Here is a 229584-nt window from a genome sequence, read left to right as displayed (position 1 = left end):
GCGTTGAACTCGGTCCGGGTTCGGCGTCTGATGTGGTGCGTGCCCTGGACTTTCACACCCGGCGGCTCGGGATACCCGGTCCGGCGGCGCTGATCGGCGATTGGCTCGACTCCGATGCCGTCATTGCTCCGTCCATCGACCTTCGGGCCGGCGTCCCGATACCCGATGACCCGCAGGGGTTCTGGTTCGGCTACCAGGGTTTCCCGGATCGCGTGAGCGAGAACCCGTTGCCTCCCGCTGCCGGCGGTGAGACCGACAATGTGCTCGAACTCGACCGGACGGGCAGCTGGTGGTGGACGTCGCTGAACGGTCAGGAGTGTCCGGACTGGGTACGCGCCAGTCTCAGCGAGCATCACAGCCGGACATGGTCGGTCACCTGGCAGCCGCCCGCACAGCGACCACACGTGGAGGCCATTGCGCAGTGCCTCGAGGCCATCCGTTCCGGGGAGGTCTATCAAGCCTGTATCTGCACCCGTTTCAACGGACGGTTCGCAGGTTCGGCGGCCAACTACTTCGCCGACGGCGTGCACTTCACCCGTCCCCGCAAAGCAGCTCTGCTGCATGGTGATTGGGGATCAGTCGTCTCGTTCTCACCCGAGACCTTTGTTCATCGACGAGGATCGGTGGTGACCTCGAGTCCCATCAAGGGCACCCTGCCCATCGACCTCGACCCACAGCTGCTGCTCGACTCGGCCAAGGATGTCGCCGAGAACATCATGATCGTCGATCTCGTGCGCAACGACCTGGGGAGAGTGGCGCTCACCGGCACCGTCGCGGTGACCGAGTTGCTCGACGTGCATCCCGCGCCGGGCGTGTGGCATCTGGTGTCCACGGTGCAGGCAACGGTGCCGCCATCGGTGTCGAACTCGGCGCTGATCGACGCCACGTTTCCACCCGCCTCGGTGACGGGTACGCCGAAAGCCCGTGCTCGCGAATTGCTTTCGGAGTGGGAGCAGAACTCCCGCGGGTTGTACTGCGGGGCCGTCGGAGTGGTCTCCCCCACTTCCGGACTCGACCTGAACGTGGCGATCCGCACCGTGGAGATCGCCCCGGATGGCGCGGCGTTCCTGGGCGTCGGCGGGGGAATCACCATCGACTCCGACCCGGACGGCGAATGGCAGGAGTGCCTGGACAAAGCCGCCGCCATCCTCGGTATCCAGCCCGCCTGACGCACTTTCAGGTGCACGGCGCACCGGTTCGTTCCGGTGCGCGAGACCGCGAATCGTGCGCGAGGGCCTAGATCAGCTCTCGCGGCTCGCAAGCACCGCCTCGTACAGTTCGCGGCGCGAGGCACCTGTCTTCGCCGCGAACTGGGCACAGGCATCTTTGAGGCGCACTCCACCGGCGACAACTTCTTCGACGCGCGCCACAAGCGCATCGATGTCCGGTTCGCCCGCTACCGCGCCGTCGAGAATCACGGTGATCTCGCCGCGGATACCCTGGGCCGCCCACTCCGCGAGCTCGCCGAGCGACCCACGGCGCACCTCTTCGTACGTCTTGGTGAGCTCGCGGCACACCGCGGCGCGACGGTCGGGCCCCAGCACAGCCACCGCGTCGAGCAGACAGTCCGCGAGCCGGTGTGGTGCCTCGAAGAAGACAACGGTGCGCGCCTCGTCGATGTACTCGGTGAACCACGATCGACGTTGCCCTGACTTGCGGGGAGCGAAGCCGTCGAAGCAGAAGCGCTCCACCGGTAGACCCGACACGGCCAGCGCGGTGGTCACCGCGGACGGTCCTGGCAGGCACGTGACCGGCAGATCCGCCTCGATGCACGCGACCACCAGCCGATAACCCGGGTCGGAGACCGACGGCATGCCGGCATCGGTGATCACCAGAACGGTGGCGCCCGACCGCACCTCGTCCACCAGGGCCGGGGTTCGCTTCACCTCGACCTGGTCGTAATAGCTCACCACCCGGCCGCCGATGGTCACGCCCAATCCCGCAGCCAGCGCCTTCGCGCGGCGGGTGTCCTCCGCGGCCACCACGTCGGCAGTGGCCAGCGCCTCTCGGAGGCGGGGGGACGCGTCATCGATGCGTCCCATCGGGGTCGCGGCGAGTACGAGTTGGCCTTGTGGCTGCGGAGAGTTCATCACCGCACAGCCTACGATTGGCAAGGTGACGTTCGCCCCGCCGCTCGAGAACTCCGTTCCGGAGGCCTCGGACAACGCTCTACGGTCCCTGCCCGGGTGGCAATCCTCGGACGAACTACCCGGCGTCCACGCCGAAGACCTCGGCACCAGCCCTGGCGCGGCGCGCAAGGTCCCCGCGCCTGTCTTCGGCCCCACCGATCGCCGGCGTGGCTGGATCGTCGCTCTGATCATCACCGCGATCGGCGCGATCACCCGTTTCGCGAACCTGGGCAGCCCCACCGACAAGGGCACGCCCGTCTTCGACGAGAAGCACTACGTGCCGCAGGCCTGGCAGGTGCTCACCGGCGACAACTGGCTCGAGGACAACCCCGCCTACGGTCTGGTTGTCCACCCACCCGTCGGCAAGTGGATGATCGCCATCGGCGAGTGGCTGTTCGGCTACGACGCCTGGGGCTGGCGGTTCATGTCCGCGGTGTGCGGCACGCTGATGATCCTCATCGTCGTGCGACTGGTCCGTCGACTGACCCGCTCGACGCTTGTCGGCGCGATCGCCGGGGTGCTGATGATCGTCGACGGGGTCACCTTCGTGGCCTCACGGACGGGCTTGCTCGACATCTTCCAGATCTTCTTCATCCTGGCCGCGCTCGCCGCGATCGTCTGCGACCGCGACCAGATGCGGGCCCGGATGCACAAGGTCTACTCCGAGGGCCGGATCCACGACTCGCCGTACGGACCGCGGCTGGGCTTCCGGTGGTGGCGTTTTGCTGCTGCCATCGCCTTGGGCCTCGCCTGCGGCACCAAGTGGTCGGGCATCTACTTCGTCATCTTCTTCATCGTGTTGTCGCTCGGTTTCGACGTGGCGGCGCGCAAGGCCTATCTGGTGCAGCGTCCGTGGCGGGGCGTACTGCTCCGCGATGTGATCCCCACCGGTTTCTCCCTCGGCGTCACCCCCGTGCTGATCTACCTGGCGACGTTCGCTCCGTGGTTCAGTTCCGAGACAGCGGTGTACCGGTACGAGGTGGGCAGGCACATCGGCACCGGTGGGCCCTTCGCGTGGGTTCCCGACGCCTGGCGTTCACTCTGGTACTACGAGTCGGGCGTGCTGTCGTTTCACTCCAACCTCACCAACTCGGCGGGCAACCACCACCCGTGGGAATCGAAGCCGTGGACGTGGCCCATGGGCCTGCGTCCGATGCTGTACTACATCGAGTACGGCCCGGAGAAGTGCGGCGAGTCCGAGTGCGTCAAGGCCATGATGTTCATCGGCACCCCGATCATGTGGTGGCTGGCGTTACCGATGCTCGCGTGGGCACTGTGGCGCATGTTCATCCGGCGCGACTGGCGCTACGCCGTCGTACTGGTGGGATACGGCGCGGCCTACCTGCCCTGGTTCACCAATCTCGACCGCCAGATGTACTTCTTCTACGCCACCGCGATGGCGCCGTTCCTCATCATGGGACTGGCGCTTTGCGTCGGAGATGTGCTCGCCGCAAGTCGCCGCGCCACGAAGTACGCGTACGAGAAGCGGCTGGTCGGTGCAGTCGCGGTCAGCATCTATCTGGGGCTCGCGGTGGCGAACTTCATGTGGATGTGGCCGATCCTCACCGGCGAACCCATTTCCCGCGAGATGTGGAACATGCAGATGTGGTTGCCCAGCTGGACATGATCGTCCGGACGCAAACGGACCCCCTCGAGAGGGGGCCCGTTCACATCTGAATCGAGATGATCACTTCAGTTGATCGGGAGACTTCCGCAACTGGTCAGGTGTGATCGCCGGGAACTGATCCGAAGGCAGCACGTCGTTGGCCTCGTCGTCGCCGGCCAGGATGTTCGCGTGCGTCCGCAGCGTGTGGTCGACCTGGGTGTCGTAATTGCGCTGGGCAACGATGAGCGGATCGCGGCGCAGGTCCATGTAGAGAGACACGCACATGAAGATCATCACGATGACAAACGGCAGCGCGGCGATGATGGCCATCGTCTTGATGCCGTTGAGCGCGTCGTCACCACTGGCCCACAACAGCAGTGCGGCAACAGCTCCGGTCAATACGCCCCAGAAGATGGTGACGCCCTTGCTCGGTTCGTGCGCTCCCCGTTCGGACAGAGTGCCCATCACCAACGAGGCCGCGTCCGCACCGGACACGAAGAAGATCGCGACGAGCACCATCACGAGCACCGATGCGATGCCGGTCAGTGGCAGGTTGCCGAGCATGTCGAAGAGCTGACTCTCCGCCGAACTGGCGTCGGCCAGTCCCTTGCCGTCCTGTTGTTGTCGTATCGCCGTCCCACCGAAGATGGCGAACCACAGCAGCGAGACGATCGTCGGGACCAGCAGCACGCCGATCACGAATTGGCGGATGGTGCGGCCACGGCTGATCTTGGCCAGGAACATACCGACGAAAGGCGTCCAGGACACCCACCACGCCCAGTAGAAGATGGTCCAGCCGGCAAGCCAGGTCTCGCCCTCGCTGTCGACGGTGGCGCCTGATCGAGCCGAGAACGAGGTGATGTCGTTGAGGTAGGTGCCGATGCTGGTGGGCAGCACGTTCAGGATGAAGACCGTGGGCCCGACGACGAAGATGAACAGCGCCAACACGATTGCCAAGACCATATTGGTGTTGGACAGCCACTGGATGCCCTTGGCTACGCCCGACACCGCGGATGCGACGAATGCTGCGGTCAGCACCGCGATGATGGCCACCAGCAACAACTTCGACGGGTCGTTGATCCAGCCGACCTCCACGAATCCCGAACCGATCTGCGCGGCACCGAGTCCCAGGGAGGCGACCGTACCGAACAGGGTCGCGAAGATCGCGAGGATGTCGATGACCTTGCCGCCCCAGCCGTTGGCACGGTGGCCGAGGATGGGAGCGAAGACGGCACTGACCAGTTGTCCTCGGCCACACCGGTAGGTGCTGTAGGCGATGGCCAGGCCGACCACCGCGTACATCGCCCATGGGTGGAAACCCCAGTGGAACATGGTGGTTGCCATGGCGACGCCCACGTCGTTCTGCGAGGTTCCGGGCGGTGCGGTCACAAAGTGCGTGAGGGGCTCGTTCGCGCCGTAGAACATCAGGCCGATACCCATGCCGGCGCTGAACATCATCGCAATCCAGCTGACGGTGTTGTACTCGGGCTTCTCCCCGTCACGGCCCAGTGGGATCTTGCCGTATTTGCTGACCGCCATGAAGATGGCGAACAGTACGAAAAAGGTGGCCGACAGGATGAACACCCAACCGAGGTTGTCGGTGATCCAGGCCAGGAGGTCCTGCGTCCTGGTGTTCAGGCTCTCTTTGTCGAGCAGACCCCAGATGACAAACGCGATCACTGCAGCAGCGGTGACCCCGAAGACAACTAGGTCAATCCGCGGTTTGGGACCCCGAACATCCGGAGTCGGAACCGCATCGGTGGTTTCAGTGGTCAATGCCATGAACCTAACTAGAACAGGATTCACCGCAATTGTTCAACTTTCACAACCGATTTGCTACCCGCTCGTAACCACGAGTTTCCCCTGCGCACGGCCCTGAAACGGCCCCTAGCTGCGCAATGCCTGCTTGAGCAGCGCCTCGATCTGTGTGTCGTCGACACGCAATTGTCTCAGGGCGGCAACATGCTCCACGGTCAACTGCGCGGCCCGCTGCACCGAGGAGTCGGCGTGCGCCTTCACGAACGACCCCTGTCGCCCTCTGGTCTCGATGACGTCCTCGGCCTCGAGTTCGCGGTATGACCGGGCGACGGTGTTGGGGGCCAGATCGAGCTCTTCGGCCAATGCACGGACGGTGGGAATCCGGCTGCCGGCGAGCAGCCTGCCCGAATTGACCAGTTCGATGATGCCCCGGCGCACCTGCTCGTACGGTGCGACGTCGGATTCCGGATCGATGGACAGTTCGATCATCCCGGCACCGCGCCCGTGCGTGTCATAGCGGATCCCTCGACACCGGGCACGACATGCACCTCGGACCGCCGCGGCCAGAGCCGAGTTCACTGCCCGCGATGGTGAGTACCTCCACGCCCGAATCCTCGAGTCTGCGATTGGTCTCCACGTTCCGGTCGTACGCCACGACTACACCCGGGGCGAGGGCCAGGGTGTTGTTACCGTCGTCCCACTGCTCACGCTCGGCGGTCACCGCATCCAGACCGGTGTCGATCACCCTCAACTTCTCGATTCCCATGGCGTCGGCCGCCGCCTCGACGAACGGGTCGGGACCCGTCACCGAGACCGAGCCGTCTGTCATCGCGATCGTGAACGCCGACAGGGAGTCCTGGATCACCGGGTACATCACCACCGCGTCGGTGTCGACCATGGTGCAGACCGTGTCCAGATGCATCGACGCGCGGCGCTGCTCGATCGGGACGGCGAGCACCGTGTGCGCCAGACCATCCTCGAACAGGCTGCGCGCCAACGCTTCCGCACCTGCTGGAGTGGTGCGCTCACCGACACCGACGGCGACCACCCCGGGAGCGAGCAGCAGTACGTCACCACCTTCGACCGGCGCGGTGTGCGATTCGTAGGCACGCCGGACGCCGAGGAACCGTGGATGGTGGGCGTAGATCAGGTCGGTCAGCGACGTCTCGCGGACACGGGCCGGCAGAGCGAGGGAGGTGATGGCGAAACGGTCACCGATCCAGAACGAGCTGTCGCGGGTGAACAGCAGATTGGGCAGTGGGTCGATGGCGAACTCGGTCCCGTGGTGCATTCGCCAGACCAGAGATGACCGGGCCGAGGCCGCCGACTCGGGCATCTCGTCGAAGGTCATACCTGCCATCAGGACGCCCGCCAGGTCGGTCGGCGACAGCTGGCGCAACTCGGTGGCGAGGTCATGGGCCAGATGGTGACCGAGGCGGCGGGGGCTGACCGCAGCGGCGATCCCCTGCATCCTGGCGGCACCGCTGTTGGCGATCGTCTCGGTGAGCAGGTCACCGAGCAGCAGTACCTCGACGCCACGCCCACGCAACACCTCGGCGAAGGCGTCGTGCTCTTCCTGCGCGCGGTCCACCCACGGCAAGCCGTCGAACAAGAGTTGGTCACTGTTCCGCGGGGTCAGTCGCCGCAATTCGTCCCCAGGGCGATGCAGCATGACGGCGCGGAGTCGGCCCACCTCGGAATTGGCACCCAATGCTGGTCGTTCACCCGACTCGGGGTGCTCGGGACCGGACTCCTCAGACATGCCGTCAACGTTAGTTCGGTCGCGGCTCTTTCGCCGGTATCTGTATACCGGTGCGCGCTGGCGCGGTCTCCCGTGCAAAGCCCCAGACGATCAACGCGGCGAAGGCGATCGCCCCTGTCATGGCGAACGCCGGCCCGAAACCCCAGGTTTGGGCGATGGCCCCGGCGATGACAGGCCCACTGATGGACCCCAGATCGGTGGTCATCTGGAAGGTCGCCAGCGCAGGCCCGCCCTGACCCCTCCCGGCCAGCACGTCCGCGAGCGCGGCCTGGTGGGTGGGCGCGAAGAGACCGGAGCCGATGCCCGCCACAAAAGTGAGCCCGCCCACGATCCAGATGTTCCCGCTGTAGCCGAGCACCACGGTGGCCCCGCCCATCAGAGCCAGGCCCGGCAACATGATCGGCCGGCGACCCCATGAATCCGACAGCCTCCCGGCCACCATGATCGCGAGTACGTTGCCCGCCGAGTAGATGGCCAGCACCACACCGGACATCGCCGCGGATTCACCCAGCTCGTCGACGATGAGCAGGGGCACCAACGCCACCCGCACGCCCATCGACGCCCACCCCTGCGTGAAACTGGACGCGAGGATCGCCCGGTAGGCCGAGTCGCGCAACGCTTCTCGCAACGGCATCGCCGCCTGGGCCGCCGCACCCGGCTGCGGTCGGCCGCCGACGCCGCGCAACTGGGTGGCCACCACCGCAGAGGCGACGAGCAGCGCGATGGCGTAGACGACAAACGGCATCCGCAGCCCGAAGCCGATCAGCGCGCTCCCCACGAGAGGGCCGGTGATGTTGCCGACGAGGAATCCGGCACTGAAGTAGCCGGACACACGTCCGCGGATGTCGGGTGGCGCCAGCCGGATCATCAGTGCGGTCGCCGACACCGAGAACATGGTCGAGCCGATACCGCCGAGACCACGGAAGACGAGTAGTTGCCAGTAGGTCTGCGCGAATGCACACGCGAGGGTGGACGCTGCGACGATCAGCAGGCCCGCCAGGTAGATCCGTCGCTCCCCCAGCACCCGCACCAACCGGCCGCTCACCGGGGCGAAGGCCAGACGCATGAAGGCGAACGCCGAGATGATGATCGACGCAGCGGTGATGCCCACGTTGAAGCTGCGGGCGAATGTCGGCAGCGCCGGGGCGATGAGTCCGAAACCCAGAGCGATGACGAAGTTCGAGCTGAGCAGTACCCAGATCTCGCGGGGTATCTGCTTCACACCGCCCAAGTTACCGCCGACGCCTGACCGGACCCCAACCGCGCCCCGGTGAGCAAGCCGGGTCGCGTTCTGCGCCGGGAGCCGGCCGGAAGGTCTACGATCTGATCACACGCGTAACCACATGCCACAGCCCTGGAGCCGAACCACGATGCACAAGAACCCAACCCGCACGGCCGATCTCATGACCACACTCGGCTCCACCATGGGTGTGGCGAACGTCATCATGCAGCTGTCGTTGCCAGGCGTGGGCTATGGAGTGCTCGAGAGCCGGGTGGACAGCGGCAGCACCTTCAAGCACCCGTTCAAACGAGCGCGCACGACCGGGCAGTACCTCGCGGTGGCCATTCAGGGCACCGACGACGATGCCGAGTACGTCCGCACGGCGATACAGGCGATCCATTCTCAGGTCACCTCGACACCGCAGAGCCCGGTCAGCTATAGCGCGAACAACCCCAATCTGCAGCTGTGGGTGGCCGCCTGCCTCTTCCGCTACTTCGTCGACCAGTACGAGTTCATGTACGGCAGGCTCAGCGACGCATCCGCCGACGCGATCTACGCCGATGCCGCCCGGCTCGGCACCACGCTCAACGTGCGTCCCGACATGTGGCCCGCCGACCGAGGTGCGTTCGAGGCCTACTGGGCCGAGCAGATGCAGAAGATCTCGATCGACCCGCCGGTGCGGGACATGCTTGCATCGCTGGCCGACCTCAGCTTTCTGCCGGAGCCCCTCGGACGGGCCGGAGTGGTGATGCAGCGGGCCCTCGGTCCACGCACCTTGTTCATGACCAAAGGCGCCCTGCCGCCCGAGTTCCGCGATGCCATGGGCTTCACCTGGACAGCGGACGACGACCGCCGCTACCGCAAGGCCATCGCCATCCACCGCCGCTTCGACCGGGTCAATCCCGGCATGCTCAAGGGCTACAACCATTTGATGCTGGCGGGCCTGCGCGTGCGCCGGAAACTGGGTATCCGTGTCTTCTGACCGGTTGTCCCGAACGGAGCCGCGAGTCGGTGGTCGGGGGCTAACCTCGGCACACATGTTGCCCCTCACCACGCACGGCGTGTGCAATCTCTGCGAAGCCATCTGTGGACTGCAGGTCACCGTGGAAGACAACCGCGTCACCGACATCCGCGGCGACCGCGACGATCCACTGTCGCGCGGGCACATCTGCCCCAAGGCGACAGCGCTGGCCGATCTGCACGCCGATCCCGACAGGCTCCGCACCCCGGTTCGCAAGACCGCCGACGGCGGGTGGGAGCCGATCAGCTGGAAAGACGCGACAACGCTGGTGGCCGAACGCATCTCGGCAACACAACGTGACCACGGCCGCGACGCGGTCGGCCTCTATCTCGGCAATCCGAGTGTGCACAGCCTCGGATTCGCAACCCACGGCCTGTCGTTCCTCGGCGCCTTGGGTTCGAAGAACATGTTCTCCGCGACATCGGCCGACCAGCTTCCCATCCAGCTGGTGGCGCACCTGATGTACGGGCATCAGCTCCAGATCCCGATTCCCGACCTCGACAACACCGATCATTTCTTGGTCTTCGGCGCAAACCCGGTGGTGTCCAACGGCTCGATGATGACCGCACCCGACTTCCGGAACCGTATGCGCGACCTACGCCGTCGCGGCGGCCGACTGGTGGTGATCGACCCTCGCCGCACCGAGACCGCCGCCATCGCCGACGAGCACCACTTCGTCCGGCCCGGCACCGATGCGGCGCTGCTGCTGGCGATCCTGCATGTGCTGGTGCATGAGCGGGGCGTGGACAACGCACGCATCGAGCATCTCCCGTTGTCGGGCATGGACGGCGTGCGCGATGCGTGCGCCACCACCACACCGGAGTGGGCCGGACCGATCACCGGGATCGATCCTGGCGAGATCCGTCGCATCGCCGGTGATTTTGCCGAGGCAGATCGCGCCGTGGCGTACGGCCGGATGGGTGTGTCAACCCAGCAGTTCGGCACCGTGTGCCAGTGGGCGATCCAGGTGATCAACGCTGTCACCGGCAACCTCGACCGCGTGGGCGGGTCTCTCCTGACCGATCCCGAGATCGACCTCGTGGCCCGGAAGCTGAGCGGTCGTGGGCATTTCGACAAGTGGCGCAGCCGCGTCCGAGACCTGCCCGAGTTCGGCGGCGAACTGCCGGTGGCCACCCTCGCCGACGAGATACTCACCCCTGGCGCCGGGCAGATCAAGACGCTCATCACCCTCGCCGGCAATCCGGTGTCGTCCACCCCCGGCGGAAGCCGCCTCGACCACGCCCTCGAGAACCTCGACTTCATGGTTTCGCTGGACTTCTACATCAACGAGACCACGCGCCATGCCGACATCATCCTGCCGCCGACGATGATCCTCGAACGAGACCATTACGACCTGGTGTTCCATCAGCTCGCGGTCCGCAACACCGCCCGATTCTCGCCTGCGGTGGTCAGGAAAAGCGCTGGCGCCAAGCATGATTGGGAGATCTTCCGTGACCTGACCCTGGCGCTCGGGCGGGCACGCACCACCAAGCGAAGCCTGCGTGAGCGGCTTCGTGCCGTCCCCACCTCGGCCGCATCGTCGGCTCGCATCCATGCGACCCCGAAGATGCTGATCGCGTTGCTGCTGCGAACCGGGCCCGGCGATCTCACGATGCGCGACCTCCTGAAGTCGCCGTCGGGTCGTGACCTCGGACCGTTGCGTCCCGGCCTCCGACGCAAACTGGTGGCGAAGTCCAAAACGGTGAACGTCGCTCCTTCGCTGATCGTGGACGATCTCGAGCGGGTCCACAGCGACCTCGTGGGAACACACGACGGCGAGCTGCTGCTGATCGGACGGCGACATCTCCGATCGAACAACTCCTGGATGCACAATTCCGAGAGACTGTCCAAAGGCCAAGAGCGTCATCATCTTCTGATGCACCCCAAAGACCTGGCGCACAGCGGACTGTGTGCCGGCGACAAGGCTGTGCTGCGCTCACGCGCCGGCAGCACCACGGTCACGGTCGCCGAGACCGAGGACATCATGCCGGGTGTGGTCAGCCTGCCCCACGGCTTCGGTCAGAACCGCAGCGGCGTCCAACTGGCGGTGGCCGGTCTCATCGACGCACCGAGCGCCAACGACGTGACCGACCCGCAGTTGCTGGATGCGGTCTCGGGCAACGCCGTACTCAATGGCGTGCCCGTGACCGTCTCCGCCGTCTGAGGAGGCCCGGGCGTCAGCCCATGTGGACCGCGCCCTGGGCAGGCAGGTCGTGCTTCTTGACCCGGGCCAGGATCAGCACCACCGGTGTCACCAGGACCAGCAGACCCGCTGCCCACGCGAACGCGGACGTGTAACCCGACACCTCGGCGGCGAGGAACGCTGTCGCATCGGATGTGGCCGGGTTCGACGGCAATGCATCTGTTTTGGCCGAGGTGTACACCGTGGTCAGAAGGGCGGTACCCAGTGCCGCGCCGACCTGCAGGCCCGCGCTCGAGAGTGCACTGGCGGCGCCGGCGTCGTGATCACGTACACCGATCAGGGCCACGTTCTGCACCGGCACCATCAGCAGTCCCATACCGAATCCGAAGACGGCCAGGGCCGGGAAGACACCGGTCCAGTACGAACTGTCCACGTCCACCTGGGCGAGCAACAGCAGACCCGCGGCGGCGACCACCGGGCCGATGGCCATCGGGACCTTGGGGCCCACCGCCACAGCCAGTTTCGCGGCAATGCCCGACGCGAGCACGATGAACGCCGTGATCGGCAGACATGCGACACCGGCGATCATCGGACTGAAACCCAGAACCGCTTGCAGGTAGATGGCCAGATACAGCGTGCTCCCGACCAGCGCGACGCCGGCGAGTGCGATACCGATGAGTGCCGAACCACGGTTGCGGTGCCACGGAACCGACAAGGGCAGCAGCGGATTGGCCGACCGGTGTTCCACCACCGCGAACAACGCGAGCACAACGAGTCCGCCGACGATGAACCCGATGGCGTCGGGTTCCAGCCAACCGTGCTCGGCGCGGGTGAAACCGTAGACGAGGGAACCCAGTCCCACGGCGACCAGGACCGCCCCGGGCAGGTCATAACTGGTGTCGCCGTGCGCCTTGGTCTCCTTGACCACCGGAACGGCCGCGGCAATGGCGACCACCGCGATCGGGATGTTCACCAGCAGGCACCAGCGCCAGTCGACATACTGGGTCAGAGCGCCACCCAGGAGCAGTCCGATGGCCGCGCCACCTCCGGAGATCGCACCGTAGACAGCAAATGCCTTGGCGCGCTCTTCATCTCGGGTGAACGTGGTGGTGAGGATCGCAAGCGCGGCGGGTGCGACCAGCGCCGCGAACACACCTTGACCGGCGCGGGCGATGAACAGTTCGATGCCGTTCTGTGCGATGCCACCGACGCCGGACATCACCGCGAAACCGACCATGCCCACGACAAACGAGCGCTTGCGCCCCCAGTAGTCGGCGATACGACCACCGAGTAGGAGCAACGCTCCGAAGGCCAGCGCATACGAGGTGACCACCCACGCGCGGTCGCCGTCGGTGATGCCCAGATCGGCCTGGGCGTCCGGCAATGCGATCGAGACGATCGTGCTGTCGAGGACCACCATGAGCTGGGCCAGGGCCACGATCGCCAGCACCGGCCAGCGGCGTGCGTGGTTGGGATTGGCGGATCCGGGGTCGATCGCGGCGGAGCCGGTTTCGGGCACGTCTGTACCCACAGGGGATGTGGTCATGAGAAGCGACGGTAATCGTGTTTCTCCCCAAAATCAAACGAACTAGTTCGACTGACTATGCTTGATCGATGGCCCCCACCGATGTGACGGCGACAAAGCAGCGAATTCTCGACGCAGCGCGAGACGAGTTCGCGGTCCACGGACTGGCCGGCGCCAGAATCGATCGCATCGCCTCGAATGCCAGCGCCAGCAAGGAGCGTCTCTACGCGTACTTCGGCGACAAGGTGGCCTTGTTCCACGCGATCCTCGACGCCGATTTTGATCGCTTCCTCGAAGCGGTCCCGTTCGACGCCGAGGATGTACCCGCCTATGTGGTGGCCCTTTTCGACGACCTCGTCGCCAGACCCCAGACCCAGCGATTGCTGTTGTGGGGCCAACTCGAGGGCCGCGCTCCGCGACTGCGTGAGCTCGCGACATCCGATCCGCGATGGCGCATCCGCATCGACGCCATCCGTGCCGCGCAGCAAGCGGGGCAGATCGAGCCGCACTGGGATCCGGAAGAGGTGCTGACGATCATCTATGGGCTGGTGTCGAGCTGGGTCACCACCCCGGGGTCAGACGGCCACGCCGATGTCTCCCCCACTGTCGTCGATCACCGCAGATCGATCGTTCGCGAGTCCGCGCGCCGGATCTTCGGTCCGGCGCCGCACTGATCAGCAACCCTCGATCTCGATGATCGGCGATCCCTCACGCCGGGCGAAGCGAGATGTCGCCAGGTTGCACAGCCCCTGAGTCCTGCACAGCCATCGATCACCGCCGTCCCACTGTGCGGTGAATGCGCTGCGGCCGTGGATTGCTCGACTGTTGTCGAGGATGAAGAGTTCACCCGGATGCAGCACCACCTCACTGCGGTGAGCCATCCACACGTCCCGGACGGCCGCAAGCGCACTCCGATGTTCCGTACTGGACGTCGACATCAGGTCCTCGTCGTACGTGAGCACCGGGTCGTCCCAGGAACCACTCAGTACCGGGATGGGACCACGCAGCTCGTCAGGGACGCCGCCATCGATGAACGAACTGTCGACGCGCGTGAAATAGACCGGATCGCGCAGTAGTCGCGAGGTCTCCGCGGGCAGTCTGCGCTGCAACTCTCGCGCGGAGAGCAAATACGTCGAGGCGTTGGGGTCGCCGCGCAGGCAGCCCAACGCGATGAAGTCCGGGCGGGTGCGCAGGTTGTGACACTGCTCGGTGTGGCTCTCGAGGTCGACGGCACTTCCGGTGGACGTCTGCCGACGCAGGTGGCGACGCACCGGGACAAGCGTCTGGACCAGTTCTCCACGGCATTCCGGCCGGTAACCCACGAGATGCACGATGCTCGACAGCAGCAGGGCCGATTGCCTGGCCATCAGCGTGTGGCGTGTGTTCGCACCCACCGCATTGTCGGGAGTCGGCGGAATCGGGCCGACCTCGAGCCCGCTGAGCAACAGCCCCCCGTCGCCGTCGACGAGGAAGTCGAACAGCAACTCCCTCAGTTCGGCCGGTAGCAGAGCCGCCGCGAGACGGCTCTGGCGTGCGAACGCGTGGGGGTCGTCCAGGGAGTCCGCGGTGATGTTCTGGGCAATCAACTCGACGACCTCGCGACTGCCGGCGACCGACGTGCGCCGGACGGTCGGCCACGGGGCTCGAGGTGTCCAATCGGCGTGCGTTTGTGCACTCATCATGAGTCCGCCCTCCGGTCCATGCTCGTTGCGATAACCACAGCGTAGTGCGCAACACAGCTGCGCACTACGCAACAAGTGACCGTCCGGATTCCGGGGCCGCAGGCGCCCGCCGACGCCGTGGGCGGCAGGCGCTACTCGGTCGCCTCGAGTTTGCGTTCGCAGGCGTCGGTGATCAGCCGGTTGTTGCCCAACCCCTGTTGCGCATAGGCGTCTCCAGGATTGAGCAGCAGGCACGCCTTCATCGACAAGCAGCCGCACCCCACGCACGAGTCCATCAGGTCTCTCATACGTTGCAGCAGAGCAATTCGCTCGTCGAGGTCGTCGACCCATCGTTGTGACGCGCGGTGCCACATCGACTTGGTCGGCGACTCGTGCTCCCCGAGAGCTTCGAGTACCGAGCCGATGGTGGCGAGCGGAATGCCCGCCGCCTGCGATGCGCGGATGAACGCAACCCTGCGCAACATCGCCCGGTGATAGCGGCGCTGATTACCTGCCGTGCGCCTGCTGAAGATCAATCCGCGATCCTCGTAGTATCGAACCGCCGATGGCGCGACCCCTGCTCGGATGGCCAGCTCCCCGACCGTCATCTCCAATTTCTTCGGTGGCATGACCACATCGTAGCTTGACTTCAAGTTAACTTGAACTTGAATACTCGTTTTCCATGACGCACACACAGCCAAAGTTCGTTCTCATCATCGGTTCGGTACGCGAGGGCCGGATCGGCCCCAAGGTCGCGGAGTGGTTCCTGCAGCACATGCGTTCTCGTGACGCCGATTTCGAGGTGGTCGACCTCGCCCACCCCAGCGACACCCGGACGAGCGCCGTCTTGGCATCCGCCGACGGCTTCGTCGTGGTCACCCCCGAGTACAACCACTCCTACCCCGGCGAGCTCAAGATTCTCATCGATGCCCATCGTGAGGAGTGGAAGAAGAAGCCCGTCACTTTTGTGTCCTACGGCGGGATGTCGGGCGGTCTTCGTGCCGTGGAACATCTGCGCGCCGTGTTCGCCGAACTCTATTCGGTCGGCACCCGCAATGGCGTGGTGATCCATGCGCCGTGGGACCACCTCGTCGACGGAACGCTCGAACTCGACGATGCCACCGTCACCTCCGCCCGGGCGGCGATGGACGAATTGACCTGGTGGGCCGAGTTGTTGAAACCCGCACGCGTGGCGGATCAAGGGGCGGCGTGATCATGGATGCTCGGGCAAAGAAGGTGGCGGCGATTCTCGCGCTGGGCACCCTGATGGTGATGCTGGACGTCACGGTGACCGTTGTCGCGATCCCCGGGCTCGCCGAATCGTTCGACACAAATCTCGCGACCGTGCAATGGGTCACCACCGCATACGCTCTCGCACTCGTGGCCGTGATGCCGACAGCGGCATGGATGATAGGACGATTCGGTGCCGCACGCGTGTACATCTGCGCACTGACCATCTTCGTGGCAGGATCGGCCCTCGCAGGTCTGGCCTGGAATGTGGAGAGCCTCATCGCCTTTCGGGCGGTTCAGGGATTCGGCGGCGGTTTTCTGCAACCGGTCGGCATGACGATAGCCCTTCAGCTCGTCGATGAACGGCACCGAGGGAAGATGATGGGCTGGCTCGGCCTCCCGTTGCTCATCGGGCCGGTCCTCGGCCCCACAGCGGGTGGCTTCCTCGTCGACAGCGTGGGCTGGCGATCGCTTTTCCTGATCAACGTTCCGATCGGGATCGCGGCAATCATCCTGGCCATCAGGGTGTTCCCGCGAACGAAGGGAACAGAGAAACGCCCCCTCGACTGGGCGGGCCTGCTGATGCTGGCACCCGGTGGCGCACTGCTCGTGTTCGGCCTGGCCAAGGCCGGCGACCACGGGGACCCTCTCACGCTCGCTGTCGTCGCCCCTGCCGGGGCCGGGGCACTGCTGTTGGCGCTATTCGCGCGGCGGGCACTGAACACCGAACGACCCTTGCTCGACCTCCGCTTGCTTCGCGAGCGGTCGTTGTCGACGGGCGCGCTGACCATGCTGCTGGTGGCCGGGGCGTATTTCGGTTCGATGATGATTCTGCCCATCTACGTCCAGGCCGTTCGGGGAGACACCGCGACCACTGCCGGCCTACTGATGATCGGCCAGGCACTCACCACCGGGGTGGTGGTGCAGATCGCCACCCGTCTGGTCGATCGTGTGGACCCGCGAATTGTGGTGTGGTTCGGCATTTCGGCCACGGTGGTCGCAATGTCGTTGATGACGACGATCCTCGACGACAACACCTCGTACGTTGTGGTCGCCGGGATCGGCGTGGTGATGGGTATCGGCATCGGCTCCACATTGATGCCCGTGATGACCGCCGCCCTTCGTGGCGTCTCGGCCGAGCACATGCCCTCGGGTACAACGATATTGACGACCGGCAACCAGTTCGCTGCCGCGATCGGTGCGGCGGCGGCCGCGACTGTGCTCACGACTCACCTCAACAATCGGGTGCCCCTGCTCGGCGACGGCGGTATGGCCGCGGCCCTCGGACTCTTGACAGCCGAACGATCGGACGCAGGGCCGGCACTCGCCGACGCCGTAGCCGACACCTACCTGTTGACACTGGGCCTACTCGTCGCGGCGCTTGTGACGTCGTTCCTTCTCCCGCGGACAGCAGTCCCGCTCAGCACGGCCGAGCCCGCTGAACGAACCGAACTCGCCGCATAGGCGGTCTGAACACCTCTAGGCGACGGCGCGCCTCACCCGACCGCGCTCGGGCCACGGCCAATCGAACTGCAGTTCGCCGCCGACGCCGAGCTGCCGCCAGCGGCGGGCCAGGCCGTCGGCTTCGGTGAGGCAGTCGTCGATCTGGCGCGCGGTGGCGCCGGCGATCTCGATCCGATCATCCAGCCGCGGTGGCACCAGATGTCCGTCATGACGCTGGTGCCACCGCACATGGATGACAAAAGCCAGCGACTCCGAGCGCTGAACACCGTGTCCGGCGGCCGCGTTCCGTTTCGCACTTCGCTTCGCCCATCGTTTGTCACGCTGGGCATCGAGGGGCACGAAGGTGTGCGCGTCACCGCCGGCTGCCAATTGCCCGAAGATGCCGTCCTGTATCCGCCAATGACGTTCCACCAGAAGGTGGATGAGGTCATGGGGCAGATGGTCGTCGTACCCGGGGGCGGGCTTCATCACCACATCGTCGGCGTACTGACGACGCACTTCGACGGCATATTGCCGCTGACCTGTTCTACGGAAGATGACCTGCACAGCTGCACACGTTAGGCCCAGATCACCACATCTGCCACGGGTTTTCGCCACCGCGCGGCAAAGAGACGATGAACCTCGGAGTCCGACCGCCGGGGTGAGAGGACTACTTCGAACGCGCCGGCTTGACCACCAGCACCGGACACGTTGCCTTGTGCAGTACGGCCTGACTGGTCGAACCGAGCAGCAGCCCGCGGAACCCGCCTCGGCCGCGACTACCCACCACGAGCAACTGAGCGTCGGTGGCATGTTCGATCAGTTGGTTGGCAGGGCCGTCCGGCACCACGACGCGTTCGATCTCGACGTCCGGGTAATCGCTGCCGAATCCGGCAATGCGCTCGGCGACGACTTCGTGGGCTTCGTCGGCGAGCCGCTGCAACTGGTCCGCATCGAGTCCGTACCCGTTCAGTGCGTCCGATGCGAGGTCTGTCCAGGTGTGCACCACCTTGAGCTTTGTCCCGAGCTGGGATGCCTGCTCGAAGGCGGCAGACAGTGCGGCCTCGCTCAACTCCGACCCGTCGATTCCGACCACCACCGGGCCGGGGCCACCCGGGCCCGCGTATACGACAACCGGGCTCGTCGCGTGAGCCGCGACATCCACACCGACCGACCCGAGGAACAGTCCACGAACTCCCCCGAGGCCACGGCTGCCCACGACCACCAGCGCCGCATCGTGCGAGGCGTCGATCAACACGGGGCTGGGTCGGCCCTCGACGACCTTTCCGGTCACGTCGACGGACGGAGCCACCTCACGCGCCTTCGCTGCTGCCTTGTGTACGTTCTCTTCCGCTTCCTTGCGGATGATGTCGATGACGTCCTGCGGGATCACCAATGCCGGCGCGTACGCCGCGGCCTGCGTCTCATAGGCGGCCAGGATCGTCAACGACTTTCCCTGTCGCCCGGCGGCTTTTGCCGCCCACACGGCTGCCTCGAGGGCAGACTCCGATCCATCGATTCCGACAACAATTGTCGAGCTCACCATTGAACCTCCTTTTTCGCGTCCCCCGACCATCTTTCTCCCCTTTTGTTCATCGTCAACGCGCGGCGCGCGTCTACTGCGACACATGCAGGTGAACTGCTCGGGCCGACAGGCGAGCCCCACAACCGCGTTTGTGGCCGGGGTACCCGTACACTAGAGACGTCGGACACATTACGAACGCTGTTCGTGCTCGAACATCCACCGGCCGCCGTCTCTCCACCTGGCCTGAGAAGGCGTCGGAATGGGCCATCAGCCCAGGTGAGCGGCATGAAATGGCTAGCGGCTACGAAAGGCCGATCCATACCGCTGCGGTGTCGGGTAGCAGACCTGGAACCGATACACCGCTCGTTCACTCCCTAGATCGCAGCCGGATGCCCGGCTCGTCTCGCAGATCGTGTTCAATGCTTCACCGCCGACGGCGACCGATGGATTCATTCCCCTCGCCGCGGCCCACACACTCGAGCGCCACACAATCGGCACTCACACCAGAAAGAAGACAAACATGCAGGATCGAGACCTTTTCTCGCACCGCGAATTGAGCCATTCTGATGACTCGCACAAGGCAGCCCCGTCGGGCGACATCCCTCAACCGGTGTTCTCCGACCTCGTGATCGACCCGAAGGCAAAACGCCAAGAAGCGCAATCCACATTCGTATCGGACCGTGGCTGACCATGACTAAACCGATGTCGGCGCCGATCCGCTTCACGCTCGCCCGCGAGCGCGGCGCCAACATCGACGGAGCATGGTGGCCCGAGACCGCCCGCGTCGGCAACGAACTGCCGTTGTTGGTCAGTGCCCTCAATCCGCTGCTGGGAGTGGTTCGGGATGTGTCGGTGAACTGGTCGCGTTCGGACTCGTTCCCGGATCTCGATGCCGTCGACTACGACGGCATCAGGAACTCGCTGATCCCGGTAGCCCAACGGATCATCTGCCTGACCGGCCTCAAACGCACCGCGACGTTGTTGGTCATTCCTTACCGGACGTCGTCCGCATTGGCCGTGGCGATTCTCGGTGAGTCCGCAGGCATCGCATCGGCGGGCAACGGATCGGCCAAGGCGCGGGTCTCGGCCAGACGGATCGTCCGCGAGGCGACCAAACAGATCCACGGCGCCCTGCCGATCGCCAAGCCACCATCTGCCAAGCCGCTCGGTGGAGCGCGCTCAGGGGCCTGATCGGCTCCGACCGTCTCTCACCGCTGCCGGAGCACGAATCGCTGGACCTTCCCGCTCGGAGTCTTGGGCAGAGCATCGATGAAGTGAACCTTGCGCGGATAGGCGTGGGCCGCGAACTTCCTCTTCACGAGCTGCTGCAGCTCTGCCTCGAGCTCCGGCGAGGGCTCGGCCGAATCATGCAGCACCACATACGCTTCGAGTACCTCGCCGCGCAGCTCGTCGGACTTGCCGACCACTGCCGCCTCCATGACCGCGTCATGCATGACCAGCACACTCTCCACATCGAACGGCCCGATCCGGTAGCCGGCCATGATGATCACGTCGTCGTCGCGCGAGGAGAAGAAGTAGAAGCCGTCACCGTCCACCGCCCCCGAGTCCCCGGTCAGGTACCACCGGCCGTCGCCGGTGTAGCGGCTCGCCGTCTTCTCCGGCGCGTTCACATAGCCGTTGAACCAGAGCAATTGACTGGATGAAGTGTCGATCGACACCCGCCCGAGCGTTCCGGCGGGGACCACATCATCCGAATCCTCGTGCAGCACGGCACATGACCAGCCCGGCAGTGCCCGTCCCATCGAGCCGGCCGGTACATCGGTGCGCAGCGAATCGTGCCAGGCGTTGACGATGAACATGCCATGCTCGGTCTGCCCGTAGTGATCTCGCACCGCGACTCCCAGGGCATCGGTGGACCAACCGACGACGTCCGGGGTCAACGGCTCACCGGCCGACGACGCCCGGCGCAGAGTGATCTTCTCCGGCGGCGCATCCCCCGCTCGTAGTGCGCGGTAGACGGTCGGCGCCGCAGCGAAGTTGGTCACCTCGAACTCTCGGAGCACCTGCCATGTCAGGGCAGGAGAGAATCCCGCGTGCAGCAGCAGGCTTCGGGTGCCGGATGCCATCGGCCCGAGAAGTGCGTAGTAGAGCCCGTAGGCCCAGCCCGGGTCGGCAGCGTTCCAGAACACGTCCTCCGGCCGCACGTCCAGTCCGAACTCCTGGTAGGCGTGGAACGACGCGAGTGCACGGACCGGGACCGGGACACCTTTCGGTGTGCCGGTGGTGCCGCTGGTGAAGAGTTCGACCAGCAGGCCGTCACCGCCGACCGTCACCGCGGACGCACCCGGTTCGTCAGACGTGTGCGCTTCGATCAGCGCAGACAGTTGGAGTCGGTCGTCGGAAGTGTTGCCGGCCGCGATCACCTGCCACGGCGCGTCGGCCGGCATGTCCTCGCCGGGCGCCAGCTTGGTCAGCTGGTCGAGGTCGGAGATGACGATCTTGGCACCACTGGACTGCAGTCGGTACGCGATGGCGGGGGAGCAAATGCCGTGAACAGCGGGACATACACCGCTCCGCGACGCCAGATGCCCAGTGCCGCAACGATGAGATCGGCGGACTTACCCATCAGCGTCGCGACCCGGTCCCCCGGCTCCACCCCGCGGTCGGCAAGGGCCGCCGCGAATCTCGAGGACTGTTCCCGGAGGTGGCCATAGGTGAGGTCCACCGACGTCACATTTCCGGCGCCTGCGGAGTCGATGACGGTGAACGCGATCGCATCACCCGGGTGCCGATCACACAGCAGGTCGGCAGCACACGCCTCCGGATTGTCGTACTGGGCCAGCAACTCGGCCACTCGGTCATCGATGGCATTCATCTGCGGAGTCCTCTTCTCGCTTGCTCGTTCCACACACGAGTAGGATCCAGGTCACACTTGTCCGCCCGCTACCCCCGAAAAGGGGTGACACATGACCAGCTCGTCCCCCGTACTCCGTCCACGCGACACCGACGCTCTACGCAGCGAGATGCGTCAGGTGGCGACGCGGTCGGAGACGCCGGTGCTGTTCGGCGGTGAGGTCCACGCGGGCACCCTGATCCTCAGCGAATTCGTCGGCACCCGAACCAACGGGCTGCGGGGTCTGGCCGTGAGTTCGTCGTCGGGGCTGGGCGGCCGTGTGGTCGACCGACTGCGGCCGGCGTCGGTCTCGGACTACCGCAACGCCTCCGCCATCACCCACCACTACGACCGGCCGGTTCTGGGCGAAGGTCTGCGGTCGGTGCTGGCCGTGCCCGTGGTGGTGGACAACCGTCCGCGCGCCGTCCTGTACGCAGCTCGGCGCGACGCCGCACCCATTGGGGGGCGCACCGCGGACGCGGTGGTCGAGGCCTGTCGACGGCTTGCGGCAGAGATCGCAATCCGCGACGAGGTGGATCGACGTGTGGCGATGATGACCGCGGTCGCCACCATCCCGCAACACATCGATCCTGTTGCCACAGAGGAACTCCGGAGCTTTCATGCCGAGTTGCGCCAGTTGGGTGCAACGCTCGACAACCGCGCGGGCACCCGGCTGCGAGACATGTCCGAACGCCTCGCCCGAATCATCAACTCTGACATGGACACCCCGGGCGATGTGGCACTCGCCCCCCGCGAGATCGACGTCCTCTCTGCGATATCGCTCGGCGGTTCCAACATCGATGTGGCCAAGCGACTCTCGCTACGCCCCGAGACGGTGAAGAGCTACCTGCGTAGTGCCATGCGCAAACTGGATGCCCACACCCGACACGAAGCGGTGGTCGCAGCGCGACGGATGAACCTACTTCCCTGAGGGTCAGCTCGGCAGCCCCGCCATCACGGGAGGACCGGACGTCATGGCGAATAGAGCGGTGTTACCTCCGGTGGTTTTGTGACCTGTCCAGACCCGTCGTCGCGGACTCGGATCACGTCACTGTCGGGCCGGTTCGGGTGACGTCGTGAGAGGGTTCGAATCCGCCGGCTCGCACCATTCGCCCATACAGATCATCGGTTTTCATCAACACGTCGTGACTGCCCACCGCGCTCACTCGCCCCTCGTCCATGACGATGATCGTGTCGGCATGTCGCACCGTCGACAAGCGATGGGCGATGGTGATCACGGCACCCGTGTGGGCGCGTCGTCTGATCGAGTCCACGATGACCGCCTCTGTGAGCGTGTCGACCTGTGATGTCGCCTCGTCGAGCAACAAGATGGGCGAGGGACGAATCATCGCGCGCGCCATCGCTATCCGTTGGCGTTGTCCGCCCGACAGGTCCGTGTCACGGATCGGCGTGTCCACACCCACCGGCAGAGCGGCAATGGTCGAGTCGAGTTTGAGCAAGGTGAGCACCTCTGCGAGTTCGTCGTCATCGGCATCGGGGTGGATGAACCTCAGGTTGTCACCCACCGTGCCCGGTACGAGCGGCGATTCCTGTTCGACGTAGGCGATCTGCTCTCGCACCTCTGCCACCGTCATCTCCGGATACCCGACGCCCCCGAGTCGCAGAACGCCGCTGTTGGGCTCGATGAAGCGGAGGATCGCCGAGAAGAGCGAGGTCTTGCCTGCACCTGACGGTCCGACGATGGCAGTGTGACCGATGGCGGGGATCTCGACCGACACCCGGTCGAGCGCGGGCAGCAGGTCGTCGCCGTACCGGAATGTCACGTCGTCGAACACGATTTCCCCGCTGCCTGCACCACCATGCTGGGGCAGTAGGACTTTCACCGCCGGAGCCGAGACCTCCGACTCCAGGCTCTCCATCTCCCGGATGCGGATTGCTGCGGCGATCCCGGACTGCAGCGCGGTGATGTTCTGCGTCAACTCCGACACGGGCCCCATCAAGGTGAAGGCGTACAACAGGAACGCGATCAATGTCGACACCTCCATCGAGCCGGCATCAACGCGCCACGCCCCCAGCGCGAGGATGACGATGATCGCGCCCTGTACACCGGTCCATCCGGCCGTCATGGCGCCGGCAGAAACACGTACCGCGGCCACCGCATGCGCGCGGGCACGAGCGGCGTTGTCGCCGATGACCGCGCCGACCCGATCCTCCGCTCCGGCCGCCTTCACTGTTCGCACCGAGCGCAGACTGCCTTCCAGGACACCGCCGAGATGCCCGAGTGCTTCCTGGGTGCGCGCTTCGGCCTTGGCAATCCGTGGCATCAGCACCGTGAACACCGCTGCGACGCAGATGATCGCGACCATGGTGACCCCGAGCAACATCAGGTCCAGCACACCCATCAGCACGATGGTCCCGACGGCGACGCAGGTCGCGTTGATGACCCCGACGACTGCGCTCGACGCCGCCTCGCGCAGCAACACCGTGTCGGAGGTGACGCGAGTGACCAACTCGCCTACCGGCCGGGCCTGGACCGACGGAACGGTTGACCCGAGCAACCGGCGCACCAGTGACGAACGAGCGTCGTAGACGATCGACTCCGCAGCGGTTCCCAGCACGATCCACTGCGCGCAGCCGAGTACCGCCCCGGCCACCAGGAAGACCACGAGCACGAGGACCGGGGTGACGATCGACGAATCGTTTCCCAGCGAATCCAGGATCCACTTGGTCACCATCGGCGTCGCGAGAACAGTGACCGAACCGCTGAGCGCCAGCACGAGCCCCAGGACGATCGATCTGAGATGAGGACGCGCGAACCCGGCGAGAACCCTGATGTTCTTCAGGTCACCGGATGCCGCCGCGGGAGGGCTGTTCTCTGCGATGGAACTGTCCATGCCCAAGTGGAACACACATGTTCCATTTTGGAAACCCATTTGTTCGTCGCGGTACGGCGACATCCCGTCGTTGATGACCGCGCGACTATGCTCACGTCATGGTCGCGACCTCAACCGCCGAGGAGTCCGGACCGCGTGAGCGTACTCGCCGGGCAATTCTCGACGCGGCTGTGGCCGCACTCGCCAAGTCCCCCACTGCGCCGCTCGCGGAAATCGCAGATCGCGCGAGAGTCGGCCGCACCACGTTGCACCGCTATTTTCCGGAACGTTCCGATCTGCTCGGTGCGGTTGCGCGATTCGCCGAGCAGTCCGTCGCGGACGCCGGCGAGCGCGCCGATCTCGCACGGGGCACGGGTCTGGAAGCGATCTTGCGATTATGCGAGGAGTACTTCGAACTCACCGATGTGCTCGCCGTCTTGTTCTTTGCTTCCGGGGTGAATGATCAGGACATCGCGTTCACGGACGGCACGGTCATAGAAGCCATCGAACGCGGACGATCCGACGGCTCGATCGATGCCGAACTCGAAGCGGAGTGGATCGTGAACATGATGTGGGCGCTGCTCTATGCCAGCGTTGATCACGTCAATCGTGCATCCGGCACCCGCATGAAGGTGCAGACGATGACACTGCGGAGCCTACGCAAAGCCATTGCCGTGACATCGGTGCCCGCGTCGTAATCTGAGCTGATGAGCCGCCCCGACAACGACGACCCGTCCACCCTGTCCTTCGACAGCCGCGCGGTGCACGCGGGCAACTCGGTGGACAAGGGCTCCGGCGCCGTACGCACGCCGATCGTGATGGCGAACTCGTACGCCCTGCCCGACGACCCGTCGAACGTCAGCTGGTCCGGAACCGACATCCCGCTGTACACCCGCAACTCGGGCGCCAATCAGATTGCGCTGCAAAAGAAGTTGGCGGCGCTCGAAGAGGCGGAAGACGCAGTTGCCCTGGCCTCGGGGGTTGCCGCACTGCACGCGGTCTTCTTCACGTATCTCAACAGCGGTGACCATGTGGTGGTCGCCGACGTCACCTACGAGGCCACGTGGAAGCTGTTCACCGAACTACTCCCGGTCAAATACGGTATCGAGGCGACCTTCGTCGACGCATCCGATCCGCAAGCGGTCGAAGAGGCCATGCGCCCGACCACTCGTCTGGTGCATGTCGAGGCCATCGCGAACCCGACCACCAAGGTCACCGACATCGCCGCGGTCGCCGCCATCGCCCACGAAGGCGGAGCGTTGCTCGTCGTCGACTCCACATTCACCCCGCCCCCGCTCTATCGGCCCCTCGCCGACGGGGCCGACCTGGTGGTGCATTCATTGACGAAGTACTACAACGGGCACGGGGACGCCATGGGCGGTGCCGTGGTGGGCGCACGCAGCCTGATCGATCCCATCAAATCTCATGCCATGGTCGATGTCGGAGGAGTGATCTCGCCGTTCAATGCGTGGTTGATCAGTCGCGGTTCGATCACGTTGCCGCTGAGGCTGTCCCGACATCTCACCTCGGCCGAGCAGGTGGCGCAGTTCCTCGACGCCGACGATCGGGTGGCCTACGTCGCCTATCCTGGACTGGCCTCACATCCCCAGCACGAGTTGGCCTCTCGCCAATTCGGCGGTCGAGGTCACGGCGCGATGATGGCGTTTGCCGTCCGTGGGGACTCCGACACCCAGAACCGGTTTGTCGCGAACCTGAGGATGATCACCTCGGCGGTCTCACTCGGACACGACGAATCACTCATCGTGCACGTCGGCACCGAAGGCGCGCGAGTCGCCAACTACCCGAACGATTTCCGCGAGTGGGGGCACCTGCGTTTCTCCATCGGGCTCGAGGATCCCGCCGACATCATCGCCGACCTGTCCGCGGCCCTGGACGATACGTTCAGCTGACGCCCGTCAGATCGCGTCACGCGGACGCATCAGCAAGGCGATCAGCCCGCCCACAGCCATCACGGCGATGACCGAGGCGAACACGACGCCTGCGGTGGTCAGCGTCCACGCCTGCGCGGCGAAGCCATCCGCGATGATCGGCACCGAGATGGCAAGGTAGGCAACAACAAAGTAGGCGGATGTGGCATCGGCCTTGCGCTCCGGCTCCACCCGGGCGGCGATGGCGGCGATCCCCTTGCTGAACAGCAGGCCTTGACTCGCCCCGGAGATCACGGCGCCGACGATCAATCCCGCCAACCACGCAGCCTCCAGACTGACGATCAACACGGCCATACCCACGGTGAGTGAGATGTATCCGGCGACAAGTGATGGGCGAACCGGTGCACTCGACAAGACGATCTGTGTGGCAGCCGAGGCCGCGAAGAGGACAAAGACCACCAGCCCCGTGATCGTGGGTGACGAAATGTCCAGGACCTTGGTCATGAAGTTGGGGGCGACCGCGGTGAACAGACCGCACACCGCAAACCCGGCTACCGCACCGACCACCGCCTGCGGGAAGATCCCGCGAACCGAGGGCGGCACACTGATCCGCTGCAGTGTCGGCCGAGCCCCTTTGCGCACCTTCACCGTCTCGGGAACGGTGAGGAGGCCGGCACCTGCGATCACGAGCAGGAGGGCATGCACAACAAAAACCGTCCGCGTCGGATACGGCGCGAACTCGGTGACCACGCCGGCGACCAGCGGGCCCAGGCCCAAGCCGCCGATGTTGGCGGCGGTGGCGATCGCCGGTGCCATCCGGCGTCGAGCCGCAGGTGCGGCCTCGATGACCGCGACGGTTGCCGTGCTGGTGAAGATGCCCGCGGAGAATCCCGAGACGAGGCGCCCGACGAACAAGATCTCGACACTGCCACCGATCAGGAACAAGACCGCGCTGACCAGTGACAGGGCCACGCCCGCGAAGAGCATCGGGCGGCGGCCGATCGTGTCCGAGAACTGTCCCACCCCGATGAGCGCGGCAATGACCCCGACCGCATACGTCGCGAAGATGACGGTGGTCATCAGGCTGCCGAAGCCGAACTCCCGCTGGTATTCGGGGTAAAGCGGGGTCGGCAACGTGGTGCCCATCATCACCACCGCGAACGCGTACACCGCCGCGGGGAAGGCGATCAGCCGTAGTCCTCGGCCCGGCACCGGCTGCCCGGTGTGGGTGTCGACTCCGGCACCAGCAGCAGTCATGGCAGAGCCCTTCGGTTGGTGAGTCTCGCGGGTACGCACGGGCACCTCAACGTCAGCAACGCTCACGATCTTCCGCGGGGGCCGGATCAGCCCGGAATGTCCGACTCAGAGTGCGGAAACGGCCATCTGGGTTCGGGTTTCACTCACCGACACCAGCTTGCCGTCGTGGATCACCACCCGATCCGCTGGGGCGTTGGCGATGACGTCGAGCACATTCGTTCCTCGGACGGCCAGGAACTCTGCACGCGCTCCCACACGCGGGCCTGCCTCGGGCAGCCCCATCACCGCCCGCGCGTCTTCGGTGACCATCGCCATGGCGACGTCCGGGTGTACGTGCGCTGCCGTGATGGCCAGCATCGCGGTCTCGAGTGCGTCGCTGCGCCCGACAGGGTTGAACGCGTCCCGCACGTTGTCGGCACCGGCCGCCACCCGGATGCCCGCTTCTCGGAGCGGTTCGATGGCGGTGATGCCCCGCGGAGTCGAGACCGGGTGACCTCGGCCCTGCAGATACAGGTTGGTGATCGGGTTGGCCACCACCCCGATGCCGCTCGAGGCAATGACCGGCAACAGTCCTGCGAGTTCTGTTCTGCTCATCGTGCCGAGCCGGGTGCAGTGTCCGGCCGTGCGGATCCGGCCCGCCGGCCATGTCGCCACGCGTTCGGCAAATGCCCCGATGGTGTGGTGGTCTCCCTCCAGGAACTCGTCTGTGTGCAGGTCCACGCCCACTCCCCTGGCCTCGGCGATCGTCAGCAGGCGGTCCAGGTCGCCCAGCGGGTCCGGCGCACTGTGCGGTGAGCCGCCCACGAGGTCGGCGCCTGCGTCGAGTGCCTGATGCACCAGTTCGTCGGTGGCGTACACCTTGCTCAGCGCTACGATCTCGATGTCCATCACCCCCTCGAGTTCCCTTCGAACCCGGTCGACGGCCCGGATACCCCGGAGGGGGTCGGGGCCGAGCAGGATGTCGACATGCGACCGGACGGCGGTGGTGCCGTTGCGCAGCAAGGCCAGGGCGGCCGTTCGCGCGCGTGTCCGGAATGACTCCTCGTCGAGACCGGCGCTGCCTTCCTTCCAGTTCGCGATCGCATCGTGCAGGTCGCCGAGTGGCGGCCGCAACACATCCCACGACAGTGCCTTGTCCAGATGCGCATGAGGCTCGGCAGGTGCGGTGAGCAGAACGTACCCACGCAGGTCGAGTACGTCGGCTCGGTCCGGAGCAACCGCGCGCTCGTCTGTGGGCCGCACAGCCGTCACGACCGCGTGACCATCGACTTTCGAGATGTCGACGTCGACCACGGATCCGTCGGCGAGCACGGCGCCGCGCAGCTGCGAGAGCGATTGCGGCAAAGAGAGATTCATTGTTCAACCTTCTGATCTGCACATGAGGCGAGCAGTGATACGGGGGCGCCTGTCACACCCGCTGGGTACGCACGAACACCCCGGCCACATGGGCGCATGCGGCGGTGCGGGCACCTTCGGCGTCTCCCGCTTCGATCGCGGCGACGATCCGTTCGTGCTCGGTCACCGCGAGACGGCGATTGAGGTCGGCGGTCCACACGTCGGAGCGGAAGAGGTGCGACTGGCCATCGAGCCGCGAAAGCGCTTCGCCCAGTGGACGATTGTTCGCCGTCTCACGGATGAGGGTATGGAACTGGAGGTCGAGGGTGGCGTCCCGCCTGGAGTCGGCCGGATCATCGAGCAATTCACGCTGCACCTCGACCATCTTTCGCAGGTGCGCCACCGTCTCATGCGTGGCGGTGAGGGTGGCGTTGTACGCCGCCAGTCCGTCCAGAACCTCCCGGACCTCGAACACGGACTTGAGCGTCTGGGCATCGAGTGAGGCCACCCGGGCACCGGCGTTGCGCGTATGGGACGCAAGACCTTCGTAGATGAGCTGCTGCACCGCCTCTCTGACCGGAGTCCGACTCACCTTCAGCCGAGCGGCCAAGGCAGGCACACTCAACGGGCTCCCCGACTCCAATTCGCCGGAGAAGATCATCTCCTGCAGCGCGTCGTGCACCGAGTCGGTGAGCAGGGCACGCTCAGATGCCGTCACCTCTGCTCCCCTCCCTACTTCTCGGCCGCGGCAACGCGCGCGGCCTCTCGAAGTTGCGTCGCAGGTGCCACACCGGTGCGCAAGCCGGCAACCTTCATGGCGATGTTCTCGGCAATCGTAATCGGAGGGTAGCCCGTCTCGCCCTCTGCCAACGTCCCGGGAAGAGCTTCGATGACCGCGTCGTGATTGCCGTCGAAGAAGAATGCCGCCGAACGACGCCGCGTGATCTGACCGTCCACCACCGGAGGGTCGACGCGATGGATGGTCGACATCCAGCGGTCGTTGGTCCAGCGCGACATCGCATCTCCCAGATTGATCACCAGGGCACCTTCGGCCGGCTGGACATCGTGCCAGTGTCCCTCGCGATCGAGTACCTGGAGACCGGGAACACGGTCGGCCCACAGAATCGTCAGGATCCCGAAATCGGTGTGGGCCCCCATCCCCGTCAGGTCACCGGTGAAATGGGTGTCCCCTTCGGGCAGGGCGTAGTTGTTCATCTTCAGCGCTTCGATCGAATGGTCGATCATGTTCTCGAAGTACCCTGGCCGAAGACCCAGCGCATCGGTGAAGGCGTGCATGAGAATGCGCGAGAGTTCCTGCGCTGCGGTGAAATACGCCTGAATGGCGGGCGCGAACCCAGGCGCCGCCTCGGGCCAGTTGTTCGGCGCGTAACTGGTCTCGGGTAGTTCGAGCGGCATGAAGTCCGCCGCTTCGGTGCCCACCGTGTATGCCTCGTAGAAGTCGTTCACCTGTCCTGCTGTCGGGATGCCCAGGCTCATGCTGAGCGACTCCGACTTGGGCGGAGAGTAGCCCCGATTGGTCGCCGGGTCCCGTCGGTACTGCTTCTTCACCGCCAGGGGCAGAGCAAAGAATTCATCGAGCGCGTCGGCGAGTCCCGCAATGGTGTCGGGACCGATACCGTGACCGACAATCTGGACGAAACCGACGTCGCGGCAGGCACAATCGAGCGCGGCGGCGACCTCTGCCCGCGCCGACGGATCCGAGCGTCGTTTGACGTCGCGGTACGGGCTGATGTCGATGGTGGGTACCTCAAACCGTGTGCCGGGCACAGAATGCTCCCTTGTCGATGATCGATTCTCTGTGGTCTCGGGATACTGATCGTTCACGAGTCACGCCCGGACTCGTGCCAGCTGCCGACTGCGAGCTTCGACACGACCCCCATGACACCGAACACCGCGACTCCGAAGACCGACGCGAGCACGATGGCTGCGATCAGGTCATCGGACTGCAGGCGGCCGCGGTAGACGTCGAGCAGTGTGCCGATTCCCGGCTGCCCCTTGGCGAAGAACATGTCCCCGATGATCGCGCCGACCACGACCAGTCCCGACGCGGTGCGCACACCGGTGAGAATGGCCGGAAGTGCGGCCCGCAGTTCGAGTTTGACCAACCGGTCCCAACGTGACGCACGAGAGAGCGCAAAGAGCTCGTGCAGTCCGCGGTCGACCGACCTTATCCCGAAGTGGGTGTTGGTGATGATCGGGAAGGCGGCGATCAGCACACAGACCAGGGTGCGCGACATCATCCCGTATCCGAACCACAAACCGATGAGCGGAACGATGGCGAGGATGGGGATCACCTGGATCACCACGGCATAGGGGTAGATGATGCGCTCGATCCACTTGGCCTGACTCATCAGCACTCCGGTGCCGACACCCACCACAACCGCCACCAGGAATCCGACCATCGCCACCTGCGCCGTCACCGCCAGCGCTTCGAGCATGGGCCGCAGGTGCGTCCAGTCCATCAGGGAGTTCCTCAGCACATCACCCGGTGGCGGTAACAGGAATCTCCGCTCCGGCGACAGCACCCAGTAGCTGACCATCGACCACAACACCAGAGCGCCGAGCAGCGACAGCAAGGGGCCGAGCACAACGGCTGTCGCCGTGCGAATCCGCCGCTTGGACAGGCGACCGGACGGCGCGCCCGGCCGTGCCGTCGCCGTATATGTCCTGCCTGGCCGGGCGAGCGTGGCATCGAGCTGGGTCATCGGTTGCTCCTGTGCAGGGTCGCCGAGATCTCGGAGACGTGGTCGGTGAAGCGGGTGTCGAATCGCAGCTCGGGGCTGCGTGGATAAGGAAAGTCGATGTCGAACTGAGCGGCTATGCGTCCCGGTCGTGCGGTCATCACCACCACCCGATTGGCGAGGTAGACCGCCTCGGACACCGAATGCGTGATGAACATGGCGGTGAATTGCCTTTCGGCGTAGAGCCTTTGGAGTTCGACCTGCATGTCCAGCCGGGTCATCTCGTCGAGTGCGCCGAACGGTTCGTCGAGCAGCATCGTGGCCGGCGACAGCGTCAGCGCCCGCGCCAACGACACACGCATCTTCATGCCACCAGAAAGTGCTTTGGGTAGTTGATCCGCGAATTGCTCCAAGCCCACCGCGGAGATCGACTCCGCGGCACGACGTTTGACGGCGGTACGATTCTCGCGACGCAACTCGGCCGACAACTCGACATTCGCCCGAACACTTCGCCACGGCAGCAACGTTGGTTCTTGGAAGATGAAGCCGACCGAATCGTCAGCCACTGCGACCGATCCCGCGGTCGGCTCCTCGAGACCGGCTGCCATCCGCAAGAGCGTGGACTTCCCGCAACCCGACGGCCCGACAACCGCCACAAAATCCCCGCGGCGCACCTCGAGGTCGACTCCCTCCACGGCAACCGTCCCGGTGTCGAACTGCTTGCCGACATCGGCGAAGACGATCTGCGTGTTCTTCGTGAGCCTGCGCGCGTCTGCGTCCCGCACTGTGTCCGCGAGTCTCATCTCGACCTCCATACGATCGGCTTGTACATGTAACAGTGAGCTGTTCATTCCTCACCATGGTGGATTACATGCATGACGATCGAGTTGCATGCAGTTACGTTCTCATGACATCGGTTCCCTTGCGGGCTGTCTAACTGGCTTTTTGAAGTGAGCTCGGATGCTGTCTACGGTTTTAACAGGCGGTAACAACGTCGCAACACACTACTGATTGCATGTAATTGTTCCGGGGCACGAGGCGACCGGGCGGCGCGAGCACATGCTCGATCGCAATCCAGGTGAGCGTCCGCGACCACCCCCAACCATCTTTCGAGGAGAAACCATGACGTTCTCGCACCGCCGGCGTTTCGGCATCACTGCCGTAGCGCTCACCACGTTGACCCTGTCCGCCTGCGCATTCGGGTCCGACGACGCGGCAGAAACGGTCTCGATCGAACCGGCGGCAGCGGAGCAAAGTCTCGCCGATGTGTGTCCGGCAAACGTCGGCGTGCAGTTGCAGTGGCAGCCACAGTCCGACATGGGCGCTCTCTTTGCCATGCTCGGCCCGGGCTACCAGGTGAACACCGACGACAAATCGGTCACCGGCCCGCTGGTGGCGGGAGGCAAGGACACCGGAGTGGACATCACACTGAAGTCCGGCGGACCGGCGATCGGGTTCCAGTCCGTCACCTCGCAGCTGTATGTGGACGACTCGGCGATGCTCGGTGTGGTGCACGGAGATCAGCTGGTGTCGGCGGCCGCCGACCAACCTGTGGTCGGCGTGACCCCACTGCTCAAATACAGCCCCGCGATTCTGATGTGGGATCCGCAGACGCATCCCGAATGGAAGTCCGTCAGCGATGTGGGCACCGGCGATGCCACCGTCGTGGTTTCCAAGGACCAGATCTTCCCGCAGTGGATGGTGGCAAAAGGTCTGTTGAAGCCGTCTCAAATCGACACCAGCTACGACGGCGCACCATCGAGGTTCGTCGGTGACCCGGCGATCGCCCAGCAGGGGTTCGCGAACTCGGAGCCGTACACGTACGAGGAGGAGACACCGGCGTGGGACAAACCGGTGTCCTACGGCCTGATCAAGGATGCCGGCTACGACATCTACGCCTCGAATGTCTCTGTGCGAGCTGACAAACTCGCCGAGTTCTCACCGTGCCTCGAGAAACTGGTGCCCATCATCCAGCAAGCGGGCGTCGACTACATCACCTCTCCCGAGGCGACGAACAAGGTCATCGTCGACGTGGTGTCGCAAGACCAGACCTACTCGCCCTACAGCGAGGGCGAAGCCGCTTTCAGTGCTGATCTCCTGCAGGAGAAGGGCCTGCTCGCGAACGAGGACAACGGCTCGTTCGGTGTTTACGACGAGGCCCGCACCAGCCGCAACGTCGCCGAACTGACACCCGTACTGGCCGCAGGGGGAAATCGTGTGCCCGCCTCGATGACCGCGCAGCAGATGTTCACCAACCAGTTCACCGACCCGGCCATCTCCATTCCCTGACCAGCAGCACTCTCGCGAACACCGCGCGTCCCCTCCCGGACCCCAAAGCCCCGGACCCAAGACCCCAAACCCTCAGACCTCAGAACGGAAAGTCTTCAGCTCATGACGTACGACATGACCGAATTGCAGCGCGAACGCCGAATGGGCGCAATCGGCACCGAGAGCACACGCGAGGTGCGGCGCATCTCGCTGGCCGACCTCAGCACCAGACGCGCCGAGATCGCCGATGAATTGTGGTCGGCAGCAACCGACATCGGGTTCTTCCAGGTGGTCGACCACGGCATCGACTTGACCGAGGTACGTCGGGCCTTCGCGATGGCAGAAGCATTCTTCGCACTGCCGGCCGAGGTCAAGGCCCGTTATCCGAAACGATTCAATTCCGGGTGGGAGAGCATGACCCAGGTTCGGCCGTCGGTGGGAACCCCGGACCAGAAGGAGTCCTACCAGGTCACCCTCTCGAACATGGACGGGCTCTGGCCGTCCGACGACGAACTCGTCGGGTTCACCGACACCATCAAGGCTTTCGAAGCCAAATGCTGGCGCCTGGCGATGGATCTGCTGTCGCTGTTCGCCGAGAAGATGGGTTTTCACCGTGACTTCTTCGCGGCGGCCCACGACCCGACGTCGGCCACCTACCAGAGCACCCTGCGTCTGCTGCACTACTTCGCGGTCCCGCAGGACGCCGAACTGACCGGGATGTGGCGAGCGGGAGCGCACACCGATTTCGACTGCCTCACACTGCTTTTCCAGCGAAACGGTCAGGGCGGACTGCAGGTGTGCCCGGGCAAGGAGATGGATTCACAGGAATGGACGTCGGTCGAACCCTCCGACGATGCGATCACCTGCAACATCGGGGACATGCTGATGCGGTGGAGCGACGACGTACTACCGTCCAACTTCCATCGGGTGCGCAGCCCGGGGGCCGGGGACGACCGTGGTGCACGGTATTCCATCGCCTTCTTCGCCCAGGCCAACAGCGAGGTGGTCATCGAGGGTCCCAACGGTAAGTACCCACCGATCAATGCAAAGGACTATCTGCACCAGCGGATCAGTGCGAACTTCGCGAAGTAGTTCCAGCGCGTGGTCGCAGCGCGCCGTCACAGCGCGGCTCCGGGTTCGGTACCCGGGGCCGCGTCCTCGACCAAAGGTCCGGCGGCGCAACGCCTGCGAACCGTCAATGGTGCGATGAACTCAGTTCGATGACCAGGACGCCACAGGCAATCAGGACGATGCCTGCACCCATCACCCAGGTCAGCGGGTCCTTGAAGACCAACCTCGCCACGACCGCGGTCAATGCGACGCCGCACGCGGCCCAGATCCCGTAGGCCACACCGACGGGCATGCCGCCGGCCAAGGTCAGCGAGAGGGCGCCGAACGCAACCAGATAGCCGACAACGGTCGGAATCAGCCAGATCATCTTGCGGAAGCCGTCCGACGCTCGCAGTGAGAGCGTGCCCGCGACCTCGAAGACGATCGCGATCATCAGGTACGTCCACGTCATTCGGGCGCCTTGGGTTCGTCCGCCGTCTCACGGCCGCTGTGCGAGCCCAATTCGACCAGGAGGACTCCACCGATCACGATCGCGATACCCACCCCGATGCCCACGGTGAACGCATCACCGAAGATGAGGGCGGCCAGCACCGCGGTGAGTGCGACCCCCACGGCCGCCCAGATCCCGTAGGCAACCCCCACCGGCATCCCGGCCCGCAGGACAAGCGCGAGGAAGGCGAACCCGCCGAGGTATCCGGTGACCACCAGAACCAGCCACCGCGCGTCGTCCACCGACGCGCGCAGGGCAAGGGTGGCACTGACCTCGCTGACGATGGCGCAGCCGAGGACAAGCCACTTGTTCGTCGCGATGTTCGAGAGGGTGGTCATCGACGACAATCATCGCGCACCGGCACGCCGGCGACCCGGTCGGCCAGATACCGCGCGATGCCGCTCGTGTCCACGTTGCCGTGCCCGGCCCCGGGGCTGTAGGTGATGGTGATCGGGCCACCGAGTTCGCAGGCCTTCCGAATGCCGGCGGTGATCCACTCGGGGGCATTGAACCGGTCGGCGCCGCCGTACAAGACGTACAGCGGGGCCGACAACCGTGTGCGCGGCAACGCCATCGACTGCAGCAACGTGCGCAGGCGTTCGGCGGCGGCAGGACTCGACGGCGCGAACTCGGAGGCCGAGATCTGCCGTAGCGCGCGCTCTCGCGCGTTCGACCGCCCGCAGCCACTGAGGTCGGTCCACCGCTCCGCGAGGCCACCCTGGCGATAGTTGTTCAGGTCGAAATCGGCATGCCTGCGCGCCAACGACTCCTCCAGCCATTGGAGGATGCCCTGTTGTTCGAGGGTCAAGGTGCCGGCAGCGGCCAGATCCACCATCGGGGTCTTGTCCGTCGACGGAACCTGTGCCACAGCTCCGACAAGGCGGAGTTCCGGCGCATAGTCCGCCGCGAGCTCGTCGGCCGCCCAGCTGGCTGCTCCACCCTGGGAGATGCCGTAGGTCGCCCATGTCGACGACATGCTGGGGAAGACGTGTCGGATGGCGCGTACGGAGTCGATCACCGTTCGGGCCGCCGCATACGGGTCGAGATAGGGGTGGGGTCCACTCGGCGTGCCGAGCCCGGAGTAGTCCGCGAAGGTGACGGCCATCCCCGCACGCAGGTAGTTGCGGACCAACCGGAGCAGGCCGTACAGGTCCGGGGTGAGTGAAGGTGCGCAGTCGACGTTGATGCCGGTGGACCCATGCCCGATCGCAAGAATCGGCCAACCGCCCTCCGGCGCCTGCCCCGGAGGCACGAACACGGTTCCCGAGACGACGATCGGTTGGTTCTCGATGTCCGTGGATCGGTACAGGATCCGCTTGCCCGACACCTGCGTCGCCTCGGCGCCACCGGACACCCAGTCCGTCACCTCGACCACGTCACCTGGACCCGGGAACGGCAGATGCGCCGGGTTGGTCCAGCTCGTCTCCTCGCCGGTCGATGTCGAGGTGGCTTCGCCACCACAGCCGGCGAGCACAAGGGCCACAACCAGTGCGGCGAGTGCAACCGTTCGCCTCGTCAGACCCACGGCAGGAACTTACCAGCGACACCCATGGGCGCAGTGCACGCCGCGGGTGGCTGCGTTCACGATCATGTTCTGAACGCGCATGTCCTCAACGCTGTGACCCGGCCGGACGCCGACTCCACGGCGGCAATCACCCGGTCCGGCCGAACGAGAACTGCGTTGAGATGGCCGCTGCGAAGCCACTCGGTGAGTTGGGGTGCGGCCGGGCCGAATTCGCCGACCGCCACTCTGCGTGCACCAACGACATCCGCGTGGTCGGCCAGCTCGTCGGTGAACCGGCCGTCGTGCACCAGCACCGGGCCGAGCCCCAGCACGTCGTCGGAGCCGGCCACCATCTCACCGTCGGGGCCAGAGCGCAGGACGAATTGGGGGAACAACGCGCCGAGTCGACCACTCCCCCGTCGGATGCGCTCCCGTGCGGGCAGGCCTCCTCTGCCGACCCGTGGATAGATCAGCCGCGGCCCGATGGTCGCGGCACCTGGCGCACCGCCGATCCCACGCAATACCGCGTCCACGGCCGCTCTGCCCGGCCCGGGCTCGACGGACATGGACCGGCCGATCGCTGTTGCCGCGACCACCGACCGCAGGACGTGCGGTGCGCGTTCGGTCTGGTAGCTGTCCAACAGTCGGTCGTCCGCGCGGCCGTCGAGTACGGCAGCGAGCTTCCAGGTGAGGTTCATCGCATCGCGTTGTCCTGCGCCGAGTCCCTGACCGATGAAGGGCGGGGTGAGATGTGCGGCATCGCCCAGGATGAACAGTGGGCCTGCGCGCCAACGCCGTGCCACCCGCGCGGCGTGCCGGTATCGCGCCGTCCGGACCACCTCGATGTCGCAGCTGCGGGGCAGCGACTTCCGTATCTCACCGAGTGCCCAGAGCGCGTCCGGCTCGCGGTCCAGATCGGCCGCTAGCCGGAACTCCCACCGGTACCGGTCAGCTCCGATTCGCATGAACGTCGATGCTCCAGACCCCGCGCAAACCTGGTGCACGCCCGGCCACATCGTCACCTCGTGGGAGGTACGGACATCGACGACCAGCCACTCCTGGGTGAACCGCAGGTCGCGCCATGTCCCTCCGATGGCTTGCGCCACCGCACTCGAAGCGCCATCGCAACCGAGGACGTAGCGTGCGTGCAGCGTGGCGCGAGCACCGGAGTCCCGTCGGACGCTCACCACCGCCCCGCCGGTTCGGGGTGTGATCGCCTCTACGACGGAACCTTCCATCACCTGGGTTCCCGGGTGTTCGGCCAGGGCGCAGCGCAGTGCCCGTTCCAGATCCGGCTGATCGAACATCGTTGTCTCACGCCAGCCGCAGTGACCCACGGCGCGATCACGTGCGAACTCCATCAACACCCGGCCCCGCGGATTCACCAAGCGCAAACCATGTGCGGCTCGCCCGCTGGGCGCGAACTCGGTTGCAGCACCGGCACTTTGCAGTATCCGGTAGACCTCGTCGTCGAGGTGGACAGCACGAGGCAACGGATGCACGCCCCGCCGTCGTTCCACCACCACACAATCAACGCCGTGTGCGGCCAGCAGGCAGGCCGCGGTCAGACCCGTCGGCCCGGCCCCGACGACCACCACCGGCACCGTTGTCATCCGGCCGACCGCGCTTGTGCCCGGGGCGGCCGGGTGAGCGCCAGGCTGATGTTGGCCGGCCCGTCGAGCTGCGCGATCTCGTCGCCCAGTTCACGAGCACGCCGGCGATACCCCGGATCGGAGAACACCGTCTCGACCGCGCGACGAATCGCCCGCGGTCGCACCGATCGGAGCCGAATCCCACACCCGGAACGGACTATTCGGGCGGCGACCTCGTTCTTGTCCTCGGTCGTCCCGGCAACCACCATCGGAACGCCGTGCCTCAAGGCGTAGTGCACCCCGCCCCAGCCGCCGTTGGTGACCAGCACGTCTGCCTTCGGCAGCATGAGATCGAACGGAACGAACTCCGTGACGATCGAATTGGCCGTTCGAACCCGCACCGAGGATTGCGGCTTGCCACCTGTCGCAGCGACCACCACGGTGTCCATGTCCGCCAGACCGGCCAGGGTCGGTTCCACCAGCTTGCTCAGGTCACCGTTGTCGAGGGTGCCCTGCGTCACCACCACGACTCGCCTCGAGCCGGTCACCTCGGGCCACCATTCCGGCGGATCATGCTTGCTGCCAACCGGATCGAGAACCGGACCGACAAAATCGAGACGGCCGGCGAGGTCTCGTCGCGGGTATTCGAACGATGGCGTGGTGAGCACAAAGATGTCGTCGGCCAGCAGTGGCCAATCCAGGATGAACGCGCCGGCACCGTGCCCGACGCATTCACGCACCGCGGTGTCGGCGAGGTGTTGCACCCGGCGCAGCACGAGGTGTTCGGCGCCCACGGTCAGCATTCGGTTGCGCATCATGCCCAGGCGCGTGGTCGACGGCGGGAACCCTGGCCCGAACGGACCCGTGTCCTGGCTGTTCACCATCAACGGCGACGTACAGACCGAACCGACTCTCGGCCGCCGGCCGGCCGCCGGAGCAGTGGGAGAACACCCAGGAACAGATTTTCGGCCAACACCACATCGACGTCGGTCTCGTCAACGAGCGCCGACAGCGCTCGGTATTGGTCGGCGATCTTTGCCGCGAACAGATGCTCGAGGTCAAAACGCGACCGCAGGACGCCAGGCATCCGGTGGCGGCCGGGAAAGACCCGGTCGAGGTCGCGGTCATCGAAGTCACACGACGCAGGAAGCGGAACGTGTGCCAGTCCCGCCTCTTCGATGCGGCGGCGAAACCGGCTGCCGGTGAGAACCACAACGGTCCAGCCGTCCAGCCGGAGTTGTCGGCCGATGGCGATCATCGGCGCCACATGGCCTGTCAGCGGCGCACTGCACAACAAGACACCGGGCACCCTGCGAACCTCGTCCTTCCAGCCCCACCGAACTCCCGATGTTGCCACAAGAGCGCCATCGTCGACGTCACCGCGACGGATCGGCAGCCCAAAGGTCGAGCGGCTGAACGACACGCCCTGAAGATCTCCTGAAAATCACGGTCGAACCGGTGCCTCACGGTTGCGGTGGCACCCGATCGGACCTACGTTTGCGTCAGTCACGACGTTCGCACGGATGCGAGAAAACGACTGCCCCAGTTCTTTTGAGACAAGATTCGGACTTCATCTCATGGCTACTGCCTTTGTCAACCAGATCAGCACCGCTGTACCCGACCTCGATGTCCACAACATCTTCGTCGACCACGCGCCCGAACTGATCGAGGAACGGCGCAAGATGCTGTTGTTCCGGCGGATGGCAGAGCGTGCCCAGATCTCTCATCGGTGGTCCGCGGTGGAGGACCCGATCACCTTCTACGGCGGAGACCCGAGCTCGGTCGACACCGAGACACGAATGGTGGAGTACGAGGACAAGGCCCCGAAACTTGCACGTAAGGCCGTCGAAGGCCTCGATCTCGGTGACGCGGCCGACGAGATCACCCATCTCGTGATCGTCACCTGTACCGGATTCTATTCCCCGGGAATCGATTACGACATCATCAAGACCTGTGGCATCAGCCCCAACGTCGACCGCACCCAGATCGGATTCATGGGCTGTTTCGCCGGTATCACCGGACTCAAGACCGCCGACAACATCGTCCGCGCCAACCCGCAGGCGAAAGTGCTGCTCGTGAGCGTCGAGCTGTGCTCGGTTCACATGCAGCAGCCCAAGAGCCTGGAATCGATGTTGTCGTTCTTGATCTTCGGGGACGGGTGTGCCGCCGCCGTCATCTCGGCCGATCGATCGGGCATCGAGCTCGACTCGTTCAAACAGGTCATGGTTCCCGATACGCGGGATCTGATCACCTGGCGCATCGGCAACGCCGGCTACGACATGGTTCTTTCCGGCAAGGTCCCCGGACAGTTGGGCCGCGCACTGAACCAGGAGAACCTCAAACTCATCCTTGCCGGGCGCACCCCCGGCGACATCGATCTCTGGGCGATCCACCCGGGGGGCCGCACCATTCTCGACGCGGTGGAGAACGCACTGGAACTCGAGCCCTCCGCCTTGGAGGTGTCGCGGTACGTGCTCGACAACTACGGCAACATGTCGTCGGCCACCGTGCTGTTCGTGCTCGCCGAGATGATGAAACGGGCAGCCGCTGGAGGCCCGACCGGGATGGGTAGTGCGATGGCATTCGGGCCAGGCCTGACTGCGGAGACGATGCTGTTCCGCCTCTGATCGGCCCGATCAGTCCTGTTCGGCCCGGCGCCTGCGGTATGCCGCGACGTGGGCCCTGTTGCCACATCCCCCATCACTGCAGAATCGACGAGATCGGTTGCGGGACAAGTCGATGAAGACGAGTCGGCAACCCTCTCCCGCACATGTCTTCAGCCGGCTCAGCTGATCGGTGCGGATCAGGTCGATCAACGCCATCGCGTTCTCTGCGGCCATACGGTCGGCCAGCGGCGCCTCGGGTTCGGTGACGTGGATATGCCAATCCCAACCGTCGTGGCGGGTGAGGTACGGCCGGGCGTCCGCCTCTCGGAGCATCACGTTCACCTCGTGCGCCGCGTCATCGATACCGAGTTGCCAGAGGGTGTCGAGCCGGGTGCGCAGTGCTCGCACGGCATCGAGTTCGGTGGCGTCACCGTCCCGGCGGCCCGTGTAGCCCTGGTCGTCGAGGAAGTCGCGGAGCTCGCCGGTGGTGCTCAGCGTGTCGACGTCGTCGCGGCCGGTGTTGATCAACGCGGCAGTGGCCACCAACGCGACGTCGGTGTCATGAGCAAATAGCATTTGACTCCTTACCAGCGATCCGTTTAGCTGTCATGAGTGTAAGCAGTTTTACTCCTGTCACCCTCATCGGAGGAATCTTGCAGTTCGTTGATGCGCGCACCCTGCCCGGGTTCGGTTTGGTGATGGGCGTGACGTCGGCCGTGTCGTTCGGCACCTCGGGACCGCTCGCCAAGGGACTGATCGACAGCGGCTGGTCCTCGGCCGCGGTGACGGCCGTACGCCTGGGCGCCGGCTCGCTCCTACTCCTCGTTCCGCTGATATTGTTGCGCCGCAACCTTTTTGCCCAGTGGTCCCGATCGCCGATGCTCGTGGTCTCCTACGGCATCCTCGGCGTCGCCGTCGTCCAACTCAGCTTCTTCAACGCGGTCCGATACCTCGACGTGCCGGTTGCCCTGCTCATCGAATACTCGGGGCTGATCCTCGTGGTGGCGTACGACTGGCTCATCCGAGGACGCACGCCGACGACCTTGACCGGCGTCGGCTGTGTCATCGCACTTGCCGGGCTGGTGATGGTCATCGTCGGCGGGGGCGACATCGGTGACATCGACCCCGTCGGGTTCGTGTGGGCCGTCATCGCCGGCGTCGGGCTCGCGGCCTATTTCATCCTGGCCACCGAGGATTTCGGCAAGTCAGGTCAGAGCGTGGAGCCGTTGGCCCTGACCACCGGCGGATTGCTGCTCGGTACAGCGGTGATCGGCATCGCCGGCGCGCTGGGTCTACTGCCCATGGCCGCGGGCACCGGGTCCACCGTGCTCGCCGACACCTCGGTGCCCTGGTGGGTGGTCGCACTGGCGATAGCCGGGATCTCCACCAGCCTCGCGTACGTCACCGGCGTACATGCCGTTCGGCTCCTCGGCGCCACTCCCGCGTCGTTCGTGGCGCTCATCGAGGTGCTGTCGTCCGCAGTGGTGTCGTGGTGGCTGCTGGGCCAGACCATGACCGTCGCCCAGCTGGCGGGCGCGGCGGTGCTGCTGTCGGGGCTGGTGGCGGTCAACATGGGCGGGCGGCTCAAGAGTGATTCACAACTCGCGGCGCGGGTACCCGTGGAATAACCCGCCGGGGGTCCGGACTTGCACCACAAGGCCGATAACAGACGGCTGAACCGGACGAAAGTGCAAAGGAGCATGTTGTGGCAAAGGTGTTGTTCGTGATGACCGCCGCCGATCATTGGACCCTGAAGGACGGAAGCAAGCATCCGACCGGTTTCTGGGCCGAGGAGTTCGTGGCGCCCTATGAGGAGTTCACGAACGCCGCCACGAGGTGGTGGTGGCGACCCCAGGCGGCAAGGTGCCTGTGGTGGACCAGGGCAGCCTGGCCGCCGACGCCAACGGTGGACAGGACAAAGCCGACGCGATCGCCGCGAAACTCGAGTCGAATGAAGAACTGAAGCATCCGATCTCTCTTGACGACGTTGATCTGAGCCACTATGTGGCAGTTTTCTACCCCGGTGGTCACGGCCCCATGGAAGACCTCGCGGTCGACGAGGTGTCCGGTCGACTGCTGACCGAGGCCATCGATTCCGGGCGACCACTGGGCGTGGTGTGCCACGCCCCCGCAGCGTTGCTGGCCGCCACTCGCGATGATGGATCGTTCACCTTCGCCGGCTACCAGGCGACGGGATTCTCCAATGCCGAGGAGACCCAGGCAGGCCTGGCCGACAAGGCCGTCTGGCTGCTCCAGGACCGGCTGGTCGATCTCGGCGTCGACTACCAGGAGGGCGAGCCCTGGGCACCCAAGGTCGTCGTGGATCGCAACCTCTACACGGGCCAGAACCCAGCGTCGTCCGCACCGCTCGCGCAGAAGATCCTCGCCGATCTCGGCTGACCCACCAGCGGTGCATGGGCGCCGGCAACGACGAGCGGTCGAAGACATCGATCAGCCCCCGTCGTTGTCGGCGTCTTCTGTAGGCACCAGTCTCCAAGAACTTTCGCGCTTAGCAGGGCGAAGATGAATGCGGCAGCGATCGCCAACACCGAGACCCCCTGCGGAGGGTCAGGTTTCAGGTTCATACGATTGAACTACGAGCACGTGCCCGGGAGGATCAGAAGTGAGCTTCACGGGCGTGATACAGGACACGTACTCTGAGATCAGCCTGTTGAGAAAACAATTCGCTCTTGTGACCGTGAAGATCATTTGTCGGGTCTGCTAAAAGTACTGCGCCACAGCGACGTAACGATTTGGTAGCACGATTGCGATAGCTTGGTTGCTGGGCGCCAAGCGCTCCCGCCCCCAAGGGGCCTCGGCGATCAGGCGACAGGTGGAACACGTGCGTGCCAACACTCCTCGACAAAAAGCTCTTACGTCCGCGATCGGCGCCCATCTGACAGTCTCCGAGCTAGTTGTGGCCCGGGCAGCTGAGACACCGGACGCTCCGGCGATCGTCACACCGGACGGCCGGTGCACCTGGAGTCAACTACTCCAGATGGCGCACGGGTGGGCGGTCGTGATGTCGCCTTCGGCGAGCGGCGCGACCCAACCCGTCGCCGTTGTGGTCGACGGTTCCCTTCGGTCGTTTGCACTTGCCGTCGCGGTCACGATGTCTGGAAGGGCGCTTGTCCCGCTTGACCCGGGTGCTCCGCCGGCAAGGCGAACGTCCTTGGTCGAGGCATCTGGCGCGATGCTGGTGGACACGGATCTGGTACCCGTAGACGGTGATCTCCCTGTGACGGATCCAGCGTCGAGCGCATTCATCCTGTTCACCTCTGGCTCGAGCGGACTGCCCAAAGGCGTTGTCTTCAGCCACTTGTCAGCCCTCGCGAAGGCCGATGTGGTCGCGCGCGAATTGCAGATCACCTCGGCGGACCGCGTCGCGTCTGCCCTGCCATTCGGATTTGGCGCCGGCCTCACCACGTTCTTGGCTGCACTCATGGCCGGGGCACCGACATTCTACTGGGACAGTCGATTCCGCAGCATTGACAACCTGGCCGAGTGGATTGAGACGAACCAGGTGACGACGCTCCACGCGTCGGCTTCCATGCTCAGGGGCCTGGCCGCAAGTGTGAGCCGACCGGAGTCCGCACGCGACTCGATAGCTGGGTTGCGTCTCGCGGTTGCATACGGCGAGGCACTCGAAGGTACCGACGTCATTGCCGTCCGTCGGATGCTCCCTACCCAGACTTCGATCATCACCTGGTATGCCACAACCGAAGTGGGCGCCATATCGTGGCGAGAGATCAAGCCGGAGGACGGCATCGGACCGGGGTCGCTGCATGTTGGTGCAGGCGTGGCGGGCCGAGAGCTGGTCCTGTCGGACGACAACGGGGATGAGCCACCGGTCGGCACGGTCGGCGAGGTTCATATCAGAGGAGGCTGCATCCCGTTCGAGTATCTCGACGGAACCCCTACCCGCGCATTCGTCGACCACAACAACACCGCGGTCTACCGAACCGGCGACCGCGGCCGATTCGACTCCGCCGGCAATCTACATCTGACGGGGCGTGTTGACGACCTCCTGAAGATCCGCGGCTACCTCATCGAACCGTCTGAGGTGTCGATGCACCTGCGTGACATTCCCGGAATACTAGATGCGTTCACCGTGGCGACTGAGGGCGCGTCACGGGGTTTGCGTTCTTACATTGCGTCGACCCCTCACGGTCAACCACTTGTCGAGATCTCGAACATGCCAGACGACAGCTCTGTTCGCGCACATCTACGGTCGCGGGTCCCCGAGTGGATGGTCCCACAAGAGCTCATCAGGCTGTCCACGTTTCCACGTACCGAACGAGGCAAGGTCGACCGCGCCGCCCTTGCATCGTCGACCAGAACGCTCGAACCAGAGCAGCGAAAGCCACCTGCGGCAAGATCCCTGACGGAGACAGCTGTCCTCGAAATTCTCACCGACGTGCTTGGCCATGATGCGCAGGCCCCCGCCTCAGACGACGATCTGATGGCCTGCGGGTTGGACTCCCTCGCACTGACGACAGTTCTCGCTCAAGTGAGTGCACGGTTTCACGTGGAGATCAGTCCCCAAGCCCTGTTGCGCACGCCGACGATACGGCGTCTTGCCGAACTGATCTCAGAGGAGACCCGAGCAGGCGTGTCGCGCCGGTCTGCCGACCCGATACTCGTCCCCCTCCAGGTCACAGATTCTGATCAGTCAGTGTTCGTCATCGCGGGAGCCGGCGCGCCGGCCATTTCGTTGATGGCGCTGTGTCGCCACCTGAACTCGGACCGCTCTGTGTATGGCCTGCAGGTCAGCGGATTGGAGGGCCGCGCACGGCCCGATTCGTCCATTACCGCCGCGGCGGCCTTGTTCATCAAACGCATGCGTTGCGTGCAACCGCGCGGCCCATACACGCTGATCGGCCACTCAATGGGAGGGGTGATCGCCCAGGAAATGGCGTCGCAGCTGGAGGTCGCCGGCGAGTGTGCGGACCGCATCATCATCGTCGACAGTCGGCTGACCGAATCGATGTTGCGTGACCTACCCGGTGCCCCTGTTGCCGATCCCGGCCCACCGCCTCCTGCCTCTGCGTCGGAGACCCCACGGCAGCCACACTTCGGTCTGGGCGCGCTCACGAAGATGTGGCTCCAGATACGTCTTGCAGGTTGGTGGCAGTTCGACCCTGTGACCCAGTGGATGATCTTTTACAACACCGGCTTGAGGATGCTGCGCCGGCACACGATGAAGCGTTGTCATTCTCCGTTGACAGTGCTGCGAACTCCGGACAACCCACAGACGGCCGAGATGTGGGTCCGAGTGACCACAGGATCTGTCGACGTAATCGATGTTGACGGTGATCACGCCATCCTTCTTCGTGAACCCTCGGTGCAGGAGATCGCTCGTCATTGCCGGGCAGCACTCGGTGATCGCACGCTGACCCGCCTGTAGGAATTAAACGGACCGTGGTTTCATTTACAGTGTCATGAAGAACATCGGATTTTTGTCGTTCGGGCACTGGTCGGATTCACCCGGCTCGCAGACCCGGTCAGCCGCGGACACTTTGCTGCAGTCGATCGATCTCGCGGTCGCGGCCGAGGAACTCGGCGCTGATGGCGCCTATTTCCGTGTGCATCACTTCGCCCGGCAACTGGCGTCGCCATTTCCACTCCTTGCCGCAGTCGGCGCGCGGACCAGTCGCATCGAGATCGGGACCGGCGTCATCGACATGCGCTACGAGAACCCGATGTACATGGCCGAGGACGCCGGCTCCGCGGATCTCATCTCGGGTGGCCGACTGCAGCTCGGGATCAGCCGTGGTTCGCCCGAGCAGGTGATCGACGGCTACCGGTATTTCGGCTATGCGCCGAACGACGACGCCTCGGACGCGGACATGGCCCGCCAGCACACCGACGTCTTCCTCAAGGTCATCGACAACGCCAAGTTCGCCCAGCCGAACCCGTCGCCGATGTTCCCCAACCCCCCTGGCCTGCTGGGCATCGAGCCCCAATCGCCCGGCTTGCGAGACCGCATCTGGTGGGGCGCCGGTACACGGGCCACGGCGGAGTGGACAGCCGAGCAAGGGATGAACCTGATGAGTTCAACCCTGCTGACCGAAGACACCGGAGTGCCCTTCCATCAACTGCAGGCCGAACAGATCGAGCGTTTCCGCGAGACGTGGAAGTCGGCCGGCCACAAGCGTGAGCCGCGAGTGTCCGTCAGCCGCAGCATCTTTGCCCTTGTCGACGATCGAGACCGCGCCTACTTCGGGCGTGGCGGGCAAGACGCGGATCAGGTGGGCATCATCGACGGGACCACGGCGCGATTCGGCCGGAGCTATGCCGACGAACCAGACCGGTTGATCGAACAGCTCCGCGAGGACGAGGCGATCGCAGCAGCGGACACGCTCCTTCTCACCGTGCCGAACCAGCTCGGCGCCGACTACAACGCACACGTCATCGAATCGATCCTGACGCACGTCGCCCCCGCCCTCGGTTGGCGCTGACATCGCCCGCGCCTGCGTGCGACCATGTCTCGATGAGCGAACGCGAAGTACTCACCTGGGATCTGTTCGGGGCGGCGAGTCGTGAACTCGCTCAGACGGTCGCCGATTCCGGGTTCGCGCCCGACGTGGTGCTCGGCATCGCGCGCGGGGGCTGGTGCCTGCCGGGGCGCTGGCATACGCGCTCGACTGCAAGTCACTGTTCACGATGAACGTCGAGTTCTACACCGGTGTGGGCACCACGCTCGACGAGCCGGTGATACTGCCGCCCATCCTCGACGCCACCGAACTGGACGGCCTGACCGTACTCGTCGTCGACGACGTCGCGGACAGTGGAAAGACACTGGAGCTCGTACACACCTTCTGTCGCAATCACGCGTCCGAGGTACGGACGGCGGTGTTGTACGAGAAGCCCGCATCGGTGATCAAGGCCGACTACACGTGGCGGTACACCGACCGCTGGATCAACTTCCCCTGGTCCACCGAGCCGCCCATCACGCCCCGCTGACCAAGGTGGATGTGCAGCCGTTCAGTCGAGCCACGCAGTGGGCGCCGTGATCGATCTGCGCAGACTGACCGGCGAGACCGCCGCTGTCCTCCGCGGAGCGAGACGACGTCTGGCCGGCGGCGACATCGCCGGTGCTGCTGCCACGCTGACCTACTTCGCAGCGATCGCAATCGTCCCCTGGTTCCTGCTCGCGGTGTGGAGCACCACGTGGTTCGAACCCGACCTGCAGGCCCAGCAGGAACTGCTGGCGCTGCGGGTCCTCATCCCGCCCGACATGGGGGCACGACCGGCGTACGACGCACTCGTCGAGGCCGGGGTACAGATGGACCCACTCAAAGCACTTGTCCTGTTGTTCCCGGCATCGTTCTACGGCGAAGGTCTGCGGCGCGCGTGTCTCGCGATCTCGCCCGAACCCGACCGGTTCACCGGATGGAGAGCCCGGGCCCGAGTTTTGGCCTTGCTCGTCGCGATACCGGTTTTCGGACTGGTGTTCCGGACCGTGGGCGACCAGCTCGTCACCTTCGCGCCCGAGGGCGGCGGCACAGGCAGCGCGGGCGACCTGATCTTCCGCACCTGGATCGGCTTCCTCGCCACGTGGCTGGTGCTCTCGGTGGCACTCGTATGGGTGTATCGCGCTGTGGCACCGGGCAACCCGAGATGGTGGGTGGCAGCGGTGGGCGCAGTCACCACCGCGTCGTTCATGGCCGGATTCCTCCAGGGCTTCGCGTTGTTCCTGTCGCTGCCCATCGACGTCGGGATCCCCTACGCGGGTCTCGACGTCATCGGTGGTGTGGTTGCGGTCGGTCTGTGGCTCTGGATCCTGCATATGGTGGTGATCATGGGGTGGGCGGTGACACGATCCCTCGACACCGTGGTGGACGGCCGGCGCACGGCCGAATCCGACCACACCAGCAATGATCCGGAGGAGAAAGCTTGAGCCACATCGTTGTTGTCGGAGCGGGTGTGGGCGGATTGGCCGCAGCAACACGTCTGGCGGCACAGGGGCACGCTGTCACCCTCGTCGAACAAGCCGCCACGGTCGGCGGCAAGCTCGGTGTGGAAAAGATCGATGACTTCGTGTTCGACACGGGCCCATCCCTGTTGACACTCCCCCACGTCCTCGACGATCTGTTCGCCGCGACCGGCGGCGGCTCGGCATCCGACGAACTCGGACTCCAACGCCTTGACATCGCCTGCCGGTACACCTTCCCCGATGGCGCCATCCTTGATCTGCCCGGCGAGATGCGCGACATCCCCGCCGCGCTCGACGCGGCACTGGGCGATGGACGGGGTGCACAGTGGAGCGCATTCTCCGAGCGCGCCCAACGGATCTGGGACGTCACCCGCATCCCGTTCCTGGAATCACCGATCGACGTCCGCACGATGCTCGGACTCTCCCGCCACCTGGATGAGCTCGCGGCGGTGGCACCGTGGCGCACATTGCGGGGGATCGGGAAGTCGTATCTGTCCGATCCCCGACTACGGATGTTGCTCGACCGATACGCGACGTACACCGGGTCTGATCCCCGCCGTGCCCCGGCCGCGCTGGCGAGCGTGCCGTACGCGGAGCAGGCTTTTGGTTCCTGGTACGTCGCCGGGGGTCTGGGGCGTATCGCCGCCGCGCTACTCGATCGCGCGCTGACCCTGGGCGTCGACGTGCGCCTTGGTACGAAGGTCACCGAGATCGTCTCGGACGCAACGGGTGTCAACGGTGTTCGGGTCGACGACGGCGGGGTCATCTCCGCGGATGCGGTGGTGGCCAACGCCGATGCACACCAGGTCTACAACACGTTGCTCACGGCCCGCCGATGGCCGATTCGGCAGGCGCGATGGCGGCTGCGTCGCACCACCCGTTCGCTGTCCGGGTTCGTGATCCTGCTGGCGTTGCAGAACGCCCCTGCCGGTCAGCCACACCACCATGTGATGTTTGCCGAAGACTACGACGACGAGTTCGACGCGGTCTTCGGCCGCCATGGTCGGGCCCGTCCGGTTCCTCGTCCGACGATTTATCTCAGTGCTCCCCCCGACCCGGCGATCGTTCCGCACGAGGGCGCGGGCGCGTGGTTCGTTCTTGTCAACGCGCCTCCGCACGACCCCGAATCGGGTACCGACTGGGACGCCCCAGGGCTGGGCGACCGGTACGCCGACCAGATCCTGGACCTGATGGCCGAACGCGGGCTGGATGTACGTGGCGAGGTCAGGAACCGGGTGATCATCAGCCCCGCCGATCTGCAGCGACGGACGATGACACCGGGCGGCTCCATCTACGGCACTTCGTCCAATGGTGCGATGGCGGCATTCTTGCGGCCCGCCAACAGATCACCCGTTCCTGGCCTGTTCCTCGTCGGCGGCTCGGCCCATCCGGGCGGCGGATTGCCGTTGGTGATGATGTCGGCCAAGATCGTCGCCGACATGATCGGGATCGCTGAGGGCAGTCAATCTTCGAGGTCAGAGTGAACAGCGACCAGTAACTGGGCCAGGCCCGCAACGGCCAACACGGTTGCGATGATGGAGTAGATGGTCACCAGGGTGATGCCGTCGAGAGCGGGCAACACATCGATCCCCGACCGCCTGGCACACCATTCAATGGCGCTGGTCGCGGTGGCAAAGCAAGCGACGATCACCCGCGATGGACGTTCCCACCACGTCAACACTCCGGGCCCCTCCATCCCGGTGGCCTGGGCGTGCGCGCGGACGGATTCGAGCAACAACGTGAGCAGGGCGAGGGAAACCCCGAGCCACGCAGGGGCCCCGAGGACAACCAAGGTGAGGACCAGCAACAGATCTGAACAGCGGTCGGCGAACGGGTCGAGTACCCGACCCCACCGCGACGCCTTGCCGGCGCGTACCGCGATCGCGCCGTCCACACCGTCGAGCACAGCGCCGACGAGGATCACGAGCATGGCCACCATGGGCCACGCGGCACCGGCCGAGGCGATCAGCGGAACGGCCGCCATGACCGCGACACCCGCGACCGTGACCGTGCTGGGGCTGACACCTGCGCGCACCAGCGGGGTCGCGCATGTGTGAGCGATACGAACCCAGCCGCTGATCCACATCGAACTCCGGGGATCGATACCGCCATGCAGACGCGACCAACCGGCATACGCTTCTTCACGGGAAAACACGGGCCGCATGAGTACTGATACCTCCGATCTGCGACTCGCAAACCCGACCGCACCGTGGCGCACGCCATGAACCGGCAGCGTGGGTGCCGGGCCGGGACGCACTCCGATCGAGCAGAGGAAGGAAACCGTGGCCACCTTCGCGTTCATCCACGGGGCCGGGGACGTCGGCTGGTATTGGCACCTCGTGGAATCCGATCTACGCACGCGGGGACACGACACCGTGGCACCTGATCTGCCCTGCGGAGACGACTCGGCCGGCGTGGCCGAGTATGCCGACACGATTGCCGCTGCGGTGGGCGATCGGTCCGACATCGTTGTCGTAGCGCATTCGGCGGGCGGTCTCACCGCTCCCCTCGTCTGTGAGCGGGTCGCCGTCGAGTTGCTCGTTCTGGTCGCGCCGATGATCCCGACCGCCGGTGAGGCGCCCGGCGATTACTTCACCAACACCCGCCTCGGCGACGAAAAGCGCACGCACCACGACGATGTTGTCGCGCTGTTCTATCACGACGTGCCGCCGGAGTTGGCCGCGCAGGCCGTGGCGAAGGGTCGCGATGAGTCCGAGGCGCGGGCCGAGGAACCGACACCTATGCGTGCCTGGCCTGATGTCCCCACTCGAGTGCTGATCTGCCGGGAGGACCGGGTGTTCCCTGCTGCCTACCTACGCCGGGTGGTCACCGAGCGACTCGGCATCACCCCGGACGAGATGGACGGCGGACACACCCCCGCGCTGAGTCGACCACTCGACTTGGCAGACCGCCTCCACACCTTCGCGGCCGAGCAGTGCCTGGCGCCTGCGAGCGTCGGGCAGGAGAACGGCGGACAGGTGCTGCCATGACAGACATCTACGACGGTTACGACGCCGAGTTGTCGCTCTACGACGAACCACTGCATCGGGCCTGCGCGGTCACAGCAGGCGACCGCGTTCTCGACATCGGGTGTGGAACCGGACACTCCACGCGCCGGGCGGCGCGAACAGCGCACGCCCGCAATGCCTTCGGGATCGACATCTCCGAGTCAGCCATCGAGCGAGCCCGCGAGATCGCTGATGCCGAGCAACTTTCGACCGTGACGTTCGAGGTCGCGGACGCACAGACCCATCCGTTCACACCGGCCGGCTTCGATGTGGCGATCAGTCGCTTCGGAACCATGTTCTTCGACGACCCGGTCGCAGCGTTCACCAACATCGGACGCGCGATACGGCCGGGCGGGCGGCTGGCCATGCTCGTGTGGCAGGCACGCGAGCACAACGAATGGAGTTCGGCGATCGCTCGCGCCCTCGCTGCAACCGGCCGCGGCCCCGGCCAGGTACCTGATGCATTCTCACTCGCCGATCCATCAACGGTCACGGCGATCATGAGCGATGCCGGGTTTGTCGACGTCGTCGTCGACGGCGTCCATGCGCCGGTCTTCTACGGCAGAAATGTCCACGCCGCCCTCGACTGGGTCGGTGGCTTCGCGAACGTTGCCGGCACGATGGCAGGGCTGAGTCCGCTCGAGGCGGAACAGGCGATGGGGCGTTTGCGAGACATGCTGGCGAGCCGCCTACGTGCAGACGGTGTCTGGTTCGACGCGCGGGCCTGGCTTGTCACGGCCCACGTACCCGAAGCTCAGTGACCTGGTCGCCTCCGGGAGCGGTGTCTGTGTGAAACCGGCCATCGATCGATGCGCCGACCACCCATCCGATTCGTGTTCTGTTCCGAAGCAACCAATGCAACGACTCAACAGTTTGATCGCCGCTCGGGGACGGAGAGGGCCACATGACGTCAGTAGATCAACACACCGAGGCGCCGATCTCGAACGATCTGCTCCAGGACCGAAGCCACGAGATCGTCACTGCTGTCAACGCCGTGCTCACCGCCCATGTCTCCGACCACTCGGCCGCGATGAGTGATCTGAGCGCGGAGGTCACACCCCTGGCCACGGCCGTCACCGACAGCCTGGACCGCGGGAAACGGTTGCGCGCTCAGTTCTGCATGTGGGGTTCATACGGTGTGACCGGAGGCGAACTGGCTGCCGGCGTCGCCGAGATGGCAGCGGCGATCGAGCTCTTCCACTTCGCCGCACTCGTGCACGACGACCTGATGGACAACAGCGACACCAGGCGCGGCCTGCCCACGATGCACCGCCACTTCACGGCCGAACACGCGCGACAGCAACGACTCGGCGACGGTGACGAACACGGCTCGGCGGCTGCCATCCTGGTCGGCGACATGTGCCTGTCGTGGTCCGACGACTTGTCCGCGATGGCCACCGACACTCTCGATCCGCGGTCACGCCGCGCGGTTCGAGCCATCTGGTCGCAGATGCGCGACGAGGCCTATGCGGGCCAATACCTCGACATGCTCAGCCAGACCGAGTCCGCCACCTCCCGCCGCCGCGCCGACCTCATCCTCCGATTGAAGAGCGCCAAGTACACGATCAGCCATCCGCTCCGACTCGGTGGCGCGATCGCCGGCGCCGATGACACGCTCCTGCACCTCTACGACCAGATCGGGCTGACCGCCGGCGAAGCCTTCCAGCTGCGTGACGATCTCCTGGGTGTGTTCGGTGACCCCCAGATCACCGGGAAACCTGCGATCGACGATGTCCGTGAGGGCAAGCGCACCCTGCTGATGGCAGTCGCCGAGTCGCGTGCCGACAACGCACAGAAGGACATCCTCAGGCGCTCGCTGGGCAATCCCGAACTGACCGACGCCGACCTGGAGGCCGTGCGTTCGGTGCTCACCGACACCCGTGCCGATCAGGCCATCGAAGCGCGGATCGGTGAACTCACAAGCGACGCAATGGAAATCGTGCACGCACTGCCGGTGGACGCCGTGACCCGGCAGGCTCTGACCACCCTCATCAAAAAGTGTGTCTGGCGCCAAGCCTGAGCGATCTCTTCGATGCGCGTGTCGGCGTGACGGGCCGACGTCAGTGTGACGGACCGACGGTCCGGTCTCCCTTGAGGCGTTTGCGGATGAGCTCGGCGCTGATCAAACACATCGGCAGACCGATGCCGGGGCGGGTACTCGACCCGGCATAGAACAGGCCCTCGACCTTGCGGGAGCGGTTGGTGGCGCGCAGAAAAGCACTCTGCCGCAACGTATGCGCCGGACCGAGTGCACCACCCGACCACGAGTTGACGTTGTCGACGAAGTCGGCAGGCCCCACCGACCGCCGGACGACGATCCGCTCGGCGAGATCCGGGATGTCCGCCCACGAGGCGATCGACGCAACAGCCTGGTCCACGACCTTCTCGATGTCGGGAGCGCCGGCTCCGTCGATGCCCCCATGTCCCAGACCGGGATCCGGAGGCGAGGGCACCAAGATGAAGATGTTCTCGTGATCTGCGGGCGCCACCGAGTCGTCTGTCGCGGACGGGCGGCACACGTACAGCGATGCGGGATCCGGCATGTGCGTCGGGGACTCGAAGATCGCGTCGAAGTTGGTTGTCCAGTCGTCGGTGAAGAACAGCGAATGATGAGCCAATTCAGGAAGGCTCCCCTGCACACCCAGATACGCCAGGACAGCGCCGGGCCCCGAAGTCGCCTTGTCCCACCACCGTTGAGGGAACGTCTGCAGATGCTCCGGCAACAGCCGGGTCTCCACGTGATGCAGGTCCGCGGCGCCCACGACGATGTCGGCCGCGATATCTCGTTGAGTCCCATGGCCGTCGGCGACCCGCACCCCGACAACCTCGTCGCGGCGTCGCCCGATTGCCCGGCGACCCCGCCTGCCATCGGCCCGCGGGCGGGTGAGAATTGCGGTCGCAGCCGTACCGGTGTGCAGTCGCACCCCGTTGTCGGCCGCCAGCCTGGACAGCGCCTCGACAAACGTGGTGAAACCCCCGTCGGGGTAACGGACCCCGTCAGCGAGATCGAGCCAGCTCATGAGGTGGTAGATGGCCGGGGTGCGTTCCGGGGAAGACCCGAGGAACACCGCCGGGTAGCCGAGAACCTGTTGGAGTCGTCGATCCGAGAATCGTTGCGAGACAAATGATTGCAAGGACCTGGTGAGCAGCTCGGCCAGCTTTGGCGCGTTGCGCAGCACGTCTCGGCCGAGAAAGGCTCGCGGTGAATCGAAACTCGTGTAGAGGAAACGTTTGACGGCGATGTCGTAGGCATGCCGGGCGGAGTCGAGGTAGTCGCCCAATCCCGCTCCGGCACCTGGCTCGATGCTCTCGAACAGTGCCCGGTTACGTTCTTCGTCACCTTCGACATCGATCTTCTCGTCGGCGCCCTCGAAGAACACCCGATAGCCCGGTTCGAGACGAACCAAGTCGACCTGCTCCTCGGTGGATGTCCCGAGCAGGTCGAAGAAGTGGTCGAACACCTCGGGCATCAGCCACCACGACGGCCCGGTGTCGAAACGGAATCCCTCATGCTCCCAGGAACCGGCACGGCCACCGAGATCATCGTTCTTCTCGACCAATTCGACGTCGTGGCCGTCATGGGCCAACAGGGCAGCGGTGGCCAGCCCCGCAACACCACCGCCGATGATGACTACTTTTTTCGATGGTGCGGTCACTTGAAGCTGTTCTCCGTATCGATGTCGTGAGGTCGCCCACGGCGCAGCGCTGCTCTCGCCGCGATGCGCGCCTTCTCCGGCGTGGGCACGCGCACCCTGGTCAGCCGAGCTTGCGCCGCCGTCGTCGCCCGCAGGCGCCGGGTCAGTTCGGCGAACAGGTCGTGTGCGGTACACACTGCCACGCGGCAGCCTCGTGGTAGCTGCGGAATGACCTCCGCGGCCGCGGCCAGGTCCATCTCGATGTCGTCGAGCCAGCTGCCCCAGATTTCTTCGTCGAGGTCGTCGGGTTGGAGGCCGACAAGATACTGCCGTCCGAGTCCGTCGCTGTCGTCGCCGAAGTCCCGGAGGAAGTTGATCTTCTGGAATGCGGCACCGAGGCGCTGGGCGCCAGGGGCCAGTTCCGCGTAGCGACCGGAGGGGTTGGGTTCACCGGCCACGAATGCGCACAGGCACATCAGGCCGATCACTTCAGCCGAGCCGTAGATGTAGCTTCCGAGGCTCGCGAAGTCGTGCTTTGTGCGCTGCAGGTCTGTGCGCATCGAATGAAAGAACGGCGCGACGAGTTCCCTGTCGATCCCGACTCGACGAGCGGTCCTGGCGAACGCGTGGACAACAAGATTGGCACTCGATCCCGTTTCGATCGCGGCGAACGTGTCCTGTTCGAGCTTGTCGAGCTCCACCAGCCGGTCGACGCCGTCCTGGCCGGGCCGAGGGGCGTCCACCACTTCGTCTGCTATCCGTACCAATGCGTAGATGTTGCGGACGTCTTGCCGCACCTGCCCACCAAGCATTCGGGTTGCGAGACCGAAAGACGAAGAGTAGCAACGGATCACCAGCGCCGCACTGGCGTCGGCTGCCGCGTCGTACCGTAGATACGGCGCCATCGCATCCATGCGCCCACGTGTTTGCACCATTCGACTCGCCCTCGCTTTCGGTCCACCGGCTCGCAGGGTCATCGGTTGACCTCCATCTGCGCCCGCAGCCAGTTGGGATGTGCGTCGAGACCGTAGGGGTCGGGTGCGGGCATCGACCTGATCTGTTCGACGAACCATGGGCTCAGGGCCCACGGCGCACGTTCGACAACTGCCCACACATCGGAGATGTCGGACCACGCGTATTCGGCGACCTCGTCCGGGTCCGGCCGCAGCGCCCCCACCGGGCTCGCGACGAACACCGGACAGATCTCGTTCTCCACCACGCCGCTGGAATCGACGGCCCGGTAGCGGAACTCGGGCAGCACGCAACGCAGATCCTCGACATCGATGCCCAGCTCGCGTTGCGCGTAACGGTAGATCGCGTCCTCGACGGATTCACCGGGCCGCGGATGCCCACAGAAAGAATTGGTCCACACGCCGGGCCATGTCCGCTTGCTCAGTGCACGCCGGGTCATCAGCAGGCGGCCCTCGTCGATCACGTGGCACGAGAATGCAAAATGCAGGGGTGTGTGTGAGGTGTGCACGGTCGCACGGTCAGCCGTTCCACACGGACGCCCGTCAGCGCTTGCCAAAACCACCAAGTCGTCGGTCATGCATACCTCGTCTTTTCGGGTGTGTATGTTCCTCTCCTGGTATTCGGAACCGCCCACAGAGCGGACGTCTTCGACCAGAAGAAGTTTTTGGCCCCTTCGGACATGCGCACAGCCGGGAGATCGCGGGCTGGACCGAACGCTGCTTGTCGTCGGATACCCAGGAAGAGCCCTGGTCACTCCTCGAGCGGCTGATCCGAGCAAAACGCTCCACATAAGCAGAAACGCTCCACCTGTAGGTGGAGCGTTTCGAGGTAAGTGGCGCCTATTCGGCCCGGTGTTTCTGTGGAGCTAAGGGGAATCGAACCCCTTGTGTTACCTGGGAAAACACCGGTTTACCTGCACGAATGCGCTCCCAACGATGATGCCAGAATATCGATCCACCTGGGAAAACCCTCCGGGCGTGTTGCCTGAGGCAACAATAGACCGGGCGTCTATTTACTCCATGAGTACCGCGGTCGCGGTCACTGTCTCCGAGTCCTTCATCGTGGCCGAGCAGGTGAATACCGTGTAGCCGACCTTGCCGCCAAAGCTGTTGTTCGCGTTGAACTCACCGACCACGGTCCACCCCTGCGCCGGGTCACGGGACGTGATCTTGACTGACCGAAACTCCGCCGAGTCTGGATCCTTGAGCTGATTCTTGACCGAGTTCTGGCAGGCCTTCTTCGCCGTCTCGTCATCGTCACTACTGGCGACCGGGTCAGCTGGTGATGCGGTCGTCGTGTCGCCCACATTGCCGGGCGCTGCGTCCGCATCCTCGTCGTCACCTCCGGACCCGGCGCCTACAAGAACTGAGATGAGGAGCGCGAGGCCAATGACGCTGGCTACGACCCAGCCGATCGTATTGCTCGTACCGGTGCGCGTACCTGACGCTGACGAACGAACGCCGTCCGGACGGGGCCGCGTTTGTGCTGTCCATTCGTCGCCATCCCAATAACGCTGGCCATCGAATTCGGGGAGTGGGTCCCGATACCAACCAGGACGGCGGTATTTCGGGTTGATCGAAAAGTCATCCTTGGCCACGCAAATCTCTTCTCTGCACGCGGGCTGCGACCCGCTGGGAACGTAGACGCCGCAGCCGATTCACCAGAATCGGGTTGTACGCGAGCGCCTCTGGATTATCCAGTATCTGGTTCAGCTTTTGCGCGTAACGAATGGCCGACATCTCGAAACGCCGCACTATCTCGGCCTCCTTGTTCCCGCGTTGCTGCCACCATCGCGCCTCGAAGTCGAGGATCGCCCGCTCGAGGTCCGTCATGGTCGCCAGCTCCAGTCGCCCTCGGTGGCGGCCTCAATCTGAGCCACCTCGATCGGGTCAAGATTCTCCATCCGGCACAACAGTGTTGTGCCATCCACCCACAGCTCCTCGGCCAGTTCGGCCGGCGTCGGATGCCGCAGCCACACAAGTGCATCGATCAGGTCGTCGATGGTGATCAGACGCTGTGCTGCCTCCAGCTCAACGAGCCGCTCCTCGACCTCCGGTTTTGGGTGCTCGCGACCACGATGCTCGATGTGAATCATCTCGTGAGTCAGGCTGCAGCGGCGCTCGGCCTGTGACGATGACGAGCAGATGTCCACATCGTCGCCGACGGTCCTCGCCATCTTGTCGCCGTACAGGCGATGTTGACAGTTGATCGTGACGTGAGGGTAGTGATCGCGTGCGTGGCGCCAGGGATGCCACCGAAGTTTCGTAACCATGCAAAATGTGTAGCGGCAGGGTCTGACAATCCGTTGTGCAACAATGAATTACAGTCATGTCATTACGCGCCGAACTCTGGGCCCTCCTCGTCTGGCGCCGCGTCGGATTCGTCGGGGATCTCTTTCGGCACCCGTGGGTCACGAGTGCGATGCACGAGGTCATAGTCAGACTGGCGCCGAGCATCAGGCTGTGCGCCTTGATTTGGTTCCGTCAAGCCCTCAGGCTTGTCATTCTGCTGGCCGTCGCCAGCATGGCCCTCCTGGTGCGGGGCGCCTTGTGCTCGCGGCGTCGAGGCCGCCGGATCAGTGGTAGGTGCGACTGGTTCTGCATGGGAGTCTCCTTGCTGTATGTCGATCAGGATTAGGTCTACAAGAGTTGAGATATAGAGGAGCGCCGCCATCGGCAGCTTCGCTAGTCGAGCCTGAAGGGTGCCGATGTCCGCCCACCTCTCAGTTGTCTGACCTTCGAACTGTCGCCAGTCGCTAGGGCGCATGACGAATCCGTCTGCCTGCGTGGAGGCGGTAATCGTCGTCGTTGCTGCAGAAGCCGCGGCGGTGAGACGTTCGAGCTCGTCGGCCGCATCCTCGCGCCCGACCTCGCGCAGCTGATCGGGCGTTGCGCCGACAACCCTCGCCATCCGGGCCAGGGTGTCATCAGGCGCACGCGCAGGAACGCGAACATCTCTGGACGCCTGGTTGTGCCCTTTGGCGATCTGACGCCAGCGCGCATCTGACATCCCAGCAGCTTCGGCAGCAGCCCTGATCGAAAGCTTCGGACGTGCACTAGTACGCAGTCGTTCTATCAATAGCGCCTCTGGGGGCGGATCAAGTTCGCTCACCTGCTCAGTCTGTAGCGCGCAATGGTGCGAAGTCCACTCTTCGCACTTTCCTCAGCGTTTCGCAGTTACACGCATGTAATTTTCGAACACGCCTGCTCAGGACATCCTTTCGTCCCTTCTGCGCCCGTTGTATTGCGCTTCGCGTCTGGACGCGCTACGTTCGTGCGTACCGGATCGCTCCGGTTCAGACACAAGGAGGCCCGCATGGACTACTCGGGAGCACTCGTCCCCATCCAGTTCCACGGGGACATGATCTACGCGGTCAAGGTCAACGACCGCCCACACGTGATCCTCAAACCCGCATTCGAAGCAATCGGCGTGGATGCCGATCGACAGATCGCGAACATCCACAAGCAGCCGTGGGCAACCACCGCTGTAACAGCAGTGGTTGCCGGAGATGGCAAGGTCCGCAATATGGTGACCGCCGACCTGCGGTCGTTCCTCATGGCTCTCGCGACCATCCCCGTCTCGCGGGTCGCCGAGCATGTGCGCCCAAAGCTCATCGACTACCAGCGAGAAGTCGCCGACGTCATCGAGGCCCACTTCACTGGTGCGCGCCACCACCAGACGTTGCCGAACACCGTCACGTGGGATGAGCTATCCGCCCTCATGCGCCAGCGCTATGGCATCGACCTCGACGTCGCAGACATCACCCGCGCACTCCGCGACGGCGGCGTACTCAAGCAGACCAACGCACCCCGCAAGGCCTACCGCAACTGGTTCTGGTTCACCGGCTCCGCATGGACCATCCATCCCCACGTCCTGCCCGAGCTGACCCGCAAGGTCGTCGAGACCCGCAAGGTGCTTGGCGACGCAGCGTCGGCTCAGTACGAAATCGCAATGGACGCCGAACTGTACGAGGGGATCGAATCCTGATGGGACAGAAGCGAATCAGTGAGTTCGGTGTCTGGAACGAACTCCGCGTAGTTCGCACCAAGGACGGCTACTCGCTCGCGGATCTGGCGAAGGACGCCAAGATTTCGCTCGGCTACCTGTCCGACCTCGAAGGCGGACACCGCTGGCCGAACGCCACCCAGCTCAAGAAACTCGCGGTCACGCTCAACTGCCCGGTCTCGGTTCTGGAGCGTCACCGCAACACCGACTCCGACGGCAACAGCATCGCGCTCCGCGAGTTAATCCGCCAGATCGTCGCCGAAGAAATTGCTGAAGCACTCAAGGGCAACCCCGCCGCATGAAAAACCCGCCGCGTGCAGGCGGCGGGTTCACAACAAGAGTTCTAGGAGGACTCAATGTCTGAGACAAATACTACGGCAGAAGTTCTGCCCTTCCAATACGACGGTGGGTTCGTCGTCAGGACCGTCGTCATCGACGGCGAGCCTTGGTTCGTCCTTGTTGACCTCTGCAAAGTGCTCGACATCACCAACACGCGCAACGTCGCGGCGCGGCTGGCGGACGATCAAAAGGGTGTCCGCTCGATGGACACCCTTGGCGGGCGCCAGAACATCGGCGTTGTCAACGAGTCCGGCATGTACGAGGTCGTCATAAGGTCCGATAAGCCGGAGGCAGTCAAGTTCCGCCGGTGGATCACCGGCACTGTTCTCCCCGAGATCCGCAGAACCGGTTCGTTCGGTGCGCCCGCCGCCCTCCCGATGTCCGAGGACGAGATCGTGCTGCACGCGCTCACGATCCAGAACCGGAAGATCGCTGCGCTCACCGCCAAGGTTGAAGCTGACAAGCCGAAGGTCGAAGCGTTTGACGAACTGATGGAGGTTGACGGGACGTATTCGTTCCTCGCCGCCTCCAAGATGCTCGGCTGGGGCAGGAACGTGATGATGCGTGACCTTCGCCGGCTCGGCATCCTCCAAGGGAACAACCTCCCGTACCAGCGTTACGAGCACCATTTCAAGGTCACACCAGGAACGTACAAAAACCGCAAGACCGGCGAGACTATTCCGACTGCGACGACAACGGTCCGGCCGATGGGTCTCGAGTTCCTCCGCAAGAAGCTGAACGCCGGGACTGAGGTGGCGGAATGAGTACTTCGTCCACAGTCCTTATTCCCAATGCTCCCAGCTATCACGGACACCTTTATGTCATCCAGTTCAGCGATCGAACCATCAAGGTAGGTCGCACCCGCAGACCTCGTCACCGAATCCGAGCACATCGGGACGACGCCGCAAAGTTTGGGATCCGAATTGTCAACGTTTGGCTGTCCCGCCATCACGTTGAATACAAGGCGAATGAGAGAGACCTGATCTCTCACATGCATTCCGTGGCAACGCTTTCGGCTGGCTCCGAATACTTCACAGGTGGCTCTTTCTCGGACACAACCGCTTACGCGCAATCGCTTCCAACCACGGCGTGGAGCGAGGCGGAAGTGACCCTCCGCGAGGAAGAAGACAGGCGCCGGTCCAAGGCCATGGTGGACGCCTGGATGGGCGACCGAAAAACCCCCGATGTTCCCCCAGTGCTGTCGATGTTGTTCAGCGACTTCTCCCAATTGTTTGATCAGCCCATTGAGATGATGGGACCCAACGACAGCGCGGACTCAGTAATGGAGATGGTCGCATTACTAGCGAAAGCGACCGACGGCGACGAAGACTCCATACTTGACTCCAGCTATATCAAAATGGTTGGCAGAGTTGCCAAAACGATCGTTGAGACCCAGGTGCTGAAGTTGGAAGTCTGGGCGCTCCGAGAAAATCGAGATGATCTCCTGGCTACATATCGAGAAGCCATCGCGGGCGGTGCCGCATGAGCGACACCGAAACGAAGCCCCTGACGATGTCGGTCGAGGAAGCCGCCGCTCTGATCCCTTGCTCGGTCGAGCACTACAAGCGTCGCCTCGCCGCCGGCATCTGGCCCGGAGCCAAGCCGTCTCGCGAATGGCGAGTGACGCCAGCACAGGTACAGCAAGCGATCGATATCTCTTCCACCAAGACTCACGGCCTCGAGCAGCCCCGAGCATCAGGCCTCTCCCTCAAATCTCGAACCATCAAACGCAAGTCCACCTGAGGAGGCAATCACTATGTCCGACAACAACGAACAGGACTTCGCAGCTGTGCTGATGCAGCACGCTGGCGGCCGCGCCCACACCGAGGCGACGAAGAAGTTCGCTTAGCTCGTGAAGGCCGTCCAGGAGACCGGAAAGAAGGGAAGCGAGGAGAAGACGACCAAACCCGTTCTGGCATCCAGGCTCTAACCCTACTGCTCCGCGCGCCCCGTCCATACTCCCTCTCCTGAAAGGCACTCCCCCAATGTTCAGCTTCATGGTCTTCCTGTCCACGCTCGCGATGTACCTGGCCGTCGTGGGGCTGGTGATCGCCGTGCTCGTCGGCATTGCCGTCGTCACGACGAAGCCCGCGGTCGCCTATCGATCGGTGGACGATGCGGACTTCCCGAGCCCGACCATCCATAAAGGTCAGTGGGTCGAGCAGAAAGGCATCGCGATATGACCATCACAAAGCTCAACACGCTCGCCCCCGAACAAGCCGCACTCCTACCTCAGATCCGGGACCAGTGGATTCGCGACGGCTTATCCACCGAACCCGCCAACCGTGCTGCCGCCGAGGCGGGCGTCCGCAAGGCCTACGAGGCCGCGGGTCTCGAGCCGCCTCGTCTGGTGATCTGGCTGGATTCACCGTTCGCCGGCGCCCTGGGTCAGGGTTTCTTGCGTTCCATGCTGAGCGCCCCGAATTCGGGCCAGGTGTGGGGCCAGGTGTGGGACCAGGTGTGGGACCAGGTGCGGGGCCAGGTGTGGGGCCAGGTGTGGGACCAGGTGCGGGGCCAGGTGTGGGACCAGGTGTGGGACCAGGTGCGGGGCCAGGTGTGGGACCAGGTGTCGGACCAGGTGTGGGGCCAGGTGTCGGACCAGGTGTGGGGCCAGGTGTGGGACCAGGTGCGGGGCCAGGTGTGGGACCAGGTGTCGGACCAGGTGTGGGGCCAGGTGTCGGGCCAGGTGTGGGGCCAGGTGTGGGGCCAGGTGTCGGGCCAGGTGCGGGGCCAGGTGTGGGACCAGGTGTCGGACCAGGTCAAAAACTGGAACACCTACGTCATCGGTCGATGGGAAATCGGAGTACTCAGCTTCTGTGACGCCTTCGCCCAACTCGGCATCGATACCTCAAAAGCCAACGGCCTCATCGAAGTCGAACGAAACGCAGACTGGTGGTGGCCCATGGCCGGCGCCGTTGTCATCACCGACCGCCCCACCCTCATCGCACGCGACAAAGACGGCCGACTCCACAACGCCACCGGACCAGCGTTCGCCTACCGCGACGGCTTCAAAGGCTACCTATGGCACGGAACCCGCGTCCCCGAAGACCTCATCGAAACCGGCTGGGACATCAAACGAATCATGTCCGAAAAGAACGCCGAAGTCCGACGATGCGCCATCGAACGCATGGGCTGGGACCAGTTCATCGAAGCCGCCGACATGACACAAATCGGAGACACCCGCCCCGACCCCGGGAACGCACCACACACCGTCAGCCTGTGGGAACTACCCGATAACCTCCGCGACCTCTACGAAGAACATGCCCGCATCCTCCTGTGCACCAACGGTTCCCCCGAACGAGACGGATCGATCCACAAGTTTGGCCTGGTCGTCCCAGGCCATCACGAAGACCCTGTAGCCGCTGCCGCGGACCTCTACGGGATCCCAACCGCTGCCTACGCGCAGCTCCAGGTAAGGAGATAGAAATCATGACACTCACTCTGAGTGAATCTGTAGAGATCACCGGCAAGTCCGTGTTCGACTACCTCGACCACGAAGCCGAAGTCCCCCAGGTTGACCGCGTGGCTGCCCAAGGTGATGTTCTTCTGCTCCGCGTTACCACGCAGCCCGCCGAAACCGCGATGGCGAAAACGGTGGTGGCTGTCGCGTCCGAGGCATCAGCGAACACCCACACGCTGCACCCGAACGGCCCGTGCTTCTGGGAACCACACACGGCGCGGGACGCAGGGGATGTGCTGCTGGGGAAGCTCACCGTCCCGGACGGTTCGACGGCGCTGGTGTCGCATCAGGAGCACGGGAATCTGGAGGTGTTGCCGGGGACGTACGAGGTTCGGCGTCAGCGTGAGTTCGCTGGCGAGTGGGCTTACGTCGCTGACTGATTCGCCCCTTCTTGTCCATCGCCGCGAGGCAGACGGACCAATACGAAAGGAAAGGGCGGAGATGACAGAACATCAGGAGACCACTCCAACAACCCAGGGCACCGCGATCACGCAACTCGAGTGCGTCATCTGCTATCGCCAATCCCCCACCCTCGCAGTCAATGTCGTCACCGGTGTGTGTGATGGCTGCGCCGAGGTCGTCAACCGGAAGGCGATGCGATGAGGAAGGCGACAATTGAGGAGCGCACCCGGGTGTGTGAGTACTGCAGCGAGTCGTTCGTCGTGCAGTTCCCGAGCGCTCGTAACCGCTTCTGCGGCTACAGCTGCTCGGTGAAGTCTCGGCCGGTAAGGACAGGTCCAGACAACCCCAACTACCGCGGCGGTATCGCGGCGCATCCGCTGCGCGAGATCCACGCCGACATGATCGCTCGGTGCTCACGGCCGACACACCGGTATGCCAACTACGGCGGTCGCGGGATCTATGTGTGCGATCGGTGGCTGAACGACTTCTGGGCATTCGTCGCAGACATGGGTGAGCGCCCCGGCGGAAAGTCGAACGGACGGGCCGAGTACAGCATCGACCGGATCGACAATGACGGCCCGTACTCACCTGAGAACTGCCACTGGGCAACAGCGTCCCAGCAGTCACTGAACCGTCGTCCCAAAGCCTATGAAGGCATCCAAAACAATGCCGTCACAGGCCGATTCGAGGCGCGGGTATGACTCTGGCAACTGCGACCGCGCCCACTGAGGTCGGGATCTATGCGGATATTCCGGACGCCGTCTACCACGCCGACCGCAACTCACTCTCCTCGTCCGGCGCCCGAAAGCTGCTGCCGCCGAGCTGCCCCGCGATCTTCCGCTACGAGCAGGACCAGCCGCCAGAGATCAAGACAGAGTTCGAGTTCGGCCACGCGGCACACACACTCGTGCTCGGCAAGGGTGCGGACCTCGTGGACGTCGGCTTCGACTCCTGGGCCACGAAGGCCTCGAAGGAGGCACGCGACGCGGCCCGGGCCGCGGGCAAGACCCCACTCAAGTCCGAGGACTACGCCAAAGCGCACGCCATGGCTGCGGCAGTGAAGCGGAACCCGGTGGCAGCGGCGTTGCTCGAGAACGGGACCCCTGAGTTATCGATGTATTGGGATGACCCGGAGACCGGATCACGGCTGCGGTGCCGGCCGGACTGGCTGACTCACACCACCACGGGCAGGCCCCTGTGCGTCGACTACAAGACGACCGCGAAAAGCGCGCAGCCAGCAGCGTTCGGAAAGTCAGCAGCTGATTTCGGCTACCACCAGCAAGCGCCTTTCTACCTCGACGGACTGGAGGCGAACGGACTCGCCGACGCAGCGTTCCTGTTTGTCGTTCAATCGAAAGTCGCCCCCTACCTGGTCAGCGTGGTCGAGCTTGACCCCGAAGCAATCGCACTCGGCCGCGACCTCAACCGCGCGGCAATCCGCCTCTTCGCCGACTGCATGGCGACCGATACGTGGCCGTCCTACGGCGACCACATCCACCTGGTCAACATCCCCCAGTATGCCTACTACCAGTCAGCGGGGTTGCTCAATGCCCAGTGAAGAATGGCGGCCCATCGCCGGGTACGAAGGGCAGTACGAGGTCTCGTCGCACGGTCGGGTTCGCAGCATGCGCAGGTTGGTTGCCGCCCGCGGCGGGTCGCAACGTGTTCAACATGAACGGATTTTGAGACCAGCTCCCCTGTCGACCGGCCACCTCATGGTGAGACTTTCTAGTCATGGCGTCGGCAAGTCACGATCTGTCCACCGGTTAGCCCTACTGGCCTTCGCGGGACCGCCCCCCGAGGGGTGCGTGTGCCTCCACCGTGACGGCGTACACACGAACAACCGGATCGAAAACCTGCACTGGGGAACGTCTTCCGAGAACACCGTCGATCAGGTTCGACATGGCGTTCATCAGGCGGCGCGAAAGACCCACTGCAAACACGGCCACGAGTTCACGCCCGATAACACCTACACGTACCCGAAAGTCGGCGGCTCTTCCCGAAAGGGCCGCTGCTGCAAGACCTGCATCGCGGACCGCGCTCGCCAGTACCGACTCAACCGAACGAAAGAGGCAACCAATGTCTAGTCCCGCGAAGTATCAGCCACTCGCCGCGCTCCCAGGCTCGGGCAACAACACCAGGATCAGTCAGGCCACCGCCGTCGAGCAGCAACGTGCGATCGCCGAGGTGCAGGCCGCTGTTGTTGTGGCCCAACAGGTCCCCCGCGATATGAGCCGGGCCGAGGCTGAGATGAAAGACGTGTGCGGTCGGCTGTCCATGGCGAACTCCGCCTTCTATGCCGTCCCCAACCGTGGCAACGGCCCATCTGTGCACCTGATGCGCGAGCTCGCTCGCATCTGGGGCAACCTCGACTACGGTGTCCGTGAACTCCGGCGCGACGACGCCGCCGAGGAGTCCGAGATCCAGGCCTTCGCTTGGGATATTCAGACGAACACCAGGTCGACCAGGACGTTTATCGTTCCCCATGCTCGCATGAAGGCCGGCAACAGGCAGAAGCTCATCGACCTCGGCGACATCTACCTCAACAACCAGAACATCGGCGCCCGCGCCGTCCGTGAGTGCATCAGCACTGTGCTCCCCCGCTGGTTCGCTGAGCAGGCCATTGACATCTGCGAAGCCACTCTCGAGCACGGCGAGGGCGAACCGCTCCCTGCTCGGATTGACAAGATGGTCAACGCGTTCAGGACGATCAACGTCAGCACAGAGCAGATCGAGACGAAGCTCGGTCGCCAGCACGGTTCCTGGACAGCAGCCGATGTGGCCAGGATGGGCGTTGTCTACCGATCGATCAAGGCGGGGGATGCGATCAGGGATGAGGAGTTCCCGCCACTTCGCGCCGTGTCCACTGACGACATCATCAAGCCTGTCGCGGAGCCGGAACCGGAACCGGCCAGCGAACCCGAACCGGATGCGGAACCGAAGCAGGACGAGGCTCCTGCCGTCGCCGAGTCGGACGCCGAACCAGACGAGACGCCGGTGGCGGCATCTCACGAGCCCAGGTCACAAAGCTGAACATCCTCCTGAAGGAGGAGGGCGTCACCGAACGCCCGGCCAAGCTCACATGGCTGTCGGAGCAGTTGCGTCGCAACGTCAAGTCATCTAACGAGCTCACCGCGGACGAGGCGCACAGCTTGATCGACTTCTTGGAGCGCTCACAGGCCGAGGATCGCGAGCTCGCCGAGGGGCAGCAACTTCCAATCGAAGGCGAGACCGCGAAATGACCACCGTCGATCACCTCGCCGAGGCGGAGCGTCGTGCCGTCCACGCGGCGACCCCCGAGGCGGAGAACGCGTACGAGGTCCAGAAGAGTCTCGCGATCGGACAGCTGCACGCGGCGATCTCAATGGCGCAGAGCCTGGCCGCCATCGTTGGCACAGACGATCAGGTCGACGCCGCGGTCGCGGCACTCGCCTCACTGCCCGTTGTTGCTCTTCCACCCGAACCGACGCACCTCCCCGATCTCGATTCGCCCGAGGCATACCGGTTCGCGGAGCGCGTCATTCGCCATACCTGGCGGTGCGGGCCAGGTACTCGATCGCAGCGCTTCGCGCAGGAGTTGGCTGACCGAGCGGCAAGCGCCGAGGAGGTCGAGCTGTGAGCTATGACGAGGTCGCAGTACAACGCGCTCTCCGCGGGGAACAAGTGAAGCTCACCCACCCGGAACGGATCGTCGCGGTCCGCCGGCTGACCGAACGCGGCTACTCGGCCGACGAGATTAGCGGCGTCCTGCGTGTCAGCGAGCGGACTGTGTGTCGGCTGCGGGCCAAGGAGTTCGACCCAGCGATGGCCGATGACGGCCCCATCGACGCCCCCAGTAAGGCCGAGCGCCGTCGGCTGCTCGACGGTGCTGTCCCGGCTGCGGTCGCGATGGCCAACCATGTCCGCGAAGACGACCCGCGCGTCGTCTGGTCAGAGTTGGGCACGATCACGCCGAACCAGCTGAAGACCCTCGTGGTGACCCTGGCGGCGATGGTCCCGGTCGATAATTACTCGCCACAGGAACTGTTGGCGTGGACCGATCGGCTCGTCGACGGCGAAGCGAGGTCCGCATGAGGATCTTCGAGTTGATCAACACCGCCCCGTGGACCGAGCGTGCGAAGTGCCGAGAGGTCTACCCCGACGCGTTCTTTCCGGCCACCGACGCCCCCGCCAGCAAGAAGCGCCTCGCCAGAAGGACGTGCCAAGACTGCCCTGTGACAGCTGAATGCCTCGACGCCGGAATGGGTGAGAAGTACGGCATCTGGGGCGGTCTCACGGAACAGGAACGGGCCACACTACGACGGACAGGCAAGTCATGACCACCCGTCACTACGGCCTGTTCATCCGCGCCGGCCTCGTAGCAGTCGCCCTCGGTGTCAGCGCCGTCGCGTTCGGCATCTTCCTCGCGACCGTGGACAGCCCATCATGACTCAGTTGCCACTCCCCCGGGACAACGACCTACCACCCCGCTGGGACGGACACCTTGTCGAATGGCATGGCTGGGAAACGCAACTCGACGTCTTCGTGTGCCCACCGCCGAAGCCCACCTGCTGCAGAGCATGCGGGACGAAGGCTGCGGCACTGGTCAACCGCGGCACCGTGTGGACCGATCCGGAGAGCGCCAACCCCGTCGTCGCGATCGGCAGGGCCCGCCTCCGACGAGGACGCCACCTTGTCGGGAATGTCCACGCCTATCGGTGCCCCGACTGCCGCACTGACACCGTCCTCGACGGGCTCGGTCCAGACGCCCAGGTGTGGGAACTCGACGAGACCGACTACCTCGATACGGGGTCGTGGGATCGAGCTGGGGCACCGACATGACCCCCCGTCAACGGTCAGACCCAGCCCTGTACCGCGGCCGAACGGGTAGCCGGCGACCATCCATCGCCCGACACCCCGGCACCTGCGACGCATGCGGCGAGCCCTGGGTAGTCGGCGTCACCCAAGTCCAACGCGTAGCCGGGCGCGAAATGCACATCGCTTGCGCCGGAAAGGAATAGCAATGCCTGATCTTGTTCTGCAAGTTCGCATCCCGATGGATCCCGATTGGGATCCCGACTCGCTCGCCACTGACCTCGTCTGGCCCGTCGAGTCCGCCGTAGAGAAAGAGATCGGCGTCGCACCGACCAGCATCACACATGAGATCGAGGGGGCGTGATGATTGCCTACCTCCAGATGTGCTGGCACCGCTGGGCATTGCGGCACTGGCAGATCCCCCGGCAGAACGGCGCCCAGCCGCCCGCTGTCATCTGCGGCTGCGGCGTCGTATGGGAGGACCCGTCGACATGAGAATCGGATCCCTGTTCTCCGGCTACGGCGGCCTGGACATCGCGTGCGAGGCGTTCTTCGACGCCACCACCGCATGGCATGTCGAGCACGATGCTGCGCCGTCGAAGGTGCTGGCCCACCACTGGCCTGGTGTCCCGAACCACGGTGATGTCACGGCGATCGACTGGGCTGACGTTGAGCCGGTCGACATCCTCACCGGCGGCTACCCGTGCCAACCATTCTCCGCCGCTGGGCGACGCAAAGGAACCAACGATGAACGACACCTCTGGCCCTACGTCCGCGAAGCAATTCGCCATCTACGACCACGATTCACGGTCTTGGAGAATGTGGCCGGACATCGGTCTATGGGGTTCGATCGAGTACTCGGAGACTGTGCCGAGGACGGGCTTCATGTCCGGTGGGTGTCTGTTCGAGCCTCCGACGTCGGGGCCTGCCATCGCCGAGAGCGACTCTTCATCCTTGTTACCGACCCCGACCGCGACACCGTATGGCAGCAACCAATCACCGAGCCCCGGAGCGAAAGTCCGGCCGTCGCTGGATGGGATCGTGAGGAACCTGTAGCGCTGCTCCCGACGCCGCATGCCAACCTTGGGGAGCATCGGAGGGATACCGGCCAGGACCCCGCCAAACGTCGCGCCGGTGGCCATCAGGTGTCCCTAGCTGACGTCCTCTGCTTCCTCCCCACCCCGTCCGTCGCTGACGGCACAGGTGGCCACCTCACTCGCTCCGGAGCGCGTTCCGATGAGCTGCTGTTGCCAGGAGTGGCGAAGGCGTACGCGGAGGGGAAACTCCTGCCAACGCCCAGGGCCACCGACGGCACGAAGGGTGGCCCGAACCAGCGCGGCAGCTCCGGCGATCTCATGTTGCCGTCGGCCGTGATGCGCCTACTGCCGACTCCGGAGGCGAAACTCGCATCGGCCGGCCCCGACTTCGCCCGGATGAACCGCCCTGACTCCGGTGGGCACGACCTCGCGACCGCCATAGCGATCAAGTCCGAGTGGGGTGAGTACGCGCCCGCTATTGCCCGCCAAGAGGCGCTATCCCGGACCGCGCCACCCCCGACCGAACCGAACACCAAAGGCAACCCACGCCTGTCGGCCGCGTTCCCCGAATGGATGATGTTCCTCCCTGCTGGCTGGGTCACCGATCCCGCAATCGGACTGACGCGCAACGAACAACTCAGAGCGATCGGGAACGGCGTGGTGCCACCACAGGCGTACACCTCGCTGGGCGAGCTGACATCGATGGTGGTGGCCGCATGAGCTACTCAGACTTTCTCGCCCGCAAGACGCATCGGGCCAACGCGCCCGGGCCAGACGTTCCGGTTTGCGATCTACACCCGTCTCTTCACGAGTGGCAGGCCCGGATCGTCCAGTGGTCGCTGCGCGTTGGGCGAGCCGCGATCTGGGCTGACACCGGGCTCGGCAAGACGATGATGCAACTCGAATGGGCATGGCAGCTGGCCAAGCAATCGAACAGGCCAGCGCTGATCGTGGCCCCGCTCGCGGTGTGCGCGCAGACCGTCCGCGAGGGCGCCAAGGTTGGAATCACCCGCAATGCCATCCAGTACGTCCGCACGGATACCGATGTGGTGCCGGATGATTCGATCATCTACGTCACCAACTACGAGATGATCGAGCACTTCAAACCAGACCTGTTCTGCGCCGTCGTCCTCGATGAATCGTCCATCCTCAAGCAGTCGGACGGCAAGACCCGCACCCTCCTGATCGAGCACTTTAAGGCGGTTCCGTTCCGGCTCGCGTGCTCGGCGACGCCGGCGCCCAACGATCCGGAGGAACTGACGAACCAGGCGGAGTTTCTCGGCCGGATGACGCGCACCCACATGCTCGCCGCGTACTTCATCCACGACAACGACGGCTGGCGACTCAAGGGCCACGCCAAGGCGCCGATGATGCAGTGGATGGCCCAGTGGGCAATCGCACTCACCCGACCATCCGACATGGGCGGCGATGACACCGGATATATCCTGCCCGGACTGGATATCATTCCCGAGCTCATCCCGGTCGAGGTCGACTCGCCTGACCAGCTGTTTGCGACGGAGCTCGGCGGAGTGTCGGGCCGCGCACAGGTCCGGCGCCAGACCCTCACCCAGCGCGTCGAGAGAGCGAGAGCGCTAGTCACCGCCGACCCAGGTCCATGGATCCTCTGGTGCGGTCTAAACGCCGAAGCAGACGCGCTCGCTGCCGCCCTGCCGGGCGCAGTCAACGTCCACGGCGCACTTCCGGCTGACGAGAAGGCTCGTCTGCTCATGGCGTTCGCCGACGGTGAGTTCGATGTACTGATCACTAAGCCGCAGATCGCATCCCAGGGGTTGAACTACCAGCACTGTCACCGCATGGCATTCGTCGGTCTTGGCGACTCTTATGAGCAGTATTACCAAGCGATTCGGCGCTGCTACCGCTACGGCCAAACCGAGATCGTCCGCGCCCACGTCGTGCTCTCGGAACTCGAATCACAGATCGCATCCAACGTCGCACGCAAAGAACGCCAGGCGTCAGACATCACCACCGCGCTCGTCGCTGAGATGCAGCGCGCACGACAGGAGGTCGCAGCATGACCGAGGACTACATAACCGCAGACGAACGCGGGCAGAACTGGCACCTCATGCTCGGCGACTCGTGCGAGAGGCTCGCCGAAATCGACACCGACACCGTCGATCTGAGTATCTGCTCACCACCCTTCGACAGCCTCTACACGTACAGCCCATCGCTGCGCGACCTCGGCAACTCATCCAGCCGCGTCGAGTTCCTCGACCACTACAGGTTCATCGTCAACGAGCAACTGCGGGTCACCAAACCCGGCCGCATCGCATGCGTCCACGTCCAGCAGATCGCAACCAAGAAGGCCGTCGACGGGTACATCGGACTGACCGACTTCCGAGGCGACGTCATACGCTTGTTCCAAGATGTCGGCTGGATATTCTTCGGCGAGGTCACCGTCTGGAAAGACCCACAGGCACAGTCGATCCGCACCAAATCGCAGCAACTCGCGTTCGCCAGCAAGGACCGCGACTCCGCCCGGGTTAGGCCCGCCATGGCCGATTACCTCCTAGTCTTCAAGAAACCGGGCGACAACGCGGTGCGCATCCCGCACGACGTCACCAATGGCGAAGTCACCAACGACGACTGGATCGAATGGGCCTCCCCGATCTGGGCCGACACGCACGCCGGTGGATGGCTCACCGACGACGGCGGCCTGTGCCCCGTCTGGCACGGCATTAAGGAAACCGACACCCTCAACGTCCGCGTAGCCCGCGAGAGCGCCGACGAACGACACATCGCCCCGCTGCAACTCGGATTCATCGATCGCTGCGTACGGCTCTGGTCCAACCCCGGCGAACTCGTCCTCACCCCGTTCGCCGGCATCGGGTCCGAGCTCTACCAGTCCGTGAAGCGCGGGCGCCGAGCCGTGGGCATCGAACTCAAGCCGAGCTACTGGCGGACGGCAGTCGACAACCTCACCCGGTTGGAGGCTGAGCTGCACGCGCCCAACCTGTTCGACGTCGAGGCGTCCTGATGTTCACCCGCCTCTTCCATGGCGGCGTCCCCGGCCTGCGTCCGGGCGATGTCATCGCGCCCGGTCACGATCGCCAGGCGCACGACGGTTGCCCGTGGTGCGAGGCCCGGGCGAAAGGTGAAGCGCACCAGGGCATGGACGGACCCTCGCAGCGATCCGACCGCGTCTACGCCACCACCAACCGGCTCTACGCGAAGCACTACGCCTCGCTATGGGGCCGCGGTGACCTCTACCGCGTCGAGGCCATCGGCGACGTTGAACCGTCCACCGAGGACACCATCGAGAGCTACTGCGCCGAGCAGCTCCGGGTCATCGCTGTAGTCGATCGGGCCGTCCTACTGACATCGTCCGAACGTCGGCGGCTGTACCGCGAGTGGGGAACCGCAGACCTCGCAGCAGCAGAAAGGACCGGTGCCTGATGGCACGTGACCACGCGAGGGTCAACCTCGACATCTGGGGCGACGACGACTGGCTCGACCTCAGCTGGCGAGCACAACACCTGTACTTCGTGCTCTATACCGCGCCGCAACTGTCGTTCTGCGGCGCCGCCCCTGGCACCCGGGACGGCTCGCGAACCGCGCATCGGAATGGACGGCCGACGACATCGAGCTCGCTGCCATCGAGCTGTCCGAGCGACTGTTCCTGTTCGTCGACACGGAGACCGAGGAGTTCCTTCTCCGGTCCTGGATCAAGCACGACGGGCTGTGGAGGACGCCGAACATGGCGGTCACGGTCGCGAATGCGCGCGGCGATTTGGCCTCCAGGACGCTGCGTGGGGTCATCGTTTTCGAGGTCGCGAAACTCGCCACCAAACACCCCGAATCGACATCCTGGGCGAGGCCGGCAGTCGCGAACATGCTCAGCCAGAACGCCATCGACCCCACCTCGATACCCCCGTACAACCCCGGCCCCAACGGTGGCGGCAACCCCACCGCCAACCCTGCCTCTAACCCCACCGCTAAGGGTTACGGCCATCCTGGCTCTAACCCTGGCTCCAAGGGTGGTCGCACTCCACCTCCTACTCCTGTTACTCCAACTCCAGAGGGGGTTACGTAAGTGGGGAACGTTACGAGGGTCAGCCGCCCCCCTCGAAATGTTCGAAACACATCAACGAGACCTTCCCGCCGCCGTGCGGCGCGTGCCGTGACGCCAGGCAAGGACGAGAAGCCTGGGACACCGAACGGACAAGGATCGCCGAGGAAGCGAAACGCGTCCGACGCGCACTAGCGGCGAACTGCCCGCTCTGCGACGACTTCGAGTGGCTCATCGATGTCGAGCCAGCTGTCAAATGCACCCACCCCCAGACGGAGTCGGCATGACTGACATCCCTGACGCCTACCTCATCGGCAACGCCATCACCCGGGCCTGCCCCGAACCCGAATGCGAAACCGGACCAGGAGATCCCTGCGTGAACGTCATCTCGAAGCAGCCGATGCATATGCCCCACATCAAACGTCAGAAGCCCGACACAACCTCCGGCACGGAAAACGCCGGAGAATCAGCGAGAGAGGCAGCCAGGCGGCAAGAAGCACGCGCTGCAGCCAGAGCCGAACTCGCCAAAGCGAGGCAGGCATGAGCGTCCCCACCCACTCCGTCGCCCCGCTCGACGTCGCATCCCTCGACGAGTCGCCACAGTGTGAGTGCACCTGCCACGACGAGACCCCGCCGGCCAACCTCCGCATCCGCTACCACGCACCCCGCGACAACGACCTGTACGCCTGCGACAACGTCAGCGCGCTCCTCTGCAGCGAATGCTTCGAGACACTCCGCCAGTCGATCGAACGTGAACTCGCCTCGGCCTGCCGACACGGACGCCAATGCGGCGGCTGCGGCAAACGCCTCCGACAGCTCGGCGACGTCATCCTGTCGGTGATCACCCTGTGACCGCGCCGACGCTCACCATCCCCCTGCCGTACGAGACGCCACCACTCACGCTCAACCAGCGGATGAACCGACACAAGAAGGCGGCCGAAACTCGTGGCGTGCGGTCAGCAACCTACTACCTGGCCAAGTCACTCAAGCTGCCGCGCAACGTCTCTCACGCAATAGTCCAGCTCCACTACGCGCCGCGCGTCCACCGCACCGCCGACCCGATCAACCTCACACCCACACAGAAAGCATGCGTCGACGGACTCGTCGACTACGGACTCACCGAAGACGACGACCCCCGATTCGTCACCGACCGCATGCCGAAGATCCACCACCAATCGACCACCGGGAAGGGCCAACTGTGGCTGGAAATCGAAGTGACGCAGTGACCCAGCAGCAGTCGAACGCCGACGATCTCACCGTCACCCGAGCCGAGCTCGACTACCTCAAGGAGAAGCTCGAAGAGGTCACCGACCTCGAACGCAGGATGGCCATCTCCCTCACCGACGGACAGTCCCGCACCAGCGACAACGGGCTAGGTATCCGCCGGCCCCAGCCCGGACCGCGTGAACCATACGGCCTGCACGTGGAGGTACTCCTCGACGAACTACAGAACGAGCTAACCACCGCCGTACGCCACATCTGTGAAGTGCGCGGGCTCAGCTACCAAGGCAGCGCATACCCAACCGCGTTGGCCAAGTGGCTCATTCGCTACCGCATCGCCATTGCAGTCATGGAAGACGGCGCAGAGATCTTCAAGAAGCTGTGCCGCATCGTCGACCGATGCGCCCGATCCATGAACACGACCGAGCGCGAATACACCATCGACGAAGCCATGGTGCAAGAAGCGAACCGGCAGATCGTCACCGTCGCCACCGTCGAGAAGCTGGCTCACAAACTCGACAAGGTCGGGAAGGGGTTGAACGCCAGGCGAATGCGAACACTATGCAAGCAGGCGGGACTCACCCACGTCTCCGAGGACCCGGATACCGGCACGAGGTTCTACCGGCTCGGTGACGTGCTCGACGCGCACAAGAGACACGCCCAACGCAACCGTGCTTGACAGATCTGGCCTTACGTCAGGGGTCTGCGGTACGCTATCGCTGTCGGCCGCCCTGGGTTCACCAGCGAGCGGCCATTCTCATCTTCACCGCAGCACGTGACCTCCGGGCTTTCGTGCCTTTCGACGGACAAAGCACATCCCATGACCCCAGCTCTCACACCGGGCGAGGGTGTTGCTGCGCGCTGCGGTGCAGGACTTGGCCCGTCGCTTCCCCGAGCATCGGCACCCCAGAGTGCAGGCGGGCCAACCTACTTCGATGGAGGTCGACGTGGACGCAACGCCCGAGTCTCGCCATCCCGGCACGACGCACTTGCTGAACTTGTTCGAATACGAGCACCTGCCGCCGCATCTACAGGAGGTGAGCAAGCAGCTTGCCGAGGCCGCGGCCTACCTAGTTGGCCTGCTGGGTGACGGACCCGAGCTGACCACCGGCCTACGCAAACTGCTCGAGGCGAAGGACTGCTTCGTGCGACAGGCAGTTATCGACGCGCGATGAACGCCACCGAACGCTTCGCCGCGAAGTTCATCAGGACTGAAGGTGATGGCTGCTGGCTCTGGCTAGGTGCCCGGGATTCACATGGGTACGGCAAGTTCCGGGTCAGCAAACGCCAGGTAGGTGTTCATCGATTTGCGTACGAGCTACACCATGGCCCGATTCCCACTGGAATGCTGGTTGATCACATCTGTCACGTGCGGCATTGCGTAAATCCCGACCACCTGCGACTGGCAACCCCGAAGCAGAACATCGAGAATCACACTGGATCGACCACGGCCCGCTCCGGGGTGAGGGGCGTTGACTACCACAAGCAGGGCAAGTGCTGGCGCGGCCGCGTACTTCACGACGGCAAGCTACACCGTCAGTACTTCTCGACAATAGAAGAGGCCCAAGCGTGGGTCGTAGCCACACGTAACAGGCTTCATGCCTTCAACGACGTTGACCGGCGGGCGGCCTGATGGCAGCGTCCGCCCCTTCTCGACGTGGCCCTGGCCGATGGACCAACGTCCGCACACCAGCCGCTGGGGTTCTGTGGACCGACGACAAAACCACCGTCGGGTTCGAACCCGTACCCATCCCCGACAACGAACCACAGCTCGTGCTCGACGCCATCGCAGCCGCGACCGGCACACCCACCGAGGTGTTCGATGCACTGGCCGAGGACATCGGCATGCGGGTCACCGAGGGTGAACTCGACCGATGGACAGCGAGACAAGGACGACGAGGATGATGCCGACAGAGATCAGCCACAGTCGACTCATGGCCGCGATGGCATTGATGGGCTTAGACCCGAAGGCCGACCGTATCGAGCAACTCACCCTGACCCGCGATTGCAGTATGCTGACCTGCTTCACGCAGGCGCCCGACGGGCAGCTGGTCGCGGAGAACGACAGGCTGGTGCGGCATACCGTGACCATTCCGATTGCTGGCGACGATGAGCAGATAGACCCCGGAACCCCGATCTTCGATGAGCTGCAGAGCGAGACCAATCCGCGGCCGCTGCCCTCAGGCGGCCAGCTCCTCAAGATGGGTCCGCGCCCAGAGATCAGCCGATGACGCCTGCCGTCAGCAGCATCCCGACGACTGACCCGCAACACCAGTTCGGCCTGCTCGTCGCCGGCATCAGCGCTGCCGTTGGTGAAGGGGCAGCCGACCACAGCCAGATCGCCGCACTCCGACGCCACGTCCTCCCCCGCATCGAGAAGGTGCAGCGGCTCAACCGCACTGGCAACACAGCAGCGATGGAGACCACCATCGGCGAAGCGCTCAGCCACTTCACCCGCGTTATGGGCGAACAGTGGCAGCCAGACCCCAACGGTCAGGTAGCCCGCGCCCTGCGATCACGTGGTGTTGATCCGTCCACCATCACCGGTTGATGGCCAGCACCAGAACCAAGACCACGACCCAGAAGGGTCTGGGCTACGACCACCAACGCCAGGCAGCCAGACTCAAGCGCACGCACGTCGACGGCACACCCTGCTGGTGGTGCAACAAGCCCATGTACCTCGAGGCCGAACGCAACTGGGACCGAGAAGTACTCGCAGCCGACCACACCCACACACGAGCCACCGGCGGCACCAAAGCCGACCGCCTGCTCCACGGACGGTGCAACAAACAACGCGGCGACGGCAGCCGAGACCACTTACGACCAGCCATCACAGGCGAAAGCCCCACCGAGACAGCCAAGACGCCCGCTGGCCGCCTCGTAGGGCACACCGCCATGAACTGGCCCTGGCCAACCACCTGACCCACCCCACCCCCGAAAAATATCCGAGGGGGTGGGGGCCTGACTCCCTACGGGGCAGTCAGCTGATCTATTTATCGCATTTTTTCGTTTCTGAAGGGGGCGTGCTGTGGCAACGAACCGCTCCCATCTTCGCGGTGTGGCCCCTGACGAGGCCCCTCCAGCGCCTCCGGCCGCGCCATTGACGCTGTCCGAGGCGGTCGAACAGGGCAATTACCTGGAGATTCTTCGTGCTCAGCGGCGTGAGATCGTGACTTCGCTTCCCGACGAGCGTGGACCTGCGAAGGCTGCGCTGCATCGACAGCTCGCGATGATCTCGAAGGAGATACAGGCGCTGGAAGCGAAGCAGGCTCAGGCGGCCAAGGAGGACGCCGAGGGTGTCGTCGTCGAAGACGAAGCCTGGGACGCCGAAGCTCTCTGAGGTAGCCCGAAAGGTCGCCGCGCCCACGGGAATCGTTTCGACGATGTGGCCGGCGGTGGAACACACCTGCCGGACGAAACTCGGTCTCACCTTCGACCCGTGGCAGAACCAGGCTGGCCGTCTCGCGCTCGCGAAGCGTGCTGACGGGACGATGGCGGCGACGATCGACGGTGTCGGGATGTCGATCTGTCGGCAGGCGGGCAAGACGCACTGGATGACGGGGTTGATCTTTGGCCTCAGCATCAATCGTCCTGGCACGCTGACGGTGTGGTCGGCGCACCACGCGCGAACGCACGGTGAGACGTTCCTGTCGATGCTGGCGTTCGCGGAGCGGCTGCGGGTGGCACCGTACATCGAGCAGACGTTCACCGGGGCAGGCACCGAAGAGATCCGGTTCCGCAACGGCTCGCGAGTCCTGTTCGGGGCCCGCGAGCGGGGCTTCGGTCGAGGCATCCCGGGCGTCGACATCATCGTGGCCGACGAAGCGCAGATCATGTCCGAGAACGCGGTCGACGCGATGACGGCAACAATGAACACGTCGAAGTTCGGTCTTGCGTTCTACATCGGCACCCCACCGAAGCCCACTGACCCATCCGAGGCGTTCACGCGGATGCGTGACGCGGCCTGGGCGGGGACGCTCACCGACGGCGTGTGGATCGAGTTCGGCGTCGAGCCCGGGGTAAATCCGGACTCTCCCGACACCTGGAAAGCGGCGAACCCGTCGTATCCGCATCGCACGCCACGCGAGTCGATGCTCCGGTTGAAGCGGAAGCTTAGTCCAGAGTCGTTCCTTCGCGAAGGCCTGGGCATCTGGCTGGACGAGGCCGCCGACGAGGTGGTGTTCGACCTCGACAGGTTCGGCGATCTGGTTAACCGGGAGCCCCAGCTCACTGGATCAATCGCACTCGCGGTGGACCGTTCGCTCGACGGGTCGACTTGGGCGCTGGGTTCAGCGCAGGCGACGGCCGAGGGTCGCACACACGTCGAGATCGGGTACTTCGGCCGCGCCACCCTCGACTCGATGGTCGCGATGATCGTCCTGGTGGTGGCCGAGTGGGATCCGGTCGTCCTCGTTATTGACCGCAAGTCCGGTGCGAATGTGCTGCAGCAGTTGCTGATCAACCAGGGCATTGAGCCAGAGATCACGAACGCTCCCCAGATGGCCTCGGCCTGCCTGGGATTCGAGGACGACGCAGACGCCGAGCAGCTGTCCCACACCGGCCAGGAGTGCATAGACGACGCGCTCCGGACGGCCGAGAAGCGGTACATGCCGCAGGGCGACTTCGCCTGGGACAAAAAGGTTGGGCCCGATGCAGTCCCGCTGACCACCATGAGCCTGGCCCGCTGGGGGCTCCTGACGTTCGGGCTCGGCCCGAAGCAGGCACCCGTAGCGCCTCCTGATTTTGGCGAATCCGACTCCGCTGATTCTGGCTTCGATGTCTTCGAAGCCTCGTTCTGACCGAAGGGAGGTGTGAGCTATGACGCCACGCGCCAAGACCACCGCGCCGACCTCCGAGAAGGGTTATGTCGCAAACCCACTCCCTGATGGGTGGATCAACTGGGACCCGTTCGAGAAGACGCCGGAACTGCAATGGCCCGAGTGCGTCCCTGTGTACTCCCGAATGGAACGCGAGGACGGCCGCGTCTCGAGTGTTCTGCAGGCGATAGGGCTACCCGTTCGACGCACCCCGTGGCGGATCGACCCGAACGGCGCCGAGGATGAGGTGGTCGACTTCGTCTCCCGAAACATGAGCCTGCCGATCGTCGGCCAGGATGCGATCCAGAACCCAGCGCGTAGCCGAGACCGGTTCTCGTGGGCGCAGCACCTTCGTACAGCGCTGACGATGCTGCAGTACGGCCACTCGGTCTTCGAGCAGGTGTATCGCCGCGGTGAGGATGGCCGGTTCTGGATCCGCAAACTCGCTCCGCGTCCGCAGCGGACGATCGCGGCGTTCAACGTCGCTCTCGACGGTGGCTTGGATTCGATCACACAGTTGGCTCCGACGAGCCGCGGCAGGGTTGCCTACGGAATCAAGCCGCTCGATATACCCGTCAATCGGTTGGTGGTCTACACCCGCGACATGGAACCCGGCCAGTGGCAGGGGAAGTCACTGTTGCGCCCCTCATACAAACACTGGTTGCTCAAGGACGAGCTGATGCGGATCGAGGCAGCTGGCGCACGGCGCAATGCCATTGGTGTCGCGATCGGCACTGCTGCCCGCGAAGATGACCCGGAAGAGGTCAGGCAGATGCGGGAGCTCGCATCGAGCCTCCGCGCTGGCATGAGCTCCGGTGTTGGTCTTGCGCAGGGCCAGACGCTTGAACTCGCTGGCGTGCAGGGCAACTTGCCTGATATTCGCGCGGCGATCGAGTACCACGACAAGCAGATTGCCCTCGCTGGCCTCGCGCACTTCCTGAACCTCGACAGCAGAGGTGGAAGCCACGCGCTCGCAACGGTTCAGGAGTCGACATTCAGCCAGTCGACACAGGCCGTTGGCGAAGACATCCGCGACATCGGCACAGCGCACATCGTCGAGGATTTGGTGGACGTCAACTTTGGCATTGACGTCGGCGCGCCCCGGATCGTCTTCGACGAGATCGGATCCAGGCAGGATGCGACGGCAGCTGCGTTGAAGATGCTCGTCGAGGCCGGACTGCTGTCGCCGGACGTGCTGATCGAGCGGAGTCTCCGCCAGAAACTCGGCTTACCCGCCCAGCCATCCGATGCGCAACGCGACGAACCTGCGGATGCGGACCCCTCACCGACAGGAGCCACATCATGAACCTGACCGAACTACTCAATCAGCCGGCCGCCCGCCGCCTCGACAACGCGCGCCAGTCTGCACTCCATCCAAAGGCAGACCAACGCCGCTGGTACGAGATGAAGGCGGCCACCAACAAGGCTGGCAAGTCGAGCACCGAAATTCTGATCTACGACGTCATTGACTCCGATCCCTGGTACGGGGGGTCAGCGCGCGCGACTTCGTGCAGGACCTCGCTGCTGTCGACACCGACGAGATCCTCGTGCGCATCAACTCCCCCGGTGGCGACGTCTACGACGCACTCGCGATCACCAACGCGCTACGCAACCACGACGCCCAAGTAAAGGTGCAGATCGACGGATTGGCCGCCAGTGCAGCCAGTTTCATCGCCATGGCGGGCGACGAGGTAGTCATGTGCCGCAACTCCGAGATGATGATCCACGACGCGCTCGGATTCTGCATGGGCAACGCGACCGAGATGGCCGAGTTCGCAGCTTGGCTCAGCCGGGCCAGCGACAATATTGCCTCGATCTACGCAGAGAAGTCCGGTGGTGAGGCCAAGGACTGGCGCAAGGCGATGACGGCTGAGACCTGGTACACCGCCGATGAAGCGGTAGCCGCCGGTTTAGCCGACAGCGTCAAGGATACGAGCGCCGCTGACGACAAGAAGGCCGCTGCAGCGCATTTCGATCTTCGGGTTTTCGCCCACGCCGGACGCCGGAAGGCGCCGGACCCATTCATCCCCGCGGCGACCGCCGCAGGGCCATCAGGAAAGGAGGCCCCCGTGGCCACTCTCAAGGAAGGCCTCGCGGAGCGCCTCGGCATCGAAGCCGATGCGGACGACGAGACCACCCTCCAGGCGCTCGACGAAGCTCTCGACGAGCGCGCAACGGACGACACTGGAGGTGGCGGCGCTGCCGAACCTTCGGTGGATCAGATCAGCACCGTGGCGGCCAAGCATGGCCTGCGCGTGGTCGATTCGACCAAGTGGGACGAGCTCGCCGCGCAGGCGGCGGCCGGGCAGCAGGCCCGCGACGAGCAGGTCGCCAAGGGCCACGCATCGGTGGTCGACGACGCGATCGGCAAGGGCAAGATCACGGGCGCTCGACGGGACCACTTCATCGCACTGATGAAGGTCGACAGTGAGGGCACTTCCAAGTTGCTCTCGGATCTGCCGGACGAAACGGCTGTGCCGCTCAACGAGCTCGGTCATTCGATTGAGCCCACCGATGTCGACGACATCAAGAACGTTCGCGAGAGCGACGCATACAAGGGACTGGAGGGCTGATCATGGCCGGAATCACTGTCAAGTTCGAGAAGGGCCGGATCACCCACACCGCCGAGGCGGCAATCGTGGGTGGTCAGGTCGTGCACCCCGGCGTCGGCCCGCGCAGCTCGGTCCCCGCCACCGCCGACTCCGAGAAGGTTCTAGGCGTCGCGTTGACCGACGCGGCGCCCAAGGTCGCGCCTGCTCCCGGAACGCTCTACGTCGGCACCGACCAGGTGACCGTCGCGTCGGCACCCGCGGTCGTACCGATCAAGTCCAACAACTCCGCCAGCGTCGGAGACCTCGTCGTGGCCCACACCGGCGGCGCGGTGAAGAAGGCAACGGAGACGGCCAAGGTCACCCAGATCGTCGGCCGCGTCATCGAAAAAATCACTGGCGCGGACAACATTGTCCTCGTCCGACTGGGAGGCTGACCATGGCAACCGAGAAAGCAATCGTGTCCATCGACGACGGACAGAACATCACCGTCGACCAGGTGATGGGCAATCCTCGCGCGATTCCGATGCGCGTCCTCGACCTCGTTCGGGACAACATCATTGGCGAGGCTCTGTTCCGCAACGCCGGCAACCCCGGAAGCTTGCTGGTGCAGTTCCAGCGGTCCACCCCGTTGTTCCTCGACGGTGATCCGGAAGCCGTTGCCGAGTTCGGCGAGATCCCCGTGTTCGACCTGGGCGAGGGTCTGCCCGAGGTCGCTCGCGGCGTCAAAGTCGGTGCTGGTGTCCGCATCTCACGCGAGATGAAGGACTTCAATCAGATCGACAAAGTCCGCAAGCAGGTCACGGGAACGGCTAACACGGTCATTCGAGCCAACGACGCCGGATTTCGATCTGCATTGGAGGCCGCCTCCGTTCCTGAGGTAGCGGCAACAGCAGCTTGGGAAGACGCCATCAGCAAGATTCGGACCGACATCAAGGAAGCGGCGAAGACCATCGCGGGCGCCCTCCATGACGGTGACCCCACCAAGCCCAAGGGGTACGTTCCCGACACGATCGCGTTGAACAGCTCGCTCCTGTACGACTTCATGGACAACGAGGAGTTCAACAAGATTTACGTCGGCAACGTCGCGGACCAGTCGATCACCTACACCGGCAAGCTGCCGAACAAGGTGCTCAACCTCAACGTTCTGCATTCCCCGCTGTGGCCGATGGATCGGGCTCTGGTGTGCCAGCGCGGCGTCACCGGCTTCTACGCCGACCCGCGGCCACTGGAAGGCACCGGCCTCTACCCCGAGGGCGGCGGCCCCAACGGTGGCCCGACGGAAACGTGGCGTTCGGACACCACGCAGATCCGCATGATCGGCGTCGACGAGCCCGAATCCGCGTGCTGGATCACGGGGCTGCAGTGATGGCGGCCGAGTACATCGTCACCGCCACCTCCTGGCGGGACGCTCAAGGCGTCAAGCATCGCCGCGGTGATGTCGTCACCCCTCCAGAAGGTGAAGTGGACCGGCTTCTGCGGGCCCGCGCCATCACCACGCCGGAGGCCCTCGCTGAGGCTGCCGCGGCCAAGGCGCAAGCGGACGCAGCGTTGCAGGCCGAGGCCCAAGCTGCTGCGGCCGCCGGCGACTCCGACAGCGGCACCCTGGATGGTGTCGTCCCACCGGTCCTCGAGCCCAATCCCTACGGTCTCGAACTGCCGAAGAAGGCCGGCACCGCCAAGGCATGGGAGGACTACGCAGTGGCGCTGTACGAGAAGTCCGAGGGCAAAGCGGGTCTGAAGCGCGAGGACGCCGAGAAGGCGACCAAGCAGGACCTCATCGAGCTGTTCTCGTGAGTGCTGGAGAGGGGGCGTTCGCGACGAAGGAGCAACTCGCTGACGCGTGGCGTCCCCTCTCCGAAGCCGAGCAGGTATGGGCCGACCAGCTTCTCGCGGCAGCGGGCGTCCGTATCCGGGACCGGTGGCGCGAGGCGTTCGGCAGTGAGATCGACGAGAGCAACGCCAGCGCGGTGACCGTGTCGATCGCAGTGGTCAAGGAAGTCCTCGACGCTGACGACCGCGGAATGCTGAACTTCAAGACGTTCAAAACCGTGGTCGGCGATTGGGAAGAGGGCGGCAGTCTCGTCAACCCCGGCGGCGCCCTCGAGTTCACCGACTGGCATTGGTCACTCCTCGGCATCCGCACCAAGGCTTTGCCGCAGTACAACTTCCAGGACAACGACTACTGATGATTCCGCTGTCTCGGCTCCCGCACCGGCTGACCTTCCGCCCCTACCTCGGAGACGGAAACCGCGGCAAAGTGCTCGGCGAGCCAGTGAAAGATGTGCCTGCCCGGGTCGAAATGCGGGTCAAACTTGTCCGCGATCAGCAAGGCAAAGAGGTCGTGTCGAGCGCGACCATCTACTTCCAGCCCATTCTCGCGCCCGCCTTGGGCGACGAGGTGACACTGCCTGACGGCAACGCTCGCCAGGTGATCGCCCGCCACGACAATGCGGGCCGACGTCGCACCGAACTCATCACGGTCCACGTCTAACCCCCAATCGTCAGCTGACCCCCGGTGACCGCCGCGCCCCCGCTGCGGTGGGCCTCCCGCCTGGGGTCAGCTGGCCCCCATCCCACTTCCCCGAGGAGTTGTCATGCGCGTACACCACAAGAACCCGACGTTCACCGGATCAGTCGTCGCCGCCACCACACGGTTCGAGTTCAAGTCGGGAGTCGCTGAGGTCGAAGATCTCTCGGCCTCGAAGCTGGCGATCCTGGCCGCGAGAGGCTGGCACGTCGCCGACGACGATTCTGCTGACACCGCCGCCTCGGCCATGACGGAACTCGCGAACCCGAAGGCTAAGGCGAAGCGCGACTTCGAGATCGGCGAGAAAGTCGCACCGGAACACATGGAGAAGCCCGAACCGGAGATCGGCTGACCCCGTGGAGGGTCAACCAGATCTGAGCGCGGACGTCTTGGAGGCGTTCAGAGCGGCTGTCCCAGTCGGCCTCCAGGCCGCCGGAGAGCTGATCCTCACCGAATCCAACCTCGACTCCCCCACCCTGGCCGGCGACCTCGATAGCACCGGATCAGTGGTGGTGGACGGTACTGAGATGGGTGTCGGATACGACAGCGAGTACGCCCGCAAGCAGCACGAGAACACCTGGTACCAGCACCCGCAGGGCGATAAGCCCAAGTTCCTTGAGAACGCCCTGACCAACAAGGCCGATGCCGCGCTCGACCTGCTGTCGACCTCGATCGGTGAGGCCCTCGGCGGATGACAATCCGAGTCACCGCCGTGCTGCAGTCGCTGGCACAACAAATGGCAGACCTCGACGTCGCGATCTACCAACCCGACCCGACTGTCCCCTACCCGTCGAACCCAGAGTTGCCGGCCGCCGTAATCGGCGACTTCCCGCAGTCCCCGGTCAAGGCGGTCGGAATCTTCCACTACGGAACCAACCCGAACATCTTCACCGTCGCAACAACTCCCCTGCTGCGCGTGCAACTCGCGTGGCGGTCGGACTCAGCAGACCCGCTCGACGTGATGGACATGGCTGAGAACGGCTTTCGGAAGTTGCACACCCTGACTCCCGGTCCGTGGCCGGGTGGCGTTCATCCGATTTGGATGCTGCGCACCATCACGAACAAACCCGATCGGGACGACAACGATCGGTGGATTCAAGCGGATTCATACGACATCCAGCTCAACCCAGGAGAATAGAAAATGCCTACACTCACCCCGCCCGATGGTTCGGGCCTCGCAGTCATCCCAGCCGGCCGGTATGGGGTGCAGGTCAACATCGGCACCGCGCTCGCACCCATCTGGGTCTTCGTCAACGGGCTCACCAACTTCGAGCCGAAGTTCGACCCCAAGCTGGAAGACGACTCCGACATCACCTCGGACGGTTGGGAATCGCAGGCCGTCGCCGGCAACGCGTTCTCGATCGACTTCGAGGGCCTGGTCAAGGGTGTCGATGAGGGCTCGACCTTCACCGCTGACCCCGGCATGCAGTTCCTCGTCGCAGCCTCGCAGGAGACCGGTTCGGATGCACACGTGCACCTCCGCTACTGGCGGACAGACGAACTCGACGAAGCATTCGAGCTGCACGCCGCCGTCAAGGCCTCGCTCAAGGGCGGCAAGCCGAACGAGCTGCAAAAGTTCTCGGGCAACCTGACCGGCCGGGGCAAGCCGAAATCGATCACCAAGCCCGGCGCGAACCTCGCGCTGCACTACGGCTTCGGCGCGACCGCCTACACCGCGACCGTGGACGGACAGACGACCGCATCGATCCTCACCAGCGCCACCACCGCTCAGATCAAGGCCGCTCTCGAGCTGCTGTCCACCGTTGACACCGCGACCGTCACCGGTGCCGCACCGGACTTCTCGGTCACTCTCGCGCCGATCCCGACCACCACGTCGGCGGCCGGCACCGGCGGCACAGTCAGCTTCGCCGCCGCATAGTTCGACCCCCGGTTGCAGGAGGCCGCAACCGGGGCACGCACCCCACTTCAGGAGGCGAATCATGGGGTTCCAAGATCTATCCGAGTTCTTCCAGCCAGGACTGACGTTGCCGATTCGCGGCAAGGAGTACCACATCCCTGAGGCGCCAGCCGCGGACGGTTTGCGGCTCATGCAGCTGGTCGCAGCGAATGGGCTCGACGGGAACACCGAGACCCGAGAAGCTCTGAAGCTGCTCGGGGCGACATGGGTTGTGGAGGACGAGGAGCTACCCGTCTTCGACCCCGACACCGGTCTGCAGGCTGTCGACGAGGAGGGCAACTCCGTCACCCGCACAGTTGCGATGGGCCGCTGGTCAGGCGGCCTGTACGACGAGATGTCGGCAGATGGACTGTCGATGGACGAGATCATCCACGCCGGCATCACCGCGCTGGTGAAGACCGCCCAGGGCCTAGCTGAGGCCGAGAAGTTCTGGAACGAACGCGGTATCGCGGCGAAGGCGGTCGCGTCGGGAAACCCGGCGCCCCCATCGACGGGGGCGAACCGAGCGCAAAAACGGGCAGCAGCGAAGACGGCGACGAAGAAGCAGGCGGCCAAGAAGTCGACGCGGAAGTCCTCGTCCCGAGCAAATACGGCGGGTACTACGACCCCCGCCCGGGCGCGTACGGCGAAGACGACCCCGGCGGCACCGACTACAACCCGCTGACCGGCACCCGCGACCACTACTTCCCGCAAGAACTCGCCCCGAAATACGGGGGCAAACCAGCGATTCCGACCGATCGGCCATCCATCACTTGGGTCGACATCCTCGAGCGGTGGATCGCAGTAGAGCTTGATCTGCACGAATTCTTTGGCATCGACGTGGAATCCGGCGTCCTTCATGACCGGACATGGCGATGGCTCGCTCTTCGCATTCGCGACCTCATTGACCGCCCCACCTCACGGCTGGGTTCTGCGGTCCGACCCCAGGATAGGAGGCGGTAAGTGGCTGGTCTGATCGTTGGTCGCATCACCGCACAGCTGGGGCTGGACGACACCGGGTTCGCTTCCGGTGTTCGTCGCGCAGGTTCGTCGATGCAACAGCTCGGCCAGCAGACCCGGCAGTCTGAGCAGGCCATTTCATCGGCGATGAAGAGCGCCGTCTCTGAGGTTGACCGGTACGCGGCGAAAGTCGCTCAGGCCCGAGCCAACCAGGCCGCCGCGGCAGCGCGAGCGGAAAAGGCTGAACGTCAGCTCCAAGCCGCACAGAACGCGGGCAACGCTGACAAGGCGGCCGATGCCGAACTGCGCCTGGCTCAAGCTCGCGCCCGGCTGACCACCGCCTCGATCGCAACGCAGGAAGCGGCGGCCGGCCTTGCCGAGGCCAACAACCAGGCCGCGGAGTCGTCGGACGGTGCGTCGGAATCGATCACCAACATGGGTGACTCGTCCGACACCACCGCCGGAAAGCTCGCTGCCATGGCGGCCGGGGCCATCGGTGCTGGCGCGGCCATGTCGAAGATCCTCACTGTCGGAATGGATTTCACGACCAGCCTCAACACGATGCAGGCTGTGTCGGGTGCGACATCCGCGCAGATGAAGGACGTGTCGGCGGCCGCCAAGGCGCTGGGTGGCGACATCACACTGCCGGGCACCTCGGCGAACAACGCCGCCGCGGCAATGACGGAACTTGCCAAGGGTGGGTTCTCGGTCCAGCAGTCCATGGATGCTGCCAAAGGCACTCTTCAACTCGCGGCGGCCGCGCAGATCGAAGCCGGCGACGCAGCGACGATTCAGTCGCAGGCGCTACAGGCATTTGGCGCCAATGCGACATACGCCAGTGAGGCCGCCGACATTCTGTCCAATGCCTCGAATGCCTCGTCGGCTGAGATCACCGACGTCGCTGCAGCTTTGCAGCAGGCAGGCACGGTCGCCGCTGGCTTCGGTGTCAGCATGGCCGACACCGCCACCATGATCGGCCTGTTCGCGAACGCAGGTATCACCGGCTCGGATGCGGGCACGCTACTCAAGACGTCGCTGCAATCGCTCACCGATCAGGGCGCCCCGGCGCAGCAGGCGATCAAAGACCTCGGCCTCACGGTGTACAACGCCAACGGAGAGTTCGTCGGCATGCGATCGCTGTGGGACCAGCTCTCGCAGGCCTCCACACGGATGTCCGACGAGCAGTTCCAGGCCGCAACAAACATTCTCTTTGGTTCGGATGCAATGCGTACGGCGATGGTCGCCGCCGGCGGCGGTACTGCCGCGTACGACAAGATGGCCGCAGCGATCAACAAGCAGGGCACCGCCGCGCAGATCGCGGCCGCGAAAACCCAAGGGCTGCCTGGTGCGTGGGAACGCGTCCAAAACAGCATCGAGGGTGTAGCTCTCACCACGTACAGCATGATCGAAGGGCCGCTGACCTCGCTGGCCAACAGCGGCGCCAGCATCATCGGCACCGCCGACGGAATGGCCTCGAGCCTCGGGTTCATCGTTGCACCAATCGCGGCCCTGGCGGCCGGGTTCGCCTCGATCCCGGGCCCCATGCAAACCGTGATCACCCTGCTCATCGCCGGGCGAATTGCAATGGCCGCGTTCGGAACGCAGATCAACTCGGCCCGTAACTACGCCTCCAACGCCGCCGGTGTGATGCGCGGCTACGGGACGTCGATCACGAACATGCAGCGAGCCGCAACGGTCGCCGGCGGATCCATGAACCGGCTGTCTGCGTCGATCGCAGTACTTGGCCGTAACAACGCCACTATCGCAGCGATGGGAGCCTCGTACCTGCGGGCAAGCGGCCAGGCCAGCAACTTTGCGAGGGTTCAGGGCACGGCCGCCGCGGCGACTGTCGGAATGCGGGGAGCCATCGGCGGTTTGACCGGCGCTCTCGGTGGCCCATGGGGAATTGCCATCATGGGCGCGATTGGGTTGCTCACGCTGTGGATGTCGAAGAAGCGTGAGGACGCAACCGCATCGGCTGAGACCGAGGCCGCGACGAAGTCGTGGGCGGATGCGCTCGACGAGTCCGGTGGCGCAATTACCCGCGCCATCCGAGAGAAGGCGGCAAACGAGGCTGCCGACAAGAAGATGATCACCGGCTTTGAGAAGCTCGGCATCGCGTCGAACCAGGTCGTCGATGGCGTTCTCGGACAGGGCGATGCGCTCGGTGTGCTTCGGCGTCGTCTCGATGAGGTCATCGAGGCCAACACCAAGATCGAGACGGTCGACGGCGCCAAGTCCGGCATGCAGTCGACAAAGAAGGTCTACAACGAGACCGCTAAGTCTGCACAGGACCTCAAGAACAACCTCAACGAGATGCACGGCGAGTTCGAGAACGGAAAGTCTCGCGCGATGCAGGTCGCGGAGGCAACGGGCGACGTTAAGCGCTCGATCGACGGAACTGTCACTGCTGTCGGCCCCCTTTCCGAGGCAATGGTTGAGTTCCAGGAATCCACCGACGGCGCGGCCTCAAAGGTTGACAAGCTCGCAAAAGCGTTGACGCAGTTGGACGACGACGAGCTGACACAAGAAGAAGCGTTGCAGCAGTGGTCGAACGACATGCGCGATTTCGCCAAGGCGCTTGAGGACGGCGGAGCCGCAACGATCGGCCTCAACGGCCACATCGACGTGACCAACGAAAAGGGCTCAGCGCTGCAGGACACCGTGCAGCAAATGACGGCCGATTTCAATCAAATGGCTGTCGCGACCTACGAGGCTGCGCGAGCTCAGGGCAAGTCGATGCCAGAGGCACTGCAGATAACTCGCGACGCTATGCAGGGTTACCGGCAGTCTTTTGTCGATGCTGCGGTTGCCAGCGGGAAGACAGTCGACGAGGCGAACAGGCTGGCAGACGCCTACAACTTGATCCCGAACGACAAGGTTCTCAAGCTCAACACAGAGGGCATAACGGGGGCCACGGCCGCGCTGACGACTCTCGCCGGCAAGGTTGCGACTCTGCCTGAGGGCCAGTTCAAGATCGCTGACAATACGCCGGAGGTCCGCGCAAAGCTCGAAGAGATGAAGGTTCGGTTCTCGATCATCGACGGGAAGGTGGTGATCACCGACAACACCGGCGAGGTGTCGAAGGCCCTGTCTGCTATCGGTGTTCAGACCACAACCCTGCCCGGTGGGTACGTCAAGATCGAAGACACCAGCGAACAGAATCTTAACCACCTGCGAGACATCGGCATCAAGACCGAAACTCTGCCTGACGGCTCGGTGGTCGTCAACGTGAATGATGTTGACGCGCAACGCCGCCTGGCCGAGCTGACTGCACCCAAAGACAAGGTCATCAACGTCAAGGTCAACGACCCGGCGGGCTTGGTCTACAACCCCAACATCGGCGGATCTGGAGCGGCTCGGGAGTTCCACGCCAACGGCGCCATCCGCCAGTACGCAGCTGGTGGTGTGAACGCCGCAGGTCAGTCGGTGACTCGTGAGCCGATGATCGCGCGCGGTGGCGCCAACATCCTGTGGGGCGAGAAGGAAACGGGCTGGGAAGCCTACATTTCGGGCAAGCCCTCGGAGCTGGAGCGCAACAAGGCGATCTGGTTCGAAGCTGGCAAGCGCCTCGGCATCGTTCAAATGGAAAACGGTGGCATCGCCACAGTCGGCGGACTGAAGAACTACATGCGCGGCATCGAAGGTGCTCAGTACGGCTACGGCGCATGGGGTCAGGGCTGGACGACTGACTGCTCGGGCGGCCAGTCGATCGCGATGAACTATGCGGATGGGCTGAACGACCAGCCCGGCACTGGCGCTCGAGCGGGAACGGCCACGTTCGACAGCTACACGGCCGGCCACGGTTTGCAGCCCGGTAGCGCGCCAGCTGGTGTTCCGGCGTACGAGGTGACGTGGAATCCCGAGCACACGGCCGGCACGATCATCGATCCGGTCGGCGGGGATGTCAACATCGAGATGGGCGGCGCACGCGGTGACGGCCAGTACGACGGCCCGGACGGTTCGCGGAGTCTGTCGGGCAGCACTGCATGGATGCCGCTGCAGGGTGACCCGGGCGCCGCCGGCCAGATCGGAGCACCGGACACCCGCACCGCCAAGCAGAAGAACATCGACACGGTCATCGCCGAGGGCAAGCGCCGTGGTGAATCCGACAAGGAGATCAAGTCCGCGGTCATGGCTGTCTTGGCCGAGACCGGTGGCGAGAACCTGGACCACGGCATGGACGGCGACAACGCCGGCGTCCTGTCGCAGCGCCCGAGCTGGGGCACTGTCGAGCAGCGCATGGATCCCGCTTACGCAGCGAACGCCTACTACGACGCGGCCAACAAGGTCGAGGGCGCCGAGGGCATGACCGAAGCCCAACTGGCGCAGGCGGTGCAACGCTCCGGCACCGCCGACGGGTCGAACTACGCCGCGAAGGAAGCTGAGGCCGACGCTGAGATCGCAGCATCGATGACGCGATCCACCACGACGCAGACCGGCAGCGCGACGAGCGGTTCCGGCGAGCCTGTCTTCGTGACGAACTGGCCATCACAGTTGACGACAACGACGACCTCCACCTCCTCCTCGTCACCTGCCACATCGGGAGCCGACTCGGAGTCGACGACGGGGCCCGAGAAGCTCGGCAACATCGGGCCTCTCGCTATCTCTGCGTACGCACGCGGCGCCATCGAGGACCGGGCACCAGGCTCCGCCCAGGTCCTCAATCGTGAGCACATCTGGCTCACCCAGGCAGGCGAGGCCGGACCCGAGTCCTACATTCCACTCAACGGGTCGCCTCGGTCCAAGGCGCTGTGGCTCGAGACCGGACGTCACCTGGGAATGATGGACTCGTACGCCGCCGGCGGATTCGCCGGATACTCCGAGGACACCTCGGATGCGCTGAAGCCGAAGAACTTCTACGACTGGGCCGCTCTCGTCGCGGGCGGCGGGTTCGCTGTCGCCTCGGCCGTCACCCCGTACCTGGGCATGGCGTCGGGCGGTCAGGTGACCCTCGGCGATCTGGCCCCCACGGTCGACACATCGGCCAACTCCATCGACGGCATCTCCCAAGCATTGGGTGCCAGTGCCGACGAGCTGAAAGAGGTGCTCATCGCGATCCTGCAGGCCACACGCGAGAACAAGAAGGTCAAGGCCACCCTCGACTCGGGCGTGATGGACGGCCTGACCCCAGCGCTCTCAGCGGCAGGTCTGTGATGACGCTGCCGCTGACCTGCGTGCTGACCGACGTGTTCGGCAAGGACTGGGCGTTCAACCAGGGCGGCCCGGTCCGGTTGCACTACATCAACTTCGGGGGTCCCACCTTCGAGTTCGACGACCTCGACGGCGTCAACCAGGCGGGCGTGACGAACTCGTCGATCAAGTACAAGCCGGGCAGCATCACCGCCGGCGTCCGGATCGACGGTGGCCGCGGTGGACCTCGTGCACGTGACCTCCTCGCTCGGTGGCGAAAAGCTAACGGTGCGGGCGGTGCTCGTCGAGCTGGCGGGCCGCTCATGCGAATGACGCTGCTCGAGACTGACCGCTTCCAGGAGGTGCGGTTGGTCGGGTTCAAGAACGCACCGGAGTACGTGAAGATGCACGCGGTTGGCCGAGCGTACGACGAGGTCGAGTGGCGGTCCGATGAGACGTGGTGGCGCACTGACCCGTACGTGTTCCCCTTCACCGCTGCGCAGTTCGCCTCCGCGAAGATCCGCAACGACGGCGACCTCGACACCTGGGTGCACTACAAACTCGAAGGCCCGATCACGAACCCGAAGATCGGTATCGACGGCGAGCTGATCCCACTCCCCTCGCTCACTGCCGGGCAATGGCTCGACATCGAGACGAACCCCGACTACTGGGCAATCTATGACCAGGCCGGTCTTGACCGGTCGTGGATCGGCGACCGTTGGCACGGCAAGGCGCCGGCCGACACCGAAGAGATCCCGATGTCAATCACGGGCACCGGCACGACCAGCGCGACCAAGCTGACCGTGACTGTGCCCCAGCTGTATTGGTCGCCGCTGTGATCTCCGCCGGGTACGCAGATCCGAATACCGACGACCCACCGTCCTTCAACTTCGATGTCGGTCTCCGCAACAACCCGGTCATCGACTGGCGGCCAGCGGGAAGCTACCTCGACGCCAGCACCACGTTTACCCACGGCCTCGAGCCCGGCAAGATCGCGTTCGAGTTGAAGTGGGACAACCCCATCACCGACATCATCACGCCATCCACCGTGAGGAAGAAGTGCTTCCACCTGCGGCTGGGTCGCGGGCCCGACGGCGAGATGGGCTACAACGGCCTGCCATGGACCGGACGCATTGTCGATGTGGAGTTCTCCGGCACACCCGGCCGGGAGCGCAAGGTCTACTACGCCGAGTGCAACAAGATCTGGCTGCAGTCGATGTACGGCTGGGTCAACAACATCTTTCCGCCGGAGATCCAGGTTGGTCTCACCGGCAAGCAAGATGTGGAGATCGGCTCGCCCGACCGGGTGATGAAGTCGTACGTATCCAAAGTTGCGACACGGCTCGGCATCCCGGTCTATTCGGCACTGCCGATGCGCCAACCGTCAGCATGGTCGAACCTGAAGGTCAAGGATTTCGATTCGCTCGACGACATCTTCGACTTCCTCTCCGACGTCATCGAGCCAATCATGTTCTCGCAGGCCCGGTTCACGCAGCTCGACGAACTGTTCCGCCAGGACGTAGACCGCCTGGACTGGGGAATCAAGGTCGACCTGTGGGACGGACGCGGATCCTCTCCCACCGTCTTCAACACCGACACCCTCGCGGACCTGCAGTCGATCATCAACACCCTGGATGACGACTTCCTCAACCTGAGCAAGCTGGCCTCGATCAGCAACGGCACCTGGACGAACCAGATGAACCGCGCCGGATTCGTCTTCGACACCTACGAGAAGCGCGACAACCGCAAGGTGCAGTTCCGCACTGACGCCGACTCGCAGATCCGCGACTACAGCTCCAAGGGCACGCATTCCCGCGCGACCCGGGCGATCGTCGGCGGCAAGTCGCCGGCCATCTTGAACGACGTCATCGAGATCGGCGCCAACCTCGCGATCTCGCTGCTACTCAACCTTGTCGCACCAGGCCTCGGTCTGGGCGTGGTGGTCGGCGACCTGTTCGACGACATCTTCTTCGCCTACCAAGTGTTCTGGGACGCCGACCTCGAAGACGAGATTGGCAAGGACGACGCACTACCGGAGAAGTTCGCCGACAACACCGCGGCCTGGTCACTCGACAGCTATGCCACCGGCCAGGCCGCGCTCAAAGCCAAGGGTGGCGAGCAGTCGATCACCATCAACGCGATGTCTGGAGTCCCAGGGCGGGGCAACGAGTTCGGCGAAGACAACGGCAGTGCCCGCCGGTACAAGCAGGGCGACATCGTCCACCTCTGGGACCGCGGCAACTTCGTCGAACAATACGTCTCCTCGGTCACCGTGACCGACAAGCCGGGTGAACGAAAGCGCGAACAACCCACCCTCGGCAACGACAAACGTCTGAAGGGTGGTTGGTCACGACTCGTGGCCTCCGCTCAACTCAGTGGCGCCCGACTCAACGGCGTCGCGAACAGCGTCTGATGAACCGCCTCCGCGAGCTGCCGTTCGAGGTGCTCGCCAAGTTGTGCCAGTGGCAACGCCGCTACGACGAGCGACATCGCAAACCCACACCCTCTCGAGAGGAACAGCAATGACCAAAGTCATTACCCCCCAGCGCTACCGTGAGATCGACGCGATGTGCCGCGCCCGCGATGGCCTCTACTACGGCTACGGGGAGGCATTCTCCAACAACCCTCGGCAATCGACAGACTGCTCTGGTCTCGTGCTGCAGACCGGCGCGTGGTTCTGGGGCCGCACTGATTGGGTCGGCAACCGCTACGGCTCGACCGAGTCTTTCCGCCTGGACTACAAGATCGTCTACGACTTGGGATTCCGCCGCGGCAAGAACCCCCCGATCAACTCGATCATGCGCGTGGGCCTGCAGCACGGCGGTGGTGGTGTCTACTCGCACACCGCTTGCACCCTGATGGGCATGGACGTCCCGGGCGGCCCGGTCAAACAGTCGGACCGCGGAGTCGACTGGGAATCCCAGGGTGCGGGTGTCTTCTACTACGAAGGCGCGCGAGCGTGGAATGACCCCCTGTTCCATGACTTCTGGTACCTCGACGCCGTCCTCGGCAACGACGCCCCGACGATGCCGGCCGTCAATGAGATTGACGAAGAGGCCAAGCGCGCCAAGGCGTGGATCGGCGCCCGCAAGACCCAGGGTGAGGCCAAGCTGCCTGACGGTGAAGGTCGCATGGCCGAGTTCGAGGGCGGCTGGATCTACTGGAGCCCCCGCGTTAACCAAGCCGCGCCGATTGGCCTGCGTGCCATCGCGATCCCGCGCGACATCTTCGAGGTGTGGGCCACGCAGGGCTATGAGAAGGGTCCGCTCGGCTACCCGACCCGACGCCACGCGACGGTCGACAAGGTCGGCACTATCCAGGCGTTCCAGCGCGGTGCGATCTACCGCAAGTTCGGCACCGACGGCGGCGTCGTCAACGGCGCCATCCTCGAACGCTGGGCGAAAGAAGGCTTCGAGAACGGCCGCCTCGGCTGGCCGCTCGGCAGCGAGCAGTTCTTCGACGGCGGCCGAGTCCAGCAGTTCGAAAAGGGCGAGGCCTACTTCCATCCGTCGTTGGTCGTCGAGTTCCTCAACGACCCGGAAACACCCAAGCAGTAACTAACAGAAGGATTGATCATCATGTCTGAACCACTCGACGCCATCCACGGCACAGCGGAAATCGGCTCCATCAGCCAGCGCGGATTCTGGCTCGACCTCCTCGACCGCACCGTCAAGACATTCATTCAGAACGTGCTTGTCTTCCTCGGCGCTGGAGTCGTCATCACCGACGTCTCCTGGACCACAGTCCTCGGATCGGCGGGTCTCGCGGCGCTGGTGTCGTTCCTGCTTGCGCTCGCCTCAGCGACGGCATTGACGTCAGGCAACTGGCTCATCGACACCGGCGACCGCGCAGCACGAACCTTCGCCGGCACACTCGTCGGCGCCATCCCGGCGACCGGCGGACTGACCGACATCGACTGGAAAACTGCCCTGACGATCGCGGCCACCGCTGCCATCGTGTCTGTGCTCACGTCCGCTCTGACCGTGAACCTCGGTGCCACCAAGGGGCTCCCATCCACTGCCCCAGTGATCCCTGTCGCACTGCCCGTCACTAACCCGACCGGCTCGTATACCGAACTGAACGGCGACTAGCTTGAGCATCTTCACGCCAGCGGCGTGGGACGGGATCGGGATCGTGTCGTTCCTGATCATCGCGTTCATCGCCCTGGCGTGGGCGTTCCTCACCGGCAAGTTGGTTCTCGGCGTACACCATCGCGAGATCGTGGCCGAGAAGGACCGCGCCCTTGAGGCCGCCGACAAACGTGCCACCGAGGACGCGGTCTCAATCGGAAAGTTCGCCGACGCCGCCGCCAAGTCGACCGCGGCGGCCGAGGTACAGCAGGCAATGGTCACCGCGATCCGGCAACTGGCCGAGGAGCGGACATGAAGTGGCCGTGGCGTCACGAAATCGAACGAGCGCGCGCCCAGGCCGACGAGATGGAGCGCGAGCGAGACATGGCGAGCCTGCGGCGAAAGCAGGCCGAATCAGCAGATCGGAGGGCCGAAGCGGTGAACGCTGGCCTACAGAATGAGTTGCTCCGCAACCACTTTGTGGATGCACTGAGGTCAGCATTCGGAGGGCCCGCATGAGGCCCAGCTGGCGCGCGGTCTTGTTCATGATCGGCGTGGTAGCCAGCATCGTGCTGGTCGCGCTCGGGACCGCGCAGCCTGGAATCTCGTTGCGCGACTTGGGCAACGGCGCGCTGCTCCTTCTGGCCGTGGTGCAGATCGGATTCACCCTCCAGTACCTGCTGAAGTCGCCGTGGTGGGTCAACGAACTCGGCCGCATCTACGCAACCAAGAGCGTCATCATGACGCTCGTCCTGTGGCAGGTGTCCGCCTCGGTGATCTCGCAGTCGCAGTACCCCGGACGAGAGTACTGGCGACTGGTCATCTACGTCGGCGGAGCTCTCGCAATGGTCTGGCTGTGGTGGTCCTTGCGTCAGTACCAGCGCCGCGGCCGCGAAGACCGGGAACAGCACGGCGATTTCCGAACACAACGCCGGATCTGGATCGACACTCTGCGCGAGCTCGCACACAAGGGACGTGGCGCGTGAAGATCATCGTGTTCCCCGGCGTCGGCGACCCGGGGATGCTCAACGGCGTCACCGACCTCATCCCTGGCGCCGAGGTCGTCACCCTGCCGCCGGGCAGCTACGGCCCGGTCCCGCTTCCCTTCGGCCCGAGCCATGAGGAGTCGGTGCTGCGGTTGATGCGGCAGGGCCGGGCCGAGCTCGACAAGGGCCCGGCTGTGCTGCTCGGGTACTCCCAAGGGGCCGAGGCGGCGGTGAACCTTGCAGCCACCGCGCACCCCAACATCATTGCGGCCGCCGCGGTGTCGGATCCGATGCAGCCTGATCTCGGCAACGGGCTCACCGGCATCCGTGGGTCGCGGCCGGTGCCCGCGTCGGTGCGCACCAGGTGGATGTTCGATCCGAAGGACGTGATCTGCCAGTGCCCGAAAGACTCCCCGCTGCGGACCCTCGCTGACCAGACCGCCCGCATGTCGTTCCGCAACCCACGCGATTGGGTCGGCGACATCCTGGCCCGTCTGGCCTCACGACGTTGGCAGCAGGTCCGGGTCGAGTGGTGGAACCCGGTCGGCGTGCAGCTGCAGTACCGGCGCGCACGCATCGACGCCGAGGGCTACCTATTCCGCGGTGACCACAGCGGGTATGGCGCACGGAAGCAGGCCAACGGGCTGACCTATCTGCAGAACCTGGCGGCCTGGATCCGGAGTGTTGGCTGATGCCACCGCGCATACCCCAGCGTTCCGGTGGCAACAAGAAGCCGGCAGTCGACCCACTACTGAAGTCGCTACTCGACGGCAACTTCATCGAGTTCTTGTTCCGCCTGATCACCGGCGACTCAGGCTGGTTCAGCAGCAACGGATTCCTCGGCGGGGTACTCGCGCGCATCACCGAGGGCGCCACGCTGATCGGGATGCGATGGACCCAGGTCGATGACCTACAGGTGAAGACGCAGAAGCTGCTCGGAGTGATCGGCTACGGCGCCTGGTACGCCGACCAAGCGCTCTCGGACTTCACCGGCACGTCGCGGGTCGAGTTCAACCAGCAGGTCGGACCGGTCGTCGGCTGCTCCAACGATGGGGTTGGTCGCATCACTCTCAACTCTCAAGGGTTGTGGCGCGTCGACTATCAGATCGATGTCGCGGCCCGCGCGTTCGGTGCCTCCGACATCTACATCGAACTCCGCGTCTACCAACCGAACCAGACCACGCTGCACACCATGAAGCGGTTCTACGTCACCGATTCGGACGGCGTCACCTGCCAAAACTCGATGATGTTCACCGTGCCCTCGGCTGGCTACAAGGTCGGCGTCTACCTCCACGCAGGGACCATCCGAAACATGCCCGCGGGCATCGACCACAACGGCCTGTACGTGCTGAAGATCTCCGACGAAACAAGCTAGGCCGCAGCAGAAAAGAGGCCCGCCATGCCCAAGCGATACACCCAAGACCCCGCCGACGTTCTCGACTACGCCAACGATTGGGGTAGCGAGAATGTGCCAGCTGATGAACGTTGGCTCGACGAGGGCGAGACGATTGCGTCATCGACATGGTCGGTGTCCCCGCCAGGCCTCACCACATCCCTGCCGTCGGTCGTGAACAACGACACCACCTCAGTGGTCTGGCTGTCCGGGGGAACGGTCGACCGCTCGTACACCGTCACCAACCGCATCACCACCACCGACAGCCGCACCGTCGAACGCTCCATCACCGTCGTCATCAGAGACCTATAACCAAGGGAGACAACATGTCTGCAGATGCCATCACCTGGACACCCCACGTCCGGGTCAACAAGTTCGAGCCGGCCACCGTCGCCGAGCTCACCGACCTGCTCGGCCGGGAACCGACCGGCGAGGACCTGACCTATCTGCAGAAGCATGAGGGCCTGGTCCCCGACGCTGTCGCTGAAGAGGTCGGGAACCTGCTGACCACGGCCGGGCTCAACCGCATCACGAACCTGATCATCGGTGGCGGCGCTGCCGCATTCACCAACGCCCAAGCCATCATCGGCGTGGGCAGCGTCTCGACGGCTGCCGTTGTCGGTGACACCGCGTTGGGCGGCAACGGCTCCCCCACGACCGCCTACTACCAAGGCGCCGACGCCACCTACCCAACGCAATCGGGTGGAGTCATCACCTGCTACTCCACGTTCGCCTCGGGTGTCGCGAACTTCGCATGGAACGAGTGGTGCTTCGGTATCGCCACCGGCGCCCTCACCCCGGGCGGAACCCTCGCGGCCGTCGGTACCTCGCCGATCATGCTGAACCACAAGGCCCCAGCGGCCCTCGGCACCAAGGCGGCGGGCTCGTCCTGGCAAGCCCAGTTCACTGTGAGCTTGAGCTAGTTTTTGGTGCCAATAACCCAGTACTCTTGAGGTTGTGGCCCCGAAACCCAAGTTCCCCCAATTGGCAGACGAGAAATGGCTGCGTGGCAAGTTCGATTCGGGGATGTCAAGCCGAGAGGTTGCCGAGGAGATCGGTTGCACCGCAGGCAATGTGATGCGGTACATGCGCATCTACGGGATTCCGCCCCGGAAGACGACGTCCATGCGACCAGCGGGCTGCCGCGATTGCGGAAGGGCGTTCAAGCCACGCGGACCCCGACAGGTCCGCTGTGACGAATGCCGAGTACGAGCCAAACCCCCTAGGGCGACTCGGGAGGTTCGCTATCCGAAGCTTGCCGATCCAGAAGCGCTGCGAGAGCTGTATGCATCGGGGTTGTCGAGTGTTGAGATTGCCAGCCAGATCGGATGTTCGCCAGCGAGCGTGCAGATGCGGATGCGGCAGTACGGGATCAAGGCCCGTGGCCGTTGGAGTGGCAAGTGGACCCCCAAACTGTGCGAAACGTGCGGCTCCGAGTACACGCCAAGTGGGCCGGCACAACGGTTTTGCAATGAGCGCTGCAATCCCATGTACCTGGCGAAGCAGAAGCGGTCCAGCATGGACCGAATGACGCCGTCCTTTACCTGCATCCAGTGCGGTGAGGTGTGCCAGGGCGCCCCGGAATACGTCAACCGCGGCGTGCAATACCGGCGCAAGTTCTGCACGTGGGAATGTCGCTGCAAATATGTTGGCACGCACGCCACTCACCGCCACAAGAACGGCGACGGGTACGTCCGTGTCCGCGTCAAAGGCGGCGTGTCAATGTTGGAGCACCGCTGGTTCATGGAGCAGCACCTTGGTCGACCACTGTTCGAACACGAAAACGTACACCACATCAACGGCATTCGGGACGACAACCGTCTGGAGAATCTCGAGCTGTGGTCGACGTCGCAGCCTCAAGGTCAGCGCGTGGAAGACAAGCTCCTGTGGGCGCGAGAGTTCCTGCGCGAGTATGGAGAGTCCGTTTGACCCAGTACTGAAGAGGTGAACTGTGACCGTTGCATTCGATGCGGTAGGTGCCGGTAGCGGAACCTCCGGTAGCACCAGCGGGCAGACGATGTCGTGGTCGCACACCGGAGCTGGCGCGGATCTCGTTGTGCTGGTGGCGGTGACGGCCGCGAAGTCGATCAGCTACGGCGTCGGTGGCACACGCACCTGCACGTACGGCGGCGTCGCGATGACCTCGCTGGGCGTGCAGGCCACCGCGAACGGCAACGGCTGGCAGGAAGTGTTCGGCCTCGTGGGCGCTCCGGCAGGTCCGCAAACCGTGACGTGGTCGAGCAACCAGAGCGCGTCATCAGCCGTGTTTATCGGACAGTCGGTGTCCTACACCGGCGTCAGTGGATTTGGGACGCTCGTCGGCGCCTCCGGGACCAGCGGGACTCCGTCGGTGACGGTGCCGTCGACCGTGACGAACATGGTGACCGCGTTCATGCAGGCGGCCGCGAACATGTCGGCGCCGACGCAGACGCAGCGGTCGTTGAACAACACCGGTCCGCGGCTGCTGATTCAAGACGCACCGGGCGCAGCGTCGGTGACGTTGGCGGCCACGATCTCGGCGAACTCATGGGGCGCCACGGGTGTCAGCCTCATCAACGCGAGCACTCCGATCCCCAACGGAGACACCGGTGCCGTCGCCGATGCAGGAACGGTAGCCGCGAACCGGCCCGAGTCCGACAGCACCAGCAGCGTCGAGTCAGCAGGCATTGCCGCGCGGTCCCCGTCGGCTGACACCGGTGTGACCGCCGAGTCCCAGCGCATCGCAGTCCCCTCGGCCGACGCCGCTGTGGCGGTGGAGGGCAACGCGGTCAATGTGCCGCGCCCGTCGACGGACATCGCGGCCAGCACAGAGACGGCCGCGATCACCGCCAAGACCGTCGCGGTCGATACCGCCATCGGTGTCGACGCCGGGTCGACGTCGAGCAAGAGCCCGGCTGCCGACACGGGCAGCCCGACGGATGCGGGTGTAGTCCGGGCGTTCATCAAGTCCAGCGACACCAGTGTGTGGCTCGAGGCCGCCGGCTCGCTCACAGCGGCCAGTGACTCCGACACCGCGCTCGCGATCGATGCTGGCGGCGTCATCCTGCCCGGGTATTCACCGGTACCGAAACGGACTTGGAAGATCCCAGCGTCCGATCGCGTCACCGTCATGGACCGCGAAGACCGGACCTGGCGGGTGCCGCGCGGCGAGCACAGCTACGAGCCTGCCCCGGGCACGCTCCCGTACACACTGCCCTTCACCCTCACTGCTTAGGAGACTGACGTGCCCGCAAAATCAAACTGGGTCAAGGGCCAGACGGTCACCGCTGCCGACCTCAACGAGCTGGCCGAGGCCGCCAACAACGCACTGTCACAAGAGGACGCGGACGCTACTTATGTGCGGTCTGTGAACGGCACTCCCGTTGATCCGGTTACCGGTGATGTCGAGGTCGATGGCGCTCTGCCCGCCGGCGGCTCGACCGGTCAGGTCCTCACCAAGCTCCCCGACGGTCCCGGCTGGACCACACCCGCCACCGGCGGCGGTAGCGGCGGAGTGCTCGACGGCGGAACCCCCACGACAACTGACGACACCTTCGACGGAGGCACACCATGACCAAGATTCAGCTACGCCGAGGCAACGCCAGCCAGTGGGCATCTGCCAACCCAGTCCTCGCCGCCGGTGAGGCTGGATTCGAATCCGACACCGGGCAACTCAAAGTCGGCAACGGCACTGCGGCATGGTCGGCGCTGGGCTACTACGGCCACATACCCACCGACGTCGGTCAGGCATTCACCGCCAAGTCCGATGCCAAGGTCGGCGTCTCCAACATCTACGTGCCCTCGGACTCCACCGGCGCGATCGCGACCCGCTGGCCCCGCCGCTGGTTGGCGCACGAAGCCAGCAAGAACACCGACGCGTTGGTCGACATGATCACCTGGGACGACGCCACCAAGACCCGCAACGCCCCCGACGTCATCCAGGCCGGGACGGCCCCGGCCACCGGCATCGTCACCAAGGACACCTTCTCCCGCAACGGCGACCTCTATGGGTCCACGCCTGACATCGGCGGCGCCTGGGGCGGTTTCGCGAACTCGGCTGGCGACTGGACGCTGAACGGCACTCAGGCCGTGCGGACCACCGACGCCACCACCTCCGAGCAGATCAGCAACTCCGGGGTCACCGGCGACCGCATCGTGCGCATCACGGGCGTCACCGTGGTGACCACGGGTCAAGCTGCGACTCAACAGTTCCGGCTAATCACCAAGCGCGTCAGCTCAACCACGATGCTCTACGGCTACCTCAACATCTCGACCACCGGCATCGCTACCTGGGGCATCAGCAAGAACATCGGCGGCACCACCACGACGGTCGTCACCGGCGCGGCGAACCCGCTCACCGCGAACTCGGCCACCCCGCAGGCGGCGAACATGACGCTGACCGTCGCCGGGACTGCCGTGTCGTTCACCCTCAACGGCACCACCATCAACGGCACCCTCACCAGCGACGATGTCACCACCCTCGCCCCCGGCACGACCGACGGCTGGACCGGCGGCACCGTCGGCGGCATGGTCATCGGCGACTTCGAAGTCGAGGTCACCACCGCAGGCGCTGTGCCCCGCCAGATACACATGTACAACGGCGCGCTCACCGGCTCGACCCTGGACTACCAGACCACCTGGCTCACCCAGCAGTGCCCGGTCACCCCCGAGCTTGTGATCATCAACTCCTGCCACAACTACGGCTCCGACAGTCCCGCGACCTACCTCGGCAAGCTCGACGCCTTCGTCACCCTGGTCCGGGCAACGTGGCCCACCGCGGGCATCGTGATCATGTCGCAGAACCCCGAGAAGCCTCCCGCTGCGAACCAGAACACACACCTGCTGCGGCTGTTGGCAATCCGGTCGTGGGCCGCCAAACGTGGCATCGGGTACATCCCCGTCATGGAAGCGTTCCGGGCGAAGTCTGACCTTGGGGTCTCGCTCATCCGCAACGACGGCGTGCACCCCACGGACACCACGGACACCGCCGATCCGAACAACGGCGCGTTCGTGTGGACCGACGCGGTTTCGGACTACTTCGACGCCCTCAGGCTGGCGCCTTCTTAGACGCCTCGGGAGTGGTTAGTACCAGTGTTCGCCTCGGCGGTCTATGTCCATGACGAGATTGTCGTCAAGTCTCACGATCCGGTAATGGGACTTTGGCTGAATCTCAATAAGTTGCTTTGCCCGTGATCGTGCCGCACTCAGATTCTCGCAGTGCCTCGGCGGATCAGGCTCTCGGTCCTCGTCGATCGTCATTTCCTCAAGCCAAACGGGTTCTGAGCCTGGGTCGAAGGTAAGTCCCATACCACGATACTCCCAGACCTACGCCGTTTTTCGCCTGCTTCGCGACATCCAGGTCACTTGCGCAACGCTGACACTGGCAGTACTGACCAAATACAAAGCCCCCGGCCAGTAGGCCTGGGGGCAAGTAATGGTTCACGGCCGCAATATGCCGCTCTAGCGCCCACGAGTAGGTGGACTTCGCTACCATACCAGAACTCGGTGGCGGTGAGCCATCCGAAGGTCATGGGGGCATACATGAGGTCATCATTCGCGGCAGTCGCGGCAAACCCGATGGAAACGATTGCTGGCATCGCGCTCGCAGTGATGGGTGTGCTGATGGGCTCATACGGCGGGCGGGAAGAACAGACCGCGCTCGTAATTAGCGGCGGTGTCGCGACAGCACTCGGGGGCGCACTGCTGTCGTGGACAGTCGGCAAGGTAGTGACAAAACAGCAAGCCCTGAATGAGATCAGATCACAGCTTGACCTCGTCAGTAGGAACATCGGCCAGGCATCTGCGCAAATCAGTCAAGCAGTCGAACGAAGCCTAATGGAAGGACTCCATTCGGACACGGCGTTCGCGCTGGTGCAGCAGGCGGTGAACACGATCTACACCCAGGTAACCGCGATCCAAAACATCCTGGAGAGTCCATTCCCGTCACAGGAGTTACTTGATACCGCCAACGAGCTCCAGGATCTCGCCACCCAGCTAAGCAGCAATGGAGGAGTTGGAGCGACCACCAAGATTGCCAGTCGACTCGAACAGGTGAGACGTAATCTTGAGAAGAATGCGCGGCCGATTCGCAGCTCAGAAGTAGTTGGCTGCCCCGACTGTAAGAAGCAAACAACGGTGATGATCGGCCAGTATCCGGGCAGCACCGCATCGAGCACCTGTGAGCACTGTGGCAAGCCATTAAATGCTCATCGCCGCGTTGACGGATCTGTGTTCGCGCGCCCAGTGGGGCAAGCCTCGACAGTTCGCGTCGAAACATCGTGTCCTGACTGCTCAAATGAAATCAGCTTTGTGACCAAGGCTGGAGGGCAGGAAACTAAGACGGTCTGCTTCAACTGCGGGGCCTCGCTGATTGCGGCAGACGGTGGCCCTCCGACTGTAAACGGGAAGTTCGACATCGTTGATGGCGTCATTGCGGCGCTTACCACCAATGCGCCAAGCGGAAGGCCGGTAGTTGCCTGTCCGGAATGCAGCGAAGAAGTCCGGTGCACAATTCGTCGGGATCCGCACGACTACGGCATTCATTCTAGCTGTATGAAGGTCTTCCGGATCGAGCATAAGGCGCTGCACGCTTGGCGGCAGTCAATCCCAACTGCAGATGAGACCCCCAGCGACAACAGAGGGTCGAAAGCAGTTGCGCATTGACCACTACACCTCGTAGCGAGGTTGTCGATCGTGCCCGGCGGCGACGTTCAGTTCGTTCGGCACCGTTGTGCGATCGGGTCACCATGAGCAATCAGACGGACACCCCTGAGGAGCACCTACTACTTCGACGAACACTCGGTAGTACCCAGAGGCAACTAATAACGCCAACCCATATCGGATTGGCGTCAGTTCGTACGAGCTATATATCGCAACTTAAATCGTACAGAAAACGCTCGCCGGTCGCCTGGTCGGATCCGAGCATTCCCATGCGCATGGTCGGCGACAGTTTGATGTCCGGCCTCTCGGCTCGAATTTTGCCAATGGCCCAATCGCGCTTGCCGGTAAGTACATCACTCGTGAAATCCGGATTGCGCTGGACGGCAGCCACCACTTGGCCACCCGCTCCGCCGATTCGCAGTCGCCCGAGCTCGTTTTCAACCGGTGTGACCTCGAACTTGCTCGCGGCAGACGTGCCTATAAAAATACTGATCTGGACGGCGCCGACTTCACCCGGTGCGACAAATGCAACGCCGTTTCGTTCTTCGTCCGGCAAGGGCCGCAAGTCTTCGATCGGGAACCTGATCGCAAAGCCGCGGTGCCAGCCGTGGTCCGAGTCAGGCCGCGTCCATGTGTCGTGGAGACGACTCTCTCCATCTTCGACAAAATGGGCGCGGACCTGCTCTGTGACGCCGTAAGCGTAGTTGCCCGATTCGTGGAGGCTCACCTTCTCGATCCCCGCAATCGTGCGCACAGCAACGTAGACGTCTGCAGATTTCTTGACGGTCCATACCCTCCAGGTGCTCGACCGAGCACCGTCTGGATCTCCGACTGCAAAGCGAAGGCGATCGAGTTCGGATGACATAGCGAGCAGAGTAGCGGCATGCGATCATTGCCGGAGTAGTGGACGCGACAGACGATCGCCCCCCCCGGTGTTGTGGTGGAGAATCAACGCCATGAACGAAGTGGTGCAGTCTTTCGACGGGCCAAACGGCGAGCGAGTCGAAGCGGCTCAGGTGTGGGAGCGGACAGCCGAGCGAGTCTATGACTGGCTGGTCATCTTGCGCTGCATGGATGTCCGAATTGACTATTCGACGATGGAGATCAGCGCCTATGGCGTCCACGCACGTCGGGGCGACTGGATTATCAACCACGGCCGCCGCACGCAGTCCGTGTTTGAACAATATCGATTCACGGTGACGGATGGGGAAACGTTTGAGCGCGACTACACACTCCGCCCATAACGTCCGGTATGCCGCCGGGTGTAAGTACATCCGTAAGTACACCGGCGTTGCGCTGCGTAAGTACACCGGGTACTGTTGAGCTATGTCAGACACAGTGATTCGCATCAAGCCGACCCGGACCCGCAAGCAGCTGGCACCGCGCACTTGCTGCCCCACGCACACCGACACGTGCAGGTTCGGCCGTCGGCACACGTGGAGCGAAGGCTGGTACAGCGAGACGGGCGTCTGGCAGGAAAGCTCCAAGTGCTTCAACTGTGACGGCGTTTGCGACGGTGAGCTGTGATGGCCGCCGACGATATCGAGGTCACCCCGGCGTCCCTGCGCGCTCACGCAGCGTGGATCTTCGACACGGGTTTACCCACGAATATCGCTCACGCGCTCAATGCGGCAGCAGATCAGATGGAGTCTGAGTCGTGACCGTAAGTACACCCGATACCCTCCCAGGTGTGCCGAACCAGCCGAAGACGAGCAACCGGAACTTCCGTATCGCCGACGAGCTGTACGAGCAGGCCCGCCTGGCGGCCGAGTTCAACGAGGACACTCTGACCGACGTCGTGCGGAAGCGGTTCGATGCGTACGTGAAGGCGACGCAGCGCAAGCCGGGGTATGCGGAGTGGTTGGCAGCACGAGAGCAGGAGAAGTAATGGCCATCGATGAAGTCACCTACTACCGAGCGAAGTGCGACGTCTGCAAGACCGTGCAGGACGAGTACTGGGGTGACTTCTCAGCGCTGGGCGGCCAGCAAGAAGTCCGCGAATGGGTCTCCGAGGATGACCACTGGGCCGAAAACTCTGACGGTCAGTTCCTTTGCCCGGAATGCCGGGGCTGCGAAGTGTGCAAGGCGTACCCATCGTACGACGACGGGTTCGGCCACCTTGTCTGCGAGGACCACGAGGACCACTTCGCACCGGCACCCGCTGCGCCGTCCATTGTGAAGCTGACGCCGGTGCGCTGAGCACCGCCCAATAGCCAAATTATGCCCCGACTTTGACGGCACTTTGGGGGAACCTCAACACCGCCGGGACCGTCTGAAGTGTTGTCCGCCGACTTCTCCCCGGACCCTCGCAGGCCAGAACGCCCCCCACCTACGGGTGGGGGCGTTTCTTCGTGTTGAAGGGTTGTCACGCTCCCGCCGAGGAGTAGCGATCGAGTGACAATTTCCACTCGCGCCTCCGAAAACATGCGCGGGGTTTGCCGAAGGTGGCACTATGGGGACTCTGGAGGGGCTGGGCGGCAACCACAAACCCCTCCAGAGTCAGTTGGAGAGCAGCTAGTTAAGCTGTCTCGCGGTCACCGCGATACGGCGACCGGTACGCACACGCACCTTTTCTCCCGATACAGGGCGGGAAGGTTGCGTGCGCCTCGTGGAAGGAAACGTAACCATGCTGGTCGACGTAACTTCCGGTGAACGGAACTCGTTGACCGGTCTTCCACCGGTCTCCGGGACCCAAAGGGCCCCGGCCACTACGGATTGGCAATGACATGCCAGACTCCTTGGTCATCGATCTGAACAGCCACCGCAGGAATGCGCCAGCCGATGCATCTGAACCCTTGCACTGCCGCGAGTGTGGCGGTGAATGGTTCAAACTCGACGGGCGGGCCGCGGGCCTGGACGAAGCCGAGGGAGCTGTCACGCTGGCCGGTGACGGGCGGGTCACGGGCTACTGCGGAGTGCCGAAGTGCATGGAGTGCGGCGCCTTGGCGCAGTAACCGGATACGCCTACGCGGCGCTAGCCAGTTCACGAGGATGAAGTAAGCAGGGGTCCATCGAAGGACTCCTTTCAGTTGTCGGGTCGATCTTTACAAACGTCGCAGTTCAGAACCCTACACCTTGTGCGTGTCTTTTACTGGCGACACAACACGTTGCGAATCACATTCATGAAAGTCCCAGGTCGCGCCGCTTCCCGCGGGCGCATTTTTGGCAGCAAAAGGACCGGATCTCCATCTCTGAGGTGGAGATCCGGTCCTTCTCTGGTGTTTCGAACACACTGCGACGTTTGAACGCGACACCCTGACAACTAACGACAAGTGTGGTCGCGCGCGCGCAACATGTCAAACATGCTGGCCTCGGGTGTCACCCCTATCTGCTATAAGCGCCCACCACCTACGCGCCACGGGCGGCGGGTGAACTAAATCCATCATCAAACTGCGTGGCGCACAACAGCTCTCACCGGTAGGCTGACGATCTCGCCCCAGAAAGCGAGCGACCCCGCACAGGTGCTGGTAACACCTGCCGGGGTCTGACCCACCCAAGTCTGTGACACCTGGAGGGCTGATGCCTGACGCTACCCTGTCGACGGTCGTTCCACTCGACGACCTGCACCTGTTCATCGAATCGTTCCTGATGCGCTGGGACGGTTCGAACACCCAAGCCGCCTACCGCCAAGACCTTCGGATCTTCTGCCAGTGGTGCGAGCGCCACGGCATCCACCCGATCACCGGTGTCCGTCGGCCGCACCTCGAGATGTACATGCGGTACCTGCGTGAGGAGCGCGGCAACGCGGCCCCGACGATCAGCCGGCGGATCGGCACCCTGTCGCAGCTGTACGAGGTCGCCATCGATGACGAGCTGATCGTGAAGAACCCGGCCCGGCTGGTGCGCCGACCGAAAGTCACTGTCGACCAATCAGAACGAGCGGCGCTCACCCGCGAAGAGATGCAGCGACTGGTCCGCGCGGCGTACGACTCGACCCCGACCGACTACGCGCTGGTCGTCATCATGGGCTACCTCGGCGTCCGGGTCTCCGAGGCGTGCGACCTCGATATCGCAGACTGCAACGTGGTCGCGAAGGCCCACCGGTGCCTGCGGTTCATCGGCAAGGGCGGCAAGGCCGCGCTCATCCCCCAGCCGCCTGTCGTGATGCGAGCCATCGACGCGGTGATCGCCGGCCGGACCGTGGGCCCGCTGCTACTGAGGCGGGACGGCACACGGATGACGAGGCGTTCGGCCGACCGCGTGGTGAAGCGCTGCGCCAAGGCCGCCGGGATCACCGGCAAGATCTCACCGCACACCCTGCGGCACAGCTTCGTCGTCCACTCCATCGACGCCGGCGTCCCCCTGCGGCAGGTGCAACTCTCGGCCAGGCACGCCGACATCAGCACCACCATCCGTCTCTACGACCGCGGCCGCGCGAACCTCGACACACACAGCGCCCACGCGCTGGCCGCGTACTTCGGCGCGGTGGCGTAACGTTCAAACCTTCGCCATCGGCGGAGTCACCCCTGGAGCAGGTATGCCCAACCATCACCCCTCGCGCTCGTGGCGCGGCTGCGCAATGTGCAAACCACACAAACGCCGTGGCGCCGGCCGCCGAACCAAGGACCCTGTCACGGTTGCTCGGAAGCTCGGGGTGTCCCGGCGACACACCCGACGCACGCTCGGCGACTAGTCGAGCATCCTGGCAATCGCGTCTGCCGCAGTCTTTCCGGCGTGACGGTCAAGGTGGGTGTACCTGTCGATGGTCGTCTGGATCGACTCGTGCCCCAGGTGCGCCTGCACAACCGGCAACCCCACGCCGGAGTTGATCATCCACGACGCGCAAGTGTGCCTCAGGTCGTGCACCCGAGGCTTCTTTGTCAGTCCGTTCTCGGCCGCCCTAATGCGGCCCGGGTTCCAGCCAAGGTTGTAGAACTCCTGCGCCCGCACCGGTGAGCCCGCGCCGTTGGTGAACAGGAATCCGTCGCGAGAGAGATCAATGACGGCCAAAGCCTGCGGAGGCAGGTTGATCGTGCGGTTTGACTTGCGAGTCTTCGGTGGCCCGATCTCTGGACGGTAGTCGCCGCTGTACTTCCATGCCTTGTTGATCCGACACGTCCCGGCAACTGGGTCGATGTCGCGTGCGTCGAGTGCTGTTGCCTCGCCGAACCGCATCCCCGTCGTCACGAGCCACGTCGCCAGGTTCTTCCACCTGTCGTGCGGGATGTGCGAGTGGAGCAGATCAAACTCGTCACGGTCGAGGAACACCATCTCCTGCTTCTGAGTCTGCGGAAGCCTGCGGCCGTCGCACGGATTGGCCGCGATCTTGCCAGCGCGGACCGCGGCCTTGAGCGCCCCGGAGAGAAATGCGTGTTTGTTCTGGATCGTCTTTCCGGCGGGCGCCTTCTTGCCCTTGGGCACCGTCGACATCTCCTGGACCCATCGAGAGATCGACACCTCGGTCACTGCGGAAAGCGGCAACCTTCCAATTGACGGCGCGATGTCGCGGTCCCGATAGGAGATGTATCGATTGATCGTCGCCTGCTCCACACCAGTCAGCGCGTTGATGTGGTCGGTGAGCCATTCGGTCAGCGTGAGCTCGGACCGTGCCGCGTCCTCGAATTCGAGGATCCGCATCGCCTCGACCGGCCCGAACTGGTCGATGTGGTCGCGGAACCGGACGGCTCCGGAGGCCTCCACGAACGTCGCGTTGCGCTGTTTGCCGCCTTGTCTCCAGAGGACACGCCACGTCTCGGAGCCATCCTTGCGGGTGCGCGCCTGGATAGACGCCATCAGTTGATGCCTGAACCGGGGTACATGCACCGCATTTTAGCTGCGGGGACCGACAGATATGTTGCCTGGAAATGTTGCCTTGCAGCGGTCGTGGCCAGAAAGGCCCTCTGACCTGCACTTTCTTGTGGAGCTAAGGGGAATCGAACCCCTGACCTTCTCGATGCGAACGAGACGCGCTACCAACTGCGCTATAGCCCCTTTGCCGCGTGAGCGACTCGACAAGATTAACAGGGCGGGACTACTGCCCCACCACCCGCCGGTACGAGGGTTCACGAACAACCTCTTCGCGGTGCTCGAACCGCGGCAGGTGGTCGAAGATCGGATCTTCGTCATCGATCTCCAACACGATCGCGCCTGGTCGACGGAGTCTGCGGGGCACCTCGGCTCGGGGGTCGACCTCGGGCTGCGCGCGGCGTTCTTCCTCCTGGCGCTTGGCCCGGGCGAGCCGCTGCATCCGCTGACGACGGATGCGCTGTTCGTTCCGCACCGCGCGGCGCAGGAACGCGAGGTAGCCGACCAGCGCGACAACCGTGGCCGCGGCGATGACCCAGCCGACCGAACCCAGGAAGAAGCCGGCCGCGATGCCGAGCAGCGCCAGCACCCCGAGCACGGCCATCACGCGCTGGCGGAACCTGTAGCGCTTGTCGCTGCGCTCGCGATCGGCCTCGGGATCGAAGCCTCCGCGACGTGCACGACGGGCGACCTCGTCCTGCTCCGCCTGATCCGCCGCTTCGTCGGCGCTGATGTCCTCGTCGGTGAGATCGTCGTCGTAGTCGTCGTCGTAGTCCGCGTTTTCATAGTCCGCGTCCTCGTGGTCGGCGTCCTCGTAATCCGCGTCATCGAGCTCAGCATCGTCGAGGTCTGCGTCCTCGACGCCCCGATCGTCGCGATCTGCGTCCGCATCTTCGTCATCGCGCTCAGCAACGGCGTCACGGTGATCGGATGACTCGATGTCGGCGTCTTCAACCACAACCGTCGTGTCGTCGGTGGTTGCGTCGGCATCACTGTCGCTGGTGTCGACCGTCTTTGTCTGAGCGGCAGCGGCGACGGTTTTCACCGAGACCGATGCAGGCTCGGACTTGCCGGCCGGAACCTTGGTCGTCGTGGCGTCGTCGACGTCAGCGGTATCTGTTGCCGCCGTTGCCTTTGCGGTCTTGCGATACTCACGCACCGGGGGTTCCCAGTCGGGATCGTGCGGATGACGGCCTGCCGCCATGCGACGACGGGTCTTGGCGATGGCCCGGCCACCTCGGTAGAGCACGCGTGTCGACATCGCGGCGTCGGTCGTCTTGCGCACGGTGGGACGCGACTTCACCACCATCGGCACCAGAACAAAGAGCCAGATCGCCACCAGACACACCCACAGCAACGAGTTCGGCATGGGCAGCTCCTTCCTGTCGGCAATCTCGCCCCGACCGGCCGGTCGAGTACGCGTCAGTCACACCTGTAACAGACGATAGGAATCAGGCTATGGCTCACCGCTGCCCAACCAGCGCCGACGCGCCGATGTCCCGGCCGATTCGTTCCATCTCTGGGTGCTCACGCGTGATCGGAGAAGAGCCGCCGCCCAGCGCGAGCCGAGAGGCATCTGCGCGCAGGTGCCGGGAGTTCAGGCGGTGGCGTGGCCGCTGCGGATCAATGTGTCCACGGCGCTGCTGGTGAGATCTTCGGTGGTCAACGCGAGCAACAGATGGTCCCGCCAGGCGCTGTTGACGTCCATGTAGCGCTTGAGCAGGCCTTCGTCGCGGAATCCCACCTTGTGCAGCACCGACAGCGACGCCGCGTTGGCAGGCTGCACGGTTGCCTCGAGCCGGTGAAGACCCCCGGCCCGAAACAGTGGTCGACGCCGAGTGCCAGTGCGCCCGTTGCCACTCCACGTCCGGTGACCGCTGCATCCACCCAATATCCGATCCATGCGTTGCGCAGCGCGCCACGCTGAATGTTGCCCACCGTCAGTTGCCCGCAGTATTCGCCGTCCAATTCGATGACAAACGGCAGCATGTTCCCTGCCTTTGCCTCGGCCCTCAGGACCGAATGCAGACCCGGCCAGGCCGCCGGGTTGTGCCGGGCCGACCACAAGCCGACACCCGTGGGCTCCCACGGCATCAGCGAATTCTGGTTCTCGATGCGAAGCCTGCTCCACACCCTGGCGTCACGCAGCCGGACCGGACGTACCGTAACGACGCCTCCCGCAACGGATATCGGCCCGAGCTTGGCCGGCCATCCACGGCGACCGGTGTCACCCCTGCTCCAGGCGCGCACGGTGCACTCTCACCCCCGCTGAGCCAGGAATGCGACGTCCACCTCATCGCCGGCGCGCAATTCAACGTCTTCCGGCTCGATGATGACCAAACAGTTCGCCTCTGCCAAGCCCGCCAGCAGATGCGATCCGCCGTCTGCGGCTGCGATCACCTGAGCGAGGTATTCGCCCGTCTGCTCATCGCGCATCAGCTGCCCACGCAGATATCCGCGCCTTCCCTCCACCGAGGTGATGGGGCTGACCGTGCGCGCACGTACCACTCGCCGCATCGGTTGGCGTTTGCCGAGCGCGATCCGGATCAGCGGTCGCACCATCACTTCAAAAGCCACCAACGCCGAGACCGGATTCGCAGGAAGAAGGAAGGTGGGCACCTCGTCGCGGCCCAGCTGGCCGAAACCCTGGACCGAAGCCGGGTACATCGCGATGCGTTCGATCTCCAATTCGCCCAGCTCCGAAAGGGCTTCGCGAATCGATTCCGAGGCCGCCCCACCGACCGGGCCGGTGATCACAACGATCTCAGAACGAATCAGCTGCCCCTCGACCAGTTCACGGAGTTGCGACGGCTCGCTGTCGGCGATACCGACCCTGTTGACGTCTGCGCCGGCGTCACGAGCAGCCGCGGCCAGCGCGTAACTGTTGACGTCGTACACCTGACCGCCACCGGCTGTCCGGTCGATGTCGACCAGCTCGCCACCGATGGAGATGACGGAAAGTCGTGGTCGCGGATGAACCAGCACGCGGTCGCGGCCCACAGCGGCGAGCAGACCGACCTGCGCGGGACCAATGATCGTTCCGGTGCGGACCGCTACGTCACCGGGCTGAACATCATCGCCGACGTGCCGGACGTATTGTCCGCTTCGCACGGCATGACCGATTCTGACCTTGGGCAGTCCGCCGTCGGTCCACCGCTTGGGCACCACGGCGTCGGCGAGTGTCGGCAAGGGAGCGCCGGTCTCCACCCTGACCGCTTGCCTTGGCTGGAGCCGTGTTGGCGTCCGCGAACCCGCCTTCAACTCCCCCACCACCGGCAGGACAACGATCACCTGGTCGCCCGGCGACTCCGATTCCTCATCGGCGATGGTGCCCGCTTCGGCGACATCCACACTGCGAACGGCATATCCGTCGATGGCAGCCTGATCGAACCCGGGCAACGGCTTGTCGGCAACAACCTCTTCGGCACACAGCAGACCCTGTGACTCCGAGATCGCGACGCGCACCGGCCTCGGAGCCACTGCCGCGGCGGTCACTCGGCTCAGGTGATCTTCCACCGAACGCACCGATCGCCTCCTTCAATCGCCGTGGCGGCCCGATAGTGCTCGTTCGCCGCGCCAACGGGTCGCCGTGTCGTTGTTCTGACGACTGACGTTAGCTGGTTTGTCGGCGATTTCCGTTCTCTCGCATCCAGGGATCGCCGCGCGCCATCGCATCAACGCGCTCAGACCGGGTGCTGTCGTGGGTTGGAGGTCAGCTGCACCCGAGGCGTTCGACCAGCCACTCGCGCAATTCGGGGCCGTAATCCTCACGGTTGAGGGCGATGTCGACCGACGCCTTCAGGTACCCGCCCGGGTTCCCGAGGTCGTGGCGAGTTCCGCGGTGAACCACGACGTGAACCGGATGACCTTCGTCAATCAACAAAGCGATGGCATCGGTGAGCTGCAATTCGCCACCAGCGCCGGGTTCAATTCGTCGCAATGCATCAAAAATTGCGCGGTCGAGGATGTATCGCCCGGCCGCCGCATAATTGGAAGGCGCATCTTTTGCCTCGGGCTTTTCGACCATTCCCTTCAGCTTCATCACATTGGGATTCGCCGCATCGGGAAGTTCTTCGACATCGAATACGCCATACGCGCTGATCTTCTCGGTCGGGACCTCGATGGCGCAGAGCACCGTGCCGCCGCGCTTGGCGCGCGTACGGGCCATCACCTCCAGGACTCCGTTGGGAAGCACCAGATCGTCGGGCAACAGAACCGCGACAGCATCCTCGTCGTCGTCGAGTTTGGCCTCGACGCATCCGACCGCGTGGCCGAGTCCGAGGGGCTTCTCCTGGATGACCGACGCAACCTCCAGCAGCGATGGCGCGTTCCGCACCTTGGCCAACATGGTGTCTTTGCCGCGGGACTCGAGGGTGTGTTCGAGCACCAGGTCTTCGACGAAGTGCGCGACGACGCCGTCTTTACCCGGCGACGTGATGATCAGCAGTCGCTCAGCACCGGCCGACTTGGCCTCTTCGGCCACCAATTCGATACCGGGTGTATCCACCACGGGAAGAAGTTCTTTCGGCACGGTCTTGGTCGCCGGAAGAAAACGGGTACCCAAGCCGGCGGCCGGCACAATTGCGGTTCGCGGAATGGGCGGCGTGCCCGGAACGGACTCGTATTCGACCTCGTTGGCCGGGCTGGTCTGCGCTTCAGTCATTTTCCCACCCTAGGTTGATCACACTGGTGTGTGAGTAAACCTATCGGCTGATCGCCAAACATGAGAGGGGCGTACCGATTTTCATCGACAAAGCAACCTGGAGAAAGCTCGCCCTCGAGCGTCGCGACAGCCTGTCTCCCCAGGTTAAGGCGAGCCTGGATGCCTCGATTGTGACGTGGATCGCGAACCTCCCCGAGGGCGGTCCACGGGTGGGGCCGGGCGCCGCCATTGCGGCCTACGTCCCGGTCGGTAGCGAACCGGGCACCACCGCGATGTTGGAGGTGTTGCGCGAGGGAGGCTTCCGGGTCTTGCTGCCGAAAGTGGCGGCGGGCCCGCCTGCCCCGCTGCGTTGGGCCTGGTACGACGGACCGGAGTCATTGCATGAAGGACGATTTGGACTGTTGGAGCCCAGCGGGGACAGCGCCTCACCTGACGCACTCGGTGACGCCGCTCTGATCCTGGTCCCTGCGCTGTCGGTCGACCGCCACGGCATTCGACTCGGTCGCGGAGCCGGCTACTACGACCGGTCGATCCCAGAGGTGGACACGAACAAATTGGTGGCCGTGGTGTTCGACGACGAACTGGTGGACGAGCTGCCATCGGACGACTTCGACGTGCCGATGGGCTGGAGCCTGACACCCGGCGAGGGGTTCAGACGGCTGGGAACAAGCTGACCTTGGCACTCGTTAACGAAGAGTGCCAGTTCGACGGTAGAATCCACAACGTTCTCGGCTTAACACCTTCGGAGGTCTTCGGTGCCCACATATTCGTACGCTTGCACACAGTGCGACAACCGCTTCGACATCGTGCAATCTTTCAGCGACGACTCGCTCACCGAATGCCCGAAATGCGCCGGTAAGCTGCGCAAACTGTTCAACAGCGTGGGCATCGTGTTCAAGGGCAGCGGCTTCTACCGCAACGACAGCCGCTCCACCACCACGAGCAGCGAGTCGAGTTCGAGCGACTCGTCGAAGTCCGACTCCGGCAGCAAGGAATCGGCGCCTGCAGCGAAGTCGACGGATTCGGGCAGCAGCACGTCCAGCAGTTCGACCACTGCCAAGGCTGCTTCCTGACACCTGTCCACACACAGTGGACTGTGCACAGGCAACCTCATATCGGTGCCTGACCAAGCGGACGATGGATGGCAATCGCCATAACGTTTGCCCATGGCCGCGCGCAATGCTCTGAACCCCACACTCGCCGACCGTGTCCGTCATGCCGTCAGGCCCGGATGGACACGGTCGCTGCTCCTCCGCCGCGCCTGTGCCATCGTGCTGCTGGCGGTCGCACTCGTGGCCGCACTGACGGCGGGTCGCACCGAGGAACTGCGGCCGGCGGTGATCGCGGCCCATGACATCAGCCCTGGGCAACCCCTCACGATCGGCGACCTGACCACGCGCGAGTTCCGTCCCGGTGACCTCCCGGCAGGCACAGTCGACAACGCAGCCGACTTCCTGGACAAGACGGTGACCGGTCCGGTGCGGGCGGGCGAGATACTGACCGATTCGCGCGTGCTCACCAGCCGCCTGCCGGTTCAGATCATGCATCGTCCCGATGCCCGCCTGGTTCCGGTCAAGGTGGCCGACACAGCGGTGATCGATCTCCTCCGCGAAGGAGACGTGGTCGACGTGCTGAGTATCGACGATGCCGACACCGCTGAAGGGTCATCGGCGACAGAGGTTTTGGCCAAGGCAGCAGTGGTCGCACTCGTGTCGCAGGAGTCAGGTTCGCGGACGGGGTCAGATGCCCGACTTGCCGTTCTCGCCTTGCCAGAGCGCGACGCGCACGTGGTCGCGGCGGCCACCCTCACTGCTCCGATCACACTCGTTTTTCACTGACTGCATGTTGTGAACGGCAATTTCCGCGACCGCTGGTTAGGATCAGCGGACTGCAATTAGAGCTCGTTTCCCTCGTGGGAAGGGTCACTACATGTTCAAGGGCTTCAAAGATTTCCTCATGCGGGGAAACGTCATCGACCTCGCTGTCGCCGTGGTCGTCGGTGCTGCCTTCACCGCGATCGTCACAGCGTTCACCACCAACATCATTCAACCGTTGGTGAACTCGATCGGTGGCACCGATTCCGCGCAGGGGCTGGGATTCACCATCAGGTCCGGCAATCCGGAAACGTTTGTGGACATCGGCGCCCTCATCGCCGCCGCCATCAACTTCCTGATCGTTGCCGCGGTTGTCTACTTCCTGATCGTGATGCCGTACGAGAAATTGAAGACGCTGGCCGCGCGCGACGGCGACGACGCCGCGGCCCAGACGGAGTCAGAGTTGCTCGCCGAGATCCGCGACATTCTCCAAGGCAAGGATCCCGCGGAGGAGAAGGCCAAGATCGCCGGCGCGACGAGCGAGAAGGATCAGGCTCTCATCGACCGGCGGGGCGACGACGGCCCGCAGTCCGGTCCTCTTTACTCGGGTCCCGCCGCCGCCGGCGCCGGCGCGTCTTCTGCCGGTACGCAGCAGTTCTCTTCGCAGCAGTCGGACCGGATCGGTGGCGCCAACGCCTATCCGACGCAGGGTCCGCCTACCGGCGGCTCAGGACCGATCGGCCAGCCGCCGCAGGGACAGCCGCCCCAGGGCGGTGTGCCGCCGCGGAGCCAGCCGCCGCTGGGTGGACCGCCTCCCGGCTATCAGCAGCCGCCGGGTCCGCCGCCCGGGTACAACCCGGCTCCGCCACCACGCCCGAACCCGCCGCAGCATGAGGGGCCAGACCAGGGTCAGGGTTACCGCCCCGATCCGTTGACCGGCCCGCCACCCGGTTACGACCCGCTCACCGGTCCCCCGCCTAACTACGGGCCGCCACCGGGACGTCGCGATGACCACAACGGCGGCGGCAGGCACAGCAGCCCGTAATGTTCGAGATCGACGTATCGCCCCGGCTCAGGCCGGGGCGATACTTTGTCGAAGGGTCCAGCGATCTCGGACCACAGCACGCCGTGCCTGCTGTTTCGTTGTTCCTGTTTTCACTGCCCTTGTTCCACGAGGACATCCGCGGCCTGAGGGGCACCTGGAGGGAGCTGGACTTCTGGCGGAGGGTTGTTCTCCGACGGTCTGGTGGGTCGTGAATCTGGTGGTTGAGGGCCGAGTTCTCGGTTGCGTTGCTCGAGTTCGGCTTTGCGGCGGGCGAGCATGCCCTGACGGGCCTCGATGATGGCTTCGTCCGGGTGGTGGGCACGGTTGACCCGGGGTTGTCGCTCCGGATCCAACAGTGCCGGCGGGATCCAGGCACACCGCCCTGCGTCGGGGCCGTCGGTGATCATCACCGTCTGCCACCGATGCTCCCCCGGTCCGACGAGTTGGTGGTGCTGCGGGCATGCCGGAGCCAGGTGAGTGATGTCGGTGAACCCGCCCTGCGCCCATTCGCGGACATGGTGCGCCTCGGCCCACAACGCCGGATTCGAACAGCCCGGATGCGAACACCCTCGGTGCGCGGCAAACATCGCCAGACGTTGCGCCTCACTGGCCAATCGGCGTGCTCGACCCAGGAACAACGGCTCATTCGAGTGGTTCTCGAAAATTGCCAGCGTCTTGTCGGAACGCACTGCAAGCCTCAGCGCATCAGCGATCGGCAACACCGCACCGGTCGCCGTATAGACCAGGCCCGTGCCGTACGGCCGTGACGGCCCACCAGGGAACGAAGGCAACCAGCTCAGATCCTCCCACTGCGTCTCCAGGTACGGGTGAACGTCCTCCGCTTCACGGTCTTGCTCTGCTTCGGGGTCTGGCTCCAGCGTTGATGCCGGCTCTGGCGTGCGCTCTGCCTCGCGGGCCGGCTCCGGCTTGCGGTCTGGCTCCGGCGTGTAGTCTGGCTCCGGTTCGCGGTCTGATTCTGCTGCCAACGCCAGCGCTCGACCGGGTCCAAACTCAGATCTCGAAAAGCTCTCTCCGCCAACGCCTTCTGGCGACACCTGCTCGCGCATGTACTGGTCGAGCTGGTCTTTGGTCATGTTGATGACGACCTGCACTGGCAAACCGTGATGCGTCTTGCCCAGCTGCCCCGATTCGAGCAGGTACATCAGCATCGATTTCACCGCATCGTGATTACGCTGCGCCGCACTGCGGGTGTCGTTGTCTGCCGCAGCCTGCAGCAGGTCTCTGTCCAACGTCGGATCATCGGCTGCACCTGAGGGCGACAGCGGATCATCAGGATTGTTCATCCCCGGAGCGGCCCACACCGCGAGCATCACATCCAGCAACGCCCGGGTCACCGGGTCCAGATGTCCCGCTACCGTCGACATGAGATCCGTGGCCGGCTTCCCCACGGTGAATCCACGTTTCCGGGCCCTGTCGGTGTCATCGGCCAACGTCCCGTCGGGATCCAAGTACTCGAGGATGCGCTCACCGATCGCCTCGACTTGTCCGGGAGTGTGCTTGCGGCACAGATCAGCCAGCGCCACCTCTGTATTTGTCCGCTTCTCCGCATCGACCTTGTGCGGAATCTTTGCCATCACCCTCGCCACCACTCCAGCGTGATCAAGTCCGATCACACCCTCGCGCAACGCTTCTGCGGTGTTCGGGAATCGAGCATCTACCACTTCACCGCTGGGAGTCACCGACGGCGTCAACGCGTCCATTGCTTCCACCCGAGCTCGGGCAGCCCCCGGGCGCAGCCGCGCCAGCGAGGTCAACATCGCAGCCGGCGAGGAACACCCGAGTTTCGAATACGCGCGTCGCACAACCACTTCCCGCAACACCGGCAACCCTGCGGACTGCAACCGCCGCGATGCGACCTCCAATCGGTCGACCAGACGTACACAATCCTCGTCGGAAAGCGTCGTCAGATTCAGTTCGGCGAGCTGATCGATCGCCGACTCCAGATCTGACACCGCGCCCACCACAGGCGAATCGATGACAGCACCGTCGGACATGATGACCCCCCAGTCAACCGAAAAGCGAACGCTGACAACAGATGCGGAGTGCCTCAGTTGTCAGGACGATTCCCTATGACCAATTGTAATCCAATATCAGCAGATTGTCGAACGCATGTTCGAATGCTCACGGTCGCGGCGCCTTCCCGGCCAGCACCAGCAATTTCATCGTCCTGGTGAAACACCGAAAGCCGGAACACCCTGCGGTGGTCCGGCTTCCGGGTTGTTCAGTTGTCAAGCAGCAGGGATCTGCCTATCAGCCGAGGCTGAACTTGGAGCCCCACAGGGTGACGATGCCGGTGACCGACGGGGTGTCGACGGTGACCTTGACGTACGCCTGTCCTTCGGCGTATCCGGCGCAGCCGTCGATCTTGACGGTTTCCTGGCTGTAAGCGATGCCGCCGGCGTTGCCCTCGAAGCTGAAGTCGGTGGCGTCGTCGGACGACAGGATCGGCACGTAGGTGGCCTCACCGGGTCCGAGCGTCAGACCGCCGCTCAGGCCGGCCTCGGGAGTGGTGAACGGGGTGCCGGGAGCCGAAAGATCCAGCGAGGTCCCGATACCGGCTTTACCGCCGGCACCGAAGGTCAGCTGGCAGCCGACAACGTAACCGGCTTCGACGGTGGCGCCTTCGGCTTCACCGTCGACGGTGACGAGCACCTTGCCCGACAGCCACACGTTGCGGCTGGTCGGAACCGCCACGGTCGACGGCTGGATGTTGACGAACTCGTCCTTCAGCGTGACGGTGACGTTGGAGCCGTCGATCAGCTTCTGGGTGGCGACGCCACCGGGCAGAGCACCGGCAGCTGCGCCGCCGGCACCCATGGAGGACAGTGCGATGGCCGAGACACCGGCGATGCCGGCCACCGCGGCGAGACGACGCGAGAGTTTGTTGCGCATGATTCCCCTTCAGGAATATGAATCTGCTTGCGGCAGATAAGATTTCAGGCTAGTTGGTTTATCTGCCGACGATCAGTTCAGGCTGAACGGGGCGCCATAGAGGGTCGACTTGATGACGTAGTTGCCCTCGGTCTGCACGGTGGTGAAGGCGCGAGCCTGGGCGTATCCGCCACACTGCTGCACCTCGATGCCCTGACGCTTGTACTGGACGCTTGCAACGCCGCCCTCGAAGCTCTTGGTGCCGAGCGGAACGAAAGCCGCTTCACCAGGTGCCAGTGGGAACGTGAGCGAGCCGTCGAGGCCCAGGCTCAGAGAAGAATCGATGGAGGCGTTCAGGCCACCTTCGAGACCGGTGATGTCGACCTGGCAGCCGACGATGTAGCCGGTGGTCAGGGTACCGCTGGCGCCATCGGCGGTCACGGTGACGAGGCCGGAAACCTCTGCGGCGCGACCTGCGCCGTTGTTCGCCAAGGACGGGACCGGGTAAGCGGCCTCGCCGGTGCGGCTGATCTTGACGACGGTGCCGTCGACACCTGGGTCACCTTGCTGCCGCTGGGCAGGGGTCCTGCGGCGGCGTTTCCTGCGCCCATGCTGGCCAGGCCAATGGCGGCAACCGCGGTAATCGCGCCAGCGCCGACAACGCGGCGCAGACCGAACATGCTGAACTTGCTCATTCGTTCCCTCTCACAGGATTGCTGTGTAATCCAAGCTCAACCAAATCGTGAGCTCGAAGTGGCCAAAAGGTTCAGCGGAATCTTCTACCGGGGCAATCAACGGGCTTGTATGCCCGCAGTTTCCAGTAGGTAAATCTCGGCCGAACACCTTGCCCACACCGCGGTCGCCATTGGGGACGTCGCACGGGATACGCCCAACCCCCGCACTGGTTCTGGCCGTATCGAGCGGAACGTTAGCCCCAGGAACAGGTGCGGGCAACGGTTGGCAGCAGTCGTGTCCTGAAAGGGAGAGTTCGCCGAAGCGAATTATTCATTCTCGATCTTGCAGAGAATTCAGTGAATTATCAGGAAAGCCCAGGAACCGGGCCGTGACCTAATCGCGATTCAGCCGTGATGTGGCGGGCGATTCTCGATAAACCATTCGTCCCCGCGCATATCGACGTTACTGTGACCTTCATCACTTCGACCGATCGGGCGCTCATCGCTGCTGGTCACGGGCAAATCCTCGCCAAAAACCTTCTCTAATTCAGCACGAGTCTTGGTTCGCGTCCGGTCTTTCGAGTCGCTCATCAGACCCGATCAGAAGTTGCTGATCGACGAGATCAGGTGTTTCGCCATCGGGGTGATGGTGGCCATGCCGTCACGAACGGCGGCCCGCGAATTGGCCAAGTTGACGACAATCGTCTGCCCCGAGACACCCGCAAGCCCGCGTGACAGCCCGGCATCCATCGCACCGGCAGCCAATCCGGAACTGCGCAAAGCCTCTTCGATACCCGGCAGTTTGCGGTCGAGCAGATCCGCGGTCGCCTCGGGAGTCACATCGCGACCACCGACTCCGACGCCGCCGACCGAGATCACCAAGTCCACACCACCGATGACCGCGGTGTTGAGGGCGTTGCGGATCTCCACCTCGTCGGACTCCACCGCCACCACCGCGTCGACGTGGAAACCGGCTTCTTCGAGCAACTCCCCCACCAGTGGGCCGATCAAGGCCTGGTCCTCACCGTGGGCAGCCCGGTCATCGACGATCACCACCAGTGCCCGACCCAGATCCTCTTCGGCCAAGTTCAGTGACCTCATGCGCTGTCCTTCCGCTTCGATCTCCCCTGTGCGGACGGCGAGCTGTTCCGCCGCGGCGTCCGCGGCGACGACATCTGCCTCGCCGATACCCAGGACTGAGATGGCACCATCTCCGTCAGGAACTCTATCGGTCGGGATGGGGATGACTGCCCGCAGTCGGGTACCAATGTGATCGTCGATGTGTTTCACGGTCTAGCGTCCTCCGGTGTCCAGGGTGTCGAGGGTGACCTGCGCGGTCTTTGTCTGTCCGTTGGTGACGTATGTGATGGTCACCTGGTCGCCCGGAGCGTGCGACCGCACCGCCGCGATCAGGGCGTCCCCGGAAGCGATCACACGATCGTCGACCTTGGTGACCAGCGCACCACTCGGGATGCCCGCCTTCGCGGCGGCTCCGCCTGACGTCACCTCGTTGATCAGCGCGCCGGGGCTGTCAGCTGACGGTGCCCCCGACCGCACTGTGACGCCGAGCCCCGCCTGTGTTGCCTTACCGGTCTTCTCGAGCTCGTCAGCAATGCGCATCGCCTGGTCTACCGGGATGGCGAATCCGAGGCCGATGCTGCCGCCGGTCTCTCCCTGGGAGAGGCTGGCGATCGCAGTGTTGACGCCGATGAGGGCGCCGTTGGCGTTGACCAGTGCGCCACCGGAGTTGCCCGGATTGATCGCCGCGTCGGTCTGGATGGCATCCATCACCGACGCCTGGCCGCCCTGCTCACCCTGTGTGGACACCGGACGGTTGAGTGCGCTGATGATTCCGGTGGTGACCGTGCCGTTCAGCCCGAGCGGCGACCCGATCGCGATGACCTCCTGACCGACCACAAGATTGTCGGAGCGACCGACGGCGATCGGGGTGAGGCCGGACTTGTCAACCTTGATCACGGCGATGTCGGAGATCGGGTCGGCGCCCACGATCTGTGCGGCTGCCGTGCTGCCGTCACTGAAGGTGACCGTGAGGTCCGGATTGTTGCCCGCACCGGCGACCACGTGGTTGTTGGTCATGATGGTGCCGTCCGCGGTGAGCACGATGCCGGAGCCCGACCCGGACGCCTGGCTGCCCTCCACCTCGATCGACACGACCGACGGGGTGACCTTTTCCGCGACTTCCTGGGTCGAGCCGGCGGGGGCCTGGACCGGTTGACTGTTGTCGCGGTCGCCACCGAGCACACTCTCGCTGGTCGTTGACCTCGATCCCGATGAATCGTCGGCCACGTTGGCGCCGACTACTCCTCCGATGCCGCCGCCGACGAGAACCAAAGCGATTGCGGCAGCCGCCAATCCGGCTTTGGCTCCACCCGAACGCCCGCTACGTGCGGGCGGTGGGGAGCCGAACTGCTGCGGCGAGCTCCCGTACGGGTTCTGTCCGGCCCCAGGGGCCGGGATCTGACTGGTGGGGTTGGTACCCGTCCCACCGCCGTGGGCGTAGGCCCCATACGGGTTCGGCTGGGCGAATCGCCCGGACGGAGCATACGGATCAGGTTGAGCGCCATAGCCGTAACCACCCGGACCACGACTGGTGGATGCGCCCTCCGAAGTTTGCCCGAAGGGGCCGGAAGGTCCGTTCATGCCGGAGGTACCGAATTGAGCCGTCTGCTCACCCGAGGAATCCTGCTGCCGGGGCTCGAACGCCGAGGTTCGCCCATAGGGGTTGTCCTGCGGTCCGGCGTTGCTCGGCCCGTCCGGCCGATCAGCGGACCCGCTGGGATGCGGTTGTCCCGGTGATTGCGAGAAGCCCTCCCGCGGAAAGGAACTGGTGTCGCGGTTCGACCCGCGCTCGTCATCGTTGCTGCCGACCATGTCGATTTTTGCTTTCTGCCAGGCGCACCCTGCGCTCCCCGATGCCGCAACATTTACCGGCACTGAGGAATACCTTGCTGTGTCGGCCTGAGACGGGGCTGAGACAGTGCTGTTTGTTTCCCCTTCATTGTTCCCCGCAGGGACTTCGCCAAACAAAGCCGTCGATCGACGGACAGAGAAGTCAGACCCTTCGAACGACCGCCGAACGCTCGACACCCCCCGACACCGCTCGATCAGAACCTATTGCTGGACCACCTGGGGCGCGATCTCGGCCGGTACCGGCGACCCGGGAAGGCTGATCGTCACCAGGGCGCCTCCGAGTTCGGACTGACCGGCGGTCACCGTGCCGCCATGGCGGTCCACCACCTGACGGACTATCGCCAGCCCCAGCCCCGAGCCGGGCATGGATCGGGACGCGGTGGACCGGTAGAACCTCTCGAAGACCAGTTGCCGGTCTTCGGGAGGGATACCGGGGCCGGCGTCGGCAACGGTCAGAATCGCGCGATCAGGCTCGATCTGAGCCAGCCGTACCTCCACGGGCCGGCCGGGCGGACTCCACTTCGCCGCGTTGTCGAGCACGTTGAGCACGGCGCGCGACAACCCGGCACTCTCACCGAAGACAAACCAGGGCGTCACGTGGACTTCGAAGTCGACGTCGCTGCGCCGGCGGCGGACACGCTCGAGAGAGCGGTCCACCACCTCGGAGAGGTCGACCTCTTCGTGCACCACCTCGGGCGCATCTTCACGTGCGAGATCTACGAGATCGCCCACGAGCGTGGAGAGTTCTTCGATCTGGGCCATCACGTCCGTTCGCAGCTCGGCCATGTCTGATTCGGGCACCGCCCGCGCACCCGGCTGGCTCGACGCGATCATCAACTCCAGATTCGTGCGCAATGACGTCAGCGGCGTGCGCAATTCGTGGCCGGCGTCCGCGACGAGCCGGCTCTGCCGGTCTCGCGACTCGGCAAGCGCCCGCAGCATCAGGTTGAAACTCTCGGTGAGCCTGGCCAATTCGTCGTTGCCGATGACCGGGATGGGCGTGAGGTCGTCCGTGCGCGCCACCCGCTCGGCGGCCCGGGTCAACCGCGCGACCGGCCGCAGTCCGGCACGCGCCACGGTCGTTCCGGCGACCGCGGCCAGGATGATCCCGCAGCCACCGATCACCCCCAGCACCCAGGCCAATCGATGCAGCACGTCGTCGGTGTCGCGAAGGCTCTGCGAGATGATCAGGGTGTTGCCGTCGTTGAGCTTGCGGGCAAGCACCCGCTGATTCTTCGCGGTCCGCAGCGACGACTCCGCTTTCCCGTCCACCACATCGCGTTCGGACTCGCCGTAGGGAACGCCACCGATCTGAAAGCCACGGCCCCCGGGCATCACCAGGGCCACCGACATGTCCGTGGAGAACACCGTGCCGGCAACCAGCGATTCGGGCGAGTCGTCGAGGACCCCGATCCGGGCCAGTTCGGTCATCCCGTTGGCCCGGTTGGTGAGCTGCGAATCGACGTCGGCGTACATCGCCCGGTAGACGACCGCAAAAGCCGCGGCAGCCATCACGGCAACCGCGATACCCACCACCGTGGCAGACAGGATCGTGATGCGCCAACGCAGCGAGATGGTCCGGGTCAGCGGCGTCGGCTTTCGCATCTGCCGGGGCAGATCCGGGGCCGAAGCCATCTGTGTGGGCCGCTGTGCGGTCACCACGCCTACCGGCGGGGCTTCGCCGGGGACCGGCGGGTGACGGTGATAGAAGCTCACGATTTACGGAGGGGTCTCCCGCAGGACGTATCCCACGCCCCGCACGGTGTGGATGAGGCGCGACTCGCCTTCGGCCTCGGTCTTGCGCCGGAGGTATCCCACGTACACCTCGAGTGCGTTGCCCGACGTCGGGAAGTCGTAACCCCAGACCTCCTCGAGGATGCGGCTACGGGTGAGCACACGGCGCGGATTGGCCATCAGCATCTCCAGCAGGGCGAACTCGGTGCGGGTCAAACTGATCGGGCGCTCGCCTCTGGTGACGTCGCGAGTGACCGGATCCATCGTGAGGTCCTCGAAGGTCATCGCCTCCGAGTCCGGTAGCGGTTCGGCTGTCGCGCGGCGCATAAGGGCCCGCAGACGTGCGAGCAGCTCTTCGAGCGCAAATGGTTTGGGCAGGTAGTCATCAGCGCCCGCATCGAGTCCGGCGACCCGCTCGGACACCGAGTCACGAGCGGTGAGGACCAGGATGGGGAGATCGTCGCCGGTGCTGCGGAGGCGACGGCACACCTCGAGCCCGTCGAGGCGCGGCATCATGACGTCGAGCACCACCGCCTCGGGACGGTCGGAATTGATCTTTTCGAGGGCTTCGACGCCATCCCCCGCCGTGAGCACCGTGTACCCGTTGAACGTCAGGGACCGGCGCAGAGACTCGCGAACGGCACGATCGTCGTCCACAACCAGTATGCGCATGACAACAGTCTTACTTCCACGACTGAGAGCGCGCTAAGTAATCCCCTGCGACGCGCCAGTTTTCTTGTTCTGGAGCCATCTCACGCGGACTTCGTACCCGTCGCGAACTCATCCTCCAACCCGGCGCGTCGGGGCCATCGGCAGTCGCCATCGGAATCGCAGGCTTCCCACGCGCAACAGGAAGGCCAGGGTTGCCCCCGCCACCAGACCGGTCCAGATCGGCAGACCTGTGCCGTCGGCGATCACCACCGCCAGCGCTCCGCACATCGCAGGGACCGCGTAGAGGTCGGCAGGTCGGAGCAACAGCGGGACCTCACCGGCGAGCACGTCGCGGATCACGCCACCGCCCACCGCGGTGGTGATACCGATGAGCACCGCAGCCATCGAACTCGAGTCTCGTTCGAGTGCCAACAACGCCCCCGACACCGCGAACACACCCATCCCGACCGCGTCGAGCATCAGGACGGCCGGGAACAACGCCCGGAACGCCGGATGGAAGAAGAAGGTGATCAGACCGGCGATCAGGGCGATGGTGAGGTTGGGCCAGTGTTGTACCGAGGTCGGCGGGGTGATGCCGAGGAGGAGGTCGCGCACGATCCCGCCACCGACACCCGTAGCCGCACCCATCGAGAGAATTCCCCACAGATCAAAATCCTTGCGGACGCCGACCAGTGCGCCTGAGCAGGCGAACACTGCAACGCCGGCGTAGTTCAGGACGTCCTGCAGCATCGCAGACTCCCAGTTCCCGATCTGTGCGGCCCCAACGAGTCACCACGCTCTCCGAGGCACCTTCCGGACACAACAAAGGACTGACCGTCGATCGACGGCCAGTCCCTGTTGTCGGCTATGTGGCTGTTAGCGCTTGTCGAGGTCGACGATGCCCAGCTTGACCGCCTTGACCAGGCGACGGGGCACGCGATGAGCGACGCCACCGACCTTCACCTCTTGCAAGGCGGGGTTGTCCGCTTTCCACTGCGAACGGCGGCTACGAGTATTCGACCGCGACATCCGGCGCTTCGGTACAGCCATGATTCAGCCCTTCATTTCTTCGTTTAAGTTCCCTGGTTCGCGCGAGTCCGGCGACCGTATCGGCGTTCGAACTTCTGCACACGTCCTGCGGTGTCCATCACGCGCTGCGCACCAGTCCAGAACGGGTGCGAGTCGGACGTGACATCGACAACCACTAGAGGATACCGGTTACCGTCCTCCCATTCCAAAGTGACGTCGGACGTCAGTGTGGAACGGGTCAGGAACGCCTTGCCTGTCGACGAGTCCTTGAAGATCACCGGGTGGTAGTCGGGGTGGATGTTCGCCTTCATGATTTGTCCTTCCGTTCCGGGTTCGCCTGCTGTCCAGCCGAGCCCTCTGCCTGCTTGAACCATTCGATGGGTGGGTCTGTTCCCGCCAGCAGAGCGCGCTCGTCGAGCACGTCCTGGCAGGGGTCGGCGTGGGCCACGCCGAACGGATCGGTGAATCGATCCCAGCCCTGCTGACCCTCCGACAGCTCGTCGTCGGTCAGCAGTGCACTGCTCAGCGCCCACCGGATTCGCGCGGGTTCGGCGCGGTACGAGATCGCCACGATGGAGCTGCTGCGGTCGCCATAGAGGGGATGCCAGCGCAGCGACGCCATCGCGACGCGCTCTGGGTCGGCGGCAGCGGTCTCGTCGTCGGACATCGCCGCGAGCCAGGTGCCACCGGTTGCGATGCGTAGTCCCCCGCCCGCACTCTCGAGCCACAGCGCCTCGTCGGGCTGGGTGGCCAGCCACAGCCGACCGCGGGAGGCGACAACACCGTCGAGCAGTATGTCGATCGCGTCGTGCAAGCGTTCCGGATGGAACGGACGATCGGCATGGAACTCGACCACGGCGACTCCACAGTCGGCATCGAGGGGCGGCTGTCCACGCAGCAGCGGGTCGTGCGGCCCGGTGATCCGGCCGCGGCGCGCGCCGGGCGGGATGGCCGAGATCAGGTTGCGCATGATCGAGGCGGTCAGCGGGCGCCTCGGCAGCTCCATGATGATGGGCGCTGTCGGGTTGAGCCGCTTGAGAACGGCGAACAGTTGCGCCCCGGCCCATCCGTTGTCAGCCTGCCCGTGGACCACCAGGGCGTCGGCGAAGTCGACGTGCCCTACCGCGAGCTGGGCGATGGTCCGCTCGTCGTCGGCGGTCTGGAACCGATCGTCCTCGTCGAGGGTTTCGTCGCCGGTTGCGTCGCGCAGCCATTCACCTTCGTTGACGCACCCGATGACCGCCTCGATCTCCACGTCGAGACCGGCCGGGCCGTCGACCTGACCGGGGACGCCGGACACGACCGTGCTGGCGATCGCAAACGCCATGGGTTCGGGTTCGATGGCCGGGTCGAGGGCCAGAACGATCCGGTCGACGTTGGAGCGGCGGTGCAGGGCCCGCAGCAAGGGCAACACGTCTTCGCGGAGGGCACACGACAGACATCCGTGATCGAGTGCGGTTTGCGTTGTGCGCGAAATTTTTTCACCGTTGAAGTCGATCGAGGTGACCGTTCTGACGATGGTTCCGGCGTCCACCAGGCCTAGATCGTGGTGCACCACAGTCGTCCCCGGCAGGCCGAGCGCCTCCGCACTGCGTACCGTCGCCTCGCGGTCGAAGCCGGTCACGATCACCAGCGGGGTCTTGTTGACCAGGCGGGTCACAGGCAGCTCCTATCGGGAATGGTTTTCATTTGGTCGAGGTTGAATGTACAGTCCAATTCGCACGTTGTCGACAATCATTCCCATTAGAGACAGGAGGCGTGCCCATGTCCATGCACTGCCAGGTCACCGGCCGCAAACCAGGTTTCGGCAAACAGGTGTCGCATTCACATGTGCGCACCAATCGCCGCTGGAATCCGAACATCCAGCGGCGGCGCTACTTCCTGCCGAGCGAACACCGCACCGTCACGCTGACCGTGTCCGCCAAAGGCATCAAGACCATCGATCGAATCGGAATCGAGGCGGCAGTCGCCCAGATCCGCGCACGAGGAGAACGAATCTGAATGGCACGCAATGAGATACGGCCCATCATCAAACTGAAGTCGACAGCCGGGACCGGATACACGTACGTCACGCGCAAGAATCGCCGCAACGACCCCGACCGCATGGTGATGCGCAAATACGACCCACGGGTCCGGCGGCACGTCGACTTCCGAGAGGAACGCTGATGGCAAAGAAATCGAAGATCGAGCGCAACGAACAACGCAAGGTGATCGTCGCCCGCTACGCCGAACGCCGTGCGGCACTCAAGGACATCATCCGGCGGCCGTCGTCCACCGACCAGGAACGAGCGGACGCACAATTGGCCCTGCAGCGCCTGCCCCGCGACTCCAGCGCCACCCGGGTCCGCAATCGCGATGCCGTCGACGGTCGTCCCCGCGGCTACATCGGCAAGGTCGGCCTCTCGCGCATCCGGCTGCGTCAGATGGCGCACAACGGTGAACTGCCCGGCATCACCAAATCCAGTTGGTGACAATCACTCTCACGACAAGGACCTGATCGATGGCACGACGCCCCGCAAAAACCGACCTCCCGGCCAAACGCAAACGCAACATGTTGCTGGCCGCTGGTGTGACCACGGTCGACTACAAGGACACCGCACTGCTGCGCCAGTTCCTGTCCGACCGCGGCAAGATCCGCAGCCGGTCCATCACCGGACTCGACCCCCAACAGCAACGTCAGGTGGCCACCGCCATCCGCAACGCGCGCGAGATGGCGCTGCTCCCCTACCCCGGGACGCGCTGACACCCCTCAGATCCCCGATGGTGTGCCCTTTTGGCGACGCCTGACCCTGGCGACCCCCACCAAAAGGGCACATCTTCGGGGTCCATAGACTGCCCGGATGTCCGGCGTCATCCAAGGGTTCACGGTGATCTTCATCGTGGTCGCCGTCGGATATGTCCTCGGCCGTACCGAGGCGCTCGGCCCGGGCGCGGTGATGGTGTTGTCGCGCTTGGTGTTCTTCGTCTGCACGCCGGCACTGCTGTTCTCGTCGCTCGCGACGGCCGACCTCGCCGACGTGTTCTCCACCACGCTTGTGGTCGCCGGTGGCAGCGCATTTGTGGTGGGCGCCATCTACTTCGCCCTGGCGCGACTGCTGCTGCGCCGCGCGATTCCCGAAGCCGTGATCGGCGCGTTGTCAGCTTCCTACGTCAACAGCGCCAACCTCGGGATACCGATCGCCATCTTCGTCCTCGACGACGCATCGTTTGTGGCGCCGCTGCTGCTCTTCCAGATCATGGTGTACTCGCCGCTGGCCTTGACCACACTCGACCTGACCGCGTTGCGCGACTCCGACGAGTCAGGCTCACGTCGCCGAATCTCACTGCGCGACACCGTGGTCACCCCGTTCACGAACCCCATCGTGCTCGGCGGCGCGGCCGGTCTCGTCGTGTCACTGATCGGTGTGACACTGCCCGAGGCGGTGATGGAACCGTTCGACATGCTCGGGGACGCCTCGGTTCCCGGCGCACTCCTGGTGTTCGGTCTCTCACTGACCGGGGTCTCCGTGTTGCAGAAAGGCGAGAGCCCACGCCGCGACGTCGCGCTGGCATCGGTGCTGAAGATGGTGGTGCAACCGGTGCTGGTGTACCTGGTCGCCCGTTACGCCTTCCACGCCACCGGACACGAACTCTTCGCGCTGGTGGTGATCGCCGCATTGCCCACCGCACAAAACGTTCTGGTGTACGCGAACCGCTACCAACGCGGCGTGGTGCTCGCACGCGATTCCGCCCTGGTGACCACCCTCCTCTCGATCCCGGCGATCATGCTCATCGCGCTTCTGCTGGCCTGAACCGGTCCATGGTCACGGGCGCCGGACCAGCCCTTCGCACGACGAACCATCCTGTGGCGGTTGGCCACAGCCACCGGTGGGACTAACCTCGTAGCGGTGAGTGATCTGGTACCGAATGATGATGAGCGCGAAGGCCGCAGTCGCCTCCGGGCCAGCGACGCCGACCGAAACTTCGTTCATGACATTTTGTCATCTGCAATGAGTTCCGGTCATCTCAGTCCCGTTGAGTACGAAGAACGTGCCGCCAAGGCCGTTGCCGCCAAGACATTCGGAGAGCTCGACGAGCTCACCGACGATCTGCCGGTCAATCAGCTGACCACCGCCGGGGTCGCGACCAGCCGGCGAGTCACCACCCCGTCGGCAGGTGTGGAGGTGATCACCAGCCGCATCGCCATCATGAGCGGTTCAGAACTCAAAGGTCCGGTCGCGGTCGGGGAACATCTCAACGCGTTCGCCCTGATGGGCGGTGTCGAGATCGACCTGCGCGACGCCGAGTTCACGGCCGACCACCTGACCATCCGTGCCAACACCATCATGGGCGGGGTCGAGATCGTGGTTCCGCACGACGCGACCGTCCGGATCACCGGGATGGGCATCATGGGCGGGTTCGGAGGCAGTCGCAACGCCGAGGGCAAGGGCATTCCGGGAGCCCCGATCATCACCGTCAGCGGCCTGGCCATCATGGGCGGGGTGGAAGTGGTGCGACGCCGTCCACACGACGCGACCTGACTTCGACCTGCATGACACAGAGATGAGGACGCTCCGGCTTCTGCCGGAGCGTCCTCATCGCATCGGTGCGACAGCGATCAGCGGCGCCCGCGACGCCGTTTGGTGCCCAGGTAGTCGCCGACCACGGCGGCGCCGAGACCATCAAGATCCGGTGCCACCACCCGACCCGATGCGCGTCGTGCCATCTGGTCCACAAAATGCACCAGTCCGGGGTCGTCACCGAGCCGGAAAAAGCTCACCTGGGCACCCATCCTCGCGACGTTGTCCAATTCTCGCACCGTCGCCGACAACGTCGCCGGGTGCGGCGGGTAGTAGAAGAACGGTTCGCCACCGGGCAGCAGATGTGCTGTCGGCTCACCGTCGGTGACGATCAGCACCACCGGCTGCGCGTTGGGATGGCGACGAAAGTGCCGCTGCGCCAGGAGCAATGCATGGTGCAGGTTGGTCCCCTGCTGCCGCATCCCGTCGAGCCCGATCAATTCGGACATCTCCAGCGTCTTGGCGTAGTGGCCGAAGGAGATCAGCTGCAGTTCATCACTGCGGAAGCGTGTGGAGATCAAGTGGTTGAGCGCCATCGCTGTGCGCTTCATCGGGGTCCACCTGTTCTCCAGCCACATCGAGAACGATGTGTCGACCAACAGGGCGACTGCAGCCTGACTGCGGGCCTCGGTCTCACCGACCTCCACGTCGCGGACGTCGATGCGGACGCCGTCCCGGAGCATCGCATTGCCTGCGTGCAGCTTGTCGCGATCCTCGGACATGGTGCGCAACACCGCGTTCGACACCGTGCGGGTGACATCCCAGGGTTCGGTGTCACCGAACTCCCATTCCCGGCTTGAACCGGTGGGTTCGCCGGCCAATCCCGAACGCCGGGTCTGACGGTCGCCACCTCGACCCGACAGCTGTTCGGCGACATCCCGGAAGATCGACTGCCCCAGCTGGCGCATGGCCTTGGGAGACAGCCGGAGCTGACCGTCGTTGCCCCGTTCGAGGAGACCCTGTTCTTTGAGTGCCTTCTCGAGTTCGGCAAGTGTCCGGGCGTCGACAGCGGCATCGTCGCCGAGCTGACGGGCCAGTGCGTCGAGGTCCACATCGTCGAGGTGGGCGCCCGAATATTGTTGCGCCAGTTGCTCCGACAGCGACTCGAGCTCGGCGAGGTCCTGGAGCGCGCCGGCACCCTCGCCCATCCCCATGCCCTGCTGACCCTCGAAGCTCTGACCTTCGTCCCACCCCATGCCGGGCCGGGCAGCACGCAGTTGCGAATCCATCTGCGAGAGTTGGTCCATCAGGTCGGGTGAACCGAATGCCTGCTGCGCCAGCTGATCGAGTTCGGCGCGCTGTTCCTCCGACAGCGAGTTGTAGAACTGCTGGGCCGCAGCACTGCGAGCGGCCAGCGAGTCGATCAACTCGTCTGTGTTGCGGGGGTTCTCGGGAAAGAACTCGCCGTGCTTGTCCATGAACTCACCGAACTGCTCGGTGGTGTCCTCGCCGTTGTTGTGCGCAGCGAGGAGCTTGTTCAGGTCCTTGAGCATGTCAGCGATACGCTGCCGGTCCTCGTCGGTGGCGCCCTCGAGCGCCTCCTTCATGCCCGAGAATCGCTGATCGAGGAGTTCACGACCGAGCAGGTCTTTGATCTTCTCGTAGTTCTCCTTGGCCGCCGGACTGCGCCAGTCGTAATTGGCCAGGTCCTGCACCGCCTGCGCGGTTGACGGAGGCAGGTTCTCGATCTGCATCTCGGCGAACCGGGCGTCGTCGTCGAGGTCGCGGGCGAGCTGCTTGCGCTCCTCGAGCACTGCCGAGTCGAGCAGCTCACGGATTTCTTCGAAGGTGCCGTTGAGGTTGCGCGATTTGAGCAGTTCTTCGCGGCGCTTGTTCACCATCTCGCGGAGTTCGTCGAGGCCGCGCATGTTGTCGCTGCCGCGCCGCAGGAACTCGCGCATCGCCGACTGTGGTGACCCACCGGCCATCACGTCGTCGCCGATGGCGTCGAGTGCCTCACGCAGGTCCACCGGCGGCGCCAGGGGGTCCGGCCCCCGGAGTAGCGGAGATACCGAGCGCGATGGAAATTATTGCGGGCCATGCTTTTTCCCGTCCAATATGTCTGAATAACCGACCGACACCGGTTCCGCGGACCGGCCGCGGAACCCGATGTCGGCCTAGCCGTACACGGTTCGGCCTGCCTCGTCGGCTTCTTTGCCGATCCGGCGGGCCAAGAACAATCCCTCCAGGGCGAGCTCCAGCGCGCTGGCCCGTTCACCGTCGTCCGTCGCCTCGAGGCGCTCGGCGATCTTTGTCACGACGGGGTCGGTGCCCTCGGGCATCGAGGTCAGCAACTCCCTCGCCGACACCCGGTCACCGGTGATGATCGGGTCACTGGCTTCCAGCGCGGTGACCAGTGTGGCCAGGTCGACACCACCGAGATGTGCACGCACGGTGTCGGCCGTCGACTTACGAAGCAGGTGTTCGAGGATCTCGATCTCTCGGCCCTCTTCACCCGACTCGAACTCGACCTTGCCGCGGAGCACCTCGATCACCGAGGACAGGTCCACGACGCGCGCGACCGCGAGGTCCTCGCCCAGGATGGTGGCGCGATGCAGGGCGGCGGCGGCAACCGTTTCAGTACCCGCGATGGCGAACCGCGCGGAGACGCCGGAGCGCTGATCGATGGACGGGTGGTCGCGCACGTACCGCGTGAAGCGAGCGATGATCTCGACGATGAAGGTGGGTACCGACGCGGTGAGATCGGCTTCCTGCTCGATCACCGCGATCTCGTCGACCAACTCGATCGGGTAGTGGGTGCGGATCTCGGCGCCGAAACGGTCTTTGAGAGGCGTGATGATGCGGCCGCGGTTGGTGTAGTCCTCGGGGTTGGCACTGGCCATCAGCACCACATCGAGCGGCAGTCGGAGGCTGTACCCGCGGACCTGGATGTCGCGTTCTTCCATCACGTTGAGCATCGCGACCTGGATGCGCTCTGCGAGGTCGGGCAGCTCGTTGATCGCCACGATGCCGCGGTGCGCGCGCGGGATCAATCCGAAGTGGATGGTCTCGGGATCACCGAGACTGCGGCCCTCGGCGACCTTCATCGGATCGACGTCACCGACGAGGTCGCCGACCGAGGTGTCAGGGGTGGCGAGCTTCTCGCTGTAGCGCTCGCTGCGGTGGAGCCACCCGATGGGCAGGTCTTCCTGCAGGTTCGCGGCCTTGCGGATGGAGCCGGGAGTGATGGGCTCGTACGGATGCTCGGCGAGCTCAGAGCCTTCGATGACCGGGGTCCACTCGTCGAGCAGGCCGACGATCGTGCGCAGCAGACGCGTCTTGCCCTGGCCGCGTTCACCGAGCATCACCACGTCGTGGCCGGCGATCAGCGCACGCTCGAGCTGGGGCAGGACGGTGGTCTCGAACCCGAGGATCCCTGGCCAGGGATCGGTGCCCGACCGGAGTGCGGACAGCAGGTTGTTGCGTATCTCGTCTTTGACGCTGCGCTGTACGTGGCCGGAGGCACGCAACTCCCCCAGGGTCCGTGGAGAGGGGTGGGCAGAGCGGGTGTTCGTGGTGTGGGGTGTGCTCACCATGTCCACGCTACGAGCCTCGTCGCCGGAGTGCACTTGTTTACGCCCGCAGAGGAACACGGGGCGGCCTCCTGCGCACCCCATTGGGTGTGGGTTCGCGGCCATTGGCGACACTTGACCGATGACGCCACCCACACCGTCGGAACCGGCCGAAGAGTCGAGCTCATCCCCCAGCGGTGGTACGCCGCCCGCCGGCGCGCTCGACGGTATCCGGGTGCTCGAACTCGGTTCCCTCATCGCGGGGCCGTTCGGCGCCCGCCTGATGGGTGACCTCGGCGCCGACGTCATCAAGATCGAGGCGCCCGGCTTGCCCGACCCGCTGCGCGGGTGGGGTCAGGCCGAACGCGATGGTCACCGATTCCTGTGGACGGTGTACGCACGCAACAAACGTGCGATCACCCTCGACCTCCGCAGCGAACGCGGACGCGAACTGTTTCTCGAACTGGTCGACCAGTCCGACATCATCGTGGAGAACTTTCGTCCGGGCACCCTGGAGAAGCTCGACCTCGGCTACGACGTCCTCCGTGAGCGCAATCGGGGCATCATCCTCGTGCGGGTGTCGGGCTACGGGCAGACCGGACCGGACGCCGGACGGGCCGGGTACGCGTCCGTGGCCGAAGCGGTGAGCGGCCTCCGCCATCTCAACGGATATCCCGATCAGCCTCCGCCACGGATCGCGCTGTCACTGGGCGACACCTTGGCAGGGATGTTCGCCGTGCACGGGGCTCTCGCAGCGCTGTACCGCCGCACCGTCACCGGGGAAGGCCAGATCGTCGACACGGCTCTGAACGAGGCATGCCTGGCGATCCAGGAATCTGCAATCCCCGATTACGACCAGGGTGGCGTGGTCCGTGGGCCCTCGGGCACCCGGCTGGCCGGCATCGCGCCGTCGAACATCTACCCCACCGGAGACGGCTCGCTTGTTGTCATCGGCGCGAATCAGGACACCGTGTTCGCCCGGCTGTGCACGGCGATGGGCCGGCCCGAACTCAGCACCGACCCCCGTTTCGCCACACACGGTGCGCGTGGCGAGAACCAGGACGAGCTCGACGAGCTGATCGCCCAGTGGACTGCCGAGCAGCCGCGCGACGCGCTGATCGAACTCCTCACCGCCGCGGGAGTGGTTGTGGGGCCGATCAATACGGTCGCCGAGGTGATCCGTGATCCGCAGCTCATCGCCAGGGGCATGATCGCCGAGCACTTCGATGAGCGCATCAACGACACCGTGCTGGGTCCCGGTATCGTGCCGCACCTGACGGGCACCCCTGGCAGCATCCGTAACGCCGGTGCTCCCGTTCCCGGCTACCACAACGGCGAAGTCCTCGGCGCCCTATTGGGTTTGAGCCCGGACGCGGTGGCGGCCCTGCACGACGAAGGCGTTGTCTGAGTCGCCACTCACCCGCCGAGTTCGGCGCTCATCAACGCAGTCCGAGCCAGGCAGCCAGACCGAAACCCGCCAGCGCGATGGCAACCCGGAGTACCGCGACGGGCAGCCGGTTCACGACGGGTGGGCCGATCCAACCGCCGGCGAGGCAACCGAGCCCCATAGCCGCTGCCGATGACCAGTCCACGTCGCCGAAGATGGCAAAGCCCAATGCGGCAACAGCATTCGATGCACACAACAACACCGACTTGATCAGCGTCGCCTGGCCGAGGGGCTGCGCGGTGAGGATGAGGGCGAGTGCGGTGAAGATGATGCCCGCGCCGGCCCCGAAGTAGCCTCCGTAGACGCCGATCACCACGATGCCCGCCACGAAAACCCGGGGCGCGTCGCGGTGGCCGGCGATCCGCCGGATCAGCGGCTGGCCGAGTACTGCCAGGGCGGCGGTGGCCACCAGGTACGGGACGATCGCCTCGAACGCCCCAGCCGGGGTCAACAGGAGCAGAACCGATCCCAGCACTCCCCCGACCGCGGCGGCAACACACCAGAGGCCAAGACGCCTGTCGAAGGTCAACGAGTTCCGCGCCTGAGCAGTGCTTCCGACCCCGACGGGGATCAACGCGACCGTGTTGGTCATGTTCGCGGTCAGCGGCGGCAGTCCGGCAATCAGCAATGCGGGATAGCTGACGAGTGAGGCGATCCCTGTCACGTAACCCACCACACCGGACAGGAAACCGGCGGCGATCAGGAATGCCAGTTCTGCCACAGCGGCAATCTACTCTGCCTTGCCCTCGCGGGTACCGGCCAGCACCCGGCACATCGGACTGTCCGCAGTCCACTTGGAGTCACGATGATCGCAAAGCTGTGCCAAACACGCACCCTTGCGCACCATTTCCGTCATACCCGACGTCCCCGGCGCATCCAGTGTGCCGGGGACGCCCGTCCCTGTCTCCTGGAAAGAACCACCTCGTGATCGAAGTAGAAAAGCTCGGGAAGATCTACGGCACCGGGCCGACGGCCGCGACCGTGCTGGACGACGTCAGCTTCACCGTCGACCCCGGCGAGATCTTTGCCATCGTCGGACCGAGCGGCGCCGGCAAGAGCACCCTCGCGCACTGCCTCAACCTGCTCGAACGGCCCACGTCGGGCAAGGTCGTCGTGAACAACCAGAACCTGACCGAGTTGAGCACCCGGGCCCTGCGTGATGCCCGCCGGCGCATCGGCACCGTCTTCCAGTCGTCCAGTCTGCTCTCGCGGCGGACGGCAGCCGAAAACGTGGCGCTGCCATTGGAATTCCTCGGCGTCACCAAAGGGCAGACACGCGACCGCGTGGCCGAGCTCCTCGACCGGGTCGGCCTCACCGACCGCGCCGACCTGTATCCCCACCAGTTGTCCGGAGGGCAGCGACAGCGTGTGGGCATCGCCCGTGCCCTGGCCCTGCGACCCTCGGTGCTGCTGTCCGACGAGGCGACGTCGGGCCTGGATCCGCAGACAACCGATTCCTTCCTGGAACTGCTGCGCGAGGTGCGCGAAGAACTCAACCTGGCGGTGGTGTTCATCACGCACGAGATGGACACCATCGTGAAGGTCGCCGACAGCGTCGGCCGCCTGGATGCGGGCCGGATCGTCGAGAAAGGTTCGCTGGTGGACCTTCTCACCGACTCCACCTCCGTCCTCGGGCGATCGCTGCGTCCACGGGGGACCTCTGCCGACCCCGAGCCGGGCCAACGCTCGTTCGAACTCACCTACAACTCGGCATCGGTGCCTGCCGACTGGATCAGCCGCATCGGATCCGAGCTGTCCGTGCCGATCTCGATCCTCGGGGCCGCCGTACAGGTGGTCGACGGTGTGTCCGTCGGCGAGATCACGGTCTCGGTACCGGACGAGCTCGCCGGACCATTCCTGGAAAGCGCAGCCCGCCATGGGCTCTCGACGAGCCTGCCCGCCAAGCCCGTGGTCGAGGTCGCGGCATGAGCGACATCACGCACCTCGCGGCGATCACCGTACCCACCGACGAGATCCCGGATCTGCTGATCCCGGCGTTTGTCGACACCCTCACGATGGTGTCGATCGTGATGGTGATCGTGCTGCTCGTCGGCGTGCCGCTGGGCGCGACGATCCACAACCTGGCGCCTGGCGGCCTGTTCGAGAACAAGGTCTTCCACTCACCGCTGTCGTGGGTGATCAGCATCGGCCGGTCGTTGCCGTTTCTTGTCCTGATGACCTCGATCATCCCGCTCACCCGCCTGATCACCGGCACCAACATCGGCATACCCGCAGCCGTTGTCCCGATGTCATTGGCGGGCATCGCCTTCTTCACCCGAATCGTGGAGAACTCGCTGCGGTCGGTGCCGCCGGCGGTGATCGATGTGGCCCGCGCGTCGGGCGCATCCAACGGTCAGGTGATCTGGAAAACGCAGGTACCCGAAGCACTTCCGAACATCGTCGGTGGTCTCACCATCAACACCATCGCGATGATCGAGTATTCGGCCATCGCGGGAACGATCGGCGCAGGCGGTCTTGGCTACATCGCCGTCACCTACGGCTATCAGCGATTCGATCACGGCGTGATGATCGCGACCATCGTGACGCTGGTGATCACGGTGGCACTCATCCAGATCGTCGGCGACGCGCTGGTCCGTCACCTCACGCCGGGACAGACCATCCGCGCCCGGTCACACGCCTGACCCCGCACCCGCTCGACCACCGCGACCACCTGACGCGGGAACAACACCCACTGCGCGCACCGCCGTGCCGTTTTCATCTGCACACCCACTGATTTCGCACCGATGAGGAGATGACCATGACGTCTACAACTGAGCGCCCCACCGGAAGCGGTGACCCCGGCGGCTTCGACATCAAGTCCCGCAGGCGACTTCCGCTGTACATCGCGATCGGCGTTGTCGTCGCGGTGGTACTCGCGTTCGTCGGATGGCGGTTCTGGGGTGGGTCGGATTCGAAGTCACCCAACGAAACCGCCGGTGCGACACTCGAGATCGCCACGGCCGAAGGCAATGCCGCCGAAGAGGCGCTCGTCGACTTCATCGCCGAGGAGGTCGCCCCGAAGTACGACCTGAAGATCAAGTTCAAGGGGCTGGCCGACAGCACCACCATCAACCGAGCGGTGAGCGACGGCGAGGTCGCCGGAACCATCTACCAGCACAAGCTGTGGCTGGGTCAGGTACTGGAAGCCAACCCCGACTTCAAGGAAGAAGCCGCAACCCCGGTCTTCCGTTGGGGATTCGGCATCTGGTCGGACAAGCACACCGACCCCGCGCAGCTGCCCGACGGCGCCACCGTGTCGTTGTACTCCGATCCTGCCAATGAGGCGCAGGGCCTGTGGCTGCTCGAGCGTGCCGGCCTGATCGAGCTGAACCCGGCGGCAGACAAGTGGAAGGCCACCCAGAAGGACATCGTCTCCAACCCGAAGAACCTGCAGTTCACACTGCTCGACTTCGCGGCGCAGTCGCGCGCGCTGCCCGACATCGATGCCGCCGTCGGCTACACCGAGTACTACCTCGCCGCCGACATCGACATCAAGAAGCAGATCTTCGCGCCGCCGGCACCCGACGAGTTCGCCGGCCAGCTGACCATCGGCACCAAATGGAAGGACACCGAGAACATCAAGAAGCTGGTGCAGGTGTTCAAAGACCCTGCGGTACAGGAGTACCTGGCCACCAACCCCCAGGTGAAGAACATCCTGCTGCCCATCTGATCACGCCGATGCGGTGTCCTCGTGGCGGTCCCAATCTGGGAGCACCGCCACGAGGGCGCCGCATCGTTTGTCAGTGGGCGAAGTGCCGCGCACCTGTCAGGTACAGCGTGATGCCGGCATCGTGTGCGGCACTGATGACCTCGTTGTCGCGGATCGAACCGCCCGGCTGCACAACGGCTTTCACTCCCCCGTCGATCAGCACCTGCAGACCGTCCGGGAAGGGGAAGAAGGCGTCGGACGCGCCCACGCTGTTCATCGCTCGTTCGCCGGCTCGCTTGACCGCCAAGTGTGCCGAATCCACTCGGTTCACCTGGCCCATCCCGACACCGACCGACGCCTGGTCACTTGCCAGCAGGATCGCATTCGACTTGACGGCGCGGCATGCGCGCCAGGCGAACACCAGATCGGCGAGGGTCGCGTCATCGGCCGGGTCACCGGCAACCAGCTGCCAGTTCTCGGGCGAATCCCCACTCGCGTCGAGGATGTCGCGCTGTTGCACGAGCAACCCGCCCGACACGGGGCGCAGTTCCAGGCCCGCGCGTTGCGGGGGCTGCGCGAGAAGTACACGTACGTTCTTCTTGCGGGTCAGCACCGAGAGTGCGCCGTCCTCGAAACCGGGCGCTACGACCACCTCGGTGAAGATCTCGGCGACCTGCTCGGCCATCTCCATGCTCACCGGGCGGTTGGCGGCGATCACGCCGCCGTATGCACTCACCGGATCACAGGCATGGGCCTTGCGGTGCGCCGCCGCGATGTCGTCGTCGACCGCGATGCCACAGGGGTTGGCGTGCTTGATGATCGCGACCGCAGGGTCACCGAAGTCGTACGCGGCCCGCCACGCAGCGTCGGCGTCGGTGTAGTTGTTGTAACTCATCTCTTTGCCGTGCAACTGTTCGGCCTGCGCCAGCCCGGGGGCTTCTGAGCCACCGACGAACAATGCCGCGGACTGGTGCGGGTTTTCGCCGTACCGCAACACCGACGACCGTTCCCAGCTCTTGCCGATCCACGTCGGCAACGAGCCCTCGGGCTCGGGGGCGACAACCGAACTCATCCACGAGGCCACGGCCACGTCGTAGTCGGCGGTGTGCCGAAATGCCTTCGCCGCGAGCGCTTGCCGTTCGGTCAACGTGAAGCCACCGTCAGCGACCGCGGTCAGCACGGTCGCGTAGTCCCCTGGATCCACCACCACGGCCACCGATGGGTGATTCTTTGCGGCACCGCGCACCATCGACGGACCGCCGATGTCGATCTGCTCGACGCATTCATCCGGACTCGCGCCCGATGCCACTGTCTCGGTGAACGGGTACAGGTTCACCACCACGAGCTCGAAGGCCTCGATGCCGAGTTCCTTGAGCTGGTCGAGGTGGTCGGGTTTGCGGGTGTCGGCGAGGACGCCCGCGTGCACCCGGGGATGCAACGTCTTGACCCGGCCCTCGAGGCATTCCGGGAAGCCCGTCAGTTCGGATACCTCGAGCACCGGTACACCGGACTCGGCGATCTTCTTCGCGGTCGAACCGGTCGACACGATCTCGACGCCGGCGGCGTGCAGCCCCTCGGCAAGCTCCGCGAGCCCGGTCTTGTCGTACACGCTGACCAGTGCACGTCGGAACGGTTTGCGCTGCAGGTCACTACTCACGGAATGTGGGCCTTTCGTCCTTCGATGACAACACCTTTGGTGGCAATCGAACGTACAACCGCTACCAGCAGCATTCGCTCGACCATCTTGATTCGTTCGTGCAACGTGATCTCGTCGTCGCCTGGGCTGATCGCGACGGGCGCCTGGGCGAGAATCGGGCCGGTGTCCACCCCGCCGTCCACGAGGTGGATCGTGGAACCGGTGACCTTGACGCCGTGCTCCAACGCGGCGGCCACAGCATGCGCGCCCGGGAACGAGGGCAGAAGTGCCGGATGCGCGTTGATCGTCCGGCCGCCGAAACGTTCCAGGAAGTGCGTGCCCAGGATCTTCATGAACCCGGCGGACACCACCAGATCGGGAGCGTAACCCGCGACCGTGTCGGTGAGGCGGCGGTCCCATTCGGTGCGGTCGCCCTCCAGGGGCACCACTGCGGTGGGGGTACCTCGCCGGCGCGCGGATTGTTCAGCAGGACAGTCACGGTCGCAGATGACCGCCGCCACGTCGGCCGGATACTCGTCGTCCTCTGCGGCGTCGAGCAGGGCCGACGCCAGACTGCCGGCGCCCGACGCAAGGATCACGACGGTCACCGGTGTGGCTGACGGCATGGCGTCCAGGGTGATTCTCCTCGAACTCGGTGGGGCGTAGCCGGGTCCGCCATCTGAGAACAGGACCTCGGGCGGGCGGCTGCGTCGCTCGGACCGAGCCTAATGGCCGCCGATTCAGCGGGTGCGCCGGGTCCCGAAGTCGTCGGTCGACACCAGTTCTTCGCCTTCAGCAGCGTCGATGGGCTCGTCGACCACCACACTGCCGGTGTCGTCCCACACCTCGTCCAAGGCCCAGTCCTCCGGGTCCCAGCCGTCCACGATCACCTCGGGTCGGCCCGGCTCCGGCGGCAACTCGTGGTCATGGTCGTCGTCGAGCGGGGTCTGTTCGTCGACGGGGACATATTCGATGGCTGCTTCGTCGACCACCGGAATCGACTCGACGCCCTCGTCGTCGGTGTCCGAACGGCCTTCATCGCCACGGCCGTCGCCGTCGTAGTAGTCATCGTCGATGATGTTCGACCGGGCACGGCGTCTGCTCGGCAACGCGCTGTACACCAGGGCCGTCACCGATCCGATCACGGCGATCCACCCGAACATGAACACCCCGGCCACCGGCAGGTTGGCGCCGACCTTGCCCAGAACGCCCAACTCGCCACCAGCCAGCACGCTGGCGATGACCAGGAAGAGTGACGAGGTCGCGGCCGCGACCACCACCATCCGGATGTTGCGCAGCAGCGATTCGTCCAGACAGAGCCGGCCCACGAAGAGCGCTGTGCCCGCGATCCCGATCAGCAGCAGCGCTGTCCAGGGCCCGGCTCCACCATCGGGAAGCGCGGCGAGTATCGGCAGTGGCGGAACCTGACCGCCCTGTGATCCGAACAGGTCGACCGTTGCCCCGCCGACGGCCACCGGCGCCCCGACCAGGGCGCCCGCCGCACCGATCACCATGTTCGGCAGGTACAGGATGGAGAGCAACGTCAGTCCGAGACCACCGATCCAGCCGTTCCCGGCCGCGAGCAGGTCGCCGGCGACCGACCAGTTGATCACCAGCCGCACCGCCACCACCATCGCGCCGAGCGTCATGAGTGCGGTCACCGCAACGACTCCACAGCGAAGTCCTTTGAGGACCCAGTCGGCGACTCCTGCGCGCACGACCAGGGTGGACCACCATTTGATGCCCACGCCGATTCCGGCGCCGACTGCATGCACTGCAAACGTGCACGCGAAGGCCAGCAACGCATCCGGGCTCTGGATGGTCATCACGGTGGATGCGTCCATCACCACCGCCAGGGACAGGATGGTGGCGAGCAGGGGCCCGCCGATGGCCGAGAGGATTACGGCCGTCACCTCGCTGTGAGGGCGGTCGACATCTGTTGCCCGCGTGGTGGCCCGGGCCACCGCAGCCACCATCAGCAGGGTCGGGGCCAACGGCAGCACCCCGATGGTGACCTCACCGATCGTGAGTGGGATCTGATGGATGCCCAGCCACATGGACGCAACGGTGGCGGGCAGACTGCCGAGCCCGTCACCGACCGCGACGAGGGTCAGCGCGGCGATGACAACCAGGATTGCGAGGGTGACCGCAGTGGTCCCGAACGCCAGGCGAACCAGTGCCCGTGCCGAGTCCGCGGCGCCCACCTCGTCGGCGCGGCGGGTCCGGCGCATCTCACGCAGACGCGCGGCGAGATTTTCCGCTGTAGAGCTGGCCACCCTTGTCAGGGTGTCATTTGCCCGGCGAACAGATGGTCAGGCGCGCCGAGCGGTCGGCAAGACGAGCGGCGTCCCGTGCGCCCGCGCGGTGGCAGACGTCACGGACACACCAAAAGCCGGCCACCACACATCGTGTGATGGCCGGCTCGTCCTGACCTGGACCGAAGTGCTTGCTCAGCGCTCCGGCGACTTGAACTGCGTGGTCTGGTCGCCGTAGGGGTTCGGCTGCTCACCCGACGGCGTCGATGGGGCCTCGTACGGCGCGGAAGCACCGGGCTGAGCGCCGAAGCTGCTCGTTCCCGGAGCCGACGACGGCGTGCTCGGCTGACCTGGACCCGTGGACGGCGACGACGGGCTCGACGGGACCACCGTGGTGGCATCCGACGATCCGGCGGGCCCGGAATCGGACTTGCCCAGTCCGATCGAACCCGAGTCGGTGCCCTGCTGCCCGTAACCCGACTGTGCGTAGGGATTGCTCTGACCGGGCGCAGCCTGGTGGCCACCGGAATGCTGGTCACCTGAGCCGGCAGCCGTGGCTCCGCTGCTCTGGCCGTAGGAGGAGGCCGCGCCGTATCCGCCTGCCTGGCCGTATCCGGAGCTCTGGTCGCCTGCCTGGCCGTAGCTGGTGCCCTGGTCACCGGTCAGGCTGCTGTTCGAATGCTGGCCCGTGCTGGTCGACGCGGTGTCCGCGCTGGCGTTCGAGGCACCGGAACCAGCGGTCTTGATGATCCCGGCCTCGGTGAGGAGCCACGCGATGGCGACCGCCGCCTGGAGGACCGCGAAGACGATCGCGAGGATGAAGCCGATCCCGGCGTCGATGTCACCCTTGGTGAAGAACTGGAACAGCAGCACCAGTGCGCCGATGACCGACAGCGCGGCAACGATCCCGCTGAGCTTGGCGTTCTGCCGGAGGAGCGCTGTGGTGAGGGCGATGAGACCGGCTGCCCCGAGAAGCGCGATGGCCGTGGGGAGTCTGAGGAACAGATTGTTCTGGTCGACGTCGAAGCCTTCGGCGTCGAACGCGGGCGCGAAGCCGAGGAAGAAGTTGATCAGGCCCAATGCACCAACGGCATAGGCGAGGTACTTCGCGAGATCGGCGGGCAGACCCTTGGGCCCCTGTGACTGGCCGTAACCCTGCTGTCCGTAACCCTGCTGTCCATAGCCCTGCTGGGCGTAGCCCTGGGCCGGCTGCTGGCCGTAACCCTGCTGCCCGTATGGCTGCGACGGCTGTCCGTAGCCCTGCTGACCGGCCGGCTGCTGACCGTAACCCTGTGCAGGCTGACCGTAGCCCTGGCCGTAACCGGGATTCTGCGCCTGCTCGCCACCGGGCTGCTGGCCATAGCCGGGGTTGTACGACGGCTGTCCTGATTCGTGCTGCCCCGCGCCGGGGTACTGCGAGCCCTGGTACGGCTGCTGCGAACCGTAGCCGGACCCACCGGGTTGATAGCTCATGTTCACTCCTGCTGTTGAGGGTGTTCGTCCCGCGTGCTGCTCGGCGGATTTATATGTCGCGCCTTACGCTAGTACATCCACTGGTGACGACAACCGTTGATTTCGACTGCGACAACAAACGGACGACGTCACTTCCAGCTGTGTTCGCGGCCCTGCTGTCGATACCAATCGAGCAATTCCGGTGCGTCCACCGACCGCGGGTCCACCGCGACATCGGCGCGACCAGCCAAGATCGCGGTCACCGGTACCTCCAGCTTCTTGCCGGTCCGGGTGTGTGGGATGCCCGGCGCCACGATCACCTCGTCGGGGACGTGTCGCGGCGACAGCCTGCGCCGGATGTCCGAACGCACCTGCGCGACGAGCGATTCGTCCAGTGATGCGCCCGGGGTGAGGGTGACGAACAACGGCATCCAGTACGCGCCGCCGGGGCCGTCGACCCCCACCACGAATCCCTCGGCGATCTGGTCGATGCCCTCTACCACCTCGTAGATCTCGGCCGAGCCCATCCTGATCCCGTTGCGGTTCAACGTCGCGTCACTACGACCGTGGATGATGATCGATCCGCGTTCGGTGACGGTGACCCAATCGCCGTGTCGCCACACGTGTGGACGGGGGCCGGTGGCCCACTGGTGGTCGAAATACGCTTTCCGGTAACGCTCCCCGTCAGGGTCATTCCAGAACCCCACGGGCATGGACGGCATGGCGGTGGTGATCACCATCTCCCCGACCTCACCGATCAGCGGTTCGCAGTGCGCACTCCAACTGGCCAGTTGGACACCGAGATACCGCGCCGACAGCTCGCCCGGCACCACCGGGACGCCTGGCGAGCCTCCTGCGAAGGCGGTCACCACGTCGGTTCCACCGCTGATCGAGGACACCGGAATACTCTCTCTTACATGCTGATCCACCCAGATGAACAGATCCGCCGCGAGCGTGGAACCGGTACTGCCGATGGTACGTAGCGCGCTGAGGTCGTGATCCGTGCCGGGATGGAGCCCGGCCTTGCGTGAGGCCTGCAGCTGTCCGGGACTGGTCCCGAAGTAGGTGACCCTCTCCGATTCGACCAAGCCCCACAGCCTGTCGGCATCCGGATTGAGCGGGTGGCCGCTGTAGCAGATGATCCTGGCCCCCACCAGCAGACCGGCGACCTGGTAGTTCCACATCATCCAGCTCAGGGCGGTCTGCCAGAAGAACACGTCGTCGCGGTTCATTGCACCATGCAGGCCAACGGCTTTGAGGTGTTCGAGCACCACACCGCCGTGGCCGTGCATGATGCCTTTGGGCTTTCCGGTGGTGCCGGAGCTGAACAGCACCCAGAGTGGATGGTCGAAGGGCACCGGTTCAGGCTTCAGGTCTGCCGTACGGCGTGCGGCGACGGAGAACTCGACGGCTGCGTCGGCCGAATCCGCATCTTCCGGGTCGGATTCGGCGGTACGCACGATCAGCTGCCCGGTCAGGGTCGGGAGCATCCCGGCCAGCTCCGCACTGTCGCCGCGTTTGTCGATCCACTTGCCCCCGTAGTGATAGCCGTCGGCCCAGATCATCACCAGCGGATCCAATTGGCTGAAGCGGCCGGCAGCACCGGCCGGCGCGTAGTCCTGGCCACAGCCGGAGAACACCGCTCCGAGCGAAGCGGTGGCCAGGAACGCGATCACGGCCTCGGGCACATGCGGCAGGTAGGCCACCACCCTGTCGCCTCGCCCGACGCCCATCTCGCGCAATGTCGCTGCAACACCGGCGATCTGCTCCGGCAATTGACTCCACGTGATCTCGGTGCGGCGACCGTCCTCGCTCAGCCCTACAATTGCGACGCCGTCCTGGTCGGTGTGCGCCAGGATCTGGTCGACATAGTTGAGCGAGACGTCCGGGAACCACCGTGCATCCGGCGTCTCGGGAACGCGCAGTACATCCGAATCGGCGTCGCCGAGCGTGCTACCGCCGGTCGCCCGCACGCCGAAGTGGTCCCACACGTCGCGCCAGAACTGCTCGGGACGGTCCACCGACCACTGCCACAGATCGTCGTACCCGTCGAACGTCAGTCCGCGGGCAGCACCGACCGCCTCGGCGAACTCGTCCATTCGACTCATCGGCCGATCCCGAGGATGTCCAGCGCACTCTCGCGCATCTGGACCTTGCGGATCTTGCCGGTGACCGTCATCGGGAACGCTTCGACCACGTGGACGTATCTGGGGATCTTGTGTCGCGCGATCTTTCCGTCGGCGAACGCGCGGAGATCGTCGACGGTGAAATCGCTGACGCCGTCACGCAATTGCACCCATGCCATCAGCTCCTCACCGTATCTCTCATCCGGCACCCCGATGACCTGGGCGTCGAGGATGTCGGGATGGGTGTAGAGGAACTCCTCGATCTCGCGGGGGTAGATGTTCTCACCGCCGCGGATCACCATGTCTTTGATCCGGCCGGTGATCTGGACATAGCCGTCGTCATCCATGACGGCCAGATCGCCGGTGTGCATCCAGCCGTCGCCGTCGATGGCCTCAGCCGTCTTGTCGGGCTGGTTCCAGTATCCGATCATCACGCTGTAACCACGGGTGCAGAACTCGCCGACGTCGCCGCGGGGCACGGTGTCCCCCGAGACCGGGTCGACGACCTTGATCTCCAGGTGTGGTGCAACCCGGCCGACGGTGCCCACACGCCGGTCGAACGTGTCGTCGGAGCGCGTTTGCGTCGACACCGGCGACGTCTCGGTCATGCCGTAACAGATGGACACCTCCGACATGTGCATCTTGTCGATCACCTGCCGCATCACCTCCGCCGGGCACGGCGATCCTGCCATGATCCCCGTGCGCAGGGAGCTCAGGTCATAGGTGTCGAAGTCGGCCAGCGCGAGTTCGGCGATGAACATCGTCGGAACGCCGTACAAGCTCGTGCAGCGTTCGCCCGCAACAGCATCGAGCGTCTTGGCAGCGTCGAAGCCTGGTGCCGGAATCACCATCGTCGACCCGTGGGTGGTGGCCGCCAGGTTTCCCATCACCATGCCGAAACAGTGATAAAACGGGACAGGGATGCAGATCCGGTCCTGGTCGGTGTAATTGCACAGCTCCCCCACCAGATAGCCGTTGTTGAGGATGTTCCGGTGGGACAGGGTGGCACCCTTGGGATTACCTGTTGTGCCGGAGGTGTATTGGATGTTGATCGGGTCGTCGGGCGTCAGCGTCGACGCGATGTCGTCGAGTACGTTCAACTCTGATTCCGTTGCGGTCGAGAGCAATTCGGACCATTCATCGGAACCCAGTAGCACCACCGATGCAAGGTCGGGACAGTTGTCGATGGCGGTGGTGAGCATCCCGGCGTAGTCGGCGTCGCGGAACTGCGGTGCAGCGATCACGGTGCGCGTTCCCGACTGTTGCAACGCGAACTCGATCTCGGTCTGACGGTAGGCTGGATTCAGGTTGACGAGGATCAGACCCGACTCCGCCGCCGCGTACTGAGTCAGCACCCATTCCGCACAGTTGGGGGCCCACAGCCCGATTCGGTCGCCAGGCACCAGGCCATTGCGTGCCAGGCCGGCAGCCAACGCACGCACCTGATCACGGAACTCGCGATAGGTCCATCGACGACCAGTCGGAACGTCGACCAGGGCCTCGTTGTCACCGAATCTTTCAGCGGTCTGTCGTAACGACTCCCCGATCGTGACGGTGAGCAGCGGCGGTTGCGGCAGCCCCTCTGCGTGCGAGGGCTCAGGTGTTGCCATGAAAAGCGCTCCTAGTGTGATTCGGCGCGGCGCATGATCGCCTCCGCCTGTCCCAACAGGGGTGAATCGATCATCTGCCCGCCGACCTGGAAGACCCCGCCGGTGTTGTCTTTGTCGGCGCCCAGAATCTGTTCCGCCCAACGGATCTCGTCGTCAGTGGGCCGGTAGGCCGCACGAACGATATCCACCTGCGACGGGTGGATACACGCGGTGGCCTCGTAGCCCAGGTTCACTGCGTCGAGCGCCTCTGCATGTAGACCGTCGGTGTCGGCGATGTCGATGTGTACCGAGTCGACGGCGAAGCGCCCGTGGGCGGCGCAGGCCAGCCGAACCATGCCGCGAACCTGCCTGACCACGTCTCGATAACGTCCTGTGTTGGCTTCGCCGGTGCTGAACCGGCTCGACCGCCCGCCCATGGCGGCGACGAGGTCTTCGGCGCCCCACATCAGCCCGATGCAGTTCGGCGCCGAGGCGATCTGCTCCACGGCCAGGGCACCGGCGGGGGTCTCGATCAAGGCGATCACCTGGTACCCGACCTGTGACAGATCCTCGGCGGTCTCACTCTTGGACAGCATGACAACGCGGTACGCCGTCTGCGCGAGGGCCTTGAGGTCGCGGTAGTGGTCACCGGTGCCGGCGGCATTGATCCGCACGATGGTGATGTTCGGGTCGATCGGGTTGTTGATCAGCGCTTCGCGAGCGGCCTCACGTGCCTCCGGGCGCACCGCATCCTCGAGGTCGATGATGACCGCGTCGGCGCGATCTGCAGCTTTGGCATACCGCTCGGGACGATCTGCGGGGCAGAACAGAATGGCCGGGCCGGGCGGACTCCAGTTGGTCACCGGTGCTCCTCCTATGTCTCGGTGCGCCACCTGCCTGGACCTCACGTGACGCGCTTGCGCACGAGCGTGGACCGCTGAGCTACAGCAACCACGTCGCCGTGCTGGTTTTTTCCGATGTGACGCAATGACACCACGCCCTCACCGGGTCTGGATTTGCTTTCCCGTTTTCCCGTGCATCCGGTCTCGGCATACAGCGTGTCACCGTGGAAGAGCGGTGCGGGGAACGCAATCTCCGAGAAACCGAGATTGGCCACCAGGGTTCCCTGCGTCAACTGACTCACCGACAATCCGACGATTGTCGAGAGTGTGAACATCGAGTTCACCAGGCGCTCCCCACCGAACCCCGGTTGTTCGGCGGCGTACGCCGCGTCGAGATGCAGTGCCTGGGTGTTCATGGTCAGGGTGGTGAACAGGACGTTGTCGGCCTCGGTGACCGTCCGCCCTGGCCGGTGCTCGTACACCGTGCCCACCTCGAACTCGTCAAACCACAAGCCGCGCTGGGTGACCCGACGTGGTTGCGGCGAGCCCTCGCTCTGGCGGTCCGACTCGCTCACGCCGGTCATGCGAAGCCCAGCTCGCGCGCGATCAGCATCAACTGCACCTCGGTGGTGCCCTCGCCGATCTCCAGGATCTTCGAATCCCGGTAATGGCGTGCCACCGGGTACTCGTTCATGAAGCCGTAGCCGCCGTGGATCTGCGTGGCCATGCGTGCGTTGTCCATGGCGGCCTCGCTGGAGACCAGCTTGGCGATCGCCGCCTCCTTCTTGAACGGTTTGCCGGCGAGCATCTTCGATGCCGCGTGGTAGTACGCGGTGCGTGCGGTGTGTGCGCGAGCCTCCATCCGGGCGATGGCAAACGACACCGATTGGTATTCGCCGATGGCCTTGCCGAATGAGCGACGTTCCTTGGCGTACTTCACACTCTCGTCCACACAACCCTGCGCCACACCGGTGGCCAACGCCGCGATCGCGATTCGTCCCTCGTCGAGGATGGACAGGAAGTTGGCGTAGCCGCGGCCGCGTTCACCGAGCAGATTCTCTGCGGGCACCCGCGCGTCACTGAAACTGAGCGGGTGGGTGTCCGACGCGTTCCACCCCACCTTGTTGTACGCGGGCTCGGCGGTGAAACCCTCTGTGCCACTGGGCACGATGATCGTCGAGATCTCCTTGCGGGCCGACCCGTCCGCCCCCGGTGACCGCGCTCCGGTGACGGCCGTGACGGTGACCAGCGAAGTGATGTCGGTGCCGGAGTTGGTGATGAATTGTTTGGCCCCGTTGATGATCCACTCGTCGCCGTCCTGTTTGGCCGTGGTGGCGGTGGCACCCGCATCCGAGCCCGCGCCTGGCTCGGTGAGCCCGAATCCTGCCAACGCGCGGCCGGCAACCAGGTCCGGCAGCCACTTCTGCTTCTGCTCTTCGGTACCGAACCGGTAGATCGGCATGGCGCCGAGGCCCACCCCGGCTTCGAGGGTGATGGCCACCGACTGGTCCACCTTGCCCAGTTCCTCGAGCGCCAGCGACAGCGCGAAGTAGTCCCCTCCCATCCCGCCGTATTCCTCACCGAACGGCAGACCGAACAGGCCCATCTCCCCCATCTGGCGCACCACCTCGTACGGGAAGGTGTGTTCGGCATCGTGTTTGGCCGATACCGGGGCAACCACCGACCGTGCGAAGTCGGCCACTGTCCTGCGCAGTTCGTCGTATTCGACCGTCAGGTCGTCGGTGATGGTCATGTGGGATTTCCTTCCGAGTGGTCGATGATCGTTGCCAGCCGCTGGCCGCTGGTGACCTTGTCTCCGACGGCGACCACAACCGACAGGTCACCGGCACGTGGAGCGGTCAACGTGTGTTCCATCTTCATCGCCTCGACCACCAGTACAGGCGTACCGGCCTCGACCGACTCGCCTCCTAGATGCAGCACGGCGACAACGGTTCCCGGCATGGGGCTGGTGATCTCCCCGAGTTCCTCGGCATCGGTGGACGACCGCAGGATCTTCGACTCGGCGATCTCCCAGGTACCGGCCGGGCCGCTGACCCAGTAATGCCCCGGGCTGTCGGTCCGGTGGCCTGCGGCCGGTCTCGGTGGCGCTTGCACGATCAGCCATCGCGACGTCATGCCGTCGAGGGTGAGTCGCTCGCCGGACACCGATGCTGTGGCTGTCCGGTCACCGATGGTGACGCGGGCGTCGGTTTCCGGTCCGGTCACCGCGACCGTCACCACATCGTCTCCGACCTGCAGGCGTGTCCTCGTAGGTGCTGGTCCACCGATGCGCCAGCCGACCTGCGAGGTCCACGGTGTCTCACCGCTGCGACCGGTTCGCACCCGGTGAAGTCCGACCAATGCCAGTGCCTCGAAAGGGGGCGAGAGTTCGCGGTAGTCGACGACGAGGCGGTCGAGCAGCTCGGTGTCGAGCTCTGCGGCCCGAACATCGGGCTGGTCGAGCACGTGGCGGCAGAACCCGATGTTGGTGCGAACGCCGAGCACGTGGGTGCGCGCCAACGCTGCATCCAGGCGCGCGATGGCATCGGCGCGATCATCGCCGTGGACGATGACCTTCGCGAGCATGGGGTCGTAGTCGCTGCCCACCACGTCTCCGGTGACGATGCCCGAGTCGACCCGGACACCAGGGCCGGCGGGTTCGTCCACGAGGAGCAGGGACCCACCGGTGGGAAGGAATCCGGCAGCGGGGTCTTCGGCGTACACCCGGGCTTCGATTGCGTGCCCGGTCATCGTCACATCGTCCTGGGCGAAATCCAGTTTGTCCCCCCGGGCCACCCGCAGCTGCCAGTCGACGAGGTCGACGCCGGTGACCATCTCGGTGACCGGGTGTTCCACCTGCAGACGGGTGTTCATCTCCATGAAGAAGAACTCGTCGGGTTTGTGTGCCGAGACGATGAACTCCACCGTCCCGGCGCCGGTGTAGCCGACCGACCGCGCCGCGTCGCAGGCCGCCGCGCCGATGCGGGCACGCGTGGCGGTGTCGAGCAGCGCCGAGGGCGCCTCCTCGATGACCTTCTGGTGTCGTCGCTGGAGGGAACATTCGCGCTCACCGAGATGCACCACGTTGCCGTGGGTATCGGCGAGTACCTGGACCTCGATATGACGCGGGGTGTCCACGAACCGTTCGAGAAACAGCGTGTCATCGCCGAATGCCGCCTTGGCCTCGCGCCGGGCGGTCCGCAGCGCGGCAGGAAGGTCGACCGGATCGGCAACGCGGTGCATCCCTTTGCCGCCACCGCCTGCGCTCGGTTTGATGAGCACCGGGAACCCGATGTCGGACGCTGCCGCGATCAGGTCGTCATCGGTGAGCCCGGGGCGGGAGATGCCGGGAACCACGGGGACGTCACGCGCCGACACAGCCTCCCGCGCGGCGATCTTGTCGCCCATGATCTCGATCGCCGCTGTCGGCGGGCCGAGGAAGACGATCGACGCCTCCGCCAGTGCACGTGCGAATGCCGCGTTCTCCGAGAGGAATCCGTATCCGGGGTGCACCGCATCGGCGCCGACACTTCGCGCGGCAGCGATCACCGCGTCGATCTTCAGGTAGCTCTCGGTCGCGGCGGCCGGGCCGAGTCGGACGGCCTCATCGGCCATGGCCACGTGCAGCGAATCAGAATCTGCGTCCGAGTACACCGCAACGCTGCGGACTCCCGCTTGCCGCAAGGTGCGGATCACCCGGCAGGCGATCTCCCCGCGGTTGGCGACCAATACCGTGTCTATCTGTTTCATCACCACATCACATCCGAAAGACGCCGTAGGACACCGGCGCGAGCGGTGCGTTGCGCGCAGCGGCAAGCGCCAGCCCGAGCACGGTGCGGGTGTCGGCGGGATCGATCACGCCGTCATCCCATAGCCGTGCGGTGGAGTAATAGGCGTCCGATTGTGTTTCGAACTGCTCGCGGATCGGCGCCTTGAACTGTTCCTCATCCTCCGCGGACCACTCCTGACCGCCGCGCTCGATCTGGTTGCGCCGCACTGTCGCCAAGGTGTCGGCAGCCTGCGGTCCACCCATCACCGAGATGCGTGCATTGGGCCACATCCACAGAAACCGTGGCGAGTAGGCACGCCCACACATCGAGTAGTTGCCGGCACCGAACGATCCACCGATCATCACGGTGAACTTGGGCACCCGAGCGCAAGCCACCGCGGTGACCATCTTGGCGCCGTTCTTGGCGATCCCGCCCTGCTCGTATTCCCGTCCCACCATGAACCCCGTGATGTTCTGCAGGAACACCAGAGGAATCTTGCGCTTGTCGCACAGTTCGATGAAATGCGCTCCCTTGAGAGCACTTTCACTGAACAACACTCCATTGTTGGCGATGATGCCGACAGGGTGGCCATGGATGTGGGCGAATGCGGTGACCAGCGACGTCCCGTATCCCGCCTTGAACTCGTCGTATTGACCCGCGTCGCAGATGATCTCGATCACCGCGCGAACGTCGTACGGGGTACGGGCATCGGTGGGGACCACGTCGTAGAGATCGGTCTGCGTCGCAACAGGGTCGCGAACCGGCTGCACGTCCCACTGCGGGGGGTCGGTGGGCCCGAGCGTGGCGACGATCCGCCGGACCCGTTCGAGCGCGTCCTCGTCGTTGTCCGCGAGGTGGTCGGTGACCCCGGACACGGTCGAGTGCATCAGTCCGCCACCGAGGTCCTCGGCGCTGACATCTTCTCCGGTTGCGGCCTTCACCAGTGGCGGCCCGGCGAGGAAGATGGTGCCCTGATCGCGCACGATCACCGTCTCGTCGCTCATGGCGGCACGTAGGCACCACCGGCTGTGGACGAGCCGAGCACAGCCGAGATCTGCGGGATACCTGCGGCACTCATGTTGGCCTGATTGAAGAAGATGCGACCGAAATGGTCGCGGTCGGGGAAGACCTCGTCCTGCTGCAGCAACATCGCACCGCCGGAGTCCACAAGGTAGATACACGGCAATCGGTTCGCCGCCGCCACCTCCTGGGCTCGCAGGTGCTTCTTCACGGTCACCGGGTAGTAGGTGCCGCCCGAGACCGTCGCGTCGTTGGCGATCACCACGCACTCCCGTCCGGCCACCCGCCCGATGCCGGCGATCACTCCCGCCGCGGGCGCCTTGCCGCCGTACATGTCCTCGGCTGCCAGCGGCGCGATCTCCAAGAACGGACTCCCGGCATCGAGGAGCGTGTCGACCCGGTCACGAGGCAGCAGTTTCCCGCGGTCCAGGTGCCTGGCCCGCGCCTTCTCGCCGCCGCCCTGGGCCACGCGATCCAGCCGGGCACGCAGAGCCGCCACGTTGGCTTCATGCGTTGCACGCCACCGGGGTGCGGTTGCGGTCGTGGACACCGGCGTCCACCGCCTTTCAGTTAGGAACGATTAACTGAAGTCACTGTAAGTGCTGGCAGACCCATTGTCACGCGATTGGCGACATCGCGGCCGAAGTTTGGCCGATCCCGCCCGCGCCCACACTCACCGCCTGCCCCCGATATCCGCACATGCCGAGATCCGTCGTGACCCGCATCACAGGTTGACGTACGATCGCGGTACCGAAGAACAAGCTCCGACCCACCACCCCCGGGTCGGCACAACACAATAGAGAGCCGGGTAAACAGCCATGACCCTCGTTACGCAGAACCACCACGACGGCGACCACGACCGCGATCCACTGGGCGGAGCAGCCGCTTCCGTCGAGTCCTTCTCACTGGACGACCGCTACACCCGCGAGTCCGGGACCGTCTACCTCACCGGCATCCAGGCACTGGTCCGGATGGTTCGTGACCGTGCCCGCCTCGACCGTAGGCAGAATCTGCGCACAGCGTCTTTCATCTCCGGCTACGAGGGTTCTCCGCTCGCCGGTTACGACCTCGAGATCGCCCGTCGCGCCAAGTACCTCGACCCCTTCGACGTGGTGCACCGCCCGGGACTCAACGAGGAGATCGCCGCGACATCGGTGATGGGTTCGCAGGTGGCAGCCCAGGTCGGGACACTGTCGAACCGCGGAGAGAACAGTGCGCTCGACGGCGTCGTCGGCTACTGGTACGGCAAGGCTCCAGGCCTCGACCGGGCCACCGATGCCCTCCGGCACGCCAACATCATCGGCACCCACCCCACCGGCGGCGCCGTCGCCCTGGTCGGCGATGACCCGGGTGCCAAGAGTTCCACCGTCCCCTGCGCTTCCGAGATGGCGCTGGCCGACCTGTACATGCCGATCCTCTATCCCGCCGACTCCCAGGACATCCTCGATCTCGGAGTCCACGCCGCGATCATGTCTCGGGTGTCCGGCCTGTGGACGTCGATGAAGATCTCCGCCCATGTCGCCGACGGGGCATCCACCGCTGATGTGCACCCCGACCGCATCCTCCCCATCTACGGCGATCTGGGCACCAGTCCACATGTCCCCAGCGGAAAGCTGTTGGGCGCCAACCTCATGGAGCTCGAACAGAACCAGCTGACGATCCGCCTGCCCCGCGCGATGGAATACGCACGCATCAACAGGCTCAACCGGATCGTCTCGCGCACCCCGGACGACAGGATCGGCATCGTCGCGGCGGGCAAGACCTACCTCGACGTCCGCGAAGGACTGCGGCTGATGGGTATCACCGACGCCGACCTGGGCCGCCTGGGCATCCGGATCCTGAAAATGGGCATGGTGTACCCGTTCGAGCGCGAGATCATGACCGAGTTCATCGCCGGGCTCGACGAGGTCATCGTGGTCGAAGAGAAACGGGACTTCCTCGAAACGATGATGCGCGACATCCTGTTCCGCCGCCCGGATGTACCGAACATCGTCGGCAAGTCCAACGAAGACGGATCCACCTTGTTCTCGCGGTTCGGCGAACTCGACATCGATTCGGTGACCCGCGGTCTCGCGAACCGACTCGCCCATCACCACCAGATCCCCGACGCCAAGAACTGGCTCGAGACCAGCGGTCGCAGTCGGGGCCGCATCGAACTACCGCTGGCAGTGCGCAGCCCGTACTTCTGCTCGGGATGTCCGCACAACAGCTCCACCAAGGTCGCCGACGGAACATTGGTGGGCGCCGGGATCGGTTGCCACGCCATGGTCTTGCTCATGGACCCCGACCAGGTCGGTGACATCGCCGGAGTCACACAGATGGGCGGCGAGGGTGCGCAGTGGCTGGGAATCTCTCCCTTTGTCGACGAGAAGCACTTCGTGCAGAACATCGGCGACGGCACCTTCATGCACTCGGGATCGCTGGCGTTGCGTTCGGCGGTCGCTGCCGGGTCGAACATCACCTATAAGCTGCTGTTCAACGGCACGGTCGCGATGACGGGTGGACAGAACCCGGTCGGCCAGATGGACCTGCCGCAGATCACCAAACTACTTCTGGCCGAGAGGGTTCGGCGTGTGGTGGTCACCTCGGACGATCCGATTCGCACCCGTTCCCTGCAGCTACCGCCCGGGGTCGAGGTGCGCAGTCGCGATGATCTGATGCAGATCCAGCAGGAGCTCGCGGCCATCGAGGGCGTCACCGTGCTCATCCACGATCAGCACTGCGCCGCCGAGAAGCGCCGCGGGCGCAAGCGCGGTGAGCAACCGACTCCCACCACACGCGTGATGATCAACGAGCGGATCTGCGAGGGGTGCGGCGACTGCGGCGAGAAGTCGAATTGCCTGTCGGTGCACCCGGTGTCGACGGAGTTCGGTCGCAAGACCCGGATCGATCAGAGTTCGTGCAATCTCGACTTCTCCTGCCTCAAAGGCGATTGCCCGTCGTTTGTCACGGTCACCCCCGGCGAGGCCGCTCGGGTTCGCCACACGGTGCCGAACATCGACGCCGACGTAGTGCCGACACCCACCGCCACCAAACGTATCGACGACGGATTCACCCTCCGGGTCACGGGTATCGGCGGCACCGGGGTTGTCACGGTGTCCCAGGTGATCGCCACCGCAGCCGTTCTCGACGGGCACGTGGCACGCACGGTCGACATGACCGGGCTGGCGCAAAAGGGCGGCGCAGTGGTGAGCGACGTCAAGGTCAGCTCGGGCGTGGTGGAACAGGCGGCGAAAGTCGCGTCGGGTGACTGCGACCTCTACCTGTCGTGCGACGGACTCGTCGGCGTTGACCCGGCGAACCTGAAGGTGGCCTCGCCGCTGAAGACCACCGCCATCGTCTCCACCACCAAGATCCCGACAGGCGCAATGGTCATCGACACCTCCGTGTCCTACCCCAGCGATGCCCAGATCGCGTCGTCCATCGACCGGTCGGTGCAACGGGGCATCTACCTCGACGCCGGTGAACTCACGCTCGAACTCTTCGGGGATGAGCAGTACGCCAACATGCTCCTGGTGGGTGCGGCATTCCAGTCGGGAGCCATGCCGATCACGGCCGAATCGATCGAGCGTGCCATCGAGCTCAACGGCGTTGCCGTCGAACGCAATCTGCAGGCGTTTCGCCGTGGCCGGCAGGTCGTCGCCGACCGCGAGGCGGTCAGATCTGCTGTTGCGGCCGCACACCCGGCGCCCGCACCATGGCAGCCCAGCCCCCGGGCCATCACCCTCACGCAGTCGCTGGACAGCGTGAGCGCCGAGGTGCTGAGCACGGTTCGCCGCCGGGTCGATGAATTGATCGACTACCAGAGCGTCGCCTACGCAACCGATTACGTCCGGTTCGTCGGTGACGTCGCACGCGCCGAAGGCCAGGCCGAGGTAGGCGGCCTCACCGACGCCGTGGCGCGCAACCTGTTCAAACTGATGGCCTACAAGGACGAGTACGAAGTTGCACGTCTGACACAGGACCACCAGTTCGCAGCCGAGGTCGCCGACCAGTTCGGTGAAGACGCAAAAGTTGCTGTGCGCCTGCATCCGCCGACTCTCCGGTCGCTGGGCATGCGCAACAAGATCGCCATCGGCGCCTGGGGTACGCCTGCGCTGAAGTCGCTGGCGAAGGCCAAGCGCCTACGTGGCACCAAGCTCGATCCGTTCGCGCGTGCCGAGGTCCGCGAGACCGAGCGGGCACTGATCGTCGAGTACCGCGAACTCATCACCCGGTTGCTGGAGGCCGTTGCGGACGGCCGGCTGACCGCAGACGACATGCCTTCGGCTGTTGCGGTGGCCGAGCTGCCCGACATGGTGCGCGGATACGAAGACATCAAGATGCGCAACGTGGCCCGGTACCGCGAAGCAGTGGCCGAACACACTGCGGCACTGAATATCTGAATCGCCGACACCCCACGCAGTACGCGAGGACGCTCCAGGAGCACGTGGGCGTCCTCGCGTTCTGTCACCTCTGGTCAGCGGTGTCGCACCGTCGGGGTCACGAACTCAGCAGAGCCGCGTGAGCCATCCGAGCGAGGATCACGTGTAGACGCCGGGCATCCAGATCCGGGAGACGCGGCGAGGAATTGATCAGTCCGAACACGGCCTGCACCCGCGTCCGCGCTTCCTGGCGGGGTATCGAGCCATCGAGTTGGATCAACGTGTCGGCCCACAGTTCGACGTACTGCCGCTGCAGCCGTCTGACCGTGCGACTGGCTTCGGCGGCGAGTGACGAGAAATCCCGATCCTGCACGCGGATCAGCTCGGGCTCGGTGGTCGCGAACCGTACGTGGAAGTCGATCAGACCGTCCAGTGCTTCGTCGGGTCCGTCGGTCGACGCGACCACCGATTGGCCGCCGTCGAAGAGCCGTTCCGAGATGCCGATGAGCATCTCGGCCAGGACTGCGTCCTTGCCCGTGAAGTGCCGATACATCGCCGGACCGCTGACACCCACCGCGGCGCCGATGTCTTCGAGACGGACCCCCGCAAATCCTCGCTCGGCCATCAGACGTGCCGCTGCGGCCAGCAACTCCCGCCGCCGCGCAGCCTTCGCCAGACCCCTGCGTGTGACCGGAGCGGGTCCGGACGGGGTTTCTGCCGACGACTCGTGGACGTCATCATCCGCGGGCTCTGCGGGCCCGTCAGGAGTTCCGGCTGCAGTGGTCATCGCCTGCTGAGGTTACCCGCCCGACCCATGGGTCGGGAACGGGTTCGCCCAGCCGTCACACCGCACGTCAACGATGCAACGCGCGCCTGGCCAGCCGGTTCCCGAGCCACTGACCCAGTTGCACCAACACGATCAGCATCGCGATGACCACCACGGTGAGCTTCCAGTTGAATTGCTGATAGCCGTACTGCTGGGCGAAGTCGCCCAACCCCCCGCCACCGACGTATCCCGCCATCGCGGACATGTCCACGATCGCGACGAAGATGAACGTGTACCCGAGCACAAGCGGCGCAAGACCTTCCGGGATCACCACCGTCAGCAACGTGCGGAGCCGGCCTGTACCCATCGCGCGCGCCGCCTCCACCACACCAGGGTCGACGGCCACGAGATTCTGCTCCACCACACGCCCGATCACGAACACAGCCATCACCGTCATCGGGAAAATCGCTGCCTCGGTACCGATCCTGGTGCCCATCACCTCTTTGGTGAGCGGCGCCATGGCCGTGATGAAGATGATGAACGGGATCGGCCGGACGATGTTGACCGCCACGTTGAGAAGGTTGTAGACAACCGTGTTGGCAAGCAGATTGGTCGGGCGGGTGGCGTAGAGCAGGGCACCGAGACCCAGCCCGATGACGCCGCCGATCACCAGCGTGAAACCCACGAGCTGGAAGGTCTGGATGACCGCGTCCCACAGGATCGGGCGCAGCTCCGGAGTGATGATGTCGCCGAGGAACACGGGCTACACCTCCTCTTTCACCGGATGTTCGGTGACGTCGGTCAGTTCGCGGAGGTCTGCAAGCGCCGCGTCGATCTCCCTGTCGCCACCCTGCAATGCGAATGTCAACGAACCGAACGGGCGCCGGGACAGTTCGATGATCCCGCCGTAGACCACGGTGGCCCGGACGCCGGGCCGCGCCAGGGCTCCGGTGACATCGACCGTGCCGGAATCGGTTTCCCGTACCGCAACGGTCACGAATCGACCGCTGTGGCGGGAGCGCAACCGGACGAGCGTCTCCCCCGATGGCGCATCACCGACCGCCGAACGCACCAGGCGTCGCGTGATCGGCGATGCGGGCCCGGAGAACACGTCGTACACCAGACCCTGCTCGGCGAGACGCCCCGAATCGAGGACGGCCACCCGGTCACAGATGTCACGCACCACGTCCATCTCGTGGGTGATGACCACGATGGTGGTGCCCAGCTCGCGATTGACGCGTTTGAGCAAACCGAGGATTTCCGCTGTCGTGTCCGGGTCGAGCGCACTGGTGGCCTCATCGGCCAGCAGGATCTTCGGTGACGTCGCCAGTGCACGTGCGATTCCCACCCGCTGCTTCTGCCCACCGGACAGCTGCTGCGGGTACTGACGGGCCTTGTCACCGATGCCCACGAAGTCGAGGAGCTCGGTGACGCGAGCGGCACGCGCAGATCGTGTCATGCCCGAAACCTTCAGTGGGAACTCGACATTGCCGGCAACGGTGCGCGATGAGAACAGGTTGAACTGCTGGAATATCATGCCGATGTCCCCGCGCACCCGGCGCAGCTGGCGTTCACGGGCCCGGCTGATGTCCTCGCCGTCGATCAGGATCTGCCCCTCGTCGGGGGTTTCCAGACCATTGATCAGCCGAACCAGGGTGCTCTTACCAGCACCTGAGTATCCGATCACCCCGGTGATGTCGCCGCGGGCGATGTCCAGGTCCACCCCGTCCACCGCGACAAGCTGTTTGCCTCCCTTGCCGCGAAACCGCTTGGTGGCGCCCCGGAACGAGATGGCGGGTTCCTCAGGCACCGCTCGACTTCACCTGCTCCTGGAGTTCGACGGTGAGCTGCTGCAGTTCGGACGCGGGGTTCGTCTTGAAGACCCCGCTTGCGCCCAGGTCCTTCTTCGCAGCCGCTTCGACCTCGGGATCGTGGTACAGCGCAACCAGCTTCAGGTAGTCGGCGTTGTTCTTGTCTTCGTCGCGTGCGACGAAAGCGTTGATGTACGGCTTGGCGATATCACTGTTCGGGTCGTCTTGAGCGATCACCTTGTCCGCGCCGAGATTTGCCGACGTCGCATAGTTGTTGTTGACGATCGCGGCATCCACCGAATCAAGACTCTGGGCGGTCTGGCCGGCATCGACTGCGGTCACCTTCACCTTTGACGCACCCTCGTTGATGTCGGCCAGGGTCGAGAACGCGGACCCGCCGTTCTTCAAGGAGATCAGACCGGCCTGCTGCAACACCAAGAGGCCGCGGGCCTGGTTGGTCGGGTCGTTCGGGATCACCACGCTGCCGCCCTGCGGGATCTCGTCCAGAGACGCGTGTTTGGTCGAGTACAGCGGCAGAGGATAGACGGCCGTCGCACCGATGGGCACGAGGTTCTGATTGTTCTTGGCGTTGTAGGTGGCGAGGTACAGCAGGTGCTGGAACTCGTTGAGCTGGAGCTCTCCCTCGGCCAGCGCGGGATTGGGCTGGTTGTAGTCGGTGAAATTCACCAGCTCGACGTCGATGCCCTCATCGGAAGCCTTCTGCTTGAACACATTCCAGTAGCTTTCACTGGCGTCGGCGACACCGATCTTCACCGTGTCCGAGTCGTCGCTGCCGCACGCGGCCATCCCCAGGGCCAGCAGGGGCAGAACCAGTAGCAGGGCAAGCCTTCTCAAACGCATGACAACCCGTTCCCTTTCGTCTCACGGCCGAGGCGGCCGAGCACATGAGCGACCGACCGGCGGTCGCGCGTAGTGACTGTAACGACGGGTGACAACACGAACAGGAAGCGCCGCGGCGACACGGGGCAGACGAAAGTCGTTGACCTGCTCTATTTCCGAGCGAGGAGTTAAAATCCGGCAGATTTTATGGGATCACGCCGATCGAGTGGCTCACCATGCGTAGATGACCCGACTACGCAGCACGATGTCCTGCACCGAACGGCGCCGTCTGTCCACGGCGACCCACAGCAGGCCGATCGGGAAGGTGGTGTAGAACATGGCACGTAACAGCGCGCGAACCGGACCGAGCCGACCACCCCTGCGGTTGACCACCTCGAGGCCCATCGCAACCGAACCCACTGTGCGGCCCGACACCGTCCAGCAGCCCGCGAGGTAGACAACCGCGACCACATACGTCGCCACTCCGGAGAACAGCACGTTGGGATTCGGTGTCTCAAAGTTCCCGCTGGTGAACAACAGTCCGAGCAGCAGCGTCCCCAGGTACAGCACTCCGAGGATCGCGGCGACTGTCGCGACATCGAGGACCGCGGCCACACCACGACTGACGATGCCGGCGATCCTGCTCTCGAACTCGTCCCTGCCCGTGTGATGGGGTTGGGCGACCTCACGCGACTTCTCGGTCATCCCCTGTCCGCCGGGACGTCGGTGGCGGCGCCGGACCGCTCGCCAGGCTTGTCGGGAACACGTCGGTGCACCTCGATGATCACCTCGGCCGGGGGCGGTGTTCCGTTGAGGGAGCCGGCGTCGGGATGCCGGCCGTTCCGGGCCGGCGGCTCGACCGGGCGGGCAGCGCGTTTGCCATCGTGACGTCCGAGCAGTCGGCCGACGACCCCTGCCACCACGTCGTCGGCGCGTGCCCCCTGTGTTCGGACGTCTTCGAGCACACCGGTTGTCAACGTGGTGGTCGAGTCACGAACGATCGCTTGGAGATCGACCCCGTCGATGATCTGATTCGCCAGTTCGATGAGATCGAGACGCCCGATGATCGCGTCGACGTCGATCTTTGCGGCGACCGCGTCGATGTTCACGCCGGCAACGGCACGGTCGAGGTCGACGGTTTCGATGATCCTGTCGATGTCCACGCGGTCGAGGATCGCGTCGATGTCGATCCGGGCAGCGATGCGGTCCACGTCGATCCCCACGGCGATCCGATCGAGGTCCACGTGGCCACGCACCAGTTCGGTGAGGTCCACCTCGACGACGAGAGCGTCGATCACCTCTCGGATGATCACCTTGAGCGCCGAACGCGCGACCACGATGACCGCAGCAAGAGCGCTTTCACCCAGCGCGACAACGTCTTCGGTGCGCCGTTGCAGCACACCGCCGACCACCGGGACACGCACCGCAAGCGAGTAGGCCGAGCCGACCGTTCTCAGCAATCCGTCCAGCAGTGGTCCACCGGTCATGCGCGCGCTTCTTTCACTCGCCGTGACTGAGAACACTACTCGCCGGGCGCGCTGCCGAACCCCCGAACTTGTGGGGTTTTCGTGTGCCCTGCCTGGATGGTCGTCGAACGCCCGCACCGAATGGGGGTGCGGACAGCACAAAGCGCCGGTCCCCTTCCGAGGACCGGCGCTTCGTGTTCTGTCGGTTTACAGGCTCTTGTAGAGCTCGCGTGCGAGTTCGGCGGTTTCGGACGGCGTCTTGCCGACCTTCACCCCGGCCGCCTCGAGTGCGTCCTGCTTGGCCTGAGCGGTTCCCGAGCTGCCGGAGACGATGGCGCCGGCATGGCCCATGGTCTTGCCTTCGGGAGCGGTGAAGCCCGCGACGTAGCCGACAACCGGCTTGGAGACGTTGGCCTTGATGTAATCGGCCGCCCGCTCCTCCGCGTCGCCGCCGATTTCACCGATCATCACGATGACCTTGGTGTCGGGGTCCTTCTCGAACGCCTCGATGGCGTCGATGTGCGTGGTGCCGATGACCGGGTCACCGCCGATGCCGATTGCGGTGGAGAAGCCGATGTCGCGCAGCTCGTACATCATCTGGTAGGTCAGCGTTCCGGACTTGGAGACCAGACCGATGGGTCCGGTGCCCGCGATGTTCGCCGGGGTGATGCCCACGAGCGACTCGCCGGGGGTGATGATGCCGGGGCAGTTCGGACCGATGATCCGGGTCTTGTTGCCCTTCTCCACGTTGTAGGCCCACGCGTATGCGCTGTCCTGCACCGGGATGCCCTCGGTGATGACCACGAGCAGAGGGATCTCCGCATCGATGGCCTCGATGATCGCGTCCTTGGCGAACTTCGGCGGCACGAAAGCGATCGACACGTCGGCGCCGGTCTTCTCGATGGCCTCGGACACGGTGCCGAACACGGGCAGCTCCACGCCACCGTCATGGCTGACGGTGGTGCCGGCCTTGCGGGCGTTGACGCCACCGACGACCTTGGTGCCTGCTTTGAGCATCAGAGCGGTGTGCTTGGTGCCCTCACCACCGGTGATGCCCTGAACGATGACCTTGGAATCTTTGTTCAGAAAAATCGACATTGATCTGCTGCTCCTACTTGCTCGCCAGTTCGGCGGCCTTGTCGGCGCCACTGTCCATGGTCTCGGCGAGCGTCACCAGGGGATGATTGGCGTCGGCGAGGATCTTGCGGCCTTCTTCGACCTTGTTGCCGTCGAGACGCACAACCAGAGGCTTATTGGCATCATCGCCGAGCTTCTTCAGCGCACCGACGATGCCGTTGGCGACCGCGTCACACGCGGTGATGCCACCGAATACGTTCACGAAAACACTCTTGACCTGCTCGTCGCCCAAGATGACGTCGAGTCCGGCGGCCATCACCTCGGCGGAGGCGCCGCCACCGATGTCGAGGAAGTTCGCCGGCTTGACGCCGTTGTGCTTCTCTCCGGCGTATGCGACCACGTCGAGCGTGGACATGACCAGTCCGGCACCGTTGCCGATGATGCCGACCTGTCCGTCGAGCTTGACGTAGTTGAGGTCGTTCTCTTTTGCCTTGAGTTCGAGCGGGTCGGTCGCGTCCTTGTCTTCGAACGCCTCGTGGCCGGGCTGGCGGAAATCAGCGTTGGCGTCGAGGGTGACCTTGCCGTCGAGAGCGAGGATCTGATCGTCAGGCGTACGGACCAGCGGGTTGACCTCCACCAGGAGAGCGTCTTCGTTGATGAAGACCTCCCACAGCTTCTGGATCGTCACGGCTGCTGCGTCGAGCACCTCGGCGGGCAGCTTGCCTGCCTCAGCGATGCTGCGCGCGAACGCGAGGTCGACACCCTTGACGGCGTCGACGGGGATCTTGGCGAGTGCGTCGGGGTTCTCCTCGGCGGTCACCTCGATCTCGACGCCACCTTCGACCGAGCACATCGCCAGGTAGGTGCGGTTGGTGCGGTCGAGCAGGAAGGAGATGTAGTACTCCTCGGCGATGTCGCTGGCCTCGGCGACCAGCAACTTCTTGACGACGTGGCCCTTGATGTCGAGGCCGAGAATCGATTCGGCATTCGCGACGGCCTCATCGACGTTTGCCGAGTACTTGACGCCGCCGGCCTTGCCGCGGCCACCGACCTTCACCTGTGCCTTGACCATCACGGGCTTGCCGATTTCTTCGGCAATCTGACGCGCGCCGTCGACCGTGTCGGTTACACGGCCGGCCGAGGTCGGCACCTCGTGCTTGGCGAAGAGCTCCTTCGCCTGGTATTCGAAGAGATCCATTCAGCTCACCATCTCGTAGGTTTGTCCGCTGTTGGTGTTGCGAACCACAGCGACCTTAGCGCCGCGTCGAACAGCCACGATCACTACTCCCTGCAGCTTGTGCCACAGATCACTCGGGGTGCTGCCTGTTCCCGCTCACCGGTCGCCGATCGCGCCGACCTGCGACGCAGCCGTGAACAGCACCTAAACGCATCTGTGATGCGCCTCACAACATCCCAGCAATTCTCGCGTCCGGTTGCGGTCGTCGCAATCATTTCGTTACCGTTCGTGAGGTCAGAAGGTCACGGATCCGTCACATCGAGTTTCCGTACCGCCTGCGCGGATCACATCCATCGGCGCGGGCCAGTTGTCAGAAAGGCTCAATCTGTTGGTAGTTCGCGATTCGATCACCGGCGATGTTGCGCATTCGCGCACCTCGGCCCGGACCATCGACGGCGAACGACCCGGTGATCCGCACGACAACTCCATCACGTCGATCATTCCCATCGATGACTTCGGTCTCGAGGAGTACGCCGACGGGCCGCTGACCCAGTGGCGCAATGCCAGCGTTGACGGCGGCCGTCGTCGCGCAGGTGCCCGCCGATTCGACCGCGATGCCTACGACGCCCCGCGCCCGGCCGAGATCACGCAAGACATCATCGTCGCCGAGGTCGAACTCGACGAGATCCTCCATGATCATCCTTTCGAGGTCCAAGGCGCCGAGTTCGATGATTTTGCACCCGCAGCCGATGAGACGTCGTGGTCGCCACAAAAACAGACTTCCCCGCGCCGCAGTGGCGGTAAACACCGCATCGCCGCGCCGCCGCAGGCCCTCAAGGGACGTGCAGCGCTGATGGCTGTCGCGGCCGGTGCTGCCGTCGCCGCCGCCACAGGTCAGTTCGCACAGCCTGCAGCCGAGCCCACCAAGTCGGCGGCTCCTACGCCCGTGGTGAACCCGATCAGCACAGACGAGAGTCTTGCCGCCGGAATCGCCGCTGCACCCGCACCGGCCAACATGGACACCTTCACCGAGCAGCTGGCTGTCGGCCAGGAACTCGCTGAAGCAGCGCATGCGCAAGACGAAGCCGCGCGCATCCCTTTGTTCGCTGCCCCCATCCCGGCCGGCGCGTACACCTTCACTTCCACGTACGCGAACCGCTGGGGTTCGTTCCACGGTGGCATCGACCTCGCTGCACCCCTGGGCACTCCCATCCACGCCGTCACCGACGGCGTCGTGATCGAGGCCGGGCCTGCTTCTGGGTACGGCAACTGGGTGCAGATCCAGGCGGAAGACGGCACGGTCACCATGTACGGGCACATGTCCGCAGGCGGCGTCCTCGTCAAGAAGGGCGACAAGATCATCGCCGGCCAGAAGATCGCCGAAGTCGGCAGCGAAGGCTTCTCCACCGGCCCCCACCTCCACTTCGAGGTGTGGAAGAACGGAACCATGAAGATCGACCCAGCTCCTTGGCTGGCGGCCCACGGCATCAGCCTGGCCTCCTACACCGGAAGCTGAGACCCTCTCCCTGTTACCGGGGAGCGCGAGCGTGCGCTCAAACCCGTCGATGCGGTGTCTGTAGACCGAGCGTGGGCCAGTATTGCGAGCGCTACCCCGGACCCGCTCGCGAAACTCGTCAACGCGGTATCCGTAGAGCGAGCGTGGGCCAGAAACCCGAGCGCTCCTACAGCTTTTCGACGGGCAGACCACCCAGGGACATGAGGGTGATCCGTCCGGCGCTTCCGAAGTCGAAGGTGACGCGCTCGGTGGGGCCGGCCCCTTCTTTGCCCACCACCTTGCCCATCCCGTACTTGGGGTGGGTCACCCGGTCGCCGACGGTCACATGAACCTGCTTGTTGCGACCACGGGTCGGCGAGCCGAACGACTCCTGGCGCCGTGAACCCGACCCGAATGAACGACCGCCGAATCCACGACCCTCGCCGAAACCGCGGCCGTTGTCGCCGTAATCCCGGCCACCGTCGCTGGTCATGCGCCCCATCCCACGCCGGGGCTCGGTGCGTCGCCAATCGATGAGATGCTGCGGGATCTCTTGCAGGAAGCGCGATTCGGGGTTCTGCATCGGCGATCCCCACGCCGAGCGGACCATCGCCCGGCTCAGGTACAGCCGTTTGCGGGCACGGGTGATGCCGACGTATGCAAGCCTGCGTTCTTCCGACAACTCGGCGGGGTCACCGAGAGCCCGCATGTGCGGGAACTGACCGTCTTCCCAACCGGTGACAAAAACGACGGGGAACTCCAGCCCCTTGGCCGTGTGCAACGTCATCAACGTCACCACGCCGTCCTCGTCGTCGGGCACCTGGTCGGCGTCGGCCACGAGGGCCACACGTTCGAGGAAGGCCGCCAACGACCCCGGCTCGGGCTCGCCGTCGTCGGGTGTCAGACCGTCGTCGTCGCCGTTGTCCAGTTGCGTCTCCGGCGGTTCGGCAGCCGCAGCTTCGGCACTGAACTCCCTTGCCACCGAGATCAATTCGTTGATGTTGTCGAGTCGGGCGCCGTCTTGCGGATCCGATGAGCCCTCGAGCTCGTCCCGATATCCGGTGCGTTCGACGATCGCCTCGACCAGTTCGCCGATGTCGCCGGCCTCGCTACCCGCATCGACAGCCGCCACGTCGGCGCCGTCGGACCCGGCCGCACCGAAACTGGCGAGGAAGTCGTTTCGCAGGCCCTCGATGAGTTCGACGAACCCGGAGATCTGTTTGGTGGCACGGGTGTTGAGCAACGGCACCTTGCCTTCGGCCCCATCGATCAGCGCCTGATAGAAACTGATGCCGGCGTTCTCCGAGTGGACGGCCACGCAGGCTTCCGCGCGGTCCCCGATGCCACGACGAGGAGTGTTCAGGATGCGACGCAGACTGACCTGGTCGTCCGGATTGGCGACCACCCGTAGGTACGCCACGACGTCCCGGACTTCTTTGCGCTCGTAGAACCGGACCCCACCGACCACCTTGTAGGGGATTCCGAGCCGGATGAACACTTCTTCCAGCGCACGCGAAGCGGTGTTGGTGCGATAGAAGGCCGCGACGTCCGAGTACCGGAACTCGCCCGTGTCGGTGAGGGCATCGATCTCTCGGGCGATGAACTGGGCCTCGTCGTGCTCGTTGTCGGCGACGTAGCCGACGATCAGTTCGCCATCACCGGAATCGGTCCACAACTTCTTCTCCCGCCGGCCCGCGTTGCGGGAGATCACCGCGTTGGCGGCCGACAGGATGGTCTGTGTGGATCGGTAATTCTGTTCCAGCAGAATGGTTTCGGTGTCGGGAAAGTCGCGCTCGAACTCTTCGATGTTGCGGATGGTGGCACCGCGGAAGGCATAGATCGACTGGTCCGCATCACCCACCACACACAGTTCCGAAGGGCTCACGTTTCCGACGCTTCCCGTTCCGACCATCTCCCGCACCAACACGTACTGCGCATGGTTGGTGTCCTGGTATTCGTCGACCAAGACGTGCCGGAATCGGCGTCGGTAGTACTCCGCGACCTCCGGATGAGCCTGCAGCACACCGACCGTCTCGCCGATCAGATCGTCGAAGTCGAAGGCGTTCGCGGCGCGCAGGCGCTGCTGGTACTGCCGGTAGATCTGGGCGATCGTCTGCGCGGCCGGCTCGCCGCTCTCCTCGGCGGCCGCGGCCGCACCGTCCGGATCCACCAGTTCGTTCTTGAAGTTGGATATCGCGATCCCGACCCCTCGGGGGCTGAACTTCTTGGGGTCGAGGTCCAGGTCGCGCACGATCATGCCGAGCAACCGGCGCGAGTCGTCCGCATCGTAGATCGAGAAGTTGGAGTTCATCCCGGTCAGCAGCGACGCCTGGGCGCGCAGGATTCGCACGCAGGTGGAGTGAAAAGTGCTGACCCACATCCGCAGAGCCCGGGGACCGACCAGATCGACCACTCGTTCGCGCATCTCGGCGGCGGCTTTGTTGGTGAAGGTGATCGCGAGTACCTGGCCGGGACTGACGTCGCGCTCGGCGAGCAGGTACGCGATCCGGCGCGTGAGCACCGCGGTCTTGCCCGACCCGGCGCCGGCGACGATCAGCAGCGGTGACCCCGCATGCAGCACCGCAGCCCTCTGTTGCGGGTTGAGCCCATCGAGCAGCTCAACAGCACGCCGCGAGGGCGTACGGGTGTTTTCCTGCAGGTTTCCAGTGGCCAGACCCGGCAGCGACGGATTGGGAGCAGCGCTTTTCATCGTCTTACAAAGTTACCCGCTCGCCCCGACAACTCACGCCACCGAACCACCTGTCGGCCCGCCTGGGTAGCATCGCCTCGACTGATGGTCAGTGGCCGCGGGCGTCTCGATGGGAGGCCACCCGCGGCGGGGGTTCGGGCGGGGGCTCATGCGTAGCAGAACTGTGGCCGGTGCGGCTTTGGCGGCGGCTGTCGTGGGGCTGGTGGTGGTCCTGGTGGCTATCTTTCTGCCCCGGACCACCGATGGCTCCGCGTCGGCACCTGCTCCGATACTCGTGCAGAAGAACCTCACCGAGGCTGCCGGCCAATTCGCAGCCCACCCTGGCGCGAAATACACCGGGTCGGTGTCCTCCGACCGCGACAAGATCAATCTCGACGAGGTCGTGGTGTCGTCCGCGGGCGACCTGTCCGGGCGGATCAAGGTCGGCGGCGAGGCCGCCGAGATCATCGGCGTGAACGGCCAGACCTTTGCCAAGGGTTCCGCCGGGTTCTGGAAAGGCCAACTCGAAGACACCCCGAAGATCAATTACGAAGCGGTCGCGACCGGTTGGGCACAGCTCGACCCGGCCGTGTTCCCCGATCTGGGCCGGCTGCTGGCACCGCCGAAGCTGGCCGGTGCCGTGGCGGGCGACGACAAGCTCTTCGACCTCACAGCGCGAGGTGCTGCGAACGGTCTGATCGGAACACCTGACGTCCGGTACCGGCCGGCGGGACTGCCTGCGGTGGTCGCCGAGAGCGACTCCGTCGTGCTGGCCGGGGACTCCCTCCGCATCACCACGCAGGATGACGGCGGCATCTCGTCGGTCAGCGGCCCGCTCCCGGCGGCGGCGGCAACGTGTTCGACGTCGACCTGCAGGTCCAGAAAGCCGGACCCAACGAGGTCGGCCGGGTGTACGACACCATCGGCGAGCAGACCGCCGCCCTGACTCACGTGCCGCCCCCTACATCCGTCCCGACTTCGCCGCCAGCGGCTTCCGGCTGTCCGTCTCGCCGTGCAGCCCGCCTGTCTGCGAGTACATCGTCACCTACGTGGCTTCCACCCCGGCGGCCACCGGTCCAGGGTCGGCCACAGTTGTCGGCAACATGACGCTCACCCTCAACGGCCGTCCCGTCGGCGGGACCTGCGCCCATACCGTCACCGTTCCGCTCAACGGCCGTGCCGAGTCGCGGTGCCCGTTCACCGTCCCGAATGAGGACGGCACGCTCAGAGGCGACGTCACCTATGTGTTCACCACCTTCCTGGATCAGGATCGTGGTGCGTTCGAGAACGCGCTCAGCGCCAACAAGAAGGCGGCGACCGTCGGCGCTGTGGGCACATGGAAACCAGCGGGATTCAAGGAGACTCGGCAGGCGCGTGACCACAGCAGACAGGTCACCGGCGTCCCGTCCACATTCGTCTACGAGGTGAACGAGTACGCGTTCGATGGCCGGTCGCCCGACGGCACCCTGTTGATGACATTCGGCCCGGGCTACGCCGACAACATCGGCCGCGACGGCCTGCTCGGCTCCGACTGGGAAGGCACCGAGGTGCTCCTCGAGAACGCGGATCAGCAGCTCGAGGCAGCGGGTTCGACGCCTGTCCGCTGGGTGTTCGCCGAACCGGAGGCCGCCGATGCCGTCGGGAAAACCCTCCAGTCACAAGGGGTTCGAGGTATCACGACCGTCGCGGTGCAGACGGGCTGACGGACTGACGGGCTGACGGCGTACGAACCCGATCAGGGCGCGCGCACGAGTTCGCCGACGCGGCCTTGGCCCACATGCAGTTGCAGGCCCGGCGTCACGGGACGCAACTGAACCTCAGAACCCGACCCCTCGACTTGAACGAACACGGTGTGCAGCCCTGCCTCCACGGGCACCTCGAGCGACGAGTCCTCGGCCAGACCGATCCGCACGGATCCGTCGGTGTTGGCGCAGTACGGAAGCGCCACCACCCAAGTCCAGTCGAGCAGCGGACCGTTCAGGGGGATCGATGACGGCCCGGTGACCTCGGGTCGATCACATGCCCCGGCGCCTTCGCCGAAGGTTCTCGCGGCAGTCACGTCGCCCGCCACCAGGTGGCCCTGGTCGTCGAGGACCTGCAGTGTGTCGGTCCACGGGCCGAAAGTGGGTCGCTGGTCGAGCGCAGCAAAAACCTTGCCCACCTGATTGTCGGGGTAGGTCACCGGCAGGATCACCAGCAGTGGGAGGGCATGGTCCAACATTCGTGTTCCGGCCGCTTGCGCAAGCGACGCTCGCGCGTTGGCCATGTACTCCTCGGTCGGGCTCGAGTTCCATTCGTCGGCGAACTCGGCAGTCGAGACCAACGAGCTACCGATGTAGGCGACACCGACCACGGCGGCGGCAATTGTCGCTGACCGAGCCGAAAGGGCAGCGCTGCGCCAAGGGTGACCAGGTGCACCGGCCGAGGAGCGTCGGCGTCGAGGAGCCGACACCAGTAGCGCCATCGCGACCGTGATCACCAAGGCAGTGTCCGGCAGATACCGCAGTGTCTGCGCCAACTCGAGGGAGGTGAACTCGCTTGTCCGGCTCCAGAACAGCGGGATCTGCAACACGACGGCGTAAGCGAACACCGCAACCAGGACCCGCGCCGCGCCGCGCCTGGTCCAGAGGACATAGGCGACCGCCGCGATCAGGACCACCCAGCCGACCGCGATCATCCAGTCGTGAGGTTGGGCCATCGGCGGGCTCGGCAACCAGCGGGTCCAGAACCACGGCCCTCCCACGCCGGCGGGCACCAGGCCACGGTTGATCGACCGCCACGTGAGCGACATCGCCTGGCCGATCGAATGCCCGTCGGCGATGGACGTGGAGGCGAAGTACAGGACCATCCATGCGGCGGCGACTGCTGCCATCGCGATCCACAATTCGCGAGCCGCCGACCATGCCGTACGAATGGGGCGCATGAGTCCGGGCCCCTCGGCCGACGAATTGACGTGAACCCACAGCACCGCGGCGACCGCGGCAACCGGCAGGATCAGCAGCGATTTCTCGAAGAACGCCAGCGCCACCATGAACACCACCAGCGATCGGATGATGACCCGGCGGCGATCGGCAACCTGCCCGCGACAGAGCTGCACCACGTCGGCCACCACCACCGCCATCGCGAACTGCAGTGGCAGCGTGTTGAGACCCGCCGCCCACCACGTGTAGGCCGGCACGGTCATCGGGGTGAACAGGAAGAACACCAGCGGCACCAGCAGAATCGGGCTGACACGACCTGCGATCACCACCACCATGCGCAGCACGGCCAGCGACACCAGGAGCTGACCGACCACCAGGGTGACCGCAGGTATCGCCCAGTTCAACGGGCTCAGTTCGGTGATCACCCCGGCCACGAGGAATGCCCCGGGCATGAGATGCCCGTCGTGATCCTGCATCAGGTAGGACCATGACCAGATCGACTCGGTCGATGCGCGTCCGATCAGGATCAGGTCGTCCCAGTAGAAGTATCCGCGCGCGACGAGCCATATCCGGATCACGGTCTGGACGGCGATCAGAGCGAGGGCAATCCACACGACCGTCCGCGCAGAAGGCTTGACGGTCAGCACCTGGTGGGCCGTCCGATACCTGAGGTCCCCGGTCGTCGATTCACCGGACCACTCTTACCAGCGCCCCGATACTGCGTGGCACACTTGGCTGCGTGACTGCTGACCAGCCGATCGATTTGTCCGGCTTCGATTTGGGCTCTGACGTGGGCGACCTTCCGGAGAGCATCGACGACCTGCGCGCCGAGATCGATCGTGTCGACGCCATCATCCTGGCCGCCATCAAGCGGCGTACCGCGGTGTCCAAGCGTATCGGCCAGGCCCGGATGGCCTCCGGCGGCACCCGACTGGTGCACAGCCGCGAGATGAAGGTGCTCGAACGCTTCAGCGAGCTGGGCCAAGAGGGTCACACGCTGGCGATGATGCTGCTCCGGCTGGGCCGGGGACCGCTCGGCCGATAGCCCTACCCTGCCCGTCACCCGGGTGGCGGAGTTTTACCCACGCCGATCAAAAGTGTGGCCCGGCCTTCGGGTTGCTTGCAGGATTGGCGACTTGATCCAAACGCGCACGCACATGGTGGGATGAATATGCCTGAGAACGTTCTGTTGATCCATTGGCATGACCTCGGTCGCCATCTCGCCTGCTACGGGGCCGAGGGTGTCGAGAGCCCGACGATGGACGCACTGGCCGAAGACGGTATCCGGTTCACCAACGCTCATTCCACCGCGCCGCTGTGCTCCCCTGCCCGGGGCTCCTTGTTCACCGGCCGGTACCCACATTCCAATGGCCTCGCCGGGTTGGCGCACCATGGTTTCGAGTATCACGACGACGTGCAGACCCTCCCACAGGTGCTGGGCGACAACGGTTGGCGCACAGCGCTGTTCGGGATGCAGCACGAATCGAGCGACCCCACCCGGCTCGGCTTCGACGAACTCGACGTCTCCGATTCCGAATGCGACTACGTGGTGGCGCAGTCTCAGGAATGGTTACGTGACCTCGCCGGCGACCCCGAACGTGCGTCGACTCCGTTCCTGCTGACGGCCGGTTTCTTCGAGACCCACCGGCCCTACCCGCCCGACGAGTACAAGCACGCCGACCCCAAGAGCATCGTGGTCCCCGATTTCCTGCCGGATGCGCGGCCGGTGCGCGAAGATCTTGCGGGCCTGCACGGCTCGATCACCAAGGCGGATGCGGCGGTGGGCCGGCTTCTCGACACGGTGGCCGAATTGGGGCTCGACCGCACCACCTGGATCGTGTTCATCACCGACCACGGACTGGCGTTCCCGCGGGCGAAATCCACCCTGTATTCCGAGGGCACCGGCGTTGCGCTGATCATCCGGCCGCCGTCGGCTCGGGGCATCGAGCCGTTCGTGTATGACGATCTCTTCAGCGGTGTCGATCTCACGCCGACCGTGCTCGAACTCGTCGGTGTCGACGTTCCCGAGGCCGTCGAGGGGTTCTCTCACGCCACCCCGATCGCTGCGGGTGAGGTCGCCTCGGTACGGACCGAGGTGTTCACCGAGAAGACCTACCACGACAATTTCGACCCGATACGGGCCGTTCGCACCGACCGGTTCTCCTACATCGAGAACTATGCGAGTCGCCCTGCGCTGAGCCTCCCGCTCGACATCCGCGACAGCCCGTCGGCACGGGCTCTCGACGGGTCGCAGGACCTGCCCCGCGCGCCGAGGGAACTGTACGACCTGACCACCGACCCTCTCGAGCTGAACAACCTGATCGACGATCCGGGATTGTCCGATGTCGTGGCCGACCTGTCCGGGCGGTTGGCCAGGTGGCGCACCGAAACCGGTGACAACCTCCCGTCGGAGACCGACGGGAACTCGATCGCACACGACTTCATGACCCGCTACCAGCGCCAGCTCGACAAGGTCGACGTCGACCACGCCGACCGCTCGCTGCCGTCGCGTCGCACCCGGGCCGAAGAGCGCGAGCTCCGCAACGTCCCACCCCGGCACACCCAACACAGTCACTGACGAGGTTCCCGGCACCTGCCGGGAACAATCGACCACGGCCCCGTCTCTTATCTCCGAATGCAGCAAACGAGCTGCAGCACCGGAAGATTCACTCCCCGAGAAAAGAGACCGCCATGGAAAGCCAGTACTTCGACACCGACTACAACGGCATCGTCGACACCATCGTCACCGACACGAACGGCGACGGTTACGTCGACGTCCAGGAGTGGGACACCAACGCCGACGGCTGGGCCGATGAGGCCGAGTACGACTACAACTACGACGGCTATGTCGACGAGTACGCCTCCGACACCGACTACGACGGTTTCTACGACGTGGTGATCGCGGCCTGACCGCCATCACGCCGGCCGGGTCACTTCAGCAGTGAGGTGACCCGGCCTCGTCGTTTGCACAGCTCAGACGTCCCCATGATCGTCAGGTTGCTCATCGTCGGCTCACAGCCGCTTACCAGGTTCGGCGCGCAAAATTGTCTTCACCAGCGCCACACCGACCAGAGCAGGTACGACGATGATTGCCTCCGCAACCCTCTTCGGTCTCGACACCGATATAGCGGTGTCGGTCACCGACCCCAACTGTCTCGACCGCGCCATGCGGCACACTCGGTCGCTCGCTCGGCGACTCGACGAGACGATCAACCGCGGGTTCGGAAACGCTGAGATCATCGCGCTCGACCTGGCCGACGGAGAACCGGTGATGGTCTCGTCGCTGCTCGATCAGGTCATCATCGAAGCGCTGTTCTACGACGACCTCACCGACGGCGCCACGCAAGCGGTTCTGGGACCGGCGACGGTTTCACCCGTCCCGCCATGGCATCGGGTAAACATCGGCGGCGCGGCGACAACAATTCCTGCCGGCCTGAGGCTCGACCTGATGGCGACCGGCCGGGCTTTCCTGGCCGATCATGCCGCCGAGGTACTCGCCCGGGAGCTGGGCTGCGGTGTCCTCATCCGGGTCGGCGCTGTCGCGGCCACGGCAGGCGAGGCACCATCGGGCGGACAGGGCACCGACGAACCCTGGACCGTCGACATCGACGGCGTGCGCATCCCGCTCTGTGCCGGACAAGCAACGGCCAGAGTCGGTCACAGAAGTGGCGCCGCCGGACAGATGACGATCGTCGCCGGCAGCGCGGCAATGGCCCACGCCGCAGGGCTCTACGTTCTACGGGAGCCCACCGACCCCTCGCCATGGCTTCGTGACCATGCCGCAGCGATCCGCAGCGATGACGACGGAACCGCAGCTGCGCGACCGATCGGCGGACATCCGGTGGCCGCGGCCTGATCGATGCCGGCCTACGCCCGTGAGCCGGCTATCCGGCGACGGTGCGGAATCCGGCGTTGCCCATCGACGATTCCGGGGTGTTGTGCGACCGCGCCGAGTTCCGGTAGCGATTGCAGTACGAGTCGTGACAGAGATAGGACCCCCCGCGCAGCACACGCGCGCGCCCCCGCTGGGGACCGACGGGGTCGACCACATCGCCACTGCGGTAGTACCGGGGATCGAATCGGTCCTCGCACCACTCCCAGACATTGCCGGCCGTCTGCCACAACCCGAAACCGTTGGGCTCGAATGCTGTCACCGGCGCCGTACCGACGAATCCGTCATCCCCGGTGTTGTTCGAGGGGAACTCGCCCTGCCAGATGTTGCATTGCCAGGTCCCATCGGCCGCCAGCAACTCATCTCCCCACGGGTAGCGGGCGCCCGCGATCCCGCCTCGCGCTGCGTACTCCCACTGGGCCTCGGTGGGTAGCCTGCGCCCGGACCACTCGCAATATGCCTGTGCATCATGCCAACTGATGTGCACGACGGGATGGTCGTCGAGGCCTTCCAGATCGGACGTAGGGCCGAACGGGTGCGCCCAGTCCGCACCGGCGACCGCGAGCCACCACGGCGCGGTCGGAGACCGGCCCACCACATCGCTGCCCTCGGCCACCAGTGAATGGAAGACGGCCGAGGATCCCTGTCGCTCGGCCACCGTGGTGTAGTCGGTGGTTGTCACGAACTCCGCGAAGTCGTTGTTGCTCACCGTGACGGCGTCGATGTCGAATGCACTGACCGCGACGTCGTGCAGCGGCGACTCCCCGTCAGCGGCAAACCCGTCGCCCGTCGAATCACCCATGGTGAATGTCCCGGCCGGAATGCTCGCCTGGGAAACCCGGTGCGTGCCCCGACCCTCGACGGAGGTCGCCGCCAACTCCGGCGTTCCTTCAGACCGTGGGGTGCAGCACGACATGGGCCCATCGTATTCGGCGACCGAACCACCGGAGAGTTCGCCGACGTATCGCGAACAGTTCGACCGCTCGCCGCGAGCCGAGCGCTCGATCTGGATAGGCTGACGGTCGAGGTCATCCTCAGTGCAGATGTGCAGTTCGTAACCGACGAAGGGGTCTGTCGACAAATGAGTAGCGTCCCGAGCGAGTCCGCCCGCGAGTTCGACCTGACCGGGTCACATGCCTGGCAGCAGCTGTCGGCCCACCAGTCGCACGTGTACGCGATGCACCTGCGGGAGGTCTTCGCGGTGGACCCCAAGCGCGGTGCCGAGCTGACCATCGACGTCGGCGACCTCCACATCGACTACTCCAAGCATCGCGTCCTGCGCGAGACCCTCGATCTGCTGCTCGACCTCGCCCGTGAGGTCGGATTGGAAGAGAAGCGCGACGCCATGTTCTGGGGCGAGCACATCAACACCTCCGAAGACCGTGCTGTTCTGCACACAGCACTGCGGTTGCCGCGCGACGCCACGCTCAAGGTGGACGGCCAGGACGTGGTGCACGACGTCCACGAGGTGCTCGACGCCATGGGTGAGTTCACCGACAAGCTGCGTTCCGGTGAGTGGAAGGGACACACCGGTAAACCGATCGAGACCGTGGTGAACATCGGCATCGGTGGCTCCGATCTCGGGCCGGTGATGGTGTACCAGGCGTTGCGTCACTACGTCGACACCGCGATCCGCTGTCGGTTCGTGTCGAACGTCGATCCCGCCGACCTGGTTGCCACGCTTGCCGATCTCGATCCGGAGACCACCCTCTTCGTGATCGCCTCCAAGACCTTCACCACGCTGGAAACGCTGACCAACGCGGCGGCGGCGCGTACCTGGCTGCTCGAGAAGCTGGGTGCCGGACCCGAGGCCGTCGCCAAACACTTTGTTGCCGTGAGCACCAACGCCGAGAAGGTGTCCGAGTTCGGCATCGACACGGCGAACATGTTCGGCTTCTGGGATTGGGTCGGTGGGCGCTACTCGGTGGACTCCGCGATCGGGCTGTCGGTGATGGCGGCGATTGGCAAGGAGTCCTTCGCCGATTTCCTCGCGGGTTTCAATGTGGTCGATCGGCATTTCCGCACTGCGCCGCTGCACCAGAACGCGCCGGTCATCCTGGGCCTGATCGGCCTCTGGTATTCGAACTTCTGGGACGCCGGAGCCCGTGTGGTGCTGCCCTATTCGAACGATCTCTCCCGATTCGCCGCGTATCTGCAGCAGCTCACCATGGAGTCGAACGGCAAATCGGTCGACACCCACGGACACCACGTCACCACGGACACCGGCGAGATCTTCTGGGGTGAGCCAGGAACCAACGGGCAGCACGCGTTCTACCAACTGCTCCATCAGGGCACCAGGATGGTGCCGGCAGACTTCATCGGTTTCGCCGAGCCCACCGACGATCTGCCGACAGCTGATGGCACCGGCAGCATGCACGACCTGTTGATGAGCAACTTCTTCGCCCAGACAAAGGTTCTCGCGTTCGGCAAGACCGCCGACGAGGTCGCCGCCGAAGGCGTCGACCCGCATGTGGTGGCGCACAAGGTCATGCCGGGCAATCGGCCTTCCACCTCCATCCTGGCCCCGAAGCTGACTCCGTCGGTGGTCGGTCAGTTGATCGCCCTGTACGAGCATCAGGTGTTCGTCGAAGGTGCGATCTGGGGTATCAACAGCTTCGATCAGTGGGGCGTCGAACTCGGCAAGACGCAGGCGAAAGAACTGCTCAAGATCATCACCGATGACGAATCCCCTGCACCGCAGGATGATTCGTCCACCGACTCGCTGGCCCGCTGGTACCGGACCCACCGGGGCCGCACCGCGTGAGAGCACAGGGGCGCCACATCGGCGCACCCCGGCGCATCGATCGGCTCGGGGTGGCCGATGACATCTTCTGGCGAACCCACCACGGGATGGGCATCCCCACCTCGATGCAGGGACTGTGGCGCTTCGACACCGTCCTGACCCCCGCGGATCTCGAGCCGATGTACCAGGCACTGGCCGCCGGCCCGCTGACTCGACGCGTGGTGCGCGGGCGGGTGTGGCCGGCGCGGAGCAGCTTTGTCCACGGTGCAGATCTTGCCCCGATCCACTCGGAGACCGAACCCCTGGCTCCCGGTGGGATCACGGAGTGGGCCGACTCTCGGGGCGACACCACCCTGAACATCGACACCGGCCCGGTGTGGGAACTGTCGGTGGCCAGACTTTCCGAGGGCGGCAGCGTGGTGTCGCTGCTCTGTTCACACGTGGTCGCCGATGCCCTGTCTCTGGTGCGCGCCGTGCAGATCGCCTCGGGTGCAGCGCCTCCCGACGATCAGGCCAACGATCTGCCCACCGTGTTCGACGACATGCGCGATGCGGCAAGACAGCTGCGGACGGTCCTCGGGGGTGTCGCCCGGAGCCTGTGGAAAGCGACGATCGACTCGCGCCGGCGAGCCGAATTGCTCGCGGCGGCAACTCGATCAGAGCCGATGCCCGCGAAAGCCGAAGGTGCTCCCACCTGGCGTGAACCGACAGCCATCTTCTCGATCGATCTCCGCTCCTGGCGCGAGGTGGCAGATGCCCACGGCGGTACCGCCAACACGTTGTTCACGGCGCTGATAGCCGAACTGGTGTTGCAGGTCCGGGGTTCGGGCCCTGTCGAGTTGATCATTCCGATCTCACTGGGTGGTGCTGCCGGGAATTCACTGACGGCGGCGACGGTGTCGGTGTCCACGATCGACGAGTGCAGAGACCTGGCCCGTCTGCGCACCCGAGCGCGCCTTGCGTTTCGAGCCGCAGGGACGGGCGTGGGCATCGGTCCGCCGGCAGGAATGCCCGAAGAACTGGTGCAGGTGATCGGTCATCGGGCCGCCCACAGGCTGATTCCCGACCCAGGGTCACGAGATGGTCTGGCGTCCAACCTCGGTGCGCTCGACGGCATGTTGACGATGCTTGCCGGTCATCGCGGCCGTGCCATCGCCGCACGGTCGGTTCACGGCGGACTCACCGGGCGGCAATGCGGGCGCACCCGGACATCGGTTGCCGGATGGGCCGCCACCACGGGCGACTGCCTCACGTTCTGTGTCGCTACGCCCGATCCGGCAGTCGCGCGCAGCGAGGATCTGCGCCTTCTGATCGACCAGACCCTTGCCCGATGGGATCTGACAGCGACCTACTGGTAGTCGAGGTCAGAGCGGCGTCCAGTCCGGGTTCCGGCCGATGAAACCCAGCAGTCTCGTCTGCGCATCGGCGTCGCCGGGCACCGGCACGCGGGCGCCGTATTGCCCCGACGACCGAATCATCTCTTCTGCCGGCTCCATTCCGGCCAGCAGTGCGGCACAGAAGGCCGGGTCCAACCGGTCATCCTGGCCGGTGGCACGGGCGATGTCCCAGGTGTGCATGAACACGTCGGCGGTGTAGAACTGGTCGATCGCGCGACCGAGCGGTACGTCCCCGATGTGCGGATTGCTCAGGACCGAGTCCTCGGTCGCCGGGTCGTCGAGCACCGCCTGCACGGCGTCACACTGGGTGAGCCACGCCCCGACCGGGTCGTCGTCGACGCTCGGCCCGGACGGCAGCCGTACACCGCTGCCACCGGCGAGGAACGGTGGGAACCACTCCGTCAGATGGCGGACCGCATCTCGGGCAGTCCAGTCGGCGACCGGTGACGGCACGTCCCAGGACTGTGTGCCCCGGACGCGATCGCTGAAGATCCGGCAGACCTCACGGTGCCGTTCGGCTGGTTGATCAGACAGCGTCACTGGTCAGCATCTCCTCGAGTTTGGCGTATCCCTCGTTGACCCCGACCTCCATACCGCTCCGAAGCCAGGCGTCCCGGCCCTCGAAACTGTCCACCAGCGATTGTGTGCGCAGCCGGGTACGTCCGTCCCCGAGGTCGTCGAACCACAAGGTTTCCAGGGCCACCCCATCGGGGTCACCTTCATACGTGAATGTCTGCACGATGCGGTCCGGCCGGATGTCGTGGAAGCAGCCGCGAAAAGCGTATTCCTCTCCGTCGCGGGTGGATACGAACCGCCAGCTGCCGCCAGAGCGCGCGTCCCATTTGTCGATGCGGGTGTCCAGGGCACTGGGTCCGATCCACTGCGCGAACAGCTCGGGATCGGTGTGCGCCCGCAACAGCTGTTCGGGGGTGCCCGCGAACTCGCGGGTGATACGAATGATCGGCACGTTCGGATCCGCCTCGATCTCCGCTTCGGTGGTGGTGCTCATGCCGTGTTTCCCTTCTGCTCGTCGTTGCTTGATTCGGTGTCGTTCACATGCGCAAGGACCGCGTCCAGACGGCGGTATCGCTCCTCGGCGCGCCGCCGGTACCGCTCGATCCAGTGGTCCATCAGGTCGAAGACCTCCGCTTCCAGTCGAACGGGCCGGGGCTGGGGCCCTGGCGGCCGTGTCACCACTCCGGCGTTTTCCAGGACCTTGAGGTGCTTGTAGACCGCCTGAAGCGAAATCGGGTAAGGGTCGGCGAGCTCATTCACCGTCGAATCACCGGCCGAGAGCCTGGTCACCATGTCGCGCCTTGTCGGATCCGCAAGCGCGGCGAAGATCCGCGATAGCTCATCCACCACGCGCCCCCTTCCTCAGCTTTCAACCCTTCGGTTTAAACCACGATAGATCGCTGTTGCCCCGCGAGTCAACCATCAGGTTGAAAGAATCGAACCCGGCGCTGCGGGTTGACCCACGACCACAAGTACGTACCGTCGGACCAATGAGTTTTTCCGCCTCCGAGGTCCACTCGGCGTTCGAATGGACTGATACCAACCGACTTTGGCTGATCGAGAACCCCATCCGGATTGTGATCTATGTCCTGGCCGGCCTGGCCGTCAGGTATGTGGCACACCGAGTGATCGACCGCGCCACCCGGCGGCCACGGGCCACCGGTGACGGTGATGCACACCAGAAGCCCGCGATCGTGCGCCACCTGCGCGAACGAACCCCCAAGGCGCTGCGTGATCCCCAGGTGATCGAGCGGCGACAACAACGGGCCGAGACAATCGGCTCGGTACTCAAATCCACAGCCTCGATCCTCATCCTGGTGTGGGTGGTGCTCACCTGCTTGAGCGTGGTGCAGGTGAACATCGCACCGTTTCTCGCCTCCGCCGGACTTGTCGGTCTGGCCATCGGTTTCGGTGCCCAGAACCTGGTCCGGGATTTCGTCTCGGGCGTCTTCATGCTGCTCGAAGATCAGTACGGAGTCGGCGACATCGTCGACCTCGGTGAAGCCATCGGCGAGGTGGAAACCGTGGGGTTGCGTGTCACCACCGTCCGGGACATCGATGGAACCCTCTGGTACGTCCGCAACGGCGAGATCGTCCGGGTCGGCAACATGAGCCAGGACTACGCCGTGGCCCGGGTCGAGGTGCCCATTGCCCACAACGTCGATCTCGAACGCGCCGAACAGGTCACACTCGACGCCGCGCACGAGGCAGTGGCCGACGAATCCACCGCCCGGGACGTACTCGGCGCACCCGAAATGCTCGGTGTGCAAGAGATCTCGGCGGACATGGTTACCTTGCGAGTGCTCATCAAGACCCGACCGAACGCGCAGTGGTCACTGCAGCGTCGCGTCCGCAAGCAGATCTTGGAAGCGTACGAGGCGAACGACATTCGTCTGCCGTACCCCAATGGCCGGGAGCTGGGCCCGTCGGCACTCGTCAGCGCCGGCGGGGCTCCGGGCTCCTAGCCGTCACTCCCAGCGGGCCTGATCGAACAGCTCGTCAGGAATGGGGTCGCCTGGTTGCACGTCGAGGGCTTCCAGACGACCCATGATGACGGCGGCCAGCGCCACGTGGGTGACCACGTCACGGGGTTCGGTCACCCGTTCGTCGGCAGACCCGCCGATGAACTCGAGTTCCACTGTCGGCGCGCAGGTTCCCATCGGTATCTCGCGGTGTCCCGTCTCGGCGAGCCACGCCGAGAAAGCTTCGCCGTCAACGGCTTCGGTGATGTCGCCGCGGTCGATGGACGCCATCAGCTCGGGAAGCGTTGCGAGTTCGCCGCTGTCGCCGGTCGACGGGTCGAAGCCGAAGACCTGATCGGGGGCCACGTCCGGTTCCTCGTCGAGGGTGAAGTAGAGGATGCCCCGCCAATCGCCCGCGTAGCAGGTGATGTCGTCGCGACCGAAGACATCGCAGAGCAGATCACTCATGCGAACTTGGCGTTCGCTGCCGTAGAGCTGGAATGCGCCGCGCCCGTAGACCTCGCCCTTTCGTTTACCCATACCGCTCACCCTACGTCGCCCGTCACCGGCGTCCAGCACTTACGATCACCGCATGAGTGTGCGTTCCACTGTGGTCATTGCAGCCCTCAGCGCAGTCGCCATCGCCCTGGCCGGTTGTTCGAGCAGTGGTGACGCGAAAGATCCGGCGCCCGCGAGTCCGAGCGTCACCGTGCCGGTCTCCGCCGACGTCACCCTGCCTGCCGGACCTCCGAAGCGGACCGAACCCGGCGACTCGCTGCAGTGGTCGCAGACAGCGGTTCTACCGGCCGATGCGTTTCGCCCCGAGCAGCAGTTGGCCGGGTTCACGGTCACCGGCATCGAGCCCGGAGCCGACGGTGATCTGCCGGAGTCGTTCACTCAGGGCGGCACACCCTTCTACGTGCGCCTCACCATCACCCAAGCCGTCGACCGTCAGCGCAACACGATGTCGACGGCGGGGTTCGCGGGCAGCGCGGACGGGGTCACGCCGGCACTCACCCTCACACCGCCGGACGGGTTCGCCAAATGCCAGGCGGCCGAACGGCCACAGACGTTGACCAAGGGTCAGTCGTTCGCCACGTGCCTTGTGGCGCTAGCCGATCCGGGCACACAGCTGAGCAGGGTGATCTACTGGGCCGACACCGGAGAGGAACCATTCGACTACAAGTCCGCACCCGTGGTGTGGTCGGACGGATCCCCCGTGGCCCCCTCCGGTTCGGCCGTTCCGACCAGCTGATCGACCGTCGCGACCGAGCTCCGTGCCATCCGCCCACGCGTGTGGGGTGTTCGCCTGAAGATCCGCTGAAAGCTCCCGTTGGCCTGCGATGAACGGCCCACCTACCATCGAGGCAGCCCTCAGCAAGGAGTTCGGTACAGGTGTCAGCCGACAGGATACGCGGTGTCCGTGCGATGTTCCGCCGCGATCAGGGAGTGCGTATGCGCTCCACCGTCGTCGCGACCATCATCGTTGCGCTTGCGCTGATGACCGGTGGCGCCCTGATGCTGTACATGTTGCACCGCCACCAGGACCGCACGATGTACGAGTCGACGGGTTCACGGTCGTACGAGATAGCCCGCCAGATCGACGAAGGTGGCATCGGCAACATCGCACCCCGGTTGCTCGCCCCCACCACGGGCGTGGACATCATCCAGGTGGTGAACGCGAACGGCGTCGTGGTGTTCAGCTCGCCCGACTCCGACGAAGATCCCATCTACCCCGTCTCCCCTGGATGGTGGAAGACCGAGCGTTTCGACGTCGAGGTTCCCGGCCGATCCGGGACGTACTGCGGACAGGTGACCGGCGCCCGGTGGCAAGGTGTCGACTACAACGTGATCACCGCGGTCTCGAAGCAGCCCTACCTGTCCGGGTTGCGCGGCACCGCAGTGATTCTCGCGATCGAGTTCCCACTGATCATCCTGATCGCGGGTGCGGCGGTGTACTACTTCGTCGGCCGCGCGCTTCGGCCGGTCACCCGCATCACCGAGCAGGTCGAGGCCATCACGAGTTCGGATCTGAGCCGGCGGGTTCCGGTGCCCACCACCGACGATCAGGTGACCCGGCTGGCTTCCACCATGAACACGATGCTCGAACGGCTCGAGCAGAGCCGGGACAGTCAGCTGCAGTTCGTGGGCGACGCCTCCCACGAATTGCGCTCGCCGCTCACCACATTGGTGGGCATCCTCGACCTCGCCGATGACACCGACTCCGCCGTGGACGTCGACACCGTTCGCACGATCCTGCTTCCCGAAGCCTTGCGAATGAAGACCATGGTCGCAGATCTACTGCTCCTGGCACGTGCGGATGAGCGCGGTATCCCGTTGATCGTCGACGAGGTCGACCTCGACGACATCGTCGGCGCCGAGGCTCAACGGCTGCGCTCACTCGGGTTGGCAACAGTGGTCGCGGAGGTGACGCCCATCCGGGTGATCGGCGATTCGGAGAAATTGACCCGCGCGGTCCGCAACGTGACCGACAACGCTTCTCACCACGCGAACACCACGATCACGCTGTCGATGAGCGAGGACGTCGAGGCGGGCACCGCCACGATCGAGGTGGCCGACGACGGCCCCGGTGTACCGGCGGACGCTCGCGCCAAGATCTTCGATCGCTTCTACCGCCACGGCGATGATCGCGGCCGGCACTCCGGCGGATCGGGGCTGGGTCTGCCCATCGCGGCCGAGATCGCGCGGGCGCACGGCGGATTCATCGCCGTGTCGGACACGCCGGGCGGCGGGGCCACCTTCAGCATCACGATCCGGACCGAGACCACCATTGCGGCCGAAACCGGCAAGGCCGCCGCCGGCAGCCCCGAGCCGTCACTGGTCGTCGGACAGGCAGTATCCGGATCCGCGCACAGTGCGGATTGATTCCAGTCCGAAAGGGACGTCGATGCGCTTGCGGAGGTAACGCACGTACACCTCGACGATGTTCACGTCCCCGCCGTAGTTGTCGTCCCAGATCGCTTGCATGATCTGCGTTTTCGTGACAACACGACCCTTGTTGCGCATCAGGAACTCGAGCACCGAGTATTCGCGCGGTGTGAGTTTGATCGGCTCGCCGTCACGGGTCACCCCGTGGTCGGAGGGATCGAGCCGCAGGGTTCCGGCGGAGAGAACGGCCGGTCGCTCCTTGCCTCCGCGGCGCAGCAGAGCACGCAGACGCGCCTTGAGAACCACCACGGAAAATGGCTTCACCAGGTAGTCGTCGGCGCCGTAATCCAACGCCTCTGCCTGGTCGTATTCACCATCCTTGGCGGACAGCATGAGCACCGGCGTCCAGATCTCCCGCGCACGCAGTGCTTTGATCACCTGGTAGCCGTTCATCTCCGGCAGCATGATGTCGAGCACCATGACGTCGAACTCGTTCTCGGTCGCCTGCCACAGGCCGTCGGCCCCGTCGCGGGCGATCACCACACTCCACCCGTCACTGACCAGCATCCGGCGAACTGTCTCTGCCGCGCGGACGTCGTCCTCCACCACCAGAACGCGCACCTAGCCGACCTCCGACCCCGATTGTGTTCCACAGGCCACTGCCTGCGGCGAGCATAAACGTGTCAGAGCAACCTGCGGGTGATCCCGGCCGGGAGATGACGCAGCGCCAGATCGATCCCGGTCCACGGCCACCGCGGCACCACGGCACGAGCGCGTTCCGACTCGATCGCGGCGACCAAAGCCTGCACGCCGCTGTCTCTGTCGGCCATCAGCTTGGTCTTCACCCCCGCATTGATGTCCGTGGAGATGTACCGGGCAAGATCACACTGACCTTGATCGGCGAACCCGCGAGCTCGGCCTGTAATCCCTCACCCAGAGCCGACAGACCCGCCTTCGATGCCGAGTACGCGGCTTGCGCCTTGGGCAGACCTCGGACCGCACTCATCGAACTGATCAGGACGAGGTGGCCCGCATCCTGCGCCCGGAAGATCTCCATCGCGGCCTCGATCTGTGCCAGCGCGCCGATCAGGTTGGTCTGTACGGTCTCGATGTTGGCGTGGGCCTTGCCGGTGCCCAGTGGGGCGCCTTTACCCAGGCCTGCGTTGACGATGACACGGTCGAGCCCGCCGAGGTCGTCGCGCAACCGCCGGAACGCGATGGGCACCGATGCGGTGTCTGTCACGTCCAGTTGGGCCACCGCAACACGGCCGCCCCGCCCGGAGAGCTCGGTCTGCAGGTCTTCGAGGCGGTCGATACGGCGGGCGCACAACGCCAGGTCACGACCCTGCGCGGCATAGGCTTTGGCCATTCCCTCGCCCAATCCCGAACTGGCGCCCGTGATCAGGATCTTGTTGCGTGTCATGGCCGTGAACTTACCTGGCCCCGCCCTACGCCGGTGACGACGGACGGGTTGACCCGAACCGGCGCACCACCGGGAAGCTGCGCTCTGAACTCGCCATCACCCCAGCGAAAAGCCAGACCGGGTTGCGGGAAGTCGGTGCTGACCATGTGCGCGCCCGAGTCCAGTGCGGCAGCCACCCGATTGTGCTGGTTCGCCTTCGCAGTCGAGACCGGGTCGTCGGAGCGGGTGCGCACCAGGTATCCGCGGCGCACGAGGTCGGTGATGTGAGCACCGTTCGCGCCTCGTGGATCATTCACCATGATGAACGCCGAATCCGGCTCGGCAGGAGGCGGAGTGGTGAATGCCACCCGCCCCTCCAGGTTGGGTCGGCCCGCTCGATAGTTGTCCCGGACGTAGGTGTTGTCGCCGTAGTCGAGGAAGAACATCACGTGCCCCCGGACATCGTCGAGACGTGGCCAGCCGCTTGTGAGCACGGCATGTTCCAGCGTCTCGGCGTCACCGCGCACCCGGTCCGGAGTGATGATCCGATGGTCGGCGAACACAGCCCGGATCTCCCGGTCGAGGTCGTCGAGAACCGTTGTCGTCCAGCGGGGTACCCGGGCGCCACCGGTCAGCCGTGCCCACGGCCACGACCCTTTCAGTTCGAGTTGAACAACGATGGGGACATGACCGGGGTTCGACGTGGACCATGCACTGATGGTCTGCAGGGCGCCGGTCAGCGTCGGGCAACTGGTGCGGTAGTCGGCGTCGGGACCGTGCATCACCTTGAAACCAGGCTCATCCCACAGACTCTCGGGGCGTGGACCACGGCGACGCCACCGCCTGGCCAGCGGATGGCGGTACAAGCCGCCCTGTGGGTCGGGATACAGATCCAGCTCGAGGCCCCGTACCGCCTGCTCGCCGAGCTGACGGTCCAACGGCAGGTGTTCATATCGGTAGGAGTCGAGGTTCGATCCCATCAACCAGGTGAACCGTTCGTCCGGCGGCATCAGCTGATGACTGGAGTTGTGCGTCGCCATGAACTGGATCTCGTTGAGCCGCAGGCCGGATGGCAGTGGGTCCGTCCCGTTCTCACGGCGGTGGACACGGGCCGATCTGTCGGATGTGGTCACTTGAGCAGTCGTGACATCCGGCGATCGGCCAGCACCTTGCCGCCGGTTTGGCACGTGGGGCAGTACTGAAAGGAGCGGTCGGTGAAGGACACCTCTCGCACAGTGTCACCACACACCGGACACGGCAGACCTGTTCGCGCATGCACTCGCAACCCGGACCGCTTCTCGCCTTTGAGCCGCGCGACCTCTTGCCCCTCGAGACGGCCGATGGCACCTTCGAGCACTTCGTGGATCACGGCGTAGAGCTCGTCGATCTGGGTAGCCGACAACCCCTTTGCGGTCGCGAACGGCGACAGCTTGGCCGTGTGGAGGATCTCGTCGCTGTAGGCGTTGCCGATACCGCTGATGGTGCGCTGGTCGGTGATCACCGTCTTGATGCGCGCACTCGTCTTGCCGAGCAGGGCGGCGAGTTCGTCACGGCTGAGAGCGAGCGCATCCGGACCGAGTGTCTTGATCCGTTCGACCTCGTCCAGGTCGCGCACCAACCAGACTGCTAGACGTTTCTGTGTGCCCGCCTCGGTGACGTCGAAGCCCTCACCGGGCAGACCGCAGTGCACCCGGAGTGCGATCGGCCCTTTTCCCCCGGGGCGCGGCGGGGCGGGTGAGAGGTTGTCCGACCATCGCAGCCATCCGGCGCGGGACAGGTGGATGATCAGGTGCAACCTGGGGTCCACATCGCCGGGGTCGGTCGCAGCGGTGGTGATGACCAGGTATTTTCCTACTCGTCCCACCGACTCCACGATGCGGCCGGTGAGCGCCGTGTACGGCGGGTCGGCCGTTTTGAGCACTGCCAGCGACGCCACGTCGACTCGTCGGATGGGCAATCCGGCGGCACGGCCATCAACGTAATCGGCGATGGCCTGCACCTCAGGTAACTCAGGCATGTAGACAGTGTGCTCTAGTAACCAGATGCGCTCTACTGGTTCGGCGTCGGACGCCGAGTTGGCCCGACTACTGGCCGAAGGCGCCGGGAAGATTCTCGTCGACATCCGCCACGAACACCTGCTGCAGGGGCGACTGCTCGGCGACGTCGGCGATGCGATGGCGCAGACCTGGATCGCCGCGGTGCTGGCCGAACACCGCCCCGCCGACGCAGTCCTGTCCGAGGAGGCGCGCGACTCCGCCGGCCGTCTGCGCGCCGACCGGGTCTGGATCATCGACCCGCTCGACGGCACCCGCGAGTTCGCTTCCGGGCGCAACGACTGGGCGGTGCACATTGCTCTGACGATGGGTGGTCAGCCCACCGATTGCGCGGTGTCGCTGCCTGCGATCGGTCAGGTGTTCGCCACCGACACCGTGCCCGTGGTCGAGGGTGAACTCACCGGCCGGATGGTGGCCTCACGCGGTTGGTCGTCGTACGAGGCCGATCACGTCTCCCGGCGCCTCGGTTTGCAGATGATGCCGATCGGGTCTGCAGGCGCCAAGGCGATGGCCGTGGTGCGCGGTGATGCGGACGCCTACGTTCACGCCGGTGGTCAATACGAGTGGGACAACTGCGCGCCGGTCGGGGTCGCCCGTGCTGCGGGTCTGCACTGCAGCCGCGTCGACGGTTCGGAACTCGAATACAACCGGCCCAGCCCGTTCATGCCCGACTTCATCATCTGCCGCACCGAACTACGCGACCCCATCCTCGCTGCCCTCGACGAGATCCTCTGACCCAGCTCCCCGGAATTGGTGGGTTCGGGCGAGCAAACCCGCAGGTCGACCTCGCCGGAACCCACCATCATCGGGGTTTGCGGAGCAGATAGATGTCCATGATCCAGCCGTGCCGCTCGCGTGCGGCCGTGCGGACGTCGCGGATCTCCTCCCCCACCTCGCCGACGGTCCCGTCGATCAGGATCTCGTGCTCGGTTCCGAGGTAGGCACCCCACCAGATGTGGTCGAGCGCATCTGCGGTGTCGAGGAAAGCGCAGTCGGCATCGAGCATCACCACCTGATTGGCGGCCACCTCCCCCGGGGTGTCGGCCAGCTTGCGCCCGGTGGTGATGTGGATGGGTTCACCGATCCGGTTCAGCAGGATCCGATGGGCCGCGGTCAGTGCCGAGACACTGGAGATCCCTGGTATGACGCGATGGTCGAGGCCGATGTGGCCACGACCGATGATGGTGTCGACGATCCTCAGGGTGCTGTCGTACAGGGCGGGGTCACCCCACACCAGGATCGCCCCCACCCCTCCTTCTGGCAGTTCGTCGATCAGAGCCTGCTCGATGAGGTCGGCCCTGGCGTCGTGCCATCTGCGGACCTCGGCGGCGTAGTCGGCGGGATTGCGATCGCGCGGCGGGTCGGGCACCTCGACAAACCGGTACCCGCCCTCGAGATATCGCTCGCAGATCTCCTGACGCAGTCCCACCAGCGACTGTTTCACCTCGACTCCCCGCTCTGGAGCCTTGTCCAGGACGAAGAACACCTCCACCGACTTCATCGCGTCGATGGCCTCGATGGTGACCTGCCGCGGATCGCCGGGGCCGATACCGATGACCAGAAGCGTCCGTCCGGTCACGGCCGCGCCTTGGGCAGGTTGTGGAATCTGCTCGTGATGTCGAGGATGGCCCGGCGCGGCAGCACACGACGAAGCGCGAATACGATCGGCGCCCGATTACCCTTGGCGTACAGAGGTTTTGGATCCGGACTGAGCGCCGCCTCGATCACGACCTCGGCCATCTCGACAACGTCGAGACCGGCATCCTCATTGCGGCGGGTGGCCGCAGCGACGATGTCGTACTCGCGTCGGTAGGCGGAGTCGTCGGCGATGAAGTAGCCCCGGCGGTCGCCGATGCCGGTGGCGATGGTGCCGGGCTCCACGGTGCAGATGGCGACGCCGAAGGGCGCGAGTTCGCGACGGGTCGCGTCGGCGAAACCTTTGATGGCGCATTTGGTGGCCACGTAGGTCGACCGGAAGGGCAGCGGAAAACTCGCCAGCATCGAACCCACCATCACCACGGTGCCGCGACCACGCTGACGCATCCCGGGCAGAACCGCCTTGGTCAAGGCGATCGGACCGAAGACGTTGGTGGCGAACAGCTTCTCGATCACCTCCATCGGGGTGTCCTCGAGCGGCCCCATCTGGCTCTCGCCTGCGTTGTTGATCAAGATGTCCACCGCACCGGCCTGCTCGGCGCATCGGGCAATGCTGTCCGGATCGTTCTGGTCGAGCTCGAGATAGCGGACGCCGGGGATGGGATCGGTCACAGACTCGGGGTGACGGCTGGTACCCAGCACGGTCAGTCCACGAGACACCAATTGACGAGCTACTTCGGCACCGATGCCGCTGGAAGCACCGGTGATCAGCACAGTTCGGGTCATGCGAACACAGTAGGCGGTTCCCGACAGCTCACCGAAAGCCTCCACCAACGATGAGTTTTCGGGCTCACCACGGTCAGTTCTCGCAGGGTGGTCATTTAATTCAGTGGCGAACCTGGGAATTACCTGAGCATCCTTTGTTGTTGCACCGGGTCGAGTGTTGGAAGTAGGTGTGGGTTGTGATTGTCGGAATCACGTTGGCGTTGCTGGCCGCGGTCGGTTACGGACTGTCGTCGGTGATGCAGGCGCTTGGTGCGCGCCAGGCGGCACGTGAAAACGCCGATGACCACCGGATGTCCACCGCAGCGGGCTCGCCCACGTTGCAGTCGACCGTCGCCACCGCGCTCACCGGTGTGTTCATCGTCGGTGCGTTGTTCGACGTCTTGGGTTTCATCGCCGGTGCCGGAGCCGCTCGCGCTCTGCCACTGTTCCTGTCGCAGACCATCGTCGCCGGGAACCTCGTGGTAACCGCCCTCTTGGGCACCCGGTTGCTGGGAATCAAACTCCATGGCCGCGACTGGGCAGCCATGGGCACCGTGATGGGTTCGCTGCTGCTGCTCGGGGCCGCGTCAGAACCGCACACGTCGTACGAGACGTCGAGGTCGCTGCATTGGGCACTGTTGCTGGCCACCCTGCTGGTTGTCGGCTTGTCGCTGTTCGGTGTGCGGCGCATGGGACGCGGCGGATCGGTGGCGGCCGGGGCCGCAGCAGGTTTGCTGTTCGGTGCGGTCGCGATCGGCGTCAGGGTGCTCGACGGCGTCTCACCGTTCTCGATGTCCACCATGCTCGCCGACCCGGCGGCCTGGGTTATCGCCATTGCCGGAGCCGCAGGTTTCTACTTGCACACGGTGGCGCTGCAGCTCGGGGCGGTCAACGGGTCGACCGCGGCACTGGTTGTCGGTGAAACCGCGGCACCGGCCATCGTCGGCGTCATGTGGCTCGGTGACTCGACGGTGCCGGGGCTCGAATGGCTTGCGCTGGCGGGCTTCACGTTCGCCACACTCGGCGCGGTTGCCGTTGCGATCTTCGGAACGGCAGAAGCCGAACGTTCCGCTGAGGAGAATCTTCGGGACGATCGTGCGGACTTCTCGTCCGGCGAGTTCACCGTACCGGCTGACTGCAGCTCGTTGGAGCATCCACCAGTGAGCAGAACTGGGCCGGCCGGGTGGGTCGATAATCTGACCGAACGCCTGCACTGGAGATGATGTCGCGGTAGGCGGCCACCGCTTCGGTCGGCTGCCGGGCCAGTGACGGGTCGGACTTAACATCGACGCGGTAGAGACCGAATCGTGAAGCGTAACTGCCCCATTCGTAGTTGTCAGTGATGGACCAGTAGTTGTAGCCGACCACGTTCATACCGTCGGACTTGGCGCGGGAGATCCAGTACGCGGCGTCGCGGAGCTGGTCTTCACGCTTGTATCCGTCAGGCCTCGGTTCGCCGTCCTTGGTGGGCATACCGTTCTCCACGATGTAAAGCGGCGTGCCAGGGAACTTTCGCGCGTAATACCGCAGCGCGTAGTAGAGCCCATCCGCCGACGTGGATGCCTTCCAGTACTCCTCGGTGGCGGCGTTGTAGGTATTCACATCCGTTGCGGCCACGGAGTAGTAGTAGTCGATGCCCACGAAGTCCTGCTTGTCGGCGATTCGGTCGAGGAAGAGTGCATCGAGGGCCGGCTGCACGGTCGGCAGATAGGCCGAGTTCGACGACACCCAAGCGCCTGGCTGGCGAGCGTGGATGTAGTCGTAGATGGTGCGGTGCACGTGTACGAGTTGGTTCAGCATCAGCGGAACGTTGTCAGGCGCAAGACCACCGAAGTTCACCTCACGAAGAAAGGTGTAGACCATCGGTTCGTTGATGGTGATCCAGATCGGATCGTATGCGGCGTAGCGGTCGACCACCGCACGGGCGTTCGCGAGCCAGTCCGCAGCCATCGTCGGGTTGTTCCAGCCACCACGATCAGCAGCCCAGCCCGGATACACCCAATGGTCGAGGGTGATCATCGGGCGCATCCCTGCACGCAGGATGTGATGGATCACGTCGTCGTAGTAGGCGAGTTCCTGTTGGTCCCACACCCCCGGTGAAGGCTGGATCCTCGCCCACTCGATGCTGATCCGGTACACCTCGACACCCATCGACCTCGCGTTCTCGATGTCCTCGGCGTATCTGTGGCGGAAGTCGACAGAGGTGCCGACGCGATCGTGGACCCGTGTGCTGTTCGAGTAACGCAGCCAGTTGCTGTCCGGGGAGCTGCCCTCGGACTGGAATCCTGCCGAACCGACACCCCACAGGAAGTCGTCACCGAGCACCGGACCCTGCGCCGAAGCGGGCGCGGCAGGGACGGCAACGGCGACGAGAATCGGGAGAACAACCGCGAGAATCCGCCTGATCATGGTCATCTCCGAGTCAGATCGTGAATGCGAGGTTGCCGAGCACCGCACCTGCGAGGTCGGGATCGCCGGTCACCTCGACGGCCGACGGATCAGCACTTGTCCGTCCACCGATCAGACGGGCGAGATCTGCGATGTCGAGGCGCAGCACCAGGGTCGGCTCCTCGGCGAACTCGGGCACCACCGCCGCTCGGCCGTCGACAGCGATGTTCACCGTTCGGGGAGTGAGACCGGTGATGTCGAAGCGCACCCGACTGCCTGTCGGTGCCCCCGCCTTCTTTCCGACGAGGTAGGGCAGCGATTGGGTGATCTCGTCTGCGGCGAACCGCGCACTGACTGCATCATCCGGCGCAGGCAGCCCGAGGGTGTCGCGCACGTCCAGTTCATGCATCCAGCAGTCGAAGATCCGGATGCGCATGAATCTGCCATAGGTGTCCGGCCCTGCCGGTGTGAATGAGTCGGCGTCGAAGTCGTCTTGGGTTGTCGCGTCGAGGGCGGCGCTGCGGCGCTTGATGGCGTCAGCGAAGTCAGCCATCGTGGTGGCCCTCCCCTGTGCGCGGTAGTGCACCAACCACCGCTCGTTCATTGCCGCGATGTCGTTGCGGACGTGCGGATAGGCGCTGACATCGGCGTCGACCACAGGTTCCGGATCGCCGAGAAGCATCAACTCCGTGGTGAACACGTGGGTCACGATGTCCCCCACCGACCACCCCGGCAGCGTCGAGGGGTGCTCCCACTGCTCGTCGGTCAACGAGTCGGCCAATCGGTGCACGGACGCCCACACCGCGGTGAGCGCTTCGATCGCGGGTTCCCTGGGCACAATGGTTCGGCTCATGGTTGGTGACATTACGGATGCCACCGGTCCCAGTCGCCAGGATTCGTCCGATGGGCGGGGCCGAACTGTGCACGAACCCGCGCGCGCCTAGAATTCGTGAAATGACCAGTGACAAGAATTTGCATACGCAGATCACCGACCTGATCGCGCAGGAAAAAGAACTGCGTGACCAGGTCTCCAACGGAGAGATCAGCCCCGACGACGAGCGTTCGCAGCTCAGCGACATCGAGGTTCAGCTCGACCAGTGCTGGGATCTGCTCCGCCAGCGCGACGCCCTCCGCCGGGCGGGCAAAGACCCTGACGACGCCGAAGTCCGTCCGCCGAATGTGGTCGAGGGTTATCTCAACTGAGTTGGTAAGTTTGTCGGGTCCGCCCTCGTAGCTCAGTGGATAGAGCACCGCTCTCCTAAAGCGGGTGTCGCAGGTTCGATTCCTGCCGGGGGCACTTCCCGTGCGCGACGTTCCAGGTGTCAGACCCGCAGGGCCAGCGACACCACCAGCCGCGACGCCTGGTCGCCGAGGTCGAGTCCGGTCAGCTCCTGGGCTCGCCGAACCCGGTATCGCAGCGTGTTCGGATGCACGTGCATGGTGGCGGCAGCTGTGCGCACATCGCCGAACGCATCCAGGTAGGCGCGGACGCTGGCCACCAGGTCGGAGCCGTGGGTGCGGTCGTAGTCCCTCAATCGGCCCACTCGCGGGTCGACGAGATCCGGGTTGTCGGCGAGCAGTCCGACGATCTCGCCGAGCAAGACGCCGGTGCGCGACTCCGCAACGGTGGTCACCACGTCGATCAACGCGCCTTCCCGCGATGCCGCGTCCAAAACCCGGTCGATCTCGGTCCGCAGGCCCGGCACCGCCGCCAGACCAGCGGGCGAATCGGCAATGACTCCCCGGATCTGCATGGCGAACCGGCGGTCAGCCGCTGCCACCGTGCTCTGTACCCAGCGCACCGTCGATGCTCCGCCGTCCGTGTCCGGCAAGATGACGTACACCCTCTCACCGACCGCGGCGGTCACCGATTCGGGACGAAAAGCGCTGGCGTGCAGCGTGACTGCCGGCAAATAGGCAGCAACGGAATCCGTCGGCAACTGTGCGGGAAACCGACGTGCCAAACCGACGACGGTAGCGGGACCTGAGCGCGGAATGCTCAGGGCGTCGGCGAGATAAGGGATGTCGACGGTGTCACCGCGCAAGCCCAGCAGTCGCTGCACCTGTTCGGCATGCACGGACGGGACCGCCGCGGAGCGGGAGATGATGCGAGCGGCGATGGCTGCGGCGCCGGTGATCACATCGCCGGAATCGGGCGACAGTTCGGCCTTTCCCTGCTGCAGCCACAAAGTTCCGAGATACTCACTGCCTCTGGGGGTTCTGATGCCCACGGCAATTCTCGGCCGCAGCCCGAGGTCGTCGCGGGCCGCCACCGACACCACGTTCGGCCCCGCTCTGAGAGCAGTGAACACGCCCCACTGCCGAAGCCAGTCGAGCATCTCCGGTGGGCCCTCCCGTCCGAGGATCGACAACCGGCGGAGGGCGTCGGCTTGTTCATCAGATGAGCTGTACGCCAACACATGTGAGCCCGCATCCTCGATGCTGACAAGTCCGCCGGTCCGATCTGCGACCGCCTGCGCCAGAGCGAACAAATCGCCCGCCGTGCCGCTCGCCATCGATTCCGGGGACTCGGCACGAGCGTGGTCGAGGACCCGCCCGATCAAGTTGTAGATCCGTTCCCACCGCGCATGCGAATCCACCGCGACCACAGCAATCCCAGCGGACACCGCGCGCCGGGTGACGTCCGCGTCCGGCGCCTTCAGCAGGATGGCCGTCGGAGTGTGGCTGCCGAGACTCGCCAACCACGCCATCACCTGCGCCGGCACGACACCGACGAGCAGGGCCAACTCGGCTGCTCTGGCTCCGCGTCCCACTCCGAGGTGCAAATCATCCGCGTCGAGCAGGGAAGCTGCGGTCACCGGGCGGTCGAGGCCCTCGGGCGCCTCCACCAGCGTGACGAGCGTTCCGTCGAGTGCCAGAAGCAACCGCCCGAGTGTCACAGCCCTGCGACCATCGGTATCTGCCATCGGTACCCCTTGTTCAATCGGCCCAAGAACTCGCTTCATCTTAGTCCGATCAGCCATATCGCCGCACCGCTGATAGCGCTGTAGTTGAGGACATGGACGCCATCACCACACCCCCACCTGCCCACAACGAGCCGGTACGCACCTACGCCCCCGGGTCTCCAGAACGCTCCCGGATCGTCGCCACCCTGGCCGAGATGAGCGCGGCCGACCCGATCGAACTCCCCCACGTCATCGGCGGCACACATGCCAGTGGTTCGGGCGCCGCGATCGCGGTGGTTCAGCCACACGCGCACCACGAGGTGCTGGGCACACTGACAAACGCGACCGCGCACGATGCGCGCAGAGCGGTCGACGCTGCGCTCGCTGCAGCGCCGGACTGGGCGGCAACATCCTTTGACGAACGGGCATCCATTCTGCTCCGGGCCGCGGACCTGCTGTCGGGACCTTGGCGCGAGCAGATAGCCGCCGCAACGATGCTGGGCCAGTCGAAGAGCGTGCAGCAGGCCGAGATCGATGCGCCGTGCGAACTCGTCGACTTCTGGCGGTTCAATGTCGGGTTCGCTCGCGAGATCCTGGCCGAGCAACCCGTCTCCAGCCCTGGGGTGTGGAACCGGCTCGATCATCGCCCGCTCGAGGGGTTCGTCTATGCCATCACCCCGTTCAACTTCACCGCGATCGCCGCGAATCTGCCGACCGCACCGATGCTCATGGGCAACACGGTGGTCTGGAAGCCGTCACCGACGCAGACCTACGCCGCGTATATGACCATGCAGCTACTCGAGGCCGCAGGCCTTCCCCGGGCGTCATCAACATGGTCACCGGCGACGGCATCGCCGTGTCAGACGTCGCGTTGGCCGACGAGAACCTCGCAGGCATCCACTTCACAGGCTCGACCGCCACATTCCAGAACCTGTGGCGGGAAGTCGGAAGCAACATCCAACGCTATCGAGCCTATCCCCGACTCGTCGGCGAGACAGGAGGCAAAGACTTTGTCGTGGCGCATGATTCGGCCGACCCCGACGTCCTGCGGACAGCTTTGATCCGCGGCGCGTTCGAATATCAGGGCCAGAAGTGCTCGGCGGCCTCACGCGCCTTCATCCCGAAGTCGGTGTGGGACAAGATGGGCGACGATTTCTTGCAAGAAGCCAATGCTCTGTCATACGGCGATGTCCGCGACCTCGCCAACTTCGGCGGCGCAGTCATCGACCGACGCGCTTTCGACAAGGCGGTCAACGCAATCGAACGGGCGAAGTCGGTTCCGTCATTGACGATCGCGGCGGGCGGTGACTACAACGACGCAGAGGGATACTTCGTACGTCCGACGGTGCTGCTCAGTGATGACCCCGCCGACGAGGCCTTCCACAAGGAGTACTTCGCTCCCATCCTCGCGGTGCACGTCTACGACGACGGTCACTTCGATTCTGTTGTACAGGAGATCAATTCATCGGCCAGTTATGCACTCACCGGGGCAGTGATCGCCGATGACCGGACTGCCGTCGAAGCCGCGATGACCGGGTTGCGCAACGCGGCGGGCAACTTCTACGTCAACGACAAACCCACCGGCGCCGTGGTCGGGCAACAGCCGTTCGGTGGGGGGCGCGCCTCGGGCACCAACGACAAGGCGGGGTCGAAGCAGAACCTGATGCGCTGGACGTCGACACGCACCATCAAGGAGACCTTCGTCCCGGCGACGTCGGCGGGGTACCCACACATGGAGCGCGACGACGCCGGGCGTGGTGAGTGACATGACCGGCGTGACCGCGGGTGCAGCACGCACCATCATCATGGCTGCCGCCTCCAGCGACCGGATCAAGCGAACCGCTGAACGAGTTCCGGTGACCCGGAACGTGGTGTCGCGCTTTGTTGCCGGCGAGTCCCATCGTGAGGTGATGGAGGCCGGGGTCGGGCTGTTGAACTCTGGTCGGATGATCTCCATCGACCACCTCGGTGAGGACACCACCGACGAAGCCCAGGCCGACGCGACTGTCCAGGCGTACCTGAGGTTGATCGGGATGTTGGGCGACCACACCGAGTCGGTCGCCGGCTCGCATCCGGTGGAGGTGTCACTCAAGCTGTCGGCGCTCGGCCGCGCATTGCCTCGGCACGGCGAGAAGATCGCTCTGGAGAACGCCCACCGGATCGTAACCGCAGCCGAGGACGCAGGCGTGTGGGTGACCGTCGACGCCGAGGACCACACCACCACCCATTCGACTCTGCGGATTGTCCGTGAACTACGGGCCGACTTTCCGGCGCTGGGAACGGTCCTCCAGTCGTACCTGCACCGGACCGAGGACGATTGCCACGAGTTCTCTTCCCCTGGGTCGCGGATCCGGCTCTGCAAGGGCGCCTACGCCGAACCGGGTGAGGTGGCGTTTCAACGCAAAACCGATGTCGATGCGGCGTATGAACGCTGCTTGCGGGTGCTGATGAATGGGCAGGGATACCCGATGGTGGCCAGTCACGACCCGGCCATGATCGCCGCCGCCGCGGCCATGGCCGCCGACGCCGGACGCGCCACCGCGGAGTGGGAACACCAGATGCTCTACGGGATCCGGAGCGCCGAACAACTCCGACTCGTCGGCGAGGGCCGTCGAGTCCGTGTCTACGTTCCCTTCGGGTCACAGTGGTACGGCTATTTCATGCGCCGCCTGGCCGAACGCCCGGCGAACGTGGCGTTCTTCCTGCGAGCGTTGGTGTCTCGGGGGTAGGTCGGTTCTGTCGGCTGGAGTCGGAGGATGTGGGTCCCGTGGGTGCAAACCCTCCGACATCAGCCACATCCTCCGGTTGCAACCGGAGGAACCCGCCGCAACCGGAGGTTTTGCGTCGCGATTAGCCAACCGCGACAAACGAACCCGCCACAAGCCAAAGTCGGAGGAGGTGGCCCCATCCCCCGCAAACCCTCCGACTCCAGCCACATCCTCCGGTTGCAACCGGAGGAACTCGCCGCAGTCGGAGGATGTGCGTCTCTCAACCGGGGATCACGCCACCGCGGATCAGCGCGGATCGCAGTTTCGCGTGCAGGCGACCTGGATTGAGGAGGTCATCCCACGACCACCGGACCACCACGATTCCCATGGCGCGAAGCCGATCTTCCCGCAGTTTCTCTCGGTATACGGCGTCCTCGGGCCGCTCGCCTTCCCCAATAGTGCCGAGGTACTTGATCCGCCCATCGAACTCGCCGACGACCTTCCCGTCCCAGTCGAAATCCGTCCGGCCGATAAGTCCGTCCGCATCGAAGAACTCCGTCTGCAACGTCGGCATGGGGATGTCTTTCCAACCCGCCATCAAGGCTCGACTGACCGATTCACCAACAGATTCCGCGTCCCCGTCAGCCGTCAGTAATGCACGACGCAACATCCCGATACCCGCGGCGTGTGGGGTTCGCGCCGCGATGGCGTGTAGCTCGGCCAGCGATACGCCCGACCTCAGGGCATCGTCCAGTGCGGCAACGGCCTGTTCAAACGTTCCCGCCCGCGCCACATCACACGCCGTCACTGCTCGGCTGGTGACTCGAATACCGTCGATGAGCACGATGTCGGTGGCGGCCAGAAGGGCATGGTGGACGTGAACGTCGCCCTCCCGCTTGCCCTTGGTCTCCGCAATCAAGTGGACACGGCGCTGGTCCGGCCGAAAGAGCTGCATCCGATGACATACCGCCGCCGACTGATGGCTCACGACGCGAACGCGTGAGCGCCCGGCAACGGCGATCACACGCCGGCGGTACTCATCATCCGGTGGAAGGGCGACGCCGTCAGCAGGCGCCGAAACACCGCGGACAACCGGCTGGATAATTCCGGCCCGCCGTGCCGCTCTCAGCTGCGAGTCGCTGCCGAACCCGCCTTCGACCACTGTCTTTCGCCGGATGAGCCCGAACTCCGATGACTGCATCTACCCATCGTCGTTGCCCCCGCCGACCAGGTACCGCCGAAAAAGGCCCTCTGTGGACAGTTTCGAGTGTGTGCACAGGTCCACTTCCTCCGACTCCAGCCACACCCTCCGACTGCAACCGGAGGAACTCACCACAACCGGAGGAAGTGCCAGCCCACCCCCGACAGGCCCAACCCAACCACCACACCCTCCGACTTCAGCCACACCCTCCGACTGCAACGGGAGGAACTCACCACAACCGGAGGAAGTACCGACACTCCCCCGACAACTCAGTACCCGATGAACCGGTCGGTGTGCAGACGCCATGGCTGCCAGCGCAAGGCGGGTTCAGCGCGAATCAGCATGGGCTTGAGCGCAGAGAGCATCATCGGCGGGCCAGAGAGGTAGTAGTGCGCGCCGGGGCGTGCGACAGCAGCGACGTCATCAACACTCACCAATCCCCCGACCACGGTGATCACCTGGGCTCCACGTGCGCGCGCGGCATCCAGCACATCGCCGTACACGAGCCGGTCCTCGGAGTTCGCGGCGTAGATCAGCGAGACCTGGGTGAGGTCGGTGTCGCCGCGCTCCGTGAGGTCGGCGAGCATCGACCGGAACGGCGTGATACCGATACCGCCGGCGATGAACACCGTGGGAGAGCGCAGGTTTCGTGGCAGCGTGAAGTCGCCGCCCACCTCGTCGACGTACAGTCGGCGCCCCGCACCGCCTTCGATGAGACGCCGCTTGAACTCCGACGGTCGGCCGCTGACGGTGAATCCGAAGCGGGTGGTGCCCTCCCCCGGCGCGCCTGCCAGGGACAGAACCCTACGGGTGCCTTGCTTTTCGGGTGCCGGACTCCATGTGGGATCAGAGATCTGGGCCCATTGCCCGGGCCGGAACCGCAATCCCGGTGACGCCAGCACCTCGTATGTGTCGGTACCGATCGGCTGCACGGACTCGACCTCAAGTATGTGCCGTCGCCACTGCCTGCCGACGACAAACGTGAACAGGCTGCCGGCCAGCAGCGCCATCTCCGGTACGAACTCCAATGTGTACTCGGACGTGAACTCGAAGGACTGATTCCAGTACATCAACACGGCGACAAGAGCGGCATAGACGAGTGTGGGGATGCGACTGGTCGGCGACGTCAAGGGTTCGGTCAGCATGATGGCCGCCACGAAGAGCAGTGGTGTGGACTGGAATCCGAGCTGCAGCGCGTCGCCCACTGGTGTGCCGTTGTCGGCCGCGACCACGATCATCGTCAAGACGGCCACCACCAGGAACACCCCGACGAGCCACCACTCGCGCAGCTTCCAGACCACCGCGGCGCCGACGACGATCATCGCGACCATCAACGGTTCAGCTGCGATCCACCAGACCGGGTACAGGAACGGCCCGACCGAGAAGTACGCGAACAGATAACTCACCACCGCGCCGGCCACTGCCGGGTTCACGATATGTCGACGACGCACGGCGACAACGTATTTGGAGGCACTGGCGATCGCGGCCGCGAGAACGAGTCCCCATGCACTGTCGGTGTCGGTGAGCCCGGGAAAGATGAAGAACAGGATCAGGGCGGTGATCAGCCACGACTCGCTACCCGGCGGCACCCGCACGACGGCGGCGCAGAGGTATGTCACGGCGGCACAGACGACCACGAGAATGGCCAGTGATCCGAGCAGTTCGGTTGCTGTGTAGGCGAAGTCGGCGCCGGACGCGGCGACGATGATTGCGTAGGCCGCCAGGATCGCCAACGCGATCAACACGAACCGGTACATCGACAATCGGTCCACGGCGCGGACGATCTTCATAGGAAAAGCTCCAGTTCTCTGGCGTGCGAATGTTCGACCGTGCCGTTGGCGCGCACCACAACGTAGTCGAACGAGAAGTGGCTCAACAGCTTCTGGGCGGGAGTGAAGAACAGCGCCGTGGACAATCCGTCGGCGACCATGGTGTCGTCGGCGATCACCCAGGTCGCCAGCACCTCACGGGTCGGCGCGGACGTGACGGGATCGACGATGTGGTGCCAATCGGCCCACGCGCGGCGGTTGCCCGCAGAGCCACAGATCGCGTTGTTCTCGATGACCACCGTGCCGATGGCCTTGGTCGGGTCGGTGGGGTGTTCCAGCGCGATGCGATGAGGTGCGGCGCCGGCCCTGATGTCACCGCTCCCGTTGACCAGGTACTCATCGAAGCCTGCCGCTTTCACCAGTGCGCTGACGCGGTCCACCGCGAATCCTTTGCCGGTGGCCCCGACATCCAGCAGGCACGGAGACCGTACCTCCAGCTGACCCTGCCACCCGGCCAGCACGTCGTCCCAGGCCGGGACGGTCGCAATCGTCTCGCCCGGCTGCAAGGTGTACTCCGCGTCGTATCCGGCGTCTGCCAGGGTTTGTCCCACCATGGGCGTCACCATCGCGCCGGTCAGTTCGTACAGCGTGCGGTGCAGGTCGAGCAATGGCTGGTCAGACGGCTCTATCGGGTAGGTGCCGGGCGTGCGGGCGATCGACCCGACCATCGAGTCGGGCCGGAACCGAGACCAGGTGCGGTCGATGCGGTCGAGTTCACCGCGCACCGAGGCCTGCAACACTTCGGGCACGGCCTGCGACAGGGTGATGTCCCAGGCCGTGCCCAGTGCGGTGAACACCCACTCATTCGAACCGGTCACAACAAAGCGGGTGTCGATCAGGCCGCGGCGTCGGTCTTGATCTGGTCGATGGCGTCGTTGAAGCCCCCCGACGTCAGGGAGGATCCGGACACCTTGCTGACGTCGAGTTCGTCGATGCTCTTGCCGACCACCAGTGCGTCGATGCCGCTCTTGAACTTGCCCTGGAAGTCGGCCGAGGTGCCCTTGGTCTGGCTGGTGTCCACCGACAGCGCGGTGATCACCGAGTTGGACAGGGTGACGGTGACGCCGAGTTGCTGTTCGCCGCCGGGTGATTGGTAGGAGCCGACGGCGGTGTATTCGCCGTTCTTGTAGGCCGAGGTGGCCGCTTCGTTCTGTACTGCGCTGGTGTCGGCAGCGGTACTGTTGGCCGCCGCGGTCGTCGAGCTTGCTGCGGTGCTGCTTCCGTCGTCGCCACAGGCGGCGATGGCCGCTCCCGCTGCTGCAATGACTGCAGCGACCTTGCCCGCGTTGACGATTCGGCTGTTGTGGAATGAAGTCGATGTCGAGGTCATGGTTCCATACTGCCGCTTCGAGGTCGACCGTGGTCCGTTTCAGGGGCCTTTGACAGCAGACTCTCAGATCTCAGCCGGCTTTAAGCGGACTCGTTGTAGAACTGGATTTTTTACCGTCCAGCTGCGGCGATCCGCGCCGCGACCGCGTCGATGAACACATTCGAGATGTCGGCGGGCGTCTCTGCAACGTAGCTGCTTCCGCCGGTGGCGTCCGCGATCTGCTTGAGTGATTCGGCGTCGGCGTCCTCGGTGATGCCGATGGTGAGGATGAGCACCGGTCTGGCCGGATCCTCGAGCCGTTTGAGTTCGGCCAGCAAACCCTGGAGGCTGATCGAGTTGTCGTCCTCGTTCTGGCCGTCGGTCAGGAGGATGACGCTGTTCGAATAGTTGGGGTCATAACTGTCCTGGACCTCCTTGAACGCCGCGAGCGTCGTGTCGTAGAGCCCGGTGGCGCCGCCCACCCGACCCGGGAGCGTCACGATCTGCGACTCCAGGTATTTGCGATGGGTCTGGCCATCGGCATCAACGGTGTCGAGGCGTTCGATGGGAGCGATCGGCAGCCAGTCCTGATCCGGTCCACCCATGTCGATGGAGAACAGCCACGCCCCCAGCGCCGAATTGTTCGGGAAGATCTTCAGGCCGTTCTGGCTGGCCTCCACGAGCATCTCGGCCCGGGTCGAGGTACCCGCCGGTTCACGCATCGAACCGGACGCGTCTTCCACCACCAGCGTGCGGATCGGCACCCCGAGAACTGCCCACTGTCTGAGCGCTTTCTCCTCTTGCGCAGGGTCTTTGAGCGTCAGCACCTTCACCGCACCCACGCCCCCTTCCGGCGACGGCGCGTCGATGGCCGTTCGGAATCCGGCGGTCGTCAGCGCTTTCGCGCCGTCGTCGGACGTGATGTGTTCGGCCAGTTGTTCACCCGCTGTCGCCACGATCTCTTTCCGAGCTGCCGACGCGGTGTTGAGCATCGGATAGTCGAGAATCATGGTCCCGTCGGCGGGGATCACGGCTCGCAGACCACTGTTGCCGCTGGTGTTCTGAAACTCGATGAAGTGCTGCTCGCTGACCACGGTCGGCGACTCGCTGCCTGCAGCAACCTGGAGCCGGTCGATATCGGAGTCGCCCCCGATGCGGGCGTTACCCTGCTGCAGAGCCAGCAGAGTCATTCCATCGGTGAACTGCTTGCGGTCGATGGCGCCGGCCTGTTCGGCCGCAAGCGCCCCGACGATCGGCGCGTCGCCGGTGCTGGAGTCGATGGGGTTGCCGAGGCGCAGGCCGGGCAGCTTCATGACGTCGACCCAATTGGTCAGCGCCGGAACATCTTTACCTGCCACCACCACCGGACTGGCCGCAACCGATTCGGCGATCACGTCGCGCTGCACGCGGGCCTGGTCGGTGACCTTGCGGGCGCGGGCCTGCGAATCGGCGATCCACAGATCGGGCGCCTGATCACCCTTGGTGAGCTGGCCGGCGACGTTGGCGCCGCTGACCGCAGCCACATTGAAGTCGTAACACGAGTCGGCCGACGCCTCGGCCGCCAGGGGCTTGAGGGTCGCAGCCATCGACGGATCGGCGATCACCGACACCCCTTCACGCGAGTCACAGTCGCTGCCGGACGACGACCCGACCGTCCGCCAGAGAATCAGCCCGGCCACCAACACCGCGACGACAACCAGCGCAAGAAGCGCCCAGCGAGCGCCGCCGCCCCGACCGCCGTCTCGGCCCTCGCTGAATCCGAAGTCGTCATCGGCCCTGCTGTCGACCCCATGTCGACCCATGCGTCACCCACCCTGTTGTTTCGAGGTTCGCCGGATTCTATCCACAGCGAATCAGGAACCAACACCCCAGATGGTGGCGGGCAGACGCCAGACCCGGCTCGCCCTCAGGTCTGGCGAACGGCTCTTCGGTCAGGAGTAGAGATCGCGAAAGTTCTTGAGTGATTGGTTGATCTCACCTTTGAGGATCTTCGCGGTACTGCGAATGATCAACGACATCATCGGCGATCCGGTCAGGTTCACCTCGAGTCCCACCTTTGACCCACTCTTGGCGGGCTCCACCGTCAGTGTCAGGGTGACCGTGACGCCACCCTTGCCGTCGCCCTTCAGGTCCACCCGGCGGGCCGGATCGAACTCATCCACCACCCAGTCGAAACGAAGCTTGGCATTCTTGGCCGCGATGACCGAAGAAACCTTCGTGCCCTTCTGGATCTCGTCGGGGCTGGGCAACTCGCTACGCCAGCCATCGTGCAGAGTGAGCCACTCGCCATACCGCGACAGATCGAGCACATGCGCCCACGCGTCTTCCGGGGACTGGTTCACGTCGATCGAATCTTTGACCTTTGCCATAGGTGCGACGTTAGCGCTCCGACACCGGCAACCGGTGGACCGTAGCCATCGGTGTCATGCCGGGCAGGTGTCCGGAGCGGGTTCACCAGCGAAGCGATCGCCGATCCAGTCGATCGCCGGGCCTGTCACACCGAGATTGGTGTGCCCGCCGTCGGGCTTGCGAACCACCTCGATGACGTCGCCGCCGGCACACGCACGCTGCACTGCTGCAGCGGTCCATGCGGGCAAGATGATCGAGTCCTGGTCGCCGAATGCGACGAAGAGTGGTCCGGCCGCCCGGCCCGCAGGCAACGCATCTTGCTTCAGGATCGTGCGGATGCGGTCCACTGCCTCCTGATCGGCGACGGCCGCGTCTCCAGGGGCCACGCTCATCGCCGCACTGAATCGGTCCACCAAGAATGTGGGACCGCAGGATGTGAAGACGTCGGCGTTGTCGGCCAGCCCGCCGCGTATGTAGTCGTCCGCCTCGAAGTCGGGGTACACCTCCCTCAACCCCGCAATGAGGTTGGGGATGAAGATCTTCTGAGCGTCGGTGTACACCATCTGGGTGCCGGCGTCGGTGATCGGCGAGAGGTCGGCAGCAGGCGCCAATGCAGCCGCCCCGACGAACTCGAGACCCTGGCCGTAGTCGTCGGCGTGATCGGCGGACGCCCATGCGGCCTGGCCACCCTGTGAGGCGCCCATTGCCGCCCACCGGTCCGAGGTGTCCGGAACGAGGTTTCGAGCGGCACGCACGGCATCGATCATGTTGTAGGCGATCGTCTTCGGTTCGAGGTACGGGTGGCCAGGCGCATCCTTCACCCAGGTACCCAGCCCCTGGTAGTCACTGGCCGCCACCACGTATCCGCGTCCGACCAGTCGCGTGATGGCACCGTCTTCGCCGAGAAGGTCGGGATAGTCCGACGGACCGCAACTCTCGTCGGTACCTGTTGTTCCGTGACCGAAGGCGACGATCGGCCAGCCACCCGCAGGCGGCTCTCCGTTCGGGACGGCGACCACCCCGGACACCTCCGTGCCGAACCCGCCCTGGTATCCGGCGGTCGAGCGATAGATGACACGCGTCACCTCTGCCACATCACTCAGGGAGGAACTCGCCTGGAAAGGCATCTGCTCGACGATGTCGCCGCGCTCGCCGACCGCCGGGGCCGGCGGACGATCCGAATCCGAGGCCGGAACAGGCGAGGACTGGACAGACGACGGCGGCGAGGACGCGGCCGTTCGACCGTCGTCCTCGCCGCCGGCGCACGCACTCACCGACAGCAGCACAATCGCTGCTGCCGGGATCGCCTTACCGAGGAGGCTGATGACCGGGGTTCTGGTGGCCGGGGTTGTTCCCGTCCTGCGCGAACTTCCGGGCAGCATCTGCACCCTTTCGGATCTGGTTCGAGTACTTGCCCTTGGTGGCCTTGTTGACCGCGCTGGCGCCCTGGTCGATGAGTTTGGTGTTCTTGCTCAGCGTGGACTTGCCCTTGTTGACCAAATTCTTGAAATCCATGCCACTCCTATCTCCGGATCGCCGATGCTCTCACGTCGGCGATCTTTGCTCTTGCGGATTTGATTTAACTTTACTAAACCACGCCGCAATTGTCGGGTTCAGTCGCCACAGCACTTCCACAGCAACGATACCGATCGCCGATGCAATAGCTGCAATTCCAGTTTTGCTCCAGTCAGTCGGGTCGAGTTTGAACAGCTCTTGCGTGAACGGCAGCGAGAAGATCATCACGTAGGCCAGTGCCGAGCCGACCAGCAGCACAACCTTCCACCAGTTGTACGGTCGCGCGACCACCGCGAGCACCCACAACGCGATCGCGATGAGGGTGATCAGGGCCGTCGTCGCCGCCTGCGTCTGCTCCGGGGTCATCTCGACCGAGTCCTTGCTACCGAGCGCAACACCCTCCCCGCCGGGATAGACCAGTGCGTACGCCACGAACGTGCACACGGCGATCACGATGCCGGACGGAATGGCCAGGCGCAGCACCCTGCCGACAAAACCACCGCGAGCGCGTTCGTTGTTGGGTGCCAGCGAGAGGACAAACGCCGGCACACCGATGGTGAACCACGCGGAGATCGTGACGTGGATGGGCTGGAACGGGTAGGAGATGGGCGTGAAGCCGAACAGTTCCCCTGCCACCCCGGCGATACCGATCATCAACGCCAGCAGCACCGCGTACACGGTCTTGGTCAGGAACAGGTTGGAGACGCGTTCGATGTTGCCGATGACCCGCCGGCCTTCGCCGACCACGTAGGGCAGCGTGGCGAACTTGTTGTCGAGCAAGACGATCTGGGCCACCGAGCGGCTGGCCGAACTACCCGACCCCATCGCCACACCGATGTCGGCGTCTTTGAGGGCAAGAACATCGTTGACGCCGTCGCCGGTCATCGCCACGGTGTTGCCACGGCCCTGCAACGCCCCCACCATCGCGCGTTTCTGGTCGGGTCGTACGCGACCGAAGGTGGTGTGGCCGTCGATGACGTCGGCGAGCTCGTCTTGGTCGGTCGGCAGACTCCGGGCGTCGACAGCGTCGTCAACGGTTCCCAGGCCCAGCGAACCCGCCACCGCGCCCACCGACACGGCGTTGTCGCCAGAGATCACCTTCACCGAGACATGCTGGGATGCGAAGTAGTCCAGTGTCTCGCGGGCGTCGGGACGCACGCGCTGCTCGAGTGCGATGAGCGCCCGCGGCACAACGTGTCCCGGAGCCGACAGGCCGTCGTCGGTAGGAGTGTCGACCGGCTGATCGGTGGAGGCCAGCAGCAGAACCCGCAATCCTTCCGCGCCCAGTTCCGTTGCGCGCGCGGCGGTCTCGCTCGCCGGATCGAGCAACATGTCGGGAGCGCCGAGCAGCCAGTTGCCCTGGTCCTTGGCGGTCGTGGTGTCCTGGAACGAGATCCCGCTCCACTTCCTCGCCGACGTGAACGGCGCGATGTGGGTCACCGACCACTCCGGCGCGACGGGATAGGCCTCGGCCATCGCCTGCACACTGGCGTTGGGGCGTGGGTCGTGCGCCGCAAGTGCGGCCAGCGCCTCTTCGAGCTGGGCGCGATCGTCGCCGAGCGGAACGAGTTGCGCCAGCCGCATGCCGTTCTCGGTGAGTGTGCCGGTCTTGTCCGCGCACACCACGTTGACCCGGGCGAGGCCCTCGATGGCGGGCAACTCGTTCACCAGACATTGCCGACGACCCAGCCGCACGACCCCGACGGCAAAGGCGATCGACGTCATCAGCACCAGGCCCTCGGGAACCATCGGCACCAGCGCGGCGACCATGCCCAAAAGGGCTGCCTTGATGCCGTTTTCGCTGATGAACAGCTGGTTGACGATCGTCAGCAGCCCAGCGGGGATCAGAAGCCAGGTGATGATCCGGAGGATCTTGTCGATCCCGTTGCGGAGTTCTGAGTTGACGAGGGTGAACTTGCTGGCTTCCTCGGCGAGCTGAGCCGCGTACGCGTCGCGGCCGACCTTGGTCGCCCGATAGGCGCCCGAACCCGACACCACGAAGCTGCCGGACAGGATCGGATCACCCACCGACTTGAAGACGGCGTCGGCCTCACCGGTCAGCAACGATTCGTCGACGTCGAGTGCTCCCGCTTCCACGGTTTCGCCGTCGACAACGATCTGGTCCCCGGGCCCCAGTTCGATGATGTCGCCGAGCACCACCTCGCTCGGCGCGATCTCGGCGGCCACCCCATCCCGGCGCACCATGGGCCGGGTCTGCCCGACGATCGCGAGCGCATCGAGTGTTCGCTTGGCCCGGATCTCCTGGATGATGCCGATGCCGCTGTTGGCGATGATCAGTAAACCGAAGGCGCCGTTGATGATCGAGCCGGTGGTCATCACGATGATGAACAGCACACCCAAGATGGCGTTGATGCGGGTGAGGACGTTGGCGCGAATGATGTCGAGGACACTGCGGCCCGAGCGGTCAGGCAGGACGTTGACCTGGCCGGCGGCGACGCGTTCGGCCACCTGTGTGGCGGTCAGGCCTGTGGTGGCGTGTGTTTCGCCGAGCGTGGTCACGCTGCGCCTTCCCACCAGGACTGGGTGTCGAATCCGTGGCCGGACCGCGACGGTACGTCGAAACGCGCACCGGGCATCGGCGTGATCACGGGGATCTGTTCGCCCTGGGCGGCAGGCAGCAGACGTTGGACCGGGTCTGCCCATTCATGCAGAGCCAGATTGAAGGTGCCCCAATGAATCGGCAGCAGCAACGACTCGGACAGATTGGCGCGATTGAGCATTCGGTGCACTCTCACCGCCTCTTCCGGGTTGAGGTGGATGTCGGGCCACAGCCGGTCGTAGGCGCCGATCGCGATCAGGGACAGCCCGAACGGACCGTGGTCGGCGCCGACTTGCTCGAACGCATCGGTGATTCCGGTGTCGCCGGAGAAGAAGAAGTTGTGTCGAGGTCCGGCAACCGCCCAACTGGCCCACTGGGTGGTGTTGCGCTGCAGCCCGCGTCCCGAGAAGTGGCGTGCGGGAGTGCAATTGAAGGTCAGCTCGCCGATCGTGATCGAGTCACCCCAGTCAGCCTCGTGAATACGTTCGGGACTGATGCCCCAGTACTCGAGGTGCGCCCCGACGCCGATGGGAGCGACAAAGGCGGCCTCGGGATGGGTGGCCGCGAGTTTGCGAACAGTGACCGTATCGAGATGGTCGTAGTGGTCATGACTGATGAGCACCACATCGAGCGCGGGAAGATCCGCCAGCGCGTGGGGCACCGGGTGCATACGCGCCGGTCCCACCAGACTCGACGGTGAGCACCGTTTGCTCCAGACAGGGTCGGTGAGGATGCGGTATCCGTCCAGTTCCACGAGCACCGACGCGTGCCCCATCCAGGTCGCCGCCAGCTCGGCTGCGACATCAGGCAAAGGCGTCACATCGAACTCCAGCGGTCGCCTCGGCTTGCCGATGTCGCCGCGACGGAGCATCGCCAGCGCGGCCGCCCGATCCCCTTCCACGGGTGTCGGCGGCTCCACGTTGCCGAAGTTGCCGCCGGTTTGATGCGGCGAATGGTTGATGTGGGATAGCACAAGGTCTTTGGGCGCACCCATCGCTCGGAACACCTCGGACCCGGCGCCGACGCCGGCCGCGGTGAGCGCTACGCCAGCTGTTGCCGCACTGGTCAGAAGCCTTGGACCGGTCATGAGATTGGGAAGACGCACCACGGAAGCACACACTACCGGCCAGGTGGGGTGGTCGACCGGGACCGACCTTGCCTCGCCCGGCCCCACTCCTCTCGAACGGCTGGAACAAGGGCGCGGTCGGAGGGTTTACAACCCGGAATATCCAGGGGTATACCTGACTTATATAGACCATAGTCAGACAACAGGAGGCCGCAATGAATTCGATCGTCGACGCTGTCATCGTCGGGGCAGTCAGGACCCCGATCGGTAAGGGCAAAGCAAACGGTGCGCTCCACGGCGTGCATCCGGTGGATATGTTGGCCCACAGCCTCACGTCCCTGGTGGAACTGACCGGTATCGATCCGGCCCTGATCGACGACGTGATCACCGGAAACGTCACACAGGCCGACGAGCAGGGCCAGAACATCAGCCGCAATGCGGTGCTCGCCGCGGGCTTCCCCGAGACCGTTCCGGCCACCACCGTGAACCGCCAATGCGGGTCGAGCCAGCAGGCCATCTCGTTCGCAGCACAGGCCGTGATGTCGGGTGTACAGGACATCGTGGTCGGCGCGGGCGTGGAGTCGATGAGCCGCGTGCCGATGTTGTCCGATGTCCGTGACGGGGCAAACCCGCTCGGCGAAGCGCTCTTGCGCCGCTACCCAGAAGGGTTCATCCCCCAGGGGTACAGCGCAGAACTCATCGCGGCGGACTGGGGTTTCTCGCGCACCGAGCTCGACGAGTTCTCGATCGCGAGCCACGAGAAGGCTGCCGAGGCCACCAAGGCCGGGCGATTCGAGCGAGAGATCGCTCCCCTCGCGGGCGTGTCGACCGACGAGATGATCCGCCCCGGCGGCACCGTCGAGCAATTGGCCGGACTCAAGGCCGCGTTCTACAACCCGGCCATGAAAGAACGGTTCCCGCAGATCGACTGGCGGATCACCGCGGCGAACTCGAGCCCACTCTCCGATGGCAGCGCCGCGGTACTGATCATGAGCAGCGCGAAGGCCAAGGAACTGGGCCTCGAGCCGATGGCCCGATTGCACAGCTTCTCCGTGGTCGGCTCCGACCCGATCTACATGCTCACGGGTGTCATACCAGCGACGCAGAAGGTCCTCGAGAGAGCGGGCCTGCAGATCTCGGACATCGATCTGTTCGAGGTCAACGAAGCCTTCGCACCTGTGGTGATGGCCTGGGCCAAGGACACAGGGGCCGATCTCGGCAAGACCAACGTCAACGGCGGCGCGATCGCACTGGGCCATCCCCTCGGGGCCAGCGGAGCACGCATCATGACGACGCTGGTCAACGCACTCGAGCAGACCGGCGGCCGCTACGGACTGCAGACGATGTGTGAGGCCGGTGGGCTCGCCAACGCAACGATCATCGAACGGCTCTGAACTCGGTTGTCGACCATCAACGCATGACGCGCCACCCCCACCTGGGTGGCGCGTCTTTGCGCAACCGGACCGTGCGGGTGACACGCACACTAGGCTGGGACGGGTGTCCGATGATGTTGTCCTCGCCGTCGACTTCGGTGGAACGAAGGTCGAAGCCGCGTGGGTCGATTCCTCCGGGCAGGTGTTCGAGGCGGGACGCAATCGCGCACCCACCGGGCCCGATGCCACCAGCTCCGAACTCGAACAAAGCGTTGTGCGCGTCGTCGACACCGCACTCGCGCAGATTCCGGCCGGTACACGGGTGGTCGGCGTGGGCATTGCCGCCGCAGGGCCCGTCGACGAGGACAACGGAACCGTCTCCCCCATCAACCTGCCCCGATGGCGTCGTCATCCACTTCGTCAACTGATCAGCGACCGCCTCCCGGATCCGCTGCACGACATCCCCGTTCACCTGCATCGCGACGGCGTGGCGATCGTGTTGGCCGCGCAGTGGCTCGGCAACGCGATCGGTGCCCGCAATCTGATGGGCATGGTGCTCTCCACCGGTATCGGTGGGGGTTTCATCGTCGACGGTCGTGTGCTCGCCGGTAACAGCGGCCACATAGGCCAGATTCAGGTGTCAGGGTTCACGGGCGAGGTCAGCATCGGCAGCCGGACAACCCTCGAGTCGGTGGCATCCGGACCCCATGCGGTGGCGTGGGCCCGCGCTCAGGGGTGGACCGGCGAGTCGGGAGAAGACCTTGCCGCGTCCTACCGCGACGGCGGCGACATCGCCTACAGCGCGGTGCTCCGGGTATCGGAGGCTGTGGGCCAGGCGATCTGCAGTGCCGCGGCGCTGGTCGAGCTCGATACCGTGGCCATCGGCGGCGGATTCTCGCGAGTGACTCCCGATCTACTGCCGCTGATCCAATCTGTGGTCAATCGCCATCCGCTGCAGTACATCTCCCGGGTCAAGATCCTGGACGCCGGACTGCCGGAAGACGCACCGCTTGCCGGGGCAGCGGCGCTGATCTACCGGCGCGACATCGTCGGACTTCCCTGAACCCGGCGGATCAACCTGCCAGCGACCGACTGATCACCAGCCGCTGAATCTGGTTGGTGCCCTCGAAGATCTGCGTGATCTTGGCCTCGCGCATCAACCGTTCGACCCGGAAGTCCTTGGTATAGCCGTAGCCGCCGAACACCTGAACGGCATCGGTGGTCACCTTCATCGCCGCATCGGTGGCGACCAGCTTGGCCACCGATGCGTTGCGCGAGTACGGCAACCCGGCGTCGCGGCGCCGCGCTGCATCAAGGTATGTCGCCCGGGCCGAGTCGACCGCTGCGGCCATGTCTGCCAGGAGGAACCCAAGCCCTTGGTGGTCGATGATCTTCTTGCCGAATGTCTTTCGTTCTTTCGCGTACGCCACCGCCTCATCAAGCGCCGCCTGGGCGATTCCGACTGCCACCGCAGCGATACCCAACCGTCCGGAATCGAGTGCACTGAAGGCGATCTGCAGCCCCTGACCGTCCGCGCCGATCCGCCGTTCCTCCGGGATGAAGGCGGAATCGTAGTGTGCCGAGGTGGTCGGAACGGCCGAGAGGCCCATCTTCTCTTCGGGTTTGCCGAAGGTCAGTCCGTCGGTGCCGTCCGGGACGAGGAAGCAGGAGATTCCTTTGGAACCCTCGCCGGTACGCGCGAAGAGGTTGTAGAAGTCGGCGATCCCACCGTGTGTGATCCATGCCTTCGCGCCGGTGATCCGGTAGCCCCCCTCAGCGACCACCGCCTTGCAGTTGAGCGCTGCCGCATCCGATCCGGCCTGCGGCTCCGACAGGCTGTACGCCCCGATCTGATCGCCGCTGAGCATTCCTGGCAGCCATTGCTTCTTCTGCTCGTCGGTTCCGAACGCCATCAAAGGATGACAGGCCAGCGAGTGCACACTCACCGCAACGGCAACTGCCGCCCATCTGGCGGCGATCTCCTCGAGCACCTGCAGGTAGACCTCGTACGGCTGGCCACCGCCACCCCACTCCTCGGGGTACGGCAAGCTCAGCAGCCCGGTCTGCCCCAGCACCGTGAATGCCTCAGCCGGGTACTTCTCGGCCTTCTCGTACTCATCGGCTATCGGCTGAGCGTCTTGTCGGCGACATCGCCTGCCAATTGCACCAGGTCGCGGGCTTCGTCGGTGGGCAGCAGCCGGTCCACGGGCATGTGTGTCTCCTCGGTCGGACGGGCGCGACAGTACTGGAAGCCGCGCTTGAGTACTGTCGACAGTACTAGATTCACTTCGCCAGTACTATCGACGCATGGCCACTCCCGCTGCGCCGACCCACGCCACCGCCCGCCGCGCCGAGTTGTTCGACGAACTGGCGGCACTGTTCCTCGCCGACGGTTTCGCACATCTCACGCTGGACCAGATCGCCGCGCAACTGCGCTGCTCCAAATCCACCCTCTACACACTCGCGGGCAGCAAGGACGATCTGGTGCGAGCGGTCACCGTGGACTTCTTCCGGTCGGCCACGGCCGAGGTGGAACAAGCACTGGTCGGCATCACCGGCACCAAGGCGAGGTTGACCGCGTACCTCACCGCCGTGGGAGCGGCGCTCAGCCGCGCGAGTGAGACCTTCATGGAAGATCTCGCCGCCTTCGCGCCGGCTCGAGAACTGTACGAACAGAACACGCGTGCCGCCGCGGGCCGAGTCCGCGAACTCATCAACGAAGGGGTTACCACCGGGGACGTACGTGATGTGCACGCCGACTTCGTCGCCGATGTCGCCACCTCGGCGATGGTTCGAATCCAGCAGCGAGGCGTGAAAACTGCTGTCGGACTTGATGATTCTCGGGCGTACCTCGAACTCGCCCACCTCCTGACCGAAGGAATCGGGCGTTGATCTGACGCTGACGCGGATCAGACGGTGGCGTCGTGGTGGGCGATGGTCAACGCAGCCAGAACAACCGCGATCACCACTGCGATCGCAGTGTCCAGCACCCGGTCGACGGCAACCTCGGGGGCAAGTCCGGCGCCGAGAGCGGTCAGCATCAGCGCCATCGGCGTGACCAGTAGCGAACACAGTGCGTAGTTGAGGGTGACCAGGGTTTCGGCGAGCACTTGCAGAACGGCGATGAGAACAACTGCACCCCAGTAGCCGATCGGCAGTGCCAGCAATCCAGCGGCGATCGCAGCGCCCCCGACATTCCCGAGCAGTCGCTGGACTCCCCTGGTGACGGTCAGGTGGTAGTTGACGCCCTGCAGCGTGGCAACGGCACCCATGGCCGCCCACATCGGATGCTGCAGACCGACCGCCGCGACGATGCCGGCCGCGACACCGCCGGCCACGACGATCCGAAGCGACTGCGACAGCAGCTCCGTGTCCCCGATCCGTTTCAACTCCCGGACCAGGGAGGCGCGAGCGGGTGACGGGTGGGGCTGGGGAGGTTCACGCCGAACCCACATCACAAGCCACGGCGCAAGCGAGGCGACCACGCCCACCACCGCGCCGATCACCGCGGCGGTCGACGCTTTCCAGACGTCGTCGGCGCTGTCGGCAAAATCTGCGGCGCCTGCCGCAGCGAAGACCATCACGACCGGGCCGGGGCCGACCACCCGTAACGCGCCCAGCATCAGCGCGGCGAAACCTGCGGCGAGTGCGATGGCCACCACCTCTCCGGCGAGAGATACCCCCGCTGCCCCCAGTACCGCACCGAATGCGACGTACCCCGTGACCATCACACCCGTCACCACCAGTCGGGGCAGACGAACCCGACAAGGGTCGGGGCGGCAGAACGCCGAGGTGAGAGCTCCGAGCGCTGCGAACCCCGCGACGTCTCGGTGGCCCGTCAGCCCACCGACAACCAGCACCAAGGCCACCGCCAGTCCCACCCGGACTGCCGAAGCAACCGCAGTGTTGCCGGTCTCGACGGTGACCACGGCGGACCGCCAGGTCTGCGGATCGAGCGAGTGCAGCAGTGCCGACCTGCTCCGATGGACACGGTCGATGACGGGGACGATGAGAGGCACCAAAGTAATTTATCACTATTTTACTAGTGAACTAAATACCTCGGGTCGATAAGCTGTGCCGGTGGTCGAAGAGAATGAGCCGTCGGACGTCGTCGAGCGGGTTCGACGGGAATGGGCCAGAACATATCCCGATCTCGACACAGAACCCGTGGAGGTGATCGGGCGGATCAACCGGATCTCGTCGGTCCTCGCCCACCAACTCGACCGCGATCTGGACGCACATGCCGTCACCCGGTCGGAGTTCGACATCCTGGGCGCACTGGCCCGCGCCGACCGCCCGCTGCGTGCCAGCGAGGTGGTGTCGACGACAAAGCTCAGCGGCGCATCCATCACCAAACTCACCGAGCGCCTCGCCGAACTCGGCCTGCTGGCGCGCAGGAAATCCGACCGTGACGGCCGGGTGGTGTTGCTGGAGCTGACCGACACCGGCCGCGAATTGGTCCACGCCCAGTTCCCGAGGCGACTGGCCCGAGACACCGCGGTGCTCGCCGGACTCACCGCGAAAGAGCGCGCCACTCTTGTTCAACTGCTGCGCAAGGTGTCGCGCGCCATGCCGGACTGACCCCGCCACAATCCGCGCGGTCAGAGCAGGTCGAGCAGCCGATCGAGGAACGGGCGTTGGCCCTTGAGCAACTTCACGCGCGCGGTCTCAACGTCGAACCAGGCGACCCGGTCGACTTCGGGAAACGACTTCATCGTCCCCGACCGCGGCGGCCATTCCATCTCGAACTCATTGCTCACCGCGCCGGTGATGTCGAGGTCGGCCCCGATCGCGAACGCGGTGACGATCTTTCCACCCGACTGTTTGATCACCCCGAGTTCCGCGACCTCACCGCTGGGTACGTCCAGACCGAGCTCTTCGCGGAACTCCCGACGAGCGGCGTCCAGGGGCTCTTCGTCCTCGGTGTACTCCCCTTTCGGGATGGACCACGCCGCTTCGTCTTTGCGGGCCCAGAACGGACCACCAGGGTGCGCGATCAGCACCTCGATGCGTCCATCACGACTGCGGTACAGCATGATCCCGGCACTGAGCTTCGGCACTCGAATCCCTTCACGGTGTTCGTTCGGACGTCAGAGCACCAGGCTAGCCCGCGACACCTCGGGCGCCATGAACCCCGGAAGCGCCCCGCGCCGATCGGGTCTACCGTGAAATGACTCGTCCAATCCAGTCTTCGATCTCCAATCGGGAGTGCCTTCATGACCAGCAACAGCACAGCCGCACAACAATCCGGACAATTCGCCATCGGCGGGGCCTCGAATGTCAACAGACTCGGCTACGGAACGATGCAGTTGACCGGGCCCGGCGTGTGGGGACCGCCCGCGAACCCCGAAGAAGCCGTGAAGGTGTTGCGTCGAGCCGTGGATCTCGGGGTCAACCTCATCGACACCGCCGACTCCTACGGCCCGGCGATCGCGGAACCGTTGATCAGGCAAGCCCTCCACCCCTATGCCGATGACCTCGTGATCGCGACGAAGGCAGGCCTGACGCGCGGTGGCCCGGGTGACTGGCGGCCGGTCGGCAGGCCCGAATACCTACGCCAGCAGGCCGAGATGAGTCTGCGCATCCTCGACATCGAGCGGATCCCTCTGTTCCAGCTCCACCGCATCGATCCGAAAGTCGATCTCGCCGACCAGATCGGCGAGCTGAAGCTGCTGCAGGAGGAGGGCAAGATCGATCAGATCGGCCTATCCGAGATCAACGTCGACCAGTTGATCGAAGCACAGAAGATCGCCGAGATCGCCACCGTGCAGAACCTGTACAACCTCGCCAACCGCAGCGCACAACCGCTCCTCGACCACTGCACCGCCGAGAACATCGGCTTCATCCCGTGGTTCCCGCTCGCCACCGGCGAACTCGCCGGCCCCGGTAGCAAGCTCGCCGCCATCGCCGAACAGAAGCAAGCCAGCCCCTCTCAGCTCGCGCTCGCCTGGTTGCTGGCGAAATCGCCTGTGATACTGCCCATTCCGGGGACGTCCAGCGTCGACCACCTCGAAGACAACATGGCCGCGGCCGGTATCGATTTGTCCGAGGACGACATCGATGCACTCACCGCCGCCGTCGGCGAGTGAGCACACGCTGACAGCGACACCAGAAACGAGGACCGGCAGTGGATTACGTCAACCTGGGCAACACGGGGTTGAAGGTGTCGTCACTGACGCTGGGATGCATGAGTTTTGGTGTCGCTGGACGCGGCCCCCACGAGTGGACACTCGACGAGGACGCGAGCCGCGACATCATCAAGCAGGCTGTTGACGCCGGTATCACCACGTTCGACACGGCGAACGTCTATTCGGCGGGCAGTAGTGAGGAGATCGTCGGACGCGCATTGGCTGACTTCACCTCCCGGGATGACGTGGTGATCGCAACGAAGCTGTACAGCCCCATGCGGCCGGGGCCGTACGGTCGCGGCCTGTCTCGCAAGGCGATCCTCGCCGAGACGGACAACAGCCTGCGGCGACTCGGGACCGACTACATCGACCTGCAGCAGATCCATCGGTGGGACTATGACACCCCCATCGAGGAAACGATGGAAGCCCTGCACGACGTGGTCAAGGCCGGCAAGGTCCGCTACATCGGGGCTTCGTCGATGTTCGCCTGGCAATTCGCCAAGGCGCTGCACACCGCAGAACTCGGTGGCTGGACGCGGTTCATCTCGATGCAGAACCACTACAACCTCATCTACCGCGAAGAAGAGCGAGAGATGTTGCCGCTCTGCGCCGATGAGGGTATCGGCGTGATCCCGTGGAGTCCATTGGCCCGTGGTCGGCTCACCCGGCCCTGGGATGCGCGGACCGCCCGGGCCGACACCGACGCGTTCGGACGCACGCTCTACTCCGCGGGCGATCAAGTGATCGTCGAGCGGGTGCTCGAAATCGCCGACAAGCGGGGCGTTGCGCCGGCAGAGGTTGCGCTGTCCTGGGTCGCCGCTCGCACCGCGTCCCCGATCGTCGGGGTCACCAAACCCTCGCATCTCACCGACGCGGTCAGGGCCCTCGAACTGACCCTTGACGACACCGAGGTGGATTACCTCCAAGAGCCCTATCAGCCACACCAGGTGGCGGCTTCGTCTGAGGTGCCGCTCGCCGTCAGCCGACCAACGCGTCGGCGACGGTGAGCGCGGCGTCGAGGATCTCCAGGCCTTCGGCGACCTCGGTCGGGCTCACCGTGCACGGGGGAACCATGTGCAGGCGGTTGAAGTTGGCAAACGGCAACAGTCCACCCTTTTTGCACGCGCCTATGACGTCGTTCATGGCCGCGCTGGTGGAACCGTACGGCGCCAACGGTTCTCGGGTGCCCTGGTCCTTGACCAGCTCCACCGCCCAGAAGACACCGATCCCACGCACCTCGCCGACGCTGCGATGTCGTGCCGCCAGCTCGGCGAGCCCGGGCCCGAGGACGTCGCGTCCGATGGCCGCTGCATTCTCGACGATGCCTTCTTCGGTCATCGCGTTGATGGTCGCGACGGCTGCGGCTGTCGCCAACGGATGGCCGGAGTAGGTCAACCCGCCCGGGTACACCCGGTCGGCGAACGTCTCGGCGATCGCACCGCTGATCGCGACACCGCCGAGCGGCACGTATCCCGAGTTCACTCCTTTGGCGAAAGTGATGAGGTCGGGCACCACTCCGGAGTGGTTGATGGAGAACCACTCCCCCGTCCGGCCGAACCCCGCCATCACCTCGTCCGCGATCATGACGATGCCGAACCGGTCGCAGAGTTCACGCACACCGGCCAGGTACCCCGGCGGTGGGACCATGATCCCCGCGGTTCCGGGCACCGGTTCGAGGACGATCGCGGCGATGGTCGCAGGACCCTCCATGGAGATGACGGCCTCGAGGTGCTCGAGTGCGCGCTCACACTCCTGCTGCTCGTCGACCGAGTGGAATTGCGTGCGGTACAAGAACGGGCCGAAGAAGTGGACCACCCCCGCGGCGCCGTAGTCGTTCGGCCAGCGCCGCGGGTCGCCGGTCATGTTGATCGCTGTGTCGGTGCCGCCGTGATAGGACCGGAAGCGGGTCAGCACCTTGCGCCGTCCGGTGTGCAGGCGCGCCATCCGCACCGCATGTTCGACGGCATCCGCGCCGCCGTTGGTGAAGAAGATGCGGTCGAGGTCACCGGGGGTGCGTTCGGCGATCAGGCGTGCAGCCTCGGACCGTGCCACGTTGACGTGCTGGGGTGCGATGGTGCAGAGCGTTCGTGCCTGCTCGGCGATGGCGTCGACCACTCTCGGATGTTGGTGTCCCACATTGGTGTTCACCATCTGCGAGGAGAAGTCCAACAGCCGGTTGCCGTCGCCGTCCCAGATGTGTGAACCGGACGCCGCGAGGATCGTCATCGGTGAGATCTGAGCCTGCGCCGACCACGAGTGGAAGACGTGTGCGCGGTCGAGTTCGTGGGCACGGCGGCCGGCCTCGCGTGCGTCGTCGAATGCGTCTTGGCCCCCGAACGGTGTGTTGTCGAACGTATTGGTCACAGTTTGCCTTCCACCATCCGCGCCACGGTCTCGGTCAGCACGTCGACCCCCGCGGTGAGATCGCCGTCGTGCGTGTATTCGTTCTCGGCGTGGGATACCCCGTCGACGCTCGGGATGAACAACATCACGGTGGGAACCACGTCCTTCATGTTGGTCGAGTCGTGGCCTGCACGGGTACGCACCTGCATGTGGCTGTGCCCGAGGGCATCGATCACCTCTTCGGCCAAAGCCACGCCTTCGGGCTGATAGGTATGGCCTTTCCAGGTGTGTGCGAAACGTCGCTCGATCTTGACGTCGGCGGCCACCTCGATCTCGGCGAACGCCCGGATCAACTTGGCGTCGGCCTCCTCGAGCAGCTCATCGGACGGCGAACGCAGGTCGAGATGCATGTCCACCTCGCGGGCGACCACCACCGGCGAGTTGGGGTACACGGTCAGCTGACCACAGGACGTGTGCAGGTCATCACCGTACTCATCAGCGAGTTCGCGCAGTGCCACAACAACTTTCGCTGCTCCGTACAGGGCATCCTGACGGTCGGCGATGGCGGTGGCGCCGGTATGGGATTGAGCGCCCAGCACCGAGATCTCGTATTTGTTGGCTCCCCAGGTGGAGGGCACCACACCCATCAGCACACCGGCCTTGTCCAGCTCGCGGCCCTGCTCGATGTGGATCTCGGCGTACGACGCGACAGCGCGGCCGCCGGCGGTGTGGTGGTCACCGACGGTGAAGACGTCGCTGTCGCCGAGCATGTCCCACGAGCCCAACGCCTGCGCCACGGTGGTCCCGTCGGCGTCGGTGGTGTCGAGGGCGGCCTGCAGGGCGATCTTCCCGGTGAAGACGCCACTGCCCTGCATCGACGGCTTGAAACGGGAGCCCTCCTCGTTGAACCAGTTGATCACTGCCAGGTTGTGCCTGGCATGCTCCGGATGGTCGGTGTAGTGACGGCGCAGCCTGTCCATCGCGTGGGCGGCGGCCAGCACACCGTACGCGCCGTCGAAGCGTCCGCCGCGTGGCTGACTGTCCAGATGCGAACCCGCCAGCACATAGGGCGCACCCGGCACGAGTTCGTAGAGGCCGAACATGTTGCCGACGCGGTCGTAGAGAACGGTGAACCCGCGATCGGTGAGCCACCGGCCCAGCCAGCGCCGGTTGTCGGCATCGGCGGCTGTCGCGGCCTGTCGTTCGACACCGCCCGCCGTGGTGGCACCGAAGGTCGACATGGTGGCGAAGTCATCGAGGAACGCGGTGTCGGACGCCGACGTCGATTCGACACGAACGGACCCGGAGGCGTGCGATCCGGAAGAGGTCATGACGGTCCTTTCTGTTCCGCGCCGGTCATGATCGCGCAGCGACTGTGGGCGCGAGGGCGGGAATGATCGTCTCGCCGTACGCGTCGAGTGTGGTGTCCTTACCGTCGTGCTGAAGGTAGACGGCGAACTGGTCGACACCGAGGGCGTGCAGTTCCTCCAGTCGCTCGACGTGACGCTCCGGTGGGCCGAGGATGCAGAACCGATCGATGATCTCGTCGGGCACAAATGCTGTGTGGCTGTTGCCCACTCGGCCGTGCTCGTTGTAGTCGTAACCCTGCCGGTTCTTGATGTAGTCGGTGAGGGCCGAAGGTACCTGCGCGCCGTCACCGCCGTATTTGTCGACGAGGTCGGCGACGTGGTTGCCCACCATTCCGCCGAACCAGCGGCATTGATCGCGTTGGTGGTCCAGATCGTCTCCGACGTAGGCCGGGGCGGCGACCACGATCGATACCGCCGCGGGATCACGCCCCGCCGCCTCGGCTGCCTGCTTCACGCGTTCCACCGTCCATCGGACGATGGCGGGATCGGCGAGTTGCAGGATGAACCCGTCGGCGACCTGACCGATCATCTCTAGGGCCTTCGGTCCGTACCCGGCGCCGTAGACGTCGAGACGCGACTTGCCCGCCCAGGGGAAGCGCACGGTCGTGCCGTTGATCGTGGCACTACGCCCGTTGCCGAGTTCCTTGATGACATCGATGCTTTCGCGCAATGTCGCCAGTGTGGATGGCTTGCCCGACAGCACACGCACGGCCGAGTCGCCCCGGCCGATACCGCACACCGTGCGATTTCCGAACATCGAGTTGAGCGTGGCGAACGTCGAGGCGGTCACCGTTGCGTCACGCGTGAGCGGATTGGTGACCATCGGACCGACGGTCACATTGCGGGTGGCCGCGAGGATCTGGCTGTAGATCACGTTCGGCTCCTGCCACAACACGTGGGAGTCGAAGGTCCACACGTGGCTGAAGCCACGGTTCTCGGCCGAGACGGCCAGTTCGACCACCCGCGATGCCGGCGGATTGCATTGCATGACAACACCGAAGTCCATGCGGTGTCTCCAATCGTTGAGTGCGGTGGTTGACCGTTACCGGGACCGCTGTCGGAAAAAATTGCCGGCGAGCCGCCTTCTCAGAGCAGGTTCTGTGACAGCTCGCGGCGCACGAACCGCCCGTCTGAGCTGGCTCCGAGGTAACTGCCACCATCGACGATGACCTTGCCCCGGGAGAGCACCGTCTGCACGGCGCCGTCGATCTCGAAACCCTCCCAGGCCGAGTAGTCCATGTTCATGTGGTGCGTTTTGCCCAGACCGATGCTCGTGTGACCTGCCGGGTCGTAGATCACCACGTCCGCGTCGGCGCCCGGGGAGATCACTCCCTTGCGGGGGTACATCCCGAACATGCGGGCCGGCGTGGTGGCACACACCTCCACCCACCGCTCCAGGCTGATGCGTCCGTCGACCACGCCCTGGTACATGAGGTCGAGCCGGTGTTCGACACCGCCGATTCCGTTGGGGATCTTGGAGAAGTCGGAGATTCCGAGTTCCTTCTGGTCCACCATGCAGAACGGGCAGTGGTCGGTGGCGACACCGGACACATCGCCGGTTCGGATGAACTTCCACAGCTCGTCCTGATGACCCTCGGCACGTGAGCGCAGCGGGGTCGAACACACCCACTTCGCACCCTCGAAGCCCGCGGCGCCGAGTTGTTCCTCCAGCGAGAGGTACAGGTATTGCGGGCATGTCTCGGCGAACACGTTGGCGCCCTTGCCACGTGCGGTCGCGATCTGCTCGAGGGCCTGCCGGGCGGACACGTGCACCACGTAGAGCGGCGCTCCGGTGACATCGGCGAGCATGATGGCCCGGTGCGTGGCCTCTTCCTCGAGCTGCCACGGGCGTGAGACACCGTGGAAGTACGGGGAGGTCTCTCCACGCTTGAGGTGCTGGGCCACCAATTCGTCAATGGCGATGCCGTTCTCGGCGTGCATCATCATCAATGCGCCGGTGTCGGCGGACTTCTGCATCGCCCGCAAGATCTGGCCGTCATCGGAGTAGTAGACGCCCGGGTACGCCATGAACAACTTGAAGCTGGTGACCCCTTCGGCCACCAGTTCGCTCATGGCCGAGAGGGATTCGTCGTTGACATCGCCGATGATCTGATGGAACCCGTAGTCGATCGCGCAGTTGCCCGCCGCTTTGTCATGCCACGCGCCGAGGGTGTCCTGCAATCGCTCCCCGGGTGTCTGGATGGCGAAGTCGACGATGGTGGTGGTGCCGCCGAAAGCCGCTGCACGGGTACCTGTTTCGAAGGTGTCCGACGCGGTGGTGCCACCGAATGGCATCTGCATATGGGTGTGCGCGTCCACACCGCCGGGGATGACGTACTTGCCGGTGGCGTCGATGACGGTGTCGGCGGTGGCGGAGAGATCGGCGCCGAGCGCAGTGGCGCCCGGTTCGACGAGCGCGACGATCGTCTCGCCGTCGATCAAC

The 229584-nt window shown here is 64.9% G+C and carries 230 protein-coding genes, 2 tRNA genes and 10 pseudogenes (2 of these 242 cut by a window edge); 134 read left to right on the top strand and 108 right to left on the bottom strand.

What is annotated here, in order from left to right:
• A protein-coding gene (locus MVA47_RS12480) for an aminodeoxychorismate synthase component I (RefSeq protein WP_247208186.1) crosses the window boundary here: on the top strand, nucleotides 1–1169 show its 3' portion. The gene continues 10 nt to the left of window position 1, outside the view; only the last 1169 of its 1179 coding nucleotides appear in the window; its start codon lies off the left edge, out of view; the stop codon is at nucleotides 1167–1169.
• Between the two features lie 72 nt (nucleotides 1170–1241).
• Here the strand turns inward: MVA47_RS12480 and rsmI are convergent, their stop codons facing one another.
• Entirely contained in the window at nucleotides 1242–2090 is an 849-nt protein-coding gene (gene rsmI / locus MVA47_RS12475) for a 16S rRNA (cytidine(1402)-2'-O)-methyltransferase (RefSeq protein ID WP_247208185.1), read from the bottom strand.
• 88 nt (nucleotides 2091–2178) lie between these two features.
• On the opposite strand from rsmI, the gene MVA47_RS12470 reads away from it, so the two are divergent.
• Nucleotides 2179–3756 carry a phospholipid carrier-dependent glycosyltransferase gene (locus tag MVA47_RS12470; RefSeq protein WP_281505225.1) on the top strand — a complete coding sequence of 526 codons (1578 nt, stop codon included), beginning with the start codon at nucleotides 2179–2181 and terminating at the stop codon, nucleotides 3754–3756.
• Nucleotides 3757–3816: 60 nt separating this feature from the next.
• On the opposite strand, the gene MVA47_RS12465 is transcribed toward MVA47_RS12470, so the two are convergent.
• From MVA47_RS12465 to MVA47_RS12450, 4 genes are all read right to left on the bottom strand, one after another.
• Complete coding sequence (locus MVA47_RS12465; protein ID WP_247208183.1) at nucleotides 3817–5517, bottom strand: BCCT family transporter; 1701 nt, start codon at nucleotides 5515–5517, stop codon at nucleotides 3817–3819.
• A 105-nt stretch (nucleotides 5518–5622) separates the two neighbouring features.
• Nucleotides 5623–5982: a GntR family transcriptional regulator gene (locus MVA47_RS12460; protein ID WP_030170681.1), complete on the bottom strand. Its 360-nt coding sequence runs from the start codon at nucleotides 5980–5982 to the stop codon at nucleotides 5623–5625.
• A 22-nt stretch (nucleotides 5983–6004) separates the two neighbouring features.
• On the bottom strand, nucleotides 6005–7255 hold the full coding sequence (arcA, locus tag MVA47_RS12455) for an arginine deiminase (RefSeq protein WP_247208182.1): 1251 nt from the start codon (nucleotides 7253–7255) through the stop codon (nucleotides 6005–6007).
• A 10-nt stretch (nucleotides 7256–7265) separates the two neighbouring features.
• Nucleotides 7266–8477, bottom strand: coding sequence for an MFS transporter (locus tag MVA47_RS12450; protein ID WP_247208181.1), 1212 nt, complete (start codon nucleotides 8475–8477; stop codon nucleotides 7266–7268).
• A 148-nt stretch (nucleotides 8478–8625) separates the two neighbouring features.
• On the opposite strand from MVA47_RS12450, the gene MVA47_RS12445 reads away from it, so the two are divergent.
• Together MVA47_RS12445 and MVA47_RS12440 are read left to right on the top strand one after the other, a co-directional pair.
• On the top strand, nucleotides 8626–9459 hold the full coding sequence (locus tag MVA47_RS12445; protein ID WP_247208180.1) for an oxygenase MpaB family protein: 834 nt from the start codon (nucleotides 8626–8628) through the stop codon (nucleotides 9457–9459).
• Between the two features lie 55 nt (nucleotides 9460–9514).
• Nucleotides 9515–11662, top strand: coding sequence for a molybdopterin-dependent oxidoreductase (locus tag MVA47_RS12440; protein ID WP_247208179.1), 2148 nt, complete (start codon nucleotides 9515–9517; stop codon nucleotides 11660–11662).
• A 13-nt stretch (nucleotides 11663–11675) separates the two neighbouring features.
• On the opposite strand, the gene MVA47_RS12435 is transcribed toward MVA47_RS12440, so the two are convergent.
• Nucleotides 11676–13187, bottom strand: a complete 1512-nt coding sequence (locus MVA47_RS12435; protein WP_247208178.1) for an MFS transporter — start codon at nucleotides 13185–13187, stop codon at nucleotides 11676–11678.
• A gap of 68 nt (nucleotides 13188–13255) precedes the next feature.
• Between MVA47_RS12435 and MVA47_RS12430 the strand changes: the two genes are divergently transcribed.
• Entirely contained in the window at nucleotides 13256–13840 is a 585-nt protein-coding gene (locus tag MVA47_RS12430) for a TetR family transcriptional regulator (protein ID WP_247208177.1), read from the top strand.
• On the opposite strand, the gene MVA47_RS12425 is transcribed toward MVA47_RS12430, so the two are convergent.
• Nucleotides 13841–14845, bottom strand: coding sequence for a TauD/TfdA family dioxygenase (locus MVA47_RS12425; protein WP_247208176.1), 1005 nt, complete (start codon nucleotides 14843–14845; stop codon nucleotides 13841–13843).
• Nucleotides 14846–14979: 134 nt separating this feature from the next.
• On the bottom strand, nucleotides 14980–15456 hold the full coding sequence (gene soxR / locus MVA47_RS12420) for a redox-sensitive transcriptional activator SoxR (RefSeq protein WP_247208175.1): 477 nt from the start codon (nucleotides 15454–15456) through the stop codon (nucleotides 14980–14982).
• 53 nt (nucleotides 15457–15509) lie between these two features.
• On the opposite strand from soxR, the gene MVA47_RS12415 reads away from it, so the two are divergent.
• Nucleotides 15510–16040, top strand: a complete 531-nt coding sequence (locus MVA47_RS12415) for an NADPH-dependent FMN reductase (protein ID WP_247208174.1) — start codon at nucleotides 15510–15512, stop codon at nucleotides 16038–16040.
• A gap of 2 nt (nucleotides 16041–16042) precedes the next feature.
• Nucleotides 16043–17521, top strand: coding sequence for a DHA2 family efflux MFS transporter permease subunit (locus MVA47_RS12410; RefSeq protein ID WP_247208173.1), 1479 nt, complete (start codon nucleotides 16043–16045; stop codon nucleotides 17519–17521).
• A 15-nt stretch (nucleotides 17522–17536) separates the two neighbouring features.
• On the opposite strand, the gene MVA47_RS12405 is transcribed toward MVA47_RS12410, so the two are convergent.
• Both MVA47_RS12405 and MVA47_RS12400 read right to left on the bottom strand, forming a co-directional pair.
• Nucleotides 17537–18067, bottom strand: coding sequence for a hypothetical protein (locus tag MVA47_RS12405; RefSeq protein WP_247208172.1), 531 nt, complete (start codon nucleotides 18065–18067; stop codon nucleotides 17537–17539).
• A 103-nt stretch (nucleotides 18068–18170) separates the two neighbouring features.
• On the bottom strand, nucleotides 18171–19046 hold the full coding sequence (locus tag MVA47_RS12400; protein ID WP_247208171.1) for a universal stress protein: 876 nt from the start codon (nucleotides 19044–19046) through the stop codon (nucleotides 18171–18173).
• A gap of 499 nt (nucleotides 19047–19545) precedes the next feature.
• Between MVA47_RS12400 and MVA47_RS12395 the strand changes: the two genes are divergently transcribed.
• Together MVA47_RS12395 and MVA47_RS12390 are read left to right on the top strand one after the other, a co-directional pair.
• Nucleotides 19546–19713: a hypothetical protein gene (locus MVA47_RS12395; protein WP_207779615.1), complete on the top strand. Its 168-nt coding sequence runs from the start codon at nucleotides 19546–19548 to the stop codon at nucleotides 19711–19713.
• A gap of 2 nt (nucleotides 19714–19715) precedes the next feature.
• Complete coding sequence (locus MVA47_RS12390; RefSeq protein ID WP_247208170.1) at nucleotides 19716–20216, top strand: DUF5994 family protein; 501 nt, start codon at nucleotides 19716–19718, stop codon at nucleotides 20214–20216.
• 17 nt (nucleotides 20217–20233) lie between these two features.
• Here MVA47_RS12390 and MVA47_RS12385 read toward each other — a convergent pair.
• Nucleotides 20234–21861 (bottom strand): annotated as a pseudogene (locus MVA47_RS12385) (AMP-binding protein).
• A 91-nt stretch (nucleotides 21862–21952) separates the two neighbouring features.
• Here MVA47_RS12385 and MVA47_RS12380 point away from each other — a divergent pair.
• A complete protein-coding gene (locus tag MVA47_RS12380) occupies nucleotides 21953–22810 on the top strand; it encodes a LuxR C-terminal-related transcriptional regulator (RefSeq protein WP_247208169.1) in 858 nt (285 codons plus the stop codon).
• Between the two features lie 112 nt (nucleotides 22811–22922).
• Here the strand turns inward: MVA47_RS12380 and MVA47_RS12375 are convergent, their stop codons facing one another.
• Complete coding sequence (locus MVA47_RS12375) at nucleotides 22923–24734, bottom strand: ABC transporter ATP-binding protein (protein WP_247208168.1); 1812 nt, start codon at nucleotides 24732–24734, stop codon at nucleotides 22923–22925.
• 98 nt (nucleotides 24735–24832) lie between these two features.
• Here MVA47_RS12375 and MVA47_RS12370 point away from each other — a divergent pair, with 98 nt between their 5' ends.
• Both MVA47_RS12370 and MVA47_RS12365 read left to right on the top strand, forming a co-directional pair.
• Nucleotides 24833–25411, top strand: a complete 579-nt coding sequence (locus MVA47_RS12370) for a TetR/AcrR family transcriptional regulator (protein ID WP_247208167.1) — start codon at nucleotides 24833–24835, stop codon at nucleotides 25409–25411.
• 9 nt (nucleotides 25412–25420) lie between these two features.
• Complete coding sequence (locus MVA47_RS12365; protein WP_247208166.1) at nucleotides 25421–26623, top strand: PLP-dependent aspartate aminotransferase family protein; 1203 nt, start codon at nucleotides 25421–25423, stop codon at nucleotides 26621–26623.
• 6 nt (nucleotides 26624–26629) lie between these two features.
• Here MVA47_RS12365 and MVA47_RS12360 read toward each other — a convergent pair whose 3' ends face one another.
• The 6 genes from MVA47_RS12360 to MVA47_RS12335 all read right to left on the bottom strand — a co-directional run bounded on the left by MVA47_RS12360 (nucleotide 26630) and on the right by MVA47_RS12335 (nucleotide 32699).
• Nucleotides 26630–27859, bottom strand: a complete 1230-nt coding sequence (locus tag MVA47_RS12360; protein ID WP_247208165.1) for an MFS transporter — start codon at nucleotides 27857–27859, stop codon at nucleotides 26630–26632.
• Between the two features lie 105 nt (nucleotides 27860–27964).
• The gene (locus MVA47_RS12355) at nucleotides 27965–29215 is read right to left on the bottom strand and encodes an amidohydrolase family protein (RefSeq protein ID WP_247208164.1); all 1251 of its coding nucleotides are present in this window, start codon (nucleotides 29213–29215) and stop codon (nucleotides 27965–27967) included.
• 52 nt (nucleotides 29216–29267) lie between these two features.
• Nucleotides 29268–29912 (bottom strand): GntR family transcriptional regulator, encoded by a 645-nt coding sequence (locus MVA47_RS12350; protein ID WP_247208163.1) that lies wholly within the window; start codon nucleotides 29910–29912, stop codon nucleotides 29268–29270.
• 14 nt (nucleotides 29913–29926) lie between these two features.
• On the bottom strand, nucleotides 29927–30982 hold the full coding sequence (locus tag MVA47_RS12345) for an isopenicillin N synthase family oxygenase (RefSeq protein WP_247208162.1): 1056 nt from the start codon (nucleotides 30980–30982) through the stop codon (nucleotides 29927–29929).
• Nucleotides 30983–31035: 53 nt separating this feature from the next.
• Nucleotides 31036–31920, bottom strand: coding sequence for an ABC transporter permease (locus MVA47_RS12340; RefSeq protein WP_374474184.1), 885 nt, complete (start codon nucleotides 31918–31920; stop codon nucleotides 31036–31038).
• Nucleotides 31917–32699, bottom strand: coding sequence for an ABC transporter ATP-binding protein (locus tag MVA47_RS12335; RefSeq protein WP_247208161.1), 783 nt, complete (start codon nucleotides 32697–32699; stop codon nucleotides 31917–31919). Before MVA47_RS12335 ends, MVA47_RS12340 begins: the two co-directional genes overlap by 4 nt.
• Nucleotides 32700–33018: 319 nt before the next feature.
• On the opposite strand from MVA47_RS12335, the gene MVA47_RS12330 reads away from it, so the two are divergent.
• Nucleotides 33019–34185 (top strand): nitrate ABC transporter substrate-binding protein, encoded by a 1167-nt coding sequence (locus MVA47_RS12330; protein WP_247208160.1) that lies wholly within the window; start codon nucleotides 33019–33021, stop codon nucleotides 34183–34185.
• A gap of 102 nt (nucleotides 34186–34287) precedes the next feature.
• Nucleotides 34288–35256 (top strand): isopenicillin N synthase family oxygenase, encoded by a 969-nt coding sequence (locus MVA47_RS12325; RefSeq protein WP_247208159.1) that lies wholly within the window; start codon nucleotides 34288–34290, stop codon nucleotides 35254–35256.
• A 103-nt stretch (nucleotides 35257–35359) separates the two neighbouring features.
• Here MVA47_RS12325 and MVA47_RS12320 read toward each other — a convergent pair whose 3' ends face one another.
• The 6 genes from MVA47_RS12320 to MVA47_RS12295 all read right to left on the bottom strand — a co-directional run bounded on the left by MVA47_RS12320 (nucleotide 35360) and on the right by MVA47_RS12295 (nucleotide 40244).
• Nucleotides 35360–35686 carry a multidrug efflux SMR transporter gene (locus MVA47_RS12320; protein WP_062800496.1) on the bottom strand — a complete coding sequence of 109 codons (327 nt, stop codon included), beginning with the start codon at nucleotides 35684–35686 and terminating at the stop codon, nucleotides 35360–35362.
• Nucleotides 35683–36063, bottom strand: coding sequence for a multidrug efflux SMR transporter (locus tag MVA47_RS12315; RefSeq protein WP_247208158.1), 381 nt, complete (start codon nucleotides 36061–36063; stop codon nucleotides 35683–35685). The genes MVA47_RS12320 and MVA47_RS12315 overlap by 4 nt, the downstream gene beginning before the upstream one ends.
• Entirely contained in the window at nucleotides 36060–37250 is a 1191-nt protein-coding gene (locus MVA47_RS12310) for a lipase family protein (RefSeq protein WP_247208157.1), read from the bottom strand. Before MVA47_RS12310 ends, MVA47_RS12315 begins: the two co-directional genes overlap by 4 nt.
• Before the next feature lie 62 nt (nucleotides 37251–37312).
• Nucleotides 37313–38842 (bottom strand): bifunctional 3-(3-hydroxy-phenyl)propionate/3-hydroxycinnamic acid hydroxylase, encoded by a 1530-nt coding sequence (locus tag MVA47_RS12305; protein ID WP_247208156.1) that lies wholly within the window; start codon nucleotides 38840–38842, stop codon nucleotides 37313–37315.
• Complete coding sequence (locus MVA47_RS12300) at nucleotides 38839–39705, bottom strand: glycosyltransferase (protein WP_247208155.1); 867 nt, start codon at nucleotides 39703–39705, stop codon at nucleotides 38839–38841. The genes MVA47_RS12305 and MVA47_RS12300 overlap by 4 nt, the downstream gene beginning before the upstream one ends.
• Nucleotides 39705–40244: a glycosyltransferase gene (locus MVA47_RS12295; protein WP_247208154.1), complete on the bottom strand. Its 540-nt coding sequence runs from the start codon at nucleotides 40242–40244 to the stop codon at nucleotides 39705–39707. Before MVA47_RS12295 ends, MVA47_RS12300 begins: the two co-directional genes overlap by 1 nt.
• 154 nt (nucleotides 40245–40398) lie before the next feature.
• Between MVA47_RS12295 and MVA47_RS12290 the strand changes: the two genes are divergently transcribed.
• Nucleotides 40399–41448: a type III polyketide synthase gene (locus MVA47_RS12290; RefSeq protein ID WP_247208153.1), complete on the top strand. Its 1050-nt coding sequence runs from the start codon at nucleotides 40399–40401 to the stop codon at nucleotides 41446–41448.
• 9 nt (nucleotides 41449–41457) lie between these two features.
• Here MVA47_RS12290 and MVA47_RS12285 read toward each other — a convergent pair whose 3' ends face one another.
• Nucleotides 41458–42003 carry a CGNR zinc finger domain-containing protein gene (locus MVA47_RS12285; RefSeq protein ID WP_247208152.1) on the bottom strand — a complete coding sequence of 182 codons (546 nt, stop codon included), beginning with the start codon at nucleotides 42001–42003 and terminating at the stop codon, nucleotides 41458–41460.
• Nucleotides 42004–42035: 32 nt separating this feature from the next.
• Between MVA47_RS12285 and MVA47_RS12280 the strand changes: the two genes are divergently transcribed.
• The 7 genes and pseudogenes from MVA47_RS12280 to MVA47_RS12250 all read left to right on the top strand — a co-directional run bounded on the left by MVA47_RS12280 (nucleotide 42036) and on the right by MVA47_RS12250 (nucleotide 50850).
• Nucleotides 42036–43055 carry a DMT family transporter gene (locus tag MVA47_RS12280; RefSeq protein WP_247208151.1) on the top strand — a complete coding sequence of 340 codons (1020 nt, stop codon included), beginning with the start codon at nucleotides 42036–42038 and terminating at the stop codon, nucleotides 43053–43055.
• A gap of 77 nt (nucleotides 43056–43132) precedes the next feature.
• Nucleotides 43133–43827: pseudogene (locus MVA47_RS12275) on the top strand (type 1 glutamine amidotransferase domain-containing protein).
• A 442-nt stretch (nucleotides 43828–44269) separates the two neighbouring features.
• A complete protein-coding gene (locus MVA47_RS12270) occupies nucleotides 44270–46834 on the top strand; it encodes an alpha/beta fold hydrolase (RefSeq protein ID WP_247208150.1) in 2565 nt (854 codons plus the stop codon).
• Between the two features lie 34 nt (nucleotides 46835–46868).
• Complete coding sequence (locus MVA47_RS12265) at nucleotides 46869–47888, top strand: LLM class flavin-dependent oxidoreductase (protein WP_247208149.1); 1020 nt, start codon at nucleotides 46869–46871, stop codon at nucleotides 47886–47888.
• 32 nt (nucleotides 47889–47920) lie between these two features.
• Nucleotides 47921–48393 (top strand): annotated as a pseudogene (locus MVA47_RS12260) (phosphoribosyltransferase).
• Between the two features lie 37 nt (nucleotides 48394–48430).
• Complete coding sequence (locus MVA47_RS12255; protein WP_247208148.1) at nucleotides 48431–49330, top strand: YihY/virulence factor BrkB family protein; 900 nt, start codon at nucleotides 48431–48433, stop codon at nucleotides 49328–49330.
• Nucleotides 49327–50850, top strand: coding sequence for an NAD(P)/FAD-dependent oxidoreductase (locus MVA47_RS12250; RefSeq protein WP_247208147.1), 1524 nt, complete (start codon nucleotides 49327–49329; stop codon nucleotides 50848–50850). The genes MVA47_RS12255 and MVA47_RS12250 overlap by 4 nt, the downstream gene beginning before the upstream one ends.
• Here MVA47_RS12250 and MVA47_RS12245 read toward each other — a convergent pair.
• On the bottom strand, nucleotides 50829–51530 hold the full coding sequence (locus MVA47_RS12245) for a CDP-alcohol phosphatidyltransferase family protein (RefSeq protein ID WP_247208146.1): 702 nt from the start codon (nucleotides 51528–51530) through the stop codon (nucleotides 50829–50831). The two genes, MVA47_RS12250 and MVA47_RS12245, sit on opposite strands and share 22 nt — an antisense overlap.
• A 118-nt stretch (nucleotides 51531–51648) precedes the next feature.
• On the opposite strand from MVA47_RS12245, the gene MVA47_RS12240 reads away from it, so the two are divergent.
• From MVA47_RS12240 to MVA47_RS12230, 3 genes are all read left to right on the top strand, one after another.
• A complete protein-coding gene (locus MVA47_RS12240; protein WP_247208145.1) occupies nucleotides 51649–52356 on the top strand; it encodes an alpha/beta hydrolase in 708 nt (235 codons plus the stop codon).
• On the top strand, nucleotides 52353–53135 hold the full coding sequence (locus tag MVA47_RS12235) for a class I SAM-dependent methyltransferase (protein WP_247208144.1): 783 nt from the start codon (nucleotides 52353–52355) through the stop codon (nucleotides 53133–53135). The genes MVA47_RS12240 and MVA47_RS12235 overlap by 4 nt, the downstream gene beginning before the upstream one ends.
• Before the next feature lie 143 nt (nucleotides 53136–53278).
• Nucleotides 53279–54394 (top strand): polyprenyl synthetase family protein, encoded by a 1116-nt coding sequence (locus tag MVA47_RS12230; RefSeq protein ID WP_247208143.1) that lies wholly within the window; start codon nucleotides 53279–53281, stop codon nucleotides 54392–54394.
• Nucleotides 54395–54434: 40 nt separating this feature from the next.
• Here the strand turns inward: MVA47_RS12230 and crtI are convergent, their stop codons facing one another.
• The 7 genes from crtI to MVA47_RS12195 all read right to left on the bottom strand — a co-directional run bounded on the left by crtI (nucleotide 54435) and on the right by MVA47_RS12195 (nucleotide 60092).
• Nucleotides 54435–56030, bottom strand: coding sequence for a phytoene desaturase family protein (crtI, locus tag MVA47_RS12225; RefSeq protein WP_247208142.1), 1596 nt, complete (start codon nucleotides 56028–56030; stop codon nucleotides 54435–54437).
• Entirely contained in the window at nucleotides 56027–56944 is a 918-nt protein-coding gene (locus MVA47_RS12220) for a phytoene/squalene synthase family protein (RefSeq protein WP_247208141.1), read from the bottom strand. The genes crtI and MVA47_RS12220 overlap by 4 nt, the downstream gene beginning before the upstream one ends.
• Nucleotides 56945–56982: 38 nt before the next feature.
• Nucleotides 56983–57558 carry an isopentenyl-diphosphate Delta-isomerase gene (gene idi / locus MVA47_RS12215; RefSeq protein ID WP_247208140.1) on the bottom strand — a complete coding sequence of 192 codons (576 nt, stop codon included), beginning with the start codon at nucleotides 57556–57558 and terminating at the stop codon, nucleotides 56983–56985.
• Between the two features lie 435 nt (nucleotides 57559–57993).
• Nucleotides 57994–58578 carry a DUF2510 domain-containing protein gene (locus MVA47_RS12210; RefSeq protein ID WP_247208139.1) on the bottom strand — a complete coding sequence of 195 codons (585 nt, stop codon included), beginning with the start codon at nucleotides 58576–58578 and terminating at the stop codon, nucleotides 57994–57996.
• On the bottom strand, nucleotides 58565–58813 hold the full coding sequence (locus tag MVA47_RS12205) for a DUF3263 domain-containing protein (protein ID WP_247208138.1): 249 nt from the start codon (nucleotides 58811–58813) through the stop codon (nucleotides 58565–58567). Before MVA47_RS12205 ends, MVA47_RS12210 begins: the two co-directional genes overlap by 14 nt.
• Nucleotides 58810–59253, bottom strand: a complete 444-nt coding sequence (locus MVA47_RS12200; RefSeq protein WP_247208137.1) for a hypothetical protein — start codon at nucleotides 59251–59253, stop codon at nucleotides 58810–58812. The genes MVA47_RS12205 and MVA47_RS12200 overlap by 4 nt, the downstream gene beginning before the upstream one ends.
• Nucleotides 59254–59315: 62 nt before the next feature.
• Nucleotides 59316–60092 (bottom strand): helix-turn-helix transcriptional regulator, encoded by a 777-nt coding sequence (locus tag MVA47_RS12195; RefSeq protein ID WP_247208136.1) that lies wholly within the window; start codon nucleotides 60090–60092, stop codon nucleotides 59316–59318.
• A gap of 204 nt (nucleotides 60093–60296) precedes the next feature.
• On the opposite strand from MVA47_RS12195, the gene MVA47_RS12190 reads away from it, so the two are divergent.
• From MVA47_RS12190 to MVA47_RS12085, 23 genes are all read left to right on the top strand, one after another.
• On the top strand, nucleotides 60297–60968 hold the full coding sequence (locus tag MVA47_RS12190; protein ID WP_247208135.1) for a phage antirepressor N-terminal domain-containing protein: 672 nt from the start codon (nucleotides 60297–60299) through the stop codon (nucleotides 60966–60968).
• The gene (locus tag MVA47_RS12185) at nucleotides 60968–61288 is read left to right on the top strand and encodes a helix-turn-helix domain-containing protein (RefSeq protein ID WP_247208134.1); all 321 of its coding nucleotides are present in this window, start codon (nucleotides 60968–60970) and stop codon (nucleotides 61286–61288) included. The genes MVA47_RS12190 and MVA47_RS12185 overlap by 1 nt, the downstream gene beginning before the upstream one ends.
• Nucleotides 61289–61342: 54 nt before the next feature.
• The gene (locus MVA47_RS12180) at nucleotides 61343–62089 is read left to right on the top strand and encodes a phage antirepressor KilAC domain-containing protein (RefSeq protein WP_281504717.1); all 747 of its coding nucleotides are present in this window, start codon (nucleotides 61343–61345) and stop codon (nucleotides 62087–62089) included.
• Nucleotides 62086–62811 (top strand): hypothetical protein, encoded by a 726-nt coding sequence (locus MVA47_RS12175; RefSeq protein WP_247208132.1) that lies wholly within the window; start codon nucleotides 62086–62088, stop codon nucleotides 62809–62811. Before MVA47_RS12180 ends, MVA47_RS12175 begins: the two co-directional genes overlap by 4 nt.
• The gene (locus MVA47_RS12170) at nucleotides 62808–63068 is read left to right on the top strand and encodes a hypothetical protein (RefSeq protein ID WP_247208131.1); all 261 of its coding nucleotides are present in this window, start codon (nucleotides 62808–62810) and stop codon (nucleotides 63066–63068) included. Before MVA47_RS12175 ends, MVA47_RS12170 begins: the two co-directional genes overlap by 4 nt.
• Before the next feature lie 242 nt (nucleotides 63069–63310).
• Nucleotides 63311–63508, top strand: coding sequence for a hypothetical protein (locus MVA47_RS12165; RefSeq protein WP_247208130.1), 198 nt, complete (start codon nucleotides 63311–63313; stop codon nucleotides 63506–63508).
• On the top strand, nucleotides 63505–64749 hold the full coding sequence (locus MVA47_RS12160) for a DUF4816 domain-containing protein (protein ID WP_247208129.1): 1245 nt from the start codon (nucleotides 63505–63507) through the stop codon (nucleotides 64747–64749). Before MVA47_RS12165 ends, MVA47_RS12160 begins: the two co-directional genes overlap by 4 nt.
• 5 nt (nucleotides 64750–64754) lie before the next feature.
• On the top strand, nucleotides 64755–65165 hold the full coding sequence (locus MVA47_RS12155; protein WP_247208128.1) for a hypothetical protein: 411 nt from the start codon (nucleotides 64755–64757) through the stop codon (nucleotides 65163–65165).
• Between the two features lie 61 nt (nucleotides 65166–65226).
• Complete coding sequence (locus MVA47_RS12150) at nucleotides 65227–65388, top strand: hypothetical protein (RefSeq protein ID WP_247208127.1); 162 nt, start codon at nucleotides 65227–65229, stop codon at nucleotides 65386–65388.
• On the top strand, nucleotides 65385–65888 hold the full coding sequence (locus MVA47_RS12145; protein ID WP_247208126.1) for a hypothetical protein: 504 nt from the start codon (nucleotides 65385–65387) through the stop codon (nucleotides 65886–65888). The genes MVA47_RS12150 and MVA47_RS12145 overlap by 4 nt, the downstream gene beginning before the upstream one ends.
• Nucleotides 65885–66745: a PD-(D/E)XK nuclease-like domain-containing protein gene (locus MVA47_RS12140; protein ID WP_247208125.1), complete on the top strand. Its 861-nt coding sequence runs from the start codon at nucleotides 65885–65887 to the stop codon at nucleotides 66743–66745. The genes MVA47_RS12145 and MVA47_RS12140 overlap by 4 nt, the downstream gene beginning before the upstream one ends.
• Complete coding sequence (locus tag MVA47_RS27265) at nucleotides 66705–67274, top strand: NUMOD4 motif-containing HNH endonuclease (protein WP_374474181.1); 570 nt, start codon at nucleotides 66705–66707, stop codon at nucleotides 67272–67274. Before MVA47_RS12140 ends, MVA47_RS27265 begins: the two co-directional genes overlap by 41 nt.
• Nucleotides 67267–68220 carry a hypothetical protein gene (locus MVA47_RS12135; protein ID WP_247208124.1) on the top strand — a complete coding sequence of 318 codons (954 nt, stop codon included), beginning with the start codon at nucleotides 67267–67269 and terminating at the stop codon, nucleotides 68218–68220. Before MVA47_RS27265 ends, MVA47_RS12135 begins: the two co-directional genes overlap by 8 nt.
• 65 nt (nucleotides 68221–68285) lie before the next feature.
• Nucleotides 68286–68429 carry a hypothetical protein gene (locus tag MVA47_RS12130; RefSeq protein WP_247208123.1) on the top strand — a complete coding sequence of 48 codons (144 nt, stop codon included), beginning with the start codon at nucleotides 68286–68288 and terminating at the stop codon, nucleotides 68427–68429.
• A complete protein-coding gene (locus MVA47_RS12125; protein ID WP_247208122.1) occupies nucleotides 68426–68806 on the top strand; it encodes a hypothetical protein in 381 nt (126 codons plus the stop codon). The genes MVA47_RS12130 and MVA47_RS12125 overlap by 4 nt, the downstream gene beginning before the upstream one ends.
• Entirely contained in the window at nucleotides 68803–69261 is a 459-nt protein-coding gene (locus tag MVA47_RS12120; protein ID WP_247208121.1) for a helix-turn-helix domain-containing protein, read from the top strand. Before MVA47_RS12125 ends, MVA47_RS12120 begins: the two co-directional genes overlap by 4 nt.
• Nucleotides 69258–69506, top strand: coding sequence for a WhiB family transcriptional regulator (locus MVA47_RS12115; protein ID WP_247208120.1), 249 nt, complete (start codon nucleotides 69258–69260; stop codon nucleotides 69504–69506). The genes MVA47_RS12120 and MVA47_RS12115 overlap by 4 nt, the downstream gene beginning before the upstream one ends.
• Nucleotides 69507–69612: 106 nt before the next feature.
• Complete coding sequence (locus MVA47_RS12110) at nucleotides 69613–70008, top strand: hypothetical protein (protein WP_247208119.1); 396 nt, start codon at nucleotides 69613–69615, stop codon at nucleotides 70006–70008.
• A gap of 181 nt (nucleotides 70009–70189) precedes the next feature.
• Entirely contained in the window at nucleotides 70190–70345 is a 156-nt protein-coding gene (locus MVA47_RS12105; RefSeq protein WP_247208118.1) for a hypothetical protein, read from the top strand.
• A gap of 127 nt (nucleotides 70346–70472) precedes the next feature.
• Entirely contained in the window at nucleotides 70473–71738 is a 1266-nt protein-coding gene (locus MVA47_RS12100; RefSeq protein WP_247208117.1) for a DNA cytosine methyltransferase, read from the top strand.
• Nucleotides 71735–73054 carry a DEAD/DEAH box helicase gene (locus tag MVA47_RS12095; RefSeq protein ID WP_247208116.1) on the top strand — a complete coding sequence of 440 codons (1320 nt, stop codon included), beginning with the start codon at nucleotides 71735–71737 and terminating at the stop codon, nucleotides 73052–73054. The genes MVA47_RS12100 and MVA47_RS12095 overlap by 4 nt, the downstream gene beginning before the upstream one ends.
• Nucleotides 73051–74013, top strand: coding sequence for a site-specific DNA-methyltransferase (locus tag MVA47_RS12090; RefSeq protein WP_247208115.1), 963 nt, complete (start codon nucleotides 73051–73053; stop codon nucleotides 74011–74013). The genes MVA47_RS12095 and MVA47_RS12090 overlap by 4 nt, the downstream gene beginning before the upstream one ends.
• Nucleotides 74013–74432: a hypothetical protein gene (locus MVA47_RS12085; RefSeq protein ID WP_247208114.1), complete on the top strand. Its 420-nt coding sequence runs from the start codon at nucleotides 74013–74015 to the stop codon at nucleotides 74430–74432. The genes MVA47_RS12090 and MVA47_RS12085 overlap by 1 nt, the downstream gene beginning before the upstream one ends.
• Nucleotides 74433–74526: 94 nt before the next feature.
• On the opposite strand, the gene MVA47_RS12080 is transcribed toward MVA47_RS12085, so the two are convergent.
• Nucleotides 74527–74709 carry a hypothetical protein gene (locus tag MVA47_RS12080; RefSeq protein ID WP_247208113.1) on the bottom strand — a complete coding sequence of 61 codons (183 nt, stop codon included), beginning with the start codon at nucleotides 74707–74709 and terminating at the stop codon, nucleotides 74527–74529.
• A gap of 619 nt (nucleotides 74710–75328) precedes the next feature.
• On the opposite strand from MVA47_RS12080, the gene MVA47_RS12075 reads away from it, so the two are divergent.
• From MVA47_RS12075 to MVA47_RS11875, 41 genes are all read left to right on the top strand, one after another.
• A complete protein-coding gene (locus MVA47_RS12075) occupies nucleotides 75329–75589 on the top strand; it encodes a hypothetical protein (RefSeq protein ID WP_247208112.1) in 261 nt (86 codons plus the stop codon).
• The gene (locus MVA47_RS12070; protein WP_247208111.1) at nucleotides 75586–75897 is read left to right on the top strand and encodes a hypothetical protein; all 312 of its coding nucleotides are present in this window, start codon (nucleotides 75586–75588) and stop codon (nucleotides 75895–75897) included. The genes MVA47_RS12075 and MVA47_RS12070 overlap by 4 nt, the downstream gene beginning before the upstream one ends.
• Nucleotides 75894–76271, top strand: coding sequence for a hypothetical protein (locus MVA47_RS12065; RefSeq protein WP_247208110.1), 378 nt, complete (start codon nucleotides 75894–75896; stop codon nucleotides 76269–76271). Before MVA47_RS12070 ends, MVA47_RS12065 begins: the two co-directional genes overlap by 4 nt.
• Nucleotides 76268–76945, top strand: coding sequence for a hypothetical protein (locus MVA47_RS12060; RefSeq protein ID WP_247208109.1), 678 nt, complete (start codon nucleotides 76268–76270; stop codon nucleotides 76943–76945). Before MVA47_RS12065 ends, MVA47_RS12060 begins: the two co-directional genes overlap by 4 nt.
• A 256-nt stretch (nucleotides 76946–77201) precedes the next feature.
• Nucleotides 77202–77441 (top strand): hypothetical protein, encoded by a 240-nt coding sequence (locus tag MVA47_RS12055; RefSeq protein WP_247208108.1) that lies wholly within the window; start codon nucleotides 77202–77204, stop codon nucleotides 77439–77441.
• Nucleotides 77438–77899: an HNH endonuclease gene (locus MVA47_RS12050; protein ID WP_247208107.1), complete on the top strand. Its 462-nt coding sequence runs from the start codon at nucleotides 77438–77440 to the stop codon at nucleotides 77897–77899. Before MVA47_RS12055 ends, MVA47_RS12050 begins: the two co-directional genes overlap by 4 nt.
• The gene (locus MVA47_RS12045; protein ID WP_247208106.1) at nucleotides 77899–78171 is read left to right on the top strand and encodes a hypothetical protein; all 273 of its coding nucleotides are present in this window, start codon (nucleotides 77899–77901) and stop codon (nucleotides 78169–78171) included. The genes MVA47_RS12050 and MVA47_RS12045 overlap by 1 nt, the downstream gene beginning before the upstream one ends.
• 29 nt (nucleotides 78172–78200) lie before the next feature.
• A complete protein-coding gene (locus tag MVA47_RS12040; protein ID WP_247208105.1) occupies nucleotides 78201–78497 on the top strand; it encodes a hypothetical protein in 297 nt (98 codons plus the stop codon).
• Nucleotides 78494–78817, top strand: coding sequence for a hypothetical protein (locus tag MVA47_RS12035; protein ID WP_247208104.1), 324 nt, complete (start codon nucleotides 78494–78496; stop codon nucleotides 78815–78817). The genes MVA47_RS12040 and MVA47_RS12035 overlap by 4 nt, the downstream gene beginning before the upstream one ends.
• On the top strand, nucleotides 78817–79188 hold the full coding sequence (locus MVA47_RS12030; protein ID WP_247208103.1) for a hypothetical protein: 372 nt from the start codon (nucleotides 78817–78819) through the stop codon (nucleotides 79186–79188). The genes MVA47_RS12035 and MVA47_RS12030 overlap by 1 nt, the downstream gene beginning before the upstream one ends.
• Nucleotides 79189–79294: 106 nt before the next feature.
• Nucleotides 79295–79606 carry a hypothetical protein gene (locus MVA47_RS12025; protein ID WP_247208102.1) on the top strand — a complete coding sequence of 104 codons (312 nt, stop codon included), beginning with the start codon at nucleotides 79295–79297 and terminating at the stop codon, nucleotides 79604–79606.
• Nucleotides 79563–81065 (top strand): terminase, encoded by a 1503-nt coding sequence (locus tag MVA47_RS12020; protein ID WP_247208101.1) that lies wholly within the window; start codon nucleotides 79563–79565, stop codon nucleotides 81063–81065. The genes MVA47_RS12025 and MVA47_RS12020 overlap by 44 nt, the downstream gene beginning before the upstream one ends.
• Before the next feature lie 19 nt (nucleotides 81066–81084).
• The gene (locus MVA47_RS12015; RefSeq protein ID WP_247208100.1) at nucleotides 81085–82389 is read left to right on the top strand and encodes a DUF935 domain-containing protein; all 1305 of its coding nucleotides are present in this window, start codon (nucleotides 81085–81087) and stop codon (nucleotides 82387–82389) included.
• Nucleotides 82390–82591: 202 nt separating this feature from the next.
• Nucleotides 82592–83656 carry a head maturation protease, ClpP-related gene (locus MVA47_RS12010; protein ID WP_247208099.1) on the top strand — a complete coding sequence of 355 codons (1065 nt, stop codon included), beginning with the start codon at nucleotides 82592–82594 and terminating at the stop codon, nucleotides 83654–83656.
• Between the two features lie 2 nt (nucleotides 83657–83658).
• Nucleotides 83659–84069 (top strand): hypothetical protein, encoded by a 411-nt coding sequence (locus tag MVA47_RS12005; protein WP_247208098.1) that lies wholly within the window; start codon nucleotides 83659–83661, stop codon nucleotides 84067–84069.
• 2 nt (nucleotides 84070–84071) lie between these two features.
• On the top strand, nucleotides 84072–85001 hold the full coding sequence (locus tag MVA47_RS12000; protein ID WP_247208097.1) for a hypothetical protein: 930 nt from the start codon (nucleotides 84072–84074) through the stop codon (nucleotides 84999–85001).
• Entirely contained in the window at nucleotides 84977–85429 is a 453-nt protein-coding gene (locus tag MVA47_RS11995) for a hypothetical protein (protein WP_247208096.1), read from the top strand. Before MVA47_RS12000 ends, MVA47_RS11995 begins: the two co-directional genes overlap by 25 nt.
• A complete protein-coding gene (locus MVA47_RS11990; protein ID WP_247208095.1) occupies nucleotides 85426–85821 on the top strand; it encodes a phage Gp19/Gp15/Gp42 family protein in 396 nt (131 codons plus the stop codon). Before MVA47_RS11995 ends, MVA47_RS11990 begins: the two co-directional genes overlap by 4 nt.
• The gene (locus MVA47_RS11985; protein ID WP_247208094.1) at nucleotides 85821–86126 is read left to right on the top strand and encodes a hypothetical protein; all 306 of its coding nucleotides are present in this window, start codon (nucleotides 85821–85823) and stop codon (nucleotides 86124–86126) included. Before MVA47_RS11990 ends, MVA47_RS11985 begins: the two co-directional genes overlap by 1 nt.
• A 103-nt stretch (nucleotides 86127–86229) precedes the next feature.
• Complete coding sequence (locus tag MVA47_RS11980) at nucleotides 86230–86514, top strand: hypothetical protein (RefSeq protein ID WP_247208093.1); 285 nt, start codon at nucleotides 86230–86232, stop codon at nucleotides 86512–86514.
• Nucleotides 86515–86518: 4 nt separating this feature from the next.
• Nucleotides 86519–86857 (top strand): hypothetical protein, encoded by a 339-nt coding sequence (locus MVA47_RS11975; protein WP_247208092.1) that lies wholly within the window; start codon nucleotides 86519–86521, stop codon nucleotides 86855–86857.
• Nucleotides 86854–87300, top strand: coding sequence for a minor capsid protein (locus tag MVA47_RS11970; RefSeq protein WP_247208091.1), 447 nt, complete (start codon nucleotides 86854–86856; stop codon nucleotides 87298–87300). The genes MVA47_RS11975 and MVA47_RS11970 overlap by 4 nt, the downstream gene beginning before the upstream one ends.
• Before the next feature lie 3 nt (nucleotides 87301–87303).
• Complete coding sequence (locus MVA47_RS11965; protein WP_247208090.1) at nucleotides 87304–88041, top strand: phage tail tube protein; 738 nt, start codon at nucleotides 87304–87306, stop codon at nucleotides 88039–88041.
• Between the two features lie 61 nt (nucleotides 88042–88102).
• Nucleotides 88103–88744 (top strand): hypothetical protein, encoded by a 642-nt coding sequence (locus tag MVA47_RS11960; RefSeq protein ID WP_247208089.1) that lies wholly within the window; start codon nucleotides 88103–88105, stop codon nucleotides 88742–88744.
• Between the two features lie 278 nt (nucleotides 88745–89022).
• Nucleotides 89023–94176 (top strand): phage tail tape measure protein, encoded by a 5154-nt coding sequence (locus MVA47_RS11955; protein WP_247208088.1) that lies wholly within the window; start codon nucleotides 89023–89025, stop codon nucleotides 94174–94176.
• Nucleotides 94176–94991, top strand: a complete 816-nt coding sequence (locus MVA47_RS11950; RefSeq protein WP_247208087.1) for a hypothetical protein — start codon at nucleotides 94176–94178, stop codon at nucleotides 94989–94991. Before MVA47_RS11955 ends, MVA47_RS11950 begins: the two co-directional genes overlap by 1 nt.
• On the top strand, nucleotides 94988–96565 hold the full coding sequence (locus tag MVA47_RS11945; RefSeq protein ID WP_247208086.1) for a hypothetical protein: 1578 nt from the start codon (nucleotides 94988–94990) through the stop codon (nucleotides 96563–96565). Before MVA47_RS11950 ends, MVA47_RS11945 begins: the two co-directional genes overlap by 4 nt.
• A gap of 109 nt (nucleotides 96566–96674) precedes the next feature.
• The gene (locus tag MVA47_RS11940) at nucleotides 96675–97709 is read left to right on the top strand and encodes an LGFP repeat-containing protein (RefSeq protein WP_247208085.1); all 1035 of its coding nucleotides are present in this window, start codon (nucleotides 96675–96677) and stop codon (nucleotides 97707–97709) included.
• 21 nt (nucleotides 97710–97730) lie between these two features.
• Nucleotides 97731–98243 (top strand): holin, encoded by a 513-nt coding sequence (locus MVA47_RS11935; RefSeq protein ID WP_247208084.1) that lies wholly within the window; start codon nucleotides 97731–97733, stop codon nucleotides 98241–98243.
• A 1-nt stretch (nucleotide 98244) separates the two neighbouring features.
• Complete coding sequence (locus MVA47_RS11930) at nucleotides 98245–98538, top strand: hypothetical protein (RefSeq protein ID WP_247208083.1); 294 nt, start codon at nucleotides 98245–98247, stop codon at nucleotides 98536–98538.
• Nucleotides 98535–98741: a hypothetical protein gene (locus tag MVA47_RS11925; protein WP_247208082.1), complete on the top strand. Its 207-nt coding sequence runs from the start codon at nucleotides 98535–98537 to the stop codon at nucleotides 98739–98741. Before MVA47_RS11930 ends, MVA47_RS11925 begins: the two co-directional genes overlap by 4 nt.
• Entirely contained in the window at nucleotides 98738–99208 is a 471-nt protein-coding gene (locus MVA47_RS11920; protein ID WP_247208081.1) for a hypothetical protein, read from the top strand. The genes MVA47_RS11925 and MVA47_RS11920 overlap by 4 nt, the downstream gene beginning before the upstream one ends.
• Entirely contained in the window at nucleotides 99205–99900 is a 696-nt protein-coding gene (locus MVA47_RS11915) for an alpha/beta hydrolase (RefSeq protein WP_247208080.1), read from the top strand. Before MVA47_RS11920 ends, MVA47_RS11915 begins: the two co-directional genes overlap by 4 nt.
• Nucleotides 99900–100583: a hypothetical protein gene (locus MVA47_RS11910; protein WP_247208079.1), complete on the top strand. Its 684-nt coding sequence runs from the start codon at nucleotides 99900–99902 to the stop codon at nucleotides 100581–100583. The genes MVA47_RS11915 and MVA47_RS11910 overlap by 1 nt, the downstream gene beginning before the upstream one ends.
• 24 nt (nucleotides 100584–100607) lie before the next feature.
• Nucleotides 100608–100913 carry a hypothetical protein gene (locus MVA47_RS11905; protein ID WP_247208078.1) on the top strand — a complete coding sequence of 102 codons (306 nt, stop codon included), beginning with the start codon at nucleotides 100608–100610 and terminating at the stop codon, nucleotides 100911–100913.
• Between the two features lie 14 nt (nucleotides 100914–100927).
• Nucleotides 100928–101524: a hypothetical protein gene (locus MVA47_RS11900; RefSeq protein ID WP_247208076.1), complete on the top strand. Its 597-nt coding sequence runs from the start codon at nucleotides 100928–100930 to the stop codon at nucleotides 101522–101524.
• Nucleotides 101525–102089: 565 nt separating this feature from the next.
• The gene (locus tag MVA47_RS11895) at nucleotides 102090–102530 is read left to right on the top strand and encodes an HNH endonuclease (RefSeq protein ID WP_247208074.1); all 441 of its coding nucleotides are present in this window, start codon (nucleotides 102090–102092) and stop codon (nucleotides 102528–102530) included.
• A gap of 22 nt (nucleotides 102531–102552) precedes the next feature.
• Nucleotides 102553–103815: a hypothetical protein gene (locus MVA47_RS11890; protein WP_247208073.1), complete on the top strand. Its 1263-nt coding sequence runs from the start codon at nucleotides 102553–102555 to the stop codon at nucleotides 103813–103815.
• A gap of 9 nt (nucleotides 103816–103824) precedes the next feature.
• Nucleotides 103825–104154, top strand: coding sequence for a hypothetical protein (locus tag MVA47_RS11885; protein ID WP_247208071.1), 330 nt, complete (start codon nucleotides 103825–103827; stop codon nucleotides 104152–104154).
• Nucleotides 104151–105647 carry a hypothetical protein gene (locus MVA47_RS11880; protein WP_247208070.1) on the top strand — a complete coding sequence of 499 codons (1497 nt, stop codon included), beginning with the start codon at nucleotides 104151–104153 and terminating at the stop codon, nucleotides 105645–105647. Before MVA47_RS11885 ends, MVA47_RS11880 begins: the two co-directional genes overlap by 4 nt.
• 444 nt (nucleotides 105648–106091) lie before the next feature.
• Nucleotides 106092–107243 (top strand): hypothetical protein, encoded by a 1152-nt coding sequence (locus MVA47_RS11875; protein ID WP_247208069.1) that lies wholly within the window; start codon nucleotides 106092–106094, stop codon nucleotides 107241–107243.
• Nucleotides 107244–107442: 199 nt separating this feature from the next.
• Here MVA47_RS11875 and MVA47_RS11870 read toward each other — a convergent pair whose 3' ends face one another.
• On the bottom strand, nucleotides 107443–108105 hold the full coding sequence (locus tag MVA47_RS11870) for a hypothetical protein (protein ID WP_247208068.1): 663 nt from the start codon (nucleotides 108103–108105) through the stop codon (nucleotides 107443–107445).
• Between the two features lie 91 nt (nucleotides 108106–108196).
• Here MVA47_RS11870 and MVA47_RS11865 point away from each other — a divergent pair, with 91 nt between their 5' ends.
• From MVA47_RS11865 to MVA47_RS11845, 6 genes are all read left to right on the top strand, one after another.
• Nucleotides 108197–108484 carry a hypothetical protein gene (locus MVA47_RS11865; RefSeq protein WP_247208067.1) on the top strand — a complete coding sequence of 96 codons (288 nt, stop codon included), beginning with the start codon at nucleotides 108197–108199 and terminating at the stop codon, nucleotides 108482–108484.
• A gap of 282 nt (nucleotides 108485–108766) precedes the next feature.
• Nucleotides 108767–108901, top strand: a complete 135-nt coding sequence (locus MVA47_RS26745; protein ID WP_281504714.1) for a hypothetical protein — start codon at nucleotides 108767–108769, stop codon at nucleotides 108899–108901.
• Nucleotides 108902–108930: 29 nt separating this feature from the next.
• Nucleotides 108931–109128 (top strand): hypothetical protein, encoded by a 198-nt coding sequence (locus tag MVA47_RS11860; protein ID WP_247208066.1) that lies wholly within the window; start codon nucleotides 108931–108933, stop codon nucleotides 109126–109128.
• Nucleotides 109128–109439, top strand: coding sequence for a hypothetical protein (locus MVA47_RS11855; RefSeq protein ID WP_247208065.1), 312 nt, complete (start codon nucleotides 109128–109130; stop codon nucleotides 109437–109439). Before MVA47_RS11860 ends, MVA47_RS11855 begins: the two co-directional genes overlap by 1 nt.
• A gap of 527 nt (nucleotides 109440–109966) precedes the next feature.
• Entirely contained in the window at nucleotides 109967–110194 is a 228-nt protein-coding gene (locus MVA47_RS11850) for a hypothetical protein (RefSeq protein ID WP_247208064.1), read from the top strand.
• A 565-nt stretch (nucleotides 110195–110759) separates the two neighbouring features.
• On the top strand, nucleotides 110760–111674 hold the full coding sequence (locus MVA47_RS11845) for a tyrosine-type recombinase/integrase (RefSeq protein WP_247208063.1): 915 nt from the start codon (nucleotides 110760–110762) through the stop codon (nucleotides 111672–111674).
• A 195-nt stretch (nucleotides 111675–111869) separates the two neighbouring features.
• Here the strand turns inward: MVA47_RS11845 and MVA47_RS11840 are convergent, their stop codons facing one another.
• The 6 genes and pseudogenes from MVA47_RS11840 to MVA47_RS11815 all read right to left on the bottom strand — a co-directional run bounded on the left by MVA47_RS11840 (nucleotide 111870) and on the right by MVA47_RS11815 (nucleotide 117648).
• Nucleotides 111870–112973, bottom strand: a complete 1104-nt coding sequence (locus tag MVA47_RS11840; RefSeq protein WP_247208062.1) for a site-specific integrase — start codon at nucleotides 112971–112973, stop codon at nucleotides 111870–111872.
• 125 nt (nucleotides 112974–113098) lie between these two features.
• Nucleotides 113099–113171, bottom strand: a tRNA-Ala gene (locus tag MVA47_RS11835).
• Nucleotides 113172–113211: 40 nt separating this feature from the next.
• Entirely contained in the window at nucleotides 113212–114354 is a 1143-nt protein-coding gene (gene glpR / locus MVA47_RS11830; RefSeq protein ID WP_247208061.1) for a gephyrin-like molybdotransferase receptor GlpR, read from the bottom strand.
• 228 nt (nucleotides 114355–114582) lie between these two features.
• A pseudogene (locus MVA47_RS11825) lies at nucleotides 114583–115235 on the bottom strand (GNAT family N-acetyltransferase).
• 9 nt (nucleotides 115236–115244) lie between these two features.
• Nucleotides 115245–116510 carry a gephyrin-like molybdotransferase Glp gene (gene glp, locus MVA47_RS11820; protein ID WP_030170543.1) on the bottom strand — a complete coding sequence of 422 codons (1266 nt, stop codon included), beginning with the start codon at nucleotides 116508–116510 and terminating at the stop codon, nucleotides 115245–115247.
• A 187-nt stretch (nucleotides 116511–116697) separates the two neighbouring features.
• A complete protein-coding gene (locus MVA47_RS11815; RefSeq protein ID WP_099381731.1) occupies nucleotides 116698–117648 on the bottom strand; it encodes a UTP--glucose-1-phosphate uridylyltransferase in 951 nt (316 codons plus the stop codon).
• 47 nt (nucleotides 117649–117695) lie between these two features.
• Between MVA47_RS11815 and MVA47_RS11810 the strand changes: the two genes are divergently transcribed.
• From MVA47_RS11810 to mscL, 4 genes are all read left to right on the top strand, one after another.
• Entirely contained in the window at nucleotides 117696–118322 is a 627-nt protein-coding gene (locus MVA47_RS11810; protein WP_281505217.1) for a 5-formyltetrahydrofolate cyclo-ligase, read from the top strand.
• Nucleotides 118323–118403: 81 nt separating this feature from the next.
• Nucleotides 118404–118721: an FmdB family zinc ribbon protein gene (locus MVA47_RS11805; protein WP_081729937.1), complete on the top strand. Its 318-nt coding sequence runs from the start codon at nucleotides 118404–118406 to the stop codon at nucleotides 118719–118721.
• Nucleotides 118722–118814: 93 nt separating this feature from the next.
• Nucleotides 118815–119486: an SAF domain-containing protein gene (locus MVA47_RS11800; RefSeq protein ID WP_247208060.1), complete on the top strand. Its 672-nt coding sequence runs from the start codon at nucleotides 118815–118817 to the stop codon at nucleotides 119484–119486.
• A 91-nt stretch (nucleotides 119487–119577) separates the two neighbouring features.
• Nucleotides 119578–120507 (top strand): large-conductance mechanosensitive channel protein MscL, encoded by a 930-nt coding sequence (gene mscL, locus MVA47_RS11795; RefSeq protein ID WP_247208059.1) that lies wholly within the window; start codon nucleotides 119578–119580, stop codon nucleotides 120505–120507.
• A 110-nt stretch (nucleotides 120508–120617) separates the two neighbouring features.
• Here the strand turns inward: mscL and MVA47_RS11790 are convergent, their stop codons facing one another.
• The 12 genes and pseudogenes from MVA47_RS11790 to mrf form a co-directional block, all read right to left on the bottom strand.
• Nucleotides 120618–122522, bottom strand: a complete 1905-nt coding sequence (locus MVA47_RS11790; RefSeq protein WP_247208058.1) for a DUF222 domain-containing protein — start codon at nucleotides 122520–122522, stop codon at nucleotides 120618–120620.
• A gap of 256 nt (nucleotides 122523–122778) precedes the next feature.
• Nucleotides 122779–123420: an MspA family porin gene (locus MVA47_RS11785; RefSeq protein ID WP_030170522.1), complete on the bottom strand. Its 642-nt coding sequence runs from the start codon at nucleotides 123418–123420 to the stop codon at nucleotides 122779–122781.
• A gap of 72 nt (nucleotides 123421–123492) precedes the next feature.
• Nucleotides 123493–124094: pseudogene (locus tag MVA47_RS11780) on the bottom strand (MspA family porin).
• A 384-nt stretch (nucleotides 124095–124478) separates the two neighbouring features.
• Nucleotides 124479–124664, bottom strand: a complete 186-nt coding sequence (locus MVA47_RS11775) for a hypothetical protein (RefSeq protein ID WP_247208056.1) — start codon at nucleotides 124662–124664, stop codon at nucleotides 124479–124481.
• A gap of 9 nt (nucleotides 124665–124673) precedes the next feature.
• Nucleotides 124674–125363 (bottom strand): molybdenum cofactor biosynthesis protein B, encoded by a 690-nt coding sequence (locus tag MVA47_RS11770; RefSeq protein WP_243404389.1) that lies wholly within the window; start codon nucleotides 125361–125363, stop codon nucleotides 124674–124676.
• A 3-nt stretch (nucleotides 125364–125366) separates the two neighbouring features.
• Nucleotides 125367–126965 carry a S1C family serine protease gene (locus MVA47_RS11765; RefSeq protein WP_247208055.1) on the bottom strand — a complete coding sequence of 533 codons (1599 nt, stop codon included), beginning with the start codon at nucleotides 126963–126965 and terminating at the stop codon, nucleotides 125367–125369.
• A gap of 240 nt (nucleotides 126966–127205) precedes the next feature.
• Complete coding sequence (locus tag MVA47_RS11760) at nucleotides 127206–128639, bottom strand: HAMP domain-containing sensor histidine kinase (protein ID WP_031333498.1); 1434 nt, start codon at nucleotides 128637–128639, stop codon at nucleotides 127206–127208.
• 84 nt (nucleotides 128640–128723) lie between these two features.
• On the bottom strand, nucleotides 128724–129410 hold the full coding sequence (locus MVA47_RS11755) for a response regulator transcription factor (RefSeq protein WP_023962756.1): 687 nt from the start codon (nucleotides 129408–129410) through the stop codon (nucleotides 128724–128726).
• A gap of 108 nt (nucleotides 129411–129518) precedes the next feature.
• Nucleotides 129519–130139, bottom strand: a complete 621-nt coding sequence (locus tag MVA47_RS11750; protein ID WP_099381720.1) for a trimeric intracellular cation channel family protein — start codon at nucleotides 130137–130139, stop codon at nucleotides 129519–129521.
• Between the two features lie 126 nt (nucleotides 130140–130265).
• Nucleotides 130266–130439, bottom strand: a complete 174-nt coding sequence (rpmF, locus tag MVA47_RS11745; protein ID WP_023962752.1) for a 50S ribosomal protein L32 — start codon at nucleotides 130437–130439, stop codon at nucleotides 130266–130268.
• 23 nt (nucleotides 130440–130462) lie between these two features.
• Nucleotides 130463–130729 carry a type B 50S ribosomal protein L31 gene (locus MVA47_RS11740; RefSeq protein WP_023962750.1) on the bottom strand — a complete coding sequence of 89 codons (267 nt, stop codon included), beginning with the start codon at nucleotides 130727–130729 and terminating at the stop codon, nucleotides 130463–130465.
• The gene (mrf, locus tag MVA47_RS11735) at nucleotides 130726–132078 is read right to left on the bottom strand and encodes a ribosome hibernation factor-recruiting GTPase MRF (protein ID WP_247208054.1); all 1353 of its coding nucleotides are present in this window, start codon (nucleotides 132076–132078) and stop codon (nucleotides 130726–130728) included. The genes MVA47_RS11740 and mrf overlap by 4 nt, the downstream gene beginning before the upstream one ends.
• A 104-nt stretch (nucleotides 132079–132182) precedes the next feature.
• Here mrf and rpmB point away from each other — a divergent pair, with 104 nt between their 5' ends.
• From rpmB to MVA47_RS11705, 6 genes are all read left to right on the top strand, one after another.
• Nucleotides 132183–132419 carry a 50S ribosomal protein L28 gene (gene rpmB, locus MVA47_RS11730; protein ID WP_030170500.1) on the top strand — a complete coding sequence of 79 codons (237 nt, stop codon included), beginning with the start codon at nucleotides 132183–132185 and terminating at the stop codon, nucleotides 132417–132419.
• Nucleotides 132420–132584, top strand: coding sequence for a 50S ribosomal protein L33 (gene rpmG / locus MVA47_RS11725; RefSeq protein ID WP_023962746.1), 165 nt, complete (start codon nucleotides 132420–132422; stop codon nucleotides 132582–132584). It abuts the gene before it with no gap.
• On the top strand, nucleotides 132584–132889 hold the full coding sequence (rpsN, locus tag MVA47_RS11720) for a 30S ribosomal protein S14 (protein WP_023962744.1): 306 nt from the start codon (nucleotides 132584–132586) through the stop codon (nucleotides 132887–132889). The genes rpmG and rpsN overlap by 1 nt, the downstream gene beginning before the upstream one ends.
• A 29-nt stretch (nucleotides 132890–132918) precedes the next feature.
• Entirely contained in the window at nucleotides 132919–133161 is a 243-nt protein-coding gene (rpsR, locus tag MVA47_RS11715; protein ID WP_247208053.1) for a 30S ribosomal protein S18, read from the top strand.
• Between the two features lie 97 nt (nucleotides 133162–133258).
• Nucleotides 133259–134209, top strand: a complete 951-nt coding sequence (locus MVA47_RS11710; protein ID WP_247208052.1) for an AEC family transporter — start codon at nucleotides 133259–133261, stop codon at nucleotides 134207–134209.
• A gap of 96 nt (nucleotides 134210–134305) precedes the next feature.
• Nucleotides 134306–134938 (top strand): DUF1707 domain-containing protein, encoded by a 633-nt coding sequence (locus tag MVA47_RS11705; protein WP_308280537.1) that lies wholly within the window; start codon nucleotides 134306–134308, stop codon nucleotides 134936–134938.
• A 77-nt stretch (nucleotides 134939–135015) separates the two neighbouring features.
• On the opposite strand, the pseudogene MVA47_RS11700 reads toward MVA47_RS11705, so the two are convergent.
• Nucleotides 135016–137018, bottom strand: a pseudogene (locus MVA47_RS11700) (VWA domain-containing protein).
• A 76-nt stretch (nucleotides 137019–137094) separates the two neighbouring features.
• The gene (locus MVA47_RS11695; protein WP_374474179.1) at nucleotides 137095–138510 is read right to left on the bottom strand and encodes a sigma 54-interacting transcriptional regulator; all 1416 of its coding nucleotides are present in this window, start codon (nucleotides 138508–138510) and stop codon (nucleotides 137095–137097) included.
• A gap of 121 nt (nucleotides 138511–138631) precedes the next feature.
• On the opposite strand from MVA47_RS11695, the gene MVA47_RS11690 reads away from it, so the two are divergent.
• On the top strand, nucleotides 138632–139897 hold the full coding sequence (locus MVA47_RS11690) for a CaiB/BaiF CoA-transferase family protein (RefSeq protein WP_247208049.1): 1266 nt from the start codon (nucleotides 138632–138634) through the stop codon (nucleotides 139895–139897).
• Between the two features lie 31 nt (nucleotides 139898–139928).
• On the opposite strand, the gene MVA47_RS11685 is transcribed toward MVA47_RS11690, so the two are convergent.
• Nucleotides 139929–140657, bottom strand: a complete 729-nt coding sequence (locus MVA47_RS11685) for a sulfite exporter TauE/SafE family protein (RefSeq protein WP_247208047.1) — start codon at nucleotides 140655–140657, stop codon at nucleotides 139929–139931.
• 203 nt (nucleotides 140658–140860) lie between these two features.
• On the opposite strand from MVA47_RS11685, the gene MVA47_RS11680 reads away from it, so the two are divergent.
• The 3 genes from MVA47_RS11680 (at nucleotide 140861) to MVA47_RS11670 (ending at nucleotide 143606) form a co-directional block, all read left to right on the top strand.
• Nucleotides 140861–141865, top strand: a complete 1005-nt coding sequence (locus MVA47_RS11680; RefSeq protein WP_247208046.1) for a methionine ABC transporter ATP-binding protein — start codon at nucleotides 140861–140863, stop codon at nucleotides 141863–141865.
• Complete coding sequence (locus MVA47_RS11675; protein WP_023962724.1) at nucleotides 141862–142578, top strand: methionine ABC transporter permease; 717 nt, start codon at nucleotides 141862–141864, stop codon at nucleotides 142576–142578. The genes MVA47_RS11680 and MVA47_RS11675 overlap by 4 nt, the downstream gene beginning before the upstream one ends.
• Nucleotides 142579–142694: 116 nt before the next feature.
• Entirely contained in the window at nucleotides 142695–143606 is a 912-nt protein-coding gene (locus MVA47_RS11670; protein WP_247208045.1) for a MetQ/NlpA family ABC transporter substrate-binding protein, read from the top strand.
• A gap of 70 nt (nucleotides 143607–143676) precedes the next feature.
• On the opposite strand, the gene purH is transcribed toward MVA47_RS11670, so the two are convergent.
• The 11 genes and pseudogenes from purH to MVA47_RS11615 all read right to left on the bottom strand — a co-directional run bounded on the left by purH (nucleotide 143677) and on the right by MVA47_RS11615 (nucleotide 158825).
• A complete protein-coding gene (gene purH / locus MVA47_RS11665) occupies nucleotides 143677–145242 on the bottom strand; it encodes a bifunctional phosphoribosylaminoimidazolecarboxamide formyltransferase/IMP cyclohydrolase (protein WP_247208044.1) in 1566 nt (521 codons plus the stop codon).
• Entirely contained in the window at nucleotides 145239–145847 is a 609-nt protein-coding gene (purN, locus tag MVA47_RS11660) for a phosphoribosylglycinamide formyltransferase (protein ID WP_247208043.1), read from the bottom strand. Before purN ends, purH begins: the two co-directional genes overlap by 4 nt.
• Nucleotides 145848–145961: 114 nt before the next feature.
• Nucleotides 145962–147497 (bottom strand): DUF6350 family protein, encoded by a 1536-nt coding sequence (locus tag MVA47_RS11655; RefSeq protein WP_247208042.1) that lies wholly within the window; start codon nucleotides 147495–147497, stop codon nucleotides 145962–145964.
• A 174-nt stretch (nucleotides 147498–147671) separates the two neighbouring features.
• Nucleotides 147672–148949, bottom strand: a complete 1278-nt coding sequence (locus MVA47_RS11650; RefSeq protein ID WP_247208041.1) for a DUF5336 domain-containing protein — start codon at nucleotides 148947–148949, stop codon at nucleotides 147672–147674.
• Between the two features lie 128 nt (nucleotides 148950–149077).
• Complete coding sequence (locus MVA47_RS11645) at nucleotides 149078–151027, bottom strand: acetoacetate--CoA ligase (protein WP_247210729.1); 1950 nt, start codon at nucleotides 151025–151027, stop codon at nucleotides 149078–149080.
• A gap of 5 nt (nucleotides 151028–151032) precedes the next feature.
• The gene (locus tag MVA47_RS11640; protein ID WP_247208040.1) at nucleotides 151033–152664 is read right to left on the bottom strand and encodes an AMP-binding protein; all 1632 of its coding nucleotides are present in this window, start codon (nucleotides 152662–152664) and stop codon (nucleotides 151033–151035) included.
• Between the two features lie 11 nt (nucleotides 152665–152675).
• Nucleotides 152676–153506: a CoA ester lyase gene (locus MVA47_RS11635; RefSeq protein WP_247208039.1), complete on the bottom strand. Its 831-nt coding sequence runs from the start codon at nucleotides 153504–153506 to the stop codon at nucleotides 152676–152678.
• 41 nt (nucleotides 153507–153547) lie between these two features.
• The gene (locus MVA47_RS11630) at nucleotides 153548–154069 is read right to left on the bottom strand and encodes a MaoC family dehydratase (RefSeq protein WP_374474177.1); all 522 of its coding nucleotides are present in this window, start codon (nucleotides 154067–154069) and stop codon (nucleotides 153548–153550) included.
• On the bottom strand, nucleotides 154066–155238 hold the full coding sequence (locus MVA47_RS11625) for an acyl-CoA dehydrogenase family protein (protein WP_247208037.1): 1173 nt from the start codon (nucleotides 155236–155238) through the stop codon (nucleotides 154066–154068). Before MVA47_RS11625 ends, MVA47_RS11630 begins: the two co-directional genes overlap by 4 nt.
• Nucleotides 155235–157235: an acetyl/propionyl/methylcrotonyl-CoA carboxylase subunit alpha gene (locus MVA47_RS11620; RefSeq protein WP_247208036.1), complete on the bottom strand. Its 2001-nt coding sequence runs from the start codon at nucleotides 157233–157235 to the stop codon at nucleotides 155235–155237. The genes MVA47_RS11625 and MVA47_RS11620 overlap by 4 nt, the downstream gene beginning before the upstream one ends.
• Before the next feature lie 7 nt (nucleotides 157236–157242).
• Nucleotides 157243–158825 (bottom strand): annotated as a pseudogene (locus MVA47_RS11615) (carboxyl transferase domain-containing protein).
• Nucleotides 158826–159093: 268 nt separating this feature from the next.
• Between MVA47_RS11615 and MVA47_RS11610 the strand changes: the two are divergent.
• Nucleotides 159094–162660, top strand: coding sequence for an indolepyruvate ferredoxin oxidoreductase family protein (locus MVA47_RS11610; protein WP_247208035.1), 3567 nt, complete (start codon nucleotides 159094–159096; stop codon nucleotides 162658–162660).
• A gap of 97 nt (nucleotides 162661–162757) precedes the next feature.
• On the opposite strand, the gene MVA47_RS11605 is transcribed toward MVA47_RS11610, so the two are convergent.
• The 8 genes from MVA47_RS11605 to sucC form a co-directional block, all read right to left on the bottom strand.
• Complete coding sequence (locus tag MVA47_RS11605; RefSeq protein ID WP_247208034.1) at nucleotides 162758–163426, bottom strand: TetR/AcrR family transcriptional regulator; 669 nt, start codon at nucleotides 163424–163426, stop codon at nucleotides 162758–162760.
• A gap of 67 nt (nucleotides 163427–163493) precedes the next feature.
• Nucleotides 163494–164165 carry a methionine ABC transporter permease gene (locus MVA47_RS11600; protein ID WP_247208033.1) on the bottom strand — a complete coding sequence of 224 codons (672 nt, stop codon included), beginning with the start codon at nucleotides 164163–164165 and terminating at the stop codon, nucleotides 163494–163496.
• 3 nt (nucleotides 164166–164168) lie between these two features.
• Nucleotides 164169–165215 (bottom strand): methionine ABC transporter ATP-binding protein, encoded by a 1047-nt coding sequence (locus tag MVA47_RS11595; RefSeq protein ID WP_247208032.1) that lies wholly within the window; start codon nucleotides 165213–165215, stop codon nucleotides 164169–164171.
• Entirely contained in the window at nucleotides 165208–166077 is an 870-nt protein-coding gene (locus MVA47_RS11590; protein WP_247208031.1) for a MetQ/NlpA family ABC transporter substrate-binding protein, read from the bottom strand. Before MVA47_RS11590 ends, MVA47_RS11595 begins: the two co-directional genes overlap by 8 nt.
• 210 nt (nucleotides 166078–166287) lie before the next feature.
• Nucleotides 166288–166761 carry an RDD family protein gene (locus MVA47_RS11585; protein ID WP_247208030.1) on the bottom strand — a complete coding sequence of 158 codons (474 nt, stop codon included), beginning with the start codon at nucleotides 166759–166761 and terminating at the stop codon, nucleotides 166288–166290.
• Nucleotides 166758–167543, bottom strand: a complete 786-nt coding sequence (locus tag MVA47_RS11580) for a hypothetical protein (protein WP_247208028.1) — start codon at nucleotides 167541–167543, stop codon at nucleotides 166758–166760. Before MVA47_RS11580 ends, MVA47_RS11585 begins: the two co-directional genes overlap by 4 nt.
• Nucleotides 167544–167729: 186 nt before the next feature.
• Complete coding sequence (sucD, locus tag MVA47_RS11575; protein ID WP_023962683.1) at nucleotides 167730–168620, bottom strand: succinate--CoA ligase subunit alpha; 891 nt, start codon at nucleotides 168618–168620, stop codon at nucleotides 167730–167732.
• A gap of 13 nt (nucleotides 168621–168633) precedes the next feature.
• Nucleotides 168634–169797: an ADP-forming succinate--CoA ligase subunit beta gene (gene sucC / locus MVA47_RS11570; RefSeq protein ID WP_023962681.1), complete on the bottom strand. Its 1164-nt coding sequence runs from the start codon at nucleotides 169795–169797 to the stop codon at nucleotides 168634–168636.
• A 367-nt stretch (nucleotides 169798–170164) separates the two neighbouring features.
• Between sucC and MVA47_RS11565 the strand changes: the two genes are divergently transcribed.
• Nucleotides 170165–171292 carry a M23 family metallopeptidase gene (locus tag MVA47_RS11565; RefSeq protein ID WP_247208027.1) on the top strand — a complete coding sequence of 376 codons (1128 nt, stop codon included), beginning with the start codon at nucleotides 170165–170167 and terminating at the stop codon, nucleotides 171290–171292.
• 166 nt (nucleotides 171293–171458) lie between these two features.
• Here the strand turns inward: MVA47_RS11565 and MVA47_RS11560 are convergent, their stop codons facing one another.
• Nucleotides 171459–173981: a UvrD-helicase domain-containing protein gene (locus tag MVA47_RS11560; RefSeq protein ID WP_247208026.1), complete on the bottom strand. Its 2523-nt coding sequence runs from the start codon at nucleotides 173979–173981 to the stop codon at nucleotides 171459–171461.
• Between the two features lie 148 nt (nucleotides 173982–174129).
• On the opposite strand from MVA47_RS11560, the gene MVA47_RS11555 reads away from it, so the two are divergent.
• A complete protein-coding gene (locus tag MVA47_RS11555) occupies nucleotides 174130–174906 on the top strand; it encodes a hypothetical protein (RefSeq protein WP_247208025.1) in 777 nt (258 codons plus the stop codon).
• A 103-nt stretch (nucleotides 174907–175009) separates the two neighbouring features.
• Nucleotides 175010–175663 (top strand): restriction endonuclease fold toxin 5 domain-containing protein, encoded by a 654-nt coding sequence (locus tag MVA47_RS11550; RefSeq protein ID WP_247208024.1) that lies wholly within the window; start codon nucleotides 175010–175012, stop codon nucleotides 175661–175663.
• A 32-nt stretch (nucleotides 175664–175695) separates the two neighbouring features.
• On the opposite strand, the gene MVA47_RS11545 is transcribed toward MVA47_RS11550, so the two are convergent.
• Nucleotides 175696–177528 carry a hypothetical protein gene (locus MVA47_RS11545; protein WP_247208023.1) on the bottom strand — a complete coding sequence of 611 codons (1833 nt, stop codon included), beginning with the start codon at nucleotides 177526–177528 and terminating at the stop codon, nucleotides 175696–175698.
• Nucleotides 177529–177620: 92 nt separating this feature from the next.
• Between MVA47_RS11545 and MVA47_RS11540 the strand changes: the two genes are divergently transcribed.
• From MVA47_RS11540 to MVA47_RS11525, 4 genes are all read left to right on the top strand, one after another.
• Entirely contained in the window at nucleotides 177621–177926 is a 306-nt protein-coding gene (locus MVA47_RS11540) for a chorismate mutase (RefSeq protein WP_023962670.1), read from the top strand.
• Between the two features lie 126 nt (nucleotides 177927–178052).
• The gene (locus MVA47_RS11535; RefSeq protein ID WP_247208022.1) at nucleotides 178053–179459 is read left to right on the top strand and encodes a sulfatase; all 1407 of its coding nucleotides are present in this window, start codon (nucleotides 178053–178055) and stop codon (nucleotides 179457–179459) included.
• A gap of 113 nt (nucleotides 179460–179572) precedes the next feature.
• Nucleotides 179573–179791 (top strand): hypothetical protein, encoded by a 219-nt coding sequence (locus tag MVA47_RS11530; protein WP_023962665.1) that lies wholly within the window; start codon nucleotides 179573–179575, stop codon nucleotides 179789–179791.
• A gap of 175 nt (nucleotides 179792–179966) precedes the next feature.
• Nucleotides 179967–180737, top strand: coding sequence for an FAD:protein FMN transferase (locus MVA47_RS11525; RefSeq protein ID WP_247208021.1), 771 nt, complete (start codon nucleotides 179967–179969; stop codon nucleotides 180735–180737).
• A gap of 28 nt (nucleotides 180738–180765) precedes the next feature.
• Here MVA47_RS11525 and MVA47_RS11520 read toward each other — a convergent pair whose 3' ends face one another.
• Nucleotides 180766–181854, bottom strand: a complete 1089-nt coding sequence (locus tag MVA47_RS11520) for a formylglycine-generating enzyme family protein (RefSeq protein ID WP_247208019.1) — start codon at nucleotides 181852–181854, stop codon at nucleotides 180766–180768.
• On the opposite strand from MVA47_RS11520, the gene pgi reads away from it, so the two are divergent.
• Nucleotides 181855–183537: a glucose-6-phosphate isomerase gene (gene pgi / locus MVA47_RS11515; protein WP_247208018.1), complete on the top strand. Its 1683-nt coding sequence runs from the start codon at nucleotides 181855–181857 to the stop codon at nucleotides 183535–183537. It abuts the gene before it with no gap.
• On the top strand, nucleotides 183534–184874 hold the full coding sequence (locus tag MVA47_RS11510) for a hypothetical protein (RefSeq protein WP_247208016.1): 1341 nt from the start codon (nucleotides 183534–183536) through the stop codon (nucleotides 184872–184874). The genes pgi and MVA47_RS11510 overlap by 4 nt, the downstream gene beginning before the upstream one ends.
• Nucleotides 184875–184880: 6 nt before the next feature.
• Here MVA47_RS11510 and MVA47_RS11505 read toward each other — a convergent pair whose 3' ends face one another.
• From MVA47_RS11505 to MVA47_RS11495, 3 genes are read right to left on the bottom strand one after another with little or no spacing between them, the layout of a single operon-like run.
• Entirely contained in the window at nucleotides 184881–185453 is a 573-nt protein-coding gene (locus MVA47_RS11505) for a TIGR03086 family metal-binding protein (RefSeq protein ID WP_247208015.1), read from the bottom strand.
• A complete protein-coding gene (locus MVA47_RS11500) occupies nucleotides 185440–185922 on the bottom strand; it encodes an SRPBCC family protein (protein WP_247208014.1) in 483 nt (160 codons plus the stop codon). Before MVA47_RS11500 ends, MVA47_RS11505 begins: the two co-directional genes overlap by 14 nt.
• A complete protein-coding gene (locus tag MVA47_RS11495; RefSeq protein ID WP_247208013.1) occupies nucleotides 185919–186278 on the bottom strand; it encodes a metalloregulator ArsR/SmtB family transcription factor in 360 nt (119 codons plus the stop codon). The genes MVA47_RS11500 and MVA47_RS11495 overlap by 4 nt, the downstream gene beginning before the upstream one ends.
• 140 nt (nucleotides 186279–186418) lie before the next feature.
• On the opposite strand from MVA47_RS11495, the gene MVA47_RS11490 reads away from it, so the two are divergent.
• Entirely contained in the window at nucleotides 186419–187393 is a 975-nt protein-coding gene (locus MVA47_RS11490) for a mechanosensitive ion channel family protein (RefSeq protein ID WP_247208012.1), read from the top strand.
• 3 nt (nucleotides 187394–187396) lie between these two features.
• Here MVA47_RS11490 and MVA47_RS11485 read toward each other — a convergent pair whose 3' ends face one another.
• Nucleotides 187397–187930: a hypothetical protein gene (locus MVA47_RS11485; protein ID WP_023962647.1), complete on the bottom strand. Its 534-nt coding sequence runs from the start codon at nucleotides 187928–187930 to the stop codon at nucleotides 187397–187399.
• Nucleotides 187931–187982: 52 nt separating this feature from the next.
• Here MVA47_RS11485 and MVA47_RS11480 point away from each other — a divergent pair, with 52 nt between their 5' ends.
• Both MVA47_RS11480 and MVA47_RS11475 read left to right on the top strand, forming a co-directional pair.
• Nucleotides 187983–188645 carry a hypothetical protein gene (locus MVA47_RS11480; protein WP_247208011.1) on the top strand — a complete coding sequence of 221 codons (663 nt, stop codon included), beginning with the start codon at nucleotides 187983–187985 and terminating at the stop codon, nucleotides 188643–188645.
• A 200-nt stretch (nucleotides 188646–188845) separates the two neighbouring features.
• A complete protein-coding gene (locus tag MVA47_RS11475) occupies nucleotides 188846–190276 on the top strand; it encodes a HAMP domain-containing sensor histidine kinase (RefSeq protein ID WP_247208010.1) in 1431 nt (476 codons plus the stop codon).
• On the opposite strand, the gene MVA47_RS11470 is transcribed toward MVA47_RS11475, so the two are convergent.
• From MVA47_RS11470 to MVA47_RS11455, 4 genes and pseudogenes are all read right to left on the bottom strand, one after another.
• Entirely contained in the window at nucleotides 190226–190900 is a 675-nt protein-coding gene (locus MVA47_RS11470) for a response regulator transcription factor (protein ID WP_247208009.1), read from the bottom strand. The two genes, MVA47_RS11475 and MVA47_RS11470, sit on opposite strands and share 51 nt — an antisense overlap.
• A 62-nt stretch (nucleotides 190901–190962) precedes the next feature.
• Nucleotides 190963–191702, bottom strand: a pseudogene (locus MVA47_RS11465) (SDR family oxidoreductase).
• Complete coding sequence (locus MVA47_RS11460; protein ID WP_247208008.1) at nucleotides 191699–192814, bottom strand: Ca2+-dependent phosphoinositide-specific phospholipase C; 1116 nt, start codon at nucleotides 192812–192814, stop codon at nucleotides 191699–191701. The pseudogene MVA47_RS11465 and the gene MVA47_RS11460 overlap by 4 nt, the downstream one beginning before the upstream one ends.
• Nucleotides 192811–193698, bottom strand: coding sequence for a DNA-formamidopyrimidine glycosylase family protein (locus tag MVA47_RS11455; RefSeq protein ID WP_116915967.1), 888 nt, complete (start codon nucleotides 193696–193698; stop codon nucleotides 192811–192813). Before MVA47_RS11455 ends, MVA47_RS11460 begins: the two co-directional genes overlap by 4 nt.
• Nucleotides 193699–193723: 25 nt before the next feature.
• On the opposite strand from MVA47_RS11455, the gene MVA47_RS11450 reads away from it, so the two are divergent.
• Nucleotides 193724–194470, top strand: coding sequence for a 3'(2'),5'-bisphosphate nucleotidase CysQ (locus MVA47_RS11450; protein WP_247208007.1), 747 nt, complete (start codon nucleotides 193724–193726; stop codon nucleotides 194468–194470).
• 67 nt (nucleotides 194471–194537) lie between these two features.
• Here MVA47_RS11450 and cobF read toward each other — a convergent pair whose 3' ends face one another.
• Together cobF and MVA47_RS11440 are read right to left on the bottom strand one after the other, a co-directional pair.
• Nucleotides 194538–195314: a precorrin-6A synthase (deacetylating) gene (cobF, locus tag MVA47_RS11445; RefSeq protein WP_247208006.1), complete on the bottom strand. Its 777-nt coding sequence runs from the start codon at nucleotides 195312–195314 to the stop codon at nucleotides 194538–194540.
• Nucleotides 195311–196117, bottom strand: coding sequence for an SDR family oxidoreductase (locus tag MVA47_RS11440; protein WP_247208005.1), 807 nt, complete (start codon nucleotides 196115–196117; stop codon nucleotides 195311–195313). Before MVA47_RS11440 ends, cobF begins: the two co-directional genes overlap by 4 nt.
• 176 nt (nucleotides 196118–196293) lie before the next feature.
• On the opposite strand from MVA47_RS11440, the gene MVA47_RS11435 reads away from it, so the two are divergent.
• Nucleotides 196294–197319 (top strand): hypothetical protein, encoded by a 1026-nt coding sequence (locus tag MVA47_RS11435; protein WP_247208004.1) that lies wholly within the window; start codon nucleotides 196294–196296, stop codon nucleotides 197317–197319.
• On the opposite strand, the gene MVA47_RS11430 is transcribed toward MVA47_RS11435, so the two are convergent.
• Both MVA47_RS11430 and MVA47_RS11425 read right to left on the bottom strand, forming a co-directional pair.
• Nucleotides 197216–198511 carry a family 1 glycosylhydrolase gene (locus MVA47_RS11430; protein WP_247208003.1) on the bottom strand — a complete coding sequence of 432 codons (1296 nt, stop codon included), beginning with the start codon at nucleotides 198509–198511 and terminating at the stop codon, nucleotides 197216–197218. The genes MVA47_RS11435 and MVA47_RS11430 overlap by 104 nt on opposite strands.
• Before the next feature lie 7 nt (nucleotides 198512–198518).
• Complete coding sequence (locus MVA47_RS11425) at nucleotides 198519–199337, bottom strand: maleylpyruvate isomerase family mycothiol-dependent enzyme (RefSeq protein ID WP_247208002.1); 819 nt, start codon at nucleotides 199335–199337, stop codon at nucleotides 198519–198521.
• A gap of 101 nt (nucleotides 199338–199438) precedes the next feature.
• Here MVA47_RS11425 and MVA47_RS11420 point away from each other — a divergent pair, with 101 nt between their 5' ends.
• Nucleotides 199439–199687, top strand: a complete 249-nt coding sequence (locus MVA47_RS11420; protein ID WP_030170350.1) for a DUF2630 family protein — start codon at nucleotides 199439–199441, stop codon at nucleotides 199685–199687.
• Between the two features lie 21 nt (nucleotides 199688–199708).
• Nucleotides 199709–199781, top strand: a tRNA-Arg gene (locus MVA47_RS11415).
• Nucleotides 199782–199806: 25 nt separating this feature from the next.
• Here MVA47_RS11415 and MVA47_RS11410 read toward each other — a convergent pair.
• Nucleotides 199807–201411, bottom strand: coding sequence for a CdaR family transcriptional regulator (locus tag MVA47_RS11410; protein WP_247208001.1), 1605 nt, complete (start codon nucleotides 201409–201411; stop codon nucleotides 199807–199809).
• Nucleotides 201412–201503: 92 nt separating this feature from the next.
• Here MVA47_RS11410 and pruA point away from each other — a divergent pair.
• Nucleotides 201504–203155 (top strand): annotated as a pseudogene (pruA, locus tag MVA47_RS11405) (L-glutamate gamma-semialdehyde dehydrogenase).
• Nucleotide 203156: 1 nt separating this feature from the next.
• Entirely contained in the window at nucleotides 203157–204119 is a 963-nt protein-coding gene (locus tag MVA47_RS11400; RefSeq protein WP_247208000.1) for a proline dehydrogenase family protein, read from the top strand.
• A gap of 259 nt (nucleotides 204120–204378) precedes the next feature.
• Here MVA47_RS11400 and MVA47_RS11395 read toward each other — a convergent pair whose 3' ends face one another.
• The 10 genes from MVA47_RS11395 to MVA47_RS11350 form a co-directional block, all read right to left on the bottom strand.
• The gene (locus MVA47_RS11395; RefSeq protein ID WP_247207999.1) at nucleotides 204379–205299 is read right to left on the bottom strand and encodes a hypothetical protein; all 921 of its coding nucleotides are present in this window, start codon (nucleotides 205297–205299) and stop codon (nucleotides 204379–204381) included.
• A gap of 269 nt (nucleotides 205300–205568) precedes the next feature.
• On the bottom strand, nucleotides 205569–207089 hold the full coding sequence (locus tag MVA47_RS11390) for an oxidoreductase (protein WP_247207998.1): 1521 nt from the start codon (nucleotides 207087–207089) through the stop codon (nucleotides 205569–205571).
• Complete coding sequence (locus tag MVA47_RS11385) at nucleotides 207086–207946, bottom strand: FAD:protein FMN transferase (protein WP_247207997.1); 861 nt, start codon at nucleotides 207944–207946, stop codon at nucleotides 207086–207088. Before MVA47_RS11385 ends, MVA47_RS11390 begins: the two co-directional genes overlap by 4 nt.
• A 17-nt stretch (nucleotides 207947–207963) precedes the next feature.
• Nucleotides 207964–208458 carry an FMN-binding protein gene (locus MVA47_RS11380; protein ID WP_023962608.1) on the bottom strand — a complete coding sequence of 165 codons (495 nt, stop codon included), beginning with the start codon at nucleotides 208456–208458 and terminating at the stop codon, nucleotides 207964–207966.
• 110 nt (nucleotides 208459–208568) lie between these two features.
• A complete protein-coding gene (locus MVA47_RS11375) occupies nucleotides 208569–210239 on the bottom strand; it encodes a substrate-binding and VWA domain-containing protein (protein ID WP_247207996.1) in 1671 nt (556 codons plus the stop codon).
• 129 nt (nucleotides 210240–210368) lie between these two features.
• Nucleotides 210369–210806, bottom strand: a complete 438-nt coding sequence (locus tag MVA47_RS11370) for an SRPBCC family protein (protein ID WP_030170282.1) — start codon at nucleotides 210804–210806, stop codon at nucleotides 210369–210371.
• Between the two features lie 54 nt (nucleotides 210807–210860).
• Nucleotides 210861–212168 (bottom strand): lipase family protein, encoded by a 1308-nt coding sequence (locus MVA47_RS11365; RefSeq protein ID WP_247207995.1) that lies wholly within the window; start codon nucleotides 212166–212168, stop codon nucleotides 210861–210863.
• On the bottom strand, nucleotides 212095–212301 hold the full coding sequence (locus MVA47_RS11360; RefSeq protein ID WP_023962599.1) for an antitoxin: 207 nt from the start codon (nucleotides 212299–212301) through the stop codon (nucleotides 212095–212097). Before MVA47_RS11360 ends, MVA47_RS11365 begins: the two co-directional genes overlap by 74 nt.
• A gap of 30 nt (nucleotides 212302–212331) precedes the next feature.
• Nucleotides 212332–214821 (bottom strand): HAD-IC family P-type ATPase, encoded by a 2490-nt coding sequence (locus MVA47_RS11355; protein WP_247207994.1) that lies wholly within the window; start codon nucleotides 214819–214821, stop codon nucleotides 212332–212334.
• Nucleotides 214818–215948, bottom strand: coding sequence for an MBL fold metallo-hydrolase (locus MVA47_RS11350; RefSeq protein ID WP_247207993.1), 1131 nt, complete (start codon nucleotides 215946–215948; stop codon nucleotides 214818–214820). The genes MVA47_RS11355 and MVA47_RS11350 overlap by 4 nt, the downstream gene beginning before the upstream one ends.
• Before the next feature lie 194 nt (nucleotides 215949–216142).
• Between MVA47_RS11350 and MVA47_RS11345 the strand changes: the two genes are divergently transcribed.
• Both MVA47_RS11345 and MVA47_RS11340 read left to right on the top strand, forming a co-directional pair.
• Nucleotides 216143–217321 carry a thiolase family protein gene (locus tag MVA47_RS11345; RefSeq protein WP_247207992.1) on the top strand — a complete coding sequence of 393 codons (1179 nt, stop codon included), beginning with the start codon at nucleotides 216143–216145 and terminating at the stop codon, nucleotides 217319–217321.
• 103 nt (nucleotides 217322–217424) lie between these two features.
• Nucleotides 217425–218363, top strand: coding sequence for an ROK family protein (locus MVA47_RS11340; RefSeq protein WP_247207991.1), 939 nt, complete (start codon nucleotides 217425–217427; stop codon nucleotides 218361–218363).
• A gap of 10 nt (nucleotides 218364–218373) precedes the next feature.
• On the opposite strand, the pseudogene MVA47_RS11335 reads toward MVA47_RS11340, so the two are convergent.
• A pseudogene (locus MVA47_RS11335) lies at nucleotides 218374–219512 on the bottom strand (acyl-CoA dehydrogenase family protein).
• A 95-nt stretch (nucleotides 219513–219607) separates the two neighbouring features.
• Between MVA47_RS11335 and MVA47_RS11330 the strand changes: the two are divergent.
• Complete coding sequence (locus MVA47_RS11330; RefSeq protein ID WP_247207990.1) at nucleotides 219608–220192, top strand: TetR/AcrR family transcriptional regulator; 585 nt, start codon at nucleotides 219608–219610, stop codon at nucleotides 220190–220192.
• A 17-nt stretch (nucleotides 220193–220209) separates the two neighbouring features.
• On the opposite strand, the gene MVA47_RS11325 is transcribed toward MVA47_RS11330, so the two are convergent.
• Nucleotides 220210–221319, bottom strand: coding sequence for an FUSC family protein (locus MVA47_RS11325; RefSeq protein WP_247207989.1), 1110 nt, complete (start codon nucleotides 221317–221319; stop codon nucleotides 220210–220212).
• A 61-nt stretch (nucleotides 221320–221380) separates the two neighbouring features.
• Between MVA47_RS11325 and MVA47_RS11320 the strand changes: the two genes are divergently transcribed.
• A complete protein-coding gene (locus tag MVA47_RS11320; RefSeq protein ID WP_247207988.1) occupies nucleotides 221381–221881 on the top strand; it encodes a MarR family winged helix-turn-helix transcriptional regulator in 501 nt (166 codons plus the stop codon).
• Nucleotides 221882–221901: 20 nt separating this feature from the next.
• On the opposite strand, the gene MVA47_RS11315 is transcribed toward MVA47_RS11320, so the two are convergent.
• Nucleotides 221902–222360 (bottom strand): NUDIX domain-containing protein, encoded by a 459-nt coding sequence (locus MVA47_RS11315; RefSeq protein ID WP_247207987.1) that lies wholly within the window; start codon nucleotides 222358–222360, stop codon nucleotides 221902–221904.
• A 156-nt stretch (nucleotides 222361–222516) separates the two neighbouring features.
• Between MVA47_RS11315 and MVA47_RS11310 the strand changes: the two genes are divergently transcribed.
• Complete coding sequence (locus tag MVA47_RS11310; RefSeq protein ID WP_247207986.1) at nucleotides 222517–223389, top strand: aldo/keto reductase; 873 nt, start codon at nucleotides 222517–222519, stop codon at nucleotides 223387–223389.
• A gap of 38 nt (nucleotides 223390–223427) precedes the next feature.
• Nucleotides 223428–224435 carry an aldo/keto reductase gene (locus tag MVA47_RS11305; protein WP_247207985.1) on the top strand — a complete coding sequence of 336 codons (1008 nt, stop codon included), beginning with the start codon at nucleotides 223428–223430 and terminating at the stop codon, nucleotides 224433–224435.
• On the opposite strand, the gene MVA47_RS11300 is transcribed toward MVA47_RS11305, so the two are convergent.
• From MVA47_RS11300 to hydA, 4 genes are all read right to left on the bottom strand, one after another.
• Entirely contained in the window at nucleotides 224407–225792 is a 1386-nt protein-coding gene (locus MVA47_RS11300; RefSeq protein ID WP_247207984.1) for an aspartate aminotransferase family protein, read from the bottom strand. The two genes, MVA47_RS11305 and MVA47_RS11300, sit on opposite strands and share 29 nt — an antisense overlap.
• Complete coding sequence (locus tag MVA47_RS11295) at nucleotides 225789–227102, bottom strand: M20 family metallo-hydrolase (RefSeq protein ID WP_247207983.1); 1314 nt, start codon at nucleotides 227100–227102, stop codon at nucleotides 225789–225791. Before MVA47_RS11295 ends, MVA47_RS11300 begins: the two co-directional genes overlap by 4 nt.
• A gap of 25 nt (nucleotides 227103–227127) precedes the next feature.
• Nucleotides 227128–228147 carry a TIGR03842 family LLM class F420-dependent oxidoreductase gene (locus tag MVA47_RS11290; RefSeq protein ID WP_247207982.1) on the bottom strand — a complete coding sequence of 340 codons (1020 nt, stop codon included), beginning with the start codon at nucleotides 228145–228147 and terminating at the stop codon, nucleotides 227128–227130.
• Nucleotides 228148–228227: 80 nt separating this feature from the next.
• Nucleotides 228228–229584 carry the 3' portion of a dihydropyrimidinase gene (gene hydA, locus MVA47_RS11285; RefSeq protein ID WP_247207981.1) on the bottom strand. It continues 65 nt past the right edge of the window, so the window shows 1357 of its 1422 coding nt (coding positions 66–1422); its start codon lies off the right edge, out of view — the gene reads right to left on this strand; it ends in the stop codon at nucleotides 228228–228230.

It is taken from the genome of Williamsia sp. DF01-3, from assembly GCF_023051145.1.
Classification (GTDB): Bacteria; Actinomycetota; Actinomycetes; order Mycobacteriales; family Mycobacteriaceae; genus Williamsia.
The sequence above is the reverse complement of the archived record's forward strand: the minus strand, read 5'-3'. Positions and strand labels throughout refer to the sequence as shown.

Coding starts and splice junctions, on each gene's coding strand:
- rsmI (WP_247208185.1), bottom strand. CDS start 2,090: ATGAACTCTCCGCAGCCACAAGGCCAACTCGTACTCGCCGCGACCCCG.
- MVA47_RS12465 (WP_247208183.1), bottom strand. CDS start 5,517: ATGGCATTGACCACTGAAACCACCGATGCGGTTCCGACTCCGGATGTT.
- MVA47_RS12460 (WP_030170681.1), bottom strand. CDS start 5,982: ATGATCGAACTGTCCATCGATCCGGAATCCGACGTCGCACCGTACGAG.
- arcA (WP_247208182.1), bottom strand. CDS start 7,255: ATGTCTGAGGAGTCCGGTCCCGAGCACCCCGAGTCGGGTGAACGACCA.
- MVA47_RS12445 (WP_247208180.1), top strand. CDS start 8,626: ATGCACAAGAACCCAACCCGCACGGCCGATCTCATGACCACACTCGGC.
- MVA47_RS12440 (WP_247208179.1), top strand. CDS start 9,515: ATGTTGCCCCTCACCACGCACGGCGTGTGCAATCTCTGCGAAGCCATC.
- MVA47_RS12435 (WP_247208178.1), bottom strand. CDS start 13,187: ATGACCACATCCCCTGTGGGTACAGACGTGCCCGAAACCGGCTCCGCC.
- MVA47_RS12430 (WP_247208177.1), top strand. CDS start 13,256: ATGGCCCCCACCGATGTGACGGCGACAAAGCAGCGAATTCTCGACGCA.
- MVA47_RS12425 (WP_247208176.1), bottom strand. CDS start 14,845: ATGAGTGCACAAACGCACGCCGATTGGACACCTCGAGCCCCGTGGCCG.
- soxR (WP_247208175.1), bottom strand. CDS start 15,456: ATGCCACCGAAGAAATTGGAGATGACGGTCGGGGAGCTGGCCATCCGA.
- MVA47_RS12415 (WP_247208174.1), top strand. CDS start 15,510: ATGACGCACACACAGCCAAAGTTCGTTCTCATCATCGGTTCGGTACGC.
- MVA47_RS12410 (WP_247208173.1), top strand. CDS start 16,043: ATGGATGCTCGGGCAAAGAAGGTGGCGGCGATTCTCGCGCTGGGCACC.
- MVA47_RS12400 (WP_247208171.1), bottom strand. CDS start 19,046: ATGGTGAGCTCGACAATTGTTGTCGGAATCGATGGATCGGAGTCTGCC.
- MVA47_RS12395 (WP_207779615.1), top strand. CDS start 19,546: ATGCAGGATCGAGACCTTTTCTCGCACCGCGAATTGAGCCATTCTGAT.
- MVA47_RS12390 (WP_247208170.1), top strand. CDS start 19,716: ATGACTAAACCGATGTCGGCGCCGATCCGCTTCACGCTCGCCCGCGAG.
- MVA47_RS12380 (WP_247208169.1), top strand. CDS start 21,953: ATGACCAGCTCGTCCCCCGTACTCCGTCCACGCGACACCGACGCTCTA.
- MVA47_RS12375 (WP_247208168.1), bottom strand. CDS start 24,734: ATGGACAGTTCCATCGCAGAGAACAGCCCTCCCGCGGCGGCATCCGGT.
- MVA47_RS12370 (WP_247208167.1), top strand. CDS start 24,833: ATGGTCGCGACCTCAACCGCCGAGGAGTCCGGACCGCGTGAGCGTACT.
- MVA47_RS12365 (WP_247208166.1), top strand. CDS start 25,421: ATGAGCCGCCCCGACAACGACGACCCGTCCACCCTGTCCTTCGACAGC.
- MVA47_RS12360 (WP_247208165.1), bottom strand. CDS start 27,859: ATGACTGCTGCTGGTGCCGGAGTCGACACCCACACCGGGCAGCCGGTG.
- MVA47_RS12355 (WP_247208164.1), bottom strand. CDS start 29,215: ATGAATCTCTCTTTGCCGCAATCGCTCTCGCAGCTGCGCGGCGCCGTG.
- MVA47_RS12340 (WP_374474184.1), bottom strand. CDS start 31,920: ATGACCCAGCTCGATGCCACGCTCGCCCGGCCAGGCAGGACATATACG.
- MVA47_RS12335 (WP_247208161.1), bottom strand. CDS start 32,699: ATGAGACTCGCGGACACAGTGCGGGACGCAGACGCGCGCAGGCTCACG.
- MVA47_RS12330 (WP_247208160.1), top strand. CDS start 33,019: ATGACGTTCTCGCACCGCCGGCGTTTCGGCATCACTGCCGTAGCGCTC.
- MVA47_RS12325 (WP_247208159.1), top strand. CDS start 34,288: ATGACGTACGACATGACCGAATTGCAGCGCGAACGCCGAATGGGCGCA.
- MVA47_RS12320 (WP_062800496.1), bottom strand. CDS start 35,686: ATGACGTGGACGTACCTGATGATCGCGATCGTCTTCGAGGTCGCGGGC.
- MVA47_RS12315 (WP_247208158.1), bottom strand. CDS start 36,063: ATGACCACCCTCTCGAACATCGCGACGAACAAGTGGCTTGTCCTCGGC.
- MVA47_RS12305 (WP_247208156.1), bottom strand. CDS start 38,842: ATGACAACGGTGCCGGTGGTGGTCGTCGGGGCCGGGCCGACGGGTCTG.
- MVA47_RS12300 (WP_247208155.1), bottom strand. CDS start 39,705: ATGGTGAACAGCCAGGACACGGGTCCGTTCGGGCCAGGGTTCCCGCCG.
- MVA47_RS12290 (WP_247208153.1), top strand. CDS start 40,399: ATGGCTACTGCCTTTGTCAACCAGATCAGCACCGCTGTACCCGACCTC.
- MVA47_RS12285 (WP_247208152.1), bottom strand. CDS start 42,003: ATGCTATTTGCTCATGACACCGACGTCGCGTTGGTGGCCACTGCCGCG.
- MVA47_RS12280 (WP_247208151.1), top strand. CDS start 42,036: ATGAGTGTAAGCAGTTTTACTCCTGTCACCCTCATCGGAGGAATCTTG.
- MVA47_RS12265 (WP_247208149.1), top strand. CDS start 46,869: ATGAAGAACATCGGATTTTTGTCGTTCGGGCACTGGTCGGATTCACCC.
- MVA47_RS12245 (WP_247208146.1), bottom strand. CDS start 51,530: ATGCGGCCCGTGTTTTCCCGTGAAGAAGCGTATGCCGGTTGGTCGCGT.
- MVA47_RS12235 (WP_247208144.1), top strand. CDS start 52,353: ATGACAGACATCTACGACGGTTACGACGCCGAGTTGTCGCTCTACGAC.
- MVA47_RS12230 (WP_247208143.1), top strand. CDS start 53,279: ATGACGTCAGTAGATCAACACACCGAGGCGCCGATCTCGAACGATCTG.
- MVA47_RS12220 (WP_247208141.1), bottom strand. CDS start 56,944: ATGGTGCAAACACGTGGGCGCATGGATGCGATGGCGCCGTATCTACGG.
- idi (WP_247208140.1), bottom strand. CDS start 57,558: ATGACCGACGACTTGGTGGTTTTGGCAAGCGCTGACGGGCGTCCGTGT.
- MVA47_RS12205 (WP_247208138.1), bottom strand. CDS start 58,813: ATGACGGACCTCGAGCGGGCGATCCTCGACTTCGAGGCGCGATGGTGG.
- MVA47_RS12200 (WP_247208137.1), bottom strand. CDS start 59,253: ATGGTTACGAAACTTCGGTGGCATCCCTGGCGCCACGCACGCGATCAC.
- MVA47_RS12190 (WP_247208135.1), top strand. CDS start 60,297: ATGGACTACTCGGGAGCACTCGTCCCCATCCAGTTCCACGGGGACATG.
- MVA47_RS12185 (WP_247208134.1), top strand. CDS start 60,968: ATGGGACAGAAGCGAATCAGTGAGTTCGGTGTCTGGAACGAACTCCGC.
- MVA47_RS12180 (WP_281504717.1), top strand. CDS start 61,343: ATGTCTGAGACAAATACTACGGCAGAAGTTCTGCCCTTCCAATACGAC.
- MVA47_RS12175 (WP_247208132.1), top strand. CDS start 62,086: ATGAGTACTTCGTCCACAGTCCTTATTCCCAATGCTCCCAGCTATCAC.
- MVA47_RS12170 (WP_247208131.1), top strand. CDS start 62,808: ATGAGCGACACCGAAACGAAGCCCCTGACGATGTCGGTCGAGGAAGCC.
- MVA47_RS12165 (WP_247208130.1), top strand. CDS start 63,311: ATGTTCAGCTTCATGGTCTTCCTGTCCACGCTCGCGATGTACCTGGCC.
- MVA47_RS12160 (WP_247208129.1), top strand. CDS start 63,505: ATGACCATCACAAAGCTCAACACGCTCGCCCCCGAACAAGCCGCACTC.
- MVA47_RS12155 (WP_247208128.1), top strand. CDS start 64,755: ATGACACTCACTCTGAGTGAATCTGTAGAGATCACCGGCAAGTCCGTG.
- MVA47_RS12150 (WP_247208127.1), top strand. CDS start 65,227: ATGACAGAACATCAGGAGACCACTCCAACAACCCAGGGCACCGCGATC.
- MVA47_RS12145 (WP_247208126.1), top strand. CDS start 65,385: ATGAGGAAGGCGACAATTGAGGAGCGCACCCGGGTGTGTGAGTACTGC.
- MVA47_RS12140 (WP_247208125.1), top strand. CDS start 65,885: ATGACTCTGGCAACTGCGACCGCGCCCACTGAGGTCGGGATCTATGCG.
- MVA47_RS27265 (WP_374474181.1), top strand. CDS start 66,705: ATGCCTACTACCAGTCAGCGGGGTTGCTCAATGCCCAGTGAAGAATGG.
- MVA47_RS12135 (WP_247208124.1), top strand. CDS start 67,267: ATGTCTAGTCCCGCGAAGTATCAGCCACTCGCCGCGCTCCCAGGCTCG.
- MVA47_RS12125 (WP_247208122.1), top strand. CDS start 68,426: ATGACCACCGTCGATCACCTCGCCGAGGCGGAGCGTCGTGCCGTCCAC.
- MVA47_RS12115 (WP_247208120.1), top strand. CDS start 69,258: ATGAGGATCTTCGAGTTGATCAACACCGCCCCGTGGACCGAGCGTGCG.
- MVA47_RS12110 (WP_247208119.1), top strand. CDS start 69,613: ATGACTCAGTTGCCACTCCCCCGGGACAACGACCTACCACCCCGCTGG.
- MVA47_RS12105 (WP_247208118.1), top strand. CDS start 70,190: ATGCCTGATCTTGTTCTGCAAGTTCGCATCCCGATGGATCCCGATTGG.
- MVA47_RS12100 (WP_247208117.1), top strand. CDS start 70,473: ATGAGAATCGGATCCCTGTTCTCCGGCTACGGCGGCCTGGACATCGCG.
- MVA47_RS12095 (WP_247208116.1), top strand. CDS start 71,735: ATGAGCTACTCAGACTTTCTCGCCCGCAAGACGCATCGGGCCAACGCG.
- MVA47_RS12090 (WP_247208115.1), top strand. CDS start 73,051: ATGACCGAGGACTACATAACCGCAGACGAACGCGGGCAGAACTGGCAC.
- MVA47_RS12085 (WP_247208114.1), top strand. CDS start 74,013: ATGTTCACCCGCCTCTTCCATGGCGGCGTCCCCGGCCTGCGTCCGGGC.
- MVA47_RS12075 (WP_247208112.1), top strand. CDS start 75,329: ATGACTGACATCCCTGACGCCTACCTCATCGGCAACGCCATCACCCGG.
- MVA47_RS12070 (WP_247208111.1), top strand. CDS start 75,586: ATGAGCGTCCCCACCCACTCCGTCGCCCCGCTCGACGTCGCATCCCTC.
- MVA47_RS12055 (WP_247208108.1), top strand. CDS start 77,202: ATGGAGGTCGACGTGGACGCAACGCCCGAGTCTCGCCATCCCGGCACG.
- MVA47_RS12050 (WP_247208107.1), top strand. CDS start 77,438: ATGAACGCCACCGAACGCTTCGCCGCGAAGTTCATCAGGACTGAAGGT.
- MVA47_RS12045 (WP_247208106.1), top strand. CDS start 77,899: ATGGCAGCGTCCGCCCCTTCTCGACGTGGCCCTGGCCGATGGACCAAC.
- MVA47_RS12040 (WP_247208105.1), top strand. CDS start 78,201: ATGGCCGCGATGGCATTGATGGGCTTAGACCCGAAGGCCGACCGTATC.
- MVA47_RS12035 (WP_247208104.1), top strand. CDS start 78,494: ATGACGCCTGCCGTCAGCAGCATCCCGACGACTGACCCGCAACACCAG.
- MVA47_RS12030 (WP_247208103.1), top strand. CDS start 78,817: ATGGCCAGCACCAGAACCAAGACCACGACCCAGAAGGGTCTGGGCTAC.
- MVA47_RS12015 (WP_247208100.1), top strand. CDS start 81,085: ATGACGCCACGCGCCAAGACCACCGCGCCGACCTCCGAGAAGGGTTAT.
- MVA47_RS12005 (WP_247208098.1), top strand. CDS start 83,659: ATGGCCGGAATCACTGTCAAGTTCGAGAAGGGCCGGATCACCCACACC.
- MVA47_RS12000 (WP_247208097.1), top strand. CDS start 84,072: ATGGCAACCGAGAAAGCAATCGTGTCCATCGACGACGGACAGAACATC.
- MVA47_RS11985 (WP_247208094.1), top strand. CDS start 85,821: ATGATTCCGCTGTCTCGGCTCCCGCACCGGCTGACCTTCCGCCCCTAC.
- MVA47_RS11980 (WP_247208093.1), top strand. CDS start 86,230: ATGCGCGTACACCACAAGAACCCGACGTTCACCGGATCAGTCGTCGCC.
- MVA47_RS11970 (WP_247208091.1), top strand. CDS start 86,854: ATGACAATCCGAGTCACCGCCGTGCTGCAGTCGCTGGCACAACAAATG.
- MVA47_RS11965 (WP_247208090.1), top strand. CDS start 87,304: ATGCCTACACTCACCCCGCCCGATGGTTCGGGCCTCGCAGTCATCCCA.
- MVA47_RS11960 (WP_247208089.1), top strand. CDS start 88,103: ATGGGGTTCCAAGATCTATCCGAGTTCTTCCAGCCAGGACTGACGTTG.
- MVA47_RS11950 (WP_247208087.1), top strand. CDS start 94,176: ATGACGCTGCCGCTGACCTGCGTGCTGACCGACGTGTTCGGCAAGGAC.
- MVA47_RS11940 (WP_247208085.1), top strand. CDS start 96,675: ATGACCAAAGTCATTACCCCCCAGCGCTACCGTGAGATCGACGCGATG.
- MVA47_RS11935 (WP_247208084.1), top strand. CDS start 97,731: ATGTCTGAACCACTCGACGCCATCCACGGCACAGCGGAAATCGGCTCC.
- MVA47_RS11925 (WP_247208082.1), top strand. CDS start 98,535: ATGAAGTGGCCGTGGCGTCACGAAATCGAACGAGCGCGCGCCCAGGCC.
- MVA47_RS11920 (WP_247208081.1), top strand. CDS start 98,738: ATGAGGCCCAGCTGGCGCGCGGTCTTGTTCATGATCGGCGTGGTAGCC.
- MVA47_RS11910 (WP_247208079.1), top strand. CDS start 99,900: ATGCCACCGCGCATACCCCAGCGTTCCGGTGGCAACAAGAAGCCGGCA.
- MVA47_RS11905 (WP_247208078.1), top strand. CDS start 100,608: ATGCCCAAGCGATACACCCAAGACCCCGCCGACGTTCTCGACTACGCC.
- MVA47_RS11900 (WP_247208076.1), top strand. CDS start 100,928: ATGTCTGCAGATGCCATCACCTGGACACCCCACGTCCGGGTCAACAAG.
- MVA47_RS11895 (WP_247208074.1), top strand. CDS start 102,090: ATGTACCTGGCGAAGCAGAAGCGGTCCAGCATGGACCGAATGACGCCG.
- MVA47_RS11880 (WP_247208070.1), top strand. CDS start 104,151: ATGACCAAGATTCAGCTACGCCGAGGCAACGCCAGCCAGTGGGCATCT.
- MVA47_RS11870 (WP_247208068.1), bottom strand. CDS start 108,105: ATGTCATCCGAACTCGATCGCCTTCGCTTTGCAGTCGGAGATCCAGAC.
- MVA47_RS11865 (WP_247208067.1), top strand. CDS start 108,197: ATGAACGAAGTGGTGCAGTCTTTCGACGGGCCAAACGGCGAGCGAGTC.
- MVA47_RS26745 (WP_281504714.1), top strand. CDS start 108,767: ATGGCCGCCGACGATATCGAGGTCACCCCGGCGTCCCTGCGCGCTCAC.
- MVA47_RS11855 (WP_247208065.1), top strand. CDS start 109,128: ATGGCCATCGATGAAGTCACCTACTACCGAGCGAAGTGCGACGTCTGC.
- MVA47_RS11850 (WP_247208064.1), top strand. CDS start 109,967: ATGCCAGACTCCTTGGTCATCGATCTGAACAGCCACCGCAGGAATGCG.
- MVA47_RS11845 (WP_247208063.1), top strand. CDS start 110,760: ATGCCTGACGCTACCCTGTCGACGGTCGTTCCACTCGACGACCTGCAC.
- MVA47_RS11840 (WP_247208062.1), bottom strand. CDS start 112,973: ATGGCGTCTATCCAGGCGCGCACCCGCAAGGATGGCTCCGAGACGTGG.
- glpR (WP_247208061.1), bottom strand. CDS start 114,354: ATGCCGAACTCGTTGCTGTGGGTGTGTCTGGTGGCGATCTGGCTCTTT.
- MVA47_RS11815 (WP_099381731.1), bottom strand. CDS start 117,648: ATGACTGAAGCGCAGACCAGCCCGGCCAACGAGGTCGAATACGAGTCC.
- MVA47_RS11800 (WP_247208060.1), top strand. CDS start 118,815: ATGGCCGCGCGCAATGCTCTGAACCCCACACTCGCCGACCGTGTCCGT.
- mscL (WP_247208059.1), top strand. CDS start 119,578: ATGTTCAAGGGCTTCAAAGATTTCCTCATGCGGGGAAACGTCATCGAC.
- MVA47_RS11790 (WP_247208058.1), bottom strand. CDS start 122,522: ATGTCCGACGGTGCTGTCATCGATTCGCCTGTGGTGGGCGCGGTGTCA.
- MVA47_RS11785 (WP_030170522.1), bottom strand. CDS start 123,420: ATGCGCAACAAACTCTCGCGTCGTCTCGCCGCGGTGGCCGGCATCGCC.
- MVA47_RS11775 (WP_247208056.1), bottom strand. CDS start 124,664: ATGAGCGACTCGAAAGACCGGACGCGAACCAAGACTCGTGCTGAATTA.
- MVA47_RS11765 (WP_247208055.1), bottom strand. CDS start 126,965: ATGGTCGGCAGCAACGATGACGAGCGCGGGTCGAACCGCGACACCAGT.
- MVA47_RS11760 (WP_031333498.1), bottom strand. CDS start 128,639: ATGGCTTCGGCCCCGGATCTGCCCCGGCAGATGCGAAAGCCGACGCCG.
- MVA47_RS11755 (WP_023962756.1), bottom strand. CDS start 129,410: ATGCGCATACTGGTTGTGGACGACGATCGTGCCGTTCGCGAGTCTCTG.
- MVA47_RS11750 (WP_099381720.1), bottom strand. CDS start 130,139: ATGCTGCAGGACGTCCTGAACTACGCCGGCGTTGCAGTGTTCGCCTGC.
- rpmF (WP_023962752.1), bottom strand. CDS start 130,439: ATGGCTGTACCGAAGCGCCGGATGTCGCGGTCGAATACTCGTAGCCGC.
- MVA47_RS11740 (WP_023962750.1), bottom strand. CDS start 130,729: ATGAAGGCGAACATCCACCCCGACTACCACCCGGTGATCTTCAAGGAC.
- rpmB (WP_030170500.1), top strand. CDS start 132,183: ATGTCCATGCACTGCCAGGTCACCGGCCGCAAACCAGGTTTCGGCAAA.
- rpmG (WP_023962746.1), top strand. CDS start 132,420: ATGGCACGCAATGAGATACGGCCCATCATCAAACTGAAGTCGACAGCC.
- rpsN (WP_023962744.1), top strand. CDS start 132,584: ATGGCAAAGAAATCGAAGATCGAGCGCAACGAACAACGCAAGGTGATC.
- rpsR (WP_247208053.1), top strand. CDS start 132,919: ATGGCACGACGCCCCGCAAAAACCGACCTCCCGGCCAAACGCAAACGC.
- MVA47_RS11710 (WP_247208052.1), top strand. CDS start 133,259: ATGTCCGGCGTCATCCAAGGGTTCACGGTGATCTTCATCGTGGTCGCC.
- MVA47_RS11690 (WP_247208049.1), top strand. CDS start 138,632: ATGACGCCACCCACACCGTCGGAACCGGCCGAAGAGTCGAGCTCATCC.
- MVA47_RS11675 (WP_023962724.1), top strand. CDS start 141,862: ATGAGCGACATCACGCACCTCGCGGCGATCACCGTACCCACCGACGAG.
- MVA47_RS11670 (WP_247208045.1), top strand. CDS start 142,695: ATGACGTCTACAACTGAGCGCCCCACCGGAAGCGGTGACCCCGGCGGC.
- purN (WP_247208043.1), bottom strand. CDS start 145,847: ATGCCGTCAGCCACACCGGTGACCGTCGTGATCCTTGCGTCGGGCGCC.
- MVA47_RS11650 (WP_247208041.1), bottom strand. CDS start 148,949: ATGAGCTATCAACCCGGTGGGTCCGGCTACGGTTCGCAGCAGCCGTAC.
- MVA47_RS11645 (WP_247210729.1), bottom strand. CDS start 151,027: ATGGACGAGTTCGCCGAGGCGGTCGGTGCTGCCCGCGGACTGACGTTC.
- MVA47_RS11640 (WP_247208040.1), bottom strand. CDS start 152,664: ATGGCAACACCTGAGCCCTCGCACGCAGAGGGGCTGCCGCAACCGCCG.
- MVA47_RS11630 (WP_374474177.1), bottom strand. CDS start 154,069: ATGACCGGCGTGAGCGAGTCGGACCGCCAGAGCGAGGGCTCGCCGCAA.
- MVA47_RS11625 (WP_247208037.1), bottom strand. CDS start 155,238: ATGACCATCACCGACGACCTGACGGTCGAATACGACGAACTGCGCAGG.
- MVA47_RS11620 (WP_247208036.1), bottom strand. CDS start 157,235: ATGAAACAGATAGACACGGTATTGGTCGCCAACCGCGGGGAGATCGCC.
- MVA47_RS11610 (WP_247208035.1), top strand. CDS start 159,094: ATGACCCTCGTTACGCAGAACCACCACGACGGCGACCACGACCGCGAT.
- MVA47_RS11605 (WP_247208034.1), bottom strand. CDS start 163,426: ATGACCACTGCAGCCGGAACTCCTGACGGGCCCGCAGAGCCCGCGGAT.
- MVA47_RS11590 (WP_247208031.1), bottom strand. CDS start 166,077: ATGCGTTTGAGAAGGCTTGCCCTGCTACTGGTTCTGCCCCTGCTGGCC.
- MVA47_RS11585 (WP_247208030.1), bottom strand. CDS start 166,761: ATGACCGAGAAGTCGCGTGAGGTCGCCCAACCCCATCACACGGGCAGG.
- MVA47_RS11580 (WP_247208028.1), bottom strand. CDS start 167,543: ATGACCGGTGGACCACTGCTGGACGGATTGCTGAGAACGGTCGGCTCG.
- sucD (WP_023962683.1), bottom strand. CDS start 168,620: ATGTCGATTTTTCTGAACAAAGATTCCAAGGTCATCGTTCAGGGCATC.
- sucC (WP_023962681.1), bottom strand. CDS start 169,797: ATGGATCTCTTCGAATACCAGGCGAAGGAGCTCTTCGCCAAGCACGAG.
- MVA47_RS11560 (WP_247208026.1), bottom strand. CDS start 173,981: ATGAAAAGCGCTGCTCCCAATCCGTCGCTGCCGGGTCTGGCCACTGGA.
- MVA47_RS11555 (WP_247208025.1), top strand. CDS start 174,130: ATGCGTAGCAGAACTGTGGCCGGTGCGGCTTTGGCGGCGGCTGTCGTG.
- MVA47_RS11535 (WP_247208022.1), top strand. CDS start 178,053: ATGCCTGAGAACGTTCTGTTGATCCATTGGCATGACCTCGGTCGCCAT.
- MVA47_RS11530 (WP_023962665.1), top strand. CDS start 179,573: ATGGAAAGCCAGTACTTCGACACCGACTACAACGGCATCGTCGACACC.
- MVA47_RS11525 (WP_247208021.1), top strand. CDS start 179,967: ATGATTGCCTCCGCAACCCTCTTCGGTCTCGACACCGATATAGCGGTG.
- pgi (WP_247208018.1), top strand. CDS start 181,855: ATGAGTAGCGTCCCGAGCGAGTCCGCCCGCGAGTTCGACCTGACCGGG.
- MVA47_RS11500 (WP_247208014.1), bottom strand. CDS start 185,922: ATGAGCACCACCACCGAAGCGGAGATCGAGGCGGATCCGAACGTGCCG.
- MVA47_RS11490 (WP_247208012.1), top strand. CDS start 186,419: ATGAGTTTTTCCGCCTCCGAGGTCCACTCGGCGTTCGAATGGACTGAT.
- MVA47_RS11485 (WP_023962647.1), bottom strand. CDS start 187,930: ATGGGTAAACGAAAGGGCGAGGTCTACGGGCGCGGCGCATTCCAGCTC.
- MVA47_RS11480 (WP_247208011.1), top strand. CDS start 187,983: ATGAGTGTGCGTTCCACTGTGGTCATTGCAGCCCTCAGCGCAGTCGCC.
- MVA47_RS11475 (WP_247208010.1), top strand. CDS start 188,846: ATGCGCTCCACCGTCGTCGCGACCATCATCGTTGCGCTTGCGCTGATG.
- MVA47_RS11455 (WP_116915967.1), bottom strand. CDS start 193,698: ATGCCTGAGTTACCTGAGGTGCAGGCCATCGCCGATTACGTTGATGGC.
- MVA47_RS11450 (WP_247208007.1), top strand. CDS start 193,724: ATGCGCTCTACTGGTTCGGCGTCGGACGCCGAGTTGGCCCGACTACTG.
- MVA47_RS11440 (WP_247208005.1), bottom strand. CDS start 196,117: ATGACCCGAACTGTGCTGATCACCGGTGCTTCCAGCGGCATCGGTGCC.
- MVA47_RS11430 (WP_247208003.1), bottom strand. CDS start 198,511: ATGACCATGATCAGGCGGATTCTCGCGGTTGTTCTCCCGATTCTCGTC.
- MVA47_RS11425 (WP_247208002.1), bottom strand. CDS start 199,337: ATGAGCCGAACCATTGTGCCCAGGGAACCCGCGATCGAAGCGCTCACC.
- MVA47_RS11420 (WP_030170350.1), top strand. CDS start 199,439: ATGACCAGTGACAAGAATTTGCATACGCAGATCACCGACCTGATCGCG.
- MVA47_RS11410 (WP_247208001.1), bottom strand. CDS start 201,411: ATGGCAGATACCGATGGTCGCAGGGCTGTGACACTCGGGCGGTTGCTT.
- MVA47_RS11400 (WP_247208000.1), top strand. CDS start 203,157: ATGACCGGCGTGACCGCGGGTGCAGCACGCACCATCATCATGGCTGCC.
- MVA47_RS11395 (WP_247207999.1), bottom strand. CDS start 205,299: ATGCAGTCATCGGAGTTCGGGCTCATCCGGCGAAAGACAGTGGTCGAA.
- MVA47_RS11390 (WP_247207998.1), bottom strand. CDS start 207,089: ATGAAGATCGTCCGCGCCGTGGACCGATTGTCGATGTACCGGTTCGTG.
- MVA47_RS11380 (WP_023962608.1), bottom strand. CDS start 208,458: ATGACCTCGACATCGACTTCATTCCACAACAGCCGAATCGTCAACGCG.
- MVA47_RS11375 (WP_247207996.1), bottom strand. CDS start 210,239: ATGGGTCGACATGGGGTCGACAGCAGGGCCGATGACGACTTCGGATTC.
- MVA47_RS11370 (WP_030170282.1), bottom strand. CDS start 210,806: ATGGCAAAGGTCAAAGATTCGATCGACGTGAACCAGTCCCCGGAAGAC.
- MVA47_RS11365 (WP_247207995.1), bottom strand. CDS start 212,168: ATGCTGCCCGGAAGTTCGCGCAGGACGGGAACAACCCCGGCCACCAGA.
- MVA47_RS11360 (WP_023962599.1), bottom strand. CDS start 212,301: ATGGATTTCAAGAATTTGGTCAACAAGGGCAAGTCCACGCTGAGCAAG.
- MVA47_RS11350 (WP_247207993.1), bottom strand. CDS start 215,948: ATGACCGGTCCAAGGCTTCTGACCAGTGCGGCAACAGCTGGCGTAGCG.
- MVA47_RS11345 (WP_247207992.1), top strand. CDS start 216,143: ATGAATTCGATCGTCGACGCTGTCATCGTCGGGGCAGTCAGGACCCCG.
- MVA47_RS11330 (WP_247207990.1), top strand. CDS start 219,608: ATGGCCACTCCCGCTGCGCCGACCCACGCCACCGCCCGCCGCGCCGAG.
- MVA47_RS11310 (WP_247207986.1), top strand. CDS start 222,517: ATGACCAGCAACAGCACAGCCGCACAACAATCCGGACAATTCGCCATC.
- MVA47_RS11295 (WP_247207983.1), bottom strand. CDS start 227,102: ATGACCTCTTCCGGATCGCACGCCTCCGGGTCCGTTCGTGTCGAATCG.
- MVA47_RS11290 (WP_247207982.1), bottom strand. CDS start 228,147: ATGGACTTCGGTGTTGTCATGCAATGCAATCCGCCGGCATCGCGGGTG.